Origin of the sequence: uncultured Ruegeria sp. (genome assembly GCF_947500045.1) — a bacterium.
Taxonomy (GTDB): domain Bacteria; phylum Pseudomonadota; class Alphaproteobacteria; order Rhodobacterales; family Rhodobacteraceae; genus Ruegeria.
Map to the genome: position 1 here is coordinate 1 of NZ_CANMQQ010000011.1, position 168,086 is coordinate 168,086.

A 168,086-nucleotide genomic window follows, 5' to 3' on the forward strand; every position below is an offset into this window, starting at 1 on the left:
GCCATTCCAGAAAATACGCAACCGTAATCTCATCAAGCGCAGATGCCTGCGTCGCAGTCATCGCAGCAATCCCGGCAATACCCGACAATAGTGTTCTCTTGATCATTTCCATGTCTTCCCTGTTGATTTTATTTAGGCTGGTTTATCCCAACATTTGGCAATTGGAATCATAACTCCGATAGATTTCCACAGTAGATATATTTTTTCTTATTCGATAAAAGCGGATTTTAGTTCTACTAATTTCGGAAAATCGACAACCTTCTCTGGAAGTACAACATGCAGAAACCGTTGAGCTTGCGTTGGCTGGAAGTGTTCCAGCTTATCTCGAAATCGGGGTCCATACAAAAAGTTGCGCAGGAAACCGACCTTTCAATCAGCACGGTCTCAAACCATCTGCGCAGTCTTGAAAGCACCCTAGGCGTTGATCTGGTAAATCACAATCGGCGGCCAATGAACCTGACCCCGGCAGGTGTCGTCTTTGCCCGCTATGTGCATGATGGGCTGATAACCTTGAAACGTGGCGAAGCGGAAATTCGATCCGGAAGCTGGCAGCACGCGACCGATCTGAGAATGGCACTGCTGGATGATTTCGACAACGAGGTTGGCCCTGAACTGTTCCAGAGCCTGTCTTCGGCCCTTCCCCGCTGCAATTTCAGGCACTACACGCGCCCCAGCCATGAGATTGTAGAAAAACTGCAAGAGCAGAAACTGGATGCCGGTGTTGCCACCCGACCTCCCGGACTTTTGGCCGATCTGGTTGAGTACCCATTGATGCGCGACCCATTTGTTCTGGTGGTGCCTTCAGGCTATTCGCAAGGGTTACAGGACCTGATGACAGCAGATTCACCCCTGCCATTCCTGCGTTATTCACGGCATCACACCATCGGCAAGCAAATTGAAACACAGCTCATCAGGCTAAAGATTTTGCTGCCCAATCGGTACGAGCTGGAGTGTAATCAATCCATCATCGGGCTAGTCGCAGGAGGCAACGGTTGGACGATCACAACAGCCGCCAGCTATCATCGCGCTCAAAGATTTCACGACAAAGTTCAGGTGATCCGGTTTCCCGGCAAAAGTTTTGCCCGCATAGTTTCGCTGTTCACGACCCATGTCTATCCTGTTGAAACATCAAAACTTATTCTGGACGCCTTGCAGACCTCACTGCGCAGTTGCTTTACGGAACCAGTTGTTGCCCGGTTTCCGTGGCTTGCTGACGAGTTTCACATCATCGACACCGAGACGGCTTAAGATCAGCGAACAAAGCGCCATATGTCGAGGCCGCAGATTATCATCGGTTTTTCGGGAGCCAACTTACTGCAGTTGAACTTGGCTAGGTGCATGCACTTGCCAGTAAAAAAGTCTCTGACACCAATACACCGGAAACTCGAAACGGTTATTCGTGTTTTTCGAATTCAGTGAGGTGCCCCTTGACCGCAGGCAACGTCGGCGGTGTTTAAGGGCGAAGTTCAACGTGTTGCAGAAACAAGCTGAACCCGCAGCGCAGTTCGAGGTATTGGCCCTCATGCCTGCTTGAATTCGAATCTCTCGCCTGCTGGCGTGCCTTATGTAAGGACCAAACACCAAATGCATCTTTCCCGCTTCCCCCGGGTTCACCTTGCCCATCTGGCCACGCCGCTGGAACCCATGAAACGCTTGTCCAAAGAGCTGGGCGTCGATCTTTGGATCAAGCGTGATGATTGTACCGGTATGTCGACCGGCGGCAACAAAACCCGCAAGCTGGAATTCCTGATGGCTGAGGCCATGGAACAAGGCGCAGACATGGTCATGACGCAAGGGGCAACACAGACCAACCATGGGCGCCAAACGGCTGCCTTTGCCGCCAAGCTGGGCCTGAAGTGTCATATCCTGCTGGAAGATCGAACAGGCTATCAGGACGGCAACTACAACACAAATGGCAACGTCTTACTGGATCATCTACACGGGGCAACCACCGAGAAATTCCCAGGCGGTCATGACATGCCCGGCGAAATGGAACGCGCCGCCGAGAAAATGCGCGCCAAGGGGCACACGGTCTACGTCATTCCGGGTGGCGGATCGAACCCGACCGGCGCTTTGGGATATGTGAACTGCGCGTTTGAGCTGCTGGCTCAAACCAATGAAATGGGTCTGAAAATCGACCGACTTGTACATGCCACCGGTTCTTCGGGAACACAGGCCGGTCTAGTGACCGGTATGTGCGCAATGAATGCGCGGGTGCCCATTCTGGGGATCGGCACCCGTGCCCCCCAACCCAAGCAAGAGCAGATGGTCTATGACCTTGCCTGCAAGACCGCTGAAAAACTGGGCTGCCCGGGTGTCGTCAAACGTGAAGATGTGGCGGCCAACACCGACTATGTCGGCGAGGGTTATGGCCTGCCAACCGAAAGCGGGCTTGAAGCGATCCGCATGTTCGCCGAACTGGAAGGCATCCTGATGGACCCCTGCTATTCGGCCAAGGGTGCGGCTGGGTTGATTGATCTGGCCCGCAAGGGTGAGTTCAAAGACGAAAGGGTCGTGTTTCTGCACACTGGTGGTGCAGCAGCACTAGGCGGTTATAACTTCGCCTTCGATCACGCGAACCGCTGGGTGAATCTGTAATCATGCGGGATATCGCGGCGCGAAAATTTACCGGAGCGTTCACGCAACAGGCATCTTTGCCTGCCGAGATAATTCGTACCGCGATGCTTGTCCTGGAGACCCGGCGACCGCATCGTTACGACCTGCTGCCCAGTGAATTGGAAGAGGTCGCATCATGACGCGCCGGGTCGTGGGCGTGTTGGGCGGCATGGGTCCTGAAGCAACAATCCTGTTGCAACAGCGAGTGCTGCGCAAGATCAAAGCCCGTGATGATGCTGACCATTTACCGCTGCTGATTGACATGAATCCGCAGGTGCCCTCGCGCATCGCCCATCTGATTGAAGGGCGCGGTGAAAATCCGGGGCCCGTTCTGGCTACGATGGCGCGTAGATTGCAGACCGCCGGGGCCACTGCGCTGGCCATGCCCTGCAACACAGCTCATCATTATGCCCCATTCATAACCGGCGCGGCCTCAGTTCCATTTCTGGATATGGTGTCGCTATCGGTTGAAGCGGCGCGGGACTCTCTTCCGAAAAAGGCAAAAGTAGGCATTCTCGCCTCACCTGCCGTGATGCTGGCGGGCGTATTTGATGCCCCATTGCAGGGCGTTGGCCTATCAGCGCTTTGGCCAGAAGATTCCGGCCGTATGTTGACTGCGATCAAAATGGTCAAGGCCCAAGGCCCAACACCACAGGCCCTAATAATTCTTGCGGATGCCGCAGCCGAGCTAACTCGGAATGGCGCGGGCCTGCTGCTTGTCGCCTGTTCCGAGTTTTCACTGATGACACAAGACCTGACTATGGATGTACCGGTAATCGATACTGTCGATTTGCTAGCCGCCGCCATCCGGGACCACACCACAAACAAAATGAGCTGATCCGATGGCAATAACCTACCTGAAACAAGCAAAATCCCGGCCCACTGCGGAAAACAACGATATCCGCGACATCGTCTCGGTCATGCTGACAAGTATCGAGCGCGACGGGGAAGAGGCCGTCCGACGCTATGCGGAACAATTGGACGGCTGGACTGGCGACATTGCCCTATCCGATGAGGCCCGGCAAACCGCCTGCGCCCGGGTTCCAAAGGACCTCAAAGAGGACATTCAGTTCGCCCATAACAATATCCGCCGTTTTGCCGAGGCACAAATGGCGACCATGGGCGAATGCCAGATTGAGGTCATCCCCGGCCTAATCGCGGGACAGAAACAAATTCCTGTCTCCAGCGCGGGCTGCTATGTGCCTGGCGGGCGTTATAGCCATATCGCAAGCGCCTTGATGACGATCACCACAGCCAAGGTGGCGGGTGTTCAACACATCACAGCTGTGTCGCCGACTCGGCCAAACGTGGGTATCCCAGACGCGATCGTCTACGCGATGGACCTGTGTGGCGCTGATCTGATCCTCAACCTGGGTGGCGTACAGGCGATTGCCGCCATGGCGCAGGGTTTGTTCGGCGCGCAGCCGGCAGACATTCTGGTCGGTCCCGGAAACTCTTATGTGGCGGAAGCCAAGCGTATGCTGTTCGGTGCAGTCGGGATCGACATGTTCGCAGGGCCGACAGATTCTCTGGTTATTGCAGACCACACGGCAGATATCGAAACCGTAGCCTGGGATCTGGTCAGTCAGGCAGAACATGGCGCCGATAGCCCTGTTTGGCTGGTGACGACCAGCAAGGATCTGGCACAGGGCGTCATGTCCCGGGTGAAACCCCTGATCAGCCAGCTGCCCGAGCCCAACCAGTCCGCCGCAAGACAGGCCTGGTTTGAACGGGCGGACGTCATCTTGTGTGACAGCCGCGAAGAAGCAGCCCAAGTCAGTGACCGGTATGCGCCCGAGCATTTGCAAGTGCAGGCCGAAGATTTGGATTGGTGGCTTGACCGGCTGTCCGCCTATGGCTCACTATTTCTGGGCAAAGAGACCACAGTGTCCTTTGGTGACAAAACCTCGGGCCCGAACCACGTGCTGCCAACCAGTGGGGCAGCTCGGTATACCGGCGGCTTGTCAGTGCATAAGTTTACCAAAACCGTCACTTGGCAACGCTGCAATGCACAAGCCTCAAACGAGCTTGCGCACCGCACCGCCCGGATCAGCCGCATGGAGGGTATGGAAGGCCATGCCCGAGCCGCGGAACTGCGTTTGACCTAAAGCACCCGTGGCATCGGTGTTGATACACGGTTTGGACGCACCATCACTTCGCGCAGAGCGCATCTTATGTCGGGGATACACCTGATTGAGCCCCGCGCGATGCGGGATCGCCAATTGCGGCTCCAAATCCTTGAAGCGGATCACAGCGCCACCTACAGGGGACAGCGCAGTTTTCACGCGATTGCAATCAACCCGAGCGCAGCCCAAGTTTGGACAATAGTCGATCACGTTTCATCAGCCACCAGCCCGCCTCTATCGGCCAGCGGGCGTGATCGGCATCCCCCTCAAGCTGTGTAGCACAGTGCAACGGCCAATTGGGATCGTCCAGCAGTTCGCGCCCAAGGGCGATCATGTCGGCGTCACCTCGTTCAATCACCGCGTCGCAAATCTTTGAGTCCCACAGAAAACCAACGGCCATGGTAGGGATATCTGCCCTTGCGCGGATCTGAGCGGCGAAAGGAACCTGAAATCCTTGCGCAATGCTCATCCGCTGCGGCCTTTCCTTGCCTCCGATTCCACCCGAACTGCAATCGATCAGGTCAACACCCGCGGATCTGAGCGCCTTTGCGATCTCGACCGTGTCTACGACAGTAAGACCGGATTCGAGCCAATCTGTTGCCGACAGCCGAAACGCCAACGGCAAGTCCTCTGGCCAATTCCTGCGAATTTCACGCGCAACTTCGACGGCAAACCGCATTCTGTTTTCGGCGCTGCCGCCCCATTCATCACACCTTTGGTTGGTGATGGGCGACAGAAATTGATGCACCAGAAAGCCATGGGCAGCGTAGACCTCAATCATCTTGAACCCGGCCAACTTGGCGCGCCCTGCAGCGGCCCCAAATGCCGTGATGACAGCTTTGATGTCGTTTTCGGTCATTTCGCGCGGTATCGGCCAACCATTGGCATAAGGCAAGCGGACGGGGCGATAGCTGGCCACGCGTCTTCCTTGCGCTTATGCGCGTCCTCCTCGTCCAATGGCGTTTCGCCGTGCCATGGCCGCCGCTCGGATGCCTTGCGTCCCGCGTGGCTCAGTTGAATACCCGGCACCGCCCCTTCCCGTGTGATAAAATCGCTAATACGCCGGAGCGGTTCGATCTGGCTGTCGTCCCACAGGCCCAGATCCCCGGGCGTACGGCGTCCGTCCCGGGTGACCGCCGTGGCTTCAGCATAGACTAAGGCTGCACCGCCCATGACAAACCGCCCCAAATGCACAAGATGCCAATCATTGGCACACCCATCCCGGGCGCGATACTGGCTCATCGGTGAGATGGCGATGCGATTTTTGAACGTCACATTCCGAAGGCGGAAGCTGCTGAAAAGTGTGGGCATCTTTGACTCTCAAACACACAGGCGGCGGGGTTTGTGCAAACTCGACAGGCCGTCTAACCCTCGGCCAGATCGGTCAGGTTAGGGGATTGCCCGTACGTCCTGTCGCGCAGCATCGCATTGGACACCGAAAGAAGGTGCGACTGCATTACTTCGGCGGCGGCCTGGCTGTCGCGCGATGCGATACTGCTGAACAACTGCTCATGCTGCTCGCTTAGCCGCACCAGAATCGAGGACGAATAGAGCGTTTCGCGCTGACGGGTCCATACCGATTGCTTGCGCACCGCACGGATCGAATCGTACACCGTCAGGAACAGAGGGTTATGGGCCAGCTCGGCAATCTTGTAGTGGAAAACATCATCCGCGACCCCGTAGGCCTGCGTATCGGCGGCGTCCAGCGTGGCCTGCATAAGCTGTTCAAGCGTTCGCAGCTCTTTGGTTGTGGCGCGTTGCGCCGCCAAGGCTGCCAATGCAGGTTCGATTTCCAGCCGCACTTCCATAACATCGCGGGGCATCACCTTGGCCGCTACGGCGCGAAATGGGCTTGCCCCAACAGCGGGCGGAGGCGATACGAATGTCCCCTGCCCGTGCCTGCGAAATACGGTGCCGTCTTCCTCTAACCGATCCAGAATGCGGCGCATCCGGGCGCGGGTCACGGCCAGCGCCTCTGCCAGTGCGCGTTCTGGCAGCAACTTGCCGTTCCTCAGAAAATCGCCGGTCTCAATACCTGCGCGCAGGGCGACAGTCAGTTCAGCATCAGTTGGACAATTTCCCAAGGTCAGAACGCTCCGATCAGGTCGTAAAACATGCGCAAGGACGTAAGCATCAGGAACGCACCAAAAGCAAGCCGTAAGGTACGTTGCGAAATCGTGTGCGCAATGCGGACGCCCACATGGGCAAAGCTGGTCGTTAGCGGAATGATCAGCGCTGCCGCTATCAGATTGACGTAGCCGATGGAAAAGGGCGGCAAGCCGGGTCGCCCCAGCCCAGTCCCTGCATAGATCAGCGCCCCTGGCAGACCAATGACAAAACCGATTGCCGCCGACGTTCCGACAGCACGGCGAATATCATAGCCCAGAAAATTCAGAACGGGCACGCAGACCGTGCCGCCTCCAATGCCCATCATCGCGGAAATCGCGCCTGCAAAAACGCCGGTAGCAGCCCAGACACGGGGTGAAAAACTGCGTGTTAGTCCGTCATTGCTGGGTTTACGAAAAATCATATCCAATGACACCAACGCCGCAACGGTCGCAAACACAGCGACCAGTATATAACCGCTGACCACACCACCCAGCAGCCCTCCGATGATTACACCGATCAGGATGGCCGGTGCCCAACGTTTCAGCAGCGCCATATCCAACGCGCCACGTTTGTAATGCCCCCAGCTTGAGGACAGCGCGGTGAACACGATGGTCGCCAGAGACGTTCCTACTGCGACCTGCATTGTCAGCGCCGGATCACTGCCTGTCAGCGACAGAGCGAAGTACAGCGCCGGGACTATGACAATTCCTCCGCCTACCCCCAACAGACCGGCCAGAATGCCGCCGAACACTCCGGCAGCTCCGGCGATAGCGATCAGCGTCGCAAGGGTCGAGAAATCAATCCCGCCCATACATCACGCGGGGTCGCTAGCCAACGAGCGGCTCACCCGACCCTCGGCCTGACGTTTGGCATCCGCACGCGCGATCGCGTCCTCAAGCGCGCCCCGGTCAGGATTACCCGAGAAGTTCTGCTCGCTGGGCATGGCTTCGGCAAAATGCAGGTATCGTTCACTGGCCACATCATAGAGCCGCCGCAGCTCGGCCAGCGGATCGGCATGGTCGTCGCTGCGCATGTCCAGCCAGGCGTGGGACTGACCGCGGTGAATGACCAGACCAGCGGCCTGTTTGCCCCGCTTGTCGCCGCCTGCGCGCTCTCCGGCCTCCATTGCGGCCATCAGGCGTTCGGGAAATGGCAGCGCGGCTTCCAGCGCATAAGTTTCAAAGGTCGAGTCCACCACATCCGGACTGGCTAGCATGTTTCCCGCAACCGAATGCGTGACCCCGATCCGGTGCCCAGCCCAGTCGACACAGTCGGCCCCGGTGTAGGCCGCGAAGTTGCCCTTGGCGTCCATCAGGTGCGCCTGCCTTGAGGCCCGACCAACATCCCGTGCGACGAGATCGTCTAGCACGGCCTGCGCGGCTTCGCCCGCCTCCAGCCGCCTGAGCCCTTCGGTCCCCCAGACCGGGTTCGAAAACGCCTGCGAGGCAATCGCGCTGTGCGCGCCGACGCAAGGAACCCGTGCACCACAAGCGAAGAACCGGCTTGCCACGATCAGACCAATAGCTCCGGTCTCAGTGTCTTTTGCGATCAGAGAATATGTCATATCAACGTCCTACTGCATAAGCCTGCATCAACCGCGGCGTCGCCGCCGCGCGCAGGGAACCGTCTGGTTCCCGCAGGGCAGCCGTGAGGCGGCCAACCGTCCATGGCTCCGCCACCGTGACCTTGTGACCACGTGCACGCAGGTCTTCGACCACCGGCGCGCCAAAGGTTTCTTCGATCATCATTTCACCTGGTTGCGCTGCGCGGGGATAGAACGAGCTTTGGAAATGCATCGAATGAAACAACGGCGCGTCCATACATTCCTGCAGCCCCAGCCCGAAATGCACAAAGCGCAGGAACCAGATCAGTTGCCATTGGTCCTGCTGATCCCCTCCGGGCGTACCGAAGACCAGTTGAACGCCTTCCTTCTCGGCCAGGCTGGGTGTCAGCGTGGTCCGCGGTCTGTGCCCCGGTGCCAGCGAGGTCGGCAGGTCTGGTTCCAGCCAGAACATCTGCGCCCGACTGTTGAGTGGGAACCCCAGCCCCGGAATAACCGGCGAGCTTTGCAACCAACCCCCAGACGGCGTCGCCGCCACCATGTTTCCCCAGCGGTCGATCACGTCCAGATGCACCGTGTCGCCGCGTTTCTCGGTCAAGTGAGACATTGTAGGCTCACCCGCGCTGGCCCCGGTTCTAGCCGAGAAATCGCGGGCGGCGCGGACAATATATGCATCAGCCAGATGCTCATACCCCGGCACACGTCCTGGGCGTTGATCTTGCGAAGCATCTGGGCCGATCAGCGCTCGGCGCTCGGCGGCGTAGGCATCGCTCAACAAGTAGTCCATCGGGATATCACTATGCGCCGGGTCGCCGTAATAGGCTTCGCGGTCGGCATAGGCGAGCTTCATGGCCTCAACAACCGTATGCACAAATTCGGGGCCATTCGGGTCCATCGAACCTAGATCGATCCCTTTCAATATGGCCAACGCCTGCAACAGTACCGGGCCTTGGCTCCAGGCATGGGTCTTATGGACAGTCCAGCCATGGTAGCCATAAGTCAGCGTGTCCTCATAGGTGGCCTGCCAATTTGCCATATCTTCGCGCGCCAGAACCCCGCCGTTGCGCTGGCCCGAGACATCCATGACCTTGGTATCGGCCAGATAGTCAAAGATCCGATCCGCCACGAAGCCCTCTCGCCATGCCCGCCGCGCGGCGTCAATCTGTTCCACACGATCGTCATATGCAGCCTCGGCATCCGATACGAGACGCTCATAGGTGGCCGCCAGAGCCGGGTTGGCAAAGTTGCTGTGTGGTTCGGGCGGTTTGCCATCCGGCATCCATGTCTGCGCAGAACTGGGCCACTCATCTTCAAAGAAATCCGATAGGCCGTCGATTGTATGCGCGACCCGCGGCAGGATGGGATGGCCGTCTCGGGCATAGGTGATGGCAGGCTGCATTACATCGCGTAGCGGCAGCGATCCATGATCCTGCAGCATCAGCATCCAGCCATCAAAGGCTCCGGGGATCACAGTGGCCAGCAGGCCCGAGCCGGGGATTAGGTTCAGACCCAAACCGGTGAAATGCTCGATCGTCGCAGCAGCGGGGGCTGGGCCTTGCGCGCACAGAACCTCGGTTTTGCCGGTTTTGGCCGAGTGGAAGATGGCGGGCATGTCTCCTGCGGGGCCATTCAGATGCGGCTCGACCACTTGCAGGGTCATGGCTGTGGCAACGGCGGCGTCAAAAGCGTTGCCGCCCTTTTCCAATATGCCAAACCCCACTGCCGAAGCGATCCAGTGGGTCGAGGTGACGACACCGAAGGTACCTCGGATCTCAGGGCGAGTGGTGAAATCTGACATGTCTTACGTCTCCGAAGCTCAGTGTTCGCGCGGGTCAAGCGCATCGCGCAGCCCGTCGCCCAGAAGGTTGAACCCCAGCACCACGAGAAAGATCGCGATGCCCGGCCACATGGCCATCCAAGGGGCTTGGTTGAGAAAGTTCTTGGCAGTATTCAACATCGACCCCCAGCTTGGCGCAGGGGGTTGCTGGCCAAGACCGAGGAAGGACAGGGACGCCTCGGCGATGATAGCGGTGGCGATGGTTAGTGTGGCCTGTACCAGCACCGGTGGTAGCACGTTGGGAAAGATATATCGGCTAAGGATTTTCGATGTGGGCAAGCCGATAGCGCGGGCCGAAGTCACGTAGTCTTCGGCCCGAACCGACAGCACCTGCCCGCGGGTCAAACGGATGAAAACCGGGGTCGCAGACAAGCCGATGGCAATCATTGCATTGGTCAGCGATGGCCCCAAAAAAGCCGCCAGCGCAATCGCAAGGATCAGGAACGGCGCTGCCAAAAGTGCTTCGGTGCAGCGCGAAATGATAGCGTCAATCCAACCCCCGAAATAGCCTGCCACAATGCCCAAAGGGACGCCAAGCAGCACTGCAATCCCAACCGAGACCACTCCGGCCAGCAAGGATGCTTGTGCGCCCCAGATCATCCGCGCCAGCACGTCACGTCCGATTTCGTCAGTGCCAAACGGGTGTGCAGCTGTGGGCGGTTTGCGCACCGCGCCCCAATCGGTGGCTGCCGGATCGGGAATGGGCAGGATCGGTGCCAGCAGCGCAATCAGTACAAAGAACGTCACAAGCACGCCGCCAAGCATGGCGCTTTTGTGCGTGCGGAATTTCTTCCAGACCCGGCCTTCAGGGCGACGCGACAGGATGGGATCGGCGATGGCCATGTCACGCAGTCCTCAGGCGGGGATTCAGCAGCACATAGGCCACATCGGCCAACAGGTTCATCACGATGAAACCCACGGCGGTGACCAGCACAATGCCCTGAACCACGGCATAGTCTCGGTTGAATACCGCGTCGACGACCATCTTACCGAAACCAGGGATGGTAAAGATTTGTTCTGTTAGAACAGCGCCCGCGATCAACTCACCAAACAGCAACGCCGTGAGCGTTACAATCGGTGTCAGCGCGTTGCGGAAGGCGTGTTTCAAGACGACCCGACGCTCGTTCAAACCCTTCGCGCGGGCCGTGCGGACATAGTCGGATTTCAAAACACCCAGCATGGCGGATCGCGTGTGTCGCATTAGCGTCGCGGCCAGCGCAGTGCCTAGCACAAATGCAGGCATCAACATGGTGGTAATGGATTTCAGCGGGTCCTCGGACAGAGGTACATAACCCGAGGCAGGCAGCAGGTCGAGCTTTACTGAAACCAGCAAGATCAGCATGATCCCCAACCAGAAATTTGGGATCGACAGCCCGGACAGCGCCACGATATTGGCCACATAGTCCGTGATCGTTCCTTTTTTCACCGCAGACAGGATGCCAGCTGGTATCCCGATCACCAATGCGAACACGATCGCCATGACGGCCAGCTGAATCGTCACCGGCAGCTTCTCGGCGATCAATTCGGTTACTGGCTGATTGGTGCGCAACGAGATACCCAGATCGCCTTGCAACGCATTGCCAACCCAGGTCAGGTATTGCACCGGGATGGGGTCGTTCAGGCGGTATTTCTCACGCAGAAATTCCAACACCTCTGGATCGCGCTCCTCACCCGCCATGGCAAGAACCGGGTCGCCCGGCAGCAGTTTCTGCAGGCTGAATACGAAGATCGAGATCAGCAGGATCGTTGGGATCGCGATCAGAATGCGGCGCAGGATGAAAGACAACATGGTTCAGGCTTTCAATCAGGTGGCCTGCCCGACTGGAGGTTCGAGCAGGCCGTGAGTGGCTTACTTCTCCAGCGTTACACCTTCCAGGCGGATCATCCCGTCCGGGTAAGGGGTGAAACCGTTCAGCCCGGAATCAAGCGCCCAAATCCACGTCTGGTGATACAGATACACGATTGGCATATCTTCCGCGAGAATATCGCGGGCGCTATCATATTCAGTCTTGCGCGCATCGAAATTGGTCGAGGCACGCGCGTTATTCAGCATCTCGTCCACTTTCGGATCAGAATAGTGGCTATCGTTGATGCCACCACCTGTGGTCATGAACTGGTGGATATTGCCATCCGGGTCTACGCGACCAGACCATCCGATTTGGCTGGCCTGATAGTCACCAGCGCTTTGATCTGCCAGCAGGGTGGCGAACTCTTTGGACGTGATCTCGATATTGATCCCGGCCTCGGCCGCCATGGCCTGCACAACCTGCATCAGTTGCAGCGGTACAGTGGTGTTGGGCACCTGCACCTCAAGGTCGATTCCATCTGGGAAACCAGCCTCGGCCAGCAATGCCTTCGCCTTGTCCACGTCTCGGGCAGGAACCGGATGATCGGCATCATACCATGGCGAGGTCGGCGGGAACGGCTGGTTGCCTGGCGCGAACGCGCCTTCAAAGACGACCTGATTGATCGCATCCCGATCCAGCGCATAGCTCAACGCCTGCCTCAGGCGTTTGTCATTGCCCCAGGGGTTGTCACCCTTATCGCCGTTATTCACATTGATGGTGATGCCCTGATAGCCCAGCGAAACGGCGCTTTCGACATTGATGCCGCTGTCGTCGTTGGCTTGACCCAGATCGGTTGCAGCCAGACGCTCTAGCATATCGATGTCGCCCGATTGCAGGTTCGCAAGTCGAACCGTCGTGTCAGGTATCGGCAGGAAAGTGACGCTGTCAAAGTGGATTTCGCTCGCATTCCAATAGTCCGGGAACCGTTCCAACGCGATCCGGTCCTGCGCGACGCGTTCCTTGAAGCTGAACGGGCCCGAGCAAACCGGGTTCAGACCAAAATCCGCGCCCGCCGCCTTGGCTGCGGTCGGAGACACCATCATGCCGGATCGGTCGGCGAATTGCGCCAGAAGGGTCGCATCGGGGGCCGCCATGTTGAAGCGGACGGTATAGTCGTCAACAACATCGACGCCGGTCACCGATTTCAGCTCGGACTTGCGGCGCGATTCCTCAAGGTTTTGCGAGCGATCAATATTGTCGGCCACGGCCTGTGCGTTGAACGGAGTGCCGTCGTGAAACACAACACCTTCGCGCAGGGACATGGTGAGAGACTTGCCGTCTTCGCTCCACTCCCAGCCGGTTGCCAGTTGGGGGATCAACTCAAGCTCGGGGGTGATATCGACCAACTTGTCGCAAAGCGAGGCGTAGACGATACGCCCTACGAAGGTCCGCGACTGATCGGGGTCCAACACATCGGCATCCGATTGCAGGGCGATACGCAGGTCCGCGGCGTGGGCGGACAGGGCGGTGGCAGTCAGAAGGCCGGCAAGAAGGCCGGTTTTGTAGGCGTTCATGGTGTTTCCTCTCTGTTGGTGGCAGAAGCTTGGGGTGCTTGCAAAGCCGCGCGATACAGCGCGAACCGCTCTTCTGCTCCGGCGCTGCGGCGTCGGGGCGGGGCCGGTTTTCCGGCCTCTGGTATTGTTTTCCAGTGATGGCAGGCGACGCTGTGGTCGACATCCGCCGTATCCAGGATCGGTGCAACGCTCCGGCAATTGTCCTGTGCAAATGGGCAGCGTGTATGAAACCGGCATCCCGCAGGCGGAGAAGACGGGCTGGGCATTTCCCCCTTCAGCGCGATGTGATCCCTTTCTCTGCCCGGTTCGGGCTCGGGGATCGCCGACAGCAAAGCGTGCGTATACGGATGACGTGGTTGTTCAAAGACCCGATCAGCCGGGCCGATTTCGACCACCTGACCCAGATACATAACGGCAATCCGGTCACTCATATGCCGGATGACGGCCAGATCATGGGCAATAATCACCAGCGTCAGGTCCAAGTCCTGTTTCAGATCGTTCAGCAGATTGACCACCTGCGCCTGCACGGAAACATCCAGCGCAGAAACCGGTTCATCCCCGATAAGAAGTCGTGGGCCCGAGGCCAGCGCGCGGGCAATCCCGATCCGCTGGCGCTGGCCACCTGAAAACTCGTGCGGATAGCGATTGGCGTGATCCGGCAGCAACCCAACCTGCGCCAACAGCGCCGTGACCTTCTTACGGCGCTCAGTTTCATCCATTTCGGGCGCGTGCACCTCCAACGGTTCACCGACCAGCTTGCCCACCGTCATGCGCGGGTTCAGCGAAGAGAACGGGTCTTGGAATACAAACTGCATCTGCTGGCGCAGCGGGGCCATATCACGGCGGGCAAGGTCCTGAACCTCTTGCCCATCAAACAAAACCTGGCCCGAGGTCGGACGATCCAGCCGCATCAGCAGCCGTGCAAGTGTTGACTTTCCGCAGCCGGATTCTCCAACAATCGCAAAAGTTTCGCCTGTGCGAACTGACATCGAAACACCGTCCACCGCGCGCACTTTCGTTTTGCGTTCGAACAACCCAGCGCCCAGCGTGAAATGGCGTGTAAGATTGCGTGCCTCAAGGATTACATCGTGCATCGGACCTCCTTGAGTTGTTCCAGTGGGGCATAGTGGCAAGCGACTGCATGGCCCTGCCCCATCTCTGACAAGACAGGGCGTTCGGCGCAGTCGGGGGTGGCAAAAGGGCAGCGCGTGCGAAACCGGCAGCCTTTCGGCATATCGACCAGCGATGGCACGGTTCCGGGCACGGTGATCAACCGGTCCCGCGATCCGGTCATCCGCGGGACCGAACTCATGAGGCCAATGGTATAGGGATGCTGCGGATCGTCAAAAACCGCATCTACAGGGCCGCCTTCAACGATCTGACCTCCGTACATAACCGCCACATTCGTCGCGATTTCCGCCACAACACCCAGATCATGCGTAATGAACAGGGCGCCCATCCCGGTCTCAGCCTGAAGCGCTCGGATCAGATCGAGAATTTGCGCCTGAATGGTCACATCCAGTGCCGTTGTCGGCTCATCCGCAATCAGCAATGATGGGTTGTTAATCAGCGCCATCGCAATCATCACGCGCTGTCGCATGCCGCCGGACAATTGATGCGGGTATTCGTTCAGACGCTGCTCTGGCGCTGGAATTCCGACACGCCGCAGCATGGCCAGAGCGCTTTCTGCGGCCTCGGACCGGCTGCAATTGCGGTGATGCAGAACAGCCTCGGTGATCTGGTCTCCGATCTTAAAAGCCGGGTTGAGCGAGGTCATCGGCTCTTGAAAGATCATCGCCATCCGGTCGCCCCGCGTTGCCGCGTCAAGCTGTTCTGAGCGCAGATCGAACGCCCTTCCTTCGAACTCCAACCGGCCCGACGGGATATCGATGATGTCGCGCGGCAGTAGCCCCATCAGCGCCATAGCTGTCACCGATTTTCCGCACCCGGATTCGCCCACAATGCATAAGGTCTCGCCCGCAGACACCGAAAGGTCCAACCCATCCACTGCGGGCGCGGGCTGACCGCGAAACGACAGGCTGAAGGCCGATAACTTCAGGATCGCGGCTTGCAAGCCGACTTCGTTACTGGAGCTTTGATTAGACATAGATCGCAACCTTTAAATGCAACCAATACGCAATTGGTTGCATTTTTGAGAATTGCTTGTCAACGGATTACTGCTATTTTTCGATATCTCGATCGTGTCTTGCCGCCCTGCGCTTGGCATATACAATGCGGATCCGTTGCCCGCGATGTGAAGCGGCGAGCACTTCCAAAATTTGATCTGGCCGCTGGTTCAGGTAGTGTTTTCGAGTGAATACAATGGCTTCAATGCCGCGCCTCAAGGTCTGCCTAGTTCCACGCGATGTCATCGCCTATGCCATCTGGATCTATGCCGTTTCGCTTTGAGCGATGCACGGATCGTGGATGTGTTGGCCAAACGCGGCGCTATTGTCAGTTATGAGGCGCGCCGGTTGGACATCAATTGGTTAGGATCATACTTCGCCAATGGCATTTCCCGCGACCGACCAGGCGTAGCGGATAAATGGTATTTCGCTGCGATCGATGATTTTATGCGCCCGGACCGTGTCGTCGTTGGCCTTGAAAACAAGCGTGCGACGGAAGTTATGGCGGAAATCTACCGCCCTTTATATCTGAGAGACTTCCCGATCCTGACCCCCGGACACACAAGGGACTGAACAATCGCATGGAGGGATTGCATTGTTCCCCCCGAAAGCGAGAGAAGATGGTGGGCAGATTCAAATCCCAAAGGCTAGCGCAAAGGCCTCAATCTTCTAACGATCAGGTCTAAACCGTCATTCGTCACCGCCGCTACCAATTGTCTCCCACCTCTTGCCGCCACACCCGCTCAGATGCCTTCGAAACCGTTCCATAAACGCCTCCAAATCGGATTGTTTGCAAACCCACAATGACACTTCAAGACCATAAGAGATGTCTACGCCTTCAGAGCCAGCAGCCGCTTCAAGTCACACATTCGCGCGAATTCCGATAAAAACTCGCTCACGCAGCGGAACATCCGCAGCAAGCCGAGCCCCTCGCGCACCATGACAGAATGGCCCAGACGAACACCTTTGGTCATCTGTCATCTCTGCGCGTCGTCGGCCCCCGCCTTCAACTATGCCTATTCCACAGGGCACTACATCATTGCTAGAAAGCAAAATCATCTTCAGTCACGCTTCCCGCTTCTGCACCCTCGATGACTATTTCGTCCCCAGGGCCATACACTACATAGACGGCTTGGGAGTCATGAAAGATGAACACATCATCGATACTGATATTTTGACCCGTAAAGCTGATAATGTCCGTACCGTCTTGGAAGTCCGTGATCCTGTCGACACCGTCGCCTCGGCGGAAAGCAAAGTTATCGGCTCCGGCCCCTCCGACAAGGATATCCTGACCGCGCCCTCCTGTAAGGATGTCCGCTCCGCCGCCGCCTTCCAGCCGGTCATTTCCATCTTCACCCGAGAGCACATTGGTATTGCCGTCCCCGCGCAGTCGGTCATTGTTGAACGATCCGGTGACATCTTCGAAGTTGATATGGGTTTCCCAAACCTCTGCAAAATTACGAGTCCCGTCTGCATTGAGCAGATAGGCATTTCCATCCAATAGATTGAAGTCGACCCCGCGTACATCTTGCGCGCCCAGCGCCGTTGCAAAACTGATGGTGTCGATACCGGCGCCACCATCGCTAAAGTCTGTTCCTTGACCGCCGTCGATCACGTCATTTCCTTGACCGCCATCAATCCGATCATTCCCTGCACCGCCTGTCAGAACATTGGCGCCCGATGATCCGACAATGACATCGTTGTTCTGGGACCCGATGACATTTTCAAAATTGGTGTGCCGTTCCCAAACTCCATCGATGGCAAGGCTTTCATCCCGGTTAATCAGGTAGGTATTGCCGCTGGTCACATCTATGCGGATCCCCCGTGTATCGGACGAGCCGATTGAACGTGCAAAGCTGATGGTATCCACGCCGGTACCACCATCGGAGTTGTCAGTTCCAAAGCCGCCATCGACAGTATCATCCCCTGCCCCGGCCGAGATGTTGTCCGTACCCGATCCACCAAAAATGTATTGGGAACCAGCTCCAGCAGTGATCCAGTCAGAGAGGTTTGTGCCGTTGACGTCGTGATCCAGACCTTCACTGGTAATCGTTCCTTCGGGACGCGCGAGCGTCAGTGCAGCGTTAACCCAATTGGCATGGTCACTTCCACGACCATCGTTTCCATCTGTCACCACAAGGGTTAGTTTTTCAGCATCGGGATCGATGTTCACAAGGATATCCCGCGCTTCGCTTACCCCGGTCACCAGTCCGCTAGAGAACCGAAGTTCATCATCGACGAAAACCTGAAACTCAACAGAACCCGCAACACCCCAAGAGTCATCCACACCGATCAGAGCGGTGAACTGAGAAAAATCCCCCCCGCGCAAATCATAGACAACTTGGGAACCTGCATGAACGCCAAGGCCCGTCTCATACTCGACCCCATCCAGCAGCAGCGGCGCTGAGCCATTACCGTCGATCGTGCCGTTTGCCCCGTTGATTTCTATCGGTCCCCATCCGTTGACCGAAGAGGCCGCAGCATAGTCCGAAAGGAAAATCTGTTGCGCGGCCAATCCATTCAGATTTGCAACGCCCTGCGACGTGTTTCCGTTCGCGTCAGTGACTGTGTAGCTGAACCGTGCGGGAACCGGGGTTGCCCCTTCGGGTGTGAAGATGATCGTCCCGTTCTGGCCCAAGACCACCGACCCACCAACCGCATCCTGAACGGACGTAATTGTCAGCCCGCCATTGGAATAGTCAGTGTCATTGGCCAGTAGTGCCGCCTGACTGAATTCGAGGACCTGCCCTACACGATATGTCAGTTGATCGTCTAATGCGCCCGGTGGAGTGCTGTTAGGCGCGACATTGACAACGGCAGTGCCAACAGATTGCGCACCTTCAGCATCAACAACCGTATAGTTGAACCGGGCCGCCCCAGAAAAACCATCGGTGGGTGTAAATGCCACCTCTCCGCCCGCCGTCAGCGCGACGGATCCGTTCACCGCATCCCCAACCGATACGAGCGTCAGTTCGCCCGGTTCGGCATCCCGGTCATTGGCCAGCAGTTGTTCTGCGGAAATGCTGAATGCCTCATCGAATTCTGTTTCAAAGAAATCCGTTTCAGCGACCGGGGCGTCGTTGACCTCGGCAATGTCAATACGGGCCTGTGCCGTCGACTGGTTGCCGTTCTGATCCGCGATCGTGTAGCCGAAGGTCGCCGGTGCGGTGCGATCTGCATCCGGTGTGAAAAGAAAATCACCTTCGGCTGTCGTATCGACGCGACCCCCGGACACATCCTGAACAGACACTAGCGTCAGGGTATCATTATCTGCGTCGGTGTCATTTCCAAGAAGCGATTGCAGCGTAATCAACAATGGCGTGTCTTCCACTGCTTGGAACACATCATCGCCAGCCTCAGGCGCATCTTCGACCGACGTGACAGTAACGGTAACCGTCGACGTCACGGTGATACCGTTTGCATCGGTCAACGCATAATCAAATGACGCAAGACCATTGAAGTTCGGACCGGGCGTGAATTGAATAACGCCGTTTTCCAGCCTGACAGTGCCATTACGAGCGTTTTCAACCGCGGTGAGTTCCGTCGTCTCGGCAACATTGGTGTCATTTGCAAGAAGGCTGTCGACCGTAATGGATAAGGCCGCATCTTCCTGCGTGGTCAGAGTATCCTCACCCGGCTGCGGGGGAAGCACACGCGCGTCGAATGTTGCTGGCAGACGCTCGTATGAAATGTCCGCCAACCCGGTCGAGCCATCGGTGAATATCAGCTGCGTCACTTCGTTCCGGGTGACATTACTGAATTCGTTGAACCAGACATCCACAACAACAGCCAGACGCTGACCATCACTTAGAATTTCAAGATCAACACCCGCACGACGGAACGTGACATCTTCCAGCGTAAGGTCCTCGAACTCCAGAGTCGTTGTGCCTCCTGCAGCATTGATCAGGCTGAAGGACGAGGCCGAACTCAGAATAACGCGATTGTTGCCCGTACCTGTTGCGACGATATCTGTTCCCAGGGTTGCATGTATCGTGTCATTCCCTTCGCCGCCGTCCAGCGTATCGTTGCCCTCGCCGCCATCAATAAGGTCGTCTCCGTCATCCCCGCGAAGGATGTCATTGCCCGCATCACCGGTAATGACATCATCTCCGCGCAAACCGCTGAGCGTGTTGTCGGCTGTGTCGCCCACCAAAACATCGATGTCGTCGGTTCCCAGAACCGCATCAAGCTTCGCTGTTTCACCTGATATCCGCGCGGCCAGGAAATTCTGCACATCCAGATCTCCGGTGTAAAATACGCCGTCTGCAAATGTCAGGGTCGCGAATTGCGCCTCAATCAGCCCACCGCGAACAATGTTGTCCAAAGTCACAACACGTTCATCGTCTATGAAGACTTCGATGTCGGTTCCGACTTGTACAAAACGGACCTCATCTGATCGCGCGTCCTCGAAGATAAGCGTGTTACCTGTGTCAGACCGATTGCCCAGATATTCGTCAACGCGCGCATCACGTGCGGTGCGGTAAACGAGATAGGTGTCCCGGCCAAGCCCGCCGTCCAGCAAGTCAGCCCCAAATTGCGCGACAAGACGATCCTCGCCGTCGCCGCCAAACAAACGGTCGTCTCCTTCACCTCCGTCCAGATTATCTGCGCCGCCCGCTCCTGAAAGCGTATCGTTCCCACCGCGACCAAACAGGGTATTTGCGCTGGAATTGCCGGTCAGATAATCATTCAAGTCTGTGCCGGTGACATTTTCGATACCGCGCACAGAGCCGAATATGATCTCTCCGGCTGGAACGTCGAATTGCTCAGTGGAAAGCGTCACAAAGGTGTTGTTTTCCGGTCGAATAATAAAGACTTCACGCCCGTCCGTATCCAGATAGATTCTGTCAGCCGCAAGTTCGACACCGTCGTCCTCGAAAATTTCCTCTGTGACCTCACCGCTTGCAATCAGCGCCTCTAGGGTTTCGAAAAAGACATAACGGAAACCATCTTGTCTGACGCCTTCTGTCACCACATCATTCAACCGCAACGAAATCTGGTGTAGGTCGTTCTGCGCAGGGTCAAAGTCTTCCGGCAGCTCGCCAAGGTTAAGCGACAGCGTGTCGTTGTCTGCGCCGCCATCCACAGTAAATACGCCCGTACCAAGTGTGACAGAAATCAGGTCATCGCCTGCCTCACCGTAAAGCAGGTCATTGCCGGTTTCAGAAAAGAACGCATCCGCACCCGCGCCACCAAAGACAGTGTCATTGTCTTCCCCTGCCTCGGCTTCGACTTCTGCGCTTCGGTCGTGGAACACATCATTGCCTTCTCCCAGCTCGATGTGGTCGTTGCCGCCATTTGCGATAACTTCGTCATTCCCAAGGCCACCAGTCAAGCTGTCATCAGCGGTGCTCCCGCTGATAAAATCAGCACCTGCACCACTGTCGATAGTGACCGCAACATCTGCCGCTGTAAAACGGTCATCCGTGTCTCCGCCGTAAAGAATCTGAGGTTCGAGCCCAGCGAGGAGTTGGGACACAAAATGTGCAGCATCGATGCGCACACCTTCCGCAAAACGGAACTCGTCAAACGCCTGCGAAATCGGCACATCCGGGTCAAACCAATCCTCAATGGCGACACTCGCAGTGTCTGAAAGGGTCAGCAGTACGGCGTTGCCAACTTGACGGACCTCAACCGTCCTGTGGTCTATGGCCTCGAACACCAACCGGTTTTCGGCAGCCCCTTCACCCAGAACGGTTTCGTTCAGTGTCACATGACCAGAGGTTGCAGCAACAATATACGTATCCGCGCCTTCGCCTCCTGAGAGCGTATCTGCGCCCAACCTGGAAACAAGGATGTCGTCACCAGTTCCGCCGTCCAAGGTGTCGGCACCAGCCCCGCCGTCCAGAAGATCACTGCCGGCGCGCCCGTTCAATTGGTCGGCTCCGGCGTTACCGAGCAGAATATTGTCTTGCGCGTCGCCAGACAGGTTATCTGCGAAACGAGAGCCTTCTAGCCCTTCGATTTCCAGAAGCCGATCTCCATCCGCTTCTCCGCCGGATTGGATATCCAAACCCAGATCAACGGTAACGCCTTCAGTGGCATCGATGTAGACAGCGATATCTGCCGCACCCTCGCCGCCGTCCAAGATGTCACTTCCTTCGCCGCCGTTAAGGCGGTCATTACCGGACAGACCCGTTAGCCGGTCATCGCCGCCTCTGCCGACAAGCTCATCGTCCCGGCGCCCGGTCCCGTCAAGCACATCATTTCCGTCTGTGCCCTGCCCGGATCCGAAGGCAAAAACCGTCAGCGGTTCACCATCAAGGCCATCAGTCACCAATGCCTGAATCGCCGCGCCGCTGACCTCGCCATCGGTAAACACGATCCGGTCGAATGCAGTGCCGATCCTAGTCGCGATGGCAGCATCATCCAGTGCTGAAAGGTCGCTACCTTCCGGGAAAAGCGCTGCCAATGCGATCCGTGCAATGGCTATGGACGCGCTTTCCTCCTCATCATCCTGCACGATCTGACTGAAGACCAAATAGCGGTCACCACCCGATTGTGTGAGTGTCAAAGTGATCTCATCGGATCTCAAATCCGCAAACGCAAGCCGGTCAATATCCTCACCCGCAGTGATCAGGGAATTTCGGCTGGCGCTGCTGATCGCATAGACATCAAGACCCGCGCCGCCGATCAAGTGATCCTCGCCTGCGTCGGCTCTCAGCAGGTCGTCATTGTCGCCGCCATCAAGCGTGTCGTCGCCCGCGCCGCCAATCAGCACGTCCGCGCCTGAACCGCCTTCGAGATGATCGTTGCCATCCTGACCGTTCAGGACATCATTTCCGGCTAGACCGCTGAGTTCATCGTTGCCTGCACCACCTGTCAGCAGGTTTTCGGTATCATCGCCCTCCAGGTCGTCATCAAACCGGCTGCCGGTAAGCTGTTCGATCCCCGAGAACGTGTCACCGTCGCTGTTTTCACCTGTGTTCAGCGACGCAAAAACACCGCTGTCCGTACGTTCGGCATAGCTGAGAAGATCAATGCCTGCGCCGCCACGGATCACGTCTGCGCCCGCGCCACCACTCAGTTCATCATTGTCGTCGCCACCTTCAAGGACATCGGCACCTTCGCCACCGAACAGGCGGTCATTGCCGTCTCCGCCGCGCAAAATGTCTTGCCCGGCCAATCCGTAAAGCACGTTATCCTGAGCGTTGCCGTCCAGCGTGTCGTCAAATCCAGATCCTTCCACATTCTCGATAGATATGTACGTATCGCCATCAGAGTTTTCCCCGGTGGCAAGATCGACCTGCACACCGGTCTGCGCAGTTGAATGGGAGACTGAATCAGATCCGCTGCCACCGTTCAGAGTGTCACGCCCGCTGCCACCGACCAGAACGTCGTTCCCGTCGCCCCCCAGCAATGTGTCGTTGTCTGCACCTCCGACAAGCAGGTCATTCCCGCCCTGCCCTGCCAGCGTATCGGCGCCCTCATTCCCGATCAGACGGTTGCTGCGATCATCCCCAAGCAAACGGTCATCGAACTGGCTGCCGGTCAGGTTTTCGATATCGACCAGCCGATCCCCATCGCTGTTGGCCCCGCCATAGAGGTCAGCCGTAATGCCGGTTGTGGCATTCTCGTACGTCGCAGTATCGTTTCCGGCTCCGCCCTCGAGAATATCCGAACCCGCCCCACCGTCGAGCGTGTCGCTGCCCGCGCCGCCGATCAACCGATCTTCGCCGTCCAGACCTGACAGCGTGTTGTCCTGTGAATCCCCTTCCAGATCATCGTCATGCAACGATCCGATTACACCTTCGATGTTCCGCAAGATATCATCATCGCTGTTCTCACCAGTTGCGAGATTGACCGTCACGCCGGTATCGCGGCCATCGTTGTAGACGACCGAATCCACGTCTGCGCCACCATCCAACGTATCCGCGCCAAGACCCCCGATCAGGGCGTCCGCCCCGCCGTTGCCTTCGACCACATCATCGCCGCCCCCGGCAAACAGCGTGTTTGCATTGTCGTCACCTGTCAGATTGTCAGCAAACGAGGAGCCCACCACGTTTTCAATACCGCTCAGGCTGTCTCCATCGCTGCTGGTGCCCGCAAGCAAATCAACATCAACACCCACCGCCGCAGAGCTGTAGAGGGCAGTATCTATGCCCGCGCCACCACGCAGAACATCTGCCCCTGCGCCGCCTTCCAGCGTATCGCTGCCGCCACCGCCCGAAAGCGTATCATTGCCATCGTTGCCCGTAAGCGCGTTGGCTTCGGTATCTCCGGTCAGCACGTCGTCTGCATTGGATCCGGCGATATTTTCAATGCCTGAAATCACGTCCGCATCGGTGTTTTCGCCAGTTTCAAGATTGACGCTCACACCTTGAACACGCCCATCGAGATAAGAAAGCGTGTCGACGCCATCGCCACCACGGATCGTATCAGCCCCCGTGCCGCCCAAAAGCAGATCGGAACCACCTTGACCATTGAGAACATCATCACCGTCCCCACCGCTGAGGACATTTTCGCGGTCCGTGCCAGTCAGATTGTCCGCTGCATGCGTACCGACAAGATTTTCGATGCTGTCATACACATCGCCATCGGAGTTTTCGCCGGTACTGAGGTTAGCGGTTATGCCCGCCGTCTCCAGATATTCCACGTCTTCGACCGCGTCGCGCAAACGGCTGTTTGCGGCTTCAAGGCTTTCACGCGCTTCAGCCAGTTCCTCGGCCCGTCTTGCTGACAAGGATACGATGCTTTCTTCCAGCTGATCTTCGAAACGACGCAAAGTGCGAATGGATTGCGGGTCTGACGGATCAAATGACGAGATGGCAGCGCGCGCTTCAATCGCCGCTGTTCTGGCATCCGTTGCAAGAACAGCTACTGCACGTGCAGACGCAAGCGCTGCGGTCGCTTCGGCAAGCGTTGACCGGGCATTTTCAACACGTTCCTGTGCCTGCGTAACTTGCGTTTCAGTATCTTCGGCCAAGCCGCCTGCTTCCAGCAGATCGTCCAGGTCCTGTTGCGCATCGGCCAGGGCATCGGCGGCTGTTGCGCGAACCACGCGTGCAGCCTCGTCCGCTCTATCAGCCACCAGTTCTTCTGCGGTAAACTCCGCCAATCGCCGAATGGCTCCAACCAGGATTGCCTCATGCAGCTCGGTTCGTGTCTGGCCGTTTGCCCGTAAAACCTCCAGCTCTTGTTCGGTCGGTTGCAACCCATCTGCTGTGATCGTCACCAATAGCGCATCGATGGCCTCAGCGTTTGAGGTTGTACCCAATATGGACGATTCAGAATCGATCAGCAGTTGGAGATGACCGATATCATCAAGCAAAACCTCAACTGCAGCCACATCACTTGGCACCGCATCCTGACGCAACTGGGCGACATTCAGTGCGGTTTCCGCATCGACGACCGCCTCTTCAGCACGGGCCTGTTCGATCTGGGCCGCTTGATAAGCCTCGGTCCGGTCTGCGTAACTGGCTGTGTCCGAACCCTGCCCGCCGTTGAGTGTGTCGGCACCGGCACCCCCAACCAAAGCATCATTGCCGTCGCCCCCGCTTAGTTGATCATTGCCAGCCAAACCGGTCAGAGTGTTGCTTCCCGCGTCACCAGAAAGCACGTCATCCTGATTTGTACCCTCAAGATTTTCGACATTGCGAATTTCCAGATTCCCAGCCCGTGTGACCGAGGCAACAATTCCGCCGAATTCCACGCCTCTGAACGACACCGTGTCGATGTCAGCCCCGCCGTCGATGGAACCCTGCAGAGACCGGAAGCCATTTTCATCATGTTGCAATATGAGGTCGTCACCGGCTCCACCCCGCACCGTATCGGCACCGTGCCCGCCGACCAACAGGTCGTTTCCACCCCCGCCGCTCAGTTCGTCATCCCCTCGACCACCGTAAAGGGCGTTGGCATTGTCATCGCCGGTCAGGTTGTCATCACTCTCACCGCCGACAACGTCCTCGATCCCGTCGATTGACGCCCGGGCATTCAGGATATCAAGGGTAAGCAGGTAGAAATCCGTTATGGTCGTCAGCGAGTCCGACGCTTCAGAACGCACCTGCTGGCCGCGCAATGAGTTGGGCTCAACACCACCGTCCTGTTGCACCGAAGCGTCAAACCGATAGTATTCCGACCCGTCTTTGGCGACAACGATTAGGTGTTGACCATCGGTCAAAACGCGACCTTCAAAAACATCACGGAAATAGGCCGGTTCAAGCGAGTAAGTCGGATCCGTGAGCTCACCGGTGGTGAAATCAGCGCTCAGATCCGGGTACAGTAAACCATCAAAATTACCATCATTGGTCGTGATCGTACGCGCGATCTGCGCGTCTGCAAGGAACCTTATCGCCCGCCCATTCTCAGCTGCTTCAGTTGCAAAATCGATATAGGCCTGCTGAACGTCCACTTGGCCGGTCACTTTTTCCGAATACCCCAACGAGTATGCATCGCGATAGTATTCCCGATTTACCTCATGTACCCGGCGGTAATATTCACTAAGCTCGTCCGCCGTGAAATTCGACCCACCCTCTTCAACAAGCGCAGTAGCACTGCGGTTTGTTTGCGCTCGGGCATCCAGTTCGGCCAGAAGATCAGCCTCGAGCGTCTCGCGAACGGACACATCAACGTCGTAAATCCCGAAAGCCAGCGGGCTGGCAGGGTCGCGCACCTGATCCGAGAAGGCAAAGTTCCGCGGAACATCCCGGAACTCGCGCAGAACTGCGTCAGCCCCTAAAGGACCTGCCAGAACATCCGGGACGTCTGAAAACAACTGACCTTCCAGTCGAGGCAAGCTAAAAAGCTGGTTGAGAGACGCGTTGACGTTGCTCAACTCATCCGACAGCGCCAGGCTTAAATTCGAGGAGACCTCTTCCAATCCATTCAGGCGCGCAGATGTCGAGCCGTCTGACAGATCCAGCTCATACCCCGGTGCGATGCGGACACCACCAGCCAGACCCGGAACATCCGTCAACCGGGTATTATTCGATAGGTCCAGTACGTCTTGACCGTTGTCACCGGAAATTGTGTTGATACCCAGAACCGTTTCAATCCGGTCGTTGCCCTCTCCGGCCCGCGCAATATCGTTACCGGTTCCCAGATCGAGCAGGTCATCACCATTGCCGCCTTCCAGCAGGTCATTCCCCTGGCCACCACGTAACAGGTCATTTCCAAGCCCACCGCGCAGAATATCATTACCTACGCCGCCCTGAAGCTCATCATCTCCACTTCCGCCGATAATCTCATCATCCCCACGTCCGCCAAACAGCAGATCGTTGTCGGCGCCACCATCGATGTAGTCATTGCCCGAGCCACCGCGAATGACGTCTTCTCCGCTTTCGCCAAAGAGCCGGTCATTGCCTTCGCCGCCGCGAATGTTGTCATCGCCGCTACCCCCGAAAACAAGGTCATCGCCTTCCCCGGCATCGATGTCGTCATCGCCGCCGAAACCGTAGATTTCATCGTCGCCGAGCCCCGCTCGGATCAGATCGTCATTGTCGCGCCCTTCCAGAAGATTTCCGACACCCGTGTCGTCGATGATCGCTACCCGAAGATCGCGGTTTTCTGGATCGGATTCAGCCGCCCCGGTCAGGTTCAGATCAAGATCACGACGGGTCGCTTCAAGCTGCTCGCGCGCGCCTTCGATCCCCAGTGTCGATGCGTCGAACATGTACTGCAGCACATCGAAGCCCTGATTGGCGTATGTATCGCTCAGGCTGTCAATCCGGTCGGTATATGCATCGGATTCGAGATAGTCATCAAACTGTGTCAGAACGCCTGGTGGCGGGATCAGGAAACTGATGGCAATACTGATCGCCCCGATAACGGCATTGATCACATCTAGAATAACGGAAACCGGTTTCAGGATTTCCGCCGAACCAAGTTCAACAACTGTACTAACAACATCCAGAACGATCGAAATCGCGTCCAACGCGGCTGACAAACCCAGCAAGGCTGCGCGCGTAGTCTCGCCGTTGTTGCGCGCCTCATCCGCGGCGATTGCGTTTTCGACCAGTGAATACGCCCCAAGACCGATTGATATGATATTCCCGACAGCGCCCGTGATCTTGGCAACGCGTGCGATCTGACTGCTGGCGACGCCCCCTGCACTTTCGACTGCATTGACAAAGGCACCGGGATTGACAGCCGCAAGCGCCGGATAGCGACTGATATCCGTGAACTGCCCGGCCACGCTGATCGCATTACCGGTAAGCGCACTCACCAGACCGTATGTCGACGATGCAACAGTTATCGCCCCAACTGCCCGTACGCCACCAGCATCAGGATTGAGAAGTGTATTCAATCCCCCATACAGCCCGAAAGCGGCCGTTCCCGCACCGAAAGCAGAAAAAGCTGATGTAAACACTTCGCCTGCAACCGCACGCGGCACGTTGATGCCGGACAGGCTGCCATCGCCTAACCCAGAGGCACTGAGAAACGCTGTATCACCATCTGACCCGTCATCTGTCGGGCGCAAAAAGCTATCAGGAGTGTCCAGATCTCCGATGCGATCCAAAATTTGCTCCTGGGCTTCAGGGCTATCCGCCAGGCCGCGCCAGATGGGGTTGTCCAGATCGGGTGCCGCGCTGCCGGGATTGTCGAATTCATCAAGGTATCGATTGATTTCAGTGTTATCGCCGGTCAGCAGGTCTCGGTAGATATCCGCAACCTGACCAAGCCCGGCCCGCTCAACGCTGTCGAGCAGGACACTGCCTGCCTCGCGGACCGACAGGTTTTGCGTATTGGTAAACAGATCGCCAAATGTGCGGTTGAATTCTTGATTGAGCAAACGGCCCTGAAGGCTTTCCACATCAAGCTGATTGGTCGCAACAGACAGGATGCGATCCGTGCTTTCAATCAAGTTGAGATCAGACGACCCACTTGTCGACCGTAGCACAGAGTCTACGCGACCACTGTCATTGACCGAAAAATCATCAGACAACTGTCGGAAAACCCGGTCGCTCAACTCGGCCTCGATGAAGTTGAGTGTGTTGTCCAGGTCGTTCAGCAAGTCTGCCGGTGACCCGTCCGCAGTGCCCAACTGGGCACTTTTGACGGTTCCACTCTGAACCAAACGCAGCTCCAGAACCGCGTCACCATTGTTATTGTTGTTGCCGTTACCATTAAGATTCAGCACAAGATCTGCATTGGTCTGATTGGGATCAACACCATTGATCAACAGGCCGGACTGATCCAATAGCCCGGAAACCCCCTGCGCGCTCTCGCCCTGCTGCGAGCGCGCCAGTGCATCCAACAACCCATCAGCACGACCGGCATTGCGGAAATCTTCAAGCGCGTCACCAACTGCAGCAAGACTCAGGCCTCGCGATACTGTTTCAAGCGAAGCCTCATCCAGGCCACTTTCAACGAACGGCGAAATACTGTCACGAATGGCTTCTACAAGCGTTGCCTGATCCGCATCCGAGGCTGGAACGATGCCGCGCTCGTTCAGGAACTCGAGAGCCAGCGCTTCAAATTCTGTATTTGCGCTTTCTACATCTGCTTCGAACTGGTCAAGCCGGGCCTGGGCACGGGCAACGGCGATATCTTCATCCAGCAAAATGCCCGTCTGCTGTTCGGAAATGGCGATATCCGCGAATGCATCCCCATCCAGCGCATTCAACTGCTCGAAATCAAAGTTGATTGCACGCAGCGCGCTGATGTCATCTGGGTCCGTGATAGCACCGGATTCGACCAGGAACCGGATGCGCGCGTCGAGATCGCCGAAGTCAGAGAGCGTATCCACCTCGACCCCGGACGTGTCCAGTACCTGCTCATAAGCCCGGAACAAGGCCAGTTTCTGCTCTGCAATCGAGGCAGGATCGAGCGTTGGCAAATCCTCAACACCGACAACCGGAGCGTCGAGCGCTTCGAGATTTCGCAATAGTGCGCCACTGTCAGCTACTGAATCGATCAGGAAATCCACGCGGCTCTGTCCGATAGCATCGGCCGACAGGTCTACGGCGCTTTCATTGTTGTTGGATGTAGCCTGGTAAAGCAGCAGGGCTTCGGCAAATGGATCGGTAAACAACGTCTCGCCATTGGCGTTGCGCTGAATAGCAGCGTCGAGTGTTCGTTGAACCTCGGCGAGAACTGACACACCGTCTTGTGCACCCAGATGGTCCAAGGCAGCACGCACATCCTCTGCGGTACCGGTACGGCCCCGCAGCGCGCTGCTGTCCGCATTGGCAACCAATGTCTGATATAGCTCCAGTGATGTCGCCTCGGTTGGCTGGAAGGACCGGATGGTTTCAATGCGCGCCTCGGCATCCGTCCGGAACCGAATTAAAATCTCCAGGTCCGTCGCTTCCGAAACATCGTCGATAATGCTGTCAAGCCGCGCGATCGGATCATCGCCATAAAGCCCTGTCGCGCGCCCCTGTTCCAGAGCCTCAATGACTGAAAACGCGCGTTCGGAAAACACATCAGCCAACTCAGGCGACAGATCGTTATCACTCGCCAAGCTTGAAATCGCGTGCTGAACAGCCCCTGCGTATTGGGTTACAAAATCTTCAAATATCACTTTTTCAGAGATCGGTGATCCGGCGTATTGAAGTTTGACGATTTCACGGAAACCAACGTTTTCCAAACTCCAATGGTCACCCGAATCGTATAGCACATTGAAGGCCGTCGTCAGGTTAGAGCCATCTCGGATTTCCAAAACGACGCGGGCCTCGCCGTCTACAACGGTGACTGGCAGCCGGCTTCCGCCAAAGTCCGCTATTGTGTGTTGTATGGCTTCCCGCCCAATAAACGAAGGGTGAATACCGCCCTGCTCTGACCCCGGAATCTGGAACGTTCGCCCCAAATCAAGCCGCGCTTGAACAGCGGTGTCGAAAACACTGTTAAGCCGTCCTTCGAAGCCATCAAAATTCAAATTATCTATATTTGCTATAGAACCTACTTCAGCTTCAAGCCGTTGTTGGAAATTTTCGGGCAAATTGGAAATCGCGGCAATGTCTTCTGGTGTTAAAATTGATGCGACGACGTCTTCTAAGCTAGCGCGGATCTGAATCCTAACTGCGTTTTTGTTCGTATTGTCAAAGCCGGTATCAGCGATAGCAACGGCCGTACTGTAATACAAAAGATGCGTCAGAAACGAGTTCAGCAGCGGGCTTGGAGTGTCGGTCAGTTCAGACGCAATTTGAAGGGCAGAACGCTGCGCGCCATCAAACAATGCCAACCTATTTGCGGTTACGAACAGACCACTTAAGCCGGTGTTGGCATCACCGATGACCGAGTAGCCCACCGACAGGTTGACCTGTGTGGCACCGCCGACGATCTGTGTTGCATCTTGGAACGACGAAGCACTTGAAGTGGTAAAAGAAATCGTGCCGTCATCCTGCTGAGGTATGAGAATGTATGGACGACCGGCGTCTCCTAACTCAGTCGTGATCCGCTGGTTGATTGCATCAACAAAATCAGAAAGTGGCCTGTCATCAGTGGTTAGCCGATTAACTTCATCTTGAATGATAGCCCTGACTGCGAACCCAGCTTGATTTTGGTTGTCTGATACCGACGCCGGGCTTGTAACGATTTCGAGGTCATTTTGGGGATTGCCGTCCCTGTCAAAGAAAGCGTCTGAGGTGACGGCCAACAGAGGAAAGCCCAGATCGCCGAATTGGGGATCTGTGGCTGCAATAGTACGAACCCCGGTTTCACCATCCGAAAAAGTGATCGACGCATTCACAAACTCGCTTTCGAAACCGATGCGGTCTCCGACGGTGTCGGTCGCAATGGTCCCGGGCGAAAGATCGGTCGGCACTTCGGGAAGCAGTAAATCGCGACGAATCTGGTTCTCGAAGTCCCTGAATGAAGCTTCATCAAAAGCGGCGGCCTGCCCTTCATGGTTTATCGCTGCACGGGTAATTTCGCGGAAAAGCAATGTCGCATTGCTTTGGGCCAGCCCGCTTTCGTAGTCCGCGTTTATCCTGATCACAGACGAAGTGCCGTTCAGATCAGCAGCCCCTGCCGGGTCGATTGCAAAGGCACGCGCAAAATCTCCGGTCGCCGCGTCCGAAAAATCAGGTTCCAGATAAAGGACAAGCTGCGTGCCTTCTGGCAAGTCGCGGTTTGCAGCGGCATCCAGCCCGGAAAGCGCATCCAGATCAGTGATCTGTCTTATGTCTGGGGTTGGGTTTTCCAGGATCAGGTCCAGAGAATTACGGCTATCTCCTGTGGAAAAGTAAACATCTAAATCCTCCTGAACCTTTCGCAGGATTCCATTCAACTCCGCATCCGTGCTGCGCGCGCGCAAGTCTTCGGAAATGACAATTTGAATCTGGGGAATCGCCTCACCATCAAGTCCAATCACGCTGATCACATCAGCAGGTGGGGCGCGAACGATGTCCAATTGCTCAACAACGTCCGGTGATGTTCCGGGGTTTTCCTGAAGGCTGGCGATGTTCCCCTCGCCCTGCGCTTCGATAAAGACCTCTACGTCTTCAAGGGCTGCATAACCGCCAGCGGTTTCGGCCAGACCTTGTGCAAAACCGTTGACGTCAAGGTCCTGTTGTTCAATCCGACTGTAGACAGACGAGAAAGCGTCGATCACGTCGGGATCATCATAAACCCCGGTGGCGACGTCTCTGACGATCTCGCCATTATCGTCGACAGGGGCCGCCACAAGGGGCGAATCGTAGACGTCGTTCGTGAGCACTCTTGCAAAGTCATCCCCCGAACCGGAACGGCTGCGGACGTCACTGTCCGTCAGGTCCAAAACATCGGTCAACTGTTCGTAAATGACATAATCGCCACGGGTGACGCCATTTCTGGCAGAGGCCGAAACCTCCAGATTGCCCAGCGCCAAGGCCTCGGGGCCAAGGTTTGATTCAAGATCCCCCGCCGACGAAAAACGGGCACGATTGACCGCAAGCCCCAGCTCGTTGCTCAGCGCAGACAGGTCCGCGGCGGTTGTGTTTTCCACATCAAGACTTTGCAGGCGGGTATTCAGCTCACGGATTTCAGCCTGCAATGTGCCAGACAGACCACGCGGGTCAGCCGCCGCTTGGGCGGCCAGATCAGCCGAAGCTGCTATCAGCACATCCCCCCGGCGGCTCAGAAGATCACTCTGCGCCTGGGCAATCCCTTCGAGGGGCTGCCGGAACAGAAGTTCGTCCTGAACGAAAAACACATCGTTCAGACCGGCAATTTCACGTGGGTTTTCTGTTTCCGATATGATGCGTCGCGTCGTCGGGAAAGTTTCGGAAATATCACGCAGTACGGCGATCCGGTTGGACGCATCTGCATCGACAAATGTACCAGCCGGACGGGATTGCAGATCAAGCAAACTGTCCGGGTTTACGACATTGTCTGTCAGAGTGGCGGTTCTGGTGTTACCGTCGTAGGCATAGGATGACGCAGACCCCAGTGACCCATCGCCCGCACGACTGGTTACAAACGTGACCGAATCCGCCTGCTCTGAAATTGTCCCGCTGAGCACATCTGAAATCGTTGCGCGCAAATCGGAAATCGCCGCGCTTTCTGCGGAACCGGTCGACGCTCGACCAAACCAATCGGCAAGCTCTGCGTCAAGCGCTTCCAGTTCCAACCGCTGAATCTGTGTCAGATCTTCGCCGCGTGTGAAAGAACTGGTTTGGTGATTGAAACCGGCCGGTTGCGACACAATTGTGCGCGTGCCATCCGCACTGATCGTCACTGTCGCAATCTGGGCATCTGCCGTCGTCGACAATGTCAGCCTGTTCAGTACAGCAGTGTTAACTTCGATCAGATCCAGCTGTGGAAAATCATCTGGTGCTGAGATCTGCGCGGTGCTGAGCTGTTGAAAAAGTGTGTTTACCGTATCTTCAGCCTGTGGGCTGAGATCGCCTTGCGCATAGGCCCGCAGCACATCTGACCGATTTCGATCGAGAACCTCTTGTATCGCCGGACTTCTGGACGTTTCAAAATTCTCAAGCAACGAAGAAGACAGGTCCGCACGCTGCTGCGTCGTGGCACGCGAAAACAGGGCGTCCAGACTATCCTGTACCCGGCCGATCTGCTCGGCGGCGTCGGGACCGTCAAAACCGACAACTTCGCTTTCAAACCGGCTGACATATTGGTCAATCACCGCCCGGCCGGATCGGCTGTCAAATACCGGCAACAGATCAAGTTCTAGGCGGATCTGATTGTCCGTCTCGCGCAAACTCCGGTTGGTAACCTGGTCCGCCTGCCCCGCAATCTGTTCAGATGCCGAAGCCACTTGCCGAAAAAGGATCGGAAGGTCCACATCGCCAACCCCGCGATCAAATCGCGGATCAAGCTGCACAAGACTGATCGAACCATCGTTGACCGATTCAGCGGCTTGACGATTAAAAGCGCGCGCGGTGCTGACAGCGTCATCTGCCTGCAAAACGATGCGTGGCTCAAGCGCAATGACCAAATTTACGTTGTCCGGCAACACTGTTGCGTCCTGGGTTGAACCGGTAAAGGGCAACTGGTCCGCCAGCGCCCCGATGGTTTGCGGGCGGCCCGAACCAGAAATATCCAACTTCAGATTGTCGAAGATTTGCTGCCCGGTCTGCGTCTCAAACAGCCTTGTCAGATCATCAAGCAAACCTGACAAATCGGATTGGACCTCTGTCTCGGTTCTTTGCCGTTGATAGTTCTCCGAGATGTACACGCCGACGCTTGCAGTCGTAACGTCGCCATTCACCACGCGATCAAATTCAAGCGTTACCAATCGTCCTTGCCGGTTGGCGTCTGGGTCCGAAATGCCCGGTTCCAGGCCGACAACATTGGCGACTTCTACTGCCGAGGCCGAATCCGGTAGTTCGATCGCCCGAATGGTAGGCTCTGACGTTTCTGCCGAATTTTCGAGAACGGCATATGTAGTGTTCTGACCCGCCTCAGAAACAACACGCAATTCGACTCTCTGAAGCGACGCATTGTCAAGTTCGATGACTTCGCTGTCCACCACTGCCGAGGCCAGCCGTTCCTGTAGCGTCGCCCCCTCTTGCAGTTCGCGAACGGTCAGACGGCCATCCGACCTTTCTTCCAAAACGGCGTAGGTTTCGCCTGTCAGGCGGTCGATGACCAGGCTTTGGCTGCTACCAGAATCCAGAGCTTCCAACCGATCATACAACGCTTCGTTTGTTGTCGGAGTCGCCTCTAGAACCGCATAGATGTTTTCCGTCTCAACCACTTGCAACACAAGATCGGCCTCGCCGCTGTTCGGCGCTTCAATGACCTGAACCGCGTCGGATCCGGCGCCAGGCCCAGAGACGACCTCACCCGTAACCGAAACATTTTCTGAGGTACCCGACGTTGTTTGCGTCTCGTCAGTGGAGGTCGATCCATCGTTTGTTGTTGGGAAATCGGGCATGGTACATTTACTCCACTAGTGTCGGCTCAACATGTTCCGCCGGTTTGAATTCGCCGCAGTCGATCACCTCCGAAAACCTGGGATCACCCATAGGTTTTCGAGCCGGTCCGCTTGAGCAAGTTGCTAGAATGCTTTCAATTTCCGACCGGCATCCACATTGGAAGACGGATGGAAAATGAGAGCTTTCGGTCTCTCAACAAGAGCTATCGGGGGGCACACGGGTTTGGAAATTAACAAAAGTTATGGCAATCATAACGAACATTAATACTCACGCGTAGCGTGAGGTGGCTTGGAAAAAATAACTTATATTCCAAGCCTTTATAACTCTAACTCTAACTCTGTATTTTATTCATTCGCCGCGGGTGAAAAAAAAGTGATGGCGCATCCGTGTTGGCTGCTATTTGAATCGCCCGAAAACAAGCCTGTTTTGCATCATATTGATATTAAATGCGCCAAAATGAATGGCGAAGACTGATTTCCAAATCGTTAGACCCCATCAATCGAGGGCGAACATCAACGCCCGATTCAGGCTTCTCTGAATGATCGGGTGAAGTAATCCGTCAGCGGTTTGGTGAGATAGCTGAGCGGTGACCTATCACCCGTTTTAATGAAGGCTTCAACCGGCATGCCCGGCAACAACGTCTGATCGCCAAGCTTAAGAACCTCACCTTCAGCGGGAATTAGCTCGACCTGGAAGTAAGCAGCGCCCGAAGCCTCATCCACCAGAACATCCGCAGACAGATTTGTGACAAGGCCAGTAATCTCGGGCGTCAGACGCTGATCAAATGCGGCAAATCGTAAGGTCGCGGTCTGTCCGATCTTGATCTGATCTACGTGAATTGGCTCCACTCGGGCAGACACCACCAACTGCTGGCCTTGCGGAATGATATACATGATAGGGTCCGCCCGGTTTATCACCGATTGCAGGGCAAAAACCCGTAATCCAAATACGATACCATCGACCGGGGCGCGTACATCCGTCTTGGACAGCGTCTGCATCATACTCAGACGGCGCTGAACAAGTTCGACTTCCTGAATCTGAAGATCTCGAAGGGTAGAAACGGCCTCTTCACGCAGCCTTGTTGTCAGTGCCACCTTCTGGATTTCCAGTGCAGCTATTTGCCCGCTGAGTTGGGCGATAGTCGCCCTTATGCTGCCGATTTCACCCATGATGCGCGCGTCTTCTCGCTGTAAAGCTGAAACGCGGGCAGCCGGTGCCAGACCCTTCTCGAACAAGGTGCTGCTGTCGGATAGTTCATCCACAATCAGGGTCTGTTGCCGTTCAAGGGCCCCAAGCTGTGCCCTCGATCCATCAATCTGGTTTTCCGTCTGGGATATCTGCTCTGAAAGCTGCTCGGTATTATGTCTTAATGTGTCAGCTCGGACCTCAAAAAGCCTGCGCTGCCCCTCAATCAGCTTTTTGATTTCGGGATACTCCTGAGCAAAAACCCTCAGATCTTCTGACACCGTCAGATCCGTCAACCCATCCCGTTCTGCCTGCAAACGGGCCTTTCGCGCCAAAACTTCAAACAGCTGCCCTTCGATGATCGCCAGCTCCGAGCGTAGCTGCCGGTCATCCAAACGCAGAACCACATCGCCGGCAGCTACGGGATCACCGTCTTTGACATAGATTGCACCTACAACTCCGCCTTCGGGGTGTTGAACAACTTGCCGGTTGGTCTCGACCTGGATTGTGCCCGACGCGATGACAGCCCCTGCAATTCGCGCCTCTACGCCCCAATATCCCAGCACACCAACCAGCAGGCCAAGAGTGACTGCGCCGACGATGATCGTTCCCGTCGCTTTCCATTCATCATGTGTTGACTGGTTCATGCCGAAACTGCCTTTGCATGTGCTCTCGTGATGTCTTCTACATTGCTGACCATGGATTTGAGGACTTCGTCACGAGGCCCATCCGCACGAACTCGGCCAGCTTCTATTACAACAAGGCGATCACATTCGGAGATAGCCGTGGGGCGATGGGTCATGATGATGGTGGTGCGACCATCGGCCTTAAAGTCACGAATGGCGTCGTTCAACGCCTGAGAGCCCTCATTGTCCAAGGCCGAGTTTGGCTCGTCCAGAAGCAGCAGCACAGGATCATTATAGAACGCCCGCGCCAGCGCAATACGCTGCCGCTGCCCGCCCGAAAGCTGACTGTCATCGCCTTGCACGATCGTCTTGTATCCGGAAGGCAAGGACAGGATCATCTCATGAGCATTTGCCCTTTTGGCGGCTTCAACAACCTTGTCTTCATCCGGGTTAACGGACATGCGTGCGATGTTCTCTGATACCGTTCCGGAAAAAAGAGCAACATTCTGTGGAAGATAACCAATGTATGAGCCCAGATCGTCCGGATCATACTGATCAAGGGTTGCACCCCCCAACCGAACCTCACCCGCGGTCGGTCGATGTAGTCCCAACAGTGTCTTGGCGAGCGTGGTTTTACCTGAACCACTGTTGCCGATGACACCCAGCACCTCTCCATCACCCAGATAAAATGAAATCCCCTGCAAGGTCGGTGATTTAGTCCCAGCCGGGATCACTGTCACACCATTGAAAGAGATATTCGCGTGCGGGCGGGGTAAGACGTGGGAAGTCTCTTCAGGTGGCGTTGTTTCCAGCAACTGACCCAGAGAGGACCAGGCCCCTCTTGCCCGCTGAACCATACCCCACTGCCCAAGCGCTTGCTGGATCGGGGCCAGAGCGCGACCCAGCAAAATCGAACTGGCGATCATCGCCCCGCCGGTCGCCTGGTTCTGCAAGACAAGGTAGGCCCCCAGCGCAAGCATTGCAGATTGTAGAAAAAGCCTGAATGTTTTGCCAAACGACGAAAAGAAACCCGTCCAATCCGTGGAATGAATGGATTGATTCAGTGCTTCGATGCGCATTGCATCCCAGCGCTCGGTGATATCGGTGCTCATGCCCTGTGCACGGACAATTTCCGCCGAGTGGCGCGCCTGTTCGGCAAAGCTCTGGGCTTGTTGGCCCGCCTGTTGTGCCGCAAGTGTCTTTGAGTTGGTAAACCAGTTATTCAGCAACGTCGTCAAAATCAGAACGCAGCTGCCAAAAACAGCCATCCAGCCCAGCCACGGATGGAAAACAAATATCGCAGCGATGAACAATGGGGTCCAAGGAATATCGAACAAAGCCACCATAACCGGGGAAGTGAACACCGTGCGAACGCTTTCGAGATCCCGAAGGCCGCTGGACGGGGCCGCCCTTTCCTTCGGTGAAATGCCGCGTTTCAATACGGCTGCAAATACCCGACGATCCAGTGTTCGCTGAAAGCGCGCGCCAAATCTCGCCAGAATCCGACTGCGCGCATAGTCAAGGACGGTCATCAGTCCGTAGAGCACAACAACCAGTAGAAAAAGCGCCAAGAGGGTTTCTTCGGATCCTGACGCCAAAACGCGGTCATACACCTGCAGCATGAACAACGGACCCGTCAACATCAGCAGATTCACAAAGACGCTAAAAATGAATACTGCCCACAGGAATCTTGCCCCTGCCCGGCGGGCGTTCTTCAACTCGTTCACTCCGGGGTGCGCCATCATCACGGTCCTGTATCGACATCAAAATCTGAATTTGCCGGTCGACACTGGTGGGCATCGATACGGCCGAACGTCTTTCGCGTTCAGAAAGATCGACGTAACGATCGTCCTTCCCACGCAGTTCTATCAAACATCTAATGATCCGATCCGCAGTGACCAGCAATCTCGGTCACAATAGCTTCAAATGTCAGGATAGTTATAATTAGAACAGCAAATGTGGAATAATTCTCTTTATTTATCTATATGTTAGAGTGAATCCAGTTCGATCGCCGCGATCCTGATCACGTTCGATCACACAATTGTTCAAACCCGTTTGCTGTAACTCCATGCCGACGCGATCAACGAGAGAGCCGCTTGCGCAAAGCATACACCGGATTGGACCCACAACCCTCATTGGGAACACAGCGTCGAACTAGGGATCCCGAAATGATTCCGAAAAAAACCTTCCCAGATTGGCAAGAAGACGTGCCAGGTTTGATTGCTTGTGAATGCCATGCCCTTCGTCGGCGAACATCAACAGTTCATGCTCGATACCCAACTGTGCGAGATCACGGTTCGCACGCCAGGAATTTTCCGGAGAAACATTGTTGTCGCACAATCCATGCACAATCATCAGATTGCCTCTGATATTTGTGTACTCGGTTCGCAAACTCCCCTGCGCATAGACTGAGGGCACTTCATCAGGCGTTCCCCCAAGCATTTCGGCGTTATAATCCCGGATGTGAGGCATCGATATGTTCTCATAGTCGAAAAAGAGGTCGCTCATCCCGCATATCGAGCATGCAGACTGGACCAAATCACTCATGCGCGTAATGGCAAACCAGGCTGAATATCCGCCAAAAGAATGCCCAGCCACACCGATCTTGTCTGGATGCGCTATCCACTTGTCGATCAGCATCTCAATAGCGCAACGGATATCTTCCTGTTCTCGCCCCCCCCAACCAGTTTCACGGATCAGGTTGCGGAACTGCATACCAAAACCGGTCGAGCCACGAAAGTTCGGGTCCAGAACGGTAAACCCCGTTGACGTCAAGTACTGAATGACCGGGTGCGCCCTGTCCCGGCTCATTGCAGTCGGCCCTCCGTGAACCCATACGATCAAACCACGACTTGCCTCTTCAGGTTGGTAAAGCCAGCCCTGTACGGGCTCTCCATCCGAAGAAGTCCAGTTCACTGATTGCGCGGAGGTATAACTGCGACCCTGTTTCGGCCTGTCACAACTGTTAAGTACGCTCAGAATCTGCCCAGTCGCATCTGTTCGCACCAATTTTTCCGAGCTCAAAGCGCTATTGATCTGCACAATCCAATCGCCACCTTCTAGCCTGTCCAGAGGATCGGTGCTGAAATCGGATGAACCGAATTTGGTTTCTTCGCCCGTAGCGACGTTAAGGACAAAAGGATGCGTCCTACCGTTGCGATACGCGATCACCATGATCTTGTCGGGTTCACCGGTTAGGAACGCATCTTCGATGTTGCGATCCGGATCGTCGATCAACCACCGGAGTTTTCCGTCGCTCGAAAGCAGTCCGAGCCGATCATGTGAATCCGTCTCGGTCAAAATCAATATGTCGCCTTCTGAGCCGAACCATTTCCCTGACGCCTTCCGCTGATGTCCCGGGTCGAACACACACCTATCGTTGCTACCGTCCCACTCCACGACGCATACACAACGCCCACGAGGATTTTCATCATTGCGATGATACAGAACGCTCTGACCACCCAAGCCAATCGATGGCGCGTCTTTATTAATGCGTGCCGTGCATGTCAGGACACGTCGAGCGTCGGTTGCTGGTCCAAAGACCTGAAACACAGAACCTGAAACAGCCTTACCGTTGGTATCACAATTGGCATTCAGGAGGATCTCGTCTGATTGAGGATGAAAACAGGCGCCAAAGATATAATGATCTTTCTGCGCAGGTGTCAGCGGTTCCAGTGAGCTCCCGCCCGAGGTGTTCAGCAGAAATAACCGCTCATGCTCATCACTGGCTATGGACTGACGCAACAGTACGCGCGATCCATCGTGGCTGATATCCGCAACCCTGTAGTGATCGTCACCATTGGTCAGCATCTGTGGTTTGGACGAACCGTCCGTCGATACAATCCAGATATTTGCGGTCTCTGTTATTCCTGCCCATGCCCAGACCAGCCACTTTCCATCACCTGAAACACGTGGGGTCCAGATAGTTGGGTAGCTGGCCCAAATTTTTGCCAAATCATCGAAAATTTTTTGGTTATCTATCATAAGAAGAACAATCCAGCTAGTCGACGCCAAGAACATCGTGGAGCGGAGCTAGCATGCGTGATTTCGCGATCAAGGATGCCTTTGTAAACTAGCTGTGAGTTGCAGATGGAGGCCAGTTCGAGGGCCCGTTCTATCCAGTCAATCTAATTACCGAATTGGCCAAATAAATTTTGTTTGGCTCGAATTTTTATGTCACCTGCTGTCTTTGCCCAGATTGCGGGTAAGATATCCGACGGCAAGATGAAGCAGGACCGAGAAAACCCCAAGGGTCAGCATCGCGGCAAACATCAGATCCGTCTTTGCTCGCCCGTTTGCCAGCAGCATTAGATAGCCCAACCCACGAGACGCTCCGACCCATTCGCCGATCACCGCGCCGATGGGAGCGTAGACAGCCGCCAATCTCAGCCCCGAGGCCAGCGACGGCAACGCTGCCGGAACGCGGATACGCCAGAGGATGCGCCAAGGGTTTGCCTGCATGGTCCGGGCCAGGTCAAGATATCCCTGAGGTGTGCGCATCAACCCGTCGAAGAATGCGGATGTAACTGGGAAATAGATGATCAGCACCGCCATCGCGACCTTGGACCAGAGGCCATACCCCAACCACAGTGTCAGGATCGGCGCCAATGCGAAAACCGGCAAAGCCTGGGTGAAAACCAGCAGCGGCTGAACCAGCACACGGGCCACTTTGGACAAGGCCAGTTGAATCGCCGTAACCACACCAAGACCCGCCCCAACAGCGAGACCAATCAACACTTCCATTGCCGTGACAAGAGTATGTTCGGCAATCACGGCGCGGTTCTGCCACCATGCCTCGGCCACCAGAACAGGACTTGGGAGGATGAATTTCGGCAAACCTGTGATGGACACTATGATTTGCCACAGAAGCAATGCGAAGATAGTGGCAGCAAGGCCCGGGGTGTATCTCATGCTGCTTGCGCTCGTAGGTATCGCAGTAGCGACGCCTGACATTCCAGCGTTTCCAGATCATCCACGGGTCGTGGGACGGGCGAGGGTGGATGCGGGAAATGGGTCAACCCATCCGAGGTCATCACGACGATGGCATTGCCCAGGCGGGCGGCCTCGGCCGGGTCATGGGTGACGATCAGAACAGTTTTCCCCTGTAACAGATCGGTCACCAGGTCCTGCATTGCAGCACGGGTCTGAGCATCAAGCGCCGAGAAGGGCTCATCGAGCAGAATGACGGGTTTATCCTCGATCAGCGTGCGGGCAAGGGCCACGCGCTGACGTTGGCCACCAGAGAGTTCGGCGGGCTTCTTGGTTGCATGGCCGGTCAGATCGACGCGGTCAAGGATTCGGCGCAACCGGTCGCTATCTGGCCTGTCGCCACGCAGGCGCGCGCCCAAAAGAATGTTCTGAGATACGCTCGCCCACGGTAACAGCAGGTCATCCTGCGCCATATATGCGACCCGGGGCGCGACGGCCAACTTGTCTGAGGCCGTGATGTCACCTTTAAACTCGGCTTCGGTCGGCAGGCCGGAAATCAGCCGCAAAACCGTAGATTTCCCCACACCAGATCCGCCCAACAGGCAAGTCCATTGCCCCGCCTCAAGGTTCAGAGTCAAAGGTGCAAAAAGCGTCTTGCCGTTGATTGATGCGCTGCCGGTGACCTTGATGCCGGGCGACTGGATCATGGGGTTAAACCCATCTGCCAGAAATTGACCTCTAACTCAGTCGCAATTCGGAACTTGTCGCAAAGGCGGTCCCACCGCGGTGAAGCGGTGAAATCCTCGCCCAGACGATGGATCAGGGCAGCGTCGAGCATGTCGGCCACTGCTTTGCAGACACCTTGGTAATTTTCCCCCCCATATGTGGCGATCCAGTAGGCATAGTCGTCAGATGTGCTCTCGGCTGCTAACCGCGTCCCGATCTCACCATAACCCAAAACGCAAGGTACAAGCGCCGCCAGCAGATCCAGCAAGTCGCCGCTATAGCCCGCCTCAAGCACAAAGCGCGTATAGGCAAGGTTCTCGGGCCGTTCGGCGGTGGCGAACAGTTCTTCCTGTGAGATTCCGGCGGCCTCACAAATGCCGATATGCAACTTCATCTCCTCGGCCACTAATGCGTTGACGGTGCCCACGGCAGTCAACATTTCCGCATGAGTTTCCGATTTCACCACTGCCAGTGCCCAGGCGCGCGAAAAGTGGATCAGAAATATGTAATCCTGCCGCAGATAGTGCAAAAACGCATCGCGGGGGAGGGTGCCGTCTTTCAGTCCCTCAACAAAAGCATGGTGGGTATAGTCCCGCCATGCCTCGTTTGCCTGATCGCGCATCAGCGCAAAGACGCGGCCATAGAGGTCGCTCATTTCGCCGTCACATCGATGGCGATATCATCCACCGGATTCAATGATGTGATCATGCCACTGTTAAGCAGGAACTGTTCGAACCGCGCATAGCGGCCCGCATCAAAACCGGCTGGGCGCAAGGCGAAACGTGGCAGGGTGTCGACCCAGGCCTTGGCGTTCAGCTCGTCCTGCAATTCAGCTGATGTGCCCGAGAATACCTCCCAGCTTTTTTCCGGGTTGTTGACGATGTATTGCGTTGCCTTTTCAGTTGCGGCGAGAAAACGCGCGACCATGTCGGCATCCATGCGTTCTGGGTTGGCGACATAGATCAGCTCGTCATATGAGGGCACGCCTTCTTCCTCGATATAAAAACAACGCCCCTCAACGCCTTCGATTTCCATCTGGTTCAGTTCGAAATTCCGAAACGCACCAATCACAGCGTCGACCTGACCGGACATCAGCGAGGGTGACAGCGAGAAGTTGACGTTGATCATCTCGATATCATCTGTGGTTACGCCATGTTGACCCAGCATGGCTTGCAATACGGCCTCTTCAACACCGGCGACCGAAAATCCGATCTTCTTGCCCTTGAGGTCTGAAAGTTGCGTGATCGGGCCGTCCTTGAGCACCAAAAGGCAGTTCAGGGGGGTGGCGACCAGCGTGCCGACTCGTTTCAGGGGCAGGCCTTCGTGGATCTGAAGGTGCAATTGCGGCTGATAAGAGACTGCGAGTTCGGCTTGGCCTGCGGCAACCAGGCGTGGCGGGGCCGAGGGGTCGGCGGGGGCGACGATGTCAACCTCCAGGCCTTGATCGGCGAAATAGCCGTTCTCCTGGGCGATGATGATCGGCCCGTGATCAGGGTTGATGAACCAATCCAGCAGCAAGGTCATCTTGTCTGCAGCCATCGCAGGCGCTGCGGCCAACAGAGCGATGGCAGTAATCAGGTGTTTCATGCAGTTTCCTTCCCGTTCGTTATGAGACAGAGGCAGCAACGAGGACGATCTCGCCGGGCCAGATGGATGTGATTTCTTCAGCCGCACGCCAGGCCCTGAGGCCTGTGGCGCAACACAGCGCAAGCCGGGTGCCCGCGGGTGGCAGGTTTTGTGCAAGGTCTTCGGCCCGCAGCCGTTGGGCCGAGGGGTGAAGCACGGCTGCCTCCTGGCGCAGCTCAATAATCCGGTCCTGGTCGGTCAGGTCCGACGCGGCGACAAAGCGGAACCATGCGTCGGGTTCCGGGGCGGTATCAAATTGGAAACCCGAGGCACGCAGGCTGCGCGCATCAAATTGCACCAGTTGCCCAAGTGATGAGGGAGTGAGGCCCAGAAGCACGTTCAGTGCCATTTGTGCCTGCATCGAACCGATCATACCGACAACGGGACCAAGCACACCGGCGGTATCGCAGCTTGCCCCGCTATCAGGAGCATCCGGAAAGAGAGCACGCAGCGAAGGCGCGCCACCACAGAACCCCCCGGCATAACCGCCAAATCCCAGCGCCGAGGCGCTGATCAGTGGAGTATTTTGAGCAAGGCAAAGATCGCTGAGAAGATAGCTCATCGCGAAACTGTCGGCACAATCCAGTACCAGATCGGCCTGTGTCAGCAGATCGGGGGCATTGGCCGGCGTTAGGCCATGTTCCTGCGATTCAATACTGATCTCACTGTTTATGGCGCGGCATCGATCAGCTGCAATGCGGGCCTTGGACTGGCCACAATCAGTCTCTGAAAACAGGGTCTGTCTGTGCAGGTTGGTTAGGCTCACCGTGTCACCATCGACAATCGTCAGATGCCCGATCCCCGCCCCCGCCAGCAGGGGCAGAGCAGGCGCCGCCAGACCGCCAGCGCCGACAACCAGAACCCGTGCCCGTGCCAGACGGGTTTGACCGTCCGCGCCAAATTCGGGCAGGATCATCTGGCGTATGTAGCGGTTCATCGTGTCGCCTCGATCCATTGCCGGGCACGCCCCTCGGGGTCGGCATTCAATGTGATGTCCGTCACCGCCGAGACGATATCGGCCCCCGCATCGAATACGCCTGCCGACCGTTCAACAGACATGCCCCCGATCCCGACCAGAGGCACATCGCCCACCCGCGCTTTCCACTCGGTGACCTTTGGCAAACCCTGTTGGTGCCATTTCATCTTTTTCAGAATGGTTGGATAGACCGGGCCAAGGGCAACATAGCCCGGGCCCATCGTCAGAACGCGTTCCAGCTCTTCACTGTCATGGGTAGAGACGCCAAGTTTCAAACCTGCCTTGCGGATCGCCACAAGGTCTGCCTCATCCAGATCTTCCTGACCCAGATGAACCCAGTTGCAGCCCAGATCAATTGCCGCCTGCCAGTGATCATTCACCACCAGAACCGCGCCATAATCGCGGCAAAGATCGCGCGATATGGCAATCTGATCCTGCACCACCGCATCAGGCTGATCCTTCATCCGCAATTGCACAAGCTTCACCCCCAAAGGCAGCATCTGACGCAGCCAATTGGAATGGTCGAAGATCGGGTAGAACCGGTCGAGCGTCATGACAGAAACGCCTTTCCAATCACGGGGGTTGAGGCTTCGGCCATGTCGCGCGCCGCAATCGGGTCGGCCTCATGCGCCAGCCGTCCGGCCTGAATCGCACCCATCATTGCGCGCGCCATCACCACCGGGTCCCCGGCGCGTGCCACAGCAGTATTCAGAAGCACCGCATCATACCCCAGCTCCATCGCGTGGGCGGCATGGCTGGGCAGGCCGATCCCTGCGTCAATCACCAAAGGCACATCGGGATATTCCGCGCGCATGGCCCGCAGGGCGTATTCATTGTTCAGTCCCCGACCCGACCCGATGGGCGCACCCCAAGGCATCAGTATCTCGCAGCCCGCCATCAGCAGACGCTCTGCCACGATCAGATCTTCGGTCGTATAGGGAAAGACCTGAAACCCGTCTTCTGTCAGAACGCGGGCGGCCTCGACCAATTGAAACACATCAGGTTGTAAACTATCGGTATGGCCGATCAGTTCCAGCTTGATCCATTTCGTGTCGAACACCTCACGCGCCATATGGGCGGTGGTGACGGCCTCTTTCACTGTGTGGCATCCGGCGGTATTGGGCAAGATCAACACCCCAAGGTCCTGAACGATCTGCCAGAACGCCTGTCCAGTACCCCCTGCGCCCTCGCGGCGCAAGGAAACCGTGGCAACTCCGGCGCCACTTTCGCGGACGGCCTGTTCCAATATCGCAGGGCTAGGATATTGCGCCGTGCCCAGCATCAGCGGGTTGGGCAGGTCAATGCCATAGAATGTTTTCATCATTATCCTCCCTGCATCGGTGCGACGACCTCGATGCGGTCCCCATCTTGCAAGACCTGGTGATCTCGCAGGACAGCGGAGATAAAATCTTCGTTCACCGCCGTCGCAACCCGACCGGAAAACCCGCATTCCGCCAGCAAATCAGACAGGGTGGAGGCCGCAACTTCGCGTGCCTCGCCGTTAAGCACGATCTTCATCGACCATCTCCGAATGTGTGTTGTTGAGTGCAAGATCCGCCACACCCCGCGCCAGGGCGGGGGCAAGCAGATAGCCGTGGCGGTAAAGCCCGTTGGCATAAATTGTGCGGCCCAGCCTGCGAATGCGCGGCAGGTTGTCGGGGAACGCAGGGCGCAGATCGACGCCGATCTCCAGCACTTCGGCCTCGCCAAAAGCCGGGTTAAGCGCATAGGCGGCGCTGAGCAGTTCCAGCATCGAGCGTGCGGTGATGCGGCTGCTGTCTTCGCTCTCGATCATTGTCGCACCCAGCATGTAAACTCCATCGCCGCGCGGCACGATGTAAAGCGGTATGCGGGGATGCAGCAGCCGGACCGGGCGGGTCAGGGTGACATCCGGGCAACGGATCACCAGCATCTCGCCCTTCACGCCGCGCAAGTCATACAGGACATCGCGCGCGAGTAACCCCCTACAATCGATGGCGTTTTTTAGCTGCAGTGGGGCCAATTTCTTGTGAAATATAACACCCTTATCCAACAGGCCGTCATACAGATCTTTCAGCGCATTGCGTGGATCCAGATGCGCTTCGGCGTCGAAGAACAGCCCCTTGGCAAAGCCGTGCAGACCGGGTTCAAGATCGGCGATCTCTGTCCCAACTTCGCGAAACCCTTCGGTCCGTCGTGCAAAGCGGCGCAGGTCTGGCAAGTCCCGGCGTGACGAAACCACGAGGGTGCCGCGCCGCTGCAACTTGGTCTTTTCCTTCCACCAACCGAAGGCCTCTTGCCCCAATCGCAACACGGGCTCCTCGGCGTTTTCAAATTCACACCAAGGCGCCAGCATGCCGCCCGCCCACCAGGAACATCCGTGCGGCCCCGGCGCACCGGACGGATCAAAAACCTGTACTTGGGCACCGCGCGCGACCAGCTCTGTCGCGACTGCAAGCCCGGCCACCCCAGCACCTAAAACAGACCAGAGAGTCACGCCTGCCAGAACCTGTGAAAATGGTGAACCGGCCCGTGACCGTGGCCCACATCCAGATCATCTGCCGCACCGATGGCTCCTTGCAGATACTCGTGCGCCTGACCGACGGCCTGTTCCAGAGGCAAGCCCTTGGCGAGACCTGCAGTGATGGACGACGACAAGGTACAGCCAGTGCCATGGGTATTATTGGTCTGATAGCGCGGGGCAGTGAATTCGGCCAGCACGCAGCTGTCTGATATCAGGATATCGTGGCACGTATCGCCTTTGGCATGTCCACCTTTCATCACCACCGCCTGCGCGCCAAGATCAACAAGCGCCCGGCCCTGCGCAACCATCTCTGCTGCTGATGCAGCTTCAGGCTGATCCAGCAGGCGCGCTGCTTCCGGCAAATTGGGGGTCAGTACCGTCGCACGTGGTAAGAGGACATCACGCAATGTTGCGACCGCGTCCTGCGCCAGAAGCGCATCGCCAGACTTGGCTATCATCACCGGGTCAAGCACAATCGGCCCATTGAAACCGACAATTGCATCGGCAACGGTTTCGATAGTCTCTGGTGTTGCCAGCATGCCAATCTTGATCGCACCAACATCAAGATCACCTAGCACCGCCGCGATCTGTGCCGTCACCATGTCAAGCGGTATCCCGTGCACTGCCGTCACCGCCCGGGTGTTCTGGGCAGTCACAGCGGTGATTACACTCGCCCCATAGATCCCAAGTGCTGACATAGCCTTCAGATCGGCCTGTATTCCAGCACCACCACCGCTGTCGGACCCGGCAATGGTCAATGCGATATGCGCCAAAACGGTGCTCCTTTGTCAAAGGGCACGGGAATGGAACTGTCTGACTGCGTAAAGACCGTTCCCTCCGCCGGCATTGCCCGGATCAGGTTCGATGGGTTTACGCTTACGCGAGTCTCAGCCCTGGCAGGGCACCCCAACGGTTCAGGGAACCGGGTAGCAACACCACCGGGCGAAGTCAAACAGGCTTTTTGGCAGGCTTTTCTGACAGGTGTATGTGGATCGCCCCGCCCGAAATTCATTCAACCAATTCGGCAGGTCGTATGGGTGGACAAAATTGACCCTCGAACACGCCTTTTCTGATCATCCGCACGAATTTGATGGGCATTGCTAAATTTATTCAGCCAAGTAAGTAGGTTGCGGAAGGTTGGAGCTGTTGGGCAATTGTTTCGGCAATGCATTCATCCCAGAGGTCGACAGCATCGGCTCAAGCAAAACCGTATGAGATGGCGGAGAGCTGATAGCGGCGGGGATGAAAGACAATGGTGATCTGATCGTGATTGGTAAGGTACCTGTGCGCCCGCCTTGGAAATTTGAAGCGCACTATTAGCTTTTTCACACTTGCTTGTGGGTATGTGCAATCCTACGATCCGATTGCTCAACCCTCTATGGCCTTGTTGATCCGCGCCGGAAGCAAGATCGCGGATCGCGCCTAACATAGCTTGGCAACCTATCCCTAATCACGACACTTCGATGACCGAACTGCAGAAGCAACCGCTTTAGACACCACCAAACCACGTTGGTATTGAACTGGGGCTAGACGAGAATTCCAAGGGCACCCCCATTCGCTTCCAACGCCTGTCAGAGTTCTGTTGCGATCTTTTGCCCATTGTCGCCTCCTGGTGCTGCGGGTGATAGGCAATCCGTATTGTTAGGTCGAAAGCCTGCTCAATATCTCCATAAAAGACACACCATTGAGTTCGCGGGGATAACGGAAGCCTTTTAGGCGAGGCATTTTGGTTGGGATTTTCATGATCTAGGGATAGCGCGGTCATACCAACTGAACAAATTGGCAGTACTGGTCAAAGATCTGCTCCATGAAGCCCGCGATTTGGAGGTGGTTGTAGCGGAGCAAACGCTGATTTCTGGGCGCTGGTTGGCCAATCGGGCGGAGAAGCTTACTTGCCTTTTCGACGCCGAGAAGAGGCCATACTCTGCTTCAACCTAAGGCGATGTCTACAGAAGTTCGCCGCTGTTCATTCTTCCGTCCACAACCATTTCAATCAGGCACGCCACTTCTACTCACGACCAATCTTCAAGCCGACCCGAAGCGCAATTCTTGCTGAGCGGTGCCAGCATTGATACACATAGGTTCACAAATTCTGTAGCACACTCAGACCGGCTCGAAACCGCCTGACACCACTCTCCTTGCTAATCAAAGTCATCATGCTTAAAGGGAATTGAATTATCTACGGCCTGTTGGTCGGTTAGAACAGAGCGGAGCGTCGATTTGAAAGCGGTAATTCTAGCAGGCGGGCTTGGAACTCGGATTAGTGAAGAATCTCACCTACGCCCAAAACCCATGATCGAAATTGGTGGATTGCCCATATTATGGCACATCATGAAAATCTATGGCGCTCATGGGATCACTGAATTTGTGATATGCTGCGGCTACAAAGGCTATTTGATTAAAGAGTATTTCGCGAACTACTTTCTGCATACATCCGATGTTACATTTGATCTCAAAGACAACAAGATGAAGGTTCACAACCGGTACTCGGAGCCTTGGCAGGTTACATTGGTCGATACCGGTCAGCTAACCCAAACCGGTGGCCGTCTAAAGCGTGTGAAGGAGCATCTGACCGAAACCTTTTGTCTTACATACGGCGACGGTGTGACGGACCTCGATATTACCAAACTTTTGGCCTTTCACAAAAAAACTGGCCGCCGCGCTACAGTTACCGCCTTGCAACCAGCAGCGCGGTTCGGAGCCTTGGAGATCGAGGGCGATTTAGTGACCCGGTTTAACGAGAAACCCGATGGAGATGGCTTCTGGGTGAATGGCGGGTTTTTCGTCTGTGAACCCGATGTCCTTGAATATCTCGACGGAGACGAAACCATCTGGGAGCGCGCTCCATTGGAAACTCTGGCGACCGAGCAACAACTTGCCGTCTTCAAGCATTCGGGTTTCTGGGCTCCGATGGACACGATGCGGGACCGTGATTACCTTGAAAACCTTTGGAAATCTGGCGATGCGCCGTGGAAGATCTGGTGATGAATGCGTTCTGGCAAGACAAACGCGTTCTGATTACCGGACATACCGGGTTCAAAGGTGCTTGGCTGGCGCTTTGGTTGACGCAACTCGGCGCTAAAGTCACCGGTGTTGCACTGGCACCGGACAGCCCCTTTTTTTCCTCTCTGGAGCTAGAGGATACCATCACCCATATTACTGGCGACATTCGCGATCCGTCTGTCTTGGCAAACGCCGTAGATTCGTCAGACCCAGAAATCGTTTTTCACATGGCAGCACAGTCTTTGGTACTGCGTGGATACAAAACCCCGATTGAGACCTGGTCCACCAACGTAATGGGATCGCTCAATCTGATGGAGGCGCTAGGCGATCTGACGGGTCCACGCGCCGTGGTCATGGTGACCACGGACAAAGTATATGCCAATGACGAACAAGCTCGGCCATTCCGCGAATCTGATCCTCTGGGTGGTCATGACCCTTATAGTTCCAGCAAAGCCGCGATGGAAATTGGCGTCGATAGCTGGAGAAAATCCTTTTTTGCCCAGACCGAAATCCGCATGGCTTCAGCGCGTGCAGGCAACGTCATTGGCGGCGGTGACTGGGCCGAGAACCGCATCGTGCCTGATATTGCCCGGGCCCTAAAGGCGGGTCTACCAATCAAAGTACGCAGCCCGAATTCTGTTCGACCATGGCAACACGTTTTGGAGCCTCTACGAGGGTACATGAGCCTCGCAGAAAAGCTATTCACGTCGGTAGATCCCGATGTCCAAAGCGCGTTCAATTTTGGTCCGCCCTCTGAGGGGGTCAGAACCGTCAAGGATGTTGTTACAACGGCTCTCTCCATGTGGCCTGGTAAATGGGAAGATACCTCCCAGAAATCTAATTCTGCCCATGAGGCTCAGATGCTCCGGCTTGCTACCGACAAAGCAGAGTCACTGCTTGGCCACTTTGCAAGGTGGTCTTTTGAAGACGGCATCCGCGCTACAATACATTGGTATCAGTCGGTCGCAGAGGGCCAGTGCCCGCGTGCAGTCTCCCTTAAACAGTTGCAATATTACGGTGAATCTTGAAGCTTATCCCTCAAGATATTGATGGGCTTTACGAAGTCCAGCTAACGCGCCATTCCGATTCCCGCGGTGCTTTTGCTCGTACATTCTGTGCCGAAGTTTTTGCGCAAGCTGGGCTGCCGACCAATTGGGCGCAGATGAATATGTCGCAAACCATTGGGGAAGGTACTTTGCGCGGTCTGCATTTTCAACGTGCCCCCATGGCTGAGGCAAAACTTATTCGCGCAACGCAAGGAAGGGTTTTCGATCTTGCGCTTGATCTACGTGAAGGTTCCCCGACCTTTGGTCAAAGCAGGGCTATCACACTGTGCGCTGAGGCTGGGAATGCTATCTACATTCCTGAAGGCTGCGCTCATGGTTTCCAGACATTGACCGAAACCGCGACATTACACTATTGCCACACTGCGCCATACGCACCCGAGCTGGAGGGTGGTGTGCGCGCGACAGACCCCGAGCTGGGCATTGATTGGCCACTGCCAATCGCGCTTATGTCGGAAAGAGATCAACACTTGCCTGCCTTGCTGGATGTGCGCCCCCTATGACCAATACCTGCCGACACTGTCAGTCTTCACGCACTATGGCGTTTCTTGATCTGGGCTATGCGCCACCATCAAACGATTATCTGAGCGCTGAAGCCCTTTCACATCCTGAAGTGACCTATCCGTTGAGGCTTTTCGTGTGCCAGAAGTGCCGCCTTGTGCAAACGGAAGACTTCTCGTCGGGCGAGGCGTTATTCACGGAAGAATACGCTTATTTTTCATCCACCTCGACCTCCTGGCTTGCCCATGCCAAGACCTATTGCGACTCAGTCATCGAACGGTTCTCTCTGGATGCCGCCTCCCATGTCGTCGAAGTTGCTTCCAACGACGGCTATCTGCTACGCAACTTTCAGGAAGCTGGAATCCCGTGCCTAGGTATTGAACCCACACATTCCACCGCTTCCGCAGCGACGGCAATCGGGATCACTGTTGTGGAAGAGTTCTTTGGTGAAGAGTTGGCAAAAGGCTTGGCCAAGTCTGATCTTGTCATCGGCAACAATGTCTTCGCTCATGTCCCCGATATTAACTGTTTTTCAAAAGGGTTGGCGGCCTGCCTGAAGCCTCAGGGTGTCGTTACACTCGAGTTTCCGCACTTGTTGAACCTTGTAACGGAAAACCAGTTCGATACCGTATATCATGAACATTTCTCGTACATTTCCCTTCTGTCGGCCGAGCGTATTTTGGCGGCGGCTGGGCTGCGGGTTTTCGATGTTGAACAACTGACAACTCATGGCGGCAGTCTGCGCCTCTTTGCCTGCCTTCAAGGAGCCAATCACACGCAAACCGGCGCCGTGAATGCCATGCGTGATCTCGAAGCGTCCCACGGAATGGATGACGATGCCTTCTACACCGGCTTCCAAACCAAGGCGGAAAAGGTTAAAGACGATTTTCTGCGGTTTGTGTTGGATGCCAAGGCAGAGGGAAAATCGGTAGCGGGATACGGCGCAGCCGCGAAAGGCAACACGCTTATGAACTTCGCAGGCGTTGGCCCAGACGCCATTGAATTTGTCTGCGATGCCGCGGAATTCAAGATCGGTAAATATCTACCGGGTAGTCACATCCCCATTCTGGCGCCAGACGAGCTACAGAACCGGAGTCCAGACTACCTAGTGATTTTCCCATGGAACCTGAAAACCGAGATTATGCAATCACTTGATTGGCTTGCGGGTACCCGTTTTGTGACTGCTGTGCCAGAGCTGAAAATCCTATGACCGACCGCATCGCATACGCCCGCCCCTCCATCACCGATCTCGAGGTCAACTATGCCACAGATGCTGCCCGCACTGGCTGGGGACCGAAATGCTATGACTACATTCACCGCTTTGAGGCGGCCTTCGCAGAATATGTCGGAACAAAACATGCTATTTCGACATCCAGTTGCACAGGCGCTATGGAGATGGGTCTGGCCGCGCTGGGTATTGGGCCAGGCGATGAGGTCATCCTTGCCGACACAAATTGGATCGCGACCGTAGCTCCCGTCATGCATCTCGGCGCGAAACCAGTTTTTGTTGATATCTTGCCTGACAGTTGGTGCATTGATCCTGATCAGGCTCGTGCGGCGATTACATCAAAAACCAAGGCCATCATCGCCACTCATCTCTATGGGAATCTATGCGAGATGGACGCGTTATCGAGCGTCGCAGACGAATTCAGAGTGCCGCTTATCGAAGACGCCGCCGAAGCGTTGGGTGCGCGCTATCGTGACATCCATGCAGGCTCGATGGGAAAATTCGGGACCTTTTCTTTTCACGGAACAAAAACCTTGACCACTGGCGAAGGCGGGATGCTGGTGACCAATGATGATGCCTTGGCAGATCGTATTCTGACGCTGTCCAATCACGGGCGCGACAAGGCGCAGAAGAAACAATTCTGGGCTGATACGGTCGGCTACAAGTTCAAGATGTCTAACATTCAAGCTGCAATAGGAATGGGACAGCTTGAACGCATTGAAGAACTGACGAACCGCAAAGCCGAGATACTTGCCGCTTACAAAGAGCGGCTGGTGCATCAGGGGCTGTCGATGAACCCTGAGCCCCTTCACACCCGCAACGGCGCTTGGATGCCGACGGTTGTTTTCGACAAGGCACTTGGTGTCTCCCGTGAGACAGCCTTGGCAGCATTTGAGGCCGCAAACATTGATGCGCGCGTATTTTTCTACCCGCTCTCCAGCCAGCCAATGTTCGTGGAAGCTCCCACCCCGCATGCGCATGATATTTGCGAGCGGGCACTGAACCTACCCAGTTACCACGACATGACCGAGGGGGACATTGATCGGGTTTGTCGGGTAATCGAGTCGTTGGCCGCTCGTTAGATCTTCACAATCTCGTCGATACGCCCGTTGATCTGAGCACCTTTGGCAAGCCCGCGAAACATGAACTCTTCGTACCCGCGATCTTTCATGGCCCGTATCGTGCGGTCGATGTCATACACGACTCTGTGCAGGGCAATCTGGCCTTCCGATAAGATTGCGTAAGCGGCGCGCGGGTCTCCATCGCGCGGTTGGCCAACCGAGCCTGGATTGCAAAATACATGCGTACCAAAGTCTAGAACGCATTGCACATGGGTATGACCCGCAAAGAGCCGTGTTACGCCTTTGGGAAACGTGTTGATCCCCACTTCATAGAGGTATTCATCGACATGATCCTGCGGACCCCCGTGGACAAACAAGGTTGTGCCATCCTGGATGCTGTCCAATGATCGGCTTAACCAAGCCACGCTGTCTGAACTCAGCTCCGCCAGATGTTTGTCTATGATACCTGCGACGACTTTCGAACGTTCGCAATTCTGCCCCGAAGTGACGTAGCTGTCGTGATTGCCCAGAATATTGCGCGCCCCTTCTGCCTTGAGCAGTTGAACGCATTCTTCCGGCTGACCGTTGTACCCAATGACGTCACCCAGACACACAAACTCGGTCACGCCTTTGGACTTCGCGTCAGTTAAAACCGCCTCAAGTGCGGCCAGATTAGCATGAATATCAGAGATCAGGCCCAGCATAACGTATCCGATCTGCGTTGTGACGCTGTGCAACGCCATCACGCAAGACAGGTTGCGCAGGCCGTTTCTGGTTCAGGTAAAGATCAATACACATCTCAGCTTCGTTGAACCCGAAAGCGGTTCGCAGGGAACAACTACTTGAAAACCGTGGATTGATTTCAAGAAGATAGGCGTCCTCACCTTCCATGCGGAATTGTAAGTTGGTCGGACCTAGCGGTTTGTAGTGACGCATTATTGTGTCAGTTGCTTTGGATACGGCCCCATTTTTGGCAGTCCTTGCCTCGCCGGTGTTGCCTGCGCGTGTCAATCGGCGCTGAAAAATAAGTGGGCCAATGTAGTCTCCGTCGCCGAAGCCAAATGTACCCACGGTGTATTCATCGTCGTCCGTACCAACAATCCGCTGCACCAGAAATTCGCCCGTGGATTTTCCACTCCAATAGTCAAAATCCACCACATCATGAAGCCGCGCAATGCCAACGGAGCCTTCCCCGGTGCTTGGTTTCAAAAGAAACGGCGGTTGCCCCAGCGCTGTACAGGCCTCTTCCCATGTGCCGCCTCCCGTTACCGAAGGAATGACTGGAAGTCCCAATTGCGCATAGTCGCCTGCAAATGCGGACTTGTTTTCGGTTAACGCGATAAGATGCGACGTGTTCAGGGCCAACGCTACTCCGAGGTCTTCGAAAAAGCTTCGATGGGCGTCAAGAAAAACCATGTCGATGCTGATACCCGGAATGATTAGTTCAATTCGATGATCCCGTACCAAATCTCTCCAGAACGTCAGATACGCATCTGAGCTTTCGTCCAGCATGGGTTTCAGTAAAATTTCATCGCACAACTCGGCGCCGTAAAGCGACATGCGCCGGTCAAGCCCGATCAACAACGACCGCCCCCCATCCCGCAGGCTACTCGCGATACCCTGGCCGATGAGGGCTCCTATGCCAGTGATCAAAATACGGCGGCGCGCGTTCACAAATCAGGTTCCATACAAACAGCTCTAATCATGGGACACTTCAACAAGAAGGCCAACACAAAGATCGGGAAAGTCAACGCCAACAGCCATCATCGCCTGCATGTTCTCTTCAAAGTTATCTAGCGTTTTGAGAACACCCAATGGAAGAGGCTTCAGATAAAGCCCTTCCTCATGTGTTACCTTGTACCCGGCTGCCTTGATGGCACTTCGCAACGTATCGCGACAAAAATTGCGTTGGTGTCCGAGCATTAAATCTGTTTCGTTCAGATCATAAATGTCCTCGATCATGCCCATTTCCAGCCCGAGACGCCGATTTAGCGATTTTGCATTCGGGACAGCAATCCAGATGCGCCCGTTGGGAGCAAGAAATTTCTTGTATCGGCTCAGAATGGAGACCGGATCATCTACGTGCTCCAGCACAAATCCCATGACAATCAGATCGAACGGATCGGTCGGCGCATAAGTTTCGAAATACCCCGCTTCCAATGATCCCGTATACCAGAGGTTCTTGGCCTGGAAGTTATCGATGACCTTCTGAGAGCCTTCAACGACGACGTGCTGGTCACACATCTTAGAAAAGAGGGGAACCGTGTAACCATGTCCCAATCCAAGCTCTAACAAACGCTTAACATGTCCTGCGCGCTCAAAAATCCTCTCGGGATACCACCGCATAATGAGATCATTCTCGATCTCGACACTTGGTGGCTGCAAATATTTCGAGGCGACGTCGTCTAGGTTTTCCATCAGATAGTCAGCCCTTTTTGAATACACGTTATGACAGGAAGAGGAATTTCCGGTCAGGGGTCTGCAAACTTGGAATTTCCTCAATAATCCGGCGCGCGTGACGTGGGTTCAGCCCCACCAGAATCGCAGCTGGCTCCGATCGCAACTCACGCGGTGAAATAACTGGAATACCATCAATTTTCTTGCCATGCAGAAACGTGTTCTGATCAAGAAAATGGCTGACGCGGCGAGGTTCTTTTAGACAGGAATAGATGAAATGGCCATAAATTCCGGCACCATAAATCACCAAGGGCATGTCCGCCTCAACGGCCCCCTCGAATGTGGTGATCCGCGTTTTGATATCGCCCCAAAAAGTAGCCAATTGCTTAGCGTCATCTGACCGGTTCAGGAATTCCGGTGGCGTTGGAGCCAGCGCGCCAGATGCGGCTAGCCGACCTGAAACGACATAGGCCGACGCATGAGCGTCAGGATCAATCTCGATGCTTTCGAACCCGCTATCTGCCATGAGACGCCACAAGGACGCCTTGGAAAAGTGATTTACGTGATCGGCGACCACGAAATCTGCCGCGTTTTGATACATGTCCGGCACGATAAAGTAGAAAAACCCACCTTCTTTTAGCAGCATGCTGACTTCAGCCAGTATCCGGTCCAGATGTGGGATATGTTCCAATGCGTAGAATGAAAGCACGACGTCCATTTGTCCTTGCCAACTCGGGTCAGGCGCATGAGTTGCCCATTTGGCCTTGGTTGGGAAGCGTTCCCAAAATGGTATGTATTTGTCTGTCACATCAAACAAATACGGCTCAATCTCTGGTATTTCTTCGCAAACAGACCTTAGAGTAGGAGCTTTGGCACAACCGTAATCTAGTACCTTACGATGTTTTGACAGATCAATTTTTGATATCAGCACATTCGCCTGATGTTGCGACCTATAAATTTCCTTACCATCCACGACGGCGTAAAGCTGATCATCGTCTTCGCTGTCGATATTGATCTCATATTCGGTGGAATAAAACGCTTCCAGATTGGGCAACTCATTGGTTTGAGCGTGTTGACAAACCTCACAGAAATAGACGGTTGTGCGACCCTCAATGAGACTGTTCATTGTGGTCAGGGATTTGGCTTCGCTGCTTTCAAAAATCGGAGCGCCAGATGGCGTGCCGCAGACATTACATGTTGTTGTCATACCTTACGTCTCGATAAAATGATCGGGGAACACCTGTGCGACGTCAGTACCGGACGTTACTGACGCTTTCCAACCGATTTTCTGCCCCACGGGATCGCGGTAGTTGAAAAAACGGCTTTGTACCGACCAGCGTGCTCTTCCTGCTCGATTCACCCCCGATCCATGAATCGTCAAGAAGTCCATTAACAATAAATCACCGGGTTCCGTCAGCGGGGCAGCTTGTTCGTATTTGCGAATAATCTCGTCCTCATCGTGCAGCCCAATCTGATATGCGCCTTGCTTGTCCGCGTAGTTCGCACCACGCGAGTAAACGCAAAGTCCGTCCCGATGGGATTTTGGAAGCACAATCACCGGACCATATTCAGCACTCACCGGCAAAAGCGGGGTCCAGAACACAATACCATCAATACTCTGAGGCTGGAACATAAATTCTTGATGCCAATGAGAGCGAAACTTATCTTCATATGGGACATCGATCCGAATGCCATAAGACTCCGCACCAATCCCCGAATGCGTGGTATTGCGCAGGCTACGAAAGAGAGCATCTGATCTCTCGTTACAAATTAAGCGCAGAAACGCCGGTATTTGCTTAACCAGATCGTAGATCTCGCCACCATAGTTACGGTTCCTTGCAATAAGGGTGTTGTAGCCTGCGTCGAATTGTTCAGGTGAAAATCGGGGGCGGTTCAGCACTTCACCATGTCGCTCCGCCACCAGGCCGATAATATCGTAGATGTCTTTTTGGATTGGCGTTATTTCATTGGTAACGTCGTAAAATCCCTTAACTATTAAATACCCTTCAGCTTCGAAGAATTTCCGGTCCGCTTCGGATAGGATCGCTGTCACGTCAAAGCTCCTTATGGCACAGGACTTCGTCTCTCATACCGTCTGAAAACCGTCAATACCAGACTGACAACACCTAATAGACGACGAAAAAACACGTTCTGTTAGGGATGGACGGATGAGTTGCAGGAATACGAATTGGTTGACCTGATCAAGGGACAGAATTGTAAGGGTGCATCGCGGCGGCTGTAGCGGAACTATGATTGGATATCACCGGCCTAAGCGAGAATGTTCTGATGTTTTGGAACTCTTACGGAATCAGAGACGTGCCATGGTTTGCCAGAGTCCGAAATCTTCGGATTCCGCCCCAGCCAAAAAGTGTACAGCATGCTCAAAAACGTGCCAGACCTACGCGACTGCTCTCCACAAAAAGACATTACTCACACAATGGGTGGTGACACGACCCGTAACAAAGCTTAAATGAGAGCGCCAGAGCATGGCAAATCACTTGAAAAATGCTGAAGGCAAATCATGACGTCAAATGACGACCGCAAAGAGTTTGAAGCACACAAGAAAAAGCAATGCTTGGCGCTTGGGCAAGACGAGCATGTTTTTCAGAGTTCAATTGCACATATGTTGCAACTTGATCCTTATGACTACTCCTATCTGTGGAGCTGGATGGGTGCACCCATCATTCAGATGCCTGCAGATGTGATGGCGACACAGGAAGTAATCTGGAACACCAAGCCCGATGTCATTATCGAAACCGGCGTGGCACGCGGCGGCTCGGTGCTGTTTATGGCATCTCTATTGCAGTTGATTGACAACGGTTTCGTAATCGGAGTCGACATAGATATCCGCGCTCACAACCGCGACACAATCACCAAACACCCGATGTCGAAACGTGTCACCCTAATTGAGGGGCCGTCGACCAGCGAGGAAACACTGGCCGCCGTGCGTGCCGAAATCCCTGAAGGCGCCAAAGTCATGGTAGTTCTAGACAGTGACCACAGCCGCGATCACGTTCTGGCCGAATGCCGTGCCTACGGCCCGCTGGTGACACCAGGGTGCTACATGGTTGTTGCAGATACGATGATCGGGCATGTCGCTCAAGAGGACAGCCCGCAAAATCGGTCAAAATCGTGGTTTGCCGGGAACGAGCCGTTATCGGCGCTTAGTGACTACATGTCAGAAGTTGATATCTTCGAAGTTGATCCAGTGTTGAACGGCAAGCTTGTGCTGTCATCTTCGCCAGGTGGGTACATTCGCCGCAAACCCGCATGACCACCGTTGTCATTTCGCAGCCCATGTATTTTCCTTGGCCAGGTTTTTTGGCCCAACTCGCGTTGGCTGATGTAGTTGTTTGGTTGGTAGATGCACAGTTCTCCAAGGGTTCGTTTACCAATCGGGTGCAGGTAAAGCTGCCATCAGGCACGTCCTGGCTCAGTGTTCCGGTCAAGCACACTGGCAGTAGCACCAAGATCGCCGATCTTACCGCCGCCAACCCCAGCTGGCTTGAAAGTCACGTTGCGAAACTCAAACAATCGCTGAAAGAAACACCCTATTTAGACACCGCATCGGCCTTAGTTCAAGGACTGGGGCGATACGATAACCTCTGCGACGCCCTGATTGCCAGCAGTGAAGATCTGGCATCCAATTGCGGAGTTGCACCCGAAAGCACCTACCTCAGCACTGATTTGAATATTGGGGGGCACGGGTCGGAACGGGTCATGCAAATCGTCCGAGAATTGGGTGGAACACGCTATGTAACCGGCCATGGTGCGCGAAACTATCTGGAACACAGGGAGTTTCAATTGGCAGGGATCGACGTCGAATACATGGAATACGATGTCAGGCCGTGGGGGCGAGCTGAAGATGATTTTTCGCCCTTCGTGACAGGCCTTGACCTGTTAGCACATGTGGGACCCTCTCAAGCTGCAAAGTATCTAAATCCGCGTACATGTCACTGGAAAGAGTTTCTTTAAAACCCACATCAGACATAGGCGTCCTTGCATTCCAGTGTATTTCGCGCGGCCTCTGTGAGGGATTCGTTCAAAATGCTCGGCCAAACCGCCGCACAATCCTTTGTCATGCCCGAACGGGTAAGTAGCACTCATCGTCGCCACTGGTTGTGAGACAAGAGCTCCCGCCAAGGTTGCGTCAATCGAGCTGAGAATTCGTGCTTGCCTTTTTGACGACGAGAACGGGTGATGCTCCGCTTTAGGCAAATGCAATGTTTGCAGAGATTCTGCATCCGTCCTTTCTTCGATCCACAACCACTTCAATCGGGAACGATGCCTCTGTTCAAGAGACAGCTTCAATTTTAGTCGAATCGCCGCTTTGCTGAGTGTCGCCGGCTTTGTTCCAGATGGGTTCTCGTACTCAGCGGGACACTGAGACTCGTTCGAACTGGTCTGACAACGCCATCACTACCTTTTGCCACCATCTAAATTTTCGGTTTTTTGCGGCGGCACGTTGCCGGGGGGGCCTTTGTGTTGCTACTCTCTTTCAAAAGTGTTTCTGTCGAAAAGGGAATAGAAAACTTTGGGTTGGTGGATTTTGGCTTTGGGTTAGGGGCTTTTTGCGGGTCCGGCGACACGAACCTTGCCAGTCTTCGCCTGAACTTTCTTATCATAGCTCGCCTGCCTCGGTCAGATTAGAAGTCTGATGCGCGTCTTGTGGAGAATTTATCGGTTTGATCATATCTTCCAAAGACCTGTATTCTGTTGGCTCACCGAGATTGTCCGTATTTTGTTCAAAAATGCTTTGCATACTGTCGACAATAAACCGAAGTTTAGGAACCAAGGCTTCGCGTGTTTTATTACCCTCACCAAACAAGTCATGAAAGGCTTGATATTGTTTTTGTACAGTCTTTTCAGCAAAAAGCGCTGAATGCCCAAACCCTTGTTTGAAGTGCGGGGCGTTATCGACGAAATGAGCGATTTTCGTACCAATCATTTGATTGGCCAAAGCTGCAGCATCGTGCTCGGTGAGCTTAAGGGATGACGTCAGCGTGTCGATGTAATAATCCCTAAGACGCAGTACATCACCTGCATTCTCCAGAAAGTGTAATTTATTTGGTTTTTCTAACCGGGAGTGGGTCGGCAGTTTAGTTGTAAAGTACCCAATCTTTGGCAGCGATTTTATTTTGCCGACGAGGCAGTCGTGAAAGGCAACGTTGTAGTCGCCAAAAATCGTCATCGCGTTTAGTTTCACGTTTTTACAGCGATCAATGTAATGCTCACGTCGTGTCGCTGCGTAGCTTGTTGCAAACGGCCACGCAATGAACTCTCGAATGCGAACCGCTGGATCGCTATCGGCGATCGTTCTCGCGTGTAACAATTTTGCCTTGAAGTGAGATTGGCTTTCGCGGTTCAGCATCACGTTGGCACCCATGGCGAGTACGTAGTCTTCGTTTTGCTCCAAAAACTCTGCGCCAGTCTTCAGTGTGTCTAAGACTGGAAAATCATCGTCTGCCCCTACAAAGATGATATCGTCATCCAGTTTTTCGACACAATCGAACACGCGATCTCCTAGAGGCAATTCTACAGGATATCTCAGATATTCTATCTGAAGGTGCGCGCTATATTCGGCAACCGCCGCATCGTATGCATTTGAGTATGACGAATGACTTCCGTCTGCGATGACGATACGTTGCCCTGGATAAAATTTCGATATGTAGTTGAGAAGCAGGCGAAGGGACATCGGTCTGTTTCGCGTTGGTATAACAATTGGCGACATTGTATTTTTCTCGACACGGGGAATGGGACATGGGCTATTTGCATTGGTTTGCCATCCCAAGAAGTTAAAAGTCAATTACGGTTCTGTCTGAAGGATTTCGGTTGAGGCAGGCAGGACTGTCTCGGAATGTGTCGCAGACATTTGCCGGGATTTGCTGCAAAATTTTCTAACGCACATAGTTGTTCTTGCGATCACACCGAAGTTAGGCAGCCAGTTCAGCCAATTGTTTATAACGACAGATTCCAGACTTGAGCTGGCCCTTACGGACCATGTGTGTGACCTCGATCCCGTCATGCCTTGCCGTAGCTGAAGCGACTGCCTAAATGTCCATCTTCTCGGTCATCGCGAAGTTCGCGATTGCATCGGAAAGCGAGCCAACGACTTTGTCCGTCGTTAAAGGCGTCCGGCCTGCTGGTGGCAGAGGCTGCCACAATTGCCCTGCGCCCTTTGTGTGGTTCTCTCTGACCCGAGAATGGTTCAGTATAGGTTGTATCCTCAGCAAACATGGTTGCCAGCATGTCCAGACCCTGCGGCCCGGCTTGCATTGTGAAGAAAAAATTGCTGATCTTAAACGTCAATTCGTTCATGAAGTGGCTCCTTTATGGCAATAGATGAACGTGTTTTTGATGCGCTGAAAAAGACGGTATGGCTCGTTGGCGATGACGCCCCGCGCCCCATTCCGGTGAAAATTCCGATGCCACTGATCAAATGCGCATGGCCCGGGCTGCACATGCATCTGGATATCGCGGCCAGCAATGTAATCGGGGCGCTCTTGGTCAAAATTATGGCCAACCCGGAAAAGGCTAAACTGCTGGCATCACTGACAAAGCTGCGGGGACAGATGGCCGAGCTGATTATCGAAGGCCTTCTAAACCGTGTGATGAAAATAACTTAGTATACCGTTTGCGACTATCAAAGATCATACCCACGCAATTCTGAAACGATTGAAACTCCCCACCCGTATCGGGCGCGGATTGCACCTTTGGCGGAGTTGACCAAATTGCATTGTCCGTCGTTTTTGTGTTCGTCCCACTTGGAGGCAGGCACGATGTATATTATGTCGAGATCAAACACCACGTTGATGGCTGTAAATCGCCCAATTGGGCCCACCCGCAAACTGTTGGCTGTTTTTGCTTCAGTATCTCGAAATTCGCGATTAAGTGCGGAAGTGGCCTCTCCATGGAGAAAGCGATCGAAAAATTCTGAAGAGCATCGGCTGCCCGATACCAATAGAGATGGTGAGGTGGAGATACCTGAACAACATCGTCGAACAGGACCACCTGTTCATCAAGAGGCGCACGCGGCCAATGCTTGAGTTCAAGTCCTTCGCTTTAGTGGCGGAAACGCTCGATGGAAGCGAAGTGGCGCACATGATCCGCGCGGGCCAATTGCCACCTGGAATCTGTCCGTTCCGTCAATTCTCCGAGTTGGTAATCTGAACCCGAAGTAATCCCAATTCCATTTGAGCAACCTAAAACTTTGCAACGGAACCTTTCCATGACCGGTACTGCAAATTTGTTCATTGGGTATGAACACGCTATCCCCAGATCATGAAAATCCCAACCAAAATGCCTCGCCTTATAGGGTTCTGTTATCGCCGCGAGATCATTGCTTACACAGTTTGGGCCTACCATCGTTTCGCTATGAGCGTGGCTGAGGTCGAGGATCTTCTGGCGGAGCGGGGTGTGATTGTCAGCCGAGAAGCAATCCGGCTCTGGATCAATCGCTTTGGCCAACATTTCGGAGATTGCATCTGCCGGGATTGTTCGCGCGCAAATGACAAGTGGCATCTGGGCGAAGTTGTGATCACGATCCGAGGCAAGAAGCATTGGCTGTGGCGGGCGATTGAAGCAAACGGAGGCGCGCTTGATATTCTTATGCAAATGCGTCGAAACGCAAAGGCGGCAAAGCGGTATCTGACTCGACCACCTATCCAGTTCGGCGTGCCAAGATTCGTTGTCACAAACAAAATGCGCAGCTACATCAAGCCTATCAAAACATTGGCGCCGGATGCGCACCACCGTACCCACAACGGCTTGAACAACGCGATCGAAGTGTCGCATCCGTCGACCCACATACGTGAGAAGATATTTGGCCAGTTCAAGTCATGCGAGCAGACTCAGAGATTTCATTCAGCACACGACCAGATTAACCTGATCTTCCGCCCTCGACGACGTGAACTCATCGCCAGCTCATACCGTAACTCCCGCACCGATGCGTTCAGCCTATGGGCTGATTGGACCACAGAACTGACCGCCTGATCTCCTGCCAACACACGTTGCACCAACGACAGACAACACCCCGGCAGAACAACTTTGCGCGGTCAGAACTTTGCAATAAGGCCATTGGAGGATTTGATCAGCTGGCGCGGTCAGGCAGACATGATTGTCAGCGACAACGGAACGGGAATGACATCTCACGCCGTTCTGAAATGGTGTCAGGATACCAGCATTGGCTGGCGTTACACCGTCCCGTCAGCCACTTTGGCCGAGGTAGTTTTGATTCGAAGTCGGCATCAGTAGACATCGGAAAGCCTTGAACAAAACGAAACCAATCGAGGCATCCCGACCAAAACCCTATTTTGATGCAGCTTCATGACAATCCACGCCGGTATTGATCTTCTTCTCAAATCGGATGAACCGAAGCCTTTGGAGAGGACGGCCAACGCCAGCCGCAGGAGGCACATTTGGGTCCCCTTTATCGTTCAGCAGCGAATCCGTTCCATTTTCGGGTCGAACAATGGTGACAGCGAGGCAAGTGCCGGGATTCTCCGGCCAGCGACCTCAATCTCCCAAGCGCCGATGTCAACTTTCGCCCTGGTTAACGGTTCCTCGGCCTCGACAAAACCGATGCCGGTCGCGCCGCTCAGGCTATGCCCGTAGGCACCGACCTGCAGATGTCCAACCACCTCGCCATCCAAATAGACCAGCTCGGAACCATAAAGTAATGGTTCAGGATCCTTGAGCAGAAACTGCAGCATTCGCGTGGTCGGCACACCTCTTACCTTGATCGCAGCCAGCGCGTCGCGTCCGATAAACCCACCGGGCTTGTCGAGTTTCACGGCAAAGCCCAGCCCGGCCTCGATCGGATTATCGGTGTTATCCACGTCAACGCCAAAATCACGATAGGCTTTCTCCAGTCGCAACGAACTAAGCGTCTGGACGCCCGCATGGCGAAGGCCAAACTCTGCCCCCGCCTTCACCAGCAGGTCATACACCTGAACTGCATGCATGTTGGGCACGTGCAGCTCCCATCCCAGCTCGCCCACATAGGTCACGCGAATGGCCAGCACCTCGGCATAACCAATGTCGATCTGGCGTGCCTGAAGGAAGGGAAAACCCTCGTTCGACATGTCTGCACTGGTCAGTACTTCCAACAACGCGCGCGATTTGGGGCCGTGGATATTGATCTGAGTGGTGGCAGAGCTGGCGTCAAAGATCGTCACAAACTCATCTTCACACAGGTGTTTGTGCATATGCTGTTTCGTGTGACCATGAGCGTTGTCACCGCAGATCACCATGAACTTGTCCCGCTCCAATCGGGTAATGGTCAAATCCCCCTCGAACCCGCCCTGTTCGTTCACCCAGGCAGTATAGACGATGGTACCGGGTGGCACGTCGATCTGATTGCAGCTAAGCCGGTTGAGGAATACACACGCATCGCGGCCTTGCACGATGAAATTCGACATGAAGGACATGTCCATCAACACCACGTCCTCGCGCGCGGCGTTGTGTTCTTCGGCGTGCCAATCCCACCAGTTCTGTCGGCCCCAGCTGTATCGTTCGATATGCGCCGCATCCGGAGAAAGAGCAAACCAATCAGCCATTTCCCAGCCATGGCTTTCGATAAAATAGGCACCGGCTGCTTTCAACCGATCATGCAACACCGACTGTTTGACCCCGCGCGCGGTCTTCCAGCTTTCATTGTGGTACTTGATGCCCAATAGCTTGCCCAAACTTTCCTTGGTACGATCCCGCCGGAAGGCGGGGGTGTTTTCAGCGCGGGTGAAACGATTCACGTTGATCCCGGTCACATCATGCTGCGGATGGCCGGTCACGATCCATTCGGCCAGAATCCGCCCCACGCCTGCCCCTGTCAAAATCCCCAACGAGTTCATTCCAGCCGCCACGAAACAATTGCGCAACTCGGGCGTTTCACCAACCAGCGGCTGCAGATCCGGGGTGAAACTTTCCGGCCCACAGAAAAACTTGCGCACGCCGGTGTTCAGTGCCGAAGGGATTCGGGCATAGGATTTCTCAAGATGGGGCATCATCCGCTCCCAGTCGGGTGGCAGTTCACCAAAGGCAAAATCGTCAGGAATACTGTCGAGGTTCCAACAAGCAGCATCACCGGGTTCGAATAGACCGATCATTAATCCACCCATTTCCTCGCGAAAATAGGTGTTGCAATGGGGGTCTTCCAGAACCGGCAGGTCGCGCGGCAGGCCATCTATGTTTTCAGTGATCAGATAGTAGTGCTCACAGGCCTGAAGTGGCAGATTGACCCCTGCTTTCGCACCCAATTGGCGCGACCACATTCCTCCGCAAATCACCACATTCTCAGCCTGAATAACTTGCCCATCCCGGGTGCGCACTCCGGTGGCGGTTCCGTTTTTTGTCAGAATTTCATCCACCCGCACATCTTCAAATATCTTCGCCCCGCCCATGCGTGCGCCTTTGGCCAGTGACATAGTCACGTCCACCGGATTGGCCCGGCCTTCTTCAGGAGTATAAAACGCCGCCTGCACATCGCTCAAATCACCGACAGGGAACAGGTCCTGTGCTTCTTTTATGGAAATCTCGTGTATGTTGATCCCATGTCGGCGCATGAACGGGGCCACGCGACGCATTTCATGGACGCGTTCGTAATCACAGGCGACCTGCAGATAGCCCACATCGCGAAACCCAGTCGAGACGCCGGTTTCCTTTTCCAGACCTGCATAGAGTTCGCGGGTATAGCGGCATATCTCGACTTCGACTTCACTGCTCAGAAGGCCGCTGACAATCAGCCCCGCGGCATGCCAGGTGGTGCCCGAGGTCAGGCGATCCTGCTCAAGTACCACCACGTCGGTCATGCCCAGTTTTGTCAGATGATAGGCGGTGTTGCAGCCGATGGAGCCGCCGCCGATGATCACTGTCTGGGCCTGTGCGGGAAGGGTTTTCTGCGTCATACAAGTTCATCCTTGAGTTTGTAGTAGGCCATACCAGTGGCAAAGAGCGCATGGCGCAACATCCGGCCGCCGGGGAAGGGTTTGTGCGCCACGCCCGCCATAAGTTCGAGGCGCCGGGCGTCACCGACCAGAGCTTCGGCCAAAATACGACCCGACATATGAGTGGGGGCCACGCCATGCCCGGAATAGGCCTGGGCATAGAAGATGTTCTCGTCCAACAGGCCCAATTGCGGAATACGATTGAGGCCAATGCCCATATGCCCGCCCCAATGATAGTCGATCATTACATCGGACAGCTGCGGGAACACCGATTTCATCCGCTTGACCATCGTGCCGGTGATCGAACGCGGGTCGCGCGCCGAATAGTTGCATAACCCGCCGAACAGCATGCGATTGTCCGCGCTGAGCCGGAAGTAATCCAACGCGGTGCGCTGGTCGCAGGTGGCGAAATTCTTCTGCATCACCGAGCGGGCCAAGTCCTCGCCCAGAGGTTCGGTGGCAATGACATAGCTGGTCGCCGGCAGAACATAGCGCGTCAGTTCCGGCGCCACCTCCGGAGCCAGTTGCGACAGATACCCGTTGCCCGCTAGCACCACGCGATCGGCAATCACCGTGCCCTGCCCGGTATGGATACGAATTTTTGCCCCTCGGGTCAGGCTAGTGACCAGGGACTGTTCGAAGATGCGCGCGCCCAGGCTTTCGGCGATGCGTGCCTCGGCTTTGCACAGATCCAGCACATGCAGATGCCCATACCCGGTATTGGCCATGCCGCCGACATAAGAACCCGTGCCGAGGTAGTCGCGCAACTCTCCCCGATCGAGCAACCGGATCTCATGCGGATAGCTCGCACCCTGGTAGTTCGCGAACATCTTTGCAATGCCGCGCATCTCGCGCCTGTTGCGTGCGACATCCAGGTAGCCCCAGCGCAGATCGCATTGGATATTATACTTGGCGACGCGGTCGCGGATGATATCGACACATTCCACGCTCATCCGGTTGAGGTCATCGACTGCCTCGGCACCAAAATGGGCCTGGGTGCGTGCGGGGTCTATGGACAGTGCTTCACCATAGCCGCCAATGATTTGCCCGCCGTTGCGCCCCGATGCGCCCCAACCAATGCGCCGCCCTTCCAGAAGAACCACATCCTGCCCATATTCGCCCAACTCGACTGCAGTGGCTACGCCGGTCAACCCACCGCCGATGATGCAGATATCGGTATGGACCGTGCCCTCAAACGTGGGAAAGATCCCCTTGTCGCGTTGCGTCGCCGCATAGTAGGAGTTCGTATGCTCTAGTTCGGATAAATCGGTCATTCGCGACCTCCTTCTGTTCGGCGACCCATCAATGCGTGGCGGTTTTCGAACAAAGCTGGATTACCAGGATACCCGCGATGATCAGGCCCATGCCAAAGATTGCGGGCATATCCAGATCCTGCCCGAAATAGTACTTTCCGATCAGGGCGATCAGCACGATGCCGATGCCCGACCACAGCGCATAGACGATGCCGACCGGCATGAATTTCAGCGACAGCGCCATGAAATAGAACGACAGCCCATAGCCTACTACCACCACAACCGAGGGCCAGAGGCGCGTGAACTGAGCACTGGCCTGAAGTGCGGATGTGCCTATGGTTTCGGTAATGATGGCCAGCATCAGCCAAAGATAGTGCATGGGTGCCTCGTCTTAGTTGCGGTGGCAGGGGCAAGTCTACGCCCTGCCCCCTCAGGATTTCGCTTTGCGTCAGCCGTTCAAATCGATCCAGATCGTTTTCAGCTCGGAATATTGCTCATGCGCGTGGACGCCGTTGTCACGCCCGCCGAAACCCGAAGCCTTGAATCCGCCGAAGGGGGTTGAGATTTCGCCCTCGGAATAGGCGTTCACTCCCACAGTCCCCGCCTTCAGCTTGCGCGCATAGCGGTGCGCCTTGGTAATGTCGCGGGTGTAGAGTGTGGCAGCCAGGCCGTAAGCGGTGGCATTTGCCATGGCAACCGCCTCCTCGTCGCTTTCGGCACGAGTCACGGCAACGACTGGGCCGAATATCTCTTCGCGGAAAATGGTCATCTCGGGCGTGACGTCGGCAAAGACGGTGGGCTGGAACATCAGCCCCTCGCCCGCATCCCCACCATAGACCACCCGCGCACCCTGGGCCTTGCCGATGGCGACAAGACCGCAGACTTTTTCCAGGTGTTCCGCGCTGACCAACGGGCCGTTCTGTGTGGCCGGATCCAGCGGATCGCCCATCACCCAGGTCGCCGCCTGTTTCGCCAGCGCGGCCACCAGATCATCATAGACCGTCGCATGTGCAATGATCCGACTGTTGGCGGTACAGTTCTCGCCCATGTTCCAGAAAATCGCGTTGGCCTGGATTTCGGCAATTTGATCAATATTGCCCGCGTCCTCCAGAATGACGGCTGCAGATTTGCCGCCCATCTCAAGGCAGACCTCCTTCATGTTGGACTGTGCTGCATATTCCAGGAAATAGCGCCCAACCTCGGTCGAACCGGTAAAAGTCAGCGCATCCACATCCATGTGGCGACCCAGCGGTTCGCCGACGTCGGGGCCCATTCCAGTCACCACGTTCAGAACCCCCGGCGGTACACCGGCCTCCAGCGCAAGCTCGGCCAGACGCAGGGCTGTCAGGCTGGTCTGTTCGGCCGGTTTCACCACCACCGAGTTACCCGTCGCCAGCGCCGGACCAATCTTCCACGCCATCATCATCAAAGGGAAGTTCCAGGGCAGAACGGCGGCCACAACGCCGATCGGTTCGCGTACAATCAGCCCCACCGCATCCGGGGCCGAGGGTGCGATCTGATCGTAAAGCTTGTCCTGCGCCTCGGCGTGCCAGCGGATGCAATTGGCGGTTTCAGGCACATCGATCGATACGCAATCATTGATCGGCTTGCCTGCGTCCATGCTTTCCATCACCGCCAGCATGTCCGTTTCCGCATCAATCAGGTCAGCCAGTTTCTGAAGCACGCGCTTGCGTTCACTAGGGTGCAGGCCGGACCACACACCGTCCTCGAAACTGCGCCGCGCTGAGGCCACCGCGAGATCCACATCCTTGGGCCCCGCTGCAGGCAGTTTCGCCAGAGTCTCGCCAGTGGCAGGATCGGTAGTGTCAAAGGTTTCGCCAGATTGGGCCACCTCGGATTTACCATCGATTATCATGGCCTCTGGGAGCCGCAAACGCGCTGCTATTGTTTTGTAATCAGTCATTTTCTTCCTCACCTCAGATATCCAGAATCGCATAGTGTTTGCGCACACGGCCAGTAATCGACCAACTGCAGACCGTGCCCTTGGGCACGAAGAAACAGTCGCCAGGTCCAAAACTCTGTTCCGTCCCGTTTTCTTCGGTGATGGTGATTTCACCCTCTAGAAGGCGCACAAATTCATAGCTCGGAAAGGGGCGCATCTCACTGAGCATCGGCCCGGTTTCCCAGGTGCCGACAAAGAAGTTTTCGGCATCATTGGTAAAGAGTGTGTGGTTGCGCTGTTCAGGGGGCGTACCGGCAATGACAAACGGGGCGGTCGTTTCCATGCGCTCCAACGTGATGTTGCTGTCCAACACACGTGTCGCCCTTGCCGCACTATCAAGCGGTGCTTCAAGCGCCGCTTGGTTCTCCCAGGTGAAATAGAACTTCTTGAGATAGCCATCCTGCTTCCAACTCATCGGTGCCCCGGCGCGAAAACAGACCGATTCCCCTGCCCCGCCCGAAGTCGAACGACCGTCGCCATCTACCATCTGAAACGCCCCATCTAGCACGACGATGAATTCATCTGTCGAATAGGGGCCGAAAACCTCCTGCATCGTGGTTGTGTCCCAAATCCCGACCGAGATCCCCAGGTCCTCGTCGGCGAAATACTCGTGGTAATGCTGCACCGGCAAAGGCGACTGAAAATCACCCTCCTCCAGCGCCAAGGGGGCAAGCCCCAGCCCATCGGGGCCGTTTTTCTCCAGCCGGATAACGCGCGATTTGGGTGTCATTGGTTCCTCCAGAATCCCTCTTCACAGTTTTGATCAAAAACTGTCTTGACTCGTTTCAGAAATCAACCCATTGATTGAATGATCGTTCAATGGAGTGTAAAAATTGCCATCCGCTGCTGTAAAATCCAGCCCAGGTCGACCGCCCGCGACACGCGGGATGGCCGATCATGACGGGCAGGTCGCAGAGCTACGGGACAACGTAGCGAAGGCAGCTCCAAATTCTGACGAGATGTGGCATACCGGGATCAGGAAAGTCCGTGACCGGAGGAATAGAATGAAACGTCCGAACCAGAAGATCGAAATCGCCCAGGCCAAACCCAGAACCGCATCCAAAGAGGTCCGGCGCCAGCAACTGATTGACGCCACGATCGAAAGCATTGCCAAAAACGGCCTGGCCAGCACGACGATGACCAAGGTCACTGGGATCGCCGGGTTGTCTCTGGGTCTGGCAAACTTTCATTTCACGAGCAAGGAAAAGCTGCTCGAAGAGACCTTGCGCCATGTCGCGCAGGAACATCACAACCACTGGAAACAGCAGATCGACGCGCCCGGGATGTCAGCCACCGAAAAGCTGCTGGCAATTGTGGATGCGCATTTTCACCCGTCGATCTGCAACCGCAAGAAACTTTCGGTCTGGTTTGCATTCTACGGACAGGTTGGTCACCGCAAACTGTATCGCCAGATCGTTCAGGACATCGACGAAGAACGCGAAGAGATCACCCGGAACCTGTGCGATCAGATCGTGGCCGAAGGCGGTTATGACCCGGAATATGCACTGGATGCCACGCTGACGCTGGAAAACCTCTATGACGGCCAGTGGCAGAACATGATGGTTTATCCCGCCGAAGTGACCCGCGACCACGCCAAACGCGAGATCCGCACTTATCTGGCGCTGATCTTCCCGAAACATTTCACGAGACCACCCAAAGAATAAAGGAAATCCCGTGCCCCGAGACCCCCGCTACGATATCTTGTTCGAGCCCGTAAAAATTGGCCCTGTCACGACAAAGAACAGGTTCTATCAGGTTCCACATTGCACCGGCATGGGGTGGCTGCGGCCGCGAACTCTGGCCGAGATGCGCGGAGTGAAGGCTGAAGGTGGCTGGGGTGTGGTCTGCACGGAATACAACTCGATCCACCATACTTCCGATGACTTGCCGCACCCATCGGCCTCTTTGTGGGATGACAGCGACATTCGCGCCCATCGCCTGATGACCGATAAAGTGCATGAACATGGTGGATTGGCCGGGGCCGAACTGTGGTATGGTGGCGCGCGTACTGCGAACCTGATGACACGTGAAGTCTCAATGGATCTGGCGAGCTATCCCAACAAGTCGGGGCACCCCTACCAGACCCGCGCGATGGATAAGACCGACATTCGAAACTTCCGCAAAATGCACCGCGACGCAGCACTGCGCGCGAAGGAGGCCAGATTCGACATTGTCTATGTCTATGCCACCCATGCCTATATGCTCGACAACTTCATCAATCGCCGCATCAACACGCGTACAGATGAATATGGCGGATCGATGGAAAACCGGTCGCGGTTGCTGCGCGAGCTGATCCAGGACACAAAAGAGGCCGTGGGCGACCGCTGTGCCGTTGCCGTGCGCTTTGCCGCCGATGAGGTCGAGAAACAGGACGGCGTGCCCTATTACGGTGAGCGCAAGGAGCTGTTCGAAAGCATCGCCCACATGCCTGACCTGTGGGACATCAATATCGTTGACTACGACATCGAAATGGGCACCTCGCGCTTCGTGAAAGAAGCGCCGCTAGAAAACTACATGAGTTGGGTGAAATCGGTGACGGATAAACCCGTCGTGACAGTGGGGCGCTTTACCTCGCCCGACACGATGGTCAGCCAGGTAAAGCGCGGGATCACCGATCTGATCGGCGCGGCGCGGCCCTCGATCGCGGACCCGTTCCTGCCCAAGAAGATCGAAGAGGGGCGCCCGGAAGCGATCAGAGAATGTATCGGCTGCAACATGTGCTATTCAGGTGACTCGATCGGCGTTCCAATCCGCTGCACGCAAAACCCGACCATGGGCGAAGAATGGCGCAAAGGGTGGCATCCGGAACGGATCGAGGAAAAGAAAAGTGATACCTCTGTGCTGGTGGTGGGCGCAGGCCCCTCTGGTCTGGAGGCGGCCCGCGCTCTGGGTGCGCGTGGCTATAATGTTATGCTGGCCGAAGGACGACGCGTGCTTGGCGGTCGTGTGACCCGCGAGGCCGCTATGCCCAATATGAGCGAATACGCCCGTGTACGCGATTATCGCGAACAGGCATTGCTTGAGATGCCCAATGTCGACATTTTCCGCGAAAGCCAACTTACAGCAGAAGATGTGCACGCGACCGAAGCGGATCACGTGGTAATCGCCACCGGATCACATTGGCGCAAGGAACGCTTTGACGAAGAGATGTTCCAGCCGATCGCCCACGGCAAAGACCTGGAAAAGGTTCTAACGCCCGATGACATCATGGATGGCAAACGACCCGAAGGCCCTGTGCTGATCTATGATGAAGAGGGCTATTACATGTCCTCGATCATGGCTGAACAGCTGCGCGCCAACGGCAACGAGGTTACGATCGTCACACCGGCCGACCGCGTCGCCGACTGGGCCGAGATGACATCCGAACGCATTCGCATCCAGTCCCGTCTGTTGGGATTGAATGTAAGGCTTGTCACCGGCCATGAACTGGATTGGTTCGAAGATGGCACCGCCGAAATGGAATGTGTCTACACCGGAGTCTCTCTGGAGCTGGAGGCGTCCAATCTTCTGGTCGTGACTTCGCGCCAGCCCAATGACGGGCTCTATCAGGATCTGCTGGCCAAGGTGGACGGCGATGCAGACAAGCTGCCCTTCAGCCTGAAACGGATCGGGGATTGCGAAGCCCCGGCGGTAATTGCCGCCGCCGTCTATGCGGGGCATCGCTATGCCCGCGAACTGGATGTTCCAAAAGAGAAGTTGGAACAGATGCGTCATGACCGCATTGATTTCGGCCTGACGCCCGAAGGGGCCGTGCTGCCCAATATGGCCGCGGAATAGGCCCCGAACCGTCTGGCCGGATCCGCAACTGATGCGGCCTGATCACCCCCACAGTCTCTGACAGGACCACCGGGTCATTCAACCTTTCATGGGAGGACTACATGGCACTTACTAAAACACTTGCGAAATGGGGCGGCGCGGCGGCGCTTCTTCTGGCCTCGACCACGCTGGCGACGGCAGACAACCGTCAGGTCTATCTGTTCAACTGGAGCGACTATATCGACGAGACCGCGCTTGAGATGTTCGAGGCCGAAACTGGAATCGAAGTGGTCTATGACACGTTCGACAGCTCGGAGTTCATGGAAGCCAAGCTGCTGGCGGGCAATGCGGGTTATGACGTTGTGGTGCCCTCTAGCATCGCCACCGTGACCCTTCACGAAGCGGGTGTCATCGTGCCGCTGGATCGTTCGAAACTGACCAACTGGGACAATCTATGGGACGAGATTTTGACCCGTGTGGAACCCTATGATCCCGGCAACCAACTGATGGTGCCCTATGCGTTCTGGACTTTCGGCATCGTGGTGAACGAGGCCATGGTACAGGAACGTCTTGGCGCGGATTATCCAAAAAGCTGGTCGCTGATCTTTGACCCTGAATATGCGGGCAAGCTGCAGGACTGCGGCATCCATCTTGTGGACTCAGGCAGCGAGTTCATTGCGATGGCCCTGCAATATCTGGGACTGAACCCCAATTCAGAAGACCCGGCCGAACTGGAACAGGCGATCGAATTGCTGGTCGGGATGTCGCCAAGCATCAGCAAAGTCTCGGGTGACGGGCTTGAAACCAATATGGCAAATGGCGACACCTGTCTTGGCGTGACCTGGAGCGGCGATGCGCTGTCAGCCAAGGGTGCCGCGGAAGAGGCCGAAAATGGGGTCGAGCTGAACTTCTTCGTTCCCGAAGAGGGATCTTCCTTCGATTTCGAAGGCTTTACCGTCACCGCCGATGCTGCCAATCCCGAAGAGGCACACGCTTTCATCAACTTCATGATGCGCCCTGACATTGCTGCCCTGAATGCCAACTACGTGCGCTATGGCTCGCCCAATATCGCGGCCAAGGATCTGGTGGATGAAGAACTGTTGAATGACCCGACGGTCTATCCACCTGCGGAGGCATTCGAAAACCTGTTCACCTATTCCGTCAGGTCGCTCAAGACTGAACGGATCATAACACGGGGCTGGACCCGGGTTGTCACCGGCCAGTAGTCCTGTTGGGCTCGGGGTGAAGCTCTCACACTCCGGGCCCTCTCTCCCCTCCCTACGGAAGGTATACGCAATGCGTCACCCAACGGGTTCCAATGGTGAACCGGCACAGCCGCTTATTCGTTTCGACAAAGTCACCAAGAAATACGGTACCCTAACCGCGATCCAGGATCTGTCGCTGGACATCTACCCTGGTGAATTCTTCGCCCTGCTGGGGCCTTCAGGCTGCGGCAAGACCACCCTAATGCGCATGATCGCCGGGTTCGAGGATGCCTCCGCAGGATCGGTTCTATTGAACGGGCAGGATATGTCAGGCGTTCCGGCGAACCGGCGCGAGGTAAACATGATGTTCCAGTCCTATGCGCTGTTTCCGCACATGAGTGTCGAGAAGAACATAGCATTCGGACTGAAACAGGACGGATGGGACAAGAAAGCCACGCGCGAGCGGGTCGACGAGATGCTGTCGCTGGTACAGATGGAGACCTTGGCCGGACGCAAGCCGCATCAACTGTCGGGTGGGCAGCGTCAGCGCGTTGCGCTGGCCCGGTCGCTGGCCAAGAAGCCCAAGGTGTTGTTGCTGGACGAACCCCTGGGTGCGTTGGACCGTAAACTACGCGAAGAGACCCAGTTTGAACTTGTCGACCTTCAGGAACGGCTCGGCCTGACTTTCGTCATCGTGACCCATGATCAGGAAGAGGCAATGACCGTCGCCACCCGCATTGCTGTCATGAAGGGCGGGCAGCTGCTTCAGGTGGACGAGCCCGCGCGTATCTATGAACACCCGGCGAACGCCTTCATCGCCGATTTTGTCGGTAACGTGAACATGTTCGACATCACCATCGCCGACACCAGCGGTGAACTCTTGTCCTGCAGCTGGGACAACGGTGACACGCCTATGGTCATTCGCCCACAACCCGAAGACGGCTACAGCGTCGGGGATCAGGCCAAAATGGTGCTGCGCCCGGAAAAGGTGCACATAACCAAGGCACAGCCCGACGCGGCCCATAATATCAACATGGCGCCCGGCGAGATCGAGGAAATCTCCTACACCGGAGCCACCTCGACCTATCTGGTCCGGCTGAACAGTGGTGCCCTGATGCGGGTGCAGGAGGCAAACCGCATGCTTCTGGATCGGCGCGAGCTGACCTGGGGCGACAAAGTCTGGCTGCACTGGCGCGCAGGTGCCTGCGTAACCGTGAGGGACTAGGAGGAGTTCATGAACCTACGCTGGCTGCGCCGCCTTTTCATCGCCATCCCCTTTTTTTGGATGCTGTTGTTCTTCCTGGTGCCCTTCGCCTTTGTGCTGAAGATTTCGCTGTCTGATGCGGCACGCGCCCGCCCGCCCTTTACCCCGCAATTGGGGTTGGAGGATGGCTGGTCGGGCCTGATCGACCGGCTCCGCCAGTTTGACCTGGAAAGCTATGTCTGGATCTCCGGCGACAGCCTTTATGTCACCTCCATCCTGAACAGCCTGAAAATCGCATCAGTCTCGACCCTGCTTTGCCTGGTGTTTGGCTATTTTGTTGCCTATGGCATGGTGCGCGCGCCCCGGCGCTGGCGCACCCCGATGCTGCTGGCGCTGATCCTGCCCTTCTGGACCAGTTTCTTGATCCGTATCTACGCCTGGATCGGCATTCTGAAGAACGAAGGCTTCCTAAACAATCTTCTGCTGGGCTTGGGGGTGATTGACGAGCCGCTGATCATCATGAACACAACAACAGCGGTCTATATCGGAATCGTCTACTCCTATTCGACCCTGATGATCTTTCCACTCTATGCTTCGCTCGAAAGGATGGATGGCACCCTGCTGGAAGCAGCCGAGGATCTGGGCTGCTCGCGTTTGTCGGCCTTTTGGCAGATCACCTTTCCACTGTCCCTGCCTGGCATTTTGGCGGGCTGCTTCCTAGTCTTCATTCCTGCGATGGGAGAATTCGTAATCCCGGATATCCTGGGCGGTACACAAACGGTGATGATCGGAAAAACCATGTGGATCGAATTCTTTTCGAACCGGGATTGGCCCGTGGCCAGCGCGCTGGCGATCCTGCTGCTCTTGATCCTGATCGGGCCGATCCTGCTGTTCCAGCGCCATCATGAACGTCATTTGGGGAAAATCTGATGCACGGAAAGACTAGCTGGATCAATGCAACCTCGCTGACCCTTGGCTTTGCCTTCTTCTACCTGCCGCTGCTGATCCTTGTGGTCTTCTCGTTCAACGACGGTCGACTGGTGACGGTGTGGACAGGGTTCTCGCTGCGCTGGTATGCCGAGGTTCTGCAAAACGACGAGATGCTGGAAGCCGCCTGGAACACTGTGCGCATCGCGGCGCTGTCGTCGACGATGGCGGTGATCCTGGGATCCTTCGCTGCGATTACCCTGGTGCGTATGGGACGGTTCTGGGGGCGAACCCTGTTTGCCGGCATGATCTTCGCCCCGCTTGTGATGCCTGTCGTGATCACTGGCCTATCGCTGCTTCTTCTGTTCGTGGCACTGGATATACAACGCGGGTTCTGGACCATTGTCATAGCCCACACCACTTTCAATCTGGCTTTGTCCGCAGTGGTGATCGCCTCGCGCCTAGTTAGTTTCGACAGGTCGTTGGAAGAGGCCGCCTATGATCTCGGGGCTTCCAGCTTCGCAACCTTTACACAGGTCACGCTGCCGATCATCTCTCCCGCAGTGGTATCGGCATGGCTCTTGTCTTTCACCTATTCGATGGATGATCTGGTCATCGCGGCCTTTACGGCCGGACCCGGATCTACCACCTTGCCGATGAAACTCTATTCTTCGGTCCGGTTGGGGGTCTCCCCCGAGATCAACGCCTTGTCTACCATCCTGATCAGTGTGGTTGCATTGGGTATCTGTATCGCGGCTTATGTAGATTTTCGCAGAGACAAAAATACCTAATGAGCGTAGATGAGTATCCCCCATAGACAGTGCCAGATTTCTAAACCAAAAGCCTATCCTACGGCTTTGTTGCAAAATTCTGAGCGCGCAAAGCTATTCTGGCGAGCACACCGAAGTCAGGCAGCCAGTGCAGCAAATAGATTGAATGGGCAGGTTCCGGGCTTGAGCTTACCCTTGCGGATCATGAGCCCCACTTCGATCCCGTCCAGCGTCACAGCTGCTGACGCGAGGGCTTTGGGCCCTGGCATCGGTCGACTACGTCGCACGATGGAACGCTGCGTTGGCGTCGCTTTTGTTGATGGCGATCTTTCTTGGATGGTCATTGACCTCCAACATTCGGGCGAAGAACTTAGTAGCAGCGGGTTGATTAGGATGCCGGGGGGCATGTAATCAAGCGTCTTTCCGTTCGTTGTGGAGATGACCCCCCCGGATACATTCCTGACCCATCTCACTGTCGACAACTCAGTAGAGATAGACCTTCGCACCTCTCGCTTTTCATAAATCTCGTCCATTCACCAAGATCGGTCGCGGGAGCTTTTCCGTCGACTAGATGATTCATCGATTGCAGCGGAATACCGCGTGACCCTTCGGTTCAGCCTGGTGTGATCTACAGAATGCCCTTGTTCGTACATGATCTCTTCCAGATCGCGGTATAACACGCCGTTGCGAATAAGAAAGAAGACCGCGAACAAGATCACATCCATCGGATACAGTGCACTTTTGACGGAAATCATGAGCAAGCATTCAACTGCTTAAGACCTCCAATCGGATACGCTCTAACTGCACGAAGGCAAATGGTTAATGCTTCGCAAACGAGCCAGTTCAAGGACAGCACATACTTGTAGAAATGCAGACCAGCTTCTAGGGTACAGGAAGAATTTTCATTAGGTCATATTGGATCGGACTTTAGCACAATCCGGAGTGGAACGGCCCCTTAGAATTAGGCCCAAGGCTAAAGTTGTGGCGAAACTTGAGTGAATTGGAGCAAATCGTGATTGAAAACACCGTTTATGCAGAAGTATTAGATTTCCTGACGGCCCAGAGAAGAATTTGGTACCAAGACTTGCTCAAAGTCGTTCAAGAAACATGCGACGAAGTAAAGCGGAAACTTGGCAGTAATTGTGTCGTGCGTGTCTATGGTCGCGACGAAAAACAGAAGGGGGATGTTTTCAAGACCGATGTTAAAATTGCCGAGAAGATCACTCGAAATCGAAGAAAGCGGATTGAATTTGAACCTCACAATGTCACCGATATTGTCGGTGTAACACTTGTTGCGCAATATCCTGACCAGATACCCAAAATAGTCGACCAGCTTGTATCCGATCTCGCACAATTCCAAATAGTCGAATTGAAGTGCGAGACGATCGAAAGGCCCGGGTACTTCGCCACTCATCTAGATGTAACCTCGGAAAACCCAGCTTTCCCAGACGCCTGTTGCGAGATTCAGATAAAGACGATGTTGCATGATGCTCTTTCTATTAAGATGCATGACTTGAACTACAAACCAGAGGGCGAGCTTGATGGCAGGCTGGATGGTTTGATGAAAACCCTTGCGACGTCGCTTGATGCCATTGAAATTCAAAGCCAAACTATCAGGGATCTGATCTCTGAGAGATGGAATGTAGATTCGAGTTGGCGAAAAGCAGCCAGGCTCAGAATGTTCGAGCTGCTTCCGGTTTGGAAAGAACAGTCTGAGTTCTTTGATGCGCGGGCAAAAAAGACGCTCGAATATATCGAAGAGAACAAGGATGAACTTTCGATATGCGCCAGAGAATCCCCCATCTTTCAATTCGCAATCAAGGAAACACGTCGTCTGGCTTTGGAAGATCTTCGGTCAGGCTGGCTGCTATCTGCGTACCTTGGTTTGATTTCCGAGGACAGAGATGCGCATACATATGGCGTTGTGCGAGTCCAAGACTGGGTATCGGTGTGCCTTCGAGAGATTGCTAGTGGCAACTATGAGGCAGATTATTCGGAACTGTGGCTGGCACCATTGGCTTTGATGGCCCTTTCCGAGACAAGCATAGCTATCGAAAAAAGCAGAGAGATAATAAAAATTGGCGACGCAATGCCACGCGATGACTTGGCGGTGACGAAATTTAATCTCGCAAATTTCTTAGTTGAACGAGAATATTTTCGAAAATCCAAAGCAGCCGAACGAGAGACCGCCAGATCTGAGGTCGAAAGCTTAATCAAAGATTGCTCCAAACTGGAAGCGCTTGATCCGTCCGCGTTTCATGACCTAAGAGGAATGATGATGGTTGCATTCGCCAGCACCTCAAGTGAGGTTAGCCAAGGAATCGAAAGCATCCAAGAGGGTCTTGTCACGGCGCGCAAACAAGATGTCGAGCTGGCCGAAACATTTTACAAACTCCATACGCGCTTGGCATGGAGAAGACTTCTACAACTGGAGGACTCAGCCGATCGAGCCTAAGAGAATCTTTTTGTCAGTACCTGAATTTGGGAAGATAGGACGAGCCATATTTTTTCCTCTTTTAGAATTCTTGCCTGTACCCAAGAGATAACTCAAGAAACCAAAGTGTTCCAGAGGTTTTGACAATTTGGTTACAGACTGTGCGCAAATGCAATATTCAGTTCAATCAAGGCTTTAGTAAGGTAGTTAGATGCAAAGAATTTTTCCTATATTACAGGATAGTGGGAAAGTTGGCCAGACACACGTGGATATTGAATCTCACACCAAGTTGACCACGCTGGAAGAAGATCCACATTCGTACTTTGAATTCAGCAACCAGGTTTTGTTGCTACCCGTTTCAGAATTAGTCCTAAGCCGACTGCGTATTGACGGTATGGTATCTGCAAACAAGCTCATGAAAAGTGCCTTCATGGGTCAACAAAAGAAACGCGAGCCTGTTACTGTTTCAAAATTGGACTCATCCAGATGGTTGGTGGTCGACGGAAACTCTACTGTCGCAAATGCCATTTTGTCGGGCTGGGTAAAAATCCCGTGTGTTGATAACTAGTTGTTTCAATACTAGCCCAAGAATTCAAAGACCTGAATTGACGCAACACCGATTGGCGCTGCTAGATCAACGAAGTGGAGGTGTTGATAGAGAGTGTATTGTCAGCTGCCGGCAGTTGCATCGAAGATTGAACATTGAAGGTCAAAATCCTAAACGAACCTATTCTTAAGAAGTTCACTCTTCCCAAAACGCCTGATTGGGCTGATCCATCATCAGCTTGGACAGAAAACTGAATACCGTACGATCTGACGTGGTCAGGTACGTTTCCACTGGCATACTGGGAGGTATCGTCGCAAAATTGGTGGACATTTTGAACCTTGGCATTGTATGAGCCGACGGTTTTGATACGCAGTTTCTTAATGAAGAAATCCCGTAGGACCGGCGGGTATAGCCGCCAGTTAAAACTTCTCAACAGAACCCACTTTGTGTAGCACCAACTTACTCTGCAATTTCTTTGATCAATCGTGTCTCCAGAAGCTGGCCGTTTTGGTAAAGAACCGGGTAAGCAATAGATGCAATATGGCCATTGAACTCCCGGAAAGCCCGCAACGTCTCCAAATGAATATCACTGGTTTCGAAACTTGCTGCGGTCCCGTGTTGCAACCGGCGCAGGTGACGTTTGCGACTGTCGCGTTCCACGCGCTTGATTTCGGTTTTTTCCAGACTGAGAAGCCGGGCGCTTTCCAGATCGTCTGAAATAAGTACGTTCGATGCCAGTTTCATGTTGCCCAGAATACCTTCGTGCATCTGAACAAGCTCGGACCAGCCTTCCTTCGAAAAGCTCGATCCCTTGGCCCGCATTTCACCCGCCAATACAGTCAAGCGTTTGGCCACGACGTCCCCGGCCGTCTCCAACCGGATCGCGAATTCCAGCAGGTCACGTGCGGATTTTGCTTCGTTTTTCTCATATACGTCTGGCGGTATCGCGGAAACGAATGCCCGAATCTCGGATAGACATTTGTTCACGTCTTCATCGATAACCTGTACCGCTCGAATCTGCTGTTTGTCTCCGCTGCGATACAATTCCAGCGAGGGCCGGAACATGGTTTCGATTAGATCGCTCATTCGTAGCAGTTCACGCTTGAGGCTCGGTAGAGCCTGGCTGGGGCTTGCGACATATTCTATGTCCAGTGCGCTGACAGGTCGCGCGTGTTGCGATTTCTGTTCCTTCTTCTGATCGGGCAAGAGCTTCTCAAATAGGCCCTGCAAGCATCCGCAAAACGGCAACGCAAGAAACAGCAGTGAAAGGTTAAAAACCAAGTGCACATTCACCAGCATCTGCCCGCCTTGCGGGTCGCCCAACAGTCCAGTTCGCAGAGCCATGTTCGCCGCAAATATACTCACCAAAGCCCAACTGCCTCGCAGCACCAGATTGGCACAGGGAATTCGCCGGGCCATAACGGGCATTCCTCGGGTTAGCCAAACCGGAATGAATGCCGAGCCGAAATTCGCGCCGAATACCAGTGACATACCAGCGATAAATGGGATCGCGCCAATCTGCACAAGCGTCACACACATAAGGATGGCAGCGACCGAAGAATGCATGACAAACGCCAAAGCACCACCGACAAGGAATGCGGTGATGTAGTCGCGCGCCAGATATTCCGCCACCGCGGGCAAAAACGCACTGTCCCGAATGGGATCCATCGCCTCGCGCAGGAAGCGAAGTGAGATCAAGATAAAGGCCACGCCTAAAAGGATGCGCCCAAGTTGGCGTGCTTTTTTGGCTTCGGTTTTAACGACCAGATAACCTCCGACCGCCAGCAACATTGGAACGAGCCAGTCCAACCGAAACGACAAGAGCTGGATGATCAATGCCGAACCCAGATCGCCCCCAAGCACTATTGCCAACCCGGCGGGAAAACTCAGCATGCCGCTGGCAGCAAACCCCGAGGTCAACAGCGCCACAGCTGCAGAGCTTTGCAATACAATCGCCATCGTAAGACCAACAATTGAGGCCTGCGGGTAACTGTGCTGTCTCGTCATAACTCGCTGGAACGACGCACCATAGCTGCGCTCAATACCTGTGCGCACCATTCGAACCGCAAAAAGCAGTAACATCGTCGCGCCGGCAAGGCTGATCAGGAAGCTGACTATCGCCATTATATCCTCCGAGCAATCAGCTGACTGAGTTCAAGGCGACACGTCTCAGTGACAACCTGTGCCGCCTCCACTGCGGCCCGGTGTTCAAATTTCATCCTTGATCGCAGTTGTGACGACGTCTATCGCGCGATCCAGATCTGCCTGCGAAATAGTCAGCGGCGGTGACAATGTAAGCACGCATCCCTGGCTGATCTTGTAGCTCAACCCCGCTTCCAAGCAGGCGTAATAAATCCGTTCGGCACGCGCGTTCCCCGGTGTTTTTTTGGAACGATCCTCAACGATCTCGATCCCAAACATCAGGCCCCGTCCTCGGATATCGCCGACGATTGGAACGTTCTGCAGCTCATCCATCAGACGACCGACTGCATGTTGGCCCAATTCAGCCGACCGACCGACCAATCCTTCATCCTCTATGATCTGAATTGTCGTCAAGGCGGCACGGGCGGTAACCGGGTTTTTCTCGTGTGTATAGTGCCCAATTGCGAAGTCGGCACAAACGTCCAGATTGTTTCGGGCAACACAGGCGGCAATGGGCAGGATGCCGCCGCCAAGCGCCTTTCCGAGTGTCACGATGTCGGGGATGATCTCGTCATGTTCAAACGCGAACATCTTGCCGGTCTTACCAAGACCTGTTGGAATCTCATCCAAGATCAAAAGCGCCCCGTGACGATTGCAGGCCTCGCGCACGGATTTCCAGAAACCGGGCGGGGGCACATAGGGCACCGCGCGCATCGGCTCAGCTATGACTGCCGCAACATCTCCTTCTCGCTCCAGGACATATTCGACCATTTTCGCACAGGCCAGCCCGCAGGTTTCGGGGCCCGCGTGATTGTATGGGCATCGATAGCAAACAAAGGGGGCAACATGTTCGGTGCCGGACAAGAGGGGGCCAGCAATATGACTACGAAACGTCGCCTCTCCTCCAACGCTTGCCGCGCCGAAGCCTGCGCCATGAAAAGCATCCCAGAAGCTGATCGTTTTAAACCGGCCGGTAGCTGCGCGCGCAATCTTGAGGGCAACCTCATTGGCATCAGAGCCGCCGGTGGTAAAAAGCATTTTCCCCAAGTCGCCGGGCACGATGTCTGCCAGCTTCTCAGCCAATTCCACCGCCGGGTCATTGGTAAAGCGGCGGGGTGCAAAAGGAAGATCGTCAAGCTGCGCCTTGATGGCCGCCACCAAACGCGGGTGGCCGTATCCTATGTGGTGCACCGAGTTGCCATGGAAGTCCATGTACCGGCGACCTTCCATATCTTCGATCCATATCCCTTCGGCTTTTGCAATCGTGCTGACGCAGGGTGACGAGAGCGATTGGTGTAGAAACACGTTGGCATCGCGTTTTAGCAGCGGCAAGGATTTTGGTCCCATGGACTTTCGCTGCCAGGCTTTGCGCGCCTCGGATGTGTTGGATTCCCCTTCGGTGTGGACAATTTGTGGCATATCCGCTCCTCGTTGCCGCCCTTTTTGAAAAGGCTGATCCCGAAAGGTCCGCCAACTCTGGGGAGGTACTTTGATGCCACACCCATCAGCGGGATGCGGCAAAGAACTTAATTAGGCCAGGGCAGTGAGTAGGTTTTGACGTTCGTAAAGAACTTCATCGCCTCAATGACACCCTCTTTCACACCATTTCCGCTGTCCTTGATGCCGCCAAAAGGTGACATTTCAATTCGATAACCCGGTTGTTCCCAGATATTGCAGGTACCCACGTCCAGCCCGTTGATAAAGGCAATCGCCCGGTTCAGATCGTTGGTACACACGCCTGAGGACAGGCCAAAATCGGTGGAGTTCGAGATCGCCATCACTTCTTCATCATTGTCGGGCACGCGTACGATGGGAATGATCGGGCCAAAGGTTTCTTCCATCACCAGCTCACTGTCGTGAGGTACCTTGTCGACAACGATTGGCGGCAGTAACGCTCCCTGGCGGCCGGGGTGATAGAGAATTTTCGCACCCTCTTTTTCCGCCTGCAGAACGCGGTTTTCAAAAACTTCCGCCGCCTTGTCGTGGATCACACAGCCGAGTTCGGTTTCAGGATCCTGCGGATCACCAAACTTGATCTTCTTGGCTTTCTCCAGAACCAGCGGCACAAACTTGTCAGCCACACTTTCCTGCACAAGTATGCGCTTGACGGCCGTACAGCGCTGACCGGAATTTCCAGTGGCGCCTGCAACAGCAATCGTTGCCGCCTTGTCCAAATCAACATCGCTGAGGTCATTGAGGATAATGAGAGGATCGTTGCCACCAAGTTCCAGCGCCTGGCGTTTATAAACGCCTTTTTCGGCAATCATCTTGCCCACGGGCACGCCGCCAGTGAAGGTGATGATGTCGATATGTTCGTTGGTGATCATCTCATCACCGATGTCACCGGGCCAGCCTGTGACAACCTGGAACATCTCGGGCGGCAACCCAGCCTCATACAGGATATCAGCCAGCGTCAGTGCCGTCAGCGGGGTCAGTTCCGTCGGTTTGCAAACCATACAGTTATTGGTCGCAATCGATGGCGCGATCTTGTGGCTGACCATATTCAGCGGGTGGTTGAATGGCGTGATCGCACTGATTGCTTTTACCGGCTCGCGCTTGGTAAAGATTTTGCGCGCCTTGCCGTTGTGAGTCAGATCGCACGAAAAAATTTCACCGTCATCTTTCAGCGCTTCAGCGGCGGCGAATTGGTACACATCCTGTGCGCGCTTGGTTTCATAGATTGCGTGCTGGTGGCAAATGCCCAGTTCCAGCGTCAGCCATTTCGCAAGGTAAACGCGTTTCTCACCGATCAGCTCACCGGCCCGTTGCAGAATCTGGCTGCGCTCGTACCGGGTCAGTTTGGGTTTGTAATCAGCGGCGATTTCAAATGCTCTGCGCGCGTGTTCTGCAGTGCCGGCGGGAACATGACCCACAACCTCGTTTGTGTACGGATAGAGAACGGGAACGGTTTCCTCGGTAAAGACGATCTCGCCACCGATCCGCATTCCTTCGTTACGTACTTCGATTTTCGACATGGTCTGATCTTTCATAGCTTACTGCGCCGCCGCTGTTGTTGCGTAGAAAAAGGCATCAAAATTACGCAGCACAGGTTGGTTCGGCAGGTCAATGACGCGGTTCACGATGAAAGGAACTTCCTGTTCGGTCAAACCGCCATGGCTGCGCAGTGGCTCTTTGAGTGCCGCCAGATCATGGCGGTGCTCGGACGTACCAATGCAGATGTTTTCGCCGGAAACCATTACAATATCGCCAATCCTGTCGCCGGGTAGTTCGAACCGCTTAATCGCTTCGGCCTTGGTCAGGATATGGGTGATGCCGTTAGTGGCCTTGAGTTTTCTGATGATGTCACCCTGATCCGCGCCGTCAGGTAAATACGCGGTGGCGAAAGAACCGAGTGCACCATGATGCACAACATATGGGTCGGTGATCGGAAGTATGACCCGTGCTGCGTCCTTGCCCAACCATTCGTCCATCAGATCCTGCACATAAACCACTGAAGGCGATCCATCCGCCAAATGCTTCGGCTTCATGCCGTGATCAGCGGTCACTACGATGGCGGCCCCCAATTCATCCAACTCGCCCAGATAGCGGTCGAACATGGCATAGAAATCCAGTGCTCCCTTCTGATCGGGTGCAAACTTGTGCTGAATATAGTCGGTGGTCGACAAATACATGACGTCGGGCTTGAATTCTTTCAGCAGCTTGACGCCAGCGGCAAATACGAACTCGGACAGCTCGGCCGAATAGACTTCGGGAACGTCCATCCCCAGCCATTTGCTGGCATCATCAATGCCATGCTCGGCCATGGTAGTCTCACCCGATCGTTCCGATGAAAAGGCAACGGCGCGGCCCTCGTCAAATTTCAACCCGGAACCCAGCAGTGCACGAAGTTTGTCCTTGGCAGTAACCATCGCCACTCGGAAACCCGCGTCATAGAATTGGGAAAAGATGGTCGGCGCACGCAGAAAGCGCACATCATTCATCATCACCTCTTCGCCGCTGTCGGGATCAATGAGATAGTTGCCACAGATTCCATGCACAATTGGTGGACGCCCGGTGGCAATCGACAGATTATTAGGATTGGTGAATGACGGGATAACGGAATGGGCCAGCCGGTCTGTACCCTCTTCCCGAATACGTTTGAGGTTGGGCATCAGCCCTTTCGCAATCGCGACGTCGAGATATTCGGGCTCACATCCATCAAGGCAGATGGCAATTGCGGGCACCTTGGGCGTCGGATAGACACGCTCATTTGCTTCGACAGGAGTTTGGATGGTCATCTGTGTTTTCCTTGATAATTAGGCAGCCAACTTGGCGCGTTCTTCCAGTGCCTGGGGGGGCGGAGCAGCGCTCGTCACGCCCATTTCTTCCAAAGATTGTTTTGCTGCGTTCACGACCTGACGCATAACGTCTTCATCCATCTGACCGATACATCCGACGCGGAAACTGTCGACGACGGTCAGCTTGCCCGGGTAAATAATGAACCCCTTTTCTTTCATCAGGTTATAGAACTGGTCGAACACGAAATTCTTATCAGCCGGACAAAAAAAGGTAACGATGATCGGGCTCAGCCATCGATTATCAAGCAGTGTTTCGAAGCCCAGTCCACGCATCCCAGCGACGATAACATCCCGGTTGCGGGTATAGCGGGCGCCACGACCTGGAACGCCTCCTTCAGCGGCGTGGGACCTCAGCGCTTCGATGAAGGCTGCGACCACATGCGTCGGGGGAGTAAAGCGCCATTGACCAGTCTTGTTCATATGCGCCCATTGAGCATGCACATCCAACGAAAGAGAATGACTGTTGCCTTTTGCGGCTTCTAGTTCGTTTTTACGCGCTACAATGAACCCAAAACCCGGGACGCCCTCGATGCATTTGTTTGCCGAAGACACCATTGCCTCATACCGTATTTCGGTAGGCTTGAGCTCGATGGCCCCGAAGGCCGACATCGAGTCGATCAAAAGCTTGCGCCCGGCAGCATACGTGACCTCTGATATTTCCTCGACAGGATTTAAGATGCCCGAGCTGGTTTCACAGTGAATTGCAACCACATGGGTAATGTCAGGATCATCCGCGAGAATACGCGCAACTTCATCACCTCTTGGCGGTAAGTAATCGCCCTTGTCCAGCACAACATGTTCCCGGCCCAGATACTGCAACGTCTGGACCGAGCGTTGCCCGTAAGCACCGTTGGCCAACACCAGCGCCTTCCCTTCCCGTGGAATGAAAGACGCCAGCATCGCTTCGACCGAGAACGACCCACTGCCCTGCATTGGCACGCAATCAAACTCATTAGCGCCCTCACCAAGAAGATCCAGCAGGCTTGACCGAACTTCCTGTGTCATGGCGCGAAAGTCATCGTCCCAGCTTCCCCAATCCCTCAGCATGGCCTGTTTCACTGCATAGGACGTGGTCAATGGACCGGGTGTCAAAAGGTAAGGTTCACCAAGGCGCGGTTGCTCAATTTTTGGTTTGGATGGCGTCATTACCAAGCTCCAGAACAGCGTTTTCATGAACACAATTGCAGCAACGGCAGGTATATGTGAAATTGCAAATATCAATCTAATCATAAGCACAGCCTATGCGCCAACCCTTGGGACACAGAAATGCGACACAGCCAGCTCAAAGCCTTTCATTACGTGGCCAAACATGGCGGATTTTCCCGTGCGGCAGAGGCTCTTTTTCTGACCCAGCCTGCGATTTCCGAGCAGGTTCGAAAGCTGGAACAGGACCACGACCTGTTGCTGTTCCAGCGCGAACGGAAACGCGTAAACCTTACCCCTGAAGGCGAACAGCTTTACCGATATACAAAGCAATATTTTGAGATCGAGGATCAGATCGAGGACTATCTTTCCGAAACCAAGGCAGCGATCGATGGCGAACTAAGGATCATCGCCGATTCAGCCCATCACATGACGCCCTTCCTGGGTTCATTCCAAAAGAAATTCCCAAAGATCACGATCACCGTTCGCTCTGGCAATACAGAAGAAATCCTCGAAGAACTGCGATCGTACAACGCTGAAATTGGTGTTGTTGGAAGCTTGTCCCCCGGCAAGGACATGGACATACTGAATTTGGGGTCCACCGAAATCGTGGCTTTTGCAGCGCAGGGGGTCCTATTGGCGTCCAAGCCAACTCTGTCCTTGGAAGAGTTGGCCGATCTGCCTTTGGTTTTCCGGGAAGAAGGTTCCAAAACCCGCCAGAAATTGGAAGAAGAGGCGGCAAAGCATGGGATTATCTTACGTCCGGCGATTGTTGCAGAAGGCCGCGAAGCTGTCCGGGAACTGGTGGCATCTGGTGCCGGCATTGGATTTGTCTCTGAAGCCGAGTATGGCCATGATGATCGGCTTCGGCAGATTAGACTAAAAGATATCAAGCTTCAGATGGGAGAAAGTATGATCTCACTTTCTCAGCGCAGAGATGTGAAGATTATTCGGTCCTTTATGGAGTTCGCTCAAAACACATTTGAAGAAAGAGAAGCCCCCGCCAATGCTTTATTGGCGGGGATCTGACCTGTGACGCGGCAATTATCGGCTTCGCCAGGCCTGTGTGCGCTTCAGAATTCCTTTTGAAGCAATCAGGTGAACGATCCGGGCGGCCGCGTTGGTGTAAAATATCATCATCCCCATCGCTGCAGCGGGTGCGATATCTCCGGCATCATCCATATTCAGCACCGCGATAGAGGCCAGTGTGGTTTTGGGCGAGTAGAGGAACACTACCGCCGACACGGTCGTCATCGCATTGACAAACAGATAGATTGATATGTCCAGGACAGCTGGAAGACATACCGGAACCGTCACCCGTGCAAACAACTTCATCGTCGGTTGCTTAAGCGAAGATGATACTGACTCAAACTCTCTGTCCATCTGCTTGAGTGCTGTCACTGCCGTCAGATGTGACACGGTATAAAAGTGCGTCACCGTACAGATTACCAATATCGCCATTGTTCCATAGATGCCGTTCAGCGGATTGGACGGGTTATTGAAAAAGAAGATGTAGGATAGGCCCAGAACCATTCCCGGTATCGCCATAGGCAACATCGCAAACATCTGAAAGATCGCCCGGCCGGTTCTGAATCCGTTCGATTTTTCAACCAGATATGCACCAAAAAAAACAACAGAGGTACCGATCGCGGCCGTCAAAAGCGCCAGCTTGATCGAATTGACGTAAGAGCCCCAGCCGCCTCCATCCATCTTATTGAAATCGTAGTTCTTCAGGCTCAAGCTCAGGTCGTAAGGCCAGAACTTGATCAATGCCGCGAATTGGCAAACAGCCAGCAGCCCGACGATGAACAAGCCGATCAAACAACAATAGGCCAGAAAAATTCGATCTGTTTTTCGGTTTGGGGTTGGCTGGTAGGGAACTGACCGGGCCGACAACAGAGCAACCTGCTTAGATTGCACCATGCGGTCGATCGTAAAAGCCAGGATTGCCGGGATCACCAGAACGACCGATACAACAGCGCCCATCTCGAAATTTTGCTGGCCAATCACCTGTTTGTAGATGTCTACCGCGAGAACGTTGAACTGGCCGCCAATCACTTTGGGTAGGCCGAAATCAGTTATCACCAGGTTGAATACCACAAAGGCCGCTGAGATCAGGCCATAGCGGGCACCAGGAACGGTCACCGTCCAGAATGTGCGCCACGGGGTCGAACGCAGGCTAGCCGCAGCCTCGTACAGACGCGCATCCGAGATTGCGAGCGCCGTTGAAATTATCAGGAATGCGTGGGGGAAGGTAAAAAATACCGAGCCTATCACGATTCCGATCGGGCCATAGATACTGGCGCCGAACAGCAACTCTTTGATCATGCCCTGGTTGCCAAATAGATAAACCAGCGCAATACCGGGCAAGAGCGAAGGTACCAGGATCGGGGCCATCGCAATCAGACGAAACACACCCTTAAAGCGCATGCAGCTGCGGTTCAGCGCATAGGCAAACCAAAACGCCAGCGTTACCGTGACAATAGTGCTGAGCACAGAAATCCAAAGGGAGTTCTTGACTGAGTTGAACAGTGCCGGTGTCGAGAAATAGTTGACGAAATTGTCCAAACCTCGCGACTGGACCGGTCTCAACTGAACTCGACGGAACTCATTGGAATCAAGCGTGACCCAATCCGTACCGTCCTGCAGCGTAGATCCGACAAGAAACCTCCCGGTGTCACTCGTGTTGCGGATCTGGTACATAACCGGACTGCGGAAACTAAAATTGGGGAAAAGCGCTGTTACCGATAGGCGCCCGTCTGAGCCTGTCGCCAGATCAGTGTCTGAAAAAGCGCCGGTTTGTTCGTTTAGCGTTTCAGCCGACTGGATAGTCCCGTCGAAATTGCCTGACTCGTCACTGACCTGAAACTCGTATTGCGACAATTCCATCCGATAGGTTGAGAATGACTTGGAAAGCATCGTGTAAAGCGGCAGAACCAACGTCGCGACCAGATAGAGCGCGATCACGATCATGCTTCCGCGCATCAGGATGTCATCCCTGCTGAGCTTGGGTTTGATGTCAGGCCCGGCTGGAAGGGTGCCCGGGTTGGTTGAAATCTCGGTCATGATGTTGTCTCCGGAACATCAAAGGCCATCAACCGGTTTTCGGGCAGCTCGATCACCATGCTACGGCCCTCTTCCAATTCTAGGCGGCGCACGGCATTGATCGAAAAATCCGCGATCAGTTCCGAAGATCCAAATCGCTCGTTGCTTAAACGGCATCGCCAAAACGAACCGAGGAATTCCATTTCGTCGAGAGTAACCTCAATGCAGTTCCGATTGCCCCCGGTATCGAGATATCCTGCCTCGTGCGGAATGATATCTTCCGGTCGGATTGCTGCAATCGCCGGCATTCCGTCATTGAATGTGTGGCTGAGGCACGCAAAGGTTTTTTCGCCAACACTCAGTCGACCGCCTTTGGTTACCTGAGACTGGATCTGGTTCATTTCTCCGATAAAGTCCGCCACGAACAAGTTAGTTGGTTCGCGATAGATTTCCGTGGGTGATCCCACTTGCTCAATAACCCCATGGTTCATGACCACGATCCGATCCGCCATGGCCAGGGCTTCTTCCTGATCATGCGTAACCATAACAGTCGTCACGCCCAATTTGCGTTGTAGCTCTTTGATTTCGTGACGTAGATGGACGCGCACTTTTGCGTCCAGTGCCGAAAGCGGTTCATCCAACAATAGTAGACCGGGATTGGTCGCAATCGCGCGGGCCAACGCAATGCGCTGCTGCTGACCACCTGACAATTGCGCAGGATACTTTTTTCCCTGTTCTGGCAGACCCACCAAGTGAAGCAGTTCGCTGACTCGGAACGCGATATCCGACTTGCTGCGGCCCGTGTTTTCAAGGCCGAAGGCAATGTTCTTTTCAATCGTCAAATTTGGGAACAACGCATAGGATTGAAATACAATCCCAAAATCACGCTCGGACGGTGGCAAATTGGAGACGTCTTTGCCATCCTGCATAACCGTACCTTTGGTCTGCAAATCCAATCCTGCGATCGCCCGCAGAAGAGTGGTTTTACCGCAGCCGGAGGGGCCGAGGAAACAAATGAATTCGCCTTCGTTGATTTCAAGGGAGATGTCTTTGAGCGCCAGAAAGCTGCCGAACGCTTTCCACAAATTTTGGATGCTGAGATACAGTTCACCGGGTGGTGTTTTCTGAAGCACGGGAGAGGTCCTCACATCTGCACCTCGGGCGCGGCCAATTCTGGCCGGTCGGAACCGGGTGTGTAAGCTGCATTATTGGGAACAAGAGAACGGTGCGCAGGAGAGACACAAAAGCCCCTCCTGCCAATGAATTTACTTCGCTTCCGACTTTCCGTCATAGCGAGACTGCCATTCCTTCAGAATTGCCGCGCGATTGTTGGCGGCAAACTCAAAGTCATTGTCGATCATTGCATCCAGAAGACCCTCTGGGAAGTGCTCAACTGGCTTTGCAACACCTGGATAGGCCACGACTGCATATCCGGTATTGTACATTTCGTTGGCCTCTTTGGTGACCGTGAAATCGACCAGCTTCTGCGCGGCCTCGAGATTTGCGGTACCTGCAACAATTGCAGTTGCTTCCATGTCCCAACCCACGCCCTCAGAAGGCACGATGATCTCAAGAGGTGCGCCGTCCGCTTTGGACTTGGCACCACGGAACGCAAAGGACACGCCGATTGGAATTTCACCTGCGGCTGCCAGTTTGCAGGGTTTGGAACCTGAATGGGTGTATCTTGCGATATTATCGTGCAGTGCATCCATGTATTCCCAACCGCCGTCTTCGCCGAACATCTGAAGCCAGCTGGAAACATCGAGAAACCCTGTACCTGATGAATTCGGATTCGGCATGATCACCTGATCCTTATACATCGGGTCAGTCAGATCTTTCCAAGATGTCGGTGGTTTCAACCCCGCTTTTTCAGCCTCAACTGTATTATAGCAAACTGACGCTACCCATGCGTCCATTCCGACCCAAGCAGGTGGGTTGTCGCCATCGACAAACTTTACGTCCAGCTCTTCCACACCTGCCGGCGCATAAGGTTCAAGCATGCCTTCCGATTTGAGCAACAGCAGCGACGTGGCCGCCAGTCCCCACACAACGTCAGCCTGCGGATTGTCCCGTTCTGCCAGCAGTTTGGCAGTAATGATCCCGGTCGAGTCGCGGACCCAGTTGATTTTGATATCGGGATTACTTTGGTTAAATGTCTCAGCGTACCGGGCCAAGTCTTCCGCCTCGACGGCGGTATATACTGTCAATTCCGTTTCCGAAACTGCAGCCGTTGCCGTCAGCGCACCGACCGCCAAAGCTGCGAAATATGATGCTGTGTGTTTCATTGTGATCCTCTGTTGGTGATTATGTCAGGTTCGCCATTCTCGCGCGGCGTTCGAATTCACATTTGTGCATCGTCAGTTTGACAGATAAAAACTTCAAGAAAAATCGATTATACCTTCGATGTCATAAGCATAACCTATGGAACTGGATGCCACTGACCTAAAGACGACGGCGATGAAACTTGGCGTCGCAACCGCTGGTTTCAAAGGATTGTATTCGGGTGATTTGCATCCACTTAGTGCAGCCCGATCTTGACACCTCCGACACGAACCAGAGTCCGTGCAAATGTTGGATCTGCATTGATCATGCGGTGGTTCAGCATTTTGCGGGTCAGATCAAGCAGCGTTGGCATATTTTCGGGCCGTGTCGCGATGGATTCTGTTTCACCGTTTCCGCCCATGTCAAAAAGCACCTGCGGCAGCCCGGCACCAAATTCAATCAGGCGGTGCCTCTTCGTGCGCAGAATGCCCAGACCGGATTGCCTCGAGTTCAGGCCAAGTTCAGTCATCCACGGGGTCGGCTTCACCGGATTGCCAAAATCGAATTCGGAAAAGCTGTGGTCTGCGCCTTCCTTTTCAGTGTCATCCAGAATGCCAAGCAGGCTTCGTCCGTTCATCGACGAGGGGACTTCCGCGCCTACTCTTGCAAGAATGGTGGCAGGTATATCGATGGATTCCGTGAATCCAGAATGAACCTCACCGTGCATGTCAGGGCGTGCGGGATCACGCACAATCAGCGGGACGTGAAACGCGGCATCGTGGAACGTGCCTTTCCCCCAAAGACCAAAGTCACCCAACATCTCACCGTGATCAGAAGTGACGACCAGAATAGTATTGTCCCATTGGCCCGAACTCTTGAGCCAGCTGACCACGCGCCCGATATGATGATCAACTTCGGTTGCAAGCGCCAAATAGAGAGACCTCAATTGGGCGACGGTTTCCGCGCTGTTCTTTATATCAGGGAACCCGACAACCATGCTTGAGATCGGTTGCCGGTCTTGGGCCGGAGCTAAAAACGGATGCCAGTGCCGATCACCCAATGGATCTTGTGTTATACGCGGCGCGGGCATGTCTTGCCGGTCGTAGAGCTGATTGTAAGGCGCAGGTGCCACAAGCGGGGGATGCGGCCGGATATAGGTCAGCGCGGCAAACCATCCCTGCTCGATACTCTGCATCCTGGTCAGGAATTGATCCGTCAGGAACGCCGTATCGCTCAGCTCCGCCGGATAAAGCGCCGGATCCGTCATCGCCGGGCCAATTGGCTGATAGGTGTCGGGGTAAGGGGGCAGGTCTATCCCCCGCTGTGACAAATGCGAAAGCCAGGCGCTGACATCCGATTCCATCCGCATTCTTAGTTCTTCCTCAAAACCAGGAAGAAGTTCCTCGTAGCTTTGAAGTCGCGGGTCATCCGCAGGCAAAGCTCTGGGGTCACGAGTAATGTCAGTATAGCCAAACATTCGCGGAATATAGTTAGCCTGTCGCATTGCGTGCGCGAGGTTCGGAGTGTCATGCCGTAGCGGAGTGCCATTTCTGACGGCCCGGTGGTTGAATGCATATTGCCCCGTGAAAAGGGAAACCCGGCTGGGTCCGCAAGGCACCGTGACAGTAAAATGATTGGCAAAACTGACCGCGTTATCCTGCAACCGTCGCAGATTGGGCAGTTGCGCGACCCGACCCAAACCGTCCTGCCCCAGAAGATCATAGCGGAACTGATCAATGACGATCAGCAGGACATTTGGGCGGGCGTTGCCATCATCTGTTTGCAAATTTTTCCTCCTATCCCCTCATCGTGCCATTGCCAGAACCACAATCCCGATTGCCACGATGGTCGCAGCCAGAAGCCGGTTAGATTTTGGCCCTTCGCCAAACCACATGACGCCAATGATTGACGCAAAGATAACAGAACTTTCCCTGAGTGCGGACACTACCCCCAGAGGCGCAATCGTCTTGGCATAGAGCACAAGGCCATAGGCCAAACCAGAGATGACACCGCCCGCCAGACCTGCCCAGACATAACGTCTGGGCAGTGCCACCAAACGCCGCCATCGGGTTGTGAAGATAAACCCGGCGACAAATATCTCAGCAACAAATAGCACAGCGATATATCCCAGCGTATTCCCGGAAAGCCGGATCCCGATACCATCTACAATCGAATAAGACGCAATCATCACACCCGTACCAAACGCTGCCGCTACGGCAATCCAATTCGTGTGTCTGCCCAATCCGGCTAAGGAAAGGCAACCTATACCGACAGAGATACAGACGATACCGATCCATGCGACTGGTGGCAAAAACTCGCCCGCGAATAAAATTGCACCCACCGTGACTAGGATCGGCGTCATCCCGCGTGAGATGGGGTAAACCACCGACAGATCACCATGTTTGTAGGCGGTATTCAGAAACCAGTAATATCCCCAGTGGATCAGGGTCGAGCCGAAGACGAACGGGAAAGCCGCCCAAACCGGCAAACCGATGAACGGCAACGCAAACAGCGCCGGAATCGCATGGCCAAGCGCGACCAACCCCAGAACGATGGTTTTGTCTGGTGCCCCTTTGACAACTGCATTCCAAAGCGCGTGCAGAAATGCGGCAGTCAAAACGATGAGAAGCGCGTGAGTTGTCATTGGAACCTGACGAAAGGTCTTAAACGCCAGCGGCACATCAAGCTTCGAACTTCTGGGGGGTACATCAGGGCACATTCGCAGGCCGGAGTTCGCCCGTACCGTTGTTTGTGGTTATGCGAAAGCGTCGCGTAAGACCCAATCCCACGGCACAATGCCACCTCGGGCAGCGTCAGATTGGTGAACCCGACAATCGCACCGATCAGTTCCAATCGTTCCTCCAGAGAGTGGGCCTTTAGTGCAAGTCCTGTCGTTGCCACGAATTTCCTTTCAAGCTAGCGAATCGAGGTTCCAGCTTCCCGAGCAGCACACTTTATCTGAAGGGGCTCTTCAAGGACTTCTGTTGCGAAGTTTAACTAGCCGAAGGGTTTTGTTGCATTCTTTGGAGAACGATGACCAGATTGAGCGATTGCGGTGGATCTAGTTGTTCTATCGCAAACTTCGTCCCTACCTGTCAGGTCGAGTGCATTTCTGGAAGCGCGCACTCGAACATGACAAGAGCAGACCGTGACGGTCTCATTTTAGGACGCGCACTTTCCAAAGGATGTTATCTTACACGCGGTCTTCTTTTATCTGTACTACGGTGTCTCCTACCGGGATCTGGAAGAAATCATGGCGGAACATGGCGTTAATCTGGATCATGCAACTCTGAGCCGCTGGGTCAGTCGATATGCCGGCCTCATTGCGGAAGCAGCGCGGTATAGTAAGCGTCCCGCAGACCGTTCGTGGCGAATGGATGAAACCTATGTGCGGGTCAAAGGCAAATGGGTTTATCTTTACCGAGCGATCGACAAACACGGCAAGACCTTGGACCTCATGCTATTTAAGGGCTGGGATAAAGTTGCGGCGACCAAGGTTTTCGTCTGCGCGTTTGAGGTGAACGGATTACAGCGCAAGATCGTCATCGACAAATGCGGCGCCAACACCGATGGCATCAAGGCCATAAACAAGATGTTGGAAGGTATTGGCTGCTCAATCCCGATCGAGATAGTCAGGCGGAAGTACCTCAATAACATCGTTGAACAGGATCACCGTTTCATCAAACGAAGGACCAGACTCATGCTGGGCTTCAAATCTTTCGCTTCAGCTGCCTCTGTCCTGGCTGGCATAGAGCTGGTCAACATGATCCGCAGGGGTCAATTCACGCCCGGATTCCGACCGATTCAGCAGTTCGCCCAACTGGCAGGATAGTCAGCCCGCCGGCCCCTTCTATCCGGCTCTCAACGGAACTTACAACAGAACCATCCAAAAGGGCCCGCAGTTAGAAGCGCTGCAACCAGAAGCCGGACACACGTAGGAACTCGAACGCATTTCCCAAATTCATCACAAGATTCTGCTTGCGTTCCCGGAGGAGTCCACACATGCACGCTCGGTCCAGTTGGGCCTATATAGCGCAATCCCTGGTCATTGTGGTATATTACGAAACAATCTCCTTGAACCCGACAGAGCCGGAACTACCATAGAGAACCATAATTTCGCCGCGATTTGCAGGCAATTGTCGCCGGTGGATTTGAGAGTCGAATCGAGAAAATGAAACTTATTGTTCAGATACCAGCGCTCAATGAGCAGGAAACGATCGCGCAGACAATCAGTGAAATTCCGAGGTCCATTCCCGGGGTCGGTACAGTTGAAGTTCTTGTGATCGACGATGGTTCTACTGATCAGACAGTCGCTACCGCGTGGCAGGCAGGAGCTGATCACGTTGTGCGGATGAGCAGCCATGTGGGGCTGGCTCGTGCTTTCTCGTTGGGTATTGAAAAGGCGCTGTCCCTAGGTGCCGACGTGATTGTGAATACCGATGCCGACAACCAATACTGCGCCGCTGACATTCCGGCCCTGATCGCTCCTATTCAGGAACGCCAGGCGCAAATAGTAATTGGTGCTCGGCCGATTTCGCAGATCGAGACGTTTTCGCCGGTCAAAAAGGCCCTGCAGCGGCTTGGAAGTTGGGTTGTCCGTCTCGCCAGCGGCACCGAGATACTTGATGCGCCAAGTGGTTTCCGGGCCTATTCCCGGGAAGCGGCCGCGCGCCTTTGCGTCGTGAATACATATACATACACCATAGAGACCATCATTCAGGCGGGCCGTAACAAGATTCCGATGACTTCTGTCCCGGTCCGCGTCAATACTGTCACCCGCCCATCGCGCCTGTTCAAAGGGATAACGGAATATGTGATGCGTTCGGCGCGTACGATATTGCGGGTCTTCGTGATCTATGCGCCCCTGCGGTTCTTTTTGACCCTGACGGCGATATTCGCGCTGCCGGGTTTTTTTGGCGTAGCGCGCTTTGTCATGTTCTACATGACCGATGGCGGTGCGGGCCACGTGCAATCTTTGGTGCTATCAGGTGTTTTGCTTGCGATGGCCACAATCATGTTTGCGGTGGGAATTCTGGCCGATCTGATCGCCGCCAACCGAAATTTACTGGAAGACATAAGAGCGCGCGATCTGCTGCGCGCGCCGCATAAACCGGCAGATGTGATGCGTTTTCAGGCCGTTGACTCCGCAGAAAATGGCTAAAGCTCTGACCGGCCACCTCGTTACCGAAAGGTCGCGTCCAAGCGACGATTTTCGGGTGGAATGGCTGTTTGCAGCAGCCGCATTTGGGCTGTTCGCAGTGCTGGCCTATACGCAAAACGTCAACTGGGACGAGTTTTATTTCCTCTCACGCGTGCACGCTTTTCTCGACGGACGACTAGACCGGCCTTTGCAAACCTTTTTCGTGCACGGGTTTACGTGGCTCGACAAAGTCCCCGGTCATGAAATGACGCAGATTTTCGCCGCGCGCCTCGTCATGATCGGGTTCCTGGCTGTTACCTGCTTTTCAATTCATCGGATCGCCCGAGAATTCACTAACAGACGTAGTGCCGGGATTGCGGTTCTGGCCTTCCTGACCTCGGCCTATGTGCTGCCGCATGGGACCAGTTTTCGGGCCGACCCGATCGCTACAGCGTTTCTGACGTCGTCCATCGCCATCATTTTGACCACCCGCATGGCGGGGTTCCAGATCATATTGGTCGCCGCACTCAGCGCATTGGCGCTTCTCGTGACGATTAAGTCGGTGTTGTATCTACCGGCCTTTTTCGCCGCTCTTTTATGGAGGATTGAAGATCGCGGCGTCGCCCTGCGAGTTGTGGGCACCGGCCTGCTGTCTGCAGGTTTGAGCCTACTGCTGTATCAGTGGCATTCGTCCACCATGGCAATTGCCGAGGGAATGGACACCGCGACAAACGCCAAATCCGCATTAAGCACCACCATTCTCAAAAGTGGGCTGTTTCCGCGTTCGTTGGAACTGTTGAACTGGATTCTGTTCAGCCTTGCACAAGTCGCGCTTGCGATTTGGGGACTAACAGCCAAACGGGGAAGAAAATGCATCATTGTTCTTCTGTTGTTTGCGACGCCGTTTCTGTCGGTTGTATTCTACCGCAATGCTTACCCATATTTCTTTCCGTTTGCGACGCCATTACTGATGATCGCGGTCGCTGTTGGTGTCCAACGTATAACCCGGCCAAAGGTATTGTACCGTCTGCTCGCGGTCATGGTCATCAGTGCTGGCGCGCAACTCTGTCTGTATCTGCCCAAGGGCACACAAACTCAGCGTGCCACAATTGCCGAAGTTCATCGTCTGTTTGATCAGCCGGTACCCTACATAGACCACAGCAATATGATGGCTTCTTTCCCCAAAGCGGGCTTCTTCATGTCCAGCTGGGGGATCACGCGATACAGATCCGCTATGCAACCCGTGTTCGCGGACATCATTGAACGGGTCAGGCCACCGCTGCTGATCGCAAGCAAAGGCGCACTTGTGCGGACAATGGAATCGCCAGTATCAATAGCCGGAACCCTAGTTTTGCTACCCGAGGATCAAGAGGTGTTGCGGCGTTCCTATGTGCATTATGCCGGAGCAATCTGGCTGGCGGGTCAGGAGACAACATTGACCGACGACGTGGTTGCTCTGACCGTCCCATTTCCGGGGCGGTACAGGGTCGAAACCGAGCACCCGGTGAAAGTCAACAACCGCGTTGTGTCCAACGGTATTGTCCTTGACGTTGATGCAGCCCCGCTGGAACTGACAGGAAAGCCCGGAACAGCTGTCAGACTGATTTGGGATACTGGTATCGCACCGATTGCGCCACATAGCCTCGGCCGCGATATTTATGTCGGTTTTCCGATGGTTTCGCTATGATCTTCAGTAAGACCCTTGTTTTGGCCCCGAAGCGGGCTGGGCATGATCATCGCCGGATAACGCGCCTTATTGCCAGCTGCGGCACATGATGAAGTCCGAATGCGCGGCGCACGCCCTGAAGGGCGACAAACTTAGTTTGCAGCGGTCATGAATGTTCTTTTCCTAACTTCAACTTTTCCGCGGTTCGCAGGTGACCAACAAGCACCGTTTGTGCTGGAACAGGCACGGGCCTGGCGGGCCAAGCGTCCGCTGGATAAACTCTTTGTTCTGGCACCGCATGACGCGGGAGCAGAGCGGCGGGAAACGCTGGATGGAATTGAAATCCGGCGTTTTCGCTACATGCCATCAGACAAACAGCAAACGCTTGCTTATCCCGCGATCCTGCCGAACATCCGCCAGAACCCGTGGCGCATTTTTCAGGTCCTGCCGTTTCTGTGGGCCCAGTATGCAGCCGCAAAATCCATCGCGCGCGAGACAGAGATTGATCTAGTCTATGCACATTGGGTGATGCCGCAGGGGCTTGTGGCGCTTGCGCTCGATCGGTTTTGCCGTTTGCCTTATGTTCTTCAGAACCATTCGTCCGATCTGTCGGTGTTTACGAAATTCGGGCTACCGGGTCGGCACATGGCGCGCGCGGTGCTGCAGCGAGCGGGTATCTTTTTCTGCGTAAATTCCGAACAGAAGACATTTGCAGAGTCACTACTGCCCGACATCAGATGTCATGTTTTGCCCATGGGCGTCTCGCTTGATCTGGCGCGCGCCGTGAAAGACCAATCGCTGCAGGATGCAAAATATGCAGTCGCCACGATATCGCGGCTATCGAAAAAGAAAGGGATTCAACACCTGATTGATGCCGCTGAGGTTTTGGCGAAGAACGGTCAAGTATTCCCACTCGGTATTGCTGGCGATGGCGAAGATGCCGAAGAACTCAGGACCCGGCCAACCCACGCGGACGTCCACTTCACCGGTTTTCTCTCAGGCACGGAGAAAGCCGAATTCTTCGGTCATAGCTTTGCAATGGCCTTCCCGTCCGTCAATGCAGCCGGGGACGTAGAGGGCATGCCAGTTGCGCTGCTCGAGGCGCTGACTTCGGGCAAACCCACGATCGCCTCTAAAGCCACGAACATCGAACTTCTGCCCGAATGGCCGGAGATCCGAGAGGATGTAGAGTTGCTGGAGGATCCTTCGGACACAATGGCCTTCGCGCAGGCCATTGAACGGACCCTTAACCTGACGCCGACTCAGGCGCAGGCCCGATCAGAACGGCTGCGGCGCGCGATGGGGGGTGTCACCTGGGATCGCCTGATCGAAAAGTATCTGCGCGTGATAGACAACTTTAGCTCGGGGCGGTAAGCCGCGCCTTGAGGTCTGCCACCATGTCGGCATACTGTGCATTGAGGCTATCTGAGGCAGCTTTGATCCGATCCCAGAACGGCGCTGGATCTTCGGAGAGCTGCCTGACCTGCCGAAGAACAAGATTCGGATCGAAGTTGCGCGCATCATGGACATATTCCGCGATCCCGAGGTCTTCATACGCGCCCCACCCCTTTCTTTCGTAGGAAAGATGTATCGCTGGCCAACCCGCCAAGAGCGCAGCAATAGCTCCGTGAAGCCTGACCGACACGACGACGCCGGGCGTTCCATCCTGCAAAATCTTGCTAAAACTGCCGTCATCGCCTTGTCCCAGTCGATGATAGAACGCAGCGTCACTTCGCGGGCCGGGAACGTCGGCCTGTACCGCCCATATCGGGTTCTCTAACCCCTCAGCCAACTGGTTCAGCCGGGCTAGATACTTTCCGGCACGCGGCAAGGCGCGTGCGACCAGCACTGGTCGGCCAATCGGGTTTTCCGGGCGGATGTTCTGAGTTTTCCGGGCAAGTTTCATGACCGCCAGATCACCTGCGCGGCGGACATTACTCAGGTCGCTAAGCTCAGAGAATGTAGTGTCGTCGCGCACGTAGAGACGATCAACTGCAGCTAACCTCTTGCGCATCATCGCGCCCACTGGTCCATGCGCAGGCCCGATACTTTGTGGCAGATATACGGTTGGCACTGCCGCGCGCGCGGCAGTGGATAGTTGTACCATGTGATTAAAAAGAACGCCCGATTGTCGGACAGCACTGTCCGCAACAAGATAGCCGCCACCGACGGCGATCATCCCATTGGCCTGCCGCGCCAGTTTCCCCACCTTGCCCGCACGCCCTGCCGACAAAGTGTCAATGATTAGTTCCAGACCGGCCTGCGCCAGCCGCGGCGACAGACGTCCGAATGGCTCACCCGGGGCGGTATGGATCGTCACCGGGTCATCAAAGCTTTCGGGATCAAGTGCCAGAATGGCACAGTCACTGGCGGCAATTCCCGCGTCTTCCAGCGCCTCCAATGTCAGATCGACAAGCAGCCCGTCCCCGGAATTTCTGCGGCTGAACGTGTGCAGAATTAGATACATCTTGAATCCGCCTGATCTTTTGCAGTGGAAGTTCGGCGGACGATCAGAGTAGAAGTCACGGGAACTTGTTCAAAAACCCTAAACGAAGTCGCCGCCAATGTTCAAGCACGTAGCCAGAAAGCTGGTTCAGGCCATTACCCGTACACGCAAATTCTATTATCGCCGCTTGCGGGAAATCGCGCCCACCGCGCGCGGGCATTGCATTCTTGAGATCGGAAGTGGCAAGCAGGTGAAGGGCCAGGAAGCCTATTCGGCGGTCCATATTTTCACCGATGTGGCCGAGTTCAGGCAGACGGATATGAACCCTGCCCATGGGCACGAAGTTCTGGATATCACAAGCATGACGATCCGGGATCGATACGACATGATCCTGTGTCTGAACGTGCTGGAACACGTTTATGAAACCGAAACCGCCGTGCGAAACCTTCATACCGCCCTCAGGCCCGGCGGTCGCCTGATCGTCGCCGTTCCTTTTGCTTTCCCCCTGCATGATGAACCGCATGACTATTACCGGTTCACGCGTTTTGCGCTCGAACGCATGCTGGCTGACTTCGAGAAGGCGGAAGTCGAGGTTCACGGCCCCGCAAAGATGCCATTTGGTCACTTTGTCATTGCAACGAAACGAGCGACCTGATGCGGGTTCGGATGTGCCATAACCTTCCGTTCGAGATATGAACGCCGAATCTGTTGCCCGCGCCCGACGTCCGCTCTGGCAACGGGGATTGTTGATCATCGCTGCACTCGGATTTGCCCTAGGTGTCTATCTCTCGATCCGTGCACGGCCAGAGTTGATCTCGGACCTCAATTTCGGGCCGCTATTCATTCTAGCAGCGGTCTGTGTGCCCTTTACGGTCTTGTTGAATACCGAAGAATTCCGGCTATCCGGCCTGCTGGTCGGGCACCATTTTCCGCGAATATCGGCGCTAGAGATCACCATTGTGGCAAGCGTTGCCAACATGCTGCCGATCCCGGGGGGGACCATGGTGCGCATTGGCGCCCTAAAGACCAAGGGCGCGAACCTGAAGGATGGAACAGCCGCAACGCTGCTGATCTCGTTTCTTTGGATCGGGGCTGCGTTTTTATATTCCGGCGCCTGGCTTTTGGTGTTGGGTGGAAAGGAAACAGGCGGGCCGAAGCTAGGGCCGGTCTTCTGCCTGTTCGGTGCGGTGCTTCTGGTCATCGTTGCGGCACTAGGGGCCCGCATGTTTAAACAACGCGGCACGGTCGCGCGACTTATACTGATCAAGATCGGTTTGGTTCTGACCGATGCGGCCCGGATATACCTATGCTTTTTGGTGCTAGGGGTTGATGCAACCTTTGGTCAGGCTTCGGTTCTTACGGTCTCCAGCGTCGTCGGGGCTTCCGTGTCGATTGTCCCCGCAGGCCTAGGCATTCGCGAAGGGACGGCCGCCCTGCTCGCTCCGCTGATCGCGCTTGGGGCCGCCACCGGATATCTTTCGACTTCGCTAAATCGCGTTGTCGGACTAATGGTACTTGCGCCTGTCGCGTTAGCCCTAAGTTTGCGCAAGAAAGCAGTTTCCGACGTGCCCGAAATCTGAAAACTGAAGGGGCCGCAAAATCCCTGCCCGGTGTACTCTTCCGGGCTCTGCTGCACAAGAAGGTTCTGAAGGTGTAGACGCCTCTGCTGGCCTCGATGTGCCATTGTGGGTTTGCAAACACCCTGATTGGAGGCGTCTATGGAAGAGATTAGTATGATTGGCCCGGATTTAGCGAAGAACGTTTTCCAGGTGCACGGAGCAGATCACACGGGTCACCCTATTCTGCGGAAGAAACTGCGAAGGGGTCCGGTTCTTGAGTTTTTTGCCACGCTGCCGAGATGCGTGGTTGCGATGGAGGCTTGCTCTAGCTCGCATTACTGGGGCCGCGAGATTGGTCGCCTGGGTCACGATGTCAGGCTCATCCCACCAGCGTATGTGAAACCGTTTGTGAAGCGGCAGAAGAACGATGCCCCTGATGCAGAGGCCATCTGCGAGGCTGCGAACCGCCCGACGATGCGTTTTGTTCCCGTTAAAAGTGAGGAGACCCAGAGCGCAGCAATGGTGTTTCGGGCCCGGGAACTTCTGGTTCGCCAACGCACATAGCTGATCAATGCCTTACGCGGTCACCTAGGAGAGCTTGGTCACATGGTCCCGCAGGGGGGCCCGCAACATCCATAGGCTGGTCGAGATGGTGGGCGATTGCGAGGCGGCCATACCGGAAGCGGCGCAGGCTTGCCTGAATGGGTTGATTGAAATGCTGACCCGGTTGAACAGCCAGATACGAGAACTGGATGCGGAGATAGCCCGCCGCGCGCGGGACAATGAAATGGCACGCCGGCTGATGACAGTGCCTGGCATCGGGCCACTCATTGCCACTGCGTTGGTTGCCCTTGCGCCTCCGCCAGAATCGTTCCGTCGAGGGCGCGACTTCGCCGCTTGGCTCGGCCTTGTCCCCCGGCAGCATTCGACCGGTGGCAAGCAACGTCTCGGGTCAACGGCAAAGATGGGAGAACGTTCGCTCAGGCGGTTGCTGATCATCGGCGCCAACAGTGTTGTCATGTGGCAGGCTCGAAATAGAAGGGGAACGGATCCCTGGCTTGATCGCCTGATCGAGCGTAAACCGCCACTGCTGGTTCGCATGGCTTTAGCGAACAAGATGGCCAGGATCGTTTGGGCCTTGATGAGCAAAGGGGAAGTCTACCGGGCTCCATCTGCGCGCGCCTAACACGCGCGACTGTGGGGCAGCGGAAACGGAAGAGGACAAAGGCGGTATGGCACCCGGATCGAAAGATCGGATCAGGAAAACCAGCTTGCAACAGAGTGCTTCGAGCACGTGGTTTTGAATTGGACCTGATCTGCTAACACCATACGGGCCGGCGGCATGTCAAAGCGCCGCGCTACAGGCCGAACACATGTCAGTACCCGAGCCGGTGCGAAATACCGACCTAAAATACCTCTTGCGTTTAGGGCGTCTACACATGTCGCAAACTTTTGTAGCTTTCTGTTTGAATTGAAAGGCCTGTGGTATCGGCGGTCCGAGTTTCATTTGGGGAATGCGGTTGTTGGTTATTTCATTCAAAGGTGCGTACTTCCCAAAGGATGTGATCTTACACGCGGTCTGCTTCTACCTGCGTTACGGTGTTTCATACCGAAATTTGGTAGAAGAAATTATGGCAGAACGTGGCGTTGACCTGGATCACGCAACGCTGAAGGGCTGGGCAGGCCGATACGCGGGTCTCGTAGTCGATACCGAAAGCGTACCATAAATCGTTCATGCCGCATGGATGAGACATATGTAAAAGTTAAGGGGAATGGATCTAATTTGCCGAGCCATCGATAAATACGGATAGGCGCTCGATTCTATGCTTTCAAACCGTCGGAATAAACCGGCTGCTACAAAGTTCTTTGCTCGGATACTGGAATGCATTGATCTTCCACGAAAGATCGTTGTCGACAAGAGCGCTGCGAATACCGCGGGTACAAAAACAATCAACAAGATGCTGAAAGGGTTTGGTTGTCTGGTATCGATTGAGATGGTCTGACGGAAATATCTCAATAACAGCATTGAACAAGATCATCGTTTTATCAAACGTCGGATCAGGCCAATGCTCGGATTCAAATCTTTCGCTTCAGCTGTATCTGCCTTAGTCGGCATTGAACTGGTCAACATGATCCGCAAAGGTCAATTCACGCCCGGACTCTCTCCGTTTCGGCAAATTGCGGAACTGGCGTATTAGCCCGCCGGTACAATGCTATCAATGTGGGCGGTTACAACTTCGCAACAGATCCCGACCGCACCGCGTTCCGCAAGCGCATCTTCAACATCAGCCGTGCTCAGGGCAAGCCAATGATACGCCCAAACTGCATAAGAAACGATTTCACGGGGAAACGGCCGCATTTGAGGCGCGACATCTCTGCAGGAGTATACATATCACGCGGCTGGCTCAACGCCACGGCGCAATCAAGTTGGTCAGGCCTCCAGCGCCTCTAAATCAAACGGCACAAGTAGCTTCTCGTTTGTTGTACTTCGGATCAGCAGTTGGTTTTCCAAGGCTTCAATGGAACTGACCTTAGCTGCACCGCGCCAACGAAGTGCACCGATGACATGGGTAATTTCAACTTGGCAATGGGAGGTCAGTTGAATGACACCACGCCCATTTGGAGAACCGTTTTCGCCGGTTCCCAAGATGGGCGAAGCTGCACCTTCTTCGACCCCCAGGCAGGCGAAATGCCGACTTGACCAGGGAGCATAGTAACGTCCGCCGTTTGAATGCCACAACATTGTCATCGGCAATGCTTGGGCCGATTTAAGTGATAGGAACACATCACCTTCCACTGGGCGAATTACCGCCGTCCACCCCAATCGCTCCTCGGGCGCGTCCAATCCGACAACAAAGTCTTCACTCTGCGGGGACCAAGGGTATTTTGACAGATTCACTTCGCCTTCCACTCCGGGGAAAGATGTTAGAGTATTGCTTTCAGCCGGATATCGCAGTGCTGAATAGCCCAGCGCCGGATCAACTTCCTGCGGATTTTGAGGCGTTCTCCAACACTGCTTTCGAGAGGTTTGGATGATCCCGCCATTGGGCAAAGATACGTTTGCATGATTTGCAACCGGCACCGCCCCATCACCACCAATGAAGGTGTGGCGCTGGTAGACGAATGGATGCCCAGGGCGCAATATAATCTCTTTTAGCAATCTTGCACCGAAGACCGTTTTTTCGAGCTCAACACGCAGGTAATTTTCGGTCTTTTCCTTTAGTATCCAACGTGAGTTGGGCGGCCACCCATGAAGCGGCGATGCCCCCTCGGTTGACCCGAATGGGGCGCAGAAAAAATCACCGCCCAGCTTCTTCAGATGAGGTGCAATGCCCTCGGGCAAGGCTTCGTCTGTGCCAACCCAAGGTGCGCGATGCAGTGGCGAAATCTCAACGCCGCCGTCATTCACAGTGAAGCTTTCGATCAACCCCAACTGCAAATCGAATGAAAGGCGGATACCCGTCGCAATCAATTCGATCACGAACTTCTCCTAATCAAATAAAATTACTCTATGAATACCAGCACGCGCCCATTTCCCACTCTAGTTTCGTAGGTTTGGAGATCTTCACATACCGGCGCCCTCAGAGCTTTTCCCGAGCGATAGTCGAATAGTCCATTATGCTTAGGGCACTCTATTTCATAGTCCATCACCAGACCGTCCGATAAATGCACTTGTTCATGTGTACAGAGACCATCGGTGCAATAGAACTCATCATCCACACTACGGAAAATTGCGTATGTTCGATCCTCGTGGTCCCAACGGATGACGTCTTCTTCCTCGACATCGTCTATTGCGCATACGTCAATCCAAGGCATTACATTCCTCCCCGATCACTACTCACAGCTCCTGCGTTTCGCTCGGGAACTGCCTTGTGCAAATGATCTCGATATGGGCGTGCCGTTGGCGGAAGCGTTTTACGAATTGCGTAATTTGGATCTACTCGCTGCTTCATGACGGAGCCCATCATTTCTTTGTAGCCATCCCAAATCGAGGTGTTCGGAGGTGGCAGATCATCCTTGATCATTTCATGAAGCGCTGGAAGAGAATAATATGGAACCATCGGGAACATATGATGCTCGATATGGTAATTCATGTTCCAGTAAATCCATTGGCTGATCGGGTTCATGTAAAGCGTTCGGGAATTCAACCGGTGATCAAGAACGTTCTCGGCCAGGCCTCCATGCTGAAGAAGCCCCGTCATTACAAAATGCCAGCATCCATAGACCCGAGGGCCACCTATCAAAAGTATGGGTATCAGGGATTTCCATGCGGCCCCTGAGACGAGCAAAACAAATGAAATCAGCAAGACAGCGGCGTAGATTGCAATGTGAACCCGCGCCCAAAATATCGCTTTGTGCCATTGGCTTTCCGGGATGTAATCCTTCTCTTCTTGTGACAAGTTCGCCATGGCATTTCGCATCAAAGTTTTGAGTGAAATCCAAGTCTCAACAATCCCTACAAATGCTAACGCCTTCAAGATCAGGTTGATCGGATGTATCCACGCTATTTCCGGATCGCGGCCAACAATAATCGTGTCGGTGTGATGCCGCGCGTGGCTCCAACGCCAATTGACCGGGTTTCGCATGATCTGGAAGGACGCGATGTGATACACAACGTCATTCATCCAACGGGTTCGAAACGCTGTTCCGTGTCCACATTCGTGCCAACGGCTGTCGCAGGCAGAACCGTATACGACCCCGTATGCAAACCAGAAAGGTACGCAAAGCCAACTACCCCAGAAGTACAACCCGCCAGCCGCAAAAACAAAATGCAGAGCGATCCAGATCACGGTATCGCGAATGGCCGGAGCGTCCCTGCGTTTCATGAGCAGTTTCAGTTTCTTACGAGGAATCTCGCTGTGATACCACTCTGCGGCAGACAAACCGTTTTCTATCGCTTGACGCGTATTGGCACCGGTCAGTGAATAGTCGCGAACGGAAAACTCAAAGCCAATGGGTGCAGTCGATCTACTCATACGCCCTCTCTATCGTTCATAGCGTTTCCCTCGAGTCTTTCTTGACCTTACCAAAATCGCCTCGGTTTAATGCTCGTTAACTGGGCGGTGCGGTGCTTGCCCGTATTACCAGTTCGACGGGAAGCGTCGAATTCGATGGAAGAGCATGGCTTGTGGTCGCCACTTTGCCCAGCAAGACTTCTGCTGCCCTGCGACCTAGTTGATGCCGGTCTTGTCGGATTGTTGTCAGTGCAGGAACGTAAGATCTGGACATTTCAATGTCGTCGAAGCCGACGACCGAAATATCACCGGGCACCTTCAACCCACCCGCGACCAACCCAGAGATCAATCCAAAGGCAACCATATCCGCAGCGCAGAATACTGCCGTTGGGCGCTCATCCATCTCAAGTATTTTTCTGGCAGCTTCATGCCCAGATTCCAAAGAAAAGTCGCCCCTTATGATCCATTCGGGCCGTGCTGGAAGCTTCAGGCGCGTCCGTTCTTGAACCATGCCTTCGCGCCGTGCTGTCGTCAGGACATTCCCATCGGGGCCAGTTACATGCGCTATTTTCTTGTGGCCCAAATCATGCAGGTGCCTGATCGCCAATCGTGCACCCTCAGGGTTGTCGCTGGAAATCACTGGAAAGGCCTCGCCTTCTACCCACTCACACAGAAATACGATACGGTCGTCTGCTCCGTATGTGACACATTGCTGAAGCGCATCAGATGATATTCCGCCATCCAATGAAATTGCGCCGTCTATCCGGCCATCCCGAAAGTACCCGGCAAGTGTTTCTTCCTGCAGCGGGCTACTTTCGGTATCGGTGATCAGAACGGCATAATCCGAGCCCGCAAACCCCTCGCTAATACCGGCAAGTATGCCCGAATAGAAAGGTTTGCCAAGATTGGGAACAAGGATTAGCACGGCCCCCGCCCTTTTCATCCGCAGGTTCCGGGCAGCCTGATTGACGCGATATCCCGTTTCGCGGATAGCATCCAAAACGGCCACACGAGTTGATTTTGACACCAGGTCGGGATTGGACAGAACACGACTGACAGTGGCTGTCGACACCCGCGATACACGTGCGACGTCCTGTATTGTGGCGGGTTTGTGCATCTTGCTCATGGCTTGGCAGTCGATTTCTGGCTTGACTCGAATCTCATGTGATGCCGATTATGTAATCGATTACAGTTTTTGGAAAGCCGATTTTTCCCGGGATGTAATCGTTTGCAAAATGATTTCGTTCATCATGGGGGAAGTGATGTCATCCAGTTTCAGACACTTTCGAAAGCCGGGCACTTAGATGACCGCCAAGGCCTCCTTCGATTTCACCGGAGCAAATGTTCTGGTGATTGGTGCAAGCCGGGCGGGTATTGGCGCTGCGATTGCACGGGCGTTTCAAAACGCCGGGGCGGCTGTTGAAATCACGGGTGTGGAACCGGAATGCATCGAAGAGGACGCCGCCCGGTTTGCCTACACTCAACTTGATGTCACCGACACAAACGAAGTCTACGATTTCGCAAGCACTCGCGACCATATTGACGTCTTAGTCAACTGCGCTGCGGTCACTCAGCGTGGCAAGGAAATGACTCCCGGATTCTTCTCCCACGTATTGGACGTAAATCTGACCGGGTCTTTTCGTTGCGCCGAAGCGTTGCACCCTGCCCTTTCCGGCGCAAAAGGACGCATCATCAATGTGGCCTCAATGTATGCGCGCTTTGGATCGCCACGAAACCCAGCTTATGGCGCATCAAAAGCCGGTGTAGAACAACTGACAAAATCATTGGCGATCGCGTGGGCCAAGGACGGTATTCGGGTGAATGCAATTGCGCCTGGATTTGTGGTGACAGAGCAATCTGCCCGGGCCCGAGAAGATTCTAGTTTCACAACGGCCATCGAAGACCGCACACCATTGGCGCGTTGGGGTCATCCTGAGGACATCGCTGGCACAGCCTTGTTTCTCGCATCGGATGCGGCGGCCTTTGTGACAGGCGCCTGCGTGATCGTGGACGGAGGGTATTCGGTTGTTTGACAGGAGCGCACGATGAGTGACATCGCAAAAATCCGCGCTGCGGTGATCGGGACCGGATTCATAGGAACGGTGCATGTTCAGGCCCTTCGGCGTCTGGGTGTAGATGTGAGAGGTGTTCTTGGATCATCGCCAGAGCGTGGCCGGGAACGGGCGCGCGAAATGAGCGTTCCACGCGCCTTTGACACACTGGATGACCTATTGGCGGATAAAAATGTCGATGTCGTACATGTAACGACCCCTAATCACGCACATTATCCGCAGGTGAAATCGATCCTGGCTGCAGGCAAACACGTCATCTGCGAGAAACCCCTTGCTATGACATCCGCTGAAAGCGCTGAAATGGTCGACCTTGCCAAGGCTTCTGGCAAAGTTGCAGCGGTTTGTTACAACATTCGCTTTTATCCACTGAACCAACAGGCCCACGGCATGGTCATGGCAGGGGATCTGGGTGATATCCGTTTTGTTACCGGACACTACCATCAGGACTGGCTTGCCAAACCCACCGACTGGAACTGGCGGCTGGAAAGCGAAATGGGCGGCACGCTGCGATCGGTCGGTGACATTGGAACGCATTGGGTTGACCTGACAAGCTTTGTCACCGGCTTGAAAGCCACGTCGGTCTTGGCAGAGCTGACAACCTTCATCCCGGAACGCCAGAAACCTCTTGGCCCGGTTGAGACATTCGCCAGCGGAACCGGTGAAACCGAAAGTGTGCATATCGATACCGATGATGCCGCCATGATCCTAATTCGGTACGAAAACGGAGCGCGCGGTGTGATGAGCACCTCCCAGGTGAACATCGGCCGAAAGAACTCATTGCAGTGGGACATTGCAGGAGCCAAAGCCAGCGCCGCTTGGGACAGCGAAACACCCGATCATCTATTCATTGGACATCGCGATGCACCAAACCAGACCCTGATGCGTGACTTCACCTTGATGAACGAACCGGGGGTCGCAGCTGCCACATTGCCACCTGGCCATGTCGAAGGTTTCGCAGATTCCTTCGTCAACTTTTTTCGGGCGGTCTACGCAGATGTCACGGCAGGCGGGCGTCAACAAAACAGCACATGGGCCACATTTGAAGATGGCCATTACGAGATGCGGTTCTGCGATGCGGTTGTGAAATCGGCGCATGAGAGCCGGTGGGTGGAATTGAGCGAGATTTGAAGGTGACGACATGAAACTGGGCTTACTGACAGCACCATTCGAAGACACTCAACTGAAAGAGGTAGCGAGCTGGGCAGGCGCCAATGGCTTTTCGACCATGGAGGTTGCCTGCTGGCCTGCGGCAGGTGGCGAGCAACGGCGTTATGCCGGAACCAGCCACATCAATGTGGACGGTCTTTCCGCGGACCAGGGTAGTGAAATTATCGCAGAACTTAGAGAGCACGGGATCGAGGTTTCTGGTCTCGGATACTATCCTAACCCATTGCACACCGATGCAGGCCATCGGGCTGAAGTCATTGGGCATCTGAAGAAAGTAATCACCGCTGCTGGTGTGATGGGTATCAAAGTTGTCAACACATTCGTTGGCGGAGACCGCACACTGAACCTCGACGCGAACTGGGACCGAGCCACCGAAATTTTCGACCCTATCGTCCAGCACGCACGAGACGCAGGAGTGCGCCTGTGCTTCGAGAATTGTCCAATGATCTTCAGCCAAGACGAATGGCCCGGAGGTCACAACATTGCCTATTCGCCAAAAATCTGGCGGCGGATTTTTGAGGAATGGGGCGATGCGGTTGGAATGAATTTCGACCCGTCGCATCTGATCTGGCAGTTCATCGATCAAACACGCTTTATCAAGGAATTCGGTCCTCACATGGCCCATGTCCACGCCAAGGATGTGATGGTCGATCAGGACGGGCTCTATGAAAACGGGGTGATGTCAACAGGTATGGGATGGCAAATCCCGAGACTTTGTGGGCTGGGCGATGTGGACTGGTCTGATTTCTTTTCTGGCCTTTACCGCGTCGGATACGACGGTCCGATCATCATCGAGCATGAAGACAGGTTGTTCGAAGGGGCAGACGAAAAGGTCAAACGGGGTTTCCTGCTGGCGCGGGATGTACTGTCGCCATTCATCAAGTGAAGAAATTATCAAATTTGAAATAACTAAACCGGGAGGAAAATGAAATGAAAAACCTACTCTATGGCGTGGCTGCAATCGCGGTTTCAGCGTCTATTTCAACCATGGCAATAGCTGATGGGCACAAGCAGTACACCATCGGTGTGTCCAACACCGTTCAAGGCAATGGCTGGCGCGAACAGATGATCTGCGCCATGCGGGCTCAAGCTCTGGTCGAAGCCGATGTGACAAATCTGATCGTTGCGCATCGCAACACGGATTCAGCCGGGCAGCTGGAAGACATCAACAATCTGATTGAAGCGGGTGTCGACGCAATCGTTCTGAACCCGTCCAACCCTGATGCTTTGAACTCTGCGCTGGAAAAGGCAATGTCTCAGGACATCGTCGTTGTTGCCGTGGATGCGGGCGTTTCGGCTGATGGTGCCTACATTCTGTCAAACAATCAGGAAGAATACGCCTACCTTGGTGCCAAGTGGTTGTTTGAACAGCTCGGTGGCAAAGGTGACGTTGTATATATGCGCGGTATCGCTGGCGTCTCAGCCGATACAGATCGTGACAATGGCTTTAAACGCGCCTTGGCAGAACATCCCGACATCAATGTGGTGCATGAAGTTTTCACCGGCTGGCAGCAGGATCAGGGCAAGCAACAAATCTTTGATTACCTAGCCACCGGTATCCCGTTTGACGGTGTCTGGACCAGCGGTATCGACAACGTAATCGTCGACGCATTCACCGAATCCGGTGCACCTTTGGTGCCGATCGTCGGCGCAGACAACGCGGGCTTTGTTCAATACTTGACCGAGGTTGAGGGCCTGAACGGTGCGGCGGTGACAAATCCCGGCTCGGTTGGCGGCGCAGGCATTGCACTGGCTGTCGACATTCTGAACGGCAAGGCACCTGAGAACAAAACCGTTCTTGTAGATCCTGTGCTTTGGGAGAATGCGACGGACGCAGGCCGTGAAACGATTACAGCGGCTCAGAATCCTAACCTGGACCCAGAGTGGCCTGTTTCAGTGACCGTTCCCGGCTGGACCGACTACACGATGGAACAGATCATCGACTGTAAGGGACCCGGCGAGGGCTGACCCCAACTGACTGGCCGTCCGCCCTTAGCTGGGCGGATGGCAACTCCAATACACTCGGTATTCAAGGGCTTCCATGAGCAGTACACCACTTCTCGACGCGTCTGACGTGGCCAAAAGTTTTGGCGCCGTGCGCGCATTGACGAATGCCCATCTTACGGTTGCCGAAGGCGAAATCGTCGCCTTGATGGGTGCAAATGGCGCTGGCAAGTCCACTTTCGTCAAAATCATTACCGGTGCCCTGAAACCCGACGCTGGACAGGTGTTGATCAGGGGCAAACAGGCCTTTGTCGGAAGTCCCGCCGAAGCCCGTCGATCCGGTTTGGTGCCGGTATATCAGGAGCCCTCGCTCATTCCCGATCTCGACGTTTCCGATAATCTCAGACTGACAGACACACCTGTCGATCTGTTCCGGGACTGGGTTTCAGAGCTTGGAATAGAAGACCTGAAACTGTCGGCAATGATTGGCGATCTGCCACTTGCCACACTGCGGATCCTCGATCTGGCACGCGCACTGGCTGTGGAACCGGACGTACTCTTGCTGGACGAAATGACCGCAGCGCTGCCGACAGACTTGGTTGAGCGCGTATTGAAGACCGTGCGGCGCAAAGCAAATGACGGTATGGGGGTGATCTATGTTTCCCATCGCTTCACCGAGATTTCGGAATTGTGCGACCGGGCAACGGTGTTGCGGGATGGCATGTCAGTCGGAGACCTGGACATTGAACCGGGCGTAGAAGAACGCGTTGTCGAGTTGATGTTGGGTCAGAAGATAGACATTGGAACACGTCAGGTCCTTCAAACAAATGAACCACAGGCTAAGACACCGCGCCTGAGCATTAAGTCACTGGCGTTCGAACCCAGATTCTCGGACGTTTCGTTCGACTTGTTCCCCGGCGAAGTCCTAGGGGTGGTCGCGCTTGAGGGTCAGGGGCAGGATGAACTGTTTGAGGTTCTGGCGGGCTTTGATCGCCCGACTTCAGGATCAATGGAAGTTGATGGGACACCTGTAAACTTCGCCCACCCTGCCGATGCCATTGCAGCCGGGATGACCTTCGTGCCGGGCGATCGTTCAGAGGCTCTGCTGGCGCAAAGGTCAGTCAAAGAAAACATCGCTCTGCCATTTTCAGCCCGGCTCAAGGACTGGGGGCCGTTAAAACTGCGGCATGAGCGCGATCGGGTCGCTTACGCGGTTGAGAAACTGCAGATCGACACACGCGCGCAGGGCGAGGTGCAAAGACTTTCAGGTGGCAACCAACAGAAAGTCACCATTGGCCGCTGGCTGGCGACAGGTGTTGAAACCCTGCTTTTATTCGATCCTACCCGTGGCATCGATGTGCGTACAAAGCGCCAGATTTACCCGCTTGTCCGTGAGTTGGCAGATCAAGGCGCGGCGGTTTTGTTCTACACATCTGAGCTGGAAGAAATTCCTCTTGCCTGTGACCGCGCGGTCGTAATCTTCAACGGGCGCGTGGTTGACGTGATAGATGCGGTCGACGCGGATGAGCAAACGCTGATGCGTGCGGCTTATGGCCTGACTGAGACGGAGGGCGCGGCGTGAGCGGGGCCATCCGAAAACATGCATGGGTCATGGGGTTAGCGGTTCTTCTCGTGGTTCTTTTGACCATCACAAAATTGATACAGCCAACTTTCGGTGCGTCCGGACTGGAAAGTATTGCCCGCGCCGCCCTGCCCTTTGCTTTCGCAACCGCCGGTATGGCCATCGTCGTAATTGTCGGCGGTATCGACCTGTCTGTTGCGTCTATGATGGCGGTCTGTGCTGTGACTGCAGCCGTTCTGATGGAGCGCATGGCCGGTGCACCGGCCTTGTTTATCGTGTTGGGGGTCGGGCTTTTGATGGGGTTGATCAATGGCCTTTTGATCGTTGTAACGCGCGTGCCCGACATCGTTGTGACGCTCGCCATGCTGTTTGTATGGGAAGGCGTCGCGCTGTTGATCCTTGAGACTCCGGGCGGCGCGACTGCAGATTGGCTGGAACAGGCAATACGCGGTCACTTTCTGTTCGACGGGCTGCCCAAGGCACTGCTTGTCATTGCCTTGGGCATCGCTGTTGTCTGGTTGCCAATCCGGCGCTCCAAACTCGGGCTCTCGATCTACGCCACCGGATCAGACGAGCTTGCCGCCTTCCGCTCTGGCGTTTCAGTGGGAAGAACAAAGATAGCGGCCTATGCGCTGTGCGGGCTGTTTTGTGCGATGGGCGGTCTAAGCCTCGCTGCGCTGACCGGGATTGGAGAGCCAGTTCCAGGGCCGTATCTTATGGCCTCGGTCGCGGCCGTAGTACTTGGCGGTGTCGTGCTGGGCGGTGGCAAAGGCGGTCTGCTTGGGCCGATCATCGCGGTATTCGTTTTGCGGATCATTCGGACGATCCTGACATTGCTGGCCGTCGATCCAAACGTGACCACGATTATCGAAGGCACGATTATGGTTCTCGTCGTCATGCTGGGCACGGCGGCTTCACTAAAGGGAGCCCGCCGATGAGCATGGACACCATAGATCCACCGATGGTCCGCTTTGGCCGGTATCTGCGAGATAACCCGATCATCCCGCTATTGGTCTTCCTGTTCCTGATGATCGCCGTGCTCGAAGTATTGCGGCCAGGTATCGTTACCCCTTTTCGTGCAGGTCGGGATGGGCTGATTTCAACCTTTTGGGTTGGCAACCTGATCAAGTTTGCAATTCCGTTGGCGATGCTTGCGGCTTGTCAGGTGCTGACTATGCTAACCGCAGGTATAGATCTCTCGGTCGGAGTAGTTGCCACAGTGTCGGCCTTCGTCTGCGCGACACTTAGTGCGATTTGGGGCGTGACACCTGCAGTATTGATCGCGCTGTCAGCTGGCCTATTTGTGGGTGTTGTAAATGGCATCGGTGTAGGATTGGTCCGGGTTCATCCATTGATCATGACTTTGGGAACCGGGTTGATCGCCACCGGCTGCCTACAGGTCTATCAACGGTTGGTTATCAACGCTGGAACAGAGATCCCAGCTTTCCTAGCGTGGCTCGGAACAGGTCGCACCGCAGGGATGCCAAACGGCCTTTTTGTATTCATCCCGTTTGCGCTCTTTATTCTGTGGCTCATGCGTTATACCGGATTTGGTCGGTTGCTGTTCGCCTTGGGTTCAAACGAGCAAGCCGCCAAATTATCCGGGGTACGCGCCTGGCAGGTCTATCTGGCGCTCTACGTGCTTTCTAGTTTGATCGCCGCGCTAGCTGGCTTGCTCTATCTCGGAATGATCCGCCAAACCTCGTTGAGCCTTGCCAACCCCCTATTGTTACCCTCAGTCGCCGCAGCAGTGATTGGCGGCACATCAATCTTCGGGGGCCGTGGCAGTTTCGCAGGCGCGATCGTAGGTGCGCTTATACTGCGTGTACTGGATACTATGCTAACGTTGATGCAATTGCCGGAAGGTGTTCGCACGGCCCTGTTTGGGCTGATCATCCTCGCAGTTACCGCACTTTACGTCAGGATTACGGGCACTCGCTGAAGGGAATTCCCAATGACCAAATTCCAGATCGTCGGTATCAGTTTCGATCACATGCATATGGGCGACTTGCTTCGGATGGTGCACGATCATCCAAACGCAGAAATCGCCGGTATATTCGATCCGGATCGGGACAAGATGCAAGCAGCTGCAACGACATTCGGCATTCCCGAAGATCGGATATTTACCGATTTCGACGCCTGCATGGCTGCGGGCCCCTACGACATGGCACTTCTTTGCGTGGCAACGGCTCAGCATGCAGAATATACCGAACGGTTGGCCTCTTACGACCTGCATGTTTTTGTCGAAAAACCCTTTGCCGCATCTGCAGACGACGCGCGCCGTATGATGGCTGCGATGGATAGGACCGACAAGCAGTTAATCATCAACTGGCCCTTACGATGGGTCGAAAGCCATGTAACCGCCAAGCGGTTGATTGATGAGGGGATGATCGGCGACCTGCGCGAAGTACATTTCTATGACGGAAATCGCGGGCCCCTGTACCATCTGGCCGACAAGGTCGAAGTCACCCCGGAAGAGGTTGAGCGTCAGAAACCAAACTCATGGTGGTATAAGCGGGCATCGGGTGGTGGGTCACTGTTGGATTATCTTGGCTACGGCGCGACGCTTGGAACCTGGTTTATGGGCGGCAAGGAGCCGGTCGAGGTGACATGCACAGTCGATGAGACACCTGGCATCGAGGTCGACCAACATGCCATTGCCGTTTGCCGTTATGAAACCGGGCTTTCAAAAATGGAAACGCGCTGGGGCACCTTCACCGACCCCTGGACAACGCAACCTCAACCAACATGTGGATTCGTCTTTGTGGGCACAGATGGCACCATTTCCTCGCCCGATTACGCCGATCACATAACGATTCAGACACGCGCAAAACCCGAACGGCACCAGATACCAGTGACCCCGCTACCGATTGGTGAGCGAAATGCGATTGAGTACGCCCTCGACTGCATATCCAAAGGAATCTCGGTCAAAGGGCCGTTGGAACCAGCGCTTTGCCTGACGGCACAACGGATTGTGGATACCGCGCTCCGCTCGGCAAGTGAAAAACGGACATTTAGGTTACTCTCATGACCGCAGACAGTGTCGATACCGACCAGTACGCTTTGAAATCTGTGCAACTGAAAGAAATTGAAGCACCGGGCCTGCCTTACCGCCCGCCGATGCCTCAACACTATATGCCCCGGATCGGGGTTATTGGTACGGGTGGGATTTCTGCAAGCCATCTTGATGCCTATCGAACAGCCGGTTGGGACGTCGCCGCAATCTGGAACCGTACGCGAGCGAAGGCTGAGGAGAACGCTGCTGTATACTGCCCCTCTGCCCGCATTGAAGATGACTGGGAGGCGCTTCTTGCCGATAGCGAGATCGACGTAGTCGACATCACGCTTCACCCCGAACAACGCATACCAATCATCAAGGCTGCATTGCAGGCGGGAAAACACGTGCTCAGCCAGAAGCCCTTTGTTACCGACCTCGATCTGGGCTATGACCTTGTGAAGCTGGCAGATGATCAGGGAGTTAAACTAGCTGTAAACCAAAACGGCCGTTGGGCCCCGCACCTGTCCTGGATGCGCGAGGCGGTTACAGCCGGATTGATCGGCGATGTTCTGTCGGCACATATCTCGATTCACTGGGATCACAGCTGGACCGCAGGTACTCCATTTGACGAGATCGACCACCTGATACTCTACGATTTCGGCGTGCATTGGTTCGACTTTCTTGCTTCTCTCGTCGGAGACAGGGCAGAAAGCGTATTTGCAACCGCGAATTCCGCACGTGGCCAAACAAACAAAGCGTCTCTGATGTCGCAGGCTTTGGTCCGTTTGGACCAAGGCCAAGCAAGCCTGATTTTTGACGGAGGCGTTCCCTGCGGACCTCGCGACACAACATACATTGCTGGTACGACCGGCAGCCTGACATCAGTTGGGCCAGATCTTTCGACGCAAACTGTGACACTTGAGACAGCGCATGGCATTGCGCGACCTGCGCTCAAAGGACGATGGTTCAACGACGGGTTTCGTGGAGCCATGGGAGATCTTCTTTGCTCCATTGAAGACAATCGAGAGCCCACTGTGTCTGCAAGAAACAACCTAGAGTCTTTGGCCATCGTATTCGCAGCAATTGCATCATCCGAGGGCAACAGAGAAATCAAAATAGGAAGCATTAGAACACTCAGCAACTGAATTGGAGAGCTCAAACAAAATCTATTCAATCTTAGGTCTATGCCCTCAAACTCGGACTGGTACAGCCCGACTTTTTCAAGCCGCTCACAAGTGAGATTCTGTAACTGTACCGGTCGTTCGGAAGAAAAGGCGCAAGAAAGCCTGTCTGAGCTTTCAGGCGGAATCTTCACACCTTTGCAATGCCACTCCCTCCAAAGGGGAAACCCATCATCGTTGGCTCTGTCGCAAATCTTTGACAGTTGGCGGTCTCGTGGTTTTCGGCTGCATGGAATCTGGCCTTACTCGGCCCAATAAAGCTCGATTTGATCGCTATTGGTTTCGTCGTGGAGGGACTGGATTCTGAATCCAAAGCACGTGAATTGAAAGATGAATTGCTGAAAAACCTGCGCAGCGATTGCGCAACGCGGAACACGCCTTTACCGACCGAAGAGTCTTTCAACTAAGACAGGGTCCGGCCATGCTTTGATGCTTATTGCGAAGCCGCGTATTTCCTTTCGATCAAATGGATGAGGTTACCGCACGTGTCATCAAAAATCGCCATTCGGACCAGCCCTGCGTCCATAGGCTCAACAGAAAACTCCACACCCAGACTACCAAGCCGTTCACGCTCTGCATCTAGGCTCTGTACCTGAAGGGAGTGGGTCGGATTCCCATCAGAAACCAGAGATTCTTAGTAAGGCTTCACAGTGGGATGGTCACTGGGTTCACGCGCGGCCTCGTTGGCAAATACGTGGACAGCTACGAATTCCAGGACGGCACGTTAGAACTCCGGTCAAAGGGCGTCCCACTGCCCTACTCTGCTTACGACAAAGACCAACGCGTGAGCCACGCGGCGATCACCGGGAACAAGCGACTAAGCGCAGTGCTGGAGCACATCAAGCAAGAGCAGGACAAGGCACCACCGAAGAAGCGCCGCGCCGGCACCCAGGCCACACGCTACACTCCAACAGGTCGGCGCAACAACGGCTGGAATTCAAAGCTCGCGAAGGTGGCGAAAGAGAAGCGCGCAGTCAGCCAGGGCTCCGATGTTTGAGGTCTCCAACCAGCCAGGCTGCACTTCCGTTTCGCGACAAATGGGACATTTCTACTTGGTTGCAACATGCACGTGTAGCAGGGTGGATTCACAAACGAAATCCACGACCTTTTATCAAAGCGAGTTGTTGCCGAATACTATATTATATAGTATATCTGTTTACGAAACTCCGCTTGTTTACGAGGCAAGAAATGTTCCAACCGATCATCGACAACACCAAGGTTCCTGCTGGCGGGCGCGAGGTTCGCCCCCTGGTCAACCCTGCCCTCGGTCAGCCGTTTGATGAGTTTGTCTGCGCCAACGAAGAAGATGCCGACAACGCCGCCGAAGCCGCTGGGCGAGCGTTCGAAGCATGGTCGCAGGTGCCACCGAAACATCGTGCCTGGGTGCTGGACGACATTGCCGCCCGTATCAAGGCTGCGTCCGAGAAGTTGGCAGCGCAGATAACTACAGAACAGGGCAAGCCGCTGGACGAGGCTCGTCTTGAGATGGCTGGGGTTGTCGGCATGTTCGAACATTTCGCCGAGATGGCGGATACCATGACCTTTTCCTACGAACGACCGGGGCAAGGCGCTCGCCGCACCATCGACATGGTGCCGGTGGGGCCCGTGATCGTCATAACCACATGGAATTTCCCGGTAGAAACCGCAGCCGTACATATTGCTCCCGCGCTGGCGGCGGGCTGTACTGTGGTGGTGCTGGCCAATAACGACACACCCTCGTCAGTTGCGATGTTGGTCGAGGTCATTAATGAATCCAGTCTGCCCTCTGGTGCGATAAACTTAGTCATGGGGTCGTCCTCGAAACTGTCGGACCGTCTGATCAAACACCCAGTTATGCGGCATTTGTCCTATACCGGCTCGGTCAATGTAGGTCGAGTTCTAGCCTCGAAATGTGGGGCTCAGATCATGCGTTGCACGCTGGAGCTGGGCGGCAATGCGCCCGCCATCGTGTTGCCGGGCTCGAATGTGGAAGAGGTGGCAAATGCTCTGATCTCAAAACGGTTCTGGAATGCCGGGCAGGTCTGCACCGCGCCCAACCGAATCTATGTGAACCGCGACCAGCACGACGCTTTTGCTGAGGCTGCGGGCGCCTACGCTCTCAAGCTGGTGCTGGGAGATGGCGCAGCCGAGGACACCACTATGGGACCACTGGCCAATATGGAACGTGTGCAGTCGATGGACAAGATCACCGCTGATGCGCTGGCCAAAGGGGCGACATCGGTGCTGAATGAACCCACTCCGCAGAACGAGGGCTACTACGCCCCGCCCCGCGTGTTCGCAAACGTACCGGATGACGCCCTGGGCATGGAAAAAGAGATTTTTGGCCCAATCGCCTGTATCGCCCCCTACGATGATCTGGATGACATCATCACCCGCTCAAATGATTGCGAGCTGGGCCTGTCGAGCTATGTCTACGGCCCCAATCAGGCCGAGGCCGAGGCTGTCGCCGCTCGACTGCAAACTGGCACTGTTGCCGTCAACCAGTTGACCACCGCCTATATCGATGTCCCTTTTGGCGGGGTGAAGGCCAGCGGACTCGGCTGTGTCGGTGGCGAGGCCGCGGTACAGGAGTATCTGTTCCCACGGCTGACAGCTGCGAAACCCTGAATTGAACTCCCCCAAACTGAATAGGGCGACCAATGGCCGCCCTTTTTTTCCATTGATTACCTTCAGCGCTGCGCCGTTTCCCAATTCGGGTCCGAGAAATACGGCAAATTCGAGGGGGACAGCGGGTCTTTGCCCAAGATCATGTCCGAAGCCTTTTCTCCGATCATCATCGTCGGACAGTTGAGGTTGGCCGACGGAATGACGGGCATGATCGAGGCATCCGCTACCCGCAGATTGGCAATACCATGCACCCGGCATTCCGGATCGACCACTGCCAGCTTGTCCACACCCATCTTGCAGGTGCCGGATGGGTGGTACGAGGAATGGCAGTTCTCGCGCAGCCAAGCCTCGATATCAGCATCGCTTTGCACCGTTGCGCCGGGGAATATCTCATCGCCGGTAAAAGCAGCCAATGACGGTTGCTCGGTCAGTTCGCGCGATAGGCGAAGGCCTGCTTTCAGTTCTTCGACATCTTCCGCGTCTTCCAGCATGTTATAGCGGATACGCGGGGCAGCGAAGGGGTCGTTTGAGGTCAACTTGACATGCCCCCGGCTTTGCGGGCGCTGGTTGGTGAACTGCAGCTGGAAAGCATGCTCCTTGATAAAATCGGCCGAGCCTTCAGCCACGGCAATCTGAAACAGTGCGACCTGCATGTTCGGAAATCGCACGCCTGCCTTGGTGCGGATGAAACAGACTGCATCAAAATGGTTGTTGGCTAACAGACCTTTGCGGGTCAGTGCCCAGTCAATTACCCCTTTGGCCTGGCTAATCAGGTTCAGTTGCCGGTAGAGCGTAACCGGCCTAGTGCATTTCACCTGCAACGAGGTCAGCGGGTGATCCATCAGGTTCTCGCCAACGCCGGGAAGGTTGTGCACAACCTTGATCCCGTGTTCGCGCAACTGCGCCGCCGGGCCGACACCCGAATGCAGCAGTATGGTTGGGCTATTAAAGGCTCCCGCCGACAGCACAACTTCGCGTCTAGCGGTAGCGGCGACTTCGCGCCCACCTTGCACATATCGCACGCCTTTTGCGGCCTTGTCTTCGATGATCAGGTTCAGGACCGTGCAGCCGGTCTGGATATCTAGATTGAACGGGGGATTTCGCAGATAGCAATAGGCGGTCGATGAACGGCGCCCATCAGCGACGTTCTTGGGCAGATAGCCGAACCCGTCCTGCTGACCACCATTTACATCGTCAGTGCGGAGATATCCTGCTTCTTCACCCGCCTTCAGAAATGCCTGCGTCAACGGATTGTCTGAGCCCATGGTCGAAGCGCGGACATGACCGTCGTGGCCCTGATATTCGGTATTACCGTCCACACGGGTTTCCAGCCGTTTGAAATAGGGCAAAACCTCAGAATAAGACCAGCCGCGTGCACCGCCTTCGGCCCAGCCTTCGTAATCCATCGGGTGGCCGCGCAGATACAATTGACCGTTGATCGAGCTGGATCCACCAAGCACCTTGCCACGCGGCTGCACTAGCACACGGTTGTTCAGATAGGGTTCGGGCTCGGTTTCAAAGTTCCAGTTGTATTTCGGTGCGTTATAGGCGTAGCGCATGGCCGCAGGCACATGAAACAACAGGCTGGAATCCTTCGGTCCCGCTTCCAGCAACAGTACTTTGTTGTTGCTGTCTTCAGCCAACCTGGCCGCAATGATTGCCCCGGCGCTACCCGAGCCGACCACGATGAAATCATAATCTGCTTGCATTTCGACTTCGTAATTGATTGTACCCCCCGATCGACAGATCAGGCGGTGTTGGTGACAGACAATTCGTCCTGGGTTTCCGCTTCAGTCAGTTCCTTCGCGGCGCGTGTTGTGGCCTGATCGATGTGCGTGGTCATTTCCGCAACAGCGGCGGCAACGTCACCTCTTTTAGCCGCATCGAGAATACGAGCATGTTCGCCGTGCAGTTTTCCTAGCTGATGTTCATGTGTGACCACGCGAAACTGTGTCAGTCGCGCAATGCCATCATACTGATCTGAAACGATATCCAGTGATCGTTGCAGCCGCGACGGTCCCAGCAGGGTCAAATGGAAGTCCTTGTTCAGCTCCACCATCTCCCACGGATCTTTGACCTTCTCAGTTCGGTTCAGAACCTTTTCACACGCTTTTAGGGTTTTCGCGGTATGCCTCGGGACGGCGTCCGCCAGAATAATTGGTTCTAACGCGCCACGAATCTGATTCATCTCCACAAGGTCCCGAACGTCGATTCTCGCGATGATCGGGCTACGGCGGGGGCGCAACTCGATCAGGTTTTCCGAGGCCAGCATCCTTACTGCTTCCCGCAGTGGGACGATCGAGACATCCATCTCGGCTGCCAATGGCATGATCTTGAGCTCTTGGCCAGGTTCCCATTCACCCGCGATGATCTGCCTTTTCAAAATCTCATAGATCGCTTTGGGGCCATCGCCGTAGTTGAGAAACTCTTTCATTATCCTCTTCCCATTTGAATGACACCGGAGCCATTGAATGCGCTGGCGGCCGCAAGCAAGAGATCGTCGCTGCCGAAAGACCCGACCAGTTGCACTCCAACCGGCATTCCCTCAATTCGGTCGCCGATAGGCATGACGCACGCGGGCAGATACAGCAAACTGCCAAGCATATACAGCATGTGAAGCTTCAGAATAGGCATATCATTGCCGTTCACCTGCACAGTTCGGCTGGCTGCATCATTGGCGAAACGAAACCGAGGCGCCGGACCCGCAGACGCTGGACACAGAAGAACATCAAATTCCTCAAAAAACCAAGCCACTTTCCGGCACATCTCCAACCTCTCCTCATGCAGGATCAACCAGTCCCGGTGGCTGAGGGCGGTACCTTTCGCGTTGCGTTCTGCGAGTTTGTTATTAGTGGCGGGCTCCAACTGCTGTCGCACGCGATAATCTGCAACAAGTTCAGTTTTCCGCGAGGTTTCCGCACGAACCAGTAAGTTCATCACCTCGGTCGCCCGTTCAAAATCAATATCGGGTTGCGCCTGGACAACCGTTGTCCCGGTATTTCGTAGGCGGTCGGTAAACCTGTCGAATGCTTGCTGATAGCGTGTATCAATCGGGCAGCCTGACAGCGTGGGCAATTGTGCGATTTTGATCTTTTTGGGAAGGGACTCTTTGTCCGAGGCGGGCTTGCTACGCAAAACCGAAAGTGCCAGAGCGATATCGCGGGCCGAGCGGGCCAGAGGACCTGCCGCTCCGATATCAGGTTCACGAAGTTCATTCAGTGGGCTGTGCCCAGCAAGCGAGATTTCACCCCAGCTCGGCTTCAATCCGAAAACACCACAGCAATGTGCTGGATAACGGATTGAACCGCCCTGATCGCTGCCGATGTCAATGTAGGACATGCCGCTGGCCACCGCTGCCGCCGAACCGCCTGACGACCCTCCCGCGCTGCGACTTGGATCATGCGGGTTGCGCGTCTGTCCGAACAAGGGGTTCGCTGTTTCCCAATCCGATAAATATGGGGGGATGTTGGTTTTGCCAATAATGATCGCACCCGCCGTTTTCAGGCGCGAGACGACATGTGAATCGGTTTCCGCGATACAGTTGGATCGGTCAGGATCGCCCCATGTTGTTGGGTGCCCGGCCCAATCGAAACATTCCTTTATGGTAACCGGAACACCTTGGAGTGGCCCAAAGCAATCTTCAGCACCGTCGCAGGCATCGGCCTGTGCCCTCGCGCCCGCTCTGTCCTCATAGACCACGGCATTGATCGCGTCATTGCGGTCATCGATTGCCGCCAAACAGGCTTCCAGCGCATCGCGCGCCGACACTTCTTTGCCGGCAATAGCTGCATGCAGTGTCACCGCATCCGGACAGAGGCCGTATGCCCTGTTTGGATGTGATGACACCATTTGAATCATCCTGCCTCCAAAACCTTGGACAAGAACTGCTTCAGACGATCATGCTGCGGATTGCCAAACAGATCATCCGGTTTGCCCTGCTCGACCATCTTGCCGCCGTCGAAGAAACAGACACGATCCGACACTTCGCGCGCAAAGCCCATCTGGTGTGTGACCAACAGCATGGTGTAATCGCCGGATTTCGCCAGATCGCGGATCACCTCTAGTACTTCACCGACCATTTCCGGGTCCAGCGCTGATGTCGGCTCGTCAAACAGCAAAATTTCGGGATGCATTGCAAGTGTTCGAGCGATGGCAACACGCTGTTGCTGGCCACCTGATAGCTGACTGGGATAGTGATTGGCCTTTTCCGCCAGCCCCACCATTTCCAGCAACCGCATGGATTCCTCAGTCGCCTCGGCTTTGGACTTGCCTTGAGTGTGGATCGGACTTTCGTTGCAGTTATCCAATGCCGTCATGTGCGGAAAGAGGTTGAAGCTCTGAAACACCATTCCAATCTTGGACCGAATGCGACGGATATGTGCCTTGGACGCATCCACCAGCTGGCCGTCCACGTTCATCTTGTTCAGCGGCTCGCCGTTAACATACATGGTACCGCCCTGAATGCCCTCCAACGTCATCAGAACACGCAAAACGGTGGTTTTACCCGAGCCAGAGGGGCCGATGATCGAGACCACCTCGCCATTATCGACCGAGAAGTCCAGATCCTTGAGGACCTGCAGCGCCCCATAGGCCTTGAGGACTTTGTCGAATTGAATCATGGGGTGGGTCAATGCAGGATGCTCCTCTTGACGTAGTTTTCAACGAGACGGATGCCGAAGGCCGCGATCAGGCTCATGACCAGAAAGAATATCCCGGCGATGGTGATCGCCTCGGTGAACCGATAATATTCTGCCCCGATCAGTTTCGAAACTTGCATGATCTCGGCCACAGCAACGAATGACAACAGCGGCGTTTCCTTAAAGATCGCAACCAGATAGTTACCCAATGCGGGCACGATCGGCGGTAAAGATTGCGGAATAATCACATCCCGGAAGGTGCGATAGGTTGACATGTTCAGCGCGGTGCATGCTTCCCACTGACCCTTGGGGACTGCCTGAAACCCCGCGCGATAAACCTCGGCGCACAGCGCGGAATTATAGATGCCGATGGCCAGAATGCCCGTGGTCAGCGGTGGCAGGGTCAAACCGATCTCGGGCAACAGAAAAAACAGAAAGAAGATCTGAACCAACAATGGTGTGGCTCGGATAAACTCGATCAGTTCGGTTGCCGGACGGCTGATCCAGGCCGACCGGTTGGTTTTCAAAAGCATGAGGATCAACCCGCCCACCAATGCAAAGGCAAAGCTGGCTACTGTGGCCCAGATCGTTACGCCCGCAGCTTGCCACATCTTGGGCAGAACCACATCGAAGGTAAAATCCCATCTCCAATCCATGGCTCAGACCCTCTTGCTCAGGTGACGGGTGTAATGCTCTTCTAGCGCCTCACCGCCGAACCGCACGAACTGTGCGAAGACGTAGTAAAGCAGCATGGTGATGAAGAAGATCTCTACCGTTCGGTAATGCAACTGGTTCTGCTGAACCGCGGCATAGGTGATGTCGACCAAGGTCACTGCTGACACCAGTGCCGTTGCCTTGATCAGTTCAATGGTCAAATTGCTCATACCAGGGATCATGATAGCGATGGCTTGCGGCAAAACGATCCGCGTCAAGCGCTTATAAGGCGCCATATTTAGAGCGATGGTTGCCTCGGTCTGGCCTTTCGGCACGGCCGCGATCGCTCCGCGCACGACCTCGGCCCCATAGGCGCCAAAGTTCAAGCCGATGGCCGTCACACCGGCTACCATTGGAGACAGGGTGACGCCAAACTCAGGCATTACGAAGAACATCCAGAACAGGATGACCAGCAGCGACGTTCCCCGGAACACCTCGATGTAAAAAATCGAAGCCCAACGGATGGGCCTATTGGCAGACAGCCTGCCGATGCCAGAGATCACCGACATAAAGAGAAACAGCGCAATCGACAGGATCGAGACCTGAACGGTCACCACCGCCCCTTTCAGAATGGCAGGCAGAAATACCCGCATTTCTGAAAACGTAGCGAAGGTCATACCGACCAGAAAGGCGATCAACGCGGATACGATGGCGATGCGATTCATGCTCATTCCCCGCAAGTGTTTCGTGTTTCCCGGCCCGTTGGTCGGGCCGGGTTCCTTCATGGGCTCAACCGCCGCAGAGCTCGGCTGTTGAACTGATTGGCAGTTCATCTGCCGTCATTCCGTGCTTTTCCATGATCGCAATATGTTCAGGTGAACCAATGAAATCTGCCATCGTTGCATTGAAGGCGGCGACGAATTCAGCATCATCCGGACGGAAGGCAAACGCGCCGTGCGACACCGCCGGCTGACCTGCCACTTCGGCAAAAACCGGAGTGGACTCGACGCCACCGGGATCGCTGGCAATGATCTGCCGCACACCCGGTGCTGATACCGCCCAGGCATCAATGCGGCCGGCTTTCAGCGCCGCAACACCCGTTGGGTTGTCCGGCAGTTGTGAAATACTTGCATCATCCACACCGGCAGCCTGCGCATAGCCGACCTGAGCGGCGCCGGCCACGGCACCCACTTTCAGACCGTTCTCGGCAATGGACTCGTAGTTGCTAACGCCTTTCGGATTACCCTTTTCTACCAGCATTGCTTGTTGAATCCCGAATGTCGGTTCGGAAAATTGCACTTCGGCGCAGCGCTTGGGCGTCACGAACATGCCAGCAGCAACCACATCGAAACGATCAGCTTTGAGCCCGGGGATCAGGGCACCCCATTCGGTCGAGTTCGCCTCAGCCACTTTTCCACCCATCTTTTCTAGGACGGTTGTGAGTGTTTCGACATCGGTGCCAACCAAGTTATCATCGGCGTCTTTATAAGCATAAGGCGAAAAATTATAGAACGCGACCCGCAGGCCTTCGCCCGTTGCACGCTCGTTCAGTGTTTCGGCAAAGCTGGCCGTTGCGGAAAGGGCAACGGTAGCCATTGCTGTCGCGGTAGACAGCAGGTGTCGGCGCATAAATTTCATGTTATTTCTCCTTGTTGATGAGTAGTTTTTTCTTTTTCGAAGTTTTCAAGTAACCGGCCATAACCGGGTATACTGTTCGTAAGGCCTGAATGGGTGACAAGCTGCCAGACCATCGCCTGATTGCTGGAAATCACAGGCAAGCCTGTTGCGGTTTCTATGCTTTCCAGCACCGTCAACGACTGGAAGTCAGTGCAGGAGACAAAGGTCGCATCGACGCCCCTCGTACTCAGCGACGTGGCCACTTTGAAGATTGCTTCCGGGGTCACGCGGCTGATATCAGCCGACCCGGTGATGCCAAAATCAAGTCGATTGACGATTTCGAACCCGCGCTCAGAAAACGTGTGCGCCATCAGATCGGCGATTTCGCTTTCATATGGGGTGACCATATTCAGACGTTTGGCACCAAGATGGTCGAAGGCCGCGCAGGCTGCCTCTACAGGGTTTACAACAATGGCTTTTGGCGATGACTTGCGAATTGCGCTGCGTACATTGTCCGGCCCGATAGCGATCGTGCCCGAAGTACAGCCAAAAACCACAGCATCCAGTTCCACCTCAGGATTGAGGAGATCTACTGCGTCGCTCAGGACCGGCGCCATGTTTGCCAGCTGTTCCAGCGTGCAGTGGCCTCCAAAAGCAATTCTGGTGGTAAAAGTCAGAGCTTCGCGCGGCAGCATACGCACCAGGTCGCGCTCGATCACCTGATCATTGGCCAGGGCGACAACACCTATGCGATACTCGCCCGGACTGTTCCCGAATATCTTGCTTGCGTCCATTTATCGGCACCTCACAGCCTTATCGGACCTGACCGCTTCGTCAAAGAGACCAACCGGCCGGGGCTAACACCCCGGCCAGACAATCAACCTTAGCCTTCACACAGGTCTGCGGTGCTGCGCGCGGGCAGTTCGCTTTTCTGCAGGCCGTGCGCCTCCATGATGGCGATATGCTCTGGCGTGCCGATGAACGCGGTCAAAGTTTCGTTAAATTTCTTCACGAATTCGGCCTCGTCCGGGCGGAAAGCATAAGCACCATGGGGGCTGGCGGGCTTTCCGCCGACTTCGGCAAAGGGTTCGAGCATTTCAAAACCTTCACCACCGTCGCTGTTCACGGCAATCCGTGCCCCGGGTGCGTCGATTGTGAACGCAGCGGCTCGTCCTGCACGAACGGCTGCCAGTCCGGTCGGGTTATCGGGCACCTGCATAATGTTGGCATCTTCGACACCAACGCTCTTGGCCCAGTCGACCTGCGCGGTACCAGCAATCGCTGCCAGCGTCCTGCCAGAAGCGGCGATACTCTCATACGAGCTGCCCAGGCCGTCGGGGTTGCCTTCTGGCACGATGATGGTGTTCTGAATGCCGAATGTCGGTTCAGAAAAGGCGACCTCACCGCAGCGTTTGGGTGTGACAAACATTGCTGCGGCGACGATGTCAAATCGATCGGCCTTGAGGCCGGGGATCAGGTTGCCCCATTCCGTGGCCGTCTCGGACTGGACCTTCAAACCCATCTCACCCAGCACATGGCGCAAGATTTCAACCTGCTCGCCCACGACGTCGCCATCGGCATTGACGTAGCCAAAGGGCGCAAAGTTGTAATAAGCCACGCGTAGGCCTTCGCCGTTGCCACGTTCTTCGACGGTTTCGGCCGAGGCCATGACCGGCAGGGCCGCCATGACCAACCCGGCGGCCACTTTCAGAACAGTGCGACGCAGAATATTCGTTTTCATTATTTCCTCCCAGGTAGTTGGTCGAGGGCCGCCGAACTCAGGCGACCCTCCTTCGTTCAGGCCTCGATGACCGGAATTTCCCATTCAGCGACCGGCGCTGACAGCAGGTCCGGTTCGCCAGTTGTTACAGCCCAGTTGTCTTCGGCGTTGATAAAGCCAAGTTCGTTCGAGAAGTTCGGATTACAGGCAAAGACGTTGCCCACCTCGAAGGTAATATCCTCGAACGCGGCCAGCGATGGGTATTCGGTAGTCTCGATTCCGACACCGTGGCCGACACGGCCCACACCCATGGTCTTGAGACCACGATCATCCAGGTATTTGTCAACAACGCGGATAATGTCAGCAGGCGTGTTGCCCGCCATCAGCTGCATATTGCAGTCATGGCGCAACTTCATGGCCCAGGTATAGAATTCGGATAATTCCTCCGAGGGCATTCCGACCGATGCGGTCCGCGCCAAATCCGACCAGTAGCCACGATAGCTAACGCCAACGTCAAAGCCCAGCGTTTCACCCTTTTGAATCACACGGTCAGTCGGTAGCAGCACGATGCCTTTTTCATTGGCGCCCGACAGCACGCACAGCAGCGAAATCTTTTCCGCCCCGTTTGCAATCAGGTTTTCCCGCAGTATCTGGGCGACCTCGTTTTCGGTCATCCCCGCGCGCACCTGGGTAAAGGTCTTTTTCTGCGCTTCAGCCGAAATGATCGAAGCTCGTCGCAGATATTCGATTTCCTGTGGCGATTTTACGTTGCGCACCTTCAAGATGATGTCGGCGGCATCGACAAACTCGACTTCTGGCACGCCTTTCATGACCTCTTGCAGGCCCAGGTAGGAAATACCCAGATACTGTTCGCGGCCGAGTTCACAGCCGATCTTGGCCTTGGACAGGCCGAGGTCTTTCAACACACCGATGATGAACTCGGGGTGGCCCATTAGGCCGCCAGTGGTACGAATATCGGTGATGAACGAAGTCTGTTCGACCTGCGCAACCTCGAACGGCATGGTGATCAGCGTCGGATCGCCGTCCTTGGGGATGATGACCATGTACGAGCGAATCTTGTCGACTGCGCACTGCTCGGACCGGTGGCCCGAGTAGTACTGATAGTTCAGCCGCTCAGTGATCAGCATTGCATCGAGGTTCTTTTCAGCCATTAGCGTGCGCGTCTTTGCAAAGCGCTGTTCGAATTCTTCACGTGAGAAGTCTGCGTATTGGGGTGCCATAAGAGCCCTGTAATTCTGAGTTGACGTTGAGATAATACTAGATAATATATTATTTAACGCAAGGCATTTCTTTAAGGAGTCGCGGGATGAGAGTTTATTCAGATGCGCAGGTGAAGGATGCTCTTCCGTGGAACGAGCTGATTACGCAACTGCGAGAAGCATTTGCTAATGGCGTGTCGCAACCTTTGCGGACCGCACACACAATCCCGGTTCCCGGTGAGCCCGACGCCTCGTTTCTGGCCATGCCCGCCTGGGAAGAAGGCGGTAAGCTGGCAGTAAAAATACTGTTTATCGCTCCCGGGAATTCCGCTCGGAACCTGCCAGCAGTAAATGCCTCGGTAATGGTGTTTGACGCTGTGACCGGTCAGGCCGAAGCGGCCATGGAAGGTGGTGAATTGACTGCGCGCCGGACGGCAGCGACCTCGGCACTTGCCGCGGATCTGATGGCTCGCAAAGACGCAAGAAACCTGCTGATCGTCGGTGCTGGCACAATTGCGGATACCCTAATTTCCGCCCACCGTGCTGTGCGTGACTATGAATCAGTACAGATCTGGGCGCGCCGGCCAGAACAGGCCCAAGCGCTGGCTGCAAAGTTTGATGACAGCGTAACGGCATCCTCCGATCTTGATGCAGCTATCCCCGAGGCTGATGTGATCGCCGCCGCTACGATCACCAATGACCCGCTGATCAAGGGCGCGCTTCTGAAAGAGGGCGTGCATCTGGACCTGGTCGGTGGCTTCACCACCGACATGCGCGAAGCCGACAGTGACGCCCTGAAACGTGCTGCGCGCAGTATCATTGTCGACACTTATGACGGTGCGATGGCTGAAGCGGGCGACATCACCCAACCACTGGCCGAAGGCGCAATAACCCGTGAAGACGTCGTCGGGGACATGGCCGAGCTTTGTCGCGGCGAGGCTCAACCGCGCACGTCCGATTCACAAATCACTGTTTTCAAATCCGTGGGAGCCGCCATCGAAGATTTTGTGGCCGCTCGCATGACTGCTGCATCCTAAAACCTGACTGGAAAGAAAATGACAGAGTTCAGATTCGCACGCCGCTCGGCCATCCTTGGCAAATCGGTTTTCGATCATGCCCCGGGCACGATCGCACTCAACTCCGGTGCGGCCTACCCGCCCTGCCTGCCTGACGTAGTGCGCGAAGCGACCGAAGCGGTCGGCCCACTGCGCGAAGAGGCCATGCAATATGCACCGTTGATGGGTCTGGACGACCTGCGCGATGAGATCTGCAACTTCGTGGCTGAGGACGGCATCAAGGCCAACCGTGAAAACGTTTTGGTCACCTATGGATCAAAAAGCGCCTTTGATCTGGCCCTTCGCACCTTCTGCGAGGTCGGGGATGCGGTGATCGTGACCCGTCCGACCTATATGACCGCCGTGCATATCATGCGTACACACAACGTCCGCTTTATCGACATCGGTCAGGACGAAGAAGGGTTCTGTGCCGATGAGTTGGAACAGAAACTGCAAAACATGGAAAACAACGCCGAACAGATGCCAAAGCTGCTGTTCGACGTCCCGGATTTCCACAACCCCACCGGCGTTACGACCTCGCTGGCTCGTCGCAAGAAGATACTGGATCTGGCGCAGCGCTTCAATTTTGTAATTTGCGAGGACGATCCCTATCGCCGTATCCGGTTTGAAGGTGAGGTGATCCCTTCGATCAAATCCATGGATAGTACCGGGCATGTCATCAGCCTGGGTACTGTGTCCAAAATCCTGGCCCCCGGGCTGCGCGTGGGCTGGGCCATTGGTGATGCAGGCGTGATCCGCCGCATGGCGATGCAAAAGGCCGATGGCGGTTCAAACGCGTTTTCCCAGCGGATCGTTGTTCAACTAATGCAGTCGAACAAAATGGCGCATCACATCGACGAGATGATTCACCAGATGCGCATTCACCGCGACGCGATGATCGCTGCCTTTGCCGAGCACCTTCCCGAAGCCAGGATTCGCGCACCACAGGGCGGGTATTTCCTTTGGGCTAAACTGCCAGAAGGAAGTGACGCTGAGCGTCTTGTCGAATTGGGCATCGCCGAAGGTGTCGAAGTGACTTCTGGCCGCCTGAGCTTTCCCAATGACGACCCGGGTCACTTCATCCGTATGGCCTACAGCTTCATAACTGTCGACGAAATCAACGAAGGTATCGCCAAACTGGGCGTTGCCTGGCGCAAACTACAATCCAAAGCACAAGCGGCATAATAAGAAGGATCATCCCAATGCCCTGCCCCAAAGTAAGCCTCGCCCCCTCCTGCGAGATCGATCTGGACGCCGAAGGTAAGCATCATGGATATGTTCGTATTCAGTTCAGCTCGGACCGATCTGCCTATGGTTGGCTGCCAATGCCGATCATGTCGATCAAAAACGGTGATGGCCCGGTCGCGGTTGTTATCGGTGCCAACCACGGTGACGAATACGAAGGTGTGTCAGTCACAAACGGCCTGTATCAGGAGCTGGAGCCCGGCGATATCAAAGGTCAGATCATATTTCTGCCCGCCGCCAACGCACCGGCATTCTACGCAGGCCGCCGCACCTCGCCGCTGGATTGGACCGGTGAGGCCAACCTGAACCGGATGTTCCCGGGCAACCAGTATGGCTCGCCCACCGAGATGATCGCCTGGTACATCACCAAGCACATTGTGCCACGTGGTGACGCGTTCTTTGACCTGCACTCGGCCGGTAAATCCATCGACCACCATCCGTCGGTGAAAATCCGCCTGATGAACGATCCTGCCAAGGACGCAATGCAGATGAAATTCCTCGAGCTGTTTGGCGCACCGTTAGGTATTGTTGGCGACCGGGTGCACGAGACTACCCTTTCGGGTGAAATCCTGCCGTTGGACAAGATCTATCTGTCGACTGAATTGGGCGGGGCGGGCAAGATCCGACCGTGGATCCGCGATTTCGCCTGGAACGGCATGAAACGCTGTCTGCGTGAGCTCGGTGTCCTGCAAACTGACGAGGTTCTGCCTGAACCCGAACACAAGGTCGCTCTGAAGGCGATGCAGACCGGCGATCACTACATCTTCGCCCGCAAGGACGGAATGTTTGAACCCCGTGTCAACCTTGGAGATGTTGTCGAGGACAGTCAATTTGCCGGTTATATCTGGAACCTTAAAGAACCATGGGAAAAGCCCGAGGAGCTGTATTTCAACAAGGGTGGCGTGGTCTTCTGCAAACGCACCCCGGCGCTGTGTGAGATCGGCGATACGCTTTTCTTCACCCTCAGCGACTATGAAGGATAACACCTTCACCGATCCCAAGGCACGGTCTCCCTCTCCCTGTTTGTCGCGTCTGAAGGGGCGCGCAGCGATGCTGCGCGCCTTTGACCCCGCCCTGACCAGTGGAGCCGACTGCGTTTCCAAGAGTTTTGTTTTTCTTTTGTTGCCGGACGCTTCGATGCTGAGCTTTAGCGCCGTAGTCGAGCCACTGCGCATGGCCAATAAGCTGAGTATGCGCGCGGCTTACGAGTGGCAAACCGTATCGCTGGACGGTGAGCCGCTGCAATTTTCCAACGGCGTAAACGTGACCGTCAATAGCCGTTGTCACCGGCCTGAGAGGCCCGACTACGCTTTCGTCGTCGCCGGTAGCAAACTGAGCTCAGGTCAGGAGAAAGCCGCGGCACGCTGGCTGTATAACCGCTATCGTGCCGGCGCACGGGTTGGTTCAGTTGATGGCGGAGCACACATCATGGCTCGCGCCGGTTTGCTTGAAGACCGCGACTTTACTCTGCATTGGGAGGATCAGCTCGGTTTCCGCGAAAGGCACCCCTTTCTGTACCCCGTAGACCGCCTGTATTGTGAGGATGACAGCGTGATCACATGCGGCGGCGGCATGGCGGCGGCGGATCTGACTCTGCATTTGATCGAGCACAATTTTGGCCGAGAATTTGCCATGTCCGTATCCGAATTGTGTGTTCATATTGGACTCCGGCAGGGTGAGGAGAGTCCAAAAAATTCGATGTCCATGATGCTTGGGTCGCGGAACCCACACTTGATAACCGCCGCCCGGATCATGTCGGACAATTTGAAAGACATTCTACCGTTAGACCTAATCGCTCGCAATTCGGGCGTGTCCCGCCGGCAGCTGGAGCGGTTGTTCAAAACCTACACAAGCCGATCACCGGCAAGTTTTTATCGTGATCTGCGATTGGAGCGTGGCCGCCAGCTGTTGCGCGACACCGATTACAAGGTCATCGCCATTTCTGCTGCCTGCGGCTTTTCCAGCGCGACGAGTTTTTCACGCAATTTTCGAAGAAAATTCGGCTTTTGCCCTATCCAGTCAAGAAAGGTGTAACCCCTGACACAGCCCCTTCCATCCATGCCGCAGATCACGGGTCGGACCGCCGAACATAGCCAGAAGGCCCCCGAAAAGGCGGCGTTGTTTCTGGCGGATGACAAATTTGAAGACTGGTCTGGATTGCTGGCGTTGATGCGCCGGGCATTTTCACTGCACATCGGGAAAGTCGACCCGCCCAATACGGCGTTGGACTGCACGGAACAGGACCTGGTTACAAAAGCCAGACAAGAGGCGCTGCTTTTGGCCTTTTCAGGGTCCAAACTGGTTGGTTGTATGTTCATGCGTAAGCTGCACAGCGCACTCATTCTCAGCCGGTTTTCAATTCTACCTGAAATGCATGGCTCTGGTCTGGCGCGCCTTATGATGGCCAAAGCAGAGCGGTATGCAATGGCAAACTGCCTGCACGAGCTGGCACTGGAAACTCGCGTTGAGTTACGCTCAAATCAAGATAAATTTGGGGCTTTAGGATTTAAGATCGTCGGCGGCCGTGCCCATAAGGGTTTTTGTAAAGTGACTACGTTGAAAATGACAAAGGTACTACGCTAGTAAAACAAGGAGAAGCGAAATGGAGATGTTTGACTTCGAACTTTTGAAGCATGGATCACAGGAGCGTGCCTTCGCTACGTCTTAAATAAGCTGCAGAATGTTGATTGCCACGGCACTGTTACTGTCTGCACTAATGCTTCTCATACCGTTGGCTCTTTTCATCTGAATCGATCCTCTGTGGTGTCCAGGGAACAGAGAATGAGGAGATGTCAGGGTAATTGTCACTGGGAGTGGAAAAATCTTGGGGACCTAAATTGATCTCGGTCTATCCTTATGTCTTTGTCGCAGGTGGATTAGGTGTGAAAGTTCGGATCAGGATTGAAACGGAGTTTGCGTGGAGCGAGTGCCGGTCCCATGAGATTGGCGTCATTGAGCGGTGTTCTATCGATCCGTCGGATGACGGCCTTGGTATCAGCCTCGCTGAGGGCAAATCGATCTTGAAAGAAGTCCAGCGTGCTGTTCTCCAGGATCAAGTGGAAGAAATCAGCGAAGTCGCGCGGGCAGGCCGTCACTGCCATTCGTATTTGCCTGTGCATGATCGTCGTAAGCGACGTATCGATACTCATTTCGGTCGTGTGACTGTCGAAGCGCCTCGGGTCCGGATGTGTATGTCCGGCTTCCCGGGCTTTCCTGCGTTCAAGGCAGCGTATTCTCCGCTCACGCAGATTTTGAAAGACAATGCCACACCCGAATTTAGGAGGCTTCAAGCCGAGCTGGGTGCCCGGCATAGTTTTCGGGAAGCCGCGCGTCTGTTGAACGAGCTCACACCTTTGAGCCACCCAAAACCACGCAACGATCCGGAACCGGCTTGCGTCGGTTGCCAAGGCCCTTGAAGATCGCAGTTGCGAGGAACCGACGGATACGGCCATTCAAGCAAAACCTACCGAGGTGACGGTCTTTCTGGACAGCGCATATGTTCGTTCACGCCTCGAATATCAAAGGCGAAATTTCGAAGTCATTGTGGGATCAATTGAAAGCGAAACAGCTGAAAAACGGCGGTTTGGATTGAGCCAGATGGGTGCCGATCACCCGATTGAACACCTGCGGTCCAGCCTGAAAGCCGCTGGTTGGGAGGATGGCGTTGCAGTCACTGTTCTTTCTGATGGGGATCCCACGCTGCCTCAATTGGTCAGAAACGCAACGGGTGCCGATGTTCGTCACATTCTTGATTGGTGGCATCTATCGGCGCGCATCCGACATGTGGAGACAACATTTCAAACGCTGGCATCACACACCGGAACTGAAAGTAGCGCAGAGATTGCTGCCCTTGTTGAGATACTTCGCTGGCGCATATGGCATGGTCAGACAGACCGAGCACGCGATACGCATGACGTCTTGTTCCGCTTCGCGATGCGCGTGCGCGAACACACCCATGGTCAGTCAAACGATGAGGCGCGCTCGGTCGCCTCACGCGCAATGAATCTGAGAACATACTTGAGCCACAACCTGTCAGCCATCGCGAAATACGGGCGAAGACGTCAGCAAGGGAAAGCAGTCTCAACGTCAAGGGCAGAAGGCCTCGTAAATTGAGATCGCCAATGTGCGCATGGGAAAGAAACATCGCATGAGATGGTCCCCAAGAGGCGCGCACCGGGTTGCGGTTGTCAGGGCTGTCCTCTTGGATGGAAGGCTTTCACTATGGCTACTTAGGGCGGCACAATCCCCAAAGCTTTTCCACTCCCCAATATGAAAATTAAGAATACAAAACACCATTGATTTTGCAGGACAATTTCAGACAAGATTCCGATTAAATAGGGTACAGTGACATCCGCTTCGGCTACTCTGGACGGCATTGAGGTCGCCAACATGATCCGAAAGCAGCAATTCTCCAGCACTGCGACATCTGGCTTTCGGCTATTTGCAGAGATTGCAGGATAGGTGTGTCCAGTAAGTCGCTTACTCCGCCCGTCCCAAAAGTTTGCGACACATCCATTTCGGATACTGTGCACCTTCGAAAGAAATCATAGACTAACCTTCACCTGATTAATGCCGTTCGCTACCCCGGCGCTAACCTCACAAAGGTCAATGGTCAAAAGTTTGCAACAGATCCAGGCGTCTATGGAAGAGATTAAAATGATTGGCCTCTTGTCAAACTTTGAGCAACCAATGCTGCACGGATCTGATAATGTAGTCAGGTAACTCTAGTTCCACTACGGAGAAATCAGGCATCGTGGCCATACTGAACTACGACGCACAGCATTGGCGGGACGCATTGGGGATCGCAGAAGGGTGCGAGCCCACTGCATTGATCCTTGAAGGCACCTGGTGGCGGGAAACCGCAACACAAGCGCGTTTGAGTAAGCTCAACAACGTGGCGGAACTGGCCTTTCCAGAAATGTTCGTCGGGGACAGTAACGGTGTCCGGATCGCATATTGCTGTGCTTATGGCGCAGCGCGGGCGGTGGAACCTGCTCATGTGTTCGGGCAGTTGGGAACGAAGTTGATGATCCAACTCGGAACCTGCGGGTCGCTGGACCCGAATGCAGGGACAGGGGTTGTGGCCTTGCCCGTGGAATGCCAAGCGTGCGACGGAGTATCGCAGTACTACGGGGCGGGTGAAAAAGTGATGACCGATCCTGATCTTGTCAGCGCAGCTGAGCGCGCCTTATCGCAACGTGGCATCCCCTCCCAACGCACGCGGCACCTGACGTGGCCCAGCCTCTTTGCGCAGTCGGACGAGATGTGTGCCGAATGGGCGCGCGAGGGCATCGCTTCGATCGATATGGAAACCTCGGCGGTGGTTGCAGTTGGCGACAGGTTTGGCGCGCGGACCTTTTCACTCCTGACTGTATGGGATCAGTTGTTCGAGGGGCGCACATTCAATGACCCATTGCCACCGGAGTCAGCAGAGGCGTTGAAGCGCTCCAATGACGCGGTCTTTGACGTTGCGCTCGAAATCGCGTTAGGGGCTGCTGGGCGCTAAGACCAAAGCTCAGCCTCGGGCCTTTACCAAACATCGATAGAAATCCTCGAACACTGCGTCGCGGGCAACATCATATGCCTCAAGCATGGCATGACGATTGTCTTGCTGGTGCCAGTAGAGGTCTTCTCTCAGATGTGGCGAGGCTGTCATATGTGTCGGCACATAGGCTGCATCCAGCATCCAGGCGACGTTGATGATGTCCCAGATCACCCATGTCTTGGTTTCGGGTTCGCTGATGGCGTATTTCACATGCAGTGGATTGTTGGTGTAAAGGTGCCAAAGGTAGTCGCCGATGTCCCCTCGTCCCTTCACAAAGCGTTCCATCTCGGGCAGTGAGATCGTCAGTTGCGCCCCCACATGATACCCCGGCAGATACACATGCGGCACGCCGCATTCGAACAAAAGCCGGGAGGAGCGTTGATCCTGAACGAGGTTCAGCGAAGGTTCATTGCAAAAGGGCGCATAACTGGGAAAGCCGGAGGTCCAAACCACAACGATGTTGTCGATGATGTCCGGTGCCATCAGCAGCGCAGACCCAATGTTGGGCAGGGCACCCATGGCGAGGATATAAACCGGACCATCCGCGCGGTTGCGAGCCTGCTTGATGATAAATTGCACAGCATCGGAGTCGACAGGTTTATCGTAACCCGGCAGATGCTCCTGCGCGCCGCGAAATACGCGGCCTTCATACGGTTCGTGGCAGGCCTCAAAGACGCGGATGATCTCGTCGTAGGAGCGTTTTTCACCCACATCCGGCGTCACGAATTCAATATCGTCCGCCGTGCGGCCATCGGCCAGCAGGCGCTTGGCCCAGCCTGCAAAGGGGCCGACGAACTTGCTGTCGTGATCCGTACCACCACCCTTTTGCAGGGCTGCCACGGCGTCATAAAGTCCATCACGGTGGTGCAAAAAGGAAAACGGGGCCGCCGTCACGCCTTCGAGCTTGAGGCGGTCCTGTGACAGGATCGCCCATGCGACCGCATATTGATCGTCTATTTCATTTGCGGTGTCCGTGTCGATGATCACGCGCGGCATCGGGCCCGGGCGGCCCAAGCGCTGTACCATCAGATCGGGGTCCAATGGCGTGAACCTGCGAACGGCGTCTTGCAGCGTGGTCATGGGCAAACCTCTCTAGTTGCCGAAGCCCTTTCCAAAGGCTTCTTCCTTGATGAATCGTTCGGTGATGAGCAGCAAGATGATCCCCGGCATTGTGACCACCAGCGTGATGCCCGCAGCCGAGGCATCCAGCGTGCCGCCTGAGATTTTCGAAAACAGTAACGTCGGCAATGTCACGATCTTGCCCTGACCCATGAAGAAGGTCAGCAGGAAGATGTTGGTAGAGACGAGGAATGTGAAAAGCGCCCCTGCCACCACACCCGGTAACAACATGGGCAGAGTGACCATGCGCAGGATTTGCCAGCGGCTGGCTCCAAGGATCATGGCCTGTTCCTCAAAATCGCGGCCCAACCCCTGATAGACCGCCGTCAACATGCGGATCATATAGGGAATCGTTGGGATCAGGTGGACGATGATGATCCCGATATAGGTGCCCGCCAGTCCGATGTTGATGAAGATCATCAACAGGGCGATGCCTATAGCAGCCTCAGGCACGATGAGCGGCATCGATAGGAAAAACTCGAAGGCTGGCTTGCCACGAAAGTTTTCCCGCGCCAGTACCCGTGCGGCTGGCAGACAGATGACGAGGGCAATCAGTGTTACTACACAACCGATGAAGACTGTGTTCAGCGTCGCCTCCCAGACCTGGCTGTAAGGCGAAATGACATAGTCCCAGGCTAGCGGCAGCACCGATTTCTCACGCTGTTCCAGCCACCATGTGCCGGGCAGCAGATCGGGCCATGCCCACTTAAAGGCAAAGCTTTGAATGATAAGCGGGATGAACGGACCAAGGATGAAGCCCGCGATCAGCAGCAGGTAGAGTTTTTGGTACGGCGACAGCCGTTCATTCAAAGCGACAGAGGCGGACTCGCGGGCCATCAGCTGCGCCCTATCCGACGTTCGTAGCGGCGGTAGAAGGCAAGGTAGCTATAAAGGATCACACCGGCCACCAGCGCAATGGACACGACAGTGGCCATGCCCTGCAACTGCAGCGTATAGTCCGCGTCGTTGAAGTAGCGCCACGCGACCACCGGCAGGGTGTCCGGAAATCCGCCGCCAAGGATAAAGGGCGCCTCGAAAGCGCCGATGTTGAAGGCGAATATGATCAACGTGGACGAGATGATGCCGGGCAGGATCTGCGGCAGTGTAACCTGAAAGAAGATCTGGCGCTTGTTCGCGCCGAGGATGGCGGCCGCCTCTTCGGTTTCACGGCCTACACCCAGTAAGACGGCATAGATCGTCAGGGCCACAAAGGGGGTCTGCTTCCAGACATAGACGGCGATGATGCCCCAGCCCATGTGGGTCTTGAGGATCTGCGGAAACTGGTTGGGATCATCGATAAACCCTGTGAAGGCCATCAGGCGCGACAGCATGCCGCCGTTGCCAAGCATAATCACCGCCAGCGCAATACCCACCGTGTAGGGAATCATTAGCGGCAGCTTGTAGAGGTATTTGTAAAACGCCTTGGAGGGGAACGTCCGCACCAGCGCCAGCGCCAACAGGATGCCCAGTACCAGAGAGATCAGCGTTGCCGCGACGGCGTAATAGAGCGTCAGACCAAGAGACTTCCAGAAAAAACTATCCCCCCAAAGCGCTGCGAAATAGGAAAAATCGGGAAATGTGTTGACCCCGAACCAGGGCGCGAACCCCAGTGATTGTGCAACACCCAATACCAGCGCGCCCCCAAAGAGGACCGTTAACACCAGCATCACCGGCATCAACTGGATCCACATCCAGGTGCGTTCACGTTTGTGGCGGGCGAGTTCCTTTGTCTTGGACATTGTCTTCCTTTGCAGCGGGGCCCCGGCAAAGAGCCGGGACCCCGATGAGGCTTAGTTCAGGTTCGCGACGGCGGTCTCGACAATCGACGCGATGCTTTCGCTACTATCGCGTTCGATGTATTCGAGCCAAGTCGCCTCGATCACATCTACCAGCGTGGCGTTCGTGTCGGGGGCTGTATTGGCGTCAAGATCGGCCTGCGTCACGCCCACCAAACCGGGGGAAGCCGCATCGAGTTTGGCCGCGTCGTCCGCGCTCAGTTTCCAGGGGTCAATGCCCGGAGGCATACCGGCGATTTCCAGCTTGGTGGCCTGGCTGTCGACCGACGCCATGTAGTTGGCCATAACCATCGCCGCTGCAGGATTGGGCGCATTGCCGGGGATCACAAGATAGTTCTTGTTCTTGATCATGTTCCCTTCAGGAAAGATGAACTGCTCTGCCCCTTCGGGATAGGTACCATCGCGCAGGCCGGTGGCCACACCGTAAAGGCCGAATTGGCAGGAAAAGTCGATCTCGCCATTCAGGAACAGACCGTCCAGCGCCTTGGGATCTTCCGGATAACGCGCATTGCCGCCTGCACCAAGCAGATGCGGCTCCAACGCCTTAAGGTATTCCATGCCGGGCGTGATCAGCCGCGCCAGCTCTGCCGCGCCCAACTCATCGATGGAGCTTTGGAAGGGGACCGCGCTGTTGCCTTCGGGGTTGAGGGCATAGACCGTCGCCTGAACAAAGGTGTTGCCGATGAAATGAGGTGGCTTGACGTATGTGAACTTACCCGGATTCGCCTCTAGATAGTTCATCAGCTCTGCGAATGTGCCAGGGACCTGATCGGCCGGCACACGAGTGGTATTGACCGCGCAGACATACTGCTGACCAGACCATGGCATCTCGGACGCGTTGGTCTCGACCCCGAAATCGCGCAGGTTCAGCAGCGCACGGGGATCCTCCGGGTTCCATTCGATGTTGGCGCTGTTGGGCAACTTGTCGGCAAAGGCACCCATCAGGGCATCCTGCCGCTTGAGCGTGGCAAAGTTTTCGCCATTCACCCAGATCGCGTCAACACTGCCTTCGCCCAACCCCTTGCCAGAGCCTTTTTCGGCCAGCACGAGGTCAACGGCATCCTTGGTGCCGGTGATCCGCACCGGGTTCAACGTGACCCCTTCGGCGGCCAGTGCAGGCACGGCGACACTATCCATCCAAATGTTGATTTTGTCGCTGCCGCCCCAGTAGTAAAGGTTCACTTGCCCCTCTTCCTTCGCGCGGGCCTGCACGTCTTCCCAACTGATGTCACCGGCGATGAAACCGTCGCGGAAAGCGTCGGCGTCCTGGGCAATAGCCACCCCCGCCATCAGGCTGCCGATCACCGACAGGCTCAATAGTGTCTTTCTCATGGTTCGTTCCTCCTCTGACATAAATTTGTTTGGTCCTGTTACTTCTGAATGATCCAGATGCGGTCGGGCGGAATGGTCAGCCAGACATCTTGACCCACATCCACCATGCGGCGCGATTGCTCTGTTACCTGAATGCGCACGCCCTTGCAGTCGACCGAATAGGTGATGTTGGCCCCAAAGAACTCGCGGGCGGTCACCTGCCCCTGCATCTGGTTCTGAACCCCAGATGGTTCCGTAAGGTGCAGATCAATCGCCTCGCCGCGCAGCATAACGTGGGCCGGGCCGTCGGCGGCTTTGGTCGCGAAACTGAGCGCACCAAAGGCCGTTGTGGCAGATTTACCCGTGATCGCGGCCTCAAAGACGTTGGTGGCCCCCATGAAATCCGCGATTTCGATGCTGTTGGGTTGCTGATACAGCGCATCAGGCGCAGCGTATTGCGCCAGATTACCGTCAAAGATCACGGCCACACGGTCCGCCAGTTCCATCGCTTCGATCTGGTCATGGGTCACGAAGATCGTCGTGATGCCAAGCCGCTGCTGCAGATCACGGATGAACCGCCGCATCTCGCCGCGCAGCTTGGTGTCTAAGTTGGCAAGTGGTTCGTCCATCATCAGAACGGACGGGTTGGTAATGAGCGTGCGTGCGATGGCCACGCGCTGCATCTGACCGCCTGAAAGCTGGGCGGGAAAGCGATGCCGAAATTGCTGAAGCTGAACGACCTCAAGGATGTCTTCGAGCCTTTGTGCCATTTCGGCCTTGTCCGTGCCGCGCACCTTGAGCCCGAAAAGCACGTTCTTTTCCACGGTCATATGCGGAAATAGCGCGTAGCGCTGAAACACCATGCCCACGTTGCGTTTCTGCACGGCCGTTTCCGACACATCCTTCTTATCAAAGAGGATCTGCCCGTCCGTTGGAATCTCAAGCCCCGCGATCATGCGTAGGGTCGTCGTCTTGCCACAGCCCGACGGGCCCAGCAGCGCCACTAACTCACCCGACTTAATATCAAGGTCGATTTTGGAGATGGCCGTGAAGGTGCCAAAGCTCTTGCGCACGCCCTTGAGCTGAACTGCGGTCATTGGCTGCCTCCCCTTGGCAGGCCCTCATGCGCGGGAATGATGGGAAGCGGGGCCAGTCCACACCACCCGGCAAATTCCTCGAAAACGGCGCGGTGCTGACCAGGCAGCAGGATGAAATGGTGTTCAAGCCCGTGTTCCATCACGCTGGTCACCAGATCGCGGGCCGAACAGGTGCCGTCTGCGCTGGAAAAATCGCCAACCCAGCCACGACAGCCGGTGAACCCAGGCTCAGGCCCCTCCGCCACGTCGCATTCCACGGCAAACTGCGCTGTCCCGCCTTGTGACACGCGCAGAATGGTGTGTGCACCATGAGCGAACTCGTAATCTGCAATGGCCCCATAGATCGGTCCCGCGTCCGTACCGCGCCCGATCATCGGGTGGTTGATCCAGACGACCTCTTCCTTGGCCATGTAAAGCGGCCCGCCGCCCCCATGCCACATCAGGATCTGGTCGCGGTCGAAGTCGGGCGAGGTCATGTCGAGCAGGCAGCCCACCTTGCCGGTGAGCGATTTGGCGATCAACTGGGTGACGGCTCCCAAAATGTCCCCTTCGGAGGCGATGGGCAGGCTGTCGTTTTCCTCCAACCAGCTAAAGGCCGCGCCTGGATGCATGCCAGGGTTGTCTTGCAAGGCGGGCCAGTCAGAGACTGTCAGCGCGTCATAGTCCGCCTCTCGAGTGATGGTTCTCAGCGCCAGTGCGGCGCGCGCCGTCAGCTGCATCTGCTGATCCGAAACGCCGTGGACCGCGGCGGCCTTGGTCATCGCCTTCAGTTCGGCTGACACGTCCGCTTCTGATTGGGCTGCCATCTGGTCCGTCATCCGGTGAATGTCGATATGGTCGCACCAGACGCCAAGCTGGCGCATCAGCGTGTCAGAGGAAGTCTCCATGTTGTAGAAGGTCATGGCCAGCCCGCCAATAACGCCGATTCGCACACCCTCAAGCGCCTTTCTGGCACTGAGCGCACGAATGGTCTGACCCATCCGGGCTTGCAGCGCATCTTCGCCCGGCGCGCCCAGATACCATTGGACTGGACGCGTACCGAAGTCGCGCACGCCCTTTGCGATCGACATCGACATATTGAGCGACACGAAATTGTTGAGCTGTATGTCTTCGGTCAGCGTTGGTTCCGGCGTGGCCCAGACCCCCATCGGCAGCGACGCGCGCGCGACCTCGCGCACGACGTCTCCCATGGTGAACCCACCATGCAACAGCAGTAGGAAATCCGCCCCCTTTGCCATCACATCCGCCACCGCCGCGCGGGCTTCGGTCGCGTTTATCGGAATGCCTGTCGCCACGACAACTTCAGCGCCATGGCGGGTCGCCAGCTCTACCAGCCAGTCCTCGCAGGCCTCGAAAACTCCGTGCTTTGCGGGGAAATAGCTGGGCAAAGAGGCTTTGATGAGGCCGATGGTCAGTGGCATGCGTCTCTCCTCATTCTGGTCACGCTGTCTGGCGCCGGGCGGGTCCGGCAAGGTCAAAACTGATGGGTCCCTGGCGATATACCAGGTCAAAGAACACGGGCCTGTTGTCCTTGTCGAAGGCAGTACAGGCCTGCGACAAGATCGGCGTATTCACGGGTACGGCCAGCACGTTCGACACCGAGGCGGTAGCCAGCAGACTGTTCAGCGTCTCGCAAGCGCTCGTCCAGTCCAGCCCGAATTCTTCGCGCAGGATCCGCAGTATAGACTGGTTCTGTCCGGTTTCGGGAAACTGCGCGGCACGTATCTGCGGCACCAACCGCTGGGGCATCCATGTCTGGGTCAGCATGCGCGGTTGCCCATCCACCGTGCGCAGCCGCTCAACCAACACAAGGGGTTCGTCGAAATACGCGGCCACGGCCGCCGGCACATCGCGCGCCGGTGTTTCGATCCGCAAGAGCTTGGCACCGGGCGTCCTACCTTCGATCAGAACCTTGTCGGTAAAGCTGACCAAACAGGTCGAGGCGGGTGGCGACAACGTCGCTACGGAATACCCGCTGCCTTGCCGAGACGTCAGGTAACCTGCCCGCACTAACATCTCTAGCGACTTTCGCACAGTCACCCTGCTGACATCGAATGCCCTCGCGAGCGCACCTTCTGTTGGCAGGCGCATGCCTATTGCATATTGGCCACTTTGCAACCTTGCCAGGATTTCGTCGTGCACGACTTGGTATTTGGGTGCGGTATTCATGTAATCGCATCTTTCAACTGCGCCAGCCGGTCGCGCCCGACGGTTTGCATCCAGCGCTCCATGGACGTGGGGCCTTCTGCGCCGAAAAGTCCAATGGCATCGCTCCAGATGCCACGCCCACACATGAAACCCCGCGCGTTCACACCCGCCGCCCGGGACAGTTTGAGGCCATCGCGAAACTGCTCAAAGGTCACACCGGCGCTGAGGTAAAGCAGTGGTATCTCGCCCGCAGGTTCCGCCGCTGCGCGGAAGGCGGCCCTGGCGCCCGCCTCGCTCATCGTCGTGCCGATCTGGGCGAGGCTCACGGGGATTTCGACCTTGAGAATATCGATGTTAAACCGCGCCGCAGCAAAGGTTTCGGTCGCTGTACGCACCAGCGCAGGTTTGGCACAGGCAAAGGCCTTGGATGTGCCATCCGGGATCGCGCGGTCATAGACAATGGGTTCAAACAGGAACGTGACCCCCTGTGCATGACATTCCGCACCGATCCGGGCTACAAGATCGGCCTTGCGCTGATTGAGCTCCACCGGATCGTTCGGCCCATAGTACAGAAAGAACTTCAAGACCGGCACGCCCAAAGGAGGGTAGTCGGCGATGCTGAGGTTTTCGGGCAGCTTGGTGATCCGATCCTCGTCCGCGATGTGATAGACGTCCGCCTCATATGCGAGCATCTTGACGCAGGCAGGATCAAAGGCGGGCAACAGCATGCGACCCAAATTTGCGTCCACCAACACGGTGGTGGCATCGGGGCTCAGTGTTTCGACCACAATACGCTTGAAGGTCAGCAGATCGTCGGCACGGGCATCCGCACCACGCTCCTCGCGCAAGGCGGCTTCCAACCCGCTGCCCTGGTCGACGGCAACGCCAAAGATTGGTCCATCCGGGAATGTCATGGGGCCTCCATCTGAATGGACGGGAAAAAGGGTGTGTCGGACGGCGCACACCAAAGCGACAGCATGTCGTCGTCAGGTTCGAGAAACGAAATCGAAAACCCGCCCATCTCTTGCGTCGTCACATAGCTTCCGATCATCGGGGCAATCGCGGTGATGCCCTGCTGGTCGAGCGCGCGGCGCGTTTCTTTCCAGATGGTCAACAGTTCCATCAATGTGGTGCCGCCCATGCCGTTGATTATGACACAGGCTCGCGACCCCCAAGCCATCGGCCGGTCGGCCAGTAGTTTCTCCGCCATTTGTGCCACCAGATCGCGCACCGGACCGACCTTGGCGCGGCCTACACCCGGCTCACCATGCACACCCATACCAAGGAATATCTCGTCCTCGGGTAGGCTAAACATCTCTTTACCTGTCAATGGCGACACCGGCGGGGTGACGGCGGCTGCAAGCGTGACGAGCCGGTCGCGCACGGTCTCTCCGAGCGCCACAAGGTCATCAAGTGACCGCCCTTCTTCAGCGGCAGCGCCAAGGATTTTGTAGATGAACATCGTGCCCGGTGCACCGCGCCTGTCTTTTTTGCGTTCGGGTGGCGCGGCCGATATGTCGTCATACATCGGCAACGCGACGGTTCGGATACCAAGATCGCTCGCCATCATGGTGGCGGCACGTCCATTGATCATATCACCGGAATGTTGCGAGATCAGCAGGATCGACCCGGCCCGGCCCGTTACTTCGGTCAGCCCGTCGAGGATCAGGTCCGCCGAAGGCGCGGCAAAGACGTCTCCCACCACATTGGCATCCAGCAGCCCGCGCCCCACGAACCCCATCGCAATCGGTTCATGGCCAGAGCCGTTGCCGATCAGCAGGGTCACCTTTTCATCCGGGTTTTTTACATGTGTGGCCCGCTTGACCACACGGGGATCGCTGGTGCCGCGGGCAATCTGCGGAAATGCACTGCAAAAGCCGTCAAGCATGTCGGCGACCATTGTATCGGCGCTGTTGAAGAGTTTCTTCACCGCGATACCTCCTGCAGGGTCTCCAGAAAGATCACCACGGATACGGCTCCGGGGTCCAGATGCCCGCGCCCACCGTTCTCGACATACTGCGCTCGGCCCCGGCGGGCGCAGAGGTCTTTCGTGGCGTCGCGGCCCGCCCTGGCAGCAGTGATCGCGGCCTCCAAATCACCGGTCGCGAACGCGTCATTCGCGGGGGCAAGGGCGTCAACCATGCTCTTGTCGCCCTGCGCAACCTCACCTAGATCGCAGATCCGCTCACAGGCTTTGGCCAGCCCCGCCTGCAAGGGAGCACCAGTATCACAATGCGCTTCGATCTCCAGAAGGATCAGCCCAAAAAGTGTGCCGGATGCCCCACCTGAGGCGCGCATAAATGCGCGTGCCCGCTTGCCATCTGCTGCCGCAACCGCAGAGTTCAGGCCGCGCAGCATGGTTGTCCCGTGGTCTCCGTCACCAATTGCTGCGTCCAGCGCGTTGAGCCTCGCCGCCTCTATCTCAAAGCGGACCCTGAGGGTGTCAAAAAAGGGCTTAGCCGACATGACCGAAGGTATCCTTTAGATAGGCCAGCGTCTTGATCGCGGCCTCGGTTGGATCGGGTTCAATGTCACGCCAAATGTTCAGGTCGCGGCTAGAAGAGTGGCCTGACATCACGAACATTTCGGCGACGACCCATTTGTCATACCCAATCTCAGCCAACGCCTCAGCATCGGCGGGGAAATCATATCGACCCGCGCCGGGACGCCCACGGTCATTGTCGGACACATGGTAGTGGACCAATGTGTCGCCTGCTGCACGTATGGCTGCGGGCGGGTCCTTTTCCTCGATGTTCATGTGAAATGCGTCAAGCAGTACACCGATATGGTCTGACCCACTGGCCCGCGCAATTGCGCAGGTTTCCGCAGCAGTCGATGTCAGATCGCTCTCAAACCGGTTCAGCGCCTCGATACCCAGCGTCACCCCTTCATCGCCAAGCACGCTGTCGACCCGAGCCAATGTCTCAGCAGAACGCGTAGCGCGGGCGGCCTTGTTGGCAGGGTCGAAGACGCCCCAAGGCGCTGCCACCACGCCGGCAAGCCCGCTTGCACCCAGTCGCGCAGTTATCTGGATGGCCTCGCTCAAAACCGCAACGGCATTGTCTCGAACGGCTGCTTCATCAGAGGTGGGATCGGCCTCTGGCCCAAGGCCAGTGGAACAGGTCAGCATCAGCCCGTGGCCTTCGGCCTGAGCACGGATTTCGTCCGCGCGTTCCAGTCCGATGCCCAGCAAGGACAGCTCGACGCCGTCATATCCGATGTCGGCAGCCACAGCAAAAATGGGCGCGGGATCGTCCGTCCAGGCTTTCATCCAAAGCCCTGCGTGAATTCCGAACTTCATCGCCTCTCCTCCCCCCGGATCGCGATAAGTCACATTAGTAATAACAAATTGAGTCTGTCAACATATCCCCTCCGCATTCTTCATTCGCGCAAGACGCAGAACAAGCCAGAGGCTGAGCGTTGAAAGAACCACGCAGATGACAAGCGCATACTGCAGCGTTCCCGTGACATCCAGGAGCCAGCCCGCCGCCCAAGGCCCTACCAAACCTGCGATACCCCAGCCCGTAAAAACCCAGCCGAAGGCACCGGAAAACGCATCTTCGCTCACCCGCGATTTCACCAACAGTGGGGTGGTTGCGGCCAACTGGCCATACCCTAGGGCGACAAGAAACAAGAGCCCAATGACCATGGCGGATGAGGTCGCAAAAACGAGGCCGGCGAGCGTCAGTATCGATAAGGTCAACGCCCCCGCGGTGGCGTAGTCCGGGCCAAAATGCCGAGTTGTCAAGGCAGAGGACAGCCGTCCCAAGGTGTTCCCGAGGGCCGTGAGGAAGATCGCAAGCCCGGCCACCTGCACGCCGTCGGGCGAACGCGCCAGAAATTGCGCCGCAAAGCCAAGGACTATCAGCCCAGAACAGGAACCGGAGGCAAAAATGACCCAGAATATCGCCAGGGATTTGTCGGGGCGCAGGATTGCCGGGGCCATACGGTGCGACACATCCATGGCAATCCCTGATGTTCGGCAAACGAGGCTGGCAGCGGTGACAACGCCAAGACAGGTCAGCGCAGGGGCAATCGACCATAGTCCCCAACCTGCATCCGTCAACCAGACATGCAACGGACCAAATATCGCTCCGCCCAACCCGAAAGCCGCGACGCTAACAGGCACTAGAAGCGTCGGATTGCCCGAAGCGGCGGCCTGAGAGACGGCAAAATTGTAAAGCGCACCGGATGTGAAACCAAAGCAGACACCATAGGCGACCGCGAAACCCGCGAAACCCGGGCTCAACCCTGCAAGCAAAAGGCTGACGGCGGCCGGGCCCGCAATCACAGGCAGGCGGCTGCTCGGCCGCACCAGGGCCAAAAGCACCGGTCCGACAAGGACACCCAAGGTGAAACCAACCAGCGCTATTGAGAATACCATTGAGGCAGATGCATTGTTCACGTCGAATTGCGTGCGGACCGCAGGCAGGTAGCCGGACCATCCGTAAAGGCTTCCGCCGCCGAAACATCCTGCGATGGTCAGCACAAGATGAGACCTGCGCATGGCACCAGACATCAGGTATCTCCTGAATATGCTATTACAGACTTGTAGGAACAAATTATCTGAGTCAACCTTCGTCACGGGAGGTATGTGCAGTTGATTCTTGTGATCGGAGCGGCTCAGACACCATTTAACAGGCGGCGTGACGGGACAGGATTTCGCGATTGGGCCTGCGAGGCCTTTGAGGCAGCACGCGCCATGGCCGGGATCGACCGCAGCGATATCGACGCCCTGATCGTCGCCTCGGAAAGCGACTTCTTCACGCTTCAGCTCAATCCCGCCTCGGTGCTCGCGCAGGACTTCGGCCTAAACGAGGCCGAAACGCTGCGCGTCGAAGGCGGCGGGGCCACGGGCCAGTTGGCCGTACACGCGGGTGTGGAACGCATCCTCTCGGGTCGGGCGCGGTACGTCGCTGTCGTTGGTGTAGATCCCTCCGCCAGCGCCTTGGCGGGCGACAGCATTCGCGCACTTTACGGCTATTCCTTCGACTTCTGGACAGATGGTCTTGCCGGAGTTACAGCCACCAGCCTTTATGCTCTGTCATGGCAGGCCTTCGCCGCCGAACACAGGGGAACAGGCGATGACCTCAATGCCGTGACGATCAAGAACCGGGGTAATGCGATGTGCAATCCTCATGCTCATCTGCCGCGCCAACACACGTCAGAGGACTTCGCCGATAGCCCGATGATCGCAGCGCCCTATTGCCGGTTGCATTGTTCACCACTCAGCGACGGTGCGGCGGCACTGATCCTGTCTGCACCCGACGCGGCGCCTGACAACCGCCGCAACTTCGCGCCCCAGATTACCGGGATCGGCGCCGCTTCCGATCTACCGGGGCTCGGACACAGGAAGGCACCAGGCACCTTCGCCGCCAAGACCAAAGCCGCCAGGCGCGCCTTCGACATGGCCGGGCTCAGCGCCGCGCAGATCGCGGTCGCCGAGGTTTATGACGCCTACGCCGGGGCCGAAATGCAGGCAGTCACAGCCCTTGGTCTTGCCGAAGATCCGTTGCGTACATTGCGGGACGGTGGTTTTGACGCAGACGGGGGATGTCCAATCAACCTTTCGGGCGGTTTGATGGGCCAAGGCGCGCCGGTCGGGGCGACAGGTGTCGGGCAGACCGCCAGTTGCGCCCTCCTTCTGGAAGGGCGCTATCACGCGGGTCTTCAGCCTGATCGTCCATTGGGTCATGCGTTGGCCGACACGCATGGCGGGGTCGGCACAACATGCGCGGTCACGGTGCTAAGTGCAGGAGCGGTAGCATGAAACAAGACATCACGCTCAACTATACCCTTGGCGAAGGCTGGTTGGCCCCCTGGCTTGACGGGCTACGCGAGGGCAAGGCTCTGGCTTCCACCTGCAAAGAGTGCGGCAACGCGCATTTCCCACCCTTAAGGGCGTGCCCGACCTGCCGTGCACCTTGCGATGGTTGGTGTGCGTTGAACGGCGGCGCCTCGGTTGTCTATCGCACCACCGGCGCAGACGGCGACTTTGCCATGGTGCGTTTTGACGGGGCCTGCGGTGCAGCTATCGCCAATGCGCAAGCCCTGCCACCGGATGCCACGCGTGCCATACTTGCCCCCTGCCGCGACGCCCCCCCGAAACTAGCTCTCATTCCGGAGCCTGAGACATGAGTGATTATCTCGACGCATTGAATGCCCAGAAATTGGCGGACCTGCACCTGACCCGCGATTGCGCAGGTGACTACGTCATTACATGGCCTGCGGATTACAATATCTACACCGCCACGGTGGGCCACTATCTGGGCCCGATGGACCGTGACAAGCCGGCAATGATCTTTGAGGCGCCGGGTGGCAGCGTCACCACTCTGAGCTTTGCCGAAGTCGATGCCGCAGCCACTAGCCTCGCGGCAGCGCTTCGGCGCCTGGGCTATGGCGCGGGCGACCCGATTGCACTGCACACGGGTCAGCACCCCGATACGGGCATCGGACATATGGCAGTCGCCAAGATCGGCGGCATCGCGGTGACACTGTCGCAACTTTACGGGCCCGATACGCTGGCCCATGCGCTGAACGATTGTCAGACCGGCGTCATCCTGACCAGCCGAGAGGCGTGGGAGCCGTTGCGGCATGAAAACTTTCCCCATCTCCGCCATGTTTTGATGCGTGATCCCGGTCCCACCGACCACGACCTGGAGGCGGCAATGTCCTCGCCACCCGAAGATTTCATACCGGAATTGGGCGGTGCGGATGATCCTGCGTTGCTGATGTATACCTCCGGGTCGACCGGCAAACCGAAAGGGATCATACACGGCCATAGGGTTCTTGCAGCCTATACACCTTCGATCAATCTGTTCTTCAACCTCACGCTTGAGGATGAAGACGCAGTGTTCTGGTCACCGTCGGATTGGGCCTGGGTCGGCGGCTTGCTGGACATGTTGTTTCCCGCTTGGATGGCGGGTCGTCCCGTTGCCACTTCGCTGGAGCGGTTCACGGCAGAATATGCCTATGCATTCATGAGCCGTCATAAGGTCACACATAGCTTTCTTGCGCCCACGGCCATCAAACGGCTGGCCCAGCATCCCAACCCCCATGCCGCGCATAATCTGGCCTTGCGGGTCATTTGCACGGGGGGAGAGGCGCTGGCAGCCGAAACGCTTAGTTGGGCCGAGCGTAAACTGCGCGTCACCTGCAACGAGTTTTACGGCATGACCGAGGTCAATCACCTGATCGGAAACTGTGCGGCTCTGTTCCCGCGCCGCCCAGGCTCGATGGGCCGAGCCTATCCCGGGCACGAGGTACTGCTGGTCGATGGCGATGGTCAGCAAGTTGGCGATGAGGAACCAGGAGAGGTCGTCACCCCCCACGCTTCCCCCACGCGGTTTCTGGGGTATTTCAACAATGCCGAAAAGACCGCCGATATGAAACTGGGGCCCTACTGGCGCACGCACGACCTGGCCGTCCGTGATGCAGACGGGTATTTCTGGTACAAGGGACGCTCAGACGATCTGATAAAATCATCAGGCTTTCGCATTGGTCCGGCCGAGATCGAAGAATGCCTCTTGTCTCATCCTGCCGTGGCCGAAGTCGCGGTGATTGCTAAGCCCGACACAGACCGAGGTGCCATCGTCAAGGCCTTCGTCAGCACACGATCCGGCTTTGACGGTAATGCGCTATTGGCACAAAGGCTGAAAAACCACGTAAAAAACCGGCTTGCTGCATACAAGGCCCCGCGTGAGGTTGCTTTTGTGGATCGTTTTGAGATGACGTCGTCGGGCAAGATCAACCGCCGTGTCTTGCGCGATTCTGAACAAGCGAAAGCCCGCAACCAAGAGGTGGATTGAACCGTTCCAGATGTATCACGTCCCAGCGTTATAGGCGTTGGGTTTTGTCGCAAACTCGCAATCAGCCAAAGAGTATCGGATCTGTTGCAAACTTTGAAGCATTGACCTTTGTGGTGCTAGCGCCGGGGTAGCGAACGGCATTATTCAGGTGCAGGTTAGTCGATGATTTCGTTCAAAGAGGCACCGTATCCGAAAGACGCGACCCTGTTCGCGGTTTTCTTTTACTTTCGCTACGGTGTCTCCTATCGAGACCTTGATGAAATCATGGCCGAGCGCGGTGTTTCAGTGGATCACACCACGCTGAACCGATGGGTAACACGGTATTCCGGTGCAATCGCTGTAGCAGCACATCGCCGCAAAGGGCCTTGCGACCGTTCTTGGAGAATGGACGAGACTCCGAGTAATTGAGCGACAGCTCTCTTGGCCGGTCATGATGGCACTGGAGCAATGACAGGAGAGCAAAATGGAACAGTGTTTTGTCGGATTGGACGTATCGAAAGCAGAGACGTCGATTTGCATGTGCGATGAGAATGGTGCCACTGTGCATGCAGTTAAGACAGTGGCGGACCCTGATGTGATCTGTCAGGCGCTGCGCAAACACCGTGGATTTATTCAATGCGTCGTTCTTGAGACCGGCGCTAGCACCACAAAGGTCAATGGTCAAAAGTTTGCAACAGATCCTTTCCTCGATCTTCTAGCGGTAGATATTCTCACCGCCGTCGTCGAAAATCATCGGGGATTTGCAATTCACCCGCAGAGGAACCTGATCCCCCACCTTGGCCTTAACCTGCCCGGCGAGTTGAACGGTTGCCTGTTGACCATCTGGTAGCCGCGTATACAGGAGGGTTGTGTCGCCCAACTGTTCGATGACTTCGACGGTGGGGGACAGGCTTGGGCTCTGGGAGTCCAGTTCAAAGAAATCTGGGCGTAGGCCGATCTCAAAAGGCATGCCACCTTGTCTTGAAGGTGCGGGCAAATCAACACTTGTTCCTGAGAACTGAACCGTCAAACCGTCGCCTGTTCGTTCGTGTCCATCCAATCGCATAAATATCGCCGGTGGCTGGCCCAGAAAACCCGCGACAAACTTGTTGCGTGGGTGATTGAAGAGATCAAGTGGACTACCCACCTGTTCGATCACGCCCGCATTCATCACCACAATACGGTCTGCCAGCGTCATCGCTTCAACCTGATCGTGAGTGACATAGATCATCGTCGCATCAAGCTGATTGTGAAGCCGTGCAAGTTCTACCCGCATCTCAACACGCAAGGCAGCGTCCAAATTAGAGAGCGGCTCATCAAAGAGGAAGATCTTCGGATCGCGAACAATCGCTCGGCCTATTGCGACGCGCTGGCGCTGGCCGCCGGAAAGGGCTTTGGGCCTGCGGCTTAGATAATCGTCAATCTTCAGAACCTTGGCAGCCGCCAGCACCTTTTCGCGGATTTCGTCTTTGGGGCGCTTTGCGATCTTCATACCAAATCCGATGTTTTCGGCGACCGTCATATGCGGGTAAAGCGCGTATGATTGGAACACCATCGCCACATCGCGTTCCTTCGGCAGCAGGCCGGTGACGGATCGCCCATCGATCTTCAGATCGCCCGAGGTGACCTTTTCCAGCCCTGCGATCGTGCGCATCAGGGTGGACTTGCCACAGCCCGAAGGGCCGACCAGAACGATAAACTCGCCCGGTTCAACGCTCAGATTGATGTCTCTCAGCGCGTGAAAGTCGCCATAGTGTTTGTCCAGGGAAATGGCTTCGAAAGCGGTCACTTTGATCGGTCCTTACTTCACGGCGCCCATGGTCATGCCCGCGATCATCTTCTCGGACAGGATGGCATAGACAAGGATTGTGGGGATGATGACGATGGTCACTCCAGCAAAAAGACCAGGCCAGTCGCTGGTGTATTGCATTGCGTTTTGCAGTGAATAGAGGCCCAGCGGCAGGGTGCGGTTTTCCGGACTGTTCAGAATCACCAGCGACAATTGGTATTCGTTCCACAGCCAGATGAAATTCAGTATCGCCGCTGTCGCCACGCCCGGCATCGCCATCGGTAGCATCACATAGCGGAAAGTTTGAAAATCGCTGCACCCATCCAACAGGGATGCCGCCTCAAGCTCTGACGGTAATGAGGCAAAGAACCCGGTCAGCAGGTAGACAGTGAAGGGGATCGAGATCGCAACGAACACAATCGTCAGACCGGTCAGGCTGTCGGACAGACGCAGCCATGCGAGGATGCCAAAGATCGGGATAAACAGCATTGGGATCGGGATACCCATACCGATGACGAACAGGTTTGTCAGTGCCTCGCGGCCTCGGAACTTGGCACGGCTCAACACATAAGCTGCAGGGGTCGAGACCAGCAGGATCAGGAACACCGACAGGCAGACGATAACGACCGAGTTCGAAAAGAACTCACCTAACCGCCCGACATTCCAGGCGGTCTCAAAATTCTCCCACCGCAGTTCAGCAGGCGGTTTGAGGCCGGATCGCAACACCTCGCGCTTGGATTTGAATGCGCTCATCACCACCCACAGGATCGCGGCGACAGTGAAGGCGACCCAAGCCCAGATGGCGATGTAGGCAGGTAGGCGGCGCAGAAGGGTCATAGCTTAAAACTCCAACTGGTCACGGCGCATCAGACGGCGCACAAGGACAATCAGCGAAAACGCCAGCACGAGCATCACCACGCCGATCGCCGTGGCATAGCCCAGCTGATAGATCGGATCGCGTTGTCCGAAGCCCATGATGTAAAGGTAAATCCCCAGCGTATACAGCTGCTGCGGCACTTGCAGAAAGCCAAAGGCAAAGGGGAACTCGAACATCTTCACCGCGTTGATGATCCAGATAACAAAGGAGATCGTCATCACGTCCCAGATCATCGGCACTGTGATGTACCAGAACTTGTGCCAAAGGTTTGCGCCCTCAAGATCGGCAGCCTCGTACATATCCGCCGGAATTTTATCGACGCCTGCCAGCAGCAGGATCAGAAAGAATCCGGTAAAAACCCAAACCAGCGCCGCCAGCATTGCCCAGAATATATTATCGGGCGAGGTCCAAAGTGTCTTCCCCGCCCCCTCGAACCCCAGCGATTTGAGTGAGGTGTTCAGCAGCCCATAGCGCGGATTGTAGATATAGGCCCACATCGCCGACAGCGCGACAACCGAGACGACGTTGGGCAGGAAAAATACCAGCCGAAACAACTTCTTCCCCCAGATGCCCGAGTTGATCAAAATGGTGTAGAGAAAGGCCAGAAAGAAGACAAAGAAACCACCGACAAACAGTAGGGCCAACGTGTTGCGGAAGCTTAGCCAAAAGGTCGGGTCGTTCCAAAGGCGGCGATAGTTTCCAAGACCGATGAACTTGGCCTCGGAACCGAAACCGGACCATTCGAACAGGCTGGAGTAAAAGGTAAAACCGGTGGGGATTAAGAAAAAGCACAGGTAAACGATCATGGCGGGGGCTACGAAAAGCCCGATAAGTCTTTTGCCGATCATGTGTCCACCCTGTCTTGTATTTAGCCGGCCCCGGTTTCAGGGCCGGTTTTTGATGCTGAAATCAGCGATTTTCCCAGTAGCCTTTGGTCTGTTCGACCATGCCGTTGATAAACTCATCGGCCGTGATCTGGCCTAGGAACACCTTGTTGTGCATCGCTTCATAGATGTTGCTGGAATAATCCGCGTAAGCAACCTTGAGGCCCAGATTTTCAGACAGCAGGCTTGTGGCATTCGCCACAGCTTCGCGACTGTCTGAGATTACGTCGGCCCATTCGACCGAGGCATTGGCCACACCGATCAACGCGTCATCGGCCATCTTTTGCTGGGCTGATTTACTGAGCGCGAATCTGATGAAGTCCTGCGCCGCTTCGGCATCTTCGGCCCCTTCGGGGACGGCAAAGCTCACCGCGTAGATGATGGTGTCGTTCACATTCCCTTTGCCGCCTTCGACCATTGGGAAGTTCATCGCTCCCCATTCGAAACCTTCCTCGACCTGTTCAGCTAACTCAATGGGCAGCCACGAGCCTACCAACTCGGTCGCGGTTTCGCCGAACGCTAAAGTCTGCTGACCCGCAGGCCACTGATAGCCCCTGCTTTCCTCGGGGATCAGACCATCAGCCCATAGGGCTGCCTCAAGCTCCAGAGCCTGACTCACAGCCGGGTCACGCCAAGTTTCGCCAGTCTTGTCCTCGGCGGCTTTCAGCAAAAAATCAGGACCTGCGATCCGTGCCAACAGGTAGTTGAGCCAATTGATGTTATAGAAGGCGATGTCGCTTTCTACCGCAATTGCGTTCACGCCACTGTCTTTGACGGCCTTCATCGCATCCACATAGCCAGCCCAGGTCGAGGGGATCTCGGACACACCGGCGTCGCGCAGTTGGGCAGCGTTGTAAAAAATCTGATAGGTGTAGAAGGCGTAGGGCAACTGACCGACCGAGCCGTTCAATTCGGCATTGGCCAGAAGTGCAGGATAAAACGCATCGCCCACAGTACCGCCATCGGGTGAATCCGAGGCCACAAGACCATCCAGCGGAACTGCTGCGCCTTGCCCAACCAGACCGCCATTCAGGCCATCCATGTCCGCGTCCATCAGGTCAATACTTGTACCACCGGCCAGTGCATTTCGCACAGTTGTCTGGTTCTGACGCCCATTCCAGACCACATTGAACGTTACATCAGGGTTTGCCGCACTGTATTCATCCATCAGAGCTTTCAAAACCTGCGCCTGCGGTTCGGGCTCGTTCCAGAAAGACCAATAGGTGATTTCGGTTTCAGCAAAAGCCACGCTGGCGGTCAAGCCAGCGATCAGGCTCAGGCCAGAAAGTTTGATGTGAGACACAAGAATTCCTCCCTCTAGGTTACGCCAGTGACGACGATCTCGAATCGCACATTAGGGTGCTAAATGTAGTTTAGCAACATTTCTTGAGCTTTACATACTTATTTAGCGCCATATTGGTAGTTGTCTTTCTCGATAGTTCCGATAATGTAGTTTTGCTGATATATGTGACGCACTGAAAGGGGCACCCGTTGGCAGAGAGCGCGGATATTTTGAACCAAATCAAAAGCGACCTCCCGGAATTGTCGCGCGCATTGCGTAGTGTGGCCGAATTCCTGCTGGCCAACCCAACCCAGTTCATTCGCCAGCCTCTTCGTGAGTTATCCGAGACCATCCGCGTCAGTGAGCCCAGTCTGATCCGGTTTGCCCGCCGCTATGGCTTCAGAGGCCTTCCCGACCTGCGCATCGCAGTTGCAATGGCGCTGGCCGCCCATGAAAGCGGTAGCAGCGCCGAGATTGAGCCAACCATTCACGACAAGGAGGTCGTGAACAAACGGGCAAAACGCGCCGTGGCCGCGCTGGCGGCTGACCTGATTGCGGATGACCAGTCCATATTGCTCGATTCCGGCTCGACTGTGCAGTTCATGGCGGAGCACTTGAAAAGCGCGCCATCGAAAGTGCTGATGACCACTGGGCTGAACTTGATGCTGGCCTTGCATGACTGTCCCCAGCATCAGTTGATGCTGACTGGTGGTGTGTTGCGACAGAATGCTATGTCACTTAGCGGTCGATTGGTCGAGGCTACGCTAGAGACTATGTCATTCGACACCGTCCTGCTGGGCGCTGACCGGGTGGACCCGGCGCTTGGCCTGTCAACCTTTAGCGAGGAAGAGGCGCATCTGAACCGCGCCATGATCCGATCCAGCCGCCGTGTCATTGTTCTGGCCGACGCTAGCAAGTTCGGCGCGACCAAACTGCACCGCATCTGCGACCTATCCAAGGTAGATGCCATCGTGTCTGACGCCTCGATGCCAACTGAAATGCAACAGGAATTGCGCAGTAAGGATGTCCGGCTTCACCTCGCCGACATAGCCGAAACTGCCCAAACATCATAAACCGAACGGACATACCTCATGAGTGCAAACACTTGGGCAACAGAAACGGAAATTGCCGCGCAGCCTGAAATTTGGGCAGCTTGGTCAAATATCCTGCCTGGAATTGCAGCTGATATCTCGGGCTGGATCGCTGAACGCCGCCCGGATGTGATCTGGCTGACGGGTGCGGGCACCTCAGCCTTTATCGGGGATGCGCTGGCCGTGTATCTGAACGGCCGCCTGAACGACATTCCGGTGCGCAATGTGCCGTCAACTGATCTGGTGGCGCGACCTGGTGATTTTCTGAAGGCAGGGGTGCGACCACTGGTAGTATCCTTTGGTCGGTCAGGAAACAGTTCCGAGACTCTGGGCACGTTAGACCTGCTGGAGCGCGACTGCCCAAAGGCGGATCGCTTGAACATCACCTGCAACGCCGACAGCGCTTTGGCCACGCGTGCGCATCCCGGACCAGGAGAGCAAAAGATAATCGTGCTGCCCGATGCCTGCCACGACCAGGGTTTTGCGATGACCTCCAGCTACACCACCATGCTGTTGACCGCTTTGGCCTGCATGTCCGGCGTTTCCGAGGACGATATTTCGGGCAATATAACTACGCTGGCCCGGGCCGCACGCGAGGTGTTGCAATCCGTGCCTGACCTGCCACGCCCGGCGCGGGCAGTGTTTCTGGGGTCGGGGCCGTATCTTGGCACTGCTCGGGAATCGGCGCTGAAGGTGCTGGAACTTGCCGCTGGTCAGGTGGTGACGGCTTGGGACAGTACCCTTGGATTCCGCCACGGCCCCAAGGCGATCACAGATGATCAGACCACGGTGTTCGTATTCCTATCTTCGGACCCGCTAACCCGCAAATATGACGACGACATTGTGACCGAACTGCGCAGCCAGTTCCCGGATACGCGGACCGTCAGCATCGGCGATCCTGATGTCGGAGCGAACCCCGACCTGAGCATACCCACTGGCTTGCCCGATGTCTGGAACACCGCACTTTATGTGCTGGTGGCGCAAGTGCTGTCAGTGGCGTGGTCGAAATCTCTGGGCCTGAACGTGGACAATCCATTCGAGGGTGGCAATCTCAGCCGGGTGGTCAGCCATGTCCGCCTCTACGTCTGACGCGGCCTGGGGCGGCATTGATCTTGGGGGCACCAAGATCGAAGCGACGCTGTTCGACAGCAACCTGACCGCTCTCGCCTCGCGCCGCATACCCACACCACGGCAAAGCTATGCCGACCTACTGGAGGCACTGACCGCCGAAATCACATGGCTGAGGGTGGCATCCGGGCAACCCGACCTACCAGTGGGTATCGGCATTCCGGGCCTGATCGATCCGATCACGGGACAATCGGTCACCGCCAACCTGCCAGCCAACGGCATGCCATTGGGGAACGATCTGAAGGCGCGAAACGGCGGCTTCATCCGCCTAGCCAACGATTGCAAGTGTTTCGCCCTTTCGGAGGCGATTGGCGGCGCGGGGGAGGGCTATCACACGGTGTTCGGCCTGATCCTCGGCACCGGGCTTGGTGGCGGTGTTGTGGTTGACGGCGCGTTGTTGCCCGGGCCGAATGTTCTAGCGGGCGAGATCGGGCATGCCGCTCTACCCGCCCCAATTATGGCGCGTTACAACCTGCCAATCCTGCCCTGCGGTTGTGGCCGCCAGGGTTGTTTCGAGACCTTTTTGTGCGGCACAGGCATGACACGACTAGCCAAGACGCTCGCTGGCGCGCCCCTCACCGCGCCCGAGGTTGTAGCGGCGACAGCCCAAGGGGACGAAACAGCCGCGCATATCCTTGATGTTTGGCTTCAGATCGCCGGGGAGCTTTTGCATAGCCTGCAACTGCATATCGATCCCGATTGCATCGTGCTAGGCGGCGGACTGAGCAATATCGAAGGGCTGGAACACAATCTTGCTGACGCGTTGGCAAGTGTTGCTCTTCCCGGCTTGCGCGCCCCCCTTATCTGCAAACCTAAATTCGGCGATAGCAGCGGAGCGCGTGGGGCCGCGTTGCTGGTCCGCCCGGATGCTTGAAATGGAAACGAACCCATGAGCTTTTTTGCCGACCTGAATGCACGCAATCGCGGCAGTGAACCCGTTGCGATCCCCTCGGTTTGTTCGGCACAGCCGGATGTGTTACGGGCCTCCCTTTTGCTGGCACAAGAATTGCAGCGCCCGGTTCTGATTGAAGCGACCAGTAATCAGGTCAATCAATTCGGCGGCTATACTGGTATGCAGCCTGCCGATTTCATTCGCTTTGTGAATGACATCGCGCAACAGGCCGATATCGATCCGGCACTGTTTCATTTTGGCGGCGACCACCTTGGTCCTCAAGCCTGGCGCAGTGAGCCCGCCGACAGGGCCATGGCAAAGGCCGAAGATCTGATGCACGCCTATGTGCAGGCCGGGTTTACTAAGATCCACCTCGATTGTTCCGAAGGCTGCGCCGGTGAGCCCGCACAAGTCGACGACCAGACTTCGGCCACCCGCGCCGCCCATCTGGCCGCCGTGTGCGAAGCCGCAGCCCCTGATCCCGAGCGCCTGTCCTATGTAATAGGAACCGAGGTGCCTCCGCCCGGCGGCGCGCGCACCGACGAAGAGGGCCAGGGCATCACACCAACCGATCCGGCGCATGCGCGCAAGACGCTGGACACCCATCTTGCCGCATTCAAGGCGGCAGGAGTGGCCCAGGCATGGCCCCGCGTTATCGGGCTAGTGGTGCAGCCGGGACTGGAGTTTTCTGCCACCCATATCGACCATTTCGACCGATCCGCGTCCGATCACCTGTCGCAAGCGCTGTCAGGAGTTCCACATATCTGTTTCGAGGCGCATTCGACCGACTACCAGCACCCAGAGGTCTACCCTGACCTCGCCGCGCGGCATTTCAGCGTTCTCAAGGTCGGTCCTGCGCTAACTTTTGCGTACCGGCAAGCGCTTTATTCGCTGGATCATCTGCGGGCGTTGCTGCTCAAAGACGGCACCAACCTGATGAAACAAATGGAGCAGGTCATGTTGGATCAACCCGGATATTGGCAAAAACACTATGCCGGAACACCAGTTGAACTACGCCTGCAACGGCATTTCGGCTATGCTGACCGCATCCGATACTACTGGCCGGATGCCAAGGTACAGCAGGCGGTTGCCGCTCTGTTTTCTGCCCTCGGGCCGAAACGACCGCCCGCGCCGGTGCTGGAACAATGCTTTGACACGCAAGTCATCTCTCGCGCCGAAGCGCTTGGCGAAGACTGGGCGAAGGCACTTGTCCTTGCACAGGTTCATCAAGCTCTGCGTCCCTATTTCTTCTAAAAAGGGACGGCGTATGCGATATTTCCTCCCCCAAGCATTGTTCGACGGACAGGCCCTGCGGACCAATACCGCACTGGCATGCGAGGGCGAGGTCGTGGCCGATATCATGCCTCTCAGTGCCCTGCCCACCGGCACCCTGATCGAGCCGGTTGAAGCGCTGATAACCCCGCCTCTATTCGATGTGCAGGTTAATGGCGGTGGCGGTGTGATGCTTAACAACATGCCAACCCGTGAAGGCGTGCGCAATATTGCACAGGCCCATAACGCACTTGGCACCACCTGCCTGCTGCCGACAGTGATCACAGACCGTCCCGAGATCATGGACCGCAGCGCGCAGGCTGTTGCCAGCGAGCTGGGACAAAATGGCGTACTGGGCATTCACATCGAAGGGCCGCATATCAGCGTCGCTCACAAGGGCACCCATAACCCCGCCTATATCCGACCTTTCGACGATCACACGATGGCGGTGCTGGAAGGGCTGCGGCACAGGGGCGTCCCAGTGCTTCTGACACTGGCCCCTGAAATCGTTGAGCCTGGCCTGATCGCCCGGTTGACCCGCATGGGTATTGTTGTCTCAGCCGGACACAGCGCCGCAAGCGCCGAAAAAACCCAGAAGGCCCTGGCAGAAGGGCTACGCTGCTTTACCCACTTGTTCAACGGGATGCCTCAAATGACTTCACGCGCACCCATGATCACCGGAGTGGCGATCAACAGCGAAGTCTGGTGCGGCATCATCGCAGACGGCCATCATGTCAGCGACGACATGGTGGCATTGGCCACTCGCGCGCGCCCAATACCAGACCGGATGATCCTTGTTTCTGACGCCATGTCCACGGTCGGAGGACCCGATCACTTTGAGCTCTATGGTGAGACCATGCGTGTGGAAGTTGGACGCCTGGTCAATTCGGAAGGGTCACTTGCTGGCGCACATATTGATCTGGCAACCTCTGTCCATCGAATGGTGACAAATATTGGTATTCTGATGATAGAAGCTGTGCGCATGGCAACTTCAAACCCATTTGAGATGATGCGATTGGACTGTCCCAAAATCATTGGGAGCAAACTTTCCGATCTGGGTAAGCTTCGTAGCAGCGGAATTGCTTCAGACTGCTGATAAATTTCCTCCATCCATAGTCATGCCTCTTCCAAAATTCTGATTTTTTCGCGAGTAAATAACCTCGCAAATCTGCCACGTGGCGAACGCAGAAAAGGCGAGGGAACCTGCAATTCCAACCAACACCGTAGTCCCGAAGGTTGTGTCGCAAACTTTGGGCGTGGATTGACGAGCATGCAGATTCCGACGTCTGTTGCCCGCGTATTGTTCTCTAACAGGTTTTATCATGATTTCCCTGAAAGGCTGCACTTTCCCCAAGGATGCCGTTTTGTACGCTGTGTAGTTCTATTTGCGGTACACAGTGTCGTATCGTGATTTGGAAGAGATCATGGCTGAACGCGGCGTGCGAGTTGACCACGCCACATTGAATAGGTGGGTTGTGAAATACTCGCCGATAGTCGCTGATCGTACGCAATCAAGGAAGCGTCCAACTCAGAAATCCTGGCGCATGGACGAAACCTATCTCCGTGTGCGCGGCAAGTGGATGTATCTTTATCGAGCGGTAGACAAAGCGGGAAACACCCTTGATTTCATGCTGTCCGAGCGACGAAATCGTCCAGCAGTTACCAAGTTCTTTGCCAAAGCTTTGTCGTCAAACGGGATCCCAAACAAAATCGTCATAGACAAGAGCGGCGCCAATGCGGCGGGCATTCGGGAAGTGAACAGAATCCTGAAGCGGTTCGGTTGCCCAGCCAAAGTACAGACGATCAGGTCCAAATATTTGACGGATGTATTTGACAAGAACTTTTTGAGGCACCGCGCCCTTGTCTTTGGGTGAGCTACTGAGGTGCG

General features: G+C 55.5%; 131 protein-coding genes, 13 pseudogenes and 1 riboswitch. Of the genes and pseudogenes, 62 read left to right on the forward strand and 82 right to left on the reverse strand.

Annotated elements, in window-relative coordinates:
- Window positions 1–276 precede the first annotated feature (276 nt).
- The 4 genes from Q1B46_RS16680 to hisD all read left to right on the forward strand — a co-directional run bounded on the left by Q1B46_RS16680 (window position 277) and on the right by hisD (window position 4,724).
- The gene (locus tag Q1B46_RS16680; protein WP_299666380.1) at window positions 277–1,248 is read left to right on the forward strand and encodes a LysR family transcriptional regulator; all 972 of its coding nucleotides are present in this window, start codon (window positions 277–279) and stop codon (window positions 1,246–1,248) included.
- Between the two features lie 336 nt (window positions 1,249–1,584).
- Complete coding sequence (locus Q1B46_RS16685) at window positions 1,585–2,598, forward strand: D-cysteine desulfhydrase (RefSeq protein ID WP_299949706.1); 1,014 nt, start codon at window positions 1,585–1,587, stop codon at window positions 2,596–2,598.
- Window positions 2,599–2,752: 154 nt separating this feature from the next.
- Window positions 2,753–3,454 (forward strand): amino acid racemase, encoded by a 702-nt coding sequence (locus tag Q1B46_RS16690; RefSeq protein WP_299949708.1) that lies wholly within the window; start codon window positions 2,753–2,755, stop codon window positions 3,452–3,454.
- A gap of 4 nt (window positions 3,455–3,458) precedes the next feature.
- Entirely contained in the window at window positions 3,459–4,724 is a 1,266-nt protein-coding gene (gene hisD / locus Q1B46_RS16695; protein ID WP_299949710.1) for a histidinol dehydrogenase, read from the forward strand.
- Window positions 4,725–4,911: 187 nt separating this feature from the next.
- On the opposite strand, the gene Q1B46_RS16700 is transcribed toward hisD, so the two are convergent.
- The 11 genes from Q1B46_RS16700 to Q1B46_RS16750 are packed head-to-tail and all read right to left on the reverse strand — an operon-like array spanning window position 4,912 to window position 15,717.
- Entirely contained in the window at window positions 4,912–5,661 is a 750-nt protein-coding gene (locus Q1B46_RS16700; protein WP_299949712.1) for a hypothetical protein, read from the reverse strand.
- Window positions 5,598–6,053 (reverse strand): hypothetical protein, encoded by a 456-nt coding sequence (locus Q1B46_RS16705; RefSeq protein ID WP_299949714.1) that lies wholly within the window; start codon window positions 6,051–6,053, stop codon window positions 5,598–5,600. Before Q1B46_RS16705 ends, Q1B46_RS16700 begins: the two co-directional genes overlap by 64 nt.
- A gap of 53 nt (window positions 6,054–6,106) precedes the next feature.
- The gene (locus Q1B46_RS16710) at window positions 6,107–6,826 is read right to left on the reverse strand and encodes an FCD domain-containing protein (RefSeq protein ID WP_299949716.1); all 720 of its coding nucleotides are present in this window, start codon (window positions 6,824–6,826) and stop codon (window positions 6,107–6,109) included.
- A 2-nt stretch (window positions 6,827–6,828) separates the two neighbouring features.
- A complete protein-coding gene (locus tag Q1B46_RS16715) occupies window positions 6,829–7,662 on the reverse strand; it encodes a sulfite exporter TauE/SafE family protein (protein ID WP_299949718.1) in 834 nt (277 codons plus the stop codon).
- A 3-nt stretch (window positions 7,663–7,665) separates the two neighbouring features.
- The gene (locus Q1B46_RS16720; RefSeq protein WP_299949719.1) at window positions 7,666–8,415 is read right to left on the reverse strand and encodes a DUF1028 domain-containing protein; all 750 of its coding nucleotides are present in this window, start codon (window positions 8,413–8,415) and stop codon (window positions 7,666–7,668) included.
- Between the two features lies 1 nt (window position 8,416).
- Window positions 8,417–10,210 (reverse strand): gamma-glutamyltransferase family protein, encoded by a 1,794-nt coding sequence (locus Q1B46_RS16725; protein WP_299949721.1) that lies wholly within the window; start codon window positions 10,208–10,210, stop codon window positions 8,417–8,419.
- 18 nt (window positions 10,211–10,228) lie between these two features.
- A complete protein-coding gene (locus tag Q1B46_RS16730; RefSeq protein WP_299949723.1) occupies window positions 10,229–11,092 on the reverse strand; it encodes an ABC transporter permease in 864 nt (287 codons plus the stop codon).
- 1 nt (window position 11,093) lies between these two features.
- Window positions 11,094–12,038, reverse strand: coding sequence for an ABC transporter permease (locus Q1B46_RS16735; protein WP_299666405.1), 945 nt, complete (start codon window positions 12,036–12,038; stop codon window positions 11,094–11,096).
- 60 nt (window positions 12,039–12,098) lie between these two features.
- Window positions 12,099–13,610, reverse strand: coding sequence for an ABC transporter substrate-binding protein (locus Q1B46_RS16740; RefSeq protein WP_299949725.1), 1,512 nt, complete (start codon window positions 13,608–13,610; stop codon window positions 12,099–12,101).
- A complete protein-coding gene (locus tag Q1B46_RS16745; protein ID WP_299949727.1) occupies window positions 13,607–14,704 on the reverse strand; it encodes a dipeptide ABC transporter ATP-binding protein in 1,098 nt (365 codons plus the stop codon). The genes Q1B46_RS16740 and Q1B46_RS16745 overlap by 4 nt, the downstream gene beginning before the upstream one ends.
- Window positions 14,692–15,717, reverse strand: a complete 1,026-nt coding sequence (locus Q1B46_RS16750) for an ABC transporter ATP-binding protein (protein ID WP_299949729.1) — start codon at window positions 15,715–15,717, stop codon at window positions 14,692–14,694. The genes Q1B46_RS16745 and Q1B46_RS16750 overlap by 13 nt, the downstream gene beginning before the upstream one ends.
- Before the next feature lie 206 nt (window positions 15,718–15,923).
- Here Q1B46_RS16750 and Q1B46_RS16755 point away from each other — a divergent pair.
- Window positions 15,924–16,506, forward strand: a pseudogene (locus Q1B46_RS16755) (IS6 family transposase).
- A 60-nt stretch (window positions 16,507–16,566) separates the two neighbouring features.
- Here the strand turns inward: Q1B46_RS16755 and Q1B46_RS16760 are convergent.
- The 15 genes from Q1B46_RS16760 to thiD form a co-directional block, all read right to left on the reverse strand.
- On the reverse strand, window positions 16,567–16,710 hold the full coding sequence (locus tag Q1B46_RS16760) for a hypothetical protein (protein ID WP_299949731.1): 144 nt from the start codon (window positions 16,708–16,710) through the stop codon (window positions 16,567–16,569).
- A gap of 68 nt (window positions 16,711–16,778) precedes the next feature.
- On the reverse strand, window positions 16,779–35,000 hold the full coding sequence (locus tag Q1B46_RS16765) for a cadherin-like domain-containing protein (protein WP_299949732.1): 18,222 nt from the start codon (window positions 34,998–35,000) through the stop codon (window positions 16,779–16,781).
- A 525-nt stretch (window positions 35,001–35,525) separates the two neighbouring features.
- The gene (locus tag Q1B46_RS16770; protein ID WP_299949735.1) at window positions 35,526–36,833 is read right to left on the reverse strand and encodes an HlyD family type I secretion periplasmic adaptor subunit; all 1,308 of its coding nucleotides are present in this window, start codon (window positions 36,831–36,833) and stop codon (window positions 35,526–35,528) included.
- Window positions 36,830–38,554 (reverse strand): type I secretion system permease/ATPase, encoded by a 1,725-nt coding sequence (locus Q1B46_RS16775; protein ID WP_299949737.1) that lies wholly within the window; start codon window positions 38,552–38,554, stop codon window positions 36,830–36,832. The genes Q1B46_RS16770 and Q1B46_RS16775 overlap by 4 nt, the downstream gene beginning before the upstream one ends.
- A gap of 412 nt (window positions 38,555–38,966) precedes the next feature.
- The gene (locus Q1B46_RS16780; protein ID WP_299949739.1) at window positions 38,967–40,796 is read right to left on the reverse strand and encodes a prolyl oligopeptidase family serine peptidase; all 1,830 of its coding nucleotides are present in this window, start codon (window positions 40,794–40,796) and stop codon (window positions 38,967–38,969) included.
- A gap of 192 nt (window positions 40,797–40,988) precedes the next feature.
- Window positions 40,989–41,723: an ABC transporter permease gene (locus tag Q1B46_RS16785; protein WP_299949741.1), complete on the reverse strand. Its 735-nt coding sequence runs from the start codon at window positions 41,721–41,723 to the stop codon at window positions 40,989–40,991.
- Complete coding sequence (locus Q1B46_RS16790) at window positions 41,720–42,448, reverse strand: ABC transporter ATP-binding protein (RefSeq protein WP_299949743.1); 729 nt, start codon at window positions 42,446–42,448, stop codon at window positions 41,720–41,722. Before Q1B46_RS16790 ends, Q1B46_RS16785 begins: the two co-directional genes overlap by 4 nt.
- A complete protein-coding gene (gene tenA, locus Q1B46_RS16795) occupies window positions 42,445–43,122 on the reverse strand; it encodes a thiaminase II (protein ID WP_299949745.1) in 678 nt (225 codons plus the stop codon). Before tenA ends, Q1B46_RS16790 begins: the two co-directional genes overlap by 4 nt.
- Window positions 43,119–44,054 carry an ABC transporter substrate-binding protein gene (locus Q1B46_RS16800; protein WP_299949748.1) on the reverse strand — a complete coding sequence of 312 codons (936 nt, stop codon included), beginning with the start codon at window positions 44,052–44,054 and terminating at the stop codon, window positions 43,119–43,121. The genes tenA and Q1B46_RS16800 overlap by 4 nt, the downstream gene beginning before the upstream one ends.
- Window positions 44,055–44,073: 19 nt before the next feature.
- Complete coding sequence (locus tag Q1B46_RS16805; protein ID WP_299949750.1) at window positions 44,074–45,030, reverse strand: HesA/MoeB/ThiF family protein; 957 nt, start codon at window positions 45,028–45,030, stop codon at window positions 44,074–44,076.
- Window positions 45,027–45,623: a thiamine phosphate synthase gene (locus Q1B46_RS16810; RefSeq protein WP_299949751.1), complete on the reverse strand. Its 597-nt coding sequence runs from the start codon at window positions 45,621–45,623 to the stop codon at window positions 45,027–45,029. The genes Q1B46_RS16805 and Q1B46_RS16810 overlap by 4 nt, the downstream gene beginning before the upstream one ends.
- Entirely contained in the window at window positions 45,620–46,390 is a 771-nt protein-coding gene (locus Q1B46_RS16815) for a thiazole synthase (RefSeq protein WP_299949753.1), read from the reverse strand. Before Q1B46_RS16815 ends, Q1B46_RS16810 begins: the two co-directional genes overlap by 4 nt.
- 2 nt (window positions 46,391–46,392) lie before the next feature.
- Window positions 46,393–46,587, reverse strand: coding sequence for a sulfur carrier protein ThiS (gene thiS / locus Q1B46_RS16820; RefSeq protein WP_299949755.1), 195 nt, complete (start codon window positions 46,585–46,587; stop codon window positions 46,393–46,395).
- Window positions 46,571–47,545 (reverse strand): FAD-dependent oxidoreductase, encoded by a 975-nt coding sequence (locus Q1B46_RS16825; protein WP_299949757.1) that lies wholly within the window; start codon window positions 47,543–47,545, stop codon window positions 46,571–46,573. The genes thiS and Q1B46_RS16825 overlap by 17 nt, the downstream gene beginning before the upstream one ends.
- Window positions 47,542–48,345: a bifunctional hydroxymethylpyrimidine kinase/phosphomethylpyrimidine kinase gene (gene thiD / locus Q1B46_RS16830; protein ID WP_299949759.1), complete on the reverse strand. Its 804-nt coding sequence runs from the start codon at window positions 48,343–48,345 to the stop codon at window positions 47,542–47,544. The genes Q1B46_RS16825 and thiD overlap by 4 nt, the downstream gene beginning before the upstream one ends.
- Window positions 48,346–48,387: 42 nt before the next feature.
- Window positions 48,388–48,491, reverse strand: a riboswitch (TPP riboswitch).
- A gap of 935 nt (window positions 48,492–49,426) precedes the next feature.
- On the opposite strand from thiD, the pseudogene Q1B46_RS16835 reads away from it, so the two are divergent.
- The 6 genes and pseudogenes from Q1B46_RS16835 to Q1B46_RS16860 form a co-directional block, all read left to right on the forward strand.
- A pseudogene (locus tag Q1B46_RS16835) lies at window positions 49,427–49,644 on the forward strand (IS6 family transposase); the annotation flags it as partial.
- A 148-nt stretch (window positions 49,645–49,792) separates the two neighbouring features.
- Complete coding sequence (gene rfbF / locus Q1B46_RS16840) at window positions 49,793–50,557, forward strand: glucose-1-phosphate cytidylyltransferase (RefSeq protein WP_299949761.1); 765 nt, start codon at window positions 49,793–49,795, stop codon at window positions 50,555–50,557.
- A complete protein-coding gene (gene rfbG, locus Q1B46_RS16845) occupies window positions 50,542–51,603 on the forward strand; it encodes a CDP-glucose 4,6-dehydratase (RefSeq protein WP_299949763.1) in 1,062 nt (353 codons plus the stop codon). Before rfbF ends, rfbG begins: the two co-directional genes overlap by 16 nt.
- Window positions 51,600–52,142 (forward strand): dTDP-4-dehydrorhamnose 3,5-epimerase family protein, encoded by a 543-nt coding sequence (locus tag Q1B46_RS16850; RefSeq protein WP_299949765.1) that lies wholly within the window; start codon window positions 51,600–51,602, stop codon window positions 52,140–52,142. The genes rfbG and Q1B46_RS16850 overlap by 4 nt, the downstream gene beginning before the upstream one ends.
- Complete coding sequence (locus Q1B46_RS16855; RefSeq protein WP_299949767.1) at window positions 52,139–53,350, forward strand: class I SAM-dependent methyltransferase; 1,212 nt, start codon at window positions 52,139–52,141, stop codon at window positions 53,348–53,350. Before Q1B46_RS16850 ends, Q1B46_RS16855 begins: the two co-directional genes overlap by 4 nt.
- Window positions 53,347–54,450 (forward strand): DegT/DnrJ/EryC1/StrS aminotransferase family protein, encoded by a 1,104-nt coding sequence (locus Q1B46_RS16860; protein ID WP_299949769.1) that lies wholly within the window; start codon window positions 53,347–53,349, stop codon window positions 54,448–54,450. The genes Q1B46_RS16855 and Q1B46_RS16860 overlap by 4 nt, the downstream gene beginning before the upstream one ends.
- On the opposite strand, the gene Q1B46_RS16865 is transcribed toward Q1B46_RS16860, so the two are convergent.
- The 5 genes from Q1B46_RS16865 to Q1B46_RS16885 are packed head-to-tail and all read right to left on the reverse strand — an operon-like array spanning window position 54,447 to window position 58,879.
- Entirely contained in the window at window positions 54,447–55,133 is a 687-nt protein-coding gene (locus Q1B46_RS16865; RefSeq protein WP_299949771.1) for a metallophosphoesterase family protein, read from the reverse strand. The two genes, Q1B46_RS16860 and Q1B46_RS16865, sit on opposite strands and share 4 nt — an antisense overlap.
- Window positions 55,114–56,103: an ATP-grasp domain-containing protein gene (locus Q1B46_RS16870; RefSeq protein WP_299949773.1), complete on the reverse strand. Its 990-nt coding sequence runs from the start codon at window positions 56,101–56,103 to the stop codon at window positions 55,114–55,116. Before Q1B46_RS16870 ends, Q1B46_RS16865 begins: the two co-directional genes overlap by 20 nt.
- Window positions 56,104–56,127: 24 nt before the next feature.
- Entirely contained in the window at window positions 56,128–56,847 is a 720-nt protein-coding gene (locus Q1B46_RS16875) for a class I SAM-dependent methyltransferase (RefSeq protein ID WP_299949775.1), read from the reverse strand.
- A 28-nt stretch (window positions 56,848–56,875) separates the two neighbouring features.
- On the reverse strand, window positions 56,876–58,033 hold the full coding sequence (locus tag Q1B46_RS16880; RefSeq protein ID WP_299949776.1) for a class I SAM-dependent methyltransferase: 1,158 nt from the start codon (window positions 58,031–58,033) through the stop codon (window positions 56,876–56,878).
- A gap of 3 nt (window positions 58,034–58,036) precedes the next feature.
- Entirely contained in the window at window positions 58,037–58,879 is an 843-nt protein-coding gene (locus Q1B46_RS16885) for a phytanoyl-CoA dioxygenase family protein (protein WP_299949778.1), read from the reverse strand.
- 468 nt (window positions 58,880–59,347) lie between these two features.
- Between Q1B46_RS16885 and Q1B46_RS16890 the strand changes: the two genes are divergently transcribed.
- The 3 genes and pseudogenes from Q1B46_RS16890 to Q1B46_RS16900 all read left to right on the forward strand — a co-directional run.
- A complete protein-coding gene (locus tag Q1B46_RS16890; protein WP_299949780.1) occupies window positions 59,348–60,100 on the forward strand; it encodes a CmcI family methyltransferase in 753 nt (250 codons plus the stop codon).
- Window positions 60,097–60,801 carry a WbqC family protein gene (locus tag Q1B46_RS16895; protein WP_299949782.1) on the forward strand — a complete coding sequence of 235 codons (705 nt, stop codon included), beginning with the start codon at window positions 60,097–60,099 and terminating at the stop codon, window positions 60,799–60,801. Before Q1B46_RS16890 ends, Q1B46_RS16895 begins: the two co-directional genes overlap by 4 nt.
- 177 nt (window positions 60,802–60,978) lie before the next feature.
- A pseudogene (locus Q1B46_RS16900) lies at window positions 60,979–61,159 on the forward strand (IS6 family transposase); the annotation flags it as partial.
- A gap of 288 nt (window positions 61,160–61,447) precedes the next feature.
- Here Q1B46_RS16900 and Q1B46_RS16905 read toward each other — a convergent pair.
- On the reverse strand, window positions 61,448–62,557 hold the full coding sequence (locus Q1B46_RS16905; protein WP_299949785.1) for a TIGR00180 family glycosyltransferase: 1,110 nt from the start codon (window positions 62,555–62,557) through the stop codon (window positions 61,448–61,450).
- Window positions 62,558–62,847: 290 nt separating this feature from the next.
- Window positions 62,848–63,144, reverse strand: a complete 297-nt coding sequence (locus Q1B46_RS16910; RefSeq protein ID WP_299949787.1) for a hypothetical protein — start codon at window positions 63,142–63,144, stop codon at window positions 62,848–62,850.
- Window positions 63,145–63,158: 14 nt separating this feature from the next.
- On the opposite strand from Q1B46_RS16910, the gene Q1B46_RS16915 reads away from it, so the two are divergent.
- Complete coding sequence (locus tag Q1B46_RS16915; RefSeq protein WP_299949788.1) at window positions 63,159–63,452, forward strand: hypothetical protein; 294 nt, start codon at window positions 63,159–63,161, stop codon at window positions 63,450–63,452.
- A gap of 17 nt (window positions 63,453–63,469) precedes the next feature.
- Here Q1B46_RS16915 and Q1B46_RS16920 read toward each other — a convergent pair whose 3' ends face one another.
- Window positions 63,470–63,787: a hypothetical protein gene (locus Q1B46_RS16920; protein ID WP_299949790.1), complete on the reverse strand. Its 318-nt coding sequence runs from the start codon at window positions 63,785–63,787 to the stop codon at window positions 63,470–63,472.
- Here Q1B46_RS16920 and Q1B46_RS16925 point away from each other — a divergent pair.
- Window positions 63,787–63,996, forward strand: a pseudogene (locus Q1B46_RS16925) (DDE-type integrase/transposase/recombinase); the annotation flags it as partial. The gene Q1B46_RS16920 and the pseudogene Q1B46_RS16925 sit on opposite strands and share 1 nt — an antisense overlap.
- 111 nt (window positions 63,997–64,107) lie before the next feature.
- Window positions 64,108–64,818 (forward strand): IS6 family transposase, encoded by a 711-nt coding sequence (locus Q1B46_RS16930; RefSeq protein ID WP_299949792.1) that lies wholly within the window; start codon window positions 64,108–64,110, stop codon window positions 64,816–64,818.
- Between the two features lie 443 nt (window positions 64,819–65,261).
- On the opposite strand, the gene Q1B46_RS16935 is transcribed toward Q1B46_RS16930, so the two are convergent.
- The 5 genes from Q1B46_RS16935 to Q1B46_RS16955 all read right to left on the reverse strand — a co-directional run bounded on the left by Q1B46_RS16935 (window position 65,262) and on the right by Q1B46_RS16955 (window position 71,712).
- A complete protein-coding gene (locus Q1B46_RS16935; RefSeq protein ID WP_299949794.1) occupies window positions 65,262–67,727 on the reverse strand; it encodes an FAD-dependent oxidoreductase in 2,466 nt (821 codons plus the stop codon).
- A complete protein-coding gene (locus tag Q1B46_RS16940; RefSeq protein ID WP_299949796.1) occupies window positions 67,724–69,040 on the reverse strand; it encodes an FAD-binding oxidoreductase in 1,317 nt (438 codons plus the stop codon). Before Q1B46_RS16940 ends, Q1B46_RS16935 begins: the two co-directional genes overlap by 4 nt.
- A 28-nt stretch (window positions 69,041–69,068) precedes the next feature.
- The gene (locus tag Q1B46_RS16945; RefSeq protein ID WP_299949798.1) at window positions 69,069–69,398 is read right to left on the reverse strand and encodes an SMR family transporter; all 330 of its coding nucleotides are present in this window, start codon (window positions 69,396–69,398) and stop codon (window positions 69,069–69,071) included.
- Window positions 69,399–69,467: 69 nt separating this feature from the next.
- The gene (locus Q1B46_RS16950) at window positions 69,468–70,943 is read right to left on the reverse strand and encodes an aldehyde dehydrogenase (RefSeq protein WP_299949800.1); all 1,476 of its coding nucleotides are present in this window, start codon (window positions 70,941–70,943) and stop codon (window positions 69,468–69,470) included.
- Between the two features lie 13 nt (window positions 70,944–70,956).
- Complete coding sequence (locus Q1B46_RS16955; RefSeq protein WP_299949802.1) at window positions 70,957–71,712, reverse strand: cupin domain-containing protein; 756 nt, start codon at window positions 71,710–71,712, stop codon at window positions 70,957–70,959.
- Between the two features lie 274 nt (window positions 71,713–71,986).
- Between Q1B46_RS16955 and Q1B46_RS16960 the strand changes: the two genes are divergently transcribed.
- From Q1B46_RS16960 to Q1B46_RS16985, 6 genes are all read left to right on the forward strand, one after another.
- Window positions 71,987–72,646: a TetR/AcrR family transcriptional regulator gene (locus Q1B46_RS16960; RefSeq protein ID WP_299949804.1), complete on the forward strand. Its 660-nt coding sequence runs from the start codon at window positions 71,987–71,989 to the stop codon at window positions 72,644–72,646.
- A 10-nt stretch (window positions 72,647–72,656) separates the two neighbouring features.
- Window positions 72,657–74,759, forward strand: coding sequence for an FAD-dependent oxidoreductase (locus Q1B46_RS16965; RefSeq protein ID WP_299949805.1), 2,103 nt, complete (start codon window positions 72,657–72,659; stop codon window positions 74,757–74,759).
- Window positions 74,760–74,860: 101 nt separating this feature from the next.
- Entirely contained in the window at window positions 74,861–75,964 is a 1,104-nt protein-coding gene (locus tag Q1B46_RS16970; protein ID WP_299949807.1) for an extracellular solute-binding protein, read from the forward strand.
- 70 nt (window positions 75,965–76,034) lie between these two features.
- Entirely contained in the window at window positions 76,035–77,168 is a 1,134-nt protein-coding gene (locus tag Q1B46_RS16975; protein ID WP_299949809.1) for an ABC transporter ATP-binding protein, read from the forward strand.
- 9 nt (window positions 77,169–77,177) lie between these two features.
- Window positions 77,178–78,077: an ABC transporter permease subunit gene (locus Q1B46_RS16980; RefSeq protein ID WP_299949811.1), complete on the forward strand. Its 900-nt coding sequence runs from the start codon at window positions 77,178–77,180 to the stop codon at window positions 78,075–78,077.
- Window positions 78,077–78,865 (forward strand): ABC transporter permease, encoded by a 789-nt coding sequence (locus Q1B46_RS16985; RefSeq protein WP_299949813.1) that lies wholly within the window; start codon window positions 78,077–78,079, stop codon window positions 78,863–78,865. Before Q1B46_RS16980 ends, Q1B46_RS16985 begins: the two co-directional genes overlap by 1 nt.
- Window positions 78,866–78,981: 116 nt before the next feature.
- On the opposite strand, the pseudogene Q1B46_RS16990 reads toward Q1B46_RS16985, so the two are convergent.
- A pseudogene (locus tag Q1B46_RS16990) lies at window positions 78,982–79,234 on the reverse strand (IS6 family transposase); the annotation flags it as partial.
- A gap of 622 nt (window positions 79,235–79,856) precedes the next feature.
- Here Q1B46_RS16990 and Q1B46_RS16995 point away from each other — a divergent pair.
- Both Q1B46_RS16995 and Q1B46_RS17000 read left to right on the forward strand, forming a co-directional pair.
- Entirely contained in the window at window positions 79,857–81,299 is a 1,443-nt protein-coding gene (locus tag Q1B46_RS16995) for a hypothetical protein (RefSeq protein WP_299949815.1), read from the forward strand.
- A gap of 190 nt (window positions 81,300–81,489) precedes the next feature.
- Window positions 81,490–81,846 (forward strand): ParB/Srx family N-terminal domain-containing protein, encoded by a 357-nt coding sequence (locus Q1B46_RS17000; RefSeq protein WP_299949817.1) that lies wholly within the window; start codon window positions 81,490–81,492, stop codon window positions 81,844–81,846.
- Between the two features lie 438 nt (window positions 81,847–82,284).
- Here the strand turns inward: Q1B46_RS17000 and Q1B46_RS17005 are convergent, their stop codons facing one another.
- The 5 genes from Q1B46_RS17005 to Q1B46_RS17025 all read right to left on the reverse strand — a co-directional run bounded on the left by Q1B46_RS17005 (window position 82,285) and on the right by Q1B46_RS17025 (window position 89,411).
- Window positions 82,285–83,949 carry a Na/Pi cotransporter family protein gene (locus tag Q1B46_RS17005; RefSeq protein ID WP_299949819.1) on the reverse strand — a complete coding sequence of 555 codons (1,665 nt, stop codon included), beginning with the start codon at window positions 83,947–83,949 and terminating at the stop codon, window positions 82,285–82,287.
- A gap of 84 nt (window positions 83,950–84,033) precedes the next feature.
- On the reverse strand, window positions 84,034–85,386 hold the full coding sequence (locus tag Q1B46_RS17010; protein ID WP_299949821.1) for an aspartate aminotransferase family protein: 1,353 nt from the start codon (window positions 85,384–85,386) through the stop codon (window positions 84,034–84,036).
- Between the two features lie 107 nt (window positions 85,387–85,493).
- Window positions 85,494–86,957, reverse strand: coding sequence for a phosphonoacetaldehyde dehydrogenase (gene phnY / locus Q1B46_RS17015; protein ID WP_299949823.1), 1,464 nt, complete (start codon window positions 86,955–86,957; stop codon window positions 85,494–85,496).
- 3 nt (window positions 86,958–86,960) lie between these two features.
- The gene (phnA, locus tag Q1B46_RS17020) at window positions 86,961–88,205 is read right to left on the reverse strand and encodes a phosphonoacetate hydrolase (protein ID WP_299949825.1); all 1,245 of its coding nucleotides are present in this window, start codon (window positions 88,203–88,205) and stop codon (window positions 86,961–86,963) included.
- A gap of 18 nt (window positions 88,206–88,223) precedes the next feature.
- Window positions 88,224–89,411 carry a 2-aminoethylphosphonate--pyruvate transaminase gene (locus Q1B46_RS17025; protein ID WP_299949827.1) on the reverse strand — a complete coding sequence of 396 codons (1,188 nt, stop codon included), beginning with the start codon at window positions 89,409–89,411 and terminating at the stop codon, window positions 88,224–88,226.
- Window positions 89,412–89,531: 120 nt separating this feature from the next.
- Here Q1B46_RS17025 and Q1B46_RS17030 point away from each other — a divergent pair, with 120 nt between their 5' ends.
- Window positions 89,532–90,437 carry a LysR substrate-binding domain-containing protein gene (locus tag Q1B46_RS17030; RefSeq protein ID WP_299949829.1) on the forward strand — a complete coding sequence of 302 codons (906 nt, stop codon included), beginning with the start codon at window positions 89,532–89,534 and terminating at the stop codon, window positions 90,435–90,437.
- Window positions 90,438–90,452: 15 nt separating this feature from the next.
- Here Q1B46_RS17030 and Q1B46_RS17035 read toward each other — a convergent pair whose 3' ends face one another.
- The 5 genes from Q1B46_RS17035 to Q1B46_RS17055 all read right to left on the reverse strand — a co-directional run bounded on the left by Q1B46_RS17035 (window position 90,453) and on the right by Q1B46_RS17055 (window position 97,359).
- Window positions 90,453–92,474: a putative 2-aminoethylphosphonate ABC transporter permease subunit gene (locus tag Q1B46_RS17035; protein WP_299949830.1), complete on the reverse strand. Its 2,022-nt coding sequence runs from the start codon at window positions 92,472–92,474 to the stop codon at window positions 90,453–90,455.
- Window positions 92,471–93,586, reverse strand: a complete 1,116-nt coding sequence (locus Q1B46_RS17040; protein ID WP_299949832.1) for a putative 2-aminoethylphosphonate ABC transporter ATP-binding protein — start codon at window positions 93,584–93,586, stop codon at window positions 92,471–92,473. Before Q1B46_RS17040 ends, Q1B46_RS17035 begins: the two co-directional genes overlap by 4 nt.
- 132 nt (window positions 93,587–93,718) lie before the next feature.
- Window positions 93,719–94,738, reverse strand: a complete 1,020-nt coding sequence (locus tag Q1B46_RS17045; protein WP_299949834.1) for a putative 2-aminoethylphosphonate ABC transporter substrate-binding protein — start codon at window positions 94,736–94,738, stop codon at window positions 93,719–93,721.
- 233 nt (window positions 94,739–94,971) lie between these two features.
- The gene (locus Q1B46_RS17050; RefSeq protein WP_299949836.1) at window positions 94,972–96,501 is read right to left on the reverse strand and encodes a sulfatase-like hydrolase/transferase; all 1,530 of its coding nucleotides are present in this window, start codon (window positions 96,499–96,501) and stop codon (window positions 94,972–94,974) included.
- A gap of 18 nt (window positions 96,502–96,519) precedes the next feature.
- A complete protein-coding gene (locus Q1B46_RS17055; RefSeq protein WP_299949838.1) occupies window positions 96,520–97,359 on the reverse strand; it encodes an EamA family transporter in 840 nt (279 codons plus the stop codon).
- A gap of 504 nt (window positions 97,360–97,863) precedes the next feature.
- Here Q1B46_RS17055 and Q1B46_RS17060 point away from each other — a divergent pair.
- The 4 genes and pseudogenes from Q1B46_RS17060 (at window position 97,864) to Q1B46_RS17075 (ending at window position 102,895) form a co-directional block, all read left to right on the forward strand.
- Window positions 97,864–98,547: pseudogene (locus Q1B46_RS17060) on the forward strand (IS6 family transposase).
- Between the two features lie 339 nt (window positions 98,548–98,886).
- Window positions 98,887–99,876 (forward strand): glycosyltransferase family 2 protein, encoded by a 990-nt coding sequence (locus Q1B46_RS17065; protein ID WP_299949840.1) that lies wholly within the window; start codon window positions 98,887–98,889, stop codon window positions 99,874–99,876.
- Window positions 99,869–101,542, forward strand: coding sequence for a hypothetical protein (locus tag Q1B46_RS17070; RefSeq protein WP_299949842.1), 1,674 nt, complete (start codon window positions 99,869–99,871; stop codon window positions 101,540–101,542). The genes Q1B46_RS17065 and Q1B46_RS17070 overlap by 8 nt, the downstream gene beginning before the upstream one ends.
- A gap of 147 nt (window positions 101,543–101,689) precedes the next feature.
- On the forward strand, window positions 101,690–102,895 hold the full coding sequence (locus Q1B46_RS17075; RefSeq protein ID WP_299949844.1) for a glycosyltransferase: 1,206 nt from the start codon (window positions 101,690–101,692) through the stop codon (window positions 102,893–102,895).
- Here Q1B46_RS17075 and Q1B46_RS17080 read toward each other — a convergent pair.
- A complete protein-coding gene (locus Q1B46_RS17080; protein WP_299949846.1) occupies window positions 102,879–103,988 on the reverse strand; it encodes a polysaccharide pyruvyl transferase family protein in 1,110 nt (369 codons plus the stop codon). The two genes, Q1B46_RS17075 and Q1B46_RS17080, sit on opposite strands and share 17 nt — an antisense overlap.
- 97 nt (window positions 103,989–104,085) lie before the next feature.
- Here Q1B46_RS17080 and Q1B46_RS17085 point away from each other — a divergent pair, with 97 nt between their 5' ends.
- From Q1B46_RS17085 to Q1B46_RS17100, 4 genes and pseudogenes are all read left to right on the forward strand, one after another.
- The gene (locus tag Q1B46_RS17085) at window positions 104,086–104,622 is read left to right on the forward strand and encodes a methyltransferase domain-containing protein (protein WP_299949848.1); all 537 of its coding nucleotides are present in this window, start codon (window positions 104,086–104,088) and stop codon (window positions 104,620–104,622) included.
- Window positions 104,623–104,659: 37 nt separating this feature from the next.
- Window positions 104,660–105,547, forward strand: coding sequence for a lysylphosphatidylglycerol synthase domain-containing protein (locus Q1B46_RS17090; RefSeq protein ID WP_299949850.1), 888 nt, complete (start codon window positions 104,660–104,662; stop codon window positions 105,545–105,547).
- Window positions 105,548–105,685: 138 nt separating this feature from the next.
- A pseudogene (locus tag Q1B46_RS17095) lies at window positions 105,686–106,712 on the forward strand (IS110 family transposase).
- A gap of 337 nt (window positions 106,713–107,049) precedes the next feature.
- Window positions 107,050–107,724: pseudogene (locus Q1B46_RS17100) on the forward strand (IS6 family transposase).
- A 53-nt stretch (window positions 107,725–107,777) separates the two neighbouring features.
- On the opposite strand, the pseudogene Q1B46_RS17105 reads toward Q1B46_RS17100, so the two are convergent.
- The 5 genes and pseudogenes from Q1B46_RS17105 to Q1B46_RS17125 all read right to left on the reverse strand — a co-directional run.
- A pseudogene (locus Q1B46_RS17105) lies at window positions 107,778–107,917 on the reverse strand (IS6 family transposase); the annotation flags it as partial.
- A 40-nt stretch (window positions 107,918–107,957) separates the two neighbouring features.
- On the reverse strand, window positions 107,958–108,953 hold the full coding sequence (locus tag Q1B46_RS17110; protein ID WP_299949852.1) for a hypothetical protein: 996 nt from the start codon (window positions 108,951–108,953) through the stop codon (window positions 107,958–107,960).
- 77 nt (window positions 108,954–109,030) lie between these two features.
- Window positions 109,031–109,342 carry a MocE family 2Fe-2S type ferredoxin gene (locus Q1B46_RS17115; protein WP_299949854.1) on the reverse strand — a complete coding sequence of 104 codons (312 nt, stop codon included), beginning with the start codon at window positions 109,340–109,342 and terminating at the stop codon, window positions 109,031–109,033.
- Complete coding sequence (locus Q1B46_RS17120) at window positions 109,342–110,502, reverse strand: fatty acid desaturase family protein (RefSeq protein WP_299949856.1); 1,161 nt, start codon at window positions 110,500–110,502, stop codon at window positions 109,342–109,344. Before Q1B46_RS17120 ends, Q1B46_RS17115 begins: the two co-directional genes overlap by 1 nt.
- Before the next feature lie 76 nt (window positions 110,503–110,578).
- Window positions 110,579–111,607, reverse strand: a complete 1,029-nt coding sequence (locus Q1B46_RS17125) for a LacI family DNA-binding transcriptional regulator (RefSeq protein ID WP_299949858.1) — start codon at window positions 111,605–111,607, stop codon at window positions 110,579–110,581.
- A gap of 178 nt (window positions 111,608–111,785) precedes the next feature.
- Here Q1B46_RS17125 and Q1B46_RS17130 point away from each other — a divergent pair, with 178 nt between their 5' ends.
- From Q1B46_RS17130 to Q1B46_RS17180, 11 genes and pseudogenes are all read left to right on the forward strand, one after another.
- Window positions 111,786–112,514 (forward strand): SDR family oxidoreductase, encoded by a 729-nt coding sequence (locus Q1B46_RS17130; protein WP_299949860.1) that lies wholly within the window; start codon window positions 111,786–111,788, stop codon window positions 112,512–112,514.
- A gap of 12 nt (window positions 112,515–112,526) precedes the next feature.
- Window positions 112,527–113,681 carry a Gfo/Idh/MocA family oxidoreductase gene (locus tag Q1B46_RS17135; RefSeq protein ID WP_299669680.1) on the forward strand — a complete coding sequence of 385 codons (1,155 nt, stop codon included), beginning with the start codon at window positions 112,527–112,529 and terminating at the stop codon, window positions 113,679–113,681.
- A 10-nt stretch (window positions 113,682–113,691) separates the two neighbouring features.
- Window positions 113,692–114,606: a sugar phosphate isomerase/epimerase gene (locus Q1B46_RS17140; RefSeq protein ID WP_299949863.1), complete on the forward strand. Its 915-nt coding sequence runs from the start codon at window positions 113,692–113,694 to the stop codon at window positions 114,604–114,606.
- Window positions 114,607–114,650: 44 nt separating this feature from the next.
- Window positions 114,651–115,688: an ABC transporter substrate-binding protein gene (locus Q1B46_RS17145; RefSeq protein WP_299669676.1), complete on the forward strand. Its 1,038-nt coding sequence runs from the start codon at window positions 114,651–114,653 to the stop codon at window positions 115,686–115,688.
- Between the two features lie 73 nt (window positions 115,689–115,761).
- Entirely contained in the window at window positions 115,762–117,246 is a 1,485-nt protein-coding gene (locus Q1B46_RS17150) for a sugar ABC transporter ATP-binding protein (protein ID WP_299949865.1), read from the forward strand.
- Window positions 117,243–118,184 (forward strand): ABC transporter permease, encoded by a 942-nt coding sequence (locus Q1B46_RS17155; protein WP_299949867.1) that lies wholly within the window; start codon window positions 117,243–117,245, stop codon window positions 118,182–118,184. The genes Q1B46_RS17150 and Q1B46_RS17155 overlap by 4 nt, the downstream gene beginning before the upstream one ends.
- Window positions 118,181–119,188 carry an ABC transporter permease gene (locus tag Q1B46_RS17160; protein WP_299949869.1) on the forward strand — a complete coding sequence of 336 codons (1,008 nt, stop codon included), beginning with the start codon at window positions 118,181–118,183 and terminating at the stop codon, window positions 119,186–119,188. The genes Q1B46_RS17155 and Q1B46_RS17160 overlap by 4 nt, the downstream gene beginning before the upstream one ends.
- 12 nt (window positions 119,189–119,200) lie before the next feature.
- A complete protein-coding gene (locus Q1B46_RS17165) occupies window positions 119,201–120,277 on the forward strand; it encodes a Gfo/Idh/MocA family oxidoreductase (RefSeq protein ID WP_299949872.1) in 1,077 nt (358 codons plus the stop codon).
- Window positions 120,274–121,389, forward strand: a complete 1,116-nt coding sequence (locus Q1B46_RS17170; protein WP_299949874.1) for a Gfo/Idh/MocA family oxidoreductase — start codon at window positions 120,274–120,276, stop codon at window positions 121,387–121,389. Before Q1B46_RS17165 ends, Q1B46_RS17170 begins: the two co-directional genes overlap by 4 nt.
- Before the next feature lie 706 nt (window positions 121,390–122,095).
- Window positions 122,096–122,422, forward strand: a pseudogene (locus Q1B46_RS17175) (ISNCY family transposase); the annotation flags it as partial.
- 191 nt (window positions 122,423–122,613) lie between these two features.
- A complete protein-coding gene (locus Q1B46_RS17180) occupies window positions 122,614–124,032 on the forward strand; it encodes an aldehyde dehydrogenase family protein (RefSeq protein WP_299949876.1) in 1,419 nt (472 codons plus the stop codon).
- 62 nt (window positions 124,033–124,094) lie between these two features.
- On the opposite strand, the gene Q1B46_RS17185 is transcribed toward Q1B46_RS17180, so the two are convergent.
- The 10 genes from Q1B46_RS17185 to Q1B46_RS17230 all read right to left on the reverse strand — a co-directional run bounded on the left by Q1B46_RS17185 (window position 124,095) and on the right by Q1B46_RS17230 (window position 133,901).
- The gene (locus tag Q1B46_RS17185; protein ID WP_299949878.1) at window positions 124,095–125,741 is read right to left on the reverse strand and encodes a choline dehydrogenase; all 1,647 of its coding nucleotides are present in this window, start codon (window positions 125,739–125,741) and stop codon (window positions 124,095–124,097) included.
- A 38-nt stretch (window positions 125,742–125,779) separates the two neighbouring features.
- On the reverse strand, window positions 125,780–126,466 hold the full coding sequence (locus Q1B46_RS17190; protein ID WP_299949880.1) for a GntR family transcriptional regulator: 687 nt from the start codon (window positions 126,464–126,466) through the stop codon (window positions 125,780–125,782).
- Entirely contained in the window at window positions 126,466–127,881 is a 1,416-nt protein-coding gene (locus tag Q1B46_RS17195; protein WP_299949882.1) for an amidase family protein, read from the reverse strand. The genes Q1B46_RS17190 and Q1B46_RS17195 overlap by 1 nt, the downstream gene beginning before the upstream one ends.
- A 5-nt stretch (window positions 127,882–127,886) precedes the next feature.
- A complete protein-coding gene (gene ehuA, locus Q1B46_RS17200) occupies window positions 127,887–128,651 on the reverse strand; it encodes an ectoine/hydroxyectoine ABC transporter ATP-binding protein EhuA (protein WP_366871601.1) in 765 nt (254 codons plus the stop codon).
- Window positions 128,652–128,659: 8 nt separating this feature from the next.
- Window positions 128,660–129,325, reverse strand: a complete 666-nt coding sequence (gene ehuD, locus Q1B46_RS17205; protein ID WP_299949885.1) for an ectoine/hydroxyectoine ABC transporter permease subunit EhuD — start codon at window positions 129,323–129,325, stop codon at window positions 128,660–128,662.
- 3 nt (window positions 129,326–129,328) lie between these two features.
- On the reverse strand, window positions 129,329–130,048 hold the full coding sequence (ehuC, locus tag Q1B46_RS17210; protein ID WP_299949887.1) for an ectoine/hydroxyectoine ABC transporter permease subunit EhuC: 720 nt from the start codon (window positions 130,046–130,048) through the stop codon (window positions 129,329–129,331).
- A gap of 64 nt (window positions 130,049–130,112) precedes the next feature.
- The gene (ehuB, locus tag Q1B46_RS17215) at window positions 130,113–130,961 is read right to left on the reverse strand and encodes an ectoine/hydroxyectoine ABC transporter substrate-binding protein EhuB (RefSeq protein WP_299949889.1); all 849 of its coding nucleotides are present in this window, start codon (window positions 130,959–130,961) and stop codon (window positions 130,113–130,115) included.
- The gene (locus Q1B46_RS17220) at window positions 130,958–131,734 is read right to left on the reverse strand and encodes an aspartate/glutamate racemase family protein (protein ID WP_299949891.1); all 777 of its coding nucleotides are present in this window, start codon (window positions 131,732–131,734) and stop codon (window positions 130,958–130,960) included. Before Q1B46_RS17220 ends, ehuB (Q1B46_RS17215) begins: the two co-directional genes overlap by 4 nt.
- An 89-nt stretch (window positions 131,735–131,823) precedes the next feature.
- A complete protein-coding gene (gene ehuB, locus Q1B46_RS17225; RefSeq protein WP_299949893.1) occupies window positions 131,824–132,681 on the reverse strand; it encodes an ectoine/hydroxyectoine ABC transporter substrate-binding protein EhuB in 858 nt (285 codons plus the stop codon).
- Window positions 132,682–132,737: 56 nt separating this feature from the next.
- Window positions 132,738–133,901: a Xaa-Pro peptidase family protein gene (locus tag Q1B46_RS17230; RefSeq protein ID WP_299949895.1), complete on the reverse strand. Its 1,164-nt coding sequence runs from the start codon at window positions 133,899–133,901 to the stop codon at window positions 132,738–132,740.
- 86 nt (window positions 133,902–133,987) lie between these two features.
- Between Q1B46_RS17230 and Q1B46_RS17235 the strand changes: the two genes are divergently transcribed.
- From Q1B46_RS17235 to Q1B46_RS17265, 7 genes and pseudogenes are all read left to right on the forward strand, one after another.
- A complete protein-coding gene (locus Q1B46_RS17235) occupies window positions 133,988–134,917 on the forward strand; it encodes an ornithine cyclodeaminase family protein (RefSeq protein ID WP_299949897.1) in 930 nt (309 codons plus the stop codon).
- A gap of 18 nt (window positions 134,918–134,935) precedes the next feature.
- Window positions 134,936–136,120, forward strand: coding sequence for a PLP-dependent aminotransferase family protein (locus Q1B46_RS17240; RefSeq protein WP_299949899.1), 1,185 nt, complete (start codon window positions 134,936–134,938; stop codon window positions 136,118–136,120).
- 17 nt (window positions 136,121–136,137) lie between these two features.
- Window positions 136,138–137,163 (forward strand): succinylglutamate desuccinylase/aspartoacylase family protein, encoded by a 1,026-nt coding sequence (locus tag Q1B46_RS17245; RefSeq protein WP_299949901.1) that lies wholly within the window; start codon window positions 136,138–136,140, stop codon window positions 137,161–137,163.
- Window positions 137,164–137,230: 67 nt separating this feature from the next.
- On the forward strand, window positions 137,231–138,214 hold the full coding sequence (locus Q1B46_RS17250; RefSeq protein ID WP_299949903.1) for a GlxA family transcriptional regulator: 984 nt from the start codon (window positions 137,231–137,233) through the stop codon (window positions 138,212–138,214).
- Between the two features lie 24 nt (window positions 138,215–138,238).
- A complete protein-coding gene (locus tag Q1B46_RS17255; RefSeq protein WP_299949905.1) occupies window positions 138,239–138,763 on the forward strand; it encodes a GNAT family N-acetyltransferase in 525 nt (174 codons plus the stop codon).
- Window positions 138,764–139,062: 299 nt separating this feature from the next.
- A pseudogene (locus Q1B46_RS17260) lies at window positions 139,063–140,453 on the forward strand (ISKra4 family transposase).
- Between the two features lie 480 nt (window positions 140,454–140,933).
- Window positions 140,934–141,686 carry a hypothetical protein gene (locus Q1B46_RS17265; RefSeq protein ID WP_299949907.1) on the forward strand — a complete coding sequence of 251 codons (753 nt, stop codon included), beginning with the start codon at window positions 140,934–140,936 and terminating at the stop codon, window positions 141,684–141,686.
- 9 nt (window positions 141,687–141,695) lie between these two features.
- Here Q1B46_RS17265 and Q1B46_RS17270 read toward each other — a convergent pair whose 3' ends face one another.
- From Q1B46_RS17270 to Q1B46_RS17325, 12 genes are read right to left on the reverse strand one after another with little or no spacing between them, the layout of a single operon-like run.
- Window positions 141,696–142,805 carry a nucleoside hydrolase gene (locus Q1B46_RS17270; RefSeq protein WP_299949909.1) on the reverse strand — a complete coding sequence of 370 codons (1,110 nt, stop codon included), beginning with the start codon at window positions 142,803–142,805 and terminating at the stop codon, window positions 141,696–141,698.
- Window positions 142,806–142,817: 12 nt separating this feature from the next.
- Window positions 142,818–143,681 carry an ABC transporter permease gene (locus tag Q1B46_RS17275; RefSeq protein WP_299949911.1) on the reverse strand — a complete coding sequence of 288 codons (864 nt, stop codon included), beginning with the start codon at window positions 143,679–143,681 and terminating at the stop codon, window positions 142,818–142,820.
- A complete protein-coding gene (locus Q1B46_RS17280; protein ID WP_299949913.1) occupies window positions 143,681–144,583 on the reverse strand; it encodes a sugar ABC transporter permease in 903 nt (300 codons plus the stop codon). Before Q1B46_RS17280 ends, Q1B46_RS17275 begins: the two co-directional genes overlap by 1 nt.
- 51 nt (window positions 144,584–144,634) lie before the next feature.
- Window positions 144,635–145,972 (reverse strand): ABC transporter substrate-binding protein, encoded by a 1,338-nt coding sequence (locus Q1B46_RS17285; protein WP_299949915.1) that lies wholly within the window; start codon window positions 145,970–145,972, stop codon window positions 144,635–144,637.
- A gap of 38 nt (window positions 145,973–146,010) precedes the next feature.
- Window positions 146,011–147,048 (reverse strand): ABC transporter ATP-binding protein, encoded by a 1,038-nt coding sequence (locus tag Q1B46_RS17290; RefSeq protein ID WP_299949917.1) that lies wholly within the window; start codon window positions 147,046–147,048, stop codon window positions 146,011–146,013.
- Window positions 147,045–148,469, reverse strand: a complete 1,425-nt coding sequence (locus Q1B46_RS17295) for a hypothetical protein (RefSeq protein ID WP_299949919.1) — start codon at window positions 148,467–148,469, stop codon at window positions 147,045–147,047. Before Q1B46_RS17295 ends, Q1B46_RS17290 begins: the two co-directional genes overlap by 4 nt.
- A 19-nt stretch (window positions 148,470–148,488) precedes the next feature.
- On the reverse strand, window positions 148,489–149,217 hold the full coding sequence (locus Q1B46_RS17300) for a GntR family transcriptional regulator (RefSeq protein WP_299949920.1): 729 nt from the start codon (window positions 149,215–149,217) through the stop codon (window positions 148,489–148,491).
- Entirely contained in the window at window positions 149,214–150,110 is an 897-nt protein-coding gene (locus Q1B46_RS17305) for a tagatose 1,6-diphosphate aldolase (RefSeq protein WP_299949922.1), read from the reverse strand. Before Q1B46_RS17305 ends, Q1B46_RS17300 begins: the two co-directional genes overlap by 4 nt.
- The gene (locus Q1B46_RS17310) at window positions 150,107–151,126 is read right to left on the reverse strand and encodes a dihydroxyacetone kinase subunit DhaK (RefSeq protein ID WP_299949924.1); all 1,020 of its coding nucleotides are present in this window, start codon (window positions 151,124–151,126) and stop codon (window positions 150,107–150,109) included. The genes Q1B46_RS17305 and Q1B46_RS17310 overlap by 4 nt, the downstream gene beginning before the upstream one ends.
- Window positions 151,123–151,662, reverse strand: coding sequence for a dihydroxyacetone kinase subunit L (locus tag Q1B46_RS17315; RefSeq protein ID WP_299949926.1), 540 nt, complete (start codon window positions 151,660–151,662; stop codon window positions 151,123–151,125). The genes Q1B46_RS17310 and Q1B46_RS17315 overlap by 4 nt, the downstream gene beginning before the upstream one ends.
- Complete coding sequence (locus Q1B46_RS17320; RefSeq protein ID WP_299949927.1) at window positions 151,652–152,497, reverse strand: sugar phosphate isomerase/epimerase family protein; 846 nt, start codon at window positions 152,495–152,497, stop codon at window positions 151,652–151,654. Before Q1B46_RS17320 ends, Q1B46_RS17315 begins: the two co-directional genes overlap by 11 nt.
- 57 nt (window positions 152,498–152,554) lie before the next feature.
- Window positions 152,555–153,715: a hypothetical protein gene (locus Q1B46_RS17325; protein WP_299949929.1), complete on the reverse strand. Its 1,161-nt coding sequence runs from the start codon at window positions 153,713–153,715 to the stop codon at window positions 152,555–152,557.
- A 75-nt stretch (window positions 153,716–153,790) separates the two neighbouring features.
- Here Q1B46_RS17325 and Q1B46_RS17330 point away from each other — a divergent pair, with 75 nt between their 5' ends.
- The 4 genes and pseudogenes from Q1B46_RS17330 to Q1B46_RS17345 all read left to right on the forward strand — a co-directional run.
- Entirely contained in the window at window positions 153,791–154,966 is a 1,176-nt protein-coding gene (locus tag Q1B46_RS17330) for a thiolase family protein (RefSeq protein WP_299949931.1), read from the forward strand.
- Window positions 154,963–155,334 carry a zinc ribbon domain-containing protein gene (locus Q1B46_RS17335; protein ID WP_299949934.1) on the forward strand — a complete coding sequence of 124 codons (372 nt, stop codon included), beginning with the start codon at window positions 154,963–154,965 and terminating at the stop codon, window positions 155,332–155,334. The genes Q1B46_RS17330 and Q1B46_RS17335 overlap by 4 nt, the downstream gene beginning before the upstream one ends.
- A complete protein-coding gene (locus tag Q1B46_RS17340; protein ID WP_299949936.1) occupies window positions 155,331–157,004 on the forward strand; it encodes an AMP-binding protein in 1,674 nt (557 codons plus the stop codon). The genes Q1B46_RS17335 and Q1B46_RS17340 overlap by 4 nt, the downstream gene beginning before the upstream one ends.
- A gap of 162 nt (window positions 157,005–157,166) precedes the next feature.
- Window positions 157,167–157,400 (forward strand): annotated as a pseudogene (locus tag Q1B46_RS17345) (IS6 family transposase); the annotation flags it as partial.
- Window positions 157,401–157,698: 298 nt separating this feature from the next.
- Here Q1B46_RS17345 and ugpC read toward each other — a convergent pair.
- The 4 genes from ugpC to Q1B46_RS17365 all read right to left on the reverse strand — a co-directional run bounded on the left by ugpC (window position 157,699) and on the right by Q1B46_RS17365 (window position 161,836).
- Window positions 157,699–158,772 carry a sn-glycerol-3-phosphate ABC transporter ATP-binding protein UgpC gene (gene ugpC, locus Q1B46_RS17350; RefSeq protein WP_299949937.1) on the reverse strand — a complete coding sequence of 358 codons (1,074 nt, stop codon included), beginning with the start codon at window positions 158,770–158,772 and terminating at the stop codon, window positions 157,699–157,701.
- A 12-nt stretch (window positions 158,773–158,784) separates the two neighbouring features.
- Window positions 158,785–159,609, reverse strand: coding sequence for a carbohydrate ABC transporter permease (locus Q1B46_RS17355; RefSeq protein ID WP_299949939.1), 825 nt, complete (start codon window positions 159,607–159,609; stop codon window positions 158,785–158,787).
- Window positions 159,610–159,612: 3 nt separating this feature from the next.
- Entirely contained in the window at window positions 159,613–160,497 is an 885-nt protein-coding gene (locus tag Q1B46_RS17360; protein WP_299949944.1) for a sugar ABC transporter permease, read from the reverse strand.
- A gap of 61 nt (window positions 160,498–160,558) precedes the next feature.
- Window positions 160,559–161,836 (reverse strand): extracellular solute-binding protein, encoded by a 1,278-nt coding sequence (locus Q1B46_RS17365; RefSeq protein WP_299949945.1) that lies wholly within the window; start codon window positions 161,834–161,836, stop codon window positions 160,559–160,561.
- A 188-nt stretch (window positions 161,837–162,024) separates the two neighbouring features.
- On the opposite strand from Q1B46_RS17365, the gene Q1B46_RS17370 reads away from it, so the two are divergent.
- The 6 genes and pseudogenes from Q1B46_RS17370 to Q1B46_RS17395 all read left to right on the forward strand — a co-directional run.
- Entirely contained in the window at window positions 162,025–162,888 is an 864-nt protein-coding gene (locus Q1B46_RS17370) for a transcriptional regulator (protein WP_299949947.1), read from the forward strand.
- 18 nt (window positions 162,889–162,906) lie between these two features.
- Entirely contained in the window at window positions 162,907–163,995 is a 1,089-nt protein-coding gene (locus tag Q1B46_RS17375) for an SIS domain-containing protein (RefSeq protein ID WP_299949949.1), read from the forward strand.
- Window positions 163,976–164,908, forward strand: coding sequence for an ROK family protein (locus tag Q1B46_RS17380; protein ID WP_299949951.1), 933 nt, complete (start codon window positions 163,976–163,978; stop codon window positions 164,906–164,908). Before Q1B46_RS17375 ends, Q1B46_RS17380 begins: the two co-directional genes overlap by 20 nt.
- Window positions 164,909–164,923: 15 nt before the next feature.
- Window positions 164,924–166,180: a class II D-tagatose-bisphosphate aldolase, non-catalytic subunit gene (locus tag Q1B46_RS17385; protein ID WP_299949953.1), complete on the forward strand. Its 1,257-nt coding sequence runs from the start codon at window positions 164,924–164,926 to the stop codon at window positions 166,178–166,180.
- 13 nt (window positions 166,181–166,193) lie between these two features.
- Window positions 166,194–167,294, forward strand: coding sequence for an N-acetylglucosamine-6-phosphate deacetylase (locus Q1B46_RS17390; protein ID WP_299949955.1), 1,101 nt, complete (start codon window positions 166,194–166,196; stop codon window positions 167,292–167,294).
- Between the two features lie 223 nt (window positions 167,295–167,517).
- A pseudogene (locus Q1B46_RS17395) lies at window positions 167,518–168,039 on the forward strand (IS6 family transposase); the annotation flags it as partial.
- Window positions 168,040–168,086 lie beyond the last annotated feature (47 nt).

What these genes read in the sequence shown, in the direction of transcription:
- Q1B46_RS16975 (WP_299949809.1), top strand. Translation starts at nt 76,035, where the DNA reads ATGCGTCACCCAACGGGTTCCAATGGTGAACCGGCACAGCCGCTTATT.
- Q1B46_RS17355 (WP_299949939.1), bottom strand. Translation starts at nt 159,609, where the DNA reads ATGACCCTTCTGCGCCGCCTACCTGCCTACATCGCCATCTGGGCTTGG.
- Q1B46_RS17390 (WP_299949955.1), top strand. Translation starts at nt 166,194, where the DNA reads ATGCGATATTTCCTCCCCCAAGCATTGTTCGACGGACAGGCCCTGCGG.
- ehuD (WP_299949885.1), bottom strand. Translation starts at nt 129,325, where the DNA reads ATGGATTGGAGATGGGATTTTACCTTCGATGTGGTTCTGCCCAAGATG.
- Q1B46_RS17145 (WP_299669676.1), top strand. Translation starts at nt 114,651, where the DNA reads ATGAAAAACCTACTCTATGGCGTGGCTGCAATCGCGGTTTCAGCGTCT.
- Q1B46_RS16810 (WP_299949751.1), bottom strand. Translation starts at nt 45,623, where the DNA reads ATGACGCTCGACCGGTTCTACCCGATCTTCGACCATTCCAATTGGCTG.
- Q1B46_RS17070 (WP_299949842.1), top strand. Translation starts at nt 99,869, where the DNA reads ATGGCTAAAGCTCTGACCGGCCACCTCGTTACCGAAAGGTCGCGTCCA.
- Q1B46_RS17140 (WP_299949863.1), top strand. Translation starts at nt 113,692, where the DNA reads ATGAAACTGGGCTTACTGACAGCACCATTCGAAGACACTCAACTGAAA.
- Q1B46_RS16680 (WP_299666380.1), top strand. Translation starts at nt 277, where the DNA reads ATGCAGAAACCGTTGAGCTTGCGTTGGCTGGAAGTGTTCCAGCTTATC.
- Q1B46_RS17005 (WP_299949819.1), bottom strand. Translation starts at nt 83,949, where the DNA reads ATGGCGATAGTCAGCTTCCTGATCAGCCTTGCCGGCGCGACGATGTTA.
- Q1B46_RS16950 (WP_299949800.1), bottom strand. Translation starts at nt 70,943, where the DNA reads ATGACTGATTACAAAACAATAGCAGCGCGTTTGCGGCTCCCAGAGGCC.
- Q1B46_RS17250 (WP_299949903.1), top strand. Translation starts at nt 137,231, where the DNA reads ATGCTGCGCGCCTTTGACCCCGCCCTGACCAGTGGAGCCGACTGCGTT.
- Q1B46_RS17025 (WP_299949827.1), bottom strand. Translation starts at nt 89,411, where the DNA reads ATGACGCCATCCAAACCAAAAATTGAGCAACCGCGCCTTGGTGAACCT.
- Q1B46_RS17275 (WP_299949911.1), bottom strand. Translation starts at nt 143,681, where the DNA reads ATGGCCCGCGAGTCCGCCTCTGTCGCTTTGAATGAACGGCTGTCGCCG.
- Q1B46_RS17195 (WP_299949882.1), bottom strand. Translation starts at nt 127,881, where the DNA reads ATGGTGTCATCACATCCAAACAGGGCATACGGCCTCTGTCCGGATGCG.
- Q1B46_RS16860 (WP_299949769.1), top strand. Translation starts at nt 53,347, where the DNA reads ATGACCGACCGCATCGCATACGCCCGCCCCTCCATCACCGATCTCGAG.
- Q1B46_RS16955 (WP_299949802.1), bottom strand. Translation starts at nt 71,712, where the DNA reads ATGACACCCAAATCGCGCGTTATCCGGCTGGAGAAAAACGGCCCCGAT.
- Q1B46_RS17375 (WP_299949949.1), top strand. Translation starts at nt 162,907, where the DNA reads ATGAGTGCAAACACTTGGGCAACAGAAACGGAAATTGCCGCGCAGCCT.
- Q1B46_RS16685 (WP_299949706.1), top strand. Translation starts at nt 1,585, where the DNA reads ATGCATCTTTCCCGCTTCCCCCGGGTTCACCTTGCCCATCTGGCCACG.
- Q1B46_RS17135 (WP_299669680.1), top strand. Translation starts at nt 112,527, where the DNA reads ATGAGTGACATCGCAAAAATCCGCGCTGCGGTGATCGGGACCGGATTC.
- Q1B46_RS17080 (WP_299949846.1), bottom strand. Translation starts at nt 103,988, where the DNA reads ATGTATCTAATTCTGCACACGTTCAGCCGCAGAAATTCCGGGGACGGG.
- Q1B46_RS16905 (WP_299949785.1), bottom strand. Translation starts at nt 62,557, where the DNA reads ATGTCGCCAATTGTTATACCAACGCGAAACAGACCGATGTCCCTTCGC.
- Q1B46_RS17280 (WP_299949913.1), bottom strand. Translation starts at nt 144,583, where the DNA reads ATGTCCAAGACAAAGGAACTCGCCCGCCACAAACGTGAACGCACCTGG.
- Q1B46_RS17255 (WP_299949905.1), top strand. Translation starts at nt 138,239, where the DNA reads ATGCCGCAGATCACGGGTCGGACCGCCGAACATAGCCAGAAGGCCCCC.
- Q1B46_RS16910 (WP_299949787.1), bottom strand. Translation starts at nt 63,144, where the DNA reads ATGAACGAATTGACGTTTAAGATCAGCAATTTTTTCTTCACAATGCAA.
- hisD (WP_299949710.1), top strand. Translation starts at nt 3,459, where the DNA reads ATGGCAATAACCTACCTGAAACAAGCAAAATCCCGGCCCACTGCGGAA.
- ehuB (WP_299949893.1), bottom strand. Translation starts at nt 132,681, where the DNA reads ATGAAAACGAATATTCTGCGTCGCACTGTTCTGAAAGTGGCCGCCGGG.
- Q1B46_RS16945 (WP_299949798.1), bottom strand. Translation starts at nt 69,398, where the DNA reads ATGCACTATCTTTGGCTGATGCTGGCCATCATTACCGAAACCATAGGC.
- Q1B46_RS16980 (WP_299949811.1), top strand. Translation starts at nt 77,178, where the DNA reads ATGAACCTACGCTGGCTGCGCCGCCTTTTCATCGCCATCCCCTTTTTT.
- Q1B46_RS17000 (WP_299949817.1), top strand. Translation starts at nt 81,490, where the DNA reads ATGCAAAGAATTTTTCCTATATTACAGGATAGTGGGAAAGTTGGCCAG.
- Q1B46_RS17285 (WP_299949915.1), bottom strand. Translation starts at nt 145,972, where the DNA reads ATGAGAAAGACACTATTGAGCCTGTCGGTGATCGGCAGCCTGATGGCG.
- Q1B46_RS16930 (WP_299949792.1), top strand. Translation starts at nt 64,108, where the DNA reads ATGAAAATCCCAACCAAAATGCCTCGCCTTATAGGGTTCTGTTATCGC.
- ehuB (WP_299949889.1), bottom strand. Translation starts at nt 130,961, where the DNA reads ATGAAATTTATGCGCCGACACCTGCTGTCTACCGCGACAGCAATGGCT.
- Q1B46_RS17335 (WP_299949934.1), top strand. Translation starts at nt 154,963, where the DNA reads ATGAAACAAGACATCACGCTCAACTATACCCTTGGCGAAGGCTGGTTG.
- Q1B46_RS17115 (WP_299949854.1), bottom strand. Translation starts at nt 109,342, where the DNA reads ATGCCTTGGATTGACGTATGCGCAATAGACGATGTCGAGGAAGAAGAC.
- Q1B46_RS16800 (WP_299949748.1), bottom strand. Translation starts at nt 44,054, where the DNA reads ATGAAACACCTGATTACTGCCATCGCTCTGTTGGCCGCAGCGCCTGCG.
- Q1B46_RS16875 (WP_299949775.1), bottom strand. Translation starts at nt 56,847, where the DNA reads ATGGAAAACCTAGACGACGTCGCCTCGAAATATTTGCAGCCACCAAGT.
- Q1B46_RS17055 (WP_299949838.1), bottom strand. Translation starts at nt 97,359, where the DNA reads ATGACAACTCACGCGCTTCTCATCGTTTTGACTGCCGCATTTCTGCAC.
- Q1B46_RS16745 (WP_299949727.1), bottom strand. Translation starts at nt 14,704, where the DNA reads ATGCACGATGTAATCCTTGAGGCACGCAATCTTACACGCCATTTCACG.
- Q1B46_RS17380 (WP_299949951.1), top strand. Translation starts at nt 163,976, where the DNA reads ATGTCCGCCTCTACGTCTGACGCGGCCTGGGGCGGCATTGATCTTGGG.
- thiS (WP_299949755.1), bottom strand. Translation starts at nt 46,587, where the DNA reads ATGAAGATCGTGCTTAACGGCGAGGCACGCGAAGTTGCGGCCTCCACC.
- ehuC (WP_299949887.1), bottom strand. Translation starts at nt 130,048, where the DNA reads ATGAATCGCATCGCCATCGTATCCGCGTTGATCGCCTTTCTGGTCGGT.
- Q1B46_RS16970 (WP_299949807.1), top strand. Translation starts at nt 74,861, where the DNA reads ATGGCACTTACTAAAACACTTGCGAAATGGGGCGGCGCGGCGGCGCTT.
- Q1B46_RS17230 (WP_299949895.1), bottom strand. Translation starts at nt 133,901, where the DNA reads ATGGCACCCCAATACGCAGACTTCTCACGTGAAGAATTCGAACAGCGC.
- Q1B46_RS16725 (WP_299949721.1), bottom strand. Translation starts at nt 10,210, where the DNA reads ATGTCAGATTTCACCACTCGCCCTGAGATCCGAGGTACCTTCGGTGTC.
- Q1B46_RS16855 (WP_299949767.1), top strand. Translation starts at nt 52,139, where the DNA reads ATGACCAATACCTGCCGACACTGTCAGTCTTCACGCACTATGGCGTTT.
- Q1B46_RS16890 (WP_299949780.1), top strand. Translation starts at nt 59,348, where the DNA reads ATGACGTCAAATGACGACCGCAAAGAGTTTGAAGCACACAAGAAAAAG.
- Q1B46_RS16740 (WP_299949725.1), bottom strand. Translation starts at nt 13,610, where the DNA reads ATGAACGCCTACAAAACCGGCCTTCTTGCCGGCCTTCTGACTGCCACC.
- Q1B46_RS17245 (WP_299949901.1), top strand. Translation starts at nt 136,138, where the DNA reads ATGCCCTGCCCCAAAGTAAGCCTCGCCCCCTCCTGCGAGATCGATCTG.
- Q1B46_RS17300 (WP_299949920.1), bottom strand. Translation starts at nt 149,217, where the DNA reads ATGAATACCGCACCCAAATACCAAGTCGTGCACGACGAAATCCTGGCA.
- Q1B46_RS17325 (WP_299949929.1), bottom strand. Translation starts at nt 153,715, where the DNA reads ATGTCTGGTGCCATGCGCAGGTCTCATCTTGTGCTGACCATCGCAGGA.
- Q1B46_RS17185 (WP_299949878.1), bottom strand. Translation starts at nt 125,741, where the DNA reads ATGCAAGCAGATTATGATTTCATCGTGGTCGGCTCGGGTAGCGCCGGG.
- ehuA (WP_366871601.1), bottom strand. Translation starts at nt 128,651, where the DNA reads ATGATTCAATTCGACAAAGTCCTCAAGGCCTATGGGGCGCTGCAGGTC.
- Q1B46_RS17065 (WP_299949840.1), top strand. Translation starts at nt 98,887, where the DNA reads ATGAAACTTATTGTTCAGATACCAGCGCTCAATGAGCAGGAAACGATC.
- Q1B46_RS17220 (WP_299949891.1), bottom strand. Translation starts at nt 131,734, where the DNA reads ATGGACGCAAGCAAGATATTCGGGAACAGTCCGGGCGAGTATCGCATA.
- Q1B46_RS17315 (WP_299949926.1), bottom strand. Translation starts at nt 151,662, where the DNA reads ATGTCGGCTAAGCCCTTTTTTGACACCCTCAGGGTCCGCTTTGAGATA.
- Q1B46_RS16765 (WP_299949732.1), bottom strand. Translation starts at nt 35,000, where the DNA reads ATGCCCGATTTCCCAACAACAAACGATGGATCGACCTCCACTGACGAG.
- Q1B46_RS16815 (WP_299949753.1), bottom strand. Translation starts at nt 46,390, where the DNA reads ATGAAAACATTCTATGGCATTGACCTGCCCAACCCGCTGATGCTGGGC.
- Q1B46_RS16790 (WP_299949743.1), bottom strand. Translation starts at nt 42,448, where the DNA reads ATGATCCAGTCGCCCGGCATCAAGGTCACCGGCAGCGCATCAATCAAC.
- Q1B46_RS16880 (WP_299949776.1), bottom strand. Translation starts at nt 58,033, where the DNA reads ATGACAACAACATGTAATGTCTGCGGCACGCCATCTGGCGCTCCGATT.
- Q1B46_RS16705 (WP_299949714.1), bottom strand. Translation starts at nt 6,053, where the DNA reads ATGCCCACACTTTTCAGCAGCTTCCGCCTTCGGAATGTGACGTTCAAA.
- Q1B46_RS17090 (WP_299949850.1), top strand. Translation starts at nt 104,660, where the DNA reads ATGAACGCCGAATCTGTTGCCCGCGCCCGACGTCCGCTCTGGCAACGG.
- Q1B46_RS17045 (WP_299949834.1), bottom strand. Translation starts at nt 94,738, where the DNA reads ATGAAACACACAGCATCATATTTCGCAGCTTTGGCGGTCGGTGCGCTG.
- Q1B46_RS16715 (WP_299949718.1), bottom strand. Translation starts at nt 7,662, where the DNA reads ATGGGCGGGATTGATTTCTCGACCCTTGCGACGCTGATCGCTATCGCC.
- Q1B46_RS16785 (WP_299949741.1), bottom strand. Translation starts at nt 41,723, where the DNA reads ATGAGATACACCCCGGGCCTTGCTGCCACTATCTTCGCATTGCTTCTG.
- Q1B46_RS16985 (WP_299949813.1), top strand. Translation starts at nt 78,077, where the DNA reads ATGCACGGAAAGACTAGCTGGATCAATGCAACCTCGCTGACCCTTGGC.
- Q1B46_RS17130 (WP_299949860.1), top strand. Translation starts at nt 111,786, where the DNA reads ATGACCGCCAAGGCCTCCTTCGATTTCACCGGAGCAAATGTTCTGGTG.
- Q1B46_RS17360 (WP_299949944.1), bottom strand. Translation starts at nt 160,497, where the DNA reads ATGATCGGCAAAAGACTTATCGGGCTTTTCGTAGCCCCCGCCATGATC.
- phnA (WP_299949825.1), bottom strand. Translation starts at nt 88,205, where the DNA reads ATGACCATCCAAACTCCTGTCGAAGCAAATGAGCGTGTCTATCCGACG.
- Q1B46_RS17295 (WP_299949919.1), bottom strand. Translation starts at nt 148,469, where the DNA reads ATGCCACTGACCATCGGCCTCATCAAAGCCTCTTTGCCCAGCTATTTC.
- Q1B46_RS16760 (WP_299949731.1), bottom strand. Translation starts at nt 16,710, where the DNA reads ATGACCAAAGGTGTTCGTCTGGGCCATTCTGTCATGGTGCGCGAGGGG.
- Q1B46_RS17125 (WP_299949858.1), bottom strand. Translation starts at nt 111,607, where the DNA reads ATGAGCAAGATGCACAAACCCGCCACAATACAGGACGTCGCACGTGTA.
- Q1B46_RS16865 (WP_299949771.1), bottom strand. Translation starts at nt 55,133, where the DNA reads ATGCTGGGCCTGATCTCTGATATTCATGCTAATCTGGCCGCACTTGAG.
- Q1B46_RS16720 (WP_299949719.1), bottom strand. Translation starts at nt 8,415, where the DNA reads ATGACATATTCTCTGATCGCAAAAGACACTGAGACCGGAGCTATTGGT.
- Q1B46_RS17165 (WP_299949872.1), top strand. Translation starts at nt 119,201, where the DNA reads ATGACCAAATTCCAGATCGTCGGTATCAGTTTCGATCACATGCATATG.
- Q1B46_RS17290 (WP_299949917.1), bottom strand. Translation starts at nt 147,048, where the DNA reads ATGACCGCAGTTCAGCTCAAGGGCGTGCGCAAGAGCTTTGGCACCTTC.
- Q1B46_RS16915 (WP_299949788.1), top strand. Translation starts at nt 63,159, where the DNA reads ATGGCAATAGATGAACGTGTTTTTGATGCGCTGAAAAAGACGGTATGG.
- Q1B46_RS16735 (WP_299666405.1), bottom strand. Translation starts at nt 12,038, where the DNA reads ATGTTGTCTTTCATCCTGCGCCGCATTCTGATCGCGATCCCAACGATC.
- Q1B46_RS17190 (WP_299949880.1), bottom strand. Translation starts at nt 126,466, where the DNA reads ATGAAAGAGTTTCTCAACTACGGCGATGGCCCCAAAGCGATCTATGAG.
- Q1B46_RS17010 (WP_299949821.1), bottom strand. Translation starts at nt 85,386, where the DNA reads ATGCCACAAATTGTCCACACCGAAGGGGAATCCAACACATCCGAGGCG.
- Q1B46_RS17270 (WP_299949909.1), bottom strand. Translation starts at nt 142,805, where the DNA reads ATGACCACGCTGCAAGACGCCGTTCGCAGGTTCACGCCATTGGACCCC.
- Q1B46_RS17085 (WP_299949848.1), top strand. Translation starts at nt 104,086, where the DNA reads ATGTTCAAGCACGTAGCCAGAAAGCTGGTTCAGGCCATTACCCGTACA.
- Q1B46_RS17385 (WP_299949953.1), top strand. Translation starts at nt 164,924, where the DNA reads ATGAGCTTTTTTGCCGACCTGAATGCACGCAATCGCGGCAGTGAACCC.
- phnY (WP_299949823.1), bottom strand. Translation starts at nt 86,957, where the DNA reads ATGAAAGATCAGACCATGTCGAAAATCGAAGTACGTAACGAAGGAATG.
- Q1B46_RS17120 (WP_299949856.1), bottom strand. Translation starts at nt 110,502, where the DNA reads ATGAGTAGATCGACTGCACCCATTGGCTTTGAGTTTTCCGTTCGCGAC.
- Q1B46_RS16775 (WP_299949737.1), bottom strand. Translation starts at nt 38,554, where the DNA reads ATGGCGCACCCCGGAGTGAACGAGTTGAAGAACGCCCGCCGGGCAGGG.
- Q1B46_RS17170 (WP_299949874.1), top strand. Translation starts at nt 120,274, where the DNA reads ATGACCGCAGACAGTGTCGATACCGACCAGTACGCTTTGAAATCTGTG.
- Q1B46_RS16750 (WP_299949729.1), bottom strand. Translation starts at nt 15,717, where the DNA reads ATGTCTAATCAAAGCTCCAGTAACGAAGTCGGCTTGCAAGCCGCGATC.
- Q1B46_RS17180 (WP_299949876.1), top strand. Translation starts at nt 122,614, where the DNA reads ATGTTCCAACCGATCATCGACAACACCAAGGTTCCTGCTGGCGGGCGC.
- tenA (WP_299949745.1), bottom strand. Translation starts at nt 43,122, where the DNA reads ATGAGCGACCTCTATGGCCGCGTCTTTGCGCTGATGCGCGATCAGGCA.
- Q1B46_RS17340 (WP_299949936.1), top strand. Translation starts at nt 155,331, where the DNA reads ATGAGTGATTATCTCGACGCATTGAATGCCCAGAAATTGGCGGACCTG.
- Q1B46_RS16805 (WP_299949750.1), bottom strand. Translation starts at nt 45,030, where the DNA reads ATGAACCGCTACATACGCCAGATGATCCTGCCCGAATTTGGCGCGGAC.
- Q1B46_RS16940 (WP_299949796.1), bottom strand. Translation starts at nt 69,040, where the DNA reads ATGACCGATTTATCCGAACTAGAGCATACGAACTCCTACTATGCGGCG.
- Q1B46_RS17235 (WP_299949897.1), top strand. Translation starts at nt 133,988, where the DNA reads ATGAGAGTTTATTCAGATGCGCAGGTGAAGGATGCTCTTCCGTGGAAC.
- Q1B46_RS17305 (WP_299949922.1), bottom strand. Translation starts at nt 150,110, where the DNA reads ATGACATTCCCGGATGGACCAATCTTTGGCGTTGCCGTCGACCAGGGC.
- Q1B46_RS16730 (WP_299949723.1), bottom strand. Translation starts at nt 11,092, where the DNA reads ATGGCCATCGCCGATCCCATCCTGTCGCGTCGCCCTGAAGGCCGGGTC.
- Q1B46_RS16780 (WP_299949739.1), bottom strand. Translation starts at nt 40,796, where the DNA reads ATGATAGATAACCAAAAAATTTTCGATGATTTGGCAAAAATTTGGGCC.
- Q1B46_RS17030 (WP_299949829.1), top strand. Translation starts at nt 89,532, where the DNA reads ATGCGACACAGCCAGCTCAAAGCCTTTCATTACGTGGCCAAACATGGC.
- Q1B46_RS16770 (WP_299949735.1), bottom strand. Translation starts at nt 36,833, where the DNA reads ATGAACCAGTCAACACATGATGAATGGAAAGCGACGGGAACGATCATC.
- Q1B46_RS17240 (WP_299949899.1), top strand. Translation starts at nt 134,936, where the DNA reads ATGACAGAGTTCAGATTCGCACGCCGCTCGGCCATCCTTGGCAAATCG.
- Q1B46_RS17075 (WP_299949844.1), top strand. Translation starts at nt 101,690, where the DNA reads ATGAATGTTCTTTTCCTAACTTCAACTTTTCCGCGGTTCGCAGGTGAC.
- Q1B46_RS16935 (WP_299949794.1), bottom strand. Translation starts at nt 67,727, where the DNA reads ATGACGCAGAAAACCCTTCCCGCACAGGCCCAGACAGTGATCATCGGC.
- Q1B46_RS16960 (WP_299949804.1), top strand. Translation starts at nt 71,987, where the DNA reads ATGAAACGTCCGAACCAGAAGATCGAAATCGCCCAGGCCAAACCCAGA.
- Q1B46_RS17160 (WP_299949869.1), top strand. Translation starts at nt 118,181, where the DNA reads ATGAGCATGGACACCATAGATCCACCGATGGTCCGCTTTGGCCGGTAT.
- Q1B46_RS17320 (WP_299949927.1), bottom strand. Translation starts at nt 152,497, where the DNA reads ATGAAGTTCGGAATTCACGCAGGGCTTTGGATGAAAGCCTGGACGGAC.
- Q1B46_RS16895 (WP_299949782.1), top strand. Translation starts at nt 60,097, where the DNA reads ATGACCACCGTTGTCATTTCGCAGCCCATGTATTTTCCTTGGCCAGGT.
- Q1B46_RS17035 (WP_299949830.1), bottom strand. Translation starts at nt 92,474, where the DNA reads ATGACCGAGATTTCAACCAACCCGGGCACCCTTCCAGCCGGGCCTGAC.
- Q1B46_RS17150 (WP_299949865.1), top strand. Translation starts at nt 115,762, where the DNA reads ATGAGCAGTACACCACTTCTCGACGCGTCTGACGTGGCCAAAAGTTTT.
- Q1B46_RS16690 (WP_299949708.1), top strand. Translation starts at nt 2,753, where the DNA reads ATGACGCGCCGGGTCGTGGGCGTGTTGGGCGGCATGGGTCCTGAAGCA.